We start from the raw sequence: 230,686 nt of genomic DNA, 5'->3' as shown, positions 1-230,686 counted from the left end.
ACCACGGTGATCACCGCCTGCAGCACCGCCATGAGTCCGAACGCGAGCGCGTATCCGACGATGACGTCGCCCTTGCCGATCGGAGTGGTCAGCAGTCGTTCCAGAGTCCCCGACCGACGCTCGCGCAGCGTGGTGACCGAGGTGATGACGAACATCACGATGAACGGGAACAGCGCGAGAATCGGCGCGCCGAAGGTGTCGAAGACGCCCTCCTGGTCGCTGAACAGCCAGGCGAACAACCCCACCAGCAGGCTCGGCGCCACCAGCATCAGCACGATCGAGCGCGGATCATGGCCGAGCTGGCGCAGCACGCGCCCCGCGGTGGCGAAGGTGCGGGCGGGGTTCATGATCCGCTCCCTTCGCGTCGCAGGGGTGGATGCTGCTTCCGCTCGTCTTCGATGAGCTTCAGGAATGCCCTGTCGGGGTCTTCTGACCCGGTCCGCTCCAGCAGTTCCTGCGGCGTCGTCTGTGCGAGCACCCGCCCCGCGTGAACCAGCACTATCTCGTCGCACCGCAGGGCTTCGTCCATCACGTGACTGGAAATGAGAAGCGTCGCCCCGTCGGCGGCCAGCGCACGGAACACCTGCCACAGGCTCTCGCGCAGCACGGGGTCGAGTCCCACGGTGGGCTCGTCGAGTACGAGAAGATCAGGGCGGCCGAGCATCGCGGTGGCCAAAGAAACCCGACCGCGCTGCCCGCCCGACAGCGACGAGATCAGCTGGCCGGCCTGGGGCGGCAGCCCGACCTCGTCGATCACCCGGTCGACCTCGGAGCGCGCCAGGCCCAGCGCCCGGGCGAAATACCGCAGGTTCTGTGACACGGTGAGGTCGTCGTACACCGAGGCATCCTGCGTGTCGTAGGCGACGCGGCGGCGCAGCGCGCGCGAACCGGCCGGCTCACCGAGCACCGTCACGGTTCCGGCATCCGTCTTCTGCACTCCGACGATCGAGCGCATGAGCGTGGTCTTGCCGCCACCCGATGGCCCCAGCAGTCCGGTCACGACGCCGGCTGGCAGGTCGAGGTCGAGGCCATCGAAGACGGTCGTCGCTCCGCGCCGCACGTGCAGCCCGCGGATCTCGACGGCATTATTCACCATGTGATGAATTATGCGTCCTGGCGGTGGTAGCGTCAACCGCAGATGCGGGGGCGACGATGCGGATCGCTATCAACGGCGGCGGCGTGGCAGGGCCTGCCGTCGCTTACTGGCTACGCCGATACGGACACGAGCCGGTGATCTTCGAGCGGGCGCCGCACCGCCGCACCGACGGGTACGTCATCGACTTCTGGGGGTTGGGTTACGACCTCGCCGAACGCATGGGGATCATCGGCGAGGTGCGCGAGCGCGGCTACGTCGTCGACGAACTCGCCGCCGTCGACGCGCATGGCCACCGCATCGCCACCGCGCCGGTCGAACCGATGCGCAGGGCCGTGCACGATCGGTTCGTGAGCATCGCACGCAGTGATCTGTCGGCGGCGCTGCTGGATGCCTGTGCCGACGTGCCCATCCGCTACGGCACGTCGATCGTCGACGTCGCCGGTGCGGACGACGGCGCGACGGCTTCGGCGACATGGGGTGGGAGGTGCCGGCGCTGCTGGACGGCATGGACGCGGCATCCGACTTCTACGGTGACCGGGTCAGTCAGATCCGGATCGACGCATGGAGCCGCGGCCGCGTCGTGCTGGTGGGGGATGCCGCAGCCTGCGTCTCGCTGCTGGCAGGCGAGGGCACCGGCCTGGCGATGGTGGAGGCGTACGTCCTGGCCGGCGAACTGGCGCGACGGCCCGACGACATCCCCGCGGCTCTGGCTGCCTATGAGCAGCGTCTTCGGCCGTTCATCGAGACCAAGCAGCGCAGCGCGCTGCGGTTCCGAAGCTTCTTCGCGCCGCGCACGCGGCGGGCCCTGACGATGCGCAATCTCGTGATGCGGCTCATGGCTATTCCGTGGCTGTCGGGGCGCACCGGAGCGTTCCTGAGCGACGACGGCTTCACGCTGCCCGACTACGAGGGCGTCTGATCGCCGGTGAGATACCGCTGCACGGTCGGCGCCAGCCACGCGACCAGGTCGTCGACCGACGCGGCGCGCATCGCGGGCAGCCGCAGGATGTAACGGGTCACGAGCAGGCCCGCGATCTGGGATGCCGCCAGCGATGCGCGCAGCGCGGCATCCGGTGTGCCCACCCGGTCGGCGATGCGCTCGAGCAGCTCGCGGGCGAGGAAGCCGGCCAGCACCGGCGCGGTGGCGCGGCTCGACAGCCCCGCACGCAGCAGAACGAGACCGCGTCGGCGCACATCCGCCTGTTCCCACGAGTCCAGCACGAAGCGGACGATGCGCTCACCCAAGTCCTCCAGCGGCCCGTTCAGCAGCGTGCGGATGGCGATATCGGGGCGGATCGGCGTGTCGATGGTGGCCCCGAACAGGTCGGCCTTGGTGCCGAAGTAGTGGTGCACGAGCGCGGCGTCGACATCGGCACGGGCGGCGATGGCGCGCATCGTGGCGCCGTCATAGCCGGCTTCGGCGAACTCGGCGGTCGCAGCCGACAGAATGCGCTCGCGGGTGTCGCCGGCCCCGCCGCGGGGTCTGCCGCGGCGGCGCTTGGTGGCACGGACCTCGGACATGGCTTCAGCCTAGATGAGTGAGTCCTATTGGCTGATCGTCGTTGATCGTCGTTGATCGTCGTTGATCGTCGTTGATCGGCGTGGGCGCTGTTAACGAGGGGCGGAGGGTGTTAACCCCAATGTGTGAAAACCGAGCTCAACACCCTCCTTGTCACACTCTACGTGCACCTCGATGACCGGATTCTCCCGGCGCTCGGGTTCACCAGGGACCACCGGCCGGGTCGTAAGCCCGCGCTCAACGATGTCGAGTTGCTGTGTCTACTGGTCGCGCAGCACCTGCTGGGCATCGCGTCCGACAGGAAGTGGATCCGTTACGCCCGCGCACACCTGCGGGGCATGTTCCCGAACCTGCCCGCCCAGTCCGGGTGGGGCAAACGCGTCCGTCAGGCGACCGGACTGCTCTCCGCTGTGATCACCGAGCTGGCCCGCGATACCCCTACCTTCGGTGAGGTGACCCGGCTTGTCGATTCCACACCGGTCCCTTGCGGCAAGTCCCGGGAGACAGTGAAACGCTCCGATCTGGCCGGGCATGCCGGCTACGGGTACTGCGCCTCCCACTCCCGGTTCTTCTGGGGATTCCGGCTCTACCTGATCTGCACGCCAGAGGGGATGCCGATCATCTGGGGGCTGGCCAACCCGAAGATCGGAGAGCGAGAAGTCACCGAGCAGCTGCTGCGTCACGATCGGCACCTGATCGCACCCGGGCAGGTGATCGTCGGCGACAAGGGCTTCGCCGGCCGCCAGTTTGAGACGTTCGTCACCGAGGAGCTGGGCGCTCACCTGATCCGTCCAGACCGCAAGGACGAGCACAAACGTTTCGGGAAACTCGGCGGCATCCGGCAATGGGTCGAGTCCGTGTTCGACACATTGAAGGGCCAGCTCACACTCGAAGAACACGGCGGCCGAACCGTCGCCGGCGTCTACTCCCGCGTCGCGGCCCGCCTACTCGCCCTCGCCGCCGGCATCTGGCACAACTGGCTCACAGGCGCACCCTCAAAGAGATCCCTCATCGCCTACGACCACTAAAGACAATCGGACTCACTCATCTAGGACTCACCACCGGTTGTGCACGTCTTCGGCCCATCCCTCGATCCCGTCGAAGACGATCTGCTCCCCCGCATCGGTCGTGAAGGTGCCCGCCCACGTACCGAAGCACTGATCGGTGCGCGAGGCCAGCACGAGCAGGTTCGTGCGCGATCGCTTGTCATAGAAGGGGGTGAAGGATGCCTCGAGCCCGCCGCCGTGGATGCGCCAGGGCTTCATCCAGTCGGCCGGGTCATAGTCCCACTCGAGCTGTTCGTGGCTCGGGTGCCCACCCGACTCGGCGGCGGCCGCCCGCAGCGCATCGTTCATGCCCCGGGTGCGCTCTCGTCGGCCTTCACAAAGCGCCGGTCATAGGTGACCAGGCCATTGACCTCGTCTTCGACGTCGGCCAGCTGCGTGTACACGAGCGCCGCGACCCCCCTGCGCGCGGCCGGCGCCATCTCGCGCTCGTGCAGGCGCTCGAACGCCGCCTGCCACCTCTCGCGGCTGCGTTAACGACCACGAGCCACGATCGGGCCGAGAACGGCGCGCGCGGTCGCGCGGGAGCGGAGGCGACGCGCACAGGCGTCGCGGGGTCGGGGGCCATCGGCATCCTCGCAGAAACTGACCGGTATTCGGGTTCCGGCAATCCTACGCCTTCAGCACTCGACGACGTTCACGGCCAGCCCGCCCTCGCTGGTCTCCTTGTACTTCGTCGACATGTCGATGCCGGTCTGGCGCATGGTCTCCACAACCGTGTCCAGCGGCACATAGTGCGAGCCGTCGCCGCGCAGGGCGAGTCGTGCGGCGGTGACGGCGGTGGCCGCGGCGATGGCGTTACGCTCGATGCACGGTATCTGCACGAGCCCGGCCACCGGGTCGCAGGTCAGACCCAGATGGTGCTCCATCGCTATCTCGGCCGCGTTCTCGATCTGGCGGTTCGTGCCGCCCATGACCGCGGTCAGCCCCGCGGCCGCCATGGCACAGGCCGATCCGACTTCGGCCTGGCAGCCACCCTCGGCGCCCGAGATCGACGCATTGGCCTTGAACAGCGAGCCGAGAGCGGTCGCGGTGAGCAGATAACGACGGATGCCGCGGCGACGATTTGCCTCGGCGATGCCGGCGTCGTCGAGGGTCCGGGCCGCGGCATCCCCCTCTTCTTCGCCGAAGCCGAGCAGTGCGCTGCCGGCGAGTTCGCCGTGCGGGGTGACGGCGCCTGCGACACCGAGGCCGGAATCGGCCAGGAACCGCCACCAGTACATACCCACGGCCGGCACGATGCCGGCGGCGCCGTTCGTGGGTGCGGTGACGACGCGCCCGCCGGCGGCGTTCTCTTCGTTGACGGCGAGCGCGAAGGCACCCAGCCACTCCCCCGGCAGTTCGCGGCCGCCGTCGGCCTGCGCTGCCTCGAGTTGCGCGCGGATGTCGCTCGCGCGACGCTTGACCTTCAGCACGCCCGGCAGCACGCCGTCGGTATGCAGGCCCGCCTCGACGCTGCCGGCCATGGCGTCCCAGATAGCGTCGAGCGAGGCGGCGACGTCGACTTCGTCGCGCAGCGCCTGCTCGTTGGCCCGGGCGACCTCGGCGATGGTCAGATGATGCTCATCGGCCAGTGCGAGAAGTTCGGCGGCCGAATCGAAGGAGTAGGGAAAGGGCCGGGATGCCGCGGCCGCGAGATCGCCCTCGCGCCGGATGAATCCGCCTCCGACCGAGTAATACGTCTGCTCGGCCAGTGGCGTACCGTCGCTGCCCAGCGCCGTCAGCGTCAGCGCGTTCGGGTGGCCGGGCAGGCGCGTGCGCGGGGCGAAGACGACGTCGTCCTTGGCGAATGCCACCTCGTGCACGCCGTCGACGCGCAACCGCGCGCCTTCTGGCCACGCAGTCCACGCGCCGCGCACCGCAGCCGGGTCGACAGTCTCGGGCTCGTCGCCGCGCAGGCCGGCGACCACCGCGTCAGGGGTGCCGTGGCCCAGGCCGGTGGCGCCGAGCGAGCCGAACAGCGTGCACGTGACACGGGCGGGATGGATGTCGGCGGCGGTCAGCCGCGCGGCGAAGTCACGGGCCGCCCTCATGGGGCCGACCGTGTGCGAGCTCGAGGGTCCCACACCGATGGAGAACAGCTCGAACGCCGAGACGTATGCGCTCATCCGTCCAGGCTACGTCGCCGCCGGTCGACGCGGCCCCGTCTAGGCTTGCCGAGTGGCAGATCCCCTCAATGACGACCCGCACCTCTGGCTCGAAGACATCCGCGACGAGAAAGCCCTGGCCTGGGCGCGCGAGCGCACCGCCGAAACCGAAGCCGCGTACAGCGATCCCGCGCTCGCGCGGCGGCTGCGCGGCATCCTCGACGATCCCGATCGCATCGTCGTGCCGAGCCGGCACGGCGAGTGGATGTATGACCTGTGGCGGGATGCCGCCAACCCGCGCGGTCTCTGGCGGCGGGCGAGCCACACCTCGTTCTTGACTGGCACGCCCGAATGGCAGGTGCTGCTCGACATCGACGCGCTCGGCCGCGACGAGGGCACCCCGTGGGCATTCGCCGGCGCCGTGCACGGACCGCGTGGCACGCAGCGCGCCCTGGTACAGCTGAGCCCCGACGGCGGCGATGCGCATGTGGCACGTGAGTTCGACCTGGCCGCGGCACGCTTCGTCGACGACGGATTCGCGCTGGCCGCCGACAAGTCGCACAGCGCCTGGCTCGATCCCGACACACTGCTGGTGGGAACCGCCCTCGAGGGTGGGGCGCAGACCGACTCCGGCTACCCCCGCACCGCACGCGTGTGGCGGCGCGGGACAGATCTGGCCGCGGCATCCCCCGTCATCGAAGCCCAGCCGAGCGACGTCGCCGTCTTCGTCGGCGTCGACCGCACCGGCGATGACGTCACCGCCATCTCGTCGATCGCGCACGACTTCTTTCATCAGGAGAGCTTCGTCTGGACGGCGGATCACCCGAACCCGGTCCGGCTCGCGGTGCCCGACGACGCGTATACGAACGTGCACGGCGACCTGATCGCGGTGCGCACGACCACGGACTGGACGGTGGCAGGCGTGGCACATCCCGGCGGCACGCTGCTGGTCGGCCCGCTCGCGACTGTCACCGACGGAGACGGCTCTGAGCTCACCGCGGTGTTCACTCCGACAGCGACGGCCGTGCTCGAGGACTGGAGCTGGACGAAGCGCCGCCTCGTGCTGACGGTGCTCGAGAACGTGCGCAGCCGCATCGTCTCACTCGACCCTGCCGACGGTTGGGCACAGACCGACATCGACACCGGCATCGAGAGCTCCGACATCCTCACCGTCGACGTGGTCGCCGCCGACGCCGACGAAGACGACGAGCTGTGGCTGTTCGCGCGCGGCTTTCTCACGCCGCAGACGCTGATAGTGACGGATGCCGCCGCACCCGCGCCGAGCGTGGTCGATCAGGCACCTGCCGTCTTCGACGCCGACGGCCTGGTCACCACCCAGCACTGGGCGGTCTCGGCCGACGGCACCCGCATCCCGTACTTCCAGATCGGGCGCCGCGAAATCGACGGGCCCGCCCCGGTGATCCTGAGCGGATACGGCGGCTTCGAGGTCTCACGGCTGGCCGAGTACGCCACGATCCAGGGCCCGGCGTGGCTCGAGGCCGGCGGCGTGTACGTGGTGGCCAACATCCGCGGCGGTGGTGAGTTCGGGCCGGCGTGGCACCTGGCAGCTCTGCGCGAGAACCGGCACCGTGCCTACGAAGACTTCGTCGCCGTGGCGCGCGATCTCGTCGCTCGCCAGGTCACGACCGCCGAGCGGATCGGATGCCACGGCGGCAGCAACGGCGGACTGCTGGTGGGCAACATGCTCACGCAGTTCCCCGACGACTTCGGCGCGGTCGTGTGTGGCGTGCCGCTGCTGGACATGCGCCGATACACGCGCCTGTCGGCGGGCGCGAGCTGGATCGCCGAGTACGGCGACCCCGATGACCCAGCCGACTGGGAGTTCATCCGCACCTTCTCGCCGTACCACCTGATCGACCCTGACCGGGCGTACCCGCCCAGCCTCTTCTATGCGGCCACCAGCGACGACCGGGTGGGCCCGGTGCAGGCGCGCAAGATGGTGGCGCGGCTGACCGACGAGACCGACGCCGAGGTGCACTACCTCGAACAGGACGAGGGCGGGCACGCGGCATCCATCGACAACGGCGCGAAGGCGGCGCTGCAGGCGACCATCCACACGTTCCTCACCGACGCACTCGTGCGCCGGGTTAGCCCCGTGCGCGCCGCGTCATGAGCCGCCCCATGAGGGTGCGATTGAACGGTCGATAGCGGGTGTTCTGAAACGCCGAGACCCGCCATTCACCGTCGCGGCGATGCGCCAGGGTCGTGTTGGTCGACAGCCGCTTGCGCGAGGGCGTCGACCTGCCGCTCTGCCAGCGCATGATGATGCCGGCCCGCTGGACGACCAGCACGGTGTCGTCGTCGATGGCGTGCACGTCTTGCTCGACGGCCGCCAGACGCGAACCGCGCATGATGCCTGCGAACAGCGGTGCGTGGCCCGCAGCGATTTCGGCACGGCCGCGCATCACGGTGCCGTCGAACGCAACGTAGCGGGCGTCGTCTTCGTGCAGCGCGGCGTAGGCCGCGGCATCCCCCGCCGCCCATGCGTCGCGCAGCTTTTCGATGAGCGCCTCGACGGTGCCCGTGCGCGTGTCCCGTTCGGTCACGACGTTCTCCTCTGATTTACTTAGCTTGAGCGTATCAATTACTACGCTCAATCTAAGCAATTGGAGGGTGCATGTCAACTCCCCCGTCCGGCGCCGGTCTCGGCCGACGCCTCAGCGGCGCCGTGGTGCTCTTTCACCAAGCCCTTGCCGAACGGGTGGGTCTGTCGGCGGCAGACCTGAAGACGCTGCAGCTCATCGAGAGCGAAGGCCCGTTCACCGCTTCAGAGTTGGCCCGCGAGACCGGGCTGACCGCTGCGGGAGTGACGAGTGTCATCGCACGCTTGAGCGCGGGCGGCCACATCGTGCGTGAGACGGATGCCGTCGACCGGCGGCGTGCCGTGATTCGCGCGGTGCCGCAGAACGACTCCCCGCTCGCCGCCGAGTTCGGCCGCCTCGGCGGCGCGCTCGGGGCCGTGATCGCCGACTATTCGGCCGCCGAGCAGGCGGCGATCACCGAATATCTCGAGCGCATGATCGAGGTGCTGCGCGCCGAGACGATCCGACTCGGCGACCACGCCGGCTGATCAGCCGCGCAGCACGGCCGAGAGGAACTCCTGGGTGCGCTGCTGCTTCGGGTCGGTGAACATGACCTCGGGCGAGGCCTCTTCGACGATCTTGCCGCCGTCGAACATGAGCACCCGATTGGAGACATCCCGCGCGAACTGCATCTCGTGCGTGACGATGAGCATCGTGATGTCGGTGGTCGCCGCTATCGTGCGCAGAATCCCCAGCACCTCGCCGACGATCTCGGGATCCAGCGCGCTGGTCACCTCGTCGAGCAGCAAGATCTCGGGGTCCATCGCCAGCGCGCGGGCGATGGCCACGCGCTGCTGCTGGCCGCCGGAGAGCTGGGTCGGATGGGCATCCGCCTTATCGGCAAGGCCCACCTGATCGAGCAACTCGAGGGCACGCCGCTTCGCGGCATCCTTCGGCGTCTTGAGCACGTGTACCGGAGCCTCGATGATGTTCTCCATCACCGTCATGTTCGGGAAGAGGTTGAACTGCTGGAAGACCATGCCGATGCGCTTGCGCACCTCGTTCTTGTGCTTCTCTTTCAGCTCGACCCGCTTGCCCTCTCGCGCCTCGTGGGTCAGCGGCTCGCCATCGATGAAGATGTACCCGCCGGTGGCCTCTTCGAGGGTCATCACCAGCCGCAGGATCGTGGTCTTGCCCGACCCGCTGGGCCCGATCAGGGTCACGCGCTCGCCCTTTGCCACCTCGAACGACAGGTCGTTGAGCACGATGTTGTCTCCGAAGCGCTTCTGGACGTTATCGAAGCGGATGACGGGGGATGCCGCCGGCCCGCCGGTCGCGGCCGGCTCGGGCGCGGTGTCAGTGTGTGAAAGCAAGGCGTTTCTCCAATCGGCCCACCAGCAGTGAGGTGGGATAGCTCGCGATGAGGAAGATGACACCGCACATCGTGATCGCCTCGATGTACGTGAAGTGATTACCGCCGAACTCGAGGCCGGCCTGCACCAGTTCGACGACCCCGATGGCGACCAGGAACGGCGTGTCCTTGAACATGGAGATGGCGTAGTTGCCCAGGGCCGGGATCGTGGCCCGCAGAGCCTGTGGGATGATCACGGCCACCCAGGTGCGCGTGCGCGACATCGACAGCGCGGTGCTGGCCTCCCACTGCCCGACCGGCACCGCCTCGATGCCGGCACGATAGACCTCGGACATGTAGGTGGAGTAGTGGATGCCGAAGATCACGATGCCGATGGTCATGGCGTCGATCGACGTGAAGGCGAAGTACGCGAACATCAGCTGGACGACGATGGGGGTCATCCGGATGAAGTTGACGATGAAGCCGACGATCCCGCTGATCGGCTGCGGCGCCGATCGCCGCACGATGGCGATGACAAGTCCGAGCACCGCGGCGATGATCGTGCCCAGCACCGTGACCACGAGGGTCACCTTCACGAACGCGAGAAGCAGGTCGGGCAGCACCTGCCACGCCATGTTCCAGTCCCAGATCGGCTGGTCCATCAGTGGGTACGCTCCCCATCCAGATCGGCGACACTCGCGGCGACCGGGTCGACCGGCGGCCGGGTGCGAAAGCTCAGGGCCTCGCGCAGCGACTGGCCGCGGCCGATCTTGTGCTTGGCGTGCACCTCGAGCGCATTCATCACGAGGGTGAGCGCATACGCGACCACGAAATACAGCACGAGCCCGATGCCGTACGCGAAGAACGTGTTGCCGGTGCCCACACGCAGCTTGTCGATCCAGTGCGTGAGGTCGGCCAGGGTGATGAAGCTCACGATCGCGGTGGCCTTCAGCAGCTGGATGAGCAGGTTGGTCAGCGACGGGATCATCAACGCCCACGCCTGCGGAAAGATGACCCGCCACATCCGCTGTGCCGGTGACATGCTCAGCGCGGTGGTGGCCTCCCACTGCCCCTCAGGAACCGAGTTGATCGACCCCCGCACGACCTCAGCACCGTAGGCGCCGAAGTTCAGCCCGAGCGCGAGAATGCCCACGAGCATCGGCGGCCACTCCACGCCGAAGATCGGCAGCACGAAGAACAGCCAGAACAGCTGCACCACGAGCGAGGTGCCGCGGAAGAACTCGATGATCACCCGCGAGATGCCGCGCAGCACGATGTTGTGCAGTCGGGCCATGAGCCCCAGCGCTATCGCGATGACCACGGCCAGCAGAGCGCCGGCGATGGTCAGCTCGACGGTCACGAGGACCGCCGAGCCGAGCATCGGCAGGGCGCCCTGCAGTGCGTCCAGAAGGTCAGCGGACAAGAGCTCAGCCCAAATCGCCCTTGCAGAGCTGTTCGGTGGTCAGGTCGGCCGGCGGCATGTTCTCCTTGGTGAACCCGTAGTCACCCACGAGGCCCAGGTAGCTGTCTTCGTCGCTGGTGATCTTGTCGAGCTGCTCGTTGTAGGCCTTGAGCAGTTCGGTGTCGCCCTTGCGGAACACCTCACTGCCGGCACCGATCTGCGCAACGCCGTCGAGCTCCTGCACGAACGCGTCGGTGGTCTCGACCTTGTCGTTGCCGCTGTTCTGGGCCATGTAGTTCAGCGAGATCGCCGTCATCGCGAACACGTCGGCGCGACCGTTGGCCACGACGTCCATACCGCTCTGGGCATCTTTGACCGACTGCGACACCTTCAGGCCGAGGCTGTCGGCGTACCCCGCCTCGATGCCGCCGTTGAGCACCGCGAGTTTGACGTCTTCACCGGCATCCTGCGCCTTCTTCACGTCATCGAGGGTCTGCAGCCCGAGCGGGTTGCCCTTGGCGACCATCAGCCCGGTGGTGTACATGATCTCGGGGTCGGAGAATGCCGCCTGCGCGCAGCGGTCGGGCAGGATCGACATGCCGGCGCTGACCGCATCGAAGCGGCCCGCGTTCAGGCCGGGGATCAGCGAGTTCCAGTCGACCTCGACGACCTTGACCTCGTCGATGCCCATCGCCTTGAAGATCTCGCGATCGATGGCGATCGTCGCGCCCTTGCCCTCGCCGTCTTCCTTCCAGGAGTACGGACGCTCGTCGGCGACGGCGACCGTGATCGACCCCTTCTCTTTGAGCTGATCGAGAGTGCTCTTTCCGTCGTCGGAGCCACCGGTGCCGCCGCTGCCGCCGCTGCAGGCGGTGAGGGCTGCCAGTGCGAAGGCTGAGACGACGGCCGCCCCGATGCGAACGGGGGTATGGGAACGTCGCGTGGTCATCATCTGTCCTCTTTCGGTCGTGTGCGGGGGCGAATCACCCGGCCGACGCGTCGGCGAGCCTGGCAACCCGACCCGAAATCTCTGTTGGGCGTCCCCTACCTTATGACGCTCTGTCGACATTTATGCAATCTGGCGGTCTGATTGTCTGCTTGTATACAGAGATTGTTATCGTGGTGTTGTGAAGCGCGGTAAGGCGGCTGCGATCACTACGGTTGACGTGAGGGCGTGCCGCGGTCTACGGGCCGATCGACGCCGGACACTTGGAAGGAATCCCATGGCCACTGCGAAGACCCCTTTCGGAGCAGCATCCGTCTTCCGCGTCGCCCGGCCTTCGACGGTCGATCTGATCTCGATCGAGCTGCGCAACGCGATCTTCTCGGGCGCGCTTCCGGTGGGTGGCCCGATCGGCGAGGTCGAGATCGCGACCCAACTCGGAGTCAGCCGCAGCCCGTTGCGCGAGGCGGCTCAGCGCCTGGTGCAGGAGGGGCTGCTCACCGCCACGCCCGGCCGCGGGCTGCGCGTGAGCGTGATCGGCACCGAGCACCTGCAGGATCTGTACGACGCGCGCGGTGCCGTCGAGTTCGAGGCCGTACGCATCATCGTGCGCGACAAGGCTGCGCTCGATCAGGTCGCGCAGGCGCTCGACGAACTCGAAAAACTCAGCGAGGGGCAAGATGCCCGGGCCATCGGCGACGCGGATCTCGCGTTCCATCGCGCCCTGGTCGAGGCATCCGGCAACCGTCGGCTCTCGCGCTATATGGCGACCCTGGCCATCGAGACCCGGATCGCGAGCTTCTCAACCAGCGACGAGTACATCGTGCGCCGGGATGTCTCGCCCACTTACCGCGCGCTGCTGAAGGCGCTGCGCGCGGGCGACGTCGACACGGCGATCGCCGCTTTGCAGCAGCAGTTCGACGAGGCCGTCGCCCGGTTGTCGGGTGATCTCGAGCCCGAAAAGGTGCAGACCATCACCGAGGCGATCACGGTGCCACCTGTCCTGCAGCCCCTCGACGTGGCCGGCGCACCGGAGTAGGCCTCAGCGCTGCAGCCAGGCGAGAACGGCCAGCACCCGGCGATGGTCGGTGCCGCTGTCGGCGAGGTTCAGCTTTGCGAAGATCGACGTCACGTTCTTCTCGACCGCCCCGAGCCCGATGACCAATTCGGATGCGATGGCGCCGTTCGTGCGTCCCTGCGCGATAAGCGTCAACACCTCGCGTTCGCGGGGCGTCAGCGTTTCGAGCGGATCGCGCCGTCGGCGGATCAACTGCGAGATCACTTCGGGGTCGAGCACGGTGCCACCGGACGCAATGCGTTCGATGGCGTCGGTGAGCTCTTGCAAGGAAGCCACCCGATCCTTGAGCAGGTAGCCGATGCCCCCGCCGCCAGAGGAGAGAAGCTCCTGCGCATAGGCGACCTCGACGTATTGCGAGAGCAGCAGAATCCCGACCTGCGGCAGCAGTTCGCGCGCTCGGATGGCGGCGCGCACTCCCTCGTCACGGAAAGTCGGCGGCATCCGCACGTCGAGCACGGCGATGTCGGGTGAGAGGTCGACGAGGTCGGCCAGAAGCTGATCGGCATCGGGGTAGGCCCCGACCACGTCGACCCCTGCCTCGGCGAGCACGCGCACCAGCCCTTCGCGCAGCAGCAGCGAGTCATCGGCCACCACGGCGCGAAGGGCATCCATGCCCTCCAGACTAGGGTCAGGGAACGGGAACGCTCGACAAGGGCAGGCGAGCGCTGACCATGGTCGGGCCGCCGCGCGGGCTGTCCACCGCCAGCATGCCTCCCGCTCCACGCACGCGCTCGTCGAGCCCGACGAGGCCGTGGCCGGCGCGCAGGGTGGCACCTCCCCGCCCGTCGTCGGTCACCGTCACATCGAGCCAGGAGCCGTCACCACCGGGTCGCGGAGACACCGCAACACGTACCTCGATCTCACTCGCACCGGAGTGCTTGGCCGCGTTCGTCAGCGCTTCGCTCGCGACGAAATAGGCGTTTCTCTCGATCTCCTGCGGCAGGGCGATGCTCGGCGGGAGTTCGGCCACGACACGGGTGCGCACCACACAGCGATCGGCCGCCGATTCCAGCGCCGCGACAAGTCCGCGGTCCATCAGGATCGGCGGAGCGAAACCACGTGACAGCGCTCTCAGCTCGTCGAGGGCGTCGCGGGACTGTTGCATGGCTTCGGCGATGAGGGTGCGGGTCTTCTCCGGGTCGTTGGCGAGCTGGCGGTCGGCCGAGGCGAGGTCCATCTGCATCCGCACCAGGTGCTGCTGCGGACCGTCGTGGATGTCCCGTTCCAGCCGGCGCAGCGCGTGCCCCTCAGCTGCGATGGCCGCGCCGCGGGACTCGTTGAGGTCTGACACCTGCCGGCGCAGCGCATCCGAGGCGAAGGCGCCCAGCATCGCCGCTGCGATGCCCTGATGCGCCAGCGTCAGTCCACGCGTGATGAGCGGCAGCGTCGCCAGCATGATGAGGCCGGCCGCGAGGTAGAACAGCGGGTCCAGCGCGATGTAGCCCGCGGCATCCGATTCTCTGCCGAACAGCCACAGCACCGACTGCGAAAAGTACCAGGAGTCGTCGGTGCGGTCGGGCAGGAATCGCGACCAGAACCAGTACGTCACACCGCCCAGGCCCACAGCGACCCACACGACCGAGATCACCCACGTGATCATCGACACGACGAAGTTCACGAGCACAGTGTGCAGCAGATAAAGCCACGCGTGTCCGTTGGTCAGAGAGGAGCGCACCCCACCGAAGAACCCGGGACGAGCCGGCGTCCACTCCGGTCTCGTGATGGCCGGTTGGCCCGCCCACTGCAATCGCACGAGCTCGCTCGTGCCGAACGCCCGCGAGACATACAGCGCAGCGGTCAGCACGAAAAGCCCGATGAAGAAGGTCACGAGTGTGCCGATTCCGGCCACGAACAGGGCGAGGGTCGCGCCGAAGCCCGCCACGGCGATCGGCAGGCCGAGCAGCAGAAAGCCCAACTCTGCCGGTACGCGGCGCCAGAGTCGGCCGTATCTGGTACCGCGGGAGGAATCACGCACGCGTTCCAGCGTGGCAGAGCGAGCGGGTGCGGTGTCGCTGAGTGTCATATTTCCAGCCTGTCGCCACGTCACGAGCCGGGGTATCCGGTGCACCGACGGACTCGGGGTGGGGAATACCCCCGCATCGCCCGAACGAGGTTGACGGCCTGGCGCGGCGCGTGGAATGTTCGCCGACATGTCGCGGCCCGTGGAATGTTGGCGACGTGTCGCGCCCCGTGGCATGCTCGCGACATGTCGCGCGCCGTCGCGTCGGGGCGCCCGCTCATGCGAGGGTGGGATGCCGCGCAACGCAAAAGCCCCGGCCGATTCGACCGGGGCTTCGCTACTGTCTCAACACAGTGTGCGCCTGAAGAGACTCGAACTCCCAACCTTCTGATCCGTAGTCAGATGCTCTATCCATTGAGCTACAGGCGCCCGTGCGCTGCTGCGCACAAGAGACCATGTTATCCGAGGATTGATCGGAGCGCTAATCGCCGCGGAGCGCGGCGCGGCGCGGCGAGGCGCGGCGAGACGCGGCGCAGCGAGACAAGGGATTCGCACCGAAATATGGGGCGCCGCCCCCGGTTTCAACGGGAATCCCTTGTCTCGGCGAAATGGCGTAGGGCGGCGGGGCGCGACGCACGCGGGGCGGGGCGGGGTGGGGCAGCGGGGCGCGGGGCACGCTGGGCGGCGCGACGGACGCGGCTCGGGGCAGCGCGGGCCGCGCGGCGCGACGCGCGGCGAACCCCTCCGGAGCGCGTCCAAGCGCCTCGAGACAAGGGAATCGCGCCGAAACATGGGGCGTCGCCCCCGGTTTCGACGGGAATCCCTTGTCTCGGCGAAATGGGGTTTGCGGGGAATGTGCGCCACGCGGCGCACGGGCGCCACACGGCCGCGGGGCGCGACGCACGCGCCGCGGGGCAGGGCAGCGCGGGGCGGGGCAGCGCGGCGCGACGCACGCGCCGCGGGGCAGGGCAGCGCGGGGCAGCGGGGCGCGACGCACGCGGGGCGCGGCGCGACGCACGCGGGGCGCGGCGCGCGGCGCGCCGGCGCGCCTATTCGAGCTCGGACAGATCGACGCCGGCGGCCTTCGCCGGGGCATCCGCCGTCTTCTCGTCGTCGAGCGTGCCGGCAGCACCCTGTGCGTTGCGCCGCCGGTGCGCGGCCAGACGCGGCAGATCGATTAGGCGCAGCGACTGCATCCGCGCCTCGCGCAGCTTGCCATAGTCGGGCTCGAGGTCGGGCCGAGCCGCCTCGATGCGCAGCGTGGAGTCGATGTTGCGCTCGACCTCGGACCACGCGGCTTCGCGCGCGTCTTCGACGAGCTTGCGCAGCTCCGTCTCGTCGTCGGCGCGGGCCCGCAGGCCGGCGGCGACCTGCTCGGACTGCCGCTGGCGTTTGCGCAGATTGCGCACGTCACGGCTGCGATAGTCGTGCGTGCCATATGAGTCGTTGTGCCGGCGGCGCGCACGCAGGCGCGCGCTCTCGATGCGCTGGGCATCCTGATCGGCTTCGGCGGCGAGGGTGAGCAGCGTCTCGCGCGCTTCGGGCACCAGCCGCTGCGGGTCGAAGTCTTCACCCCGGGCTATCACCTCGACGAGGATCCGGTTCTTCAGCGCCAGCCGAGTGGCCGCCGAGGCGACATACAGTCCATCGGCCACCATGTCGGCGAGCTTCATACCCTTGGGCCGGCGCCACGAGCCCGCGCGACGGCTCGCGTCGTCGCGCTTCGCCTCTGCCACGGATTCTCCCTGCGAACGGCCGGCTTCTCCTGAGTCAAGGGTAGCCGGAAGCCCCCGCTTCCAGATTCGCCGGTCCAGCAAACGACGGTCATAGGAATCGCAAATATTCCCCGTGCTGAATGGAATCTGACCACTTCTGGAGGATTCATGGAACAGCTTGCCGCCGTCGGCCTCGATCTCGTCGCTATCGCGTTGCTCGCGTTCGCGGTGTACTTCCCCCGGCATCGCCGACGCGACCTCGCCGTCGCCTTCGTGGGCATCAACGTCGGAGTGCTCGCCGTCTCGATCGTTCTGGGCTCGACGACGGTCGGAGCGGGGCTCGGTCTCGGCCTCTTCGGCGTGCTCTCGATCATCCGCCTGCGCTCGAGCGAGATCGAACAGAGCGAGATCGCCTACTACTTCGCCGCGCTGGCGCTCGGCCTGATCACCGGCCTGTCGGGCGGAGTCACCTGGATCGGCGTCGTGCTGATGGCCCTCATCCTGGTGGCCCTCGCCCTCATCGACAGCCCGGCGCTCTTCCGCCGCTACCGCGACCAGCGCCTCATCCTCGATCGGGCCTACACCGACGAGACCGCGCTGCGCGCCGCGATCGAAGAGACCCTGGGCGGCCGCATCCACGTCGTCACCGTCCGAGAAGTCAACCTCGTCTCAGACACCACCGTCGTCGACGTGCGCTATGCCCTGAACAAGAGCGGGCGAGCGGATGCCGCATCCCCCGACTCCCATCAACTTGCACAGATCGCTGCCGGACGATGAGCACCCTCGAGACGGTGCCGGCCGTCGAACTCACACACTTCTCGCCCATCGACCTAACCGAGCTGAACGCCCTGGCGGCGTTGCAGACCCGGGTCGACCGCAAATACATCATTCCGGCCGCCGAGCTGCCGCGGATCGTCCGCTGCCTTCCCGGTTCCACCCGCATGCTGCACATCGACGGCACCTCGACGCTGACCTACGCCTCACGCTATTTCGACACGCCCGAACTCGACAGCTATCTGCGCACCGCGCGCGGACGTCGCCGCCGGTTCAAGGTGCGTGCCCGCACCTACGTCGACTCCGGCGACTCGTTTCTCGAGGTCAAGACCAAGAGCGGCAGATCGGCAACGGTCAAGCAGCGCGTGCCCGTGGCCCGCGGCGAGCTCGACGCCGCCGCCAGAGAACACGCGGCCGGGCTGCTGGCCGCCGCCGACATTCCGGCCGCCGAGCACCTCGCCCACCGCCTGCGCCCGACGATGGACTCTTCATACCGCCGCATCACGCTGCTGCTGCCGAGCAACGTGCCCGCCGAGAACTCGCGCACGACGATCGACATCGACCTCGAGTGGCGTGCACCGGGCCGCGGCATCCTTCGCCTTGACGATCGCGTGATCGTCGAGACCAAGTCGGGCCGCCGCGCCGGGGCGATGGACCGTGCGCTGTGGCGTGCCGGTCACCGCCCCGCCTCGATCTCCAAGTACGGCACGGGAATGGCCGCGCTGTATCCCACTCTTCCCAGCAACAAATGGCGCCGCACACTCACCCGGCACTTCGCGGGCGCCGAGCGCTTCACCGACGAAAGGACCTCCTCATGACTTCGCAACGCCCTCCCCACCGGCTCTGGCTGCTGGCAGCACCCGCCCTGGCGCTTTCTCTCGTGCTCGCAGGATGCAGCGGCGCGGCCTCAGGTGATGAGTCAGCTGCCGCGGCCAGCGCGTCGCCGGCGCGACAGACGGCGGCGCAGGTGCTCGGCGCCAATCAAGAGACCCACGACTCCGCCGACGACGCCGACTGGTCGGCCGACGACGCAGTGACCATCACGCTCGACGGCACGTCGGCGACGGCCTCCGCCACCGAGGGCGTCGCGGTGAAGGACGGCGTCGTCACGATCAGCGCGCCCGGCACCTATGTGCTCTCGGGAGACTCGACCGGGCACGTGGTCGTCGACAGTGCCGCCGACGGCGCGGTGACCCTCGTCCTGAACGGCGTCACCATCACCAACGCCGACGGACCGGCCATCGACATCGAGGCCGCCGATGAGGCGGTCGTGATCCTCGCCGACGGCACCACGAACGCCCTGCGCGATGCCACCTCGTATGCGGACGACGCCGACGCGAACGCGGCCCTGTACAGCAAGGCCGATCTGACCATCACCGGCACCGGCACGCTCACCGTCGACGGGCGCGGCAACGATGCTATCGCCAGCAGCGACGGGCTGGTCATCCAGTCGGGCACCATCGATGTGACCGCCGTCGACGACGGCATCCGCGGCAAGGACTATCTCGTCATCCGCGGCGGCACCATCACCGTCGACGCCGGCGGCGACGGACTGAAGTCCGACAACGACGAGCAGGCCGAGCGCGGCTACGTCGATATCGCGGATGGCACTGTCACCGTCACCAGTGGTGACGAGGGGGTGGATGCCGCAACCGACGTGGTCACCACGGGTGGCACACTCGCCATCGTGGCCGGCGGCGGATCGGCAGAAGACCCCGACCAGGGTGCCAAGGGCGTGTCGGCCGGGGTGATAGCGGTGTTCGAGGGCGGGACCATCACGGTCGACGCCGCCGACGACGCCGTGAACACCGACCAGTACGCGCATTACAACGGCGCCGATGTGACGCTTTCAACCGGCGACGACGGCACGCACGCCGATCAAGCCCTGGCGGTGTCGGCCGGATCGGTCACGGTGACCAAGGCCAACGAAGGCCTCGAGTCGGCGGCCATCGACATCGCCGACGGCACTGTCGATATCACCACCTCAGATGACGGCATCAACGTGTCGGAGCCCGATGAGGGCACCGGCGCGCAGACGTTGACGATCTCGGGCGGCACGGTGCTGGTCGACGCCGAAGGCGATGGCCTCGATGTCAACGCCGGCACTATCACGCAGTCGGGCGGCACCGTCGTGGTCAGCGGTCCGACCCGCGACGGCAACGGGGCGTTGGATGCCGACAAGGGCATGACGATCTCGGGCGGCGTGCTGCTGGCGGCCGGTCCGAGCGGCATGGCGGTGGCTCCGTCGGCCGACTCGAAGCAGGCGACGGTCGAGTTCACGCTCGACGCGGCCGCCGATGCCGGAACGGTGCTGACAGTGCTCGACGCAGACAAGAAGGCGCTGGCCTCGGTCACCCTCGCCAAGAATGCCTCGAACGTGGTCTACTCCGCGCCCGAGCTCAGCAACGGCGACGAGTACACCCTGGTCTCGGGCGGCACTGCCGGCGCGACGGTGGCAGGTCCGCTCGCCGAGGCGGGAACGGCGGGCGCGACGACGGTGGCGACGGCCACGGCCGGTGAGCAGACATCGTCGGAGATGGGCGGCCCCGGCGGAGGCGGAGGCGGCTTCGGCGGCGGGCAGGGCGGCCCTGGCGGTCAGGGCGGTGAGCGGCCCACCGATATGCCCGAGCGGCCCGATGGCGCGCCCACCGACATGCCCCAGCCGCCGGACGGTGCTCCCACCGACATGCCGTCGGGTGGGCCCGCGCAGCCCGGTGACCAGGGGTCGTCGAGCTCGGACTCCGGCAGTTGAGACGCCGCAGGCGCCGGTATACCGGCGCCTGCGGTTGCTCGTGAGTGCCGGGGCTCCGGCACTCACGATCAGTCGATAGCGCCGATACGCCAGTGCGCGGTGGCCGATTCGCCCGGTTCCAGCGTGATCAGGCCGGTGTCGTACGGATAGCGCTCGGCGTTGAAGGCATCGGGTGCGCACGTCATCGGCTCGAGCGCGACGCCCGCGCGGTGCGCCGGGTCGGCCTCGCCGCCGGGCTGGTCGGAGGTGAAGACCTGCACCCACGGGCACGCGGCATCCCACACCATCTCGACACCTGAGCCTGAGGTATCCGTCAGCCGTGCCGTCACGACGCCGTCGGCGTCACCGGCGAGCGCGGTGAACGCGTGGTCGATCTCTGCGCTGCCGATCGGGCGCGCGGTGCGGAAGTCGAAACGGGCGGGATCGGCGTCGACGCCGGTCAGCTCGGTCGGGATGAGTCGATCGGGCGTGACCTGCAGCACCTGCGCGGCGGGCAGCTCGAAGCTCCAGTCGTCGACATGGCCTTCGCCCGCCACGAGGTAGGGGTGCGCCGAGGTGCCCCACGGGGCGGGCTGCTCTGACTCATTGACGGCGGTCACCGACTGGGTCAGGCCGAGCGAGGTGAGCGTGTAGGTCGTACGCACGAGAACGCGCCACGGGTACCCCTTCTGTGCCTCAACGACGGCCTCGAGACTGAGATGGCTGGGCTTCTTGTCGACGGGGACGAACTCGACCCACGAAGCCAGTCCGTGCAAGGCGTGCCCGCGGGCCGGTTCGGTCAGCGCCACCTGTTGCGGTACACCGCCGAAGGTGTAGCGGCCATCGACGATGCGGTTCGGCCAGGGTGCCAGCGTCGCGCCGCGGTGGCCCGGACGCACCTCGTCGGCGTCGAACGGGACGACCAGATCGCGGCCCCGGTAGGTGAGGCTGCGCAGCGATGCGCCGACGCCGGCGATGACCGCCTCGTAGTCTCCCGCGCGCAGCGCGTGCTGGGTTCCGGACAGGGGTGTGCGTGCCATGAAAAGACTTCCTGGATGCGATGTCGGGGGTCAACGGGCGATTCTACCCGGATGGGAACGGTCACACCCTCAGCGGGCCTCGCCGGCCGGTGTCGGTCTCACGGCGTAGGCTCGAACGCACGGAGGTGCATCATGGCAGACGATCCCCGCGAAGAGGCCGCGCGTTACCGTCAGGAGCGAGAGCGGCGCGAACACCCCGAGTTCTACGGCGAAGAGCCGGCCGCGGCATCCACTCCCCGCCCGATGACCGAGACCGAACGCTGGGCGTACGTGGAGACGTCGCTGCAGCAGGCGATCCGGCGCGGCGAGTTCGACGACCTGCCCGGGGCGGGAAAGCCGCTGCAGGGGCTGGGCGACCACCATGATCCGGACTGGTGGATCCGCCGCAAGATCCAGACCGAGCAGCTCAGTGGGCTCGGACCGCCGGCGCTCACACTGCGCGTGGAGAACCAGCGTCTGAACGAGACGTTGGACGGGATGCCGCGCGAGGCCGACGTGCGCGAGCACCTCGAAGACTTCAACCGTCGCGTGATCGAGGCGCGCCGCCAGCTGCAAGGCGGGCCGCCGGTGGTGACCCCGACACGGGATGTCGAGGCCGAAGTGGCCGCATGGCGAGCGCGGCGGGCGCAGCGCGAACGCGCACAGGCCTCCGTGCAGGAAGAAGCCGAGGCATCCCCTCACCCTCGGCGGCGTTTCGCACGGCGTCGCAACCGCACGCGCGAGAACCAGACCGACTGAGTACGCGCTACACGCTCGACTGGCGGCGCGCCTCGCGCGCGGCGCGGCGTTCGGCCCTGCTCGGACGGGCGGTTGCCGCCGCCGCCGCGCCCGCGTCGCTTCGCAGCATCGCCGTGATCATCGAGTTCGCCACCGCCACCAGCGGAACGGCGAACAGCGCACCCGGCACCCCGGCGATGCCGGTTCCGGCGGCGACAGCCACCACGACGGCGATCGGGTGCACCTTGACGGCGCCGCCGATCAGCAGCGGCTGCATCACATGCGCCTCGAGCAGGTGCACGCCCAGCACTCCGGCGAGCATGATGATCGCCGGCAGCGGGCCGGCGAACACGAGTGCTATCGCGACAGCGATGATGCCACTGACGATGGCCCCGATCACGGGGATGAACGAGGCGAGCAGCACGATGACGGCGATGGGCACAGCCAGCGGCAGTCCGAGGAAGAACGCGACCAGGCCGATGCCGACCGCATTGACGAGCGCGACGAGTATCTGCACCCGCACGAAACTGGTCAACGTGATCCAGCCGGCACGGCCGGCGCGGATCATGCCCGGCCGACCGTTCTTCGGGAACAGTCGCACGATCCATGACCAGATTCCTCGACCGTCGATGAGCATGAAGATCGTGGCGAACAGCGCGATGAGCGCACCGGTGAGCACGTGACCGGCTGCCGATCCGACCTCGAGGGCGCCCCCGACCAGCGCGCTGCTGTCTTTTTGCACCCAGGCACCGAGGCTCTTCAGATAGCCGTCGAGCTGCGTGTCAGAGATGCTCAAGGGCGGCTGGCGCAGCGCCTCACGCAGCCGGTCGTACGCCGCCGTCCATTCCGTGCGCAGCGCCGGAAGGCCCGCGCGCACCTGCCAGATGATCAGCAGCGTCAACCCGCCCAGCGCGACCACCACGGCGATCAGACCGAGCATGATCGCGAGCCAATGCGGCCAGCCATGAGAGGTCAACACCCTGATCAGAGGGCTCAGCAGCGCTGAGACGAGCACGGCCACCAGCAGGGGGACGACGATCTCGTGAAAGGTGATGACGAGATAGATCGCCACCCCGGCCGCCGCGGCGATCGCCAGCAGTCGCCATGACCATTCCGAGGCGGCACGCACCCGGTGCGGCACAGCGCTGTCATGCTCTGGGTGCCGTTCCCGACGGACGATTGCTGATGCCATGAGATCCCCCTCGGCTCACGCCGGGCGCTGCACCCGGCGTGCAGGGATCTTACGCGCCGCAGCTGCCCGCGCGGCCAGGCACCCTCACCCCCGCGGGATGCCTGCCAGAAGCTCGGCGAACACGTCGCCTGCGTCGTCGCGGGTCGCCAGCGCCGCCGACTGCCCCGCCCACAGCGACTGGTACTCCCCCAGGCCGCGTTTGCCCGCCTCGGCACGGAACTGGCCGGTGAGCCAGTTCTGCGCGGGGAAGGGCGCCGTGGCGTCGGCGGCTTCGAGCGTGCGGACCGCGCGATTCGGGATGCCGCGGCTCAGCCGCCCGCTCATGGCACGCGTGAGCACGGTGGTCGTGTCGGTCGATGCGGCGATGGCCTGGCGGTGGGCGTCGGATGCCGCGGACTGGCGCGTGCGCAGGAACGCGGTGCCCACCTGCACGCCCGATGCTCCCAGGGCGAACGCGGCCGCCACTCCCCGCCGGTCGGCGATGCCCCCGGCGGCGATGACCGGCACCGAGACGGCATCGGCCACCTGCGGCACCAGGGCGAAGGTACCCACCAGCGACTGCTCGGCCGGTACGAGGAACGACACGCGATGCCCGGCAGCCTCGGCACCGCTGGCGACGATGGCGTCGACGCCCGCGGCATCCATCGCCCGCGCTTCGGCGACGGTCGTGACCGTTCCGGTGATCCGGATGCCGCGCTCGTGCGCTGCGGTGACGAGTGCGGCCGACGGCACGCCGTACACCACGCTGAGCACGGCGGGCGCCCCCTCGAGCACGGCCTGCAGCTGCTCGTCGGGATCGGGAAGGAAGCGCCGTGGCGGGGCCGGAACAGGCACACCGAGCTCGTCGAACAGCGGTGCTGCCGCGGTGGAAGCCGCAGTGAGATCGATGTCGTCCGGCGTGACCTCGTCGCCGGTGGGCAGCCACAGATTCACCGCGAACGGCCGGTCGGTGGCCTGGCGCAGGGCGGCGATCGTCTCGCGGATGCGCTCGGGTGCGTATCCGTACAGGCCGTACGAACCCAGGCCGCCCGCGTCGCTCACCGCGGCGACCAGTTCGATGGACGAGAGTCCCCCGAACGGACCGAGGACGATGGGATGCTCGATGCCGAGCGCGTCGCGCAGAGTCATGACTCGACGCTACCGCCGTGGTGGCGCTCAAAACTCAGCTGAATTCGTACGATCTGCTCGAGAAAAGGCTTCCTTGCCCCGGTGCGCACGGATCAGCTGAGTGCTGAACGCCCGGGGTGGCCTACAGGCCCTGTGCGAGCCGGTAATAGGCCTGGTTCCAGCGCACCTCGCGCTGAAAGCCGCGCACGGTGGTGTCTTCGTCGATGACCAGCAGTTCGATCTGTGCCATCTCGGCGAAGTCGCGCCACACGTCGATACCCACCGCGGTGGTCATGACGGTGTGGTGCGCAGCACCGGCGGTCAGCCAGCACGTCGCCGAGGTGGTGAAGTCGGGTTGCGGCTTCCACACCGCGCGACCGACCGGCAGCTTGGGCAGATCGGGCGCCGACACGTTCTCGACGACGTTGGCGACCAGGCGGAACCGGTCGCGCATGTCGCTGAGGGCCACGACGACGGCCGGGCCCGGGTCGGCGGTGAACACCAGGCGCACCGGGTCGTCCTTGCCGCCGATGCCCAACGGGTGCACTTCGAGTCGCGGGGTGGCGGTGGTCAGCGACGGCGAGACCTCGAGCATGTGCGCCCCGAGGATCTTCTCGTCGCCGGGCAGGAGGTCGTAGGTGTAGTCCTCCATGAGCGAGGCGCCGCCGGGCAACCCCGCGCCCATCACGTTGGCGATGCGGATCAAGATGGCGGTCTTCCAGTCACCTTCCGCGCCGAATCCATAGCCCTCGGCCATGAGCCGCTGCACGCCCAGGCCCGGCAGCTGCGTGAGTGCGCCGAGGTCTTCGAACGAGGTGGTGAACGCGCCGAACCCGCCCTGTTCGAGAAACGAGCGCAGCCCGAGCTCGATGGCCGCGCCGTCGCGCAGCGACTGGTGGCGCTCACCGCCGCGCAACAATTCAGTCTGAACCTCGTACAGATCCAGGTATTCGGCGACCAGCGCGTCGATGTCGGCGTCGGCAGACTGAGTTACTGCCGCTGCCAGCTCATTGACACCCCAGGTGTTCACCTGCACGCCGAGCCGCAGCTGCACCTCGGTCTTGTCGCCCTCGGTCACGGCCACATGGCGCATATTGTCGCCGAAGCGCGCGAGTTTGAGGGTGCGGGATGCCGCGAGCCCGGCCGCCGCCCGCTGCCACTGCTCGATCTGCCGCCGCACGATCGGGTTCGAGACGTGGCCGACGACGGTCTTGCGCGGCACGCCCAGCCGGGTCTGGATGTAGCCGAACTCGCGGTCGCCGTGGGCTGCCTGATTCAGGTTCATGAAGTCGAAGTCGATGTCGTTCCACGGCAGCTCGACGTTGGCCTGGGTGTGCAGGTGCAGCAACGGCTTGCGCAGCGCGTCGAGTCCGGCGATCCACATCTTGGCGGGGCTGAAGGTGTGCATCCACGCGATCAGGCCGATGACCTCGTCACGCGCATTCGCCTCCAGCGCCAGGCGACGAATGCCGTCGGGATCGGTGAGCACGCTCTTGTAGACCACCTTCACGGGCAGCGTGCCCAGGCCCTCGACGACCTGCTGCGACTGCGCGGCGACCTGGCGCAGCGTTTCGTCGCCGTAGAGAGTCTGACTGCCGGTGACGAACCAGACCTCGTAGCCGTCGAGTGTGGTGTTCAGGGTCATGGTTTTCCTTCCGAGATGGCGGCGACGGCGGCGCGCTCGACGGCGAGCCCCGCGCGATAGCGGTCGAGGTATGCGGAGAACCCGGCGACGTCGGCCGGATCGGGGGTGGCGACATCCACCGCCGCCGATGCGAAGACGCTATCGCGCAGGTAACTGGTCAGGTCGAGAGTGGATGCCTCAGCGCAGAACGCCGCGAGCAAGGCGATGCCCCACGCCCCGCCCTCCGACGCCGTCTGGCCCACCGCGACGGGCGCGTTCAGCGCGGCCGCGAGAAACCGCTGAGCGACCCCGGCCGTGCGGAACATTCCGCCGTGGGCATACATCGTCTCGAGGGCGACATGCTCGTCGGCAAGGATGCGCATGCCCAGCGCCAGGGTGCCGAACACGCCGTAGATCTGGGCGCGCATGAGGTTCGCCAGCGTGAACGCACTGTCGGGGGTTCGCACGAAGAGCGGCCGGCCGGCATCGGTGCCGGCGATCGGCTCGCCGGCGAGGTGGTTGTAGGCGAGAAGCCCGCCCGCGTCGGCGTCACCGTCGAGAGCTTCGCGGAAGAGCACATCGAACACCGCATCGGCGTGGACAGGGTGCCCGGATGCCGCGGCGAACCGCTCGAACAGGCCGGCCCACGCCGCCAGTTCGCTGGCGCCGTTGTTGCAGTGCACCATCGCGACCGGGTCGCCGGCGGGGGTGGTGACCAGGTCGATCTCGTGGTGCACGTCGGCAAGGGCATGCTCAAGCACGACCATTGCGAAGATGCTGGTGCCGGCGCTGACGTTCCCGGTGCGGGGAGCGACGGCGTTCGTGGCGACCATGCCGGTTCCGGCATCCCCTTCCGGCGGGCACAACAGCGCCCCCGGCTGCAGCATGCCTGACGGGTCGAGCAGCGCGGCACCGTCGGGCGTGAGCGCTCCGGCCGCATCACCCGCGGTGAGCACTTCGGGCAGTAGCTCGCGCAGCGGCGGAATGCCTTCGACGCGATCGTCGTATCGCGCCAGCAGCGCGGCATCGTAGTCACCGGTTCTCGGATCGATCGGGAACATGCCCGAGGCATCCCCCACTCCCAGCACCCGCCGACCGGTGAGTCGCCAGTGCACGTACCCGGCGAGGGTCGTGAGAAAACGCACGTCGCGCACGTGCGGCTCGTCGTCGAGCACTGCCTGGTGCAGGTGGGCGATCGACCACCGCAGGGGGATGTTCTGCCCGAACAGTTCGGTCAGCTCGGCGGCGGCGCGGCCGGTGGATGTGTTGCGCCAGGTGCGGAACGGCACGAGCGGCGCATCGTCGGCGCCGAAGGCGAGATAGCCGTGCATCATCGCCGAGACGCCGATCGCCCCGACCCGCTCAAGCGGCACCTCGTAGCGCTCACGCACCTGCGCGGACAGGTCGGCGAAGGCCGCCTCCAACCCTGCCCACACTTCGTCAAGCCCGTAGGTCCAGCAACCGTCGACGTAGGAGTTCTCCCACTCGTGCGCCCCAGTGGCGAGGATGTCGTTGACGTCGTCGCCCACCAGGCACGCCTTGATGCGGGTCGAGCCCAGCTCGATTCCGAGCACTGCCCGGCCGGCGGCGATCGCCTCGGCGCTCATGCGCCGCTCCGCCGCTCGTCGGAGCTCTGCCCGTACACGTTCTGGTACCGGTCATACAGACTGTCGATGGCCGCCTGAGGGATGGGCAGGATCTCGCCGCCGGCGCGGGCGATGTGCACCGTGCGGGCGACGTCTTCGAGCATGACGGCTGCCTTGACGGCGTCCTTCGCACTCGCCCCGATCGTGAAGGGGCCGTGGTTCTGCATGAGCACGGCGCGCGAGCGGTGCCCCCGCAAGGTCTGCACGATGCCGCGGCCGATCGAATCGTCACCGATGATCGCGAACGGTCCGACCGGGATCGGCCCGCCGAACTCGTCGGCCATCGCCGTGATGACGCACGGGATCTCTTCGCCGCGCGCCGCCCAGGCGACGGCATAAGTCGAGTGCGTGTGCACGACCCCGCCCACCTCGGGCATGTTCCGGTAGACGTAGGCGTGCGCGGCCGTGTCGCTGGACGGGCTGCGGTCGCTGCCGGCAGAGCCCGGAACCACATTGCCGTCCAGATCGCAGAGGATCATGTTCTCGGGCGCGAGATCGTCATATGAGACGCCCGAGGGCTTGATGACGAACAGATCGGCGCCGGGAACCCGCCCCGACACATTGCCGCCGGTCCACACGACCAGCCCGTACCTCACGAGTTCGCCGTGCAACCGCGCCACGTCGGCGCGCACCTGTGCGATGGCCTCGTCGATGTCTGTCACCATTGCCTCCATCGGGTCGACTTCGCATTATGTTACCGGTCACAGCGCGCTTTTGCCATCGCGGGGCGCGCGTGAGACGTGGAAGGCTGAGCATATGCGTATCGCCGTGACGGGTTCGTCAGGAAAGCTCGGTTCGGTCGTTGCGCGCGAGCTGCGCGCGGCCGGTCATGAGGTCACCGGGTTGGATGCCGCAGGAGTGCGCGGCCCCGGATTCGTCCAGGTCGAACTCACCGACTACGGGCAGGTCGTCGACGCCTTGACCGCCGTGAACGACCAGCATGACGGCGTCGACGCCCTCGTGCATCTGGCCGCGATCCCCGCGCCGGGCATCCGCAGCGACGTCGCGACGTTCCACAACAACATCACGGCGACCTTCAACGCGTTCTGGGCGGCGTCGCGGCTCGGCATCCGGCGCATCGTGTACGCCTCGAGCGAGACCGTGCTCGGGCTGCCGTTCGACGTTCCGCCGCCGTATGTGCCCGTCGATGAGGAGTACCCGCCGCGCCCCGAATCGGTGTACTCGCTGGTCAAGGTGCTCGAAGAGCGAATGGCGACCGAGCTCGTGCGCTGGCATCCCGAACTGTCCATCACGGCGCTGCGGTTCTCAAACGTCATGTGGCCCGAAGACTATGCCGCCTTCCCCGCGTTCGACGATGACCCGCTGCTGCGCAAGTGGAACCTGTGGGGCTACGTCGATGCGCGCGACGGCGCCCAGGCCGTGCACTGCGCGCTCGAGAAGGCGCGACCGGGCTTCGACCAGTTCATCGTCGCCGCCGCCGACACCGTCATGTCGCGGACGAACGACGAACTGCTGCGTCAGGTGTTCCCCGACGTGCCGCGGCACGAGCCGATCGGCGAGCACGACACTCTGCTGTCCATCGAGAAGGCGCGACGCCTGCTCGGGTACGAGCCTCGGTTCTCGTGGCGCGACGAGGTGGGCCGCGCGCCCGTCGTCTGAGGTGCGGACCCGCCTGCGAGCATCAAGCTGTTTGATGTTCTTGAGGCCAACGGGAAGGGGCCACAGTGGTCAACGGTAGGGTGGAAATCGTGGATGAGAGTGCGCGCGACCCACGAGGAGCTCCGGCGACCGACCGCCTCAACTACACCACCTACCGGCTCGCGCGGGCCCTGAACCGCGCCGCGGAGAACACGGCCCTGTCACTGGGCATCACCATGCCGCAGTTCCTCATTCTGCAGGTGCTGGGCGAGGGTCTCCCGCTCTCGAACGCGCAGGTCGCGCGTCGTACCTTCGTCAGTTCGCAGGCTGCCCACGTGGTCTCCGAGGAGATGCTGCGCGCCGGGCTCATCGAGAAGACCGAGCACCCCACCAACAGACGAGTACGCCTGGTCCGGCTGACCGACGCCGGGTGGGACGCCCTGTCAATCTGCACGCGGGATCTCGTCGAGCGCGAAGCGCGGTTGTCAGACGCTATAGAGTCGGCAGGAGAGGGTCAGACGCTCTCTGAGGTGCTCACTCGCGCGGCCGAGGCGCTCGCGGGCGGATATTTCGGCGATGCCGACGCCGAAGCCGAGGCGGTGGCGCTGCGGCGCCGTCCGGCGCACGGCAACCGGCTCTCGGCATCCTGACTCACTCCGTCACAGTCGCCCGCGCCCGGGTGCGCACCCACACGAAGACGGCCATGCACAATGCCGCACATCCGCCGATTGCCAGCGCGACACGGCCAGACGTCGCATCGATCACAGCTCCCATGACGACCGCGCCGATCGGGGCGACACCGTAGTTGCCGACCGTCACGAGCGACATCGTCCGCCCCAGCTGCTCCGGCGGCACACTCGCTTGCGCACTGGCGTTGAGCAGGCCTTGATAGAGCCCGACGCCAAGCCCGAGGACCGGGCCGAGCACCAGGAAGACCGCCAGCGTCGGGGCTGCGGCGCTGACGCCCAGCGCTCCGCCGAGCACGAGGCACCCCACTGCGAGAGAGCGCACCGACGCTGTCGGCGGCACTGCTGCGAGCACGCCGCCGACGATAGCGCCCAGCGCATTCAAGGCGTGCACGGCGCCGACGCTCGTGGCGTCCGCGCGGTATGTCAACGTGACCGTCGAGGTGAGCACCAGCATGAGATTTAGGGCGAGAAGCGCGACGGTCGAGTTGACCACCAGCAGCGTGACCAGCGACCGATGCCGCAGCATGGCCCGCACTCCCGTCCTGTCCTGGCGATCCACGACCGGTCGCGGGTGCAGGATTCGGGGCCGGATGAGCAGAATCAGCATGAAGACGATGACGAAGGATGCCGCATTCAGCAGCATGCACACCGCCGGTCCGAGAACTGCGAAGGCTATTCCTGCCAGCCCCGGGCCGATGGAACGCGCCGCGGCGAGCGCTATCGTACTGATCGACACCGCACGCGACAGCCCGCTCGTTCCGACGATCTCGAAGATGATGGCCTGAGCGGCCACCCGGTCGAAGGTGTTGACGGTACCAAGCGCGAACACGAGGGCGAGCACGGCCCAGATCGCCGGCTGGGCCGACGAGACGATGGCAGCCAGCCCGCAGACCACCACGGCCGACAGTGTCGAGGTGAACAGCAGGATGGTTCGCGGCCGCAGCCGGTCGGCCAGTCGCCCGGCCGGCACGCCGAGCAGCAGGAGGGGCAGGAACTGCGCTACTGTCACGCCGCTGAGCGACTGTGCGCTTCCCGTGGCTTCCAGCACCACGAGCGAGAGCGCGAGGTTCTGAAACCAAGTGCCGGTGTTTGACACAACCTGGCCGGTGAAGTAGAGAGTGAAACGCGCGTTGCCGAACGGGGTGAGCGCACTCAGACGCGTCATGCCCTCAGTCGCGGGCGGGGACGCGGGAGCGGATGAACTCTGCGATCCGCTCGTGCACGCGAGCACGCTCGGTCGAGCGTGAGTCGGCGTTGTTCGCCACGATCTCGAGAACCGGGATGTTCTGGTCCTCAAGTGCCTCGCTAATGAACGCGGCGCCCGGGGTGTCGTCGGCGACAAGATGCACGACACCGTCGATACCGTGCGAGAGGGCCTCCTTCACATACCAGCTCGACGACATCGGCGGCACGTACAGTAGATCCGTGAGTCCGACGAACCGTGCGGCCAGTGTGCGCACCGGGTCGACGCCGCGACGCAGATACCCATCCGCGGCGATGGCGAGGTACATTGACCAGACGAAGACGGCGCCGAACTCGTCCTGGAACGACCGATACATCTCCAGATCCGACCACAGCCCGCGCCCGATCCACATCAGACGGCGACGTTCACCGGCGTGCACGGCGACGCCACCCTCGATCCGCTCTGCGACCTCGTCGTGAAGGCGCCGAGCCGCCTCCACCGCCCACGGCGTGCCGCGGTGCCACTGCGGGACCATCACACTGGGGATGGAGTCCGTCACGGCTATCGGAGTGGGCCGGGCCGTGGCGATGAGTGCGCGGGTGCGCTGGTTCCACTCCGCCTGTTCGTTCGCCAGCGCCATGACCTCGACGAGGGCCTCGTGTTCCAGCGTCCGTCCGGTGCGATCCTCCAGCACCCCGATGAGCTGACGGATCTCCGCCTCGAGCAGGTCGATACGCTCTGCGCCGAAGACCTCCTCCCAGCGTTCCGGAACGAGATCCCACCACCCGTCGGGTGCGGGGACGGCCGCTGTGCGATTGAGGAGGAAGGTCTCGGTCCCCGCCCGCCGGCCCCACAGCTCGAAGATCTTGTGACTGACATCACCGCTGCGCTCCGACACCGCGAAGGTGGGCGAGGGCAGCCCGCCCCACGGCGCACGAGCCTCATCGAGCTCTTGCGCCCCCAGTGCCAGCGCGTCGTACTGGCGACTGTCATCTGGCAGGCCGTGCGCCGTCAACTGCGACAGCGCCGCAGGCCCCGTGCGCTTCGCGGCGATCACCGACGCCCACCACTGGTTGACGACGTACGGTATGTCGAGCGCGCGGAAGACCTCGTGCGGAGCATCCGCGTTGACGAAGGCCGTGGGCGCTCCGCCGGCGGCCCGCTCTCGCAGTCGTTGGAACCACTCGCGCTGGTACGACGTCGCCGCGACCGCGCTGGCGAGCCTGGCGGCGCTCATGACGCGATCCGTTCGTCAAGGATCTTTGCCGCAACCTCGGCAGCCACCGTCGTCGACTGCCCGCGGCGGATCCATCGCCGCGACAGTGCGGGGATGCCGGCGGTTGCGAGCTCGTCGCTGACGGCCGCGAAGTCCCAGGCGGGGGCTTCCTCGTCTTCGCGGATCAGTGAAAGGGCGAATCGTGCGCCGCCGGCCTGTGCGCTCGCACGCGTAAGCGCGGCGCGCGCCGCTATCGATGCGCCGGCCGAATCCGCTGTCCGCGCGAAGTGCAGTTCGACGAGTCCCTCGCAGACGTCATCGAGCTCGCCGGAATCGACGGACTCGCCGATCCACGCCTGGTCGCCAGTGGAGTGGTCATCGCTGACCACGACGAGTCCGTGCGCCTCCAGCGCGGCATACATCGTTGGATCCGGATGCGAGCTTCCCGTCACGTGCACGCGCACCAACTGGGAGGGCGCGGGATCGACCACGGCGTCGAGGGCGGCCACGGCATCCGTCACCGGCAATGCGCCGGCGGCGATGATCGCCGAGAGCGCGTCGGCGCCGGGCACGGCCGACGCCGCGCGGCGACGGGCACGCAACCGGACCAGCGCCGCTCCCACCTGCGACTCGGCCGCAGCCGCGGCTCGCAGACGGGAGGCCGTGGGCGATGTCCCCGACAGCCCGGCGCAGAACTCCGACAGGGCCGTCAACTGATGCGCGGCGAAGCGGCGGGCTGCGGGGCTGTCGAGGCGAGGCAGGTCGAGCAGGTGGACCGGCGGAAGTCCCTCGCCACGCAGCATCCGCAGCACGTAGAACAGACGCAGATGCGCCTGTGCGTCGTTGCACACCACGAGACCGGCGAGGTCGTCATGGCACCCCTCCAGTATTTCGGTCAGGATGCCGGTGACCACCGGATCCACGGCGCCGAGCAACGCGGATGCCCGCGCATCGAGCCGACCGTCCCATGTTCCGGTGAGGCGCTGGGGAACGGCATCGGCCGCCATCACGAGCTGACGCGGCACATCGTTGCCGACGATCCCGATGGTCGTCGTCACAGCACACCGTCCGTGCGCAGGCGGTCGATCGCCGGCGCCTCGAGCCCGAGCATCTCAGCCAGGACGGTGTCGGTGTGCTCGCCCAACGCCGGTGCGGGTTGGGAGAGATCAGCGCCACTGCGCGAGAAGGTCACGGGCAGCCCGCTGCCGTAGAGTCCGTCGATGTGGCCGAATTGCGGGTGGACGATCGGCACCACCTCGTGGCGCTGGAGCACGAGCTCGTCCCGCACGGCGTCTGCGGTGTCACGCACCGGCGCGACGGGCACGCCATGGGCCTCGAAGGTGTGCAGCACCTCGTCCATCGGCCTGGAGGCGGCCCACTGCGCGATCAGATCGTGCAGTTCGTCGGCGTTGTGCACGCGCGCGTCCCGCGAGGCGTACTTGGCGTCGCCGGCGAGATCTGCGCGGTCGATGGCGCGCAGAGCGCCGTCGGCGAAAGAATCCGTGGGCGCGCAGATGGCGAACCAGCCATCGGCCGAGCGGAAGGTGCCGAACGGCGCGAGCCGGGGCACATACGCGCCCGTGCGCAGCGGGATCCCGACCGATTCCAATGCATCGAACGGCTCGCACGCGACGAGCGAGGTGAGGCTTCCGAGCATCGAGACGTCGACATGCTGTCCTTCCCCTGTCTCGTCGGCGTGGATGACGGCGGCGAGGGTGCCGATCACCGCGAACATCGGCGCGACGAGATCGCCGACGGGCAGCCCGAACCGCACGGGCGGGTCGCCGGGCTCGCCCGCCGTCATCATGACGCCGCTGAGCGCCTGGATGATGGTGTCCATGGCCTTTCCATCGCCGACGGAGACCCCTTGCGCACCGAATCCGCTGATCGAGGTGTAGATCAGCTTCGAATTGACGGAGCGAACGGCGTCGTAGTCGATTCCCAGTCGCTTCGTGACGCCGGCACTGTAGTTCTCGACGATGATGTCGGCCTGACGCGCCAGGTCGAGGAAGATGTCGCGACTGGCAGGATGCTTGAGATTGAGCGTCATGCTCTCCTTGTTGCGGCCGCGCACCATCATCGACACCGACATATCGCGAGGATCCGACCGCCGGACGCTCAGGCCGTCCGCCGTCACGTACGGCGAGTTGTTCCGCGATGAGTCACCGCCGCGAGTGGGATTCTCGATCTTGATCACCCGCGCGCCCAAGCCGGCCAGCAGGAGCGTCGCGTAAGGGCCGGCCAGCGCCGTCGTCAGGTCGAGGATGACCTTCCCCTGAAGTGGTCCCTTGTTCTCGCTCATGCTGTTGCTCCTTCCAAGCCGATCGACAGCCCCCACGGCGTCGAAGGCGATTGCGGTTCCTGCATCGCGTCAGGTGCCCTCACTGTGGCACCGTGTCGCGTGGGGGTGGGGATGTGCGTTGCAGGAAGCTCTGCAGCCGCGTCGACCGCGGCGACCGGAAGAACTCCTGCGCCGGACGGTCTTCGATCACGTACCCGTCTGCCATGAAGACGCAACGGTCCGCGACATTGCGCGCGAACTCCATCTCGTGGGTGACGACGACCATGGTCATACCGGTGGTGGCCAGGTCCTTCATCACCTGCAGCACCTCATTGACGAGTTCGGGATCGAGCGAACTCGTCGGCTCGTCGAAAAGCAGGATGCGCGGATTCGCCGCGACAGCGCGGGCTATCGCGACGCGCTGCTGCTGTCCACCGGATAGCTGCCGGGGGTGCGCCTGCGCCTTGTCGGCCAGCCCGACCCGCTCGAGCAGTTCCATCGCGCGAGCACGTGCCTGCGCCGCCGGCACCTTGTGGACCCTGATCGGGGCTTCGGTGATATTACGCAGGACAGTCCAGTGCGGGAAGAGATTGAACTGCTGGAATACCATGCCCATCCGTCGTCGCTGACGCTGGATGTCGGCATCCGACATAGGGCGCAGGTGACCGCGATGCGTTTCGAACCCGAGCAGGTGCCCGTCCAGATACATCGCCCCACCGTCGACGGGCTCGAGCAGATCCACACAGCGTACGAGCGTCGACTTGCCCGAACCGGAAGGGCCGAGGATCGCGACGACCTCGGACTCGTTGACGGTGAAGTCGATGCCATCGAGCGCCACCTGATCACCGAAGGCCTTTCGCAGTCCCACGACCTCCAGAACGGGTGTCGTCGCTTGCGGGTTCATCGGGCTGCCTCCAGACGCTGAACGGGCTTACGGACCGACGCCGTGCGGACCAGCCCCCGGCTGAAGCGCCGTTCGACCTGACGCTGCACGACGGTCAGAGCCGCGACGACGACGAGGTACCAGATGACGGCGACGATGAGCATCGGCACCACTTCGTAGGTGCGGTTGTAGATGACCTGCACCGAGTGCAGTAGGTCACCCATCGCTATCACGCTGACCAGTGACGTGCCCTTCAGCAGCGCTATCACCTGCGATCCCGCCGGGGGAATGATCACTCGCATGGCCTGCGGCAGCACGACCCGCGAGAAGGCGTGCGAGCTCGAGAAACCCATCGCCTTGGAGGCATCCCGCTGACCCTGATCCACCGACGAGATCCCGGCGCGGATGATCTCTGCCATGTAAGCGGCTTCGTGCAGCGAGAGACCGATGACAGCGGCCGTCAGAGGCGTGATCACGTCGTTGGTCGGCCAGCTGAACAGCTCCGGCCCGAAGGGGACACCGATTGCGAGCTTGGGGATGAGGTACGCGAGGTTGTACCAGAAGATCAGCTGAACCAGCGGCGGGACGGCGCGGAAGACCCCCACGAACGCCACGCACGCCCACCGTACCGGGGGGAACGCGGCCAGTTGCCCGGCAGCCAGCACTGTACCCAACAACGATCCGAGGATCATGCCGACGGCGGTCAGCAGGACCGACATCACTAGCCCCAACAGCACTGAGGGGTTGAAGAGATACTCGCCCACCACCGGCCATTCAAAGCGCTCGTTGGTGACGAGGAAGAGCGCCAACCGGACGACGATCAGCGCCAGGACCACGCCGATCACCAGTCGCCACGGGTGGAACCGGCGACGCGCGTCGGCGACGTCCACGACGCCGTCGGTGCGCGGCGGCGTGATGATCGGCATGGTCATGGCGTGCTCCCTCTCAGCCGGCGGTGCTGGGGTTGAGCACGGGCGCTTCGACTGCGGCATCCTCAATGCCGTACCTGCTCATGACCTTCTGGTACTCACCGTTGTCGAAGATCGCTTGGAAGGCGGCGAGCATGGGTTCGGTCAGGCCGGTGCCCTTCGGGAGGAACATGGCGAGCTGGTCGACGCCGGCCCCTTGTTCGTCCGTCTGCATGACGTAGCCGTACTCGTCGGGCTGAGCGGCAAGCAGATCGATGGCAGATGCCTGGGTCGTACCCACGACGTCGGCACGGCCTGAATTGAGCGCCAGGATCGTCGAGTTGGTGTCTTCCAATCCGATGAACTGGGTCGCCTTCTTGCCCTGCTCCGTGCACCACTGGTTCAGCCGGTCCAGCTGCGTCTCGGTAACTGAGCCGGTGACTCCCGCGACGCGCATGCCGCAGATCGCTGAGCTGTCAGGGAACTGAGCCTTGTTCGCAGCCGGGAACAGGTACGACGTGCGCGTGGTCATCCAGACGATGGCGTCGAAGTCCTTCTCACGCTCAGGCGTCGCCCGCACGGGGCCGTTGAACCCGTCGTACCGGCCCGAGAGCATGCCGGTGAGCATGGCATCAAGGCCCGACGCCGTCTTGATTGTGAACGGGACACCGAGTTGCTCGGCCAGCGCCTTCTGCAGATCGGGGTCTATGCCCGTGAAGGTGCCATCTTCTTCGATGGTTCGGTACGGCGGGTGCGTGTCACCAGCGACGACGATCTCGCCGGCATCCTTGATCGCATCGGGCAGCTGACTGTACAGCGGTGCATCTGTCTGGACGTCGGACTGTCCCGGGTCGCTGGGTCCTGCACCCGGGGCAGACGAACATCCGACGAGCGCAAGCACCGCGGCAAGAGGGATCAGGGCTGTTCTACCTCGCATGGCCTACTCCACATCGTTGTGAGGAAATGCCTTCATGTGAAGGCACCCTCGATAATCTCATGCTTCTTGATATTTGTGAAGTTCAACGATTTACTGTTCTGCGCTCGCGATGCACGATCCTGCACCCCTCGCAGGGTCAATTCGTCTTGCGATCAGGTGCGGGGAGGGGACGGATGTCGGGGGTTCGCGCGAGCGTGGCGCGCGGTGCGCGCCGGGCAAGGGCTGCCTCGGCGGCTTCGGGATCTCCGAACCAGCCGCCCAGCAGAGTCTCGGCGAGGATTCCGAGGACGGCGGGTAGGCGTTCACGATCGGCCGTGGGCAGATCGGCCATCGCGCGCGCCTGCATCTCGCGCAGCGCCGCGCGCGAGGCGTCGAGCACCGACCATCCTTCGTCGGTGAGCTGGGTGAGCTTGACCCGACGATCGGTGGGGTGGCGCACTGTCTCGATAAGCTCCCGGTCCAAGAGCGCGGAGACCACTTGGTGGCTCGACTGCGGGGTGACGAACGCTCGTCGGGCCAGTTGCGCAGACGACAGCGGCACACCCTCGGCAAGCACGAGCAGGACATTGAACTCCGCGAGCGTGACGCCGTGACACCACGCGATGTCGTCGGCAGCCCGGTTCATCGACCGGGAGAGGCGGTTGAGGATATAGTAAAGCTCGTCGGTGGCAAGACTCGTGGCACGCGGGGGCAGCTGCTCGTTCATGGCCGGTACGCCTCCGAGACGGCACCGTCGCGCGGTTCGGCCGTACCGTCGAGCTCGGCGAGGAACAGTGCCGCCTCGCGGGCGAGACGGGCCGGACTCTCTCCGGCGATCATGTGGCCCTCGTCCTCCCACAAGACGGTCTTGGACCCGGGGACGCTCACCGCCGCGCGCAGGGAGGCGGTCGGTGAGATCACGCCGTCGCGCAGGGCCCCGAGGATGAGCACCGGCACGCGGATCGCGGCGAGCACGTCGGCCAGCTGCTGGTCGGTGACCGCTTCCGGGAACGGTTTGCCCTGGTTTATGCGGGCCTCCTCCTCGGTCTGTGCGGCGAAGTTCTCAGCGACCCGCCGATACATGTGCTCGCGGGCCGCGGCACGCTGGGGATCATCGGTGTGTCCGGCGAGGATCTCGAACTGACGTCGCACCACCTCGGCGTCCGTACGACCGGCGATGACGGCTGCACGTCCTGCGGAACTGGCCGTGCCGCCGGCACGGTCATGGGGCGCACCGACGACTGAGATCAGAGCCGCCAGTCGTTCCGGATGGCGTCGGCCCAGATGCCATCCGATGCCGCCGCCATGCGAGACGCCGGTGTAGATGAACTTCTCGATCCCGAGCCGATCGGCCACGCGGCACACATCGTCCGCCCACGTGTCCAGCCAGCCGTCGACGGGATCGGCGGCCAGGTGTGTGGAGCGCCCCCATCCGCGAGCCTGGATCTGGTACACCGGCCGGGCCAACGGCGGCCGGGCGAGGATCTCCGGGTAGCCGCCCGACTCGAACGATGCGGCGCTGGAGAGGACGGGCATGCCGTGGCCGGGGAACTCGTCGTACCACAGCGAGACCTCGTCGTCGATGGCGATCTGGGGCATCAGCGGGCCTCTCTCTCGATTTCGGTGTCGGCCGCGCGGGGCCGCGGGACGGCGTTCAACAGCGAGCGGGTGTATTCCTCACGCGGAGCGTCGAAGAGCTCCTCGGTGGGAGCAGCCTCGACGACCGCACCTGCACGCAGCACGACGACGTCATCGGAGATCTGGCGCACTATCGCCAGATCGTGCGAAATGAACAGCAGGCTCAGGCCGAGGTCGCGCTGCAATGTCGTCAGCAGATTCATCACGTCCGCCTGCACGGAGAGATCCAGAGCGCTCACCGGCTCGTCGCACACGATGAACTCAGGGTCGGTCATGAGCGAACGTGCTATCGCGATGCGCTGCCGCTGCCCACCCGAAAACTGCGCCGGATAGCGTTCCAGGACCGAGTCGTCCAGGCCGACCGTGTGCATGAGCTCGCAGGCGCGCTCCCGCGCTGCCGCGGCAGTGGCGCCGTGGAAGCGCGCCGGCTCGACAAGGCTCGCGCCGATGGTGCGCAGCGGGTTGAGCGAACTGTACGGGTCTTGGAAGACGACCTGCCGGACTTTGCCCAGCCGGCGCCGGCGACGACGCGGCAGGTCATGCACCGACTCGCCTTGGAAACGGATCTCCCCTGCGGACAGGGGGATAAGTCCGAGCACCGCCATCCCGATCGTCGTCTTGCCCGAGCCGGACTCGCCGACCAATCCCAGAGTGCGACCCCGTTCGATCGTGAAGCCCACGTCGGCCACGGCGGTCGATCGCTTCCGCCCCGCACCGTAGGCGACACTGATGTCGCGGACCTCGAGGACGGGCGTCGTGGCGCTCATGCTGTGGCCGCCTCTACCAGCTCGTCGACGCGGATGCAGCGGCTCACGCGGTCGTCGCCGACCTCGGTCATCGCAATCGGCATCGCCCGGCATTCCGGTCGTGCCAGGAAGCAGCGGTCCGCGAAGCGACATCCGTGCGGCCATGCTCCCGGCGGGGGCACGACGCCACCGATCGTCGGCAGGATGTCACCGCGTCGCGCCCCGTGCGGGTCGGAGCCGAGCAGTCCCCGGGTGTACGGGTGGCGCGGGGAGCGGATGAGGTCGGAGACCATGGCTTCCTCCACGACCTGACCGGCGTACATGACAAGAGTGCGATCACAGGTCTGGGCCACGACCCCCCAGTCGTGTGTGACCAGGATGATGGACATCCCGGTGTCTTCCCGGATGCTGCTCAGAAGGGACAGGATCTCCGCCTGCACAGTGACGTCCAGTGCGGTGGTGGGCTCATCTGCGATGAGCAGCCGCGGGCGCCCTGCCAGCGCCTTGGCGATGACGACGCGCTGGGCCATGCCGCCGGAGATCTGATGCGGATGACTGCGGAACACGCGCTCGGGGTCGGGAAGCCGCATGGCCGCCAGCAGCTCCAGTGCACGCTGCCGGGCCTGTCGACGGGGACAGCGGTCATGCCGACGCACGACCTCGACGAGCTGGAAGCCGACCGTGAAGGACGGGTCGAGGGCGACCAGCGGCTCCTGCGAGATGTAGGCGATGCCGCTGCCGCGGACCGCCTTCATGGCGGCCGCGTCGGCCGAGATCTCCTGGCCCTCAAAGACGATGCCGCCACCGGTGACGCGTCCGCCTCGACCTAGCAGCCCCATGGCAGCCAGCGCCGTCACGGTCTTCCCACTGCCCGACTCGCCGACGATGCCGAGGATCTCGCCGCGGCGCACGTCAAACGAGACGCGATCGACCACCGTGACCGGCTCATCGGCGCCGAACGCCACAGAGAGGTCGTGAACGGCCAGCACGGCATCGGCCGCCGACGCTGTGCGCGCATCGTCCACCTCAGCGGCGGAGGCCGCGGAACGGGCCGTGCCGGCGCCGCGGCGCGGCCTGCGGATCTGCTCGGCTGCGGCATCCCGCAACGCATCGCCGAGGAGCCCAAGCGCGAGAGTCGCGATCACGATCACGCCGCCGGTCGGCACGAACATCCACGGGAACGATTGGATCGCCGAAGCCGCTTCGGCGACCATTCCCCCCCACGTTGGTGCAGGCGGCGGCGGGCCGAAGGCGAGGAAGGACAGTCCCGTCTGGATACCGAGGGTGGCCGCCGCGAACAGCGAGGACTGCACCAGGATCGTGCCGCGCGCCTGCGGAAGCACGTGACGCAGGAGGATCCGCGCGGTGGGAAGCCCGGTCACCACGGCCGCCTGCACGAACGGCGCCTGGCGCTGCGCGAGCACCGTGCTGCGGAAGACGCGTGCAAAGGCGGCCGAAGCGAGGATGCCGATCGTGACCATGGCCGCGAACATGCTGTTGCTGAAGATCGCCAGAGACGCGAGGGTGATCAGGATCGCCGGAATCGACATCACGATGTCGATCACCGCGAGCACGGCGCGATCGAAGGTACCGCGCAGGTACGCGGCGAGGATGCCGATGGGGACGGCGATGATGAGCATGACGATGAGCGCCTCGGCCACGCCGAGCAGCGAGTCGCGTCCGCCGTACATGAGGCGGGTGAGCAGGTCGCGGCCGAGCAGGTCGGTGCCAAGCCAGTGTGCCGCCGACGGCCCCTGACGCGCAGCCGCGATGTCCTGCGCCGTGGGATCGTACGCCGACAGCCACGGGGCCAGCAGCGCGGACAGTACGAGCAGGGCGATGACCGCGGCAGCGACGACGCCGAGCGGTTTGCGCAGCAGGGCGCACGTGAGGGATGCGGAGTAGGCGCGGGATGTCATCATCGGCTCTGACGGACTCTCGGGTCGAGGGAGGAATAGGCGAGGTCGACGACCAGGTTGATCGCTATGACCATCACCGTGAATGCGACCCCCACCCCGAGGATCACGGGAAGATCGTGACGGGTGGCGGCCGACGTGACAAGGCTTCCGAGTCCGGGCAGGACGAAGACGTTCTCGATGAAGACCGCGCCGCTGAGTGCGCCGACTGCCATCAGGCCGATGATCGTGGTGGTCGGAATGGAGGCGTTGCGCAGCACGTGCAGCAGCACGATGCGCGTCTCGGACACACCAGTGGAGCGCAGCACGCGCACGTAGTCGCGTTCGAGCTCGGTGCGGGCGGAGTCCCGCATCTGTTTGGCCACGACCGTGATGCCGCTCAGCGACATCGCCGCCACCGGCAGGATGAGCGAGTTGATCCACGCCCCCACTCCGGCTGCCGGGGGAACGTACCCGGTCGCGGGGAACCATCGCAGTGCCACGGCGAAGACGGCGACCAGGACGATGGCGATCCAGAAGCTGGGCAGCGCGAAGCCGACGAGCGAGAAGGCGTCGATGAGCCGGCCGCTCCAGCCTTCGCGCAACGCGCTGGCAAGGCCGATGATCACGCCCAAGACGGCGATGACCAGGGTCGAGCCGACCATCAGCGAGAACGTCACACCCAACCGCGTCGTCAGCAGCCGGGTGACCGGCTCCCCGCTATAGATCGAGGTTCCCAGGTCACCGTGCAGGAGGCCGACCACCCAGTTTGCATACTGCGTCCACAGCGGCTGATCCAGCCCGAGCTGCTGCCGCAGGTAAGCGACAGACTGCGGCGTGGCGTTCTCTCCGAGGATCGCCTGGGCCGCATCGCCGGGGACGAACGACATCAGCACGAAGATCGTCACCGTGGAGACGAAGATCAGCACGATCGACGTCAGTAGTCGGCGGATCACGACCATCGTCATATCTTGTCCTTTCGATGCGGCCCGGCGATGATCACTGTGCCGGACGCCACGCCAGATCGGCCGAAGGCGCGACGGGAATCGGGTTGGGGTTCAGCGGCGAGATCTGCACACCCGCGACATGCGGTGACACGTAGTAAACGTTCTTCGTCGCGATCAAGGGCAGGAACCATGCCAGTTCGTTGGAGCGGGCGCTCACCTGCTTCTCAAGGGCCTCCTTCTCATCGCCCGTGGCCACGATGGCCTGGGCCACCAGATCGTCGAGGTCGTGATCGGCCACGCCGAATGCGTTGGTGAATCCCTGCCCGGTGAACGTCTGCGCGTAGTCCGAGGCGGTGTCACCGACGATCGGCCACACGATCGCGGGGTACTTCTTGCTGCCCGCCTTCTGGATGAAATCGGGGATGGCGCTGGCGACGTCGAGCGTGACCTTGACGCCGATCTCCTTGAGGTGGGCGATGGCCGTCTGGGTGATGAGGGACTGGTTGTCCAGCGGGCTCTCCGACAGCAGTGTCATCGAGAATCCGTCGGGGTAGTCGGATTCGGCCATCAGGCTCTTCGCCTTCTGCATGTCGTGGTCGAATCCGATGCCGTCGTCATGGCCTTGTTCACCATCGGCGGTAAGCTGATCGATCGCGGACGCGAACTCATCGCCACCGCGTGCTGCCACGATCGCCGCTCGATCAACCGCGTACCCCATCGCCTGTCGCACCTTCTCGTCGGCCAGCGCGGGAACAATCTCGCCCTTGCGGTCCAGAATGATCAGACCGTAGTTGAAATACGGCGCGGAGATCGTCGAAAGCCCGGCGGAGGCAGCGGCATCCGCCGTGTCGGCGCCGCCGGCGGCAAAGTCGACCTGACCGGTCGTGGCGGCCGAGATGACGGCATTGGGATCGCCGATCACCTGGACGCTGATCTGCTCATATTTCTGCGCGTCGGGGTTCCAGTAGCCGTCCCAGCGGTCATACGTGTACGTGGATTCGGCGACGGACGTGTCGGGGTTGTACGTGTAGGGGCCGGTGCCATCCATCGTGGTAAGCAGCGATTCCGGGTTCTTCAGAGCCTCTGGCCCGATGATGAGCCCGAGCTGGTTCGCCTGCGTCAGCCGCGTCGGAGCGGCGGGGAAGGACGTCTTGTAGGTGATCAGCACCGTGTCGTCGTCCTCGGCGGTGATCGTGTCGATCGGGCCGACCGATCCGACCTGCCCGCCGCCGGCCTCCATGAAGTAATTCATCGAGTTCGCCACGGCATGGGCGTCCAGCTGCGCGCCATCCTGGAATGTGACGCCCTTGCGAATGATGAGTTCGAGCTGCGTGTTCTCGTCGTCGCGGAACTTCCACTCGGTGGCAAGGTCCGGAACGAGCTTGCCGTCGCCGCTCAGGTAGATCAGAGGATCGTACGCGAGCGTCGTGAATACGACGCTCCCGCCGCCACCGGCCAGTGCCGGGTTCAGGCTGATCGGCACACCGGTGAACTGCACACTGAGTTTGTCGCCGCGCACGCCGTCGGTCGTCTGTGCGTCGGACGGTCCCGAGCAGGCCGACAGGGCGAGCGCTGCGGTGATGGCGATCGCCCCAGCGAGCGCCAAGCGTCTTTGCCACATATGTTGCTCCTTTGCAAGATATTTAGGTCTTCCCAGGGGATACCCGTCAGGAAATTTATCAAGTAAACTGATCAAGTTCAAGAACCTTTGGAGAATTCACCGATGAACCTCTCTCCCGCCATCGTCACGCCTCTTGATGGCGGTCGCACCCTGTACGGCTCGATGTACGACGCCGAAAGCGGAGTCGGCATCGACCCCACTGCCGTGGGATATGCCGAAGAAGAGTTCCTCCTGTCCGGCGTGGCGGGACTGTGGGACACCGCCGCGCCCGGGTCGCCGCGTCGCCGTGACACCTGGATCCGCTACCGCACCCGCATCGTCGTGCGCTACCCGATCGACTCCGCTCGCGCATCGGGAGTGACCCATGTCGAGCCGCTGCACCCACACATGGACGCCGGGCTGACCTGGGACGGTTTGGCTGCGCACCTCGTCCGCCGCGGTGACGCCTGGATGGGCGTCACGGTGTACCCGGATGTCGCACGTCTCATGCGCGAACAGCTGGACCCCGAGCGGTATCGGCCGCTGCTCGTGCCGGGTGGTGGGACGGAGTGGGACATCCTCTCCGACGCGCTGGAGGCGCTGCGGGATGGGCGGCTGGCAGCGCTGCCCGGCACGCGGGTGATTCTGTCGGGCTGGTCGGCGACCGGCAGCTTCTGCCGCGTGTTCGCACGCGAACGATTCGCCGTTGCCCGCGGTGGCCTCGTCGATGCCGTGGGCGTCTTCATCTCGTCGGGCGGGGCCAGCAGCGCCGGCTACCCGGCGCTCTCGGCATCCGCCGCCGCCATCGACGACGACGACCCGCGGCGCACCGTGCGAGATGTCGGGGTGCCCGTCTTCGAGATACTCAGCGAAACCGAGTCCGAGACGCACCGTGCACAGCTGCGGGAGGACTCCGACGATCCGGACGACACCTACCGCCTCTATCAGCTGGCCGGTTCCGCCCACATCGAGAACAGGCCCGGAGAATGGTCCACGCATACGCGGGCGCTCTCGGCAGCAGGCGTCGACACCGGCGGCACGGCAGTGCGGGAAGCACGCACGGATGCCCGCAGCGATCTCATCATGCGGGCGCTGCTGGATCGTCTCATCGAGTGGGTCGATGGCACTCCCCCGCCCCGCGCTCCCCGGTTCGAGTATGCGCAGGGGCAGGTGCCCGTGCAGCGCATGCTGCACCGAGACACCGACGGGAACGTTGTGGGCGGCATCCGCTCGCCGTGGGTGCACGCGCCGCTGGCCGTGTACACCCCGCATGGCACCCCGGTCGACGATCCCGACTCCGGAGATGGGCCGGCCTGGACCCCGCTCGTCGACCGCACCCTGGCCGCGGGCCTGGTCGGCACTATGCGCGCGCTGCCTGCGCAGCAGGTGCGGCAGAGATTCCCGGACGAATCGACCTACCGACGCCGCTTCACCGATGCCACCCACGCTCTGGTCGCCGACCGTCTGCTGGGTGCGGAGGATGCCGCAGACCTTATCGGGACGGTGCCGCAGCGGTGGGCTGCTGCCATGCGTGAGGAACACGTCGATGGATGACGAGCGCGTGATAGTGCGCGCGGTGGGCGACCTGATCGTCGACAAGCCCGATCCTGCACGGTTCTTCGCGCCTTCCGCCCCCGAGCTCTCGCGCGCCGATCTGACGATCGGAAACCTCGAGGTGCCGCACAGCAGCACGTCCACTGTCGCCAGCGTCGACATCCCCGCGCCGCCCGCCGACCCCGCGCACCTGTCAGCCGTCGCCGCGGCCGGATTCGACATTCTCACCCTCGCCGCCAACCACGTGTACGACTGCGGTCCCGAGGGCATCGCCGACACGGTGTCAGCTGCACGGCGGGCGGGACTTGCCACCACGGGGGCGGGGGCCGACCTCGCCGCGGCGAAGGAGCCGGCGACCGTGCATCGGCATGGGCGGAGCATCGCGGTGCTCAATTACAACTGTGTGGGTCCACGCGAGTCGTGGGCGACCAGCCGGAAGGCCGGATGCGCGTACGTCGACGTGCTCACGCACTATGAGATGCGCAACGCGAATCCGGGCGGGCCGCCCGAGATCCACACCTTCTGCGAGCCGGGATCGCTGCGGCAGTTCCGGGCAGACGTGACCGCAGCGGGGCAGGCTCATGACATCGTCATCGTGGCCCTGCACAAAGGACTCGTACACACGCCTGCGATGCTCGCAGATTACGAGCGCGAGGTGGCACACGCGGCGGTCGATGCCGGCGCCGACGCGGTGATCGCCCACCATGCTCACATCCTGCATGGTGTCGAGGTCTACCAGGGCCGTCCGATCTTCCACGGGCTGGGCAATTTCGTCACCGTCACCGATGCGCTCACCCCCGTGCACGCTTCCACGGCGGAGGCCCACGCGTGGGCCGCGCGGCGGCTGGCACTGTTCGGCTTCGTGCCCGATCCGGCCATGCCGTCGTATCCGTTCCATCCGGACAGCCGCCACACCCTTATCGCGCACCTCGAGTTCGACTGGGACCGGGTCGGTGCGGCATTCGTGCCGTGCTGGATCGACGACGAGGGACGGCCCGTTCCGCAGGCGGCGGATGCCGGCGGCCCAGCGGTGCTCGATTACGTACGCACGATCACTGCTGCGGCGGGGCTGGATACCGAGTACGCCTGGGACGGCGATCTCGTGCGAGTGCACATCCGGGCGCGCTGAGCCCTCAGCCGATCACGCGTCGCACGAAGTCGTTGCGGAACCGCCCCTCAGGGTCGTAACGGTCCGCAAGCATGCGAAAGTCAGCAAGCCGCGGATACATCGTCGGCGCGTTCAGCCCCGCGAACACCTTGCCCCAGTGCGGGCGGGCCCCCAGCCGATACAGCGCCGCCTCAAGCGCCGGCAGCACCGCCTCGACCCCCGGGGTGTCGCGCACCCACGTGAAGTGCAGACCCACGGCATCCACCCCGTACGCGGTCGACAGCCACAGCTCGTCGGCAGCCACCGAGCGGATCTCGCTGATCTGCAGCAGATCACGCAGTTGCGGTCCGAGCTCGCGCACGGCCGCAATGGCCTCGACAGCACGCTCTCGCGGCACAAGGTACTCCGATTGAATCTCGGCGCCGGCCGACGGCGTGAACTCGTAGCGGAAGTGCGCGAGCCGCTCACTCCACGGCCCGTCGACCCCCAGCTGCTCGGTGACGTTGCGCACGTCCATCCCCGCGATCATGTGTCGGGGCGCCGCTTCAGCCGTCGCACCGAAGAAGTCCTCCCCCACATGTGCGGCCTCGTCGACACGCTCTTTGATCCAGGCGAGCGAGACGGAGGCTTCGTCCCACAGCGTGAACAGCGACACGCTGTAGGCCGACGAGAAGATGTCGTCGAACCGTTCGGCCACAGCATCCCATCCGAGATCTGCGAACAGACGCTGGCGCACGCCGAAGGTGGGCTCGATGTCGAGGGTGAGCTCGACGACGACCCCCAGGGCGCCGAGGGCGACCACGGCACCGTCGAAACCCTCGTCACCGCGGCGGAGATCGACGATCTCGCCGGTGCCGGTGACCAAACGGATGCCGCGCACGGCCGTCGCGAGGTTGCCGTTGCGGTCGCCCGAGCCATGCGTGGCCGTCGCTACCGCTCCGGCAACCGAGATGTGCGGCAGCGACGCGAGATTGTGCAGTGCCCATCCGGCCTTGTGCAACGCCATCGCAAGGTCGCCGTATCGCACTCCCCCGCCGACGGTGACGGTGCGCGCTTCGGGGTCGATGTCGATGCGCGCGGGCAAGGCGGCCGTGCCGATGAGGAGATCGTCGCTGTCGGCGATGTCGTTGAACGAATGCCGACTGCCCAGCACCCGCACCGCCGACGAGCCGGTGATCAGCGTGGCGAGTTCGTCGACGCTGCGCGGCTCGGCATACCGCGCCGCGCGATAGTGGTGGTTGCCGGCCCAGTTCGTCTGTGGAAGCACGCCCCCATCATCCCATCAGCGCGGGGATGCCTCGACGAGCATCCACCCCCACGACAGCGGAGGCAGCGAGAGGGTGAGCGTGTCACCGTCGAGTGCGACGCCCTCCAGCGCAACCAGACCCACGTTCTCTGCATCGTCGACGGTGTTGCTCGCGAGACGGTCGCCACCTTCCGGAATCGTCAGCACCTCGGCGCGCTCCACGCGCGTGGGCGCGAGCCCGTGCAGCCGCACAGTCACCTCGGCCGCGTCGTCCAGTCCGCGGTTCGCCACGAACAATGCCACGCGGCCGGTGGCGGCATCCCATGTCGCGCTCGTGTCGACGACGTCGACATCGCCGAAGCGCTGCGTCGCGTACTGATCCGATCGGATGCGCGCATTCAGGATCTCGCCCTGCGCAAACTGCGCCATGCGCGCGAACGGCCAGAAGATGCTCTGCCGCCAGGCCGGGCCGCCCTCTTCGCTGCGAATCGGGGCTATCACGTTCACCAACTGGGCTTGGTTGGCGATCGCCACCCGATCGCCGTGGCGCAGCAACGAGTTCAGCAGCGTGCCGACCACGACGGCATCGGTCACGTTGTATTCGTCCTCGATGATGCGCGGGTGTTCCTGCCAGATGCCACGCGCTTCGATCGTGGCGGGCATGTCGTCGCCGTCGCGCGCGGTCTGGTACCAGACGTTCCATTCGTCGAACGACAGGTTGATGCGCTTGGTCGCCTTTCGCTGTGCGCGCACCGCGTCGGCAGTGGCGATGACCGACTCGATGAAGTGGTCCATGTCCACCGCCGAGGCAAGGAAGCTCGCGGCATCCCCATCTTTCTCCTCGTAGTAGGCGTGCAACGAAATGTAGTCGGCGACGTCGTAGGTGTGGTCGAGCACTATCCGCTCCCACTCCCCGAACGTCGGCATACCGCTGCTCGAGCTGCCGCAGACGACAAGTTCGATCGACGGGTCGACCAGGCGCATGGCCTTGCCTGCCTCCTGCGCGAGCCGGCCGTACTCGTCGGCGGTCTTGTGGCCGATCTGCCACGGGCCGTCCATCTCGTTGCCCAGGCACCACAGCTTGATGTTGAACGGTTCCTCGGCGCCGTTACTCCGACGCAGGTCGCTGAGCGCGGTTCCGCCGGGGTGATTCGCATACTCGACCAGCGCGCGAGCGGCATCCACTCCGCGGGTGCCGAGGTTGACCGCCTCCATGATTTCGACGTCGGCCTTTCGGGCCCACCCGACGAACTCGTGCAGGCCGAACGCGTTGGACTCAATGGTGTGCCATGCGCCGTCGAGGCGGCGGGGACGATCAGCGACGGGCCCGACGCCCTCTTCCCAGTTGTACCCCGAGACGAAATTTCCACCGGGGTAGCGCACGATGCTCACGCCCATCTCGGCGGTGAGGTCGAGCACGTCCTGTCGATAGCCGTTCTCGTCGCCGGCAGGGTGCCCGGGCTCGTAGATGCCGGTGTAGACGCAGCGGCCCATGTGCTCGACGAACGAGCCGAACAGGCGACGGGGGACGGGCCCCACGGTGAAGTCGCGGTCGAGAGTGACGGTGGCGCGGGTCATGAGACTCCTTGTTCTGGATGTGAGGATGCCGCGCCGTCGGCGCGATCTCGCCATTATTACATCGTTGAACTAGCGAATGAAAGCGTGACGGTCAATGGTCGCAAGGCCCCGCGGCCTCGCTTCGGTCTGCGGTCGCCTGATCCGTCAGCGCGGCCGTGTGCTGTCGCGTTCCACAATCCGATGCGGCACCGTCACGACGTGCGTGGGACCGCTGCGGTCGGCGATGCGCGCAGCCAGAACGTCGAGAGCGTCATCGGCGAACACACGCTTGTCGAACGACACCGTCGTCAGGGGCGGCGCCGCGAACTCGCCGTGCGCAACGTCGTCGAATCCGGCCACCGACACCTCGCCAGGCACGCGGATGCCGCGTCGCCACAGTTCGCTGAGCACGCCGATCGCCAGCGTGTCGGTGAAGCAGAAGAACGCTTCGGGAAGCGGCTCGCGGTCCAGGAACGCCGACACAGCCGCCGCACCGCCCCGCGGCGTCCAATCGTCACAGCCGATCTCGAGTCGATCGTCGAGGAGAATACCGGCGGCGGTCAGCGCCCGACGATACCCGCGCGTACGCAACAGCGAAGTGAAGGTGTTCGTCTGCACGGCTGTGCCGACGACGGCGATACGGCGATGACCCGACGAGATCAACAGCGTGGCCATGTCGTACGCGGCCCGGTCAGGGTCCACGCAGATCTGGTCGAGCCGGCTCTGCTCCACCTCACCGATCAGCACCGCCGCCGGAGTCTGGGCCGGGTCGTCGGGGAGCGCGAATTCGTCGGCAACGGTCGGGTTGAGAACAAGCCCATCCACCATTCGCGCGCGCGCGCGAGAGAGCAGCGTCGTCTCGCGCTCGGGCTTGCCCCCGGTCTCTTCGATCTGCACGCCCCAGCCACGCTCGTGGGCCGCCTCAACGAACGCGTGCGCCATCTCGGCCGAATACGGAGTGGCCAGATCGGGAAGTGCGAGGGCGATGACTCCGGAGCGCCCGTTGCGCAGGCCGCGGGCACTCAGGTTCGGAACATAGTCGAGATCCGCCAAGGCGGCGTCGACGCGTGCACGCGTCTCGGGCCGAACTATCGCGCTGCCGTTGATCACGTTCGAGACGGTCTTCGCCGACACGCCTGCCCGCGCCGCGACGTCCTTGAGCGTTGCGCGCATCCCACCCCCTGCATTTCTCAGCCTACCCACCACCCACTGTCGCGCGCGACGCGGCCGTCCTATGGTGGCCACGTGGCATCCGTTCCGCTTTCGATCCGGGTCGGCGACGACCCGGGCTCGGCGCTGTTGTTCGTGACGGCGTCGGTCGGCGGCGTGGCTGAGGAGTTTCTGCTCGACACCGGCGCCTCGCGCAGCAGCATCCGTCGCAGCGAACGCACCGACGCGTGGGCCGTCGACGCCGCGGATCCGGGTTCGCACGGGGTGTTCGGCGCGGCCGCCCACACGAGGCACGCGCGGGTGCCCACGATCACTCTGGGGACGATCGAGATCCACGATCTCGTGGTCGACGTCTCCGACGACGACGCTCCTGCGGGGATCCTGGGCTTGGATGTGCTGCGCGGGCATCGCGTCGGCGTGCGGCTGTCCGCACAGGTGCTGCAACTCGACGAGCAGGCCGCGATCGACCGCTGGCGGCCGCTGACGATGTCGTCGCGCGGGCATTCGCTGGTCGAGGTGGAGTGGGAGGATGCCGCAGCTCTGGCCATCTGGGACACTGGGGCCTCGACCACCGTGGTCGATGCCGATCTCGCGGCGGCCCATCCACGAGTGTTCGCGCCGACCGGAGCCACCGGCACCGGCACCGACGCGTACGGGCATCAGGGCGAGACGGCCGAACTGCGCATGGCACCGGCGCACATCGGCGAGCGCCGGTTCTCGGCGACGACGGCGGCCACGGCGCCGTTGGCGGGGCTGGCCCGCGCCGGCGATCCGCCGTTCACGATGATCATCGGTTATCCGCTGATCGCGCAGGCCGATTGGGTCTTCGACCTGCGCGCGCGGATGTGGGGGTTCCTCGACCGGAGCTGACGGCTCACTCGACGTGCACGAGCACATCCTTCTCTGAGGAGATCACCTGGGCCTTGGTGCCGCGCACCAGCACCAGGGCGATGACGGCGGCCAGCACCATACCGATCGCGGCGGCGACGAAGGTCGCGCCATAGGCGGACGCCAGCTGGGCGGCATCCCCCACCGCATGCTCCATACCGCCGAGGGCGGCAGCGTAGATCGCCGTGAACACCGACAGCCCGATCGACCCACCGATCTGCATCGCCGAGTTCGCCGTCGCCGACGCGGCACCCGCGTCGTGTGGCGCGACCCCGTAGAGGGCGAGGTTCTGCAGCGGCACGAAGATGAACCCCATCCCGACGCCCATCACGATCAGAGCAGGCAATACCTCGACCGCGTACGCGCCGTCGGCCGTGATCCGCGAGAGATACAGCAGCGATGCGGCCACGATGAGCGGGCCGCCGATCAGCAACGGGCGGGGCCCGATCTTCGAGAGCATCCGGGTCGCGAACGGCGCCGCGACCATCGTCGCCAGCGGAATCGGCAGGCTCGCGATTCCGGCCCACAGTGCCGGCATGCCCAGCACTATCTGCAGGTGGAAGGTGAGATACAGGGTCGAGCCGATCATGACACTGCCGGCGACGGCCTGAATGAGAAAAGCCCCGCCGCGCACACGGTCGGTGACCACCCGCAGCGGCAGCAGCGGCTGCGCGACCGTCGCCTCGATCCACACGAACAGCACCAGAAGCAGAACCCCAGCGGCAAGGAAGCCGATCGTCCACGGGCTGCCCCAGCCGATCTCGGCGAGACTGAAGCCGTAGACGAGGCTCCCCAGACCCAGCGTGACCACAACGGCGCCCGGCCAGTCATACCGGTTCTCACCCCCGGCGCGGCTCTCGCTGAGGAAGAGCGCAGCCCCGACGAGGCCGACGACGACGAAGAACAGGTTCACGAGCAAGCACCAGCGCCAATCGGCGAATTCAGTGAGCACTCCCCCGAGCACCAGTCCCACCGCGGCGCCGGCCCCGGCGACTGTGCCGAACACGGCGAAGGCGACGTTCCGGTCGCGCCCCGACGGAAAGGTGACGGTCAAGAGCGCCAGCGCCGCCGGGGCCAGCATTGCCGCGAATGCCCCCTGCAGGCCGCGCGCGATGATGAGCTCGGCACCGCTCTGGGCCAGGCCGCCGAACGCGGATGCGGCACCGAAGCCGATCATGCCGACGACGTAGGTGCGCTTTCGACCCCAGTAATCGGCGATGCGTCCGCCGAGCAGAAGAAGTGCGCCGAATGCCAGGGCGTAGGCGGTGACGACCCACTGGCGCTGCCCGTCAGAGAAGCCCAGGTCGGCCTGCGCTTGCGGCAGGGCGATGTTGACGATGGTGCCGTCGAGCACGACGACAAGCTGGGTGAGTGCGAGGACGATGAGAGCCCACCAGCGGGTGGACGGGGACGTGCGGGCAGGCATGAAAAAACCTCCGGTGTCTGGTGAAGGATGCCGGAGGTTTCAAGCCTCGGACCGAGCACGCCGTGCGCCCCGACCGCCTCGGCTGATGGCGCCGAGCGAACCTCTATTCTACCGCATCGGGCGCGCTGTGAAGGGCGGGGCGCAGAACCTTGCCTATGACAGCATCGCCGTCTCCGGGGATGCACGAGGAAGGAAATGTAGGTTAGCCTAACCATAATCAGCGACGAAGGGCGAGGCATGGGATTCAGTGACGGCCGCAAGATCACCGGACTGTATCGGGCCGAGGTCGCCCGCACCGAGCGCATCACGCCGCACATGGTGCGTGTCACGCTGCGCGGCGACGACCTCGCTCGCCTTCCCCGTCGCGGTTACGACCACTGGTTCCGGCTCTTCCTGCCGCGCAGCGACGGTGAGACCAATTTCGACGCGGTACCCGAGCACTTCACCTTCGGCAGCTATCTGAAGTACCTGACGTCGAAGTCAGGCACACGGCCGCCGTTCCGCAACTACACGATCCGCGCGCACCGCCCCGACGCAGGCGAACTCGACATCGACTTCGTCGCCCACGGCGACGCGGGGATCGCCGGCCCCTGGGCCCAGCGGGCACAGCCCGGCGAGAGCGTCGTGTTCATCGATCAGGGACGCGGCTTCGATCCGATGGCCGACACCGAATCGGTCTTGCTCGTCGGCGACGAATCAGCGCTGCCCGCGATCGCGGGCATCCTGCGCGACCTCGCCCCTGAGACAAGCGGTGTGGCGATCATCGAGGTTCCGGATGCCGCGGATCAACAGGACCTCGAAGCTCCGGCTGGCATCCAGGTGCGCTGGCTGGCCCGCACCCACCCGCACGAGCGGCCCGGCGTGCTCGCACTCGACGAAGTGCGCGGCTACGTGCCCGACCGTGCCGATTCTGTGCACGCTTACCTCGCCGGCGAGCAGCACCTGGTCGCCGAGAGCCGACGCCACCTCGTGGCATCCGGTGTTCCGAAATCACGCATCTCGTTCACCGGCTACTGGAAGGTCGGCAAAGCGGGGTAGGTGAGGATGGAGGCATGCGTCTCTTCCTCATCCGCCACGGCCAGACCCTCTCGAACGTCGCGGGACGGCTCGACACCGCCGCACCCGGTCCGGGACTGACCGCACTGGGACGTCGGCAGGCGGCCGCGATCCCCGCGGCGCTGCGTGATCGGGACGTGGATGCCGTCGCGGTGTCGCCGCTGATCCGCACCGTCGAGACCGCGGCTCCGCTGGCGGCCGAGCACGGCCTGCGGCCGGTCATGATCGACGGGCTGCAGGAGATCGAGGCGGCCGAGCTCGAGATGCGCAAAGACGGGAGCGCCGTGCGCACGTACGTGTCGACGGCCTTCGCGTGGGCGCGCGGCGACACGGCGGTGCGGATGCCGGGGGCCGACGCCGACGGCACCGCGTTCTTCACCCGATTCGACCGCAGCATCGCGCGGGCGACGACGCTCTCGCGCGAGAGCGTGGCGGTGTTCTCGCACGGGGCGGCCATCCGCGTGTGGTCCGCCGCGCGGGTGCACGGCCTCGACCCCGAGCTGCTGCAGCATTCGCCGCTGCACAACACCGCCGTCGTCGAGCTCGAGGGCGACGAACACGGCTGGGAGCTCGTCCAGTGGTCGCCCGACCCCGCCGGCGGCCCGCAGCTGCTCTCACTGAACGAGGACGACCCAACCGGAGAGCCTGTCGACGACGTCAGCCGTTGAAGATATGACCGTCCCTCTCGCCACCGGCGCATCGCGCGGGATCGGGCGAGGGCTGGGCCGAAGGCGTGTGCACCCGCGAGTAGGGCCGATGGTTGTGCACGCCTTCGCGTTCACGACCCGGCGCCGGCGGGCTCCCGCTGCTGGACTGCTCCCTGCTCGAGCACGAGTTCGTCCTCGAGGGTGAACTGGTTCTCGAACGCCGGCTCGCCCTCCACCTCGGGCGTTGCCTCGCCCGCGGTGGGTCCGTCGTCGGCTTTCGGTCCGGTGGCGAGCTCACCGAAGTCATGCTCGGTGCGCACCGATTTGAGCGCGTCGATGATGAACACCACCGCCAAGGACAGCAGACCCCACAGGCCGAGCACCTGCAGATGATGCGCGAGGACGTCGGAGTCGAAGTAGAGGATCGACCGTGCCGCCTCTACCGCGGCCGGCATCGGCAGGAAGTCGTGCAGCGTGCGGAACCACTCCGGGGCCAGGTACATCGAAAACGGTCCATTGGCAGACGGAACGCCCAGGAACATCAGCGTTCCGACCACGGGGATGATCGCCAGCATCCCGATCAGTCTTTCGAAGACCATCGCGAACATCGCGACGCAGAAGATGGCGACGGCCCCGGTGCCCCACAACTGCCAGAAATGTCCGTCGACCGATCCGGTGATGGGAGCGGCGATCAGCCACAGCACCGCCGCCATGAACATCGAGTACACCGCCGTGATCGGCAGCATCTTGCGCAGCGGACGCGTGGCCGGCGCCGCGTTCGCCCCGACGACGACGACCATGAATCCGGCGAGCATCCAGCCCATCGCAAGGTACATCGTGACGATGCCCTGGCTATCACGGTCGGGCAGCGGTGCGATGTCGTCGACCTGGAGCGACATCTGCTGCCCCTCGGCGACCTGGGTGAACACCCGCACCGCCATCTGGTAGGCGCTGGGGCTGCCGGCCTGGTTGGCCACGAGCGTGAACTCGGGACTGGTCTGCGACGGCAGCACGAGGGCTGCGACCAGGTCGCGCCCCTCGACGAGGTCGTGGACCTCATCGGTGTCGTCAGTCGTGTACGGCGTGAACTCGAACATGTCGCCCATGTTCTTCTCGAGACCGCCGATGGTCTGCTCGGCCTGCTCGGTGGTGGCCCCCACGACGGCGACCGGCATGTCTCTCGGGGCCGGCTGGTGCATGGCGCCGAGCATGCAGGTGAGCATCATCGCGACCATGGTCAGCGGGAAGATCGCGAGGGAGAAGTAACGCCAGAACGCCTTCTTCGGTCGACGGCCGCCGTGCAGCGAGGCGACGTTGACATCCATCGGCACGCCCTCCGGGTGCCGGCGGCCGCGTGTCGCGTCCCAGATGGCCGTGGCCGTGAGGCCGGCGACCGCGCCGACCGCCAGCACGAGAAGGTGGCCGGTGAGATTGGTGCCGCCGAAGTACAGCACCGATCTCATCGACTCGCCGATGGCCGGCATCGCCAGGAACCCGTGCAGGAACCGATAGAAGGCCGGCATCGTGTACATCGACATGCTCATGTTGGACGCGGGCATGCCCAGCACCATCAAGAGGAAGATGCCCACGATGACGCCGAACGAGCCCAACAATCGGGTGATGAACAGCTGCACGCAACTTATCGCGAACACACCCAGCCCGGCGACGGCGACGACCGCGAGGTAATGGTCGCTGGAGACCACTCCGAGAATGGGGCCGGTCACGACCCAAACGAGTGAGGCGATGGCGGCGGCCCAGCCGGCCAGAATCGGGACGATGCGGCGGAACTTCAGCAGCTCGGGTGAGTTCGTGCGCAGCATGCTGAACGGCAGGTAGCCCGCCATCACGAGTGCTGTCGTCAGGAACATGGCGCCCAGACCCGACGCGTCGTTGTCGGGCAGTGGCGCCACGTCTTTCGTGGTGAGAGTCAGCCCCTGTGCGAGAATCGTGGGCTCGACCAGCGACGTGACTTTCGTGGCCTGGGTCATTCCGGCACCGGAGGCGGTGTACAGCGTCGCGGTGTCACCCTGGATCACGACGGCAGCGACGGCTTCGCGGTTGAAGACGCGATCACGAGCGTCGCTGACGCTGTCGACCGACTCGACATCCAGAGCGTCGGGCATCGCGTCACTGAGCGCATCGACGAACGAGTCTGCCGCAGACGCCGACGAACCTGCCACCACGACCGGCATGTCGTTCGCCGTCGGCGAGTGCATGGTGCCCATGTACCCCGTGACCATCATGCCGACCATGATCAGCGGCATGATGAACATCGCCGCGATTCGGCCGATGGACTCGGCTTTGGCACGCTTGGCGGCTTTCGCCGCGGCATCCGAGTCGAACCCATCCTCCTTCTCGAACGCCACGTCGGGTGTGGCGACGTCGCTCTCGCGGGCCTCTTTGCGAGAGAGCGGAGGGGTACTTGTCACGGGCGTGCTCCTGACGTGTGGGGTGCCGGGTGGAGATCGACGCTGATCGTGAGGACCTGTACAATTTAAGTCATGTGACGTAAGAATGCGAAACTGCAGATGGCATGTCACAGTGAATCCACAACATCGGGAGGCGGGATGGGCCAGCACAGCGATCGCGCACGCGAGGCGCTCTTGGATGCCGCCGAAGAGTTGTTCGCCAAGAACGGCATCGACGCCGTGTCATCCCGCCGCATCGCCGAGCACGCGGGCTCTGCCAACCACTCCGCCGTCGCCTACCACTTCGGCACCCGCGACGACCTGCTGCGCGCACTGATCTTCCGGCACAACGACGTGGTGGCCGCGCGGCGCCGAGAGCTTCTCGCCGAGCTCGGCCCCCATCCCAGCGTGCACGACATCGTCCGGTGCCGACTGCTGCCGCTCGTGGAGCTGCTCGACTCGATCCCCGGGCCGAGCTGGCGGGCGCAGTTCCTCGCACAGCTGCGTTCGGTGCCGTCGGCCGTCGCCGTGCTCGAGGAGTCAGCCGACGAACTCGACCTGGGAACGGACTTCTCATCCCTGGCCACGGCCGTCGAGGGCATTTCGCCGGCGACGATGCGCGGGCGCTCGGCCATTCTCGGATATCTCGTCCTCGGGGTGTGCGCGGAGTACGAGGCAGAGAGCAACTCCGGCACCGCGCGAGGGAGCTGGCGTGCGGTCGGCTATTTCCTCATCGACGCCGCGGCGGGGATGCTCGCAGCCCCCGTCACTCGCCCAGAAGGTGGCTTCGACGCCCGTGGCCACGCACGTCTGGTCTGACATCGTGGTGTCGTGGTGAACCGCGTCTATGAGCAGCTGGCCGAGCACCTGCGGCACGCATTGCGCTGACGGCGAGGTGGATGCCGCAGCCGCGGTATCACGCTGTCGTGCCGGCGGCTCTTCCCAGTGGGCGATGCCCGCCACGCGGCATCGGACCCTCTGGAGCACCTCATGTCCGCACAGACCCCGAGCCCTCGGCTGAAGACATACGGTGACGTTCGCGCACTGATCGCGGCGCACGATCTGGGATGGCGGGTGCTGCCTGCCATCCCCGACGACAGACCGCTGGTGCGCCGGCTGCTGGGCGGCCCGCCACCCACGCGCGCGAATCCCGCCCATCGCGTCGATGTGAGCAAGCTCATCGCCGAGCAGCCGAGCGCACGCGAACTCGCGATCAGCGTCTCGCCGGCAGCGATCGCCGACTTGCGGCCGCCCAAGCCCGCGCCGGTACCGCCGACACCGCCCGCACCCGCGCCGCCGGCACGCCCCTCGGCCGTCGACTGGCGCACGCACAACGGCTGGCCGACGTTCACCCGCACCCGCGACCAGTTCGCGTCGGAGCACTGCTGGATCTTCGCCCCGACCGGCATCATCGAGGCGATGACGCGCATCGAGCACTGCACGTGGGCGCCGCGATCAGAGGGCGATGTGGTGCGCGGGCTGACCGTGGTGGTCGGCCAGTGCGGTGACGCCCGCAACACCCTGAACTGGGTGAAGGACAACGGGCAGGCCGACCCCGGCTGCATCCCGTGGCCGTTCCCGGCCGCGCACAACGATGCGTACTGGGTGCCGGCGCCGAGCAACTGCGGCACCGGATCGACGCAGCACACCACGGCGACGACAACCTTCGATCGCAGCGGCCGCACCGTGAAGACGCCGGCGTATACGACGCTGAGCCATGTCGACGACATGAAGGACTGGATCTGGAAGATCGGTCCAACCGTGGCGAGTTCCATCACCATCTACGACGACTTCTACGGCTACAGCGACATCACGACCGTATACAAGGCCGCGCCGGGCCAGACCTCCAACGGCACGCACGTGGTCGACGTCGTCGGGTACGACGACCGTAAGCAGGCCTGGCTCATCCGCAACTCGTGGGGGGACAGCTGGGGCGACCATGGCTACGGCTGGATCGGATACGGCCAGATCGGCATCGATACCAACGCGATGTACGGACTGCGCGGCACGAACCCTGATCCGTGGGCGAAGCGGTTCAGCCACAACGGCGCCATGTTCGAGAGCGGCGACGGCGCGAACCACGACAACTTCGAGCTGTTCGTGCACGCACCGTCAGGGGGCATCGCGCACTGGTGGCGCGACAACGGAACCGGTGCGCTGCCGTGGGCCGCGGCATCCGGTTTCGCAAGCGATGCCGGCTCGGAGCCGACCGCGACCGGCACCGCCTACAACCGCAACTTCGAGATGATCTACGCGTCGAGCGCCGGCCGGCTGCGGCACTGGTGGTTCGACCAGACGCACGGCACGTGGAACGACGGCGCGACGTTCGGGCCGAACAATGCCCTGGGCACGCCGGGATTCGTGCAAAGCAGCTACGGCGCGAACTTCGAGGTCGTGACCGGACTTGCCAGCGGCCAGCTGCAGCACTGGTGGCGCGACGGTGCCGGCTGGCATGCCGGGCCAGTGTTCGGCAGCGACGTGCGCGAGGCGGGGCCTAGCCTCATCCAGACGACGAAGGGCGACCTTGAGCTCGTCTGCCTGCGCGCCGACGGCACGTTGCAGCACTGGCATCGCGCCGACGGCACGAGCTGGGCGTGGTCGGCGACGACGACGTTCGCTGCGGGATGCCGTACCGCACCGGCCATGATCGAGGGGCAGTACGGGCGCACCGATGAGTTCGCCTCGGGCAACTATGAGCTCGTCGTCGCACTGGCGTCGGGCGTGCTGCAGCACTGGTGGCGCGATGCGCTGGGAGTGTGGCGGGCGAGCGCGACGTTCGGCACCGGCATCGATCGGGTGCTCGCGCTGGTGCAGGGCAGCTTCGGATTCAACCTCGAAGTGGTCGCGCGGCGGCATGATGGCAAGATGCAGCACTTCTGGCGCGATGGCACCGGCTGGCACGACGGAGTCGTCATTGGCTCTTCCCTCTGAGATCGATCTGGTGATCGGGGAGCACTTCCGCGCCCCGATCACCGGCGCGGGCAGCCAGGGGTATCGCTGGCTGGTCACGGTGACGCGGGATGCCGCAGCCGTCGCGGTGCGGACGGTCGGCGTACCGCCCGCCGGGGACTCTCCGGGCCAGGGCAGCTACCCGCGCGAGCTGCAGATCGATGCGCTTCAGACCGGTGTCGCCGTCGTCGATCTCGCTCTCACCCGGGTGAACGGCGAGGTTCGCGAACGGCACGTGCTCACGGTCAGAGTGGTGGGCACGCGGTGAGGCGGCAGCCGGTTATGCGCGGCGCAACATCAGCTTCCTCTGCTCCTGCGTGATTACGACGGACTCCCCAGAGATCCCGTCAGCCGTCCGTGGAACATCCGGCTGTGCGCGTTGAGGCCGATCAGTTCCACTGTCGCGCCGTGCGCCGCGTACTTCGTCTGGATGGCGTCGAGCGCGGCGACGCTGGAGGCATCCCAGATGTGCGAGTCGCTCAGATCGATCACGACCCGCGCCGGGTCGTCGGCGTACGAGAACTGGCCTGTGCGACGAAGATCAGCACCCCGAGCGCATTGACGAAGCCGATCATCACCGATCGGGGAATGTACCGCACGAGCCGGGCGAGCCCTGCCGCCCCGAACACGATCTGGATGAGCCCGGTCAGCAGCACCGCCGGAAGCACATACCCGGTGCCGTGTGCGTGCACCAGGGGCGCGACCACGAGCGCGACCGAACCCGCCGCCGCCGAGACCATCGCCGGCCGGCGGCCGACCAGCGACATCACCACGGCCAGTACCACCGACGAGATCAGGGCGACATCAGGGCCGACACCCGAAATCAGCGAGAACGAGATCACCTCGGGAATCAGCGCGAGCGTGGTCACCATTCCCGCGAGCACTTCGGTGGTCAGAAGGCGCGGATGTCGCAGCGCGGCGGTCACCGGCACCTGGCCGTTCGGCAGACGGAACGCCGTCGAGGCGGGAGCGGAGAGGGCGACGGGTATGAGCGAGTGTGCCGGAGGGCCGCAGGCGACCGCACGGCGGTCCTTTCGGCGGCGGAGTGACGGTGCCGCAGGCCCGAAGTCCATTCCGGGCACGCGGCAACCTGTCGAGTCTATGCGGGATCGCTGGTCGATCAGAGAGGCAGGGCGGTCAGTCTCCGAAGCGAGCCACCAGCCGACCGGTGACCGCGTTGTTCGCGAGACGCTCCAGGCCCTCGCCGACCGCGTCGAAGCTGATCTCTTCGTACACCGGCGCGATCTCACCGCGACGCATCAACTCGAAGACCTCCTCGATGTCCTGCACGGTGCCGCCCAGCGACCCCACCAGGGTCTTGCCGAGGATCGTCGGCGTGCTCACGGTGAAGGTCGGCTTGCCAAGGCCGACCTGCACCACCTTGCCGCCGCGCTTTATCGCGTTCAACGCCTTCTGGGTCGTGTCGAATCCCGCATAGTCGACGATGAGGTCGAAACCGGATGCCGCGTTCAGCGGGTCACCGGTCATCGGTGTCACCCATTCCGCTGCATCCTTCACGCAGTCGACGACGCCGACGGCCTTCGCAACCGGCCACACGTCTTCCTTCGTCTCGGCGACGTGCACTTCGGCGCCGGCGAGCACGGCCGCGCGAGCGCCGATCTGACCGAGGCCGCCGAAGCCGATGACGCCGACTTTCATGCCGGCGCTCGCCCCGCCCTCCTTGATCATCGCGTGGTACGAGGTCATGCCCGCGTCGGTGGCCAGTGCCGCCAACGAGAGGTCGAGGCCCTCGGGCACACGCGCAAGGTCGCGGTAGTCGGCGGCGAGCTTGTCGGCGAAACCGCCGGGAGTGAACATGCCAAGCGGCGGCTGCACGCCGGCCGAGTTCACACCGACGACATCGCCGACGGCGAATCCCACGACCTCCGAGCCGATGCGCGAGATCACGCCGGCGTTCTCGTGCCCCTGGGTCATCGGAAGGAACGGCATGACGGCGTCGCCGGTCTGCATGTACATGATGTCGGAATGGCACAGTCCTGCCGCCTTGACATCGATGATCACCTGCGTCGGGCCGGGGACGGGTTCGTCGACCTCGTTGAGTTGGATGGGGGCGTGATCGCCCATGTACTGCCAAGCCTTCATGGCTCACTCCTTCTTCACCCGCGGATCGAGAGGATCCGCACGTCCGATCGTAGCCGCTTAATCGTTTAAGCGATAGTCTGCAGCCATGGTCACGATCAAGGATGTCGCTCGCGAGGCGCGCGTCTCGACGGCGACGGTGAGCTACGTCCTCAACGAGACGCCCGGGCAGACCATCACTCCGGCGACACAGCAGCGGGTGCGAGCAGCCGCGGCATCCCTCGGCTACGCTCCCCACGGCGTCGCCCGTGCACTGCGTGAGGGTGCCTCGCGCAGCGTGCTGCTGAATGTCGGGGCGGCCTTGAGCGGGCACAGTCTCGACAGCTTCATCGCAGGAATGACCGACGAGCTGAGGCGACACGGTCACTCGTTGCTGATCAGCGCGGGCAGCGGCATCCCGCAGGACGCGGTCGACGCGCTCCGCCCTCGGGGCGTCGTCGATCTGGATGTTCTGCTGTCGGGGGCATCCGACGACCATCCCGTCTTCGGGAGCGCCGGCGGGCAGTATGCCGGATTCGCCCTCCACACGATGACGCAGCTCACGCATCTTGCCGAGCGCGGGCACCGCGCCGTGGCGTTCGGGGTGCCGTCGACCGATGACCCGCTTGCGGCTACCCGTCTCGAGCATGCTGACCGGGCCGCACGCGCCTTGGGCATGGCGCCGATCCGCACGCTGCGCATCGACATGGGCGTCGACCGCGCGGCGCGCACCGAGTCGGTGCGCGCCCTTCTCTCAGACACCGATGTCACCGCCGTGGCCGCATACAGCGACGACGTCGCGTTCGGCGTGCTCTCTGCCGTTGCCGCACTCGGGCTGCAGGTGCCCGATGACCTCGCCGTCATCGGCTTCGACGACGGCGGGCACGGAGCACTGTGGGACCCGCCGTTGACGACGGTACGCATCCACGCGGCATCCTTCGGTGAGCGCGCGGCCCGTTTTGCGCTCGGTATCGATCCAGGAATCTGGACGCAGTCGCCATCCGAGGTCGTGGTGCGCGCGACGACGTGACCCGACGCGGTGAGGCGGTAGGCGGTAGCCGGCTATGCGCGGCGCACATCGCTTCCTCTGCTCCTGCGTGATTACGACGGACTCCCCAGAGACCCCGTCAGCCGGCCGTGGAACATCCGGCTGTGGGCATTGAGGCCGATCAGCTCGACCGTCGCACCGTGTGCCGCGTACTTGGTCCCGATGGCGTCGAGCGCGGCCACACTGGAGGCGTCCCAGATGTGCGAGTCGCTCAGGTCGATCACGACGCGCGCCGGGTCGTCGGCGTACGAGAACTGATCGACCAGATCATTGCTCGACGCGAAGAACAACGGCCCGAGCACGCGGTACTGTGCCACGGCACCGTCGTCTGACACCTCGCGCGAGACCCGCACCACATGTGCGATGCGGCGGGCGAAGAACACGAGCGCCAGAAGCACGCCCACGCCGACGCCCGTGGCCAGATTGTTCGTGGCCACGACAACCCCCACCGTCACCAGCATCACGATCGTCTCGGGCACCGGCATCCGGCGCAACGTCGAAGGCCGCACACTGTGCCAGTCCACAGTGCGGAGGGCCACGACCATCATGACCGCTGCCAGCGCCGCCATCGGAATGGCCGACATCACCGGCGACAGCACCGCGATCAGCAGCAGAAGGAACAGTCCCGCCACGAGCGTCGAGATGCGGGTGCGCGCCCGGCCGAGCTGCACGTTCACGACGGTCTGTCCGATCATCGCGCACCCGGCAACCCCGCCCCACAGCCCCGCCAGGATGTTCGCGACGCCGAGCCCCCACGATTCGCGACCCTTTCCCGATCGGCTGTCGGTGATCTCGTCGACGACCTTCGCGGTCAACAGGCTCTCCAACAGGCCCACCATCGCCGCGGCGAACGCCGTCGGCGCGACGATCCGCAGCGTCTCGAGGTCGAACGGCACGGTCCACGGCGTGAGCCCCGGCAGTCCCCCGCTCACCGAACCCTCATCGCCGACCGTGGGCACGTTCAGCCCGAATACGACGGCGGCGGCGGTCACCAGCACGATCGCCACCAGCGGTGCCGGGATCGCGCGGGTGAACCTCGGCAGCACCACGACGATCAGAATCGTCACGACGAACAGCGGGTACACCTGCCAGGGCACGTCGATCACGTGCTGCACCTGTGCGACGAAGATCAGCACGCCCAGCGCGTTGACGAAGCCGATCATCACCGATCGGGGAATGTAGCGCACGAGACGGGCGAGGCCCGCCGCCCCGAACACGATCTGGATCACCCCGGTCAGCAGCACGGCCGGCAGTACGTACCCCGTGCCGTGGGCCTGCACCAGCGGTGCGAGCACGAGCGCGACGGATCCGGCCGCGGCCGAGACCATCGCGGGCCTTCCGCCGACCAGCGACATCACGACGGCCAGCACCACCGACGAAATGAGGGCGACGTCGGGGCCGACGCCCGAGATCAGTGAGAACGAGATCACTTCGGGAATCAGCGCGAGCGTTGTCACCATTCCGGCGAGTACTTCTGTGGTGAGCAGGCGCGGATGCCGCAGCGCGGCCCTCACCGGCACCTGACCGTTCGGCAGGCGGAACGCGGTCGAGGCGGGAGCAGAGGGGGCGACGGGCATGATCGAGTGCACCGGCAGCCGAAGGCGACCGCGCGGCAGTCCTTTCGGCGGCAAGATGGGGTGCCGCAGGCTCGCTGTGAGGCCTCAGGGCGCGCGGCGACCTGTCGAGTCTACGCGGGAGTCGCCGCGCGGCTCACCGCGCCGCTGCGAGCGCGGCCAGCTCGGCGCGCGTGGTGGCCTCGGTCTTGCGCAGCAGGTTCGACACGTGGAACTTGACCGTGTTCGCGCTGATCCCGAGCTCGTCGGCGATCGTCTGGTTGCGAGCGCCCGAGGCGACCAAGTGCAGCACCTCGCGCTCCCGCGTGGTGAGTCGCACGCTCTCGGCAAGCGGCTCAGGCTCCACCGGTGGGTCCAGCGGCAGCCGGATCTCAAGAGACGATCCCCATCCAGGAGTGGCGCTGACCGTGAGCACTCCGTTCAGCGCCGAGACCCGCTCGGCGATCGGCCGCAGCGAATCGTCATGCGGGGTCAGCTCACCGTTGCCGTCGTCGCGGATGCCGACCAGCAGATTCCATCCGTCGCAGTCCCATTGAATGCGCACACGCCGCGCCTCGCCGGCGTCGACGACCGCCAGCACAGCGCTGCGCACTATCGCACGGGCGGCATGGGCCACTTCGCCGGGCAGCGCGCGGCCGGTCGCCGGGGGCTCCACGAACTGCACATCGAGTTCGCTGAACCGCTCGAGCGGGCGCAGATCACTGCGCAGTCGTGCGAAGGCTCCGACCACCGGCTCGAGCATCGAGCGGCGTTGCCGATCGGTGGCCATCCGCAAGCCGACCAATGCCGTCGTGGCCGTATCGATCGCCAGCATTCGCGCCGCGCGATCGTCGAGGCGCTGCGACCGCAGAATCGCCAGCAGCGACTCCAGCGTGATCGCGTGCTGGTCTGCCTGCTCGGCCACGGTGCGATCCAGCGCCACCAGTTGCCGTCTCGTCCCCGCCGATTCCTCGTCGGTCACGGCGTCGTCGACGCTCATGCCGTCAACCTACCCGACCGGGCAGGTGTGCGGGGCCGACATCCTGCCTGCAGTCAGAGCGCGCCAGCGCCGGCCTCTGCGACGGTCTGATCCTGTTCGCCGCTGCCCCCGCTGACGCCGAGACCGCCGACGACCACGCCGTCGCGCAGCAGCGGCACGCCGCCGGCGAAGATCGCGACTTTGCCGCCGTTCGTCGTGTGGATGCCGAAGAACTGCTGGGTCGGCTGCGCGTTGTCACCGAGGTCTTTGGTCTGGATGTCGAACGCGCGGGCCGTCCACGCCTTGCTGATCGAGATGTCGATGCTGCCGATCCATGCGCCGTCCTGGCGCACGTGGGCGATGAGGTTACCGCCGCCGTCGACGACGGCGATGTTCATGGGCTGGCCGATCTCGTCGGCGCGCTTCTCGGCGGCCGCGATGATCGTGCGGGCGTCGGCGAGTGTCAAAGCGGACATGGGGATCTCCTTGGGTGGTGAGTGGTGTGAGGGGGTGAGGGATGCCGCGCCTCAGGCGGCGATGTACCCGTTGGGGTTGAGTACATATTTGGTGGCCGCGCCCGCGTCGAACTCGGCATAGCCCTGCGGGGCGTCTTCGAGCGGAATCGGCTTGGCGTTGACAGCCTTGGCGATGTCGACCCGGTCGTGCAGGATCGCCATCATCAGCTGTCTGTTGTAGCGCATCACCGGACACTGCCCGGTGGTGAACGAGAGCGACTTCGCCCAGCCGGTGCCGAAGCTGATCGACAGGGAGCCGACCTTGGCGGCCTCGTCGGCCGCCCCCGGATCGCCGGTGACGTACAGTCCCGGAATACCGATGGCCCCGCCGGCGGCCGTGGCCGTCATGAGTGAGTTGAGCACCGTGGCCGGTGCTTCCTTCGCGTGCGCACCGTGGCCTTCACCCCGCGCCTCGAAGCCGACGGCATCGATTGCGGCATCCACTTCGGGCACGCCGAGAATCTCCTCCAGCTGATCGGGCACGCTCCCCGCGCCCACGTCGATGGTCTCGCAGCCGAAGCTGCGCGCCTGTGCCAACCGGGCGTCGTTCAGGTCGCCGACGATCACAACGGCCGCTCCCAGCAGCTGTGCTCCGGCAGCAGCTGCCAGGCCCACCGGGCCTGCGCCGGCGATGTATACCGTCGAACCGACGCCGACTCCTGCGGTGACGGCGCCGTGGAAGCCGGTGGGAAAGATGTCGGAGAGCATCGTCAGACTGAGGATCTTCTCCAGCGCCTGATCGCGATCCGGAAAGCGCAGCACATTCCAGTCGGCGTAGGGCACGAGCACGTATTCGGCCTGCCCGCCGACCCAGCCGCCCATGTCGACGTAGCCATACGCACTTCCCGGGCGATCGGGGTTCACGTTCAGGCAGATGCCGGTCTTGCCCGTCTTGCAGTTGCGACAGCGACCGCACGAGATGTTGAACGGCACCGAGACGATGTCGCCGGTCTTCACGAACTCGACGTCGGGGCCGACCTCGACGACCTCACCGGTGATCTCGTGCCCCAGCACGAGCCCTCGCGGCGCGGTCGTGCGGCCGCGCACCATGTGCTGGTCCGAGCCGCAGATGTTCGTCGCGACCGTGCGCAGGATCACGGCGTGTGGCAACTTGCGCCCGACGTTGGCGGGATTGACCCCCGGGCCGTCCTTCAACTCGAACGTCGGATACTCGGTCGATGACTTCGACCACTCCGGGTCCCTGATAGGCAACAGCTCTGTTCGCAGACATCCTCGTCCTCCGGGTCCGGCGATTTTCGCCTTCTCCCGAAGCATGACCCACCCCGCCCCAGAGCGGGATGACCCATCAGGGCCGGGCGCCCTGCCCGAACGGATAGGGCGCAGCTCTGCGGCATCCCACCAGCCGGTCGTCGAGCCACGTGGTTGCCGGCTCACGAGACGAGCTGGTCGCGACGTCGCGTCGATACCGCTCGGCCGGGTTCTCGGCGAGCGCCACGTCACGGGGCCTCGGCCCTCTGCCGCTCGATCACCTCTGAGACATCGGAGGGGAAGCGGTGTACCTCCTGGGGCCAGTCCAGCGCGACGGCCAGTCGCCCGGCCCAGTAGCGCGCGGTTGCGTCGTCGGGCACCTCAACGACCGTGAAGCCGCCGAGATGCTCCTTCGACTCGACGAACGGCCCGTCGGTGAAGACGGGCTCCCCGCCCTTGTTCACGACGCTGCACACCGCGGTCGAGGCGTCGAGGCCGCCGTCCGCGAAGAGGAAGACCCCGGCGGCCTTCATCTCATCGAGCACTGCCTGCGACGCCTCGCCCTTCTGGCGCAGTTCGTCAGGTGTGTGCGGGGGCACCCACTCGTCGTTGAATGCGATCAAATACTTCGGCACTGTCGTCTCCTCTCGACCGACGAGAGCCACCTCGTGGCTCTGCTGCGGCGAAGACCCGAACGGGCTCGCCCACTATCTCCACGAACGGCGATGCACGGATACGACACCTGGCCCGGATCGGCACGGAATCCGAAGTCGCCATCAACGTCACCCTCCTTCTCCGGTGGCACGTGTCAACGTCGCCTTCCTCGGCGACGAGTCCGACTCACGCGCGGGCCGACGAGGGTCAGCCGTGCGGCTGTGCATCGGGGTTCTCTCCGGCCTCCCCCGCAGTGACGACGATGGTGGATCCAGGTGCAACGGCGGCCGCATCGATCGAGTCGAGGCGTGCACTGTGGTCCACATCGGCGCCGGTCACGACGGCGTCTGCAAGCCCGAGCACCGTCCCCGCGGCATCCGCCACCGCACCCGTGAGCTGCAGTCCAAATCCGATCGCTGCACCCGTGACGGCGACGCCGCTCGTGAAGGCGACCACGGTGCCGGCGACGACCAGGGCGACGCCCACGAGACCGATGAAGGCGGCGGTTGCCGCAAGTGGATGCTGGTCGACGAACGCCCGGATCTTGGTCCACGCCGTCCCCAGACCTTGGTCGAGGATCTGCAGGTCGATGCGGTCACCGGCGAGGATGTCGCGGATGAACTCGCGCGACGGCTGCTCGTCCTCGTCGAGGGCGTGGGCGACGACCATTGCGGCGTCGATGCTCAGACGCACGAGCTGCTGCAGGGCGATCTGGCCATCGAGCGAGCGATCGGGGGTCCGCACGACGACGTCGATTGCCGCCAGCCCGTCCGCGAGTTCCTCTGCTGCCCGCGGCCAGTATTGTCTGACAGAGGCGTCATCGAGCACCGCTTGGGCCACGAACGCGACGTCTGCCTCGTAGGCCGCCAGCGAAGGCTCGAGCAGGACCTCCGTGTCGGACATGCGCGAAGTTTAGCCCGACACGGCGGTGCAGACCAGGGATTTTCGGTGGCGACGGGTGGCAAGTGCGAAGCTCACCTCTTCACTGAGGGCCTGCTCGATGTCATGCATGTCAGCGCGGGACGGATCGTCGCCGAGCAATCCCCGCGCCGCGGGTGTCAGCGCTGGGCGCCATGGCTGGTAGGACTGTGCTCATGGAGATTCGCAGAGCGATGCCCGTGATCGTGACGGATGATCCGACGGCTGCGCGGGAGTTCTATGAGCGGTTTCTGGGCTTTCGCGTCGCGATGGATCAGGACGGCATGCTGATGCTCGCGTCGACCAGCACGCCCACGACGCAGCTGATCGTGGCCTGGAACAGTCCCACCGCCGTCGATCCCGAGGTGACATCGGTTGACGTCTCGGTGGAGGTCGCGAATGTGGATGCTGCCTACGCTCAGGCGAAAGCAGCGGGTCTGGAGATCGTGCGAGACATCCGCGACGAGTCGTGGGGCATCCGCAGATTCTTCGTGCGCGATCCGACGGGTCGCGTGATCAATGTGGCCAGCCACATCGCGTCGTCGTAGATGTGCCCACCGACGGGCGACCGCCGTGCGCAGAGACTCGATCTGGGCGACACGGGTCGCGCGCTGCTCGTCTGTGGTTGCCGCGATGTGGACCCGCACGCTCGAATGGAGCCTTGCATACCTACCTCTAGGTATGTCATGCTCGCGGTGTGCCGGAGAAGACCGATGCTCGCGACCGACTGCTCGTGGCCGCTCAGGCGCTCTATGCCGAGCGCGGCGTCGCTGCGACGACGCCGCGGGACGTGCTGGCGCGCAGCGCTGTCGGCCAGGGAAGTCTCTATCATCACTTCCCCACCAAGAGAGATCTCGCGCGGGCAGCGGTGGGCCGCACCGTGCAGGAGCAACTGGGCACCGCGAAGGCCGAGTTGCTCGGCGATGCGACCGCTCGGGAACGGATCGGGGCCTACCTCCTGCGTGATCGCGACGCGGTCGCGGGGTGCCGGGTGGGGCGACTGACCTCCGATCCCCTGGTCATGTCGGAGGATGACCTGCACCGACTGGTCGAGGGATACTTCACCGATCTGATCACCCTGGTGTGTGACGTCCTCCAGGAAGCAGGGCTGTCACCGGACCGCGCCAGGGAGCGCGCCACGACGATCGTTGCGGTCGTACAGGGCGGCTACGTGCTGGCGCGCGCCACGGGCGATCCCGACGTCATGCGCAGCGCCGTGCGCGGCCTGTTCGCCCTGCTGGAGGAGGAGAAAGAATGAGTGACTACGAGGTTGTCGAGATCGGTGCACCCGCCGAATGGCGCAGCCATTTCGGTGGTTTCGACCAGACACGGTCACGCCAAGGCAGACGCATCGTCGATCACGAGCTGACGATGCAGTACATCGGGATGTCGGCGAACGCGCTCGCCCCCGGAGAGCAGGCGGGCTACTGGCATGAGCACGCCAAGGTGGAAGAGCTGTACGTGTTCCTCGACGGCCACGGCCAGATGGGGCTGGATGATGACGTCGTCCCCGTCAGCGCCGGAACGGTCGTGCGCGTCGGGCAGGGAGTGCTGCGCACGTGGCGCGCGCTCCCGGACAGCGACACCGAACTGCGATGGCTCTGCATCCGTGGCGGCGGCAGCCCCCTGCCCCACTTCCCCGACGACAGCCGACGTGCTCCCGACCGCCCCATGCCGTGGGAAAGCTGAGGCCAGACGCGAGAAAGGCCCCGTGTCCCGCATGATGTTGCGGTTCTCGGGGCCTTTATCTGGCGGAGACGGAGGGATTTGAACCCTCGGTCCCCTTGCGAGGACTCCACCTTAGCAGGGTGGTGCACTAGGCCTGACTATGCGACGTCTCCATGCGCCCGGCACCCGAAGGCGCGAACGCGTCTGTCCATGATAACCGGTCTGCAGCTACCCGACGAACCGCTGGCCTGAGGTACTGAGGCGCGCAAATAGGGCATGAGTCCGATGTAGGGGGCCTACCTTAGCGACGAGCGTAAGTGGTGCATCGAAGGAGTCATCATGACCATGCATCCCTCACTCGGATACGACATCATCACGCAGGAACTCGAGGAACGCGCCCGGAACGCGGAGCGTGCACGTTTCGTACGCGAGCACCCGGAGCAGATCGTCCGGCTACCGCGCAAACGGTGGATCAGCACGATCGCGCGGTTGTTCCATCCGCTTCGCCATGCCGTGCATCCGCAGTCAACGACGTGCGACTCCGCGCATGCTTCGTGACGCGGGTCCCGATGTCGGCGGTGACTGGCACCATGGAGGGCATGGCCTTCTCTGCGACATCGGCGGCCACGGCGGCCCCCATGGTCGGGCGTGACGAAGAACTCGCGCGCCTCGGTGCACTGTTCGAGCGCGCCCGAGGCGGGCAGCCGACCGCTGTCGTGGTCGCCGGTGAGGCCGGCATGGGAAAGTCTCGCCTTATCCGCGAGTTCACGGCTTCCCTCGCCGACCGTGCCGACGTCGCGACGGGCCGTGCCGTGGACTTCGGCGGCACTCCGGCGCCCTATGGCGCCGTGCTCGGACTGCTGCGAGACATCGCGACGCAACGCGGCGCAGAAGCGCTCTGGCGAGCCGCCGGGCCCGGGCGTCCCGCGCTTCTGCTGCTGATGCCCGAGCTCGCCGAATCACCCGAGATCGCGGCATCCATCCCCCCTCCCGACGTGGCGCCGACACCCGAGCGTCTGCGCGAGGCATTCGTCACCGCCGTCGAGTCGTTGGCCGAGCACCGGCCGCTTGTGCTCGTGATCGAAGACCTGCACTGGGCAGACGAAGGCACGCTCACACTGCTCTCTTTCCTGCTGCGCGTGGTCACCCGCGGGCGGCTGCTCGTCGTGCTGGGCTGGCGCAGCGATGAAGGCCGGCGCGCCGACCCGGTACGTCTGTTCGTCGGCGAAGCCGAGCGGGCACACTTGCTCGAGCGCATCACGCTCCAGCGTCTTGATCGCGCATCGGTGCGCGAGCTGGTCGCTTCGCTGGGGAGCACCGACGACATCGACGCCGCCGATCGGCTCGACGAGCGGGCCGAGGGCATTCCGTTCTTCATCGAAGAGCTCGCATGCTGCACCGACGGGCCCCTTCCCGACACCCTGCGCGACGTGCTACTGGCCCGCTACGGACAGCTGTGGGAAGATGCCGCGGCTGCTGTCCGCGTCATCTCTGCGTCCGATGCGCCACTCGAGCACGACACTCTCGTCGCCCTGACCGGGTTCGACGACGAGCGTCTGAACGAAGCGATCCGAGAGGCAGTGGCCACCGGCATCCTCATCGTCGATGACGACCGCTACACCTTCCGGCACGCGCTGCTTCGCGAGGCGGTGCACGCCGAGTTGCTGCCAGGTGAGCACGCGGCTCTGCATCGCGCGTACGCCGAGCACCTGCAGGCGCTCATGGATGCTGATCCACGCCGCGATCTGCAGGCTGCGCTCGCACACCATTGGCGACACGCGCATGAACGTCGGCGCGCTCTGGTCGCGGCTGTCGCCGCGATGCTCTCAGCAAAGAGGCGATACGCGTTCTCGACGGCCGCGCGCTTCGGACGCATGGTGCTCGACCTGTGGGATCAGGTCGACGACCCCGAGTCGGCGGCCGGCATGGACCATCTCACCCTGTTGCAGCGGATTGCGTCGATCCTGCGCAACGCCGGCGAGAGCGAGCGAGCGCTGGCAGTGGTCGACCGCGCCCTCAGCGAGGTGGAGCATTCCGACGTCGAGCCGGCGCTGCATGCCCGACTGCTGCGCGACAAGGCCGTGTATCTCGTGAACCTCGGCCGCCCGGGTTCGGCCGAACTGCTGGCGGAATCCCTGGATGTGATCGAGCACGCGCACATCGACGACCCCACGTTGGCTGCCGGCGTGCTCAATCTGCTGGCCGCACGGCATATGGTCGCCGGTCGGGCCGATGAATCGATCGCGATGGCCTCGCGGGCAGCGCAGATCGCTCTGGAGGCCGGGTCCGACCAGCACCTGTCCGTCGCGTTCAATGTGCGCGGAGCATCCCGGGCTCACTCCGGCGATGTCACCGGCGGCCTGGCCGATTACGCGACGGCGCACAAGCATGCCCGCGATGCCAACGCGCAGCTGCGCTACGACGTGAACTACTCCGATCTGCTCACGGTCCTCGGCAGGTACCACGAGGCGCTCACGGTGGCAGAAGAAGGCCTCGCGCACGCGCGCGCGGCTGGGCTGGCCCGCACGACCGGGTCGCTGCTGACGCAGAACATGGTGCAGCCGCTGCTTGAACTCGGCGAGATCGACCGCGTCGACGAGCTTCTCGCCAGCGATCTTGAACTGCGCACGTTCCCGGTGTTCCGCATGTACACGACGACATCGCGCGCTCGTGCCCTCAGCTGGCACGGCCGCGCCGAGGCTGCACAGGCGCTGCTGCGACAGCAGCAGTCCGCGATAGCGGCGGCCGCGGTCTTCGAGCGACAGGTTTGGTTCTACGGCCTCCACGCCCGCCTGGCGATAGCGCAGGCGGCCGATGATCCAGACGCGGCGCGGGCTGTCATCCGCGAAGCCATCGACGACCGGGGCGAACGCACCGCACACATCACACGCATTCTCCTCGACGCGGGTCCGGTCATCGCGACGCTCCGTGCCCGCGGCGACGGCGTCGAAGATCTGGTCGCTCGGGTCGACGACGCCTGGAAGGCCGTGCCCGCAGCTCTGCGCCCGGCAACCTGGGAGCGCGTCCTGACCGCCTTCCTCGACCCGAATCCCGATGCGCTCGCCCGCGCCGTGGAGAGCGCCGAAGATCCAGACATGCCGGCGACGTTCCGGGTGACAACCCGTCTCGAGCTCGCGCGCAGCCTCGTCGCCGCCGGGGAGCGGGCGCAGGCGTCCGCCGTTCTCGCGGATGCGCGCACCCACGCCGAAGCCCTCGTACACGAACCGCTGCGGCGTGACGTCGCCGCATTCGGCGAGGCGGCGAGGCGTCGAGGCTCATCGGGGTCGTCGGCGATCCGGATGCCGCACTGGCCGAGCTCACCAGCCGCGAGCGACAGGTGCTCGACCTCCTCGCCGAGGGGCTGAGCAACGGACAGATCGCCCAGCGCCTTTACATCAGCACCAAGACCGCCAGCGTGCACGTCTCGGCGATCCTGCGCAAGCTCGGGGTCGCCAGCCGCACCGAGGCCGCCGTGCTCGCCACGCGTCAGGTCGCGTAGCCGCCGCGTACACCGGGCGGCCGCATAGCGGCGTTCGGGAGTGGCCGGGATGCGGCATCCCAGGCCGCGTCGGTGCGGCATCAGCATCGCTCAACGTCGGCGCACGCAGGGCCGTGCGGACTCACCTCACGTGGCGCCGGCCCACTCAGCGCGGCGCGGATGCACTCCACGCGTGTCGGTGCGGGATTGCGCTCACGCCGCGTCGGTGCGGATTCACTCCACGCGGCGTCGGCGCGGGATTGCGCTCACGCCGCGTCGGTGCGGATTCACTCCACGCGGCATCCATGCGACATCAGCTCTGCTCGGCAGCTGGGCAACATCTCAAGAGCGGAGGGTGTGGGATTCGAACCCACGGGACATCTCTGCCCACTGGTTTTCAAGACCAGCTCCATCGGCCGCTCGGACAACCCTCCAGACGGCGAAACCGTCGAGGAACGAGTCTACCGGTGACGCTTCGGCTCTCGTGCCCGTCCCATATCGCCGCATCCTCGCCCTCAAGCGACACTTCGGGACGGCAGCCAGAGGCGCCAGAGCAAGCGCCGTCCCATATCGCCGCATCACGGGTATGAGGCGACGCTTCGGGACGGCACTCGGATGCACGAGCGGGGACACGGCCGGGAAGAAGAGGCAGGCCCGTTCCAAATCGTCGCATCCCCACCCGAAGCGACACATCCGGACGGCACCTCGCAGCACGAAAGGGGGCAGACAGCGCACGCCGTCCCATCTCGTCGCATCCCCAACTCTCAAGCGACACTTCGGGACGGCAGCCGGAGGCGCCACAGCAAGCGCCGTCCCATATCGCTGCATCCCCACACCCAAGCGACACATCGGGACGGCGCTCGGAGGCACGAGCGGGGACACGGCCGGAAAGAAGAGGCCCGCCCCGTCCCAAAGCGTCGCATCCCCACCCGAAGCGACACATCCGGACGGCACCTCGCAGCGCGAAAGGGGGCAGACAGCGCACGCCGTCCCATCTCGTCGCATCACAAGCTCTCAAGCGACACTTCGGGACGGCAGCCGGAGGCGCCACAGCAAATGCCGTCCCATATCGCCGCATCCCCGCCCTCAAGCGACACTTCGGGACGGCAGCCGGAGGCGCGGCCGCAAACGCCGTCCCATCTCACCGCATCGCGGGCACGAAGCGACGATTTGGGACGGGGCTCCTGGCTTGGGCGTGGGTGCCTGACGTCGTTTCGACTCGCTGCGCTCGCTCAACGACCGGAGAGGCACGCCGCTCAATGCCCGGAGGCGCTCAGCGCCCGGCGAAAGCGCTCAGCGCCCGAGCTTGCGCAGCACGGCGGCGACGCCGCCGTCGGCCACCGAGAGGGTGGTCTCGCCCGCGGCATCCCGAACCTCCTGCGGGCCCTGCGCCATGGCGACCGCGCGACCGCCGTTCTCCAGGGCCCAGCGGAACATGCCCAGGTCGTTGCGACCGTCGCCGATCACCAGCACATGCGCTGGGTCGTGGCCGAGCCATCCGCGCACGAGTTCGAGGCCGCTGGCCTTGTCCACCCCCATCGGGGCGATGTCGAGCCACGCCGTCCAGCCGATCGCGTACGAGACCTGGTTCAAGCCGATCCGACGCACGAGATCGACGAAGTCCTGCTCGGTCTGCCCCGGCGAGACCACCACGACACGCGAGACCGGCTGCGCCGACAGCTCGACGAACGGCACGCGCTGCGCATGCGTGAGGTTCCAGTCGTCCATCGGTTCGGTGTACAGGCGGGTGCCGTCGGCCAACTCGACCATGTAGTGCGCTTTGGTGACGTTGTCGTGGATGAGCTGGAGCACCTCGGTCGGATCGAACGTCTCGGTGTGGAACCGCTCGTAGCCGGAGCCGGAGCCAGAGCCAGAACCCGAGCCGTAGCCGTAGCCGGAGCGGGCGCCCGAGCCGGGCCCGCGGCCGGACTCGGACCCGGACCCGGCCCCGGACCCGTACCCGGGCCCGTCGACCCTGCGCATGATGACGGCGCCGTTCGAGCAGACGACGTATTCGGGCTCGAGCTCGAGCAGCTGCAGGATGCCGCGGGTGCCCTCCCAGCTGCGTCCGGTCGCCAGCATCACCTCGTGTCCTGCCGCGTGCGCGTCGCCGACCGCAGCAACGACTCCCGGGCTGGGCGACTCGTCTTCGAGCAGCACCGTGCCGTCGACGTCGAGCGCTATCAGCAGGCGCGTCGCGACATGTTCGGCGACCTGCTCGATGAGCTCGACGGCCTCGTCGGAAGAATCGACCTCGATCGAACCGGTCTCAGGCAGCCGCGTCACGCCACGGGCTCCAGCACGTCGAGTCCACCCAGGTACGGCCGCAGCACCTCGGGCACGAACACCGAGCCGTCTTCGCGCTGATGCGTCTCCAGCAGCGCCACGATCCAGCGGGTGGTCGCCAGCGTGCCGTTCAGCGTCGCGACATGCTGGGTCTTGCCCCCGTCGGGTCGGTATCGGATGTCGAGCCGGCGCGCCTGGTACGTGGTGCAGTTCGAGGTCGAGGTCAGCTCGCGGTACGCCTGCTGGGTGGGCACCCACGCTTCGATGTCGTACTTGCGCGCGGCCGACGAGCCGAGATCGCCGGCGGCGACATCGATGACCCGGTACGAAAGACCCAGATCCTGCAGCATCCCCTCTTGCATGCCGACCAGGCGCAGATGCTCGGCCTCGGCCTCTTCGGGCGTCGTGTAGACGAACATCTCGAGCTTGTTGAACTGGTGCACGCGGATGATGCCGCGGGTGTCTTTGCCGTACGAGCCGGCCTCACTGCGGTAGCAGGTCGACCAGCCGGCGTAGCGCTTCGCGCCGCCGGACAGGTCGATGATCTCGTCCATGTGGTAGCCGGCCAGCGGCACCTCGCTGGTGCCCACCAGGTAGAGGTCCTGCTTTTCGAGCAGGTACACCTCGTCGGAATGCTGGCCGAGGAACCCGGTGCCACGCATCACCTCAGGGCGCACCAGAGTGGGCGGGATCATCGGCACGAAGCCCGCGTCGATGGCCCGCTGCAGCCCGAGCGAGAGCAGCGCATACTCCAGCCGCGCCCCCACACCCTTGAGAAAGTAGAAGCGGCTGCCCGAGACCTTCGTGCCGCGGTCCATGTCGATGGCGTCGAGAAGCTCACCGATCTCGAGGTGATCGCGCGGCGTGAAATCGAAGGTCGGAACCTCGCCGTGCGTGCGCAGCGTGACGAAGTTCTCTTCGCCGCCGGCCGGCACGTCGTCGATCACCACGTTCTCGATGCGGGAGAAGACCTCGGTCGCGTGCTCTTCAGCGGCCGCGACAGCGTGCTGAGCCTGCTTGACCCGCGCGCTGAGGTCTTTGGCCTGCGCCACCAGGGCGGCCCTTTCCTCCTTGGGCGCAGCGGCGACCTTCTTGCCGTGCGCGTTCTGCTCGGCACGCAGCTGCTCGAACGCCGTGAGCGCTGCGCGGCGCGCCGCGTCGGCGGCGAGCGCCTCGTCCACCGACGAAGGCTCCTCGCCCCGCTTGATCTGGGAGTGCTTGACCAGCTCGGGATTCTCGCGCAGAAGAACGGGATCGATCATCCGACAAGTCTAGCCAGCGGCATCCGCCCGCCGCCGGTATCGTGGGGCCATGAGCGACGAGCCCGATCCCGCGAAACGGGCGGCACTCGTCTACAACCCGATCAAGGTCGACAAGAAGCGGCTGCGCAAGCGCGTCGAGAAGGCGTCGAAAGACGCCGGATGGCATCGCCCGCTGTTCTATGAGACGACCCCCGAGGATCTGGGGCAGGATGCCACGACCCGCGCGCTGCGCGAAGGAGTCAACGCCGTGCTGGTCGCCGGAGGCGACGGCACCGTGCGGGCGGTGTCAGAGGCACTGGCGCAGAGCCGCGTGCCCCTGACCATCGTGCCCAGCGGCACCGGCAATCTGCTCGCGCGCAATCTGAACCTGCCGCTGCTGGACCAGGAGCGGGTCATCCGTGCCACGTTCGGCGACCGCATCGAGGCCATCGACATCGGCATGGCCACCCTCACCCGTGCCGACGGCACCGCCGAAGAGCACGGTTTCGTCGTGATGGCCGGGATCGGGCTCGACGCCGCCATGATCGCCCACACGCGCCCGCAGCTGAAGAAGACCGTCGGGTGGGTGGCCTATGTCGACGGCGCGGCGCGCGCACTGGGCGGTGCCGAGCCGTTCCGGGTCATGTACCAGCGCGAGGGCGGGCGGCTGCACTCGGCCAAGGTGCACAGCATGCTGTTCGCCAACTGCGGCACGCTTCCGGCGGGCATAGCGCTCGTGCCCGAGGCATCCATCACCGACGGCACTCTGGATGCCGCACTCATCCAACCCGGCGGGCGCTTCGGCTGGCTCGCGGTCTGGCGCCGGGTGTGGTGGGACAACTCGGTGCTGCGGCGCACGCGCTCGGGACGGCGCATCGTCGAGCGGCGCGACGACTCCTCGGTGCGGTATCTGCGCGGCACACAGATCGAAGCAGGGGTCGACGATCCGCAGCCGGTGCAACTGGACGGCGATGAGTTCGGCGAGGCCGTGCGCATCCGCTGCCGGGTGCTGCCGGGTGCGCTGTTGGTCGCGTTGCCGCGGGCCTAGCCGCTCACCCCTTCACGGCCCCGCCGATGCCTCCGCTGTTGAGGAAGGCGCGCTGGAACACGAGGAAGATCACGACCGGGATGAGGGTCGCTATCGTCAGGGCGGCCAGGTATACGCCCAAGTCGGTCGAGGCCGCGATCTGCGGCAATCGCACCGACAGCGGCTGAACCTTGATGTCGCTGAGCACGAGGTTCGGCCACAGGAAGTCGGCCCACGACGCGTTTATCGCCAAGATCGACACGACGCCGAGAATGGGCTTGGACATCGGCAGCACGACCGACCAGAACAGCCGGAACGTGCCGGCCCCATCGGTGCGCGCCGCTTCGAAGACCTCACGCGGCAGCGAGTCGAAGAACCGCATCACCAGCAGCACGTTGAAGGCACTCGCCCCGGCGGGCAGCCACACCGCCCAGAACGTGTTGATCAGCGAATGCCCGATCAGCGGCGGATGCAGGATGGTCAGATACAGCGGCACCAGCAGCACCACGGCGGGGATGAACAGCGTCGCCAGCACCAGGCCGCTGATGATCTTGCCGTATGCGGGTCGCAGCACCGAGAGCGCGAAGCCGCCCGTGGTCGCCACGATCAGCTGCACAGCCCACGAGCCGGCGGCCATCGCTATCGTGTTGAAGAAGAAGTCGCCGATGTGCACGTCGTTCCACGCCTTGGCGAGGTTGGACCACGCGATCTCGGTCGGCCACAGCGCCAGCGGGTTGGTCAGCGTCTCTTGCGTGGGAGTGATGGCCGACTTCAGCAGCCACAGCAGGGGCAGCAGGCCGGCCGCCACCAGCGACACCCCCAGCAGCACGTTGATGATCGTGCCGAAGATGCGAATGTGCGGGCGCTGCCAATCGGCGCGCGAGAGGATGTGGCGGTCGGCGGAGTCCGCGGACGACGCGCGCCGGCGCCGGCGGCGTACCGGCCGGTGCAGCTGATCTGCGACGGGGGCGGGGGCCGAGGTCGTCAATTGTCGCTCCATCTCTTGGTGACCCGGAAGTACACGATCGACAGCACCGCCAGAAAGACCGCCAGCATCAGGCTGAGCGCGGTGGCTTTGCCCACCCCGACGCCCAGGCTGTTCGTGAAGGCGTACTGGTAGATCAGCAGCAGGATCGTCGTGGTCGAGTTGGCGGGGCCGCCGCCGGTGAACAGGAACGGCTGCAAGAAGACCTGCGCCGTGGCAATGATCTGCAGAATGAGGGTGATGAAAAGGATGCCGCGCAGCTGCGGCAGCGTCACGTGCCAGATCTTGCCCCAGACCGAGGCGCCGTCGACCTCTGCCGCGTCGTACAACTCGGGCGCCACCGAGGTCAGCGCGGCCAGGTAGATGATGATGGTGCTGCCGGCGGCGGCCCAGGTGGCCTCGAGCACGAGCGAGGGCATCGCCGAGGCGGCGCTCTGAATCCACGGCTGCGCGGGGATGCCGAACCATCCCAGGATCTGATTGAAGACGCCGTTGGGATTGGCGTCGTAGAAGATCTTCCACAGCAGCACGCTCACCACCGGCGGAATGACCACCGGCAGGTAGGCGAGAACGCTGTAGAGGCCCTTCATCCGTTTGAACTCGCTCATCAGCACCGCGGCCACCAGCGGCAGCGGGTAGCCGAACAGCAGCGCGAGCGCGGCGAAGTACCCGGTGTTGCGGATGGCGGTCCAGAACAGTGGGTCGTCGAAGACGGCCCGGAAGTTGTCCCAGCCGACGAACACCGCCGGGGTGACCAGGTTCGTCTTCTGAAAGCTCATGACCACGGCCTCGACGATCGGGGTCCACGAGAAGACGCCGAAGATGATCAGCGTCGGCAGCAGGAACAGCAGCGTGGTCAGGCCCCCGCGCTGCACCCAGGTGAGCGGGCTGCGGCGCCGACCGGGGCGGGGCGGAGAGAGGATGTCGCCGGTCGCGGCATCCGGATCATCGATCACTGTCACAGTCATGGGGTGCTTCCGGGTAAGACGTGCGGTCGGGCGGGGGCATCCCGACCGCACGTCACGGCGGTGTCGGCGTCAGCTGTCGGCGTCGACGAGCGCCTGGATCTTCTTGTCGACACCGCTCAGCAGCGTGTCGACATCGGCATTCTTGTCCGTGAGCACGGCCTGCACGACCGCATCCAGCGCCCCATACAGATCCTGCGTGTGTGCCGGCGGCTCGGGAACGATCGTCTGGTCGAAGATGTTGTCGGTGAACGGCTTCAGGTTCTCAGCGGGGATGTTGGCGTACGGCTTGATCCACTCCTGGTTCTGCTCCCAGGTCTCTTTGTCGAACACCGGCAGCGTCGGCGCGTTCACCGCCTGGTTTCCGGCCTGCAACGTCTGCGCGTTCTTGATGGCGGCGTCTTTATCGACGGTCGGCTGGGTGCGGTAGAAGTCGATCCACTTCACCGCGGCGGCGATCTGCTCGGGCGTGTCTTTGACGTTGACGACGTCGACGTTGCCACCGGAGAGGATGCCGGCGTTGGCGTCGCTGGCGACCGGGAAGGTGGCCACGCCGTATTTGGTCTGGTCGAACCCGTTGGCCTGCATGAGCGAGCCGATCACATCGGAGCCGCTCATGTACATGGCGATCTTGCCCGAGGCGAACGCCTCGTTGATGCCTGACCAGTCGAACAGGAAGTTCTTGCCCATCGACTCGTCATCCCAGCGCATGCTCTTCAGCCACGCCAGCCCCTGCTTGGTCTGGTCGTTGTTCGTGTTGACGGTGACCTTGCCGTCGGCGCCGACCTGCTCGAACCGGCCGCCCAGAGCCTGGGTCAGCGTCGCGAGCTCCCAACCGCCGGTGTTGCCCTGCGTCATCTGCATGTACCCGGCGACACCGGGCACCTTCTCGGAGATGGTCTTGGCGTCTTGCGCGATCTCGTCGAGCGTCGTCGGCGGCTTGTCGGGGTCAAGTCCCGCCTTCTGGAAGATCTCCCGGTTGTACGAGAGCGCCATCGCGTACGGACCCCACGGGATGCCGTAGATCTTGCCGTCGTCGCCGGTGGCGACATCCAGCACGTTCTTGTTCCACTTGTCGGCGGTGGCGGTCTTCTTGAAGGGCGTCGTGATGTCGGCGAGCTGCCCGTTGTTGGCCAACGTCTTCGAGTCGGTGAACGGCACGTTGAACACATCGGGCAGCGTGCCGCCGGCCAACTCTGCGGCGAAGGTCGTACCGGTCCACTGGTACTCGATCGCCTTGACCACGATGTCGGGGTTCGCCTTGTTGAACTCGGCGACGCGGTCGCCGAGGGCCTTCAGAGCGTCGGCGGTCGCACCCGGCAGCACCGGGGCGACGACGAGGTGGATCTTTCCGTCGGCGCTCGCGGCGCCGTCGCCGGACGAACAGCCGGCGAGTGCGGCGATCGTGCCGACGGTGAGTGCACCGGCGAGCAGGACCTTTCCTGGTGACTTCATCGTCTTTCCTTTCGTGTGAGGGCGACGTCGGCCTCGTGACGTCGGGTCATCCCTCGGTGTGGTGGGTGGTGTGGATCCAAGCGGCGGCATCGCCCGGCAGCATCCCACCGTCGAGCGGCACGCTCGTCAGCAGCACGGTGTCGTGCGCGGGCAGCGACACGGGCTCATCGCCCGTGTTGACGACGCAGGCGAAGGTGCCGCCGCGTCGGAAGGCGAGGACGTCGGGGTCGAGCCCCGCCATCCATTCGAGGGGAAGGTCAGGGATGCCGCGGCGCAGCCGCAGCGCGGCGCGGTACAGATTCAGCGTCGAATCGGGATCGTCCTGCTGCGTCTGCACGGTCAGGTCCCGCCACGACGCGGGCTGCGGAAGCCACGTGGTCACGCCGTCGGGACTGAAGCCGAACGGCGGGCGATCGCCGGCCCACGGCAACGGGACGCGGCATCCGTCCCGCCCCGGGTCGACGCCGCCGGAGCGGTAGTGCATGGGGTCTTGGAGGAGTTCGCGCGGCAGATCCTCGACCTCGGGAAGACCGAGCTCGTCGCCCTGGTAGATGTACAGGCTGCCGGGCAGGGCGGCCACCAGAAGGGCCGCCGCGCGGGCGCGGTGCAGTCCCAGGTCGGGATCGGTGGGCACGCCGAACCGCTTCTTCAGGAACGCGAAGGCGGTGTCTTCGCGCCCGTACCGGGTGACCGGTCGCGTCACATCGTGGTTGGAGAGCACCCAGGTGCTGGGCGCGCCCACCGGTGCGTGTGCGGCGAGGGTAGCGTCGATGGACTCGCGGAACGAGGCAGCACCCCACGGGCGAGCGAGGAAGTCGAAGTTGAAGGCGGTGTGCATCTCGTCGGGTCGCAGGTACTTGGCGAACCGCTCGATGTCGGGCAGCCAGATCTCACCGACGAGCACCCGCGTGCCGGGGTACGAATCGGCGATGGCCCGCCACGACCGGTACACGTCGTGCAGTTCGTCGCGGTCTTCGGTGGGGTGGTCGGGCTTCTCCCCCACTTCGGGCAGGTCGGGATCCTTGATCAGCAGCGCGGCGGAGTCGATGCGCACCCCTGCCACACCACGGTCGAACCAGAAGCGCAGCACATCTTCGTGCTCGCGCCGCACATCGGGATGGTTCCAGTTGAGGTCGGGCTGCTCGGGGGCGAAAAGGTGCAGATACCACTCGCCGGGGGTGCCGTCGGGGTTGGTGGTGCGGGTCCACGTCGTGCCCTGGAAGTTCGACTCCCAGTGCGTCGGCATCTCGCCTCCGTCGGCGCCCTTGCCGGGATGGAACCAGAACCTCTCGCGCTCGGGGCTGCCGGGGCCGGCGGCCAGCGCGGCTTGGAACCAGGGATGCTGGGCACTGATGTGGTTGGGGACGACGTCGATGATCGTGCGGATGCCGACGGCCAGCGCTTCACGGATGAGCGCCTCGGCTTCGGCCAGCGTGCCGAAGCGCGGGTCGATCGCGCGATAGTCCTGCACGTCATACCCGCCGTCGGCCATCGGGCTGGGATACCAGGGCGTGAACCAGAGAGCGTCGACGCCGAGCTCCTTCAGGTAGGGCAGCCGCTCACGGACTCCGGCGAGATCGCCGGTGCCATCGCCGTTGCCGTCAGCGAAGCTGCGCACATACACCTGATAGATCACGGCGCTGCGCCACCACTGCGGGTCGTCGACGTCACTGTCCACTGCGGCTCCTCGATCATCGGGGTCGTGCGATTGATGAAGAATGTAGCTTCTCAACCGTCACCGCGCAAGTAGTTGACAAATACTCGCAAAATCACGATTGCATCACGGCGCGGGAAACGGGCCGATCACCGCCACCGCGTGATGCCTACGCCGGAACGGGCCCGGTCGAGGCGCGCAGCACGAGCTCAGGCTCGAAGAGCAGCTCATCGCCCGCCTCGGCAGTGCCGGCGATCTGCGAGAGCAGCAGCTCGATCACAGTGCGCCCCATCGACTCGATCGGCTGACGCACGGTGGTCAGCGGCGGTTCGGTGCAGCTCATCAGTGCGGAATCGTCGAAGCCGACCACGCTGAACTGCCCGGGCACGCTCAGCCCCCGCCGCCGTGCCGCGCGCACGGCACCCAGCGCCAGAGGATCGCTGGCGCAGACGACAGCCGTGGCCCCGCCATCGATGAGACGAGCTGCTCCGGCCTGCCCCGACTCGAGCGAGTACAGCCCTTGCACGACCATGTCTGCACGCAGCGGTGCTCCCAGTCGCTCCAGTAGGGGCGCCGCGGCCGTGAGCTTGCGCTGCGAGGGAATGTGATCGGCCGGGCCCATGAGCATGCCGATACGCCGGTGCCCGAGCTGATAAAGGTGCAACACTGCCTGCTCGGCGGCGGCGGCGTCGTCGGTGGACACGGTGGGAAACGACAGACCCGGAATGCGCGCGTTGACCAGCACGGTGGGCAGCTTCACATCGCGTAGTCGCTCGTAGTGCTCGTGCGGTGCGTCGGCCTGGCTGTAGTTCCCACCGAGGAAGACCACCCCCGATACCTGCTGCTGCAGCAGCAGGTCGACATAGTCCGCCTCGGTGATCCCCCCGGCATTCTGGGTGCACAGCAGCGGGGTGTAGCCGTTCTGGGTGAGCGCGCCGCCGATGATCTCGGCGAGCGCGGGAAAAATCGGGTTCGTCAACTCGGGCAGCACGAGCCCGACAAGGCGCGCGCGCTCGCCGCGCAGTTTTGTCGGACGCTCGTAGCCGAGCACGTCGAGCGCCGTGAGCACGGCTTGACGAGTGGCATCCGAAACACCCGGCTTGCCGTTGAGCACACGGCTGACCGTCGCTTCGCTGACTCCTACTTTGCGGGCAACCTCGGCAAGGCGTTTCGACATGACCCTCAGTGTACGCAAGAACTTGCGTGATTCACGCAAGCGGGCGAACAAACGCCTTCAACTCGTCGACTGACATCGTCGACGCTCCCAACGGCGGCCTCGGCAACCCCTCGGCCCGCAGCCCGTCGAGCACGATGTCACGCAGGCGCGGCACAATGCTCGCGCGCACGGGCTGTGGCAGGTAGGTCATGGCGGCGACCATGGTCGCCGCGAAAGCGATGTCGGGCATCCCCGCGTCGGGTCGCAGCGTGCCTTCGGCATGTGCGCGATCGACGACGGCTTGCGCGGTTGCGGCATCCTCGTCGTCGCGGCGCCGCAGCCGGCGGTCCTCCACCCGCATATCGACCATCCAGGGAAAATCCGTGTACAGCGCGATGTACCCGTCGACGTAGATCTCGATGGCCTTCCACGCGGTCGGGGCCGCCGCTGCCGCGCGGGCGATGTCTTTGAACCGCTGCGCCGAACGGTCGCCCAGCGCCAGCAGCAGGGCATCGCGGTCGGCGAAGTTGCGATAGAGGGTGCCCACACCCACCCCGGCGCGGTCGGCGATCTCATGCAGGGGCACGTCGATACCGCGTTCTGCGATCAGTGCACCCGCGGCATCCAGGAGCTTGCGTCGGTTCGCCCGCGCATCAGCACGCGTGGAAGCTCCCCCGTATGGCACGGTTCCAGGCTAGCCCGGCGGCCCTTGGCGCCCGCATGAGATCCGTGTCATCATTGAACCGGACGGTTGCGTCCGGTTCTGTGGATGTGACGTCTCCTCGGTGCGGGTTCTGGGGACCACGCCGGGAGCGACGGTGGGTGCCGCGTGGGATCCGGTACCCACCGGCGCCACAGGAATGCAACAGGTACCTGGGTGTGTTGTGGTCAGAGATGAGCACTTCTCCCGCACTCTCCGTTCTCGACCTCGTGCCCGTACGCACGTCACAGACAAGCGCCCAGGCGGTCGCGGCGTCGCTTGCCCTCGCCGCCCGTGCCGACGCACTCGGGTTCCGCCGCTATTGGTTCGCGGAGCACCACAACATGCCGGCGGTCGCCTCGACCACCCCTCCGGTCCTGTCAGCCGCCGCGGCGGCACGCACCTCGCGCATCCGCATCGGATCGGGCGGCGTGATGCTGCCCAACCACTCTCCGCTCGTGGTGGCCGAGCAGTTCGCGGCGCTCGAGGCCCTCGCCCCCGGCCGCATCGATCTCGGCATTGGGCGGGCGCCCGGCAGCGACCCGGTCATCACCCAGCTGCTGCGCATGTCGGGCACCACCAGCGACGTCGAGCGCTTTCCCGAGCATGTGCGCGACATCACGCGCCTGGTCGGCGCCGAGGGCGCGACCGTGCAGTTCACCAGCGGCGGAACGTACGATGTGCACGCGACTCCGGCCGCCACCGGTGCGCCCGAGGTGTGGCTGCTGGGATCCAGCGACTACTCGGCGCAATTGGCGGCGTCGCTGGGCTTGCCTTACGTGTTCGCGAACCACTTCTCGGGCGAAGGGCTGCAGCGCGCCCTTGAGCTGTATCGCAGTCAGTATCAGCCTTCACCGCAGCATCCCGAGCCGCGCACTTTCCTGACCGCCAACGCGATTGCAGCGCCGACGGCCGCCGAGGCCGAAGAGCGCGCCCTGCCGCAGCTGCGCAGCATGGCCCGCCTGCGCACGAACAAGCCGATGCAACCCCTCGAGACCGTCGAACAGGCTCAGGCAGAGCGGCTGGACGGCATGGCCCAGACGATCGTCGACGGCATGCGGGCGAAGTGGTTCGTGGGCACCGGCGACGAGGTGGCCACCGCTCTGCGGGCCTTCGCCCAGAGATGGGGCGTCGACGAGGTCATGATCTCGCCGATCGCGGGGTCTTACGAGGGCGAGCCGATGGATGCCGCCCCCGGCCGCGTGCAGACGCTCGAGCTGCTGGCCGCCGCGCTCGGGCGCGACTGAGGTCGCGGCGCGCCCCGGGCCCGCAGCATCCCTCCGCTGCCAGCGCGATGCGCGTCGCACCAGCCGCTGCCGCACGCCGGCTGCGCGCCGCCCCTCGGCTCAGGCGAGGAGACCTGCCGAAGCGAGGACCGAAAAGCGTGAAAAGATCCTCGCGTCGGCATTTCTCCTCGGCTCGGGCGAGGAGAAATGCCGACGAGCCAGGGAGAGGCCGACGAGCCAGGGAGAGGCCGACGAGCCAGGGAGAGGCCGACGAGCCAGGGAGAGGCCGACGAGCCAGGGAGAGGCCGACGAGCCAGGGAGAGGCCGACGAGCCAGGGAGAGGCCGACGAGCCAGGGAGAGGCCGACGAGCCAGGGAGAGGCCGACGAGCCAGGGAGAGGCCGACGAGCCAGGGAGAGGCCGACGAGCCAGGGAGAGGCCGACGAGCCAGGGAGAGGCCGACAGCGCGGCGCCGCGGGGTCCGCACCCCGCGCCGCCTACTCCTCGGGCTCGCCCGAGATGAGGCCGCGCAGCCAGTCGCGGGCCTCGACGAACACGTCGTCGGAGTAGCGGCTCGGGTAGTGCACTATTGCGCGGTCGGCGCGCGGGTACGACCCCAAGAACACGACCTGCGGGCTGAACCGGCGCAGCCCGAGCAGGGCGTCGGCCATGCGCTCGTCGAGCACGTGGCCGTCGGCATCGACCACGAAGCGGTAGCGTCCCAGTTCGTCGCCGATGGGTCGCGAGGCCAGCAGCGACAGGTTGATGCCGCGCGTCGCGAATTGCTCGAGCATGTCGAGCAGGGCTCCAGGGTGGTCGTCGGGCAGCTCGACGATGAGCGAGGTCTTGTCGGCACCGGTGGGCGGCGGCGGGGCGACAGTGCGCGAGACGAGCACGAAGCGCGTGACGGCCTTCGGGTTGTCGCCGATGTTCTCGGCGAGCAGTTGCAGATCGTGATGCTCGAGGATGCCGGGCGGCGCTATCGCGGCATCCGCGCCGCCGACACCGTCGAGCATGTCGAGTGCCGCGGCGACATTGCTCGACGAGGGCACATGCGCGTGCGCGGGCAGCGCGTCGCCGAGCCAGACCAGGCACTGCCCATAGGCAACCGGGTGCGCCGCGATGACCGAGACATCGGCCAGCGTCGCGCCGGGCCGACCCACCAGCACGAACTGCACCGGCACCAGGTACTCCCCCACGATGCGCAACCCCGGCATGGTGGCCAGGGCGTCTTGCGTGGTCGAGACGCCACCGTCGACCGAGTTCTCGATCGCTATCATCGCGGCATCCGACCGCCCGCTGACCACGTCGTCGAGGGCCTCACCGACATTGCGGACGGGGTGCCAGACCTGTCCGCGCGCCTCGGGCACCTGCGCCAGCGCCGCCTCGGTGAAAGTGCCCGCCGGACCCAGATAGCTGTAGGTGCGGACGGCTGCCTCGGCGTCAGAGCTCACCGTCACAGCCTAGCGAGCCGGTGGGCCATCCCATTTTCACAGTGTCATCCCTGCCCCGAACCAGGCAGACTGGGGTCATGAGCCGTGCAGGACAGCCCGCCGCCGAATCCGACCTCATCGACATCGACGAAGTCATCAACGCCTATTACGACCTGAAACCCGATGCCGCCGATTCCGCTCAGCGAGTGGTGTTCGGAACCAGCGGCCACCGCGGATCGAGCCTGAACCGCAGCTTCAACGAAGACCACATCCTGGCCACCACGCAGGCCATCGTCGACTATCGCACCGGACAGGGCATCGCCGGCCCGCTCTTTCTGGGTCGCGACACGCACGGCCTGTCGCGACCGGCCGAGCGCACCGCGATCGAGGTGCTCGTCGCCAACGGCGTCGACGTGCGCATCGACGCACGGGATGCCTGGGTGCCCACCCCGGCGCTCAGCCACGCGATTCTCACCTACAACAGGGGGCGGGATGCCGCAGACCCGGCACGGGCTGACGGCATCGTGGTGACCCCCAGTCACAACCCGCCGGCCGACGGCGGCTTCAAGTACAACCCGCCCTCGGGCGGCCCCGCCGACACCGACGCCACCGGCTGGATCGCCGACCGCGCCAATGCGCTCATCGCCGACGGCCTCGAAGAGGTGCGGCGCACCCGCTTCGCCGACATCGATTCAGGAACGCTGGGACGCTACGACTTCCGCCAGGAATACGTCGCCGACCTGGGCTCCATCATCGACGTGGAGGCCATCCGCACGGCCGGCATCCGCATCGGCGCCGACCCGTTGGGAGGCGCCTCGGTCGAATACTGGGCACTCATCGCCGAGATGTACGAGCTCGACCTGACCGTCGTCAATCCCGAGGTCGACCCGACTTGGCGCTTCATGACGCTGGACTGGGACGAGAAGATCCGGATGGACCCGTCCTCGCCCTCGGCGATGGCGGCACTGGTGGCGCGGCGTGAGGAGTTCGACATCCTCACCGGCAACGACGCCGACGCCGACCGGCACGGCATCGTCACCCCCGACGCGGGCCTGATGAATCCGAACCACTATCTGGCGGTCGCCATCGACTATCTGTTCTCGCACCGGCCGGAGTGGCCGGCGGATGCCGCGGTGGGCAAGACCCTCGTCTCATCGATGATCATCGACCGGGTCGCGGCATCCCTCGATCGTCGTCTGCTGGAGGTGCCGGTCGGATTCAAGTGGTTTGTACCGGGGTTGCTCGACGGCTCGGTGGCGTTCGGTGGTGAGGAGTCGGCCGGGGCCTCGTTCCTGCGCAAGGACGGCAGCGTGTGGACGACCGACAAGGACGGCATTCTGCTGTGCCTGCTGGCATCGGAGATTCTCGCGGTCACCGGCAAGACGCCCTCGCAGCGCTATGCGGAGCTGACCGCCGAGTTCGGCGAGTCTGCCTATCAGCGCGTGGATGCGCCCGCGACGCCTGCGCAGAAGGCGGCGCTGGGCAAGCTGTCGCCCGACGATGTGAGCGCCACGTCGCTGGCCGGCGAACAGATCACCGCCAAGCTCTCGCATGCGCCGGGCAACGGGGCTGCGATCGGCGGGCTCAAGGTGCAGACCGAGCACGCGTGGTTCGCCGCCCGCCCCTCGGGCACCGAAGATGTCTACAAGCTCTATGCGGAGTCGTTGAAGGGCGAGGAGCACCTGCATCAGGTGCAGCAAGAGGCCCGCACCGTCGTCAGCACGGCCCTCGGGGAGTAGGGCGGGGCTCCTCCCCAGCGAGGGCATCCTGCTACTTGTCCACCGATCCCCGCGCAGGAGGAACACGCGGATTCGCATCGGGGTACTCTCGTGACATCCCGCCGTCGGCGCGGGAGAATGGGGGCATGACCGTGACACCGGACGTCATCGGCGTGATCGTGGCGATCTTCGTCGCCGCCGTCACGTTCCTCGGCGGTGTCGCCGGGCTCCTGTCTCGGCAGGCGAGGTGGATCAACACTCGGTTCGACAAGGTCGACGCCCGGTTCGACAAGGTCGACGCGCGGTTCGACAAGGTCGACGCCCGGTTCGACAAGGTCGACGCCCGGTTCGAGAAAATAGAAGCTGAGATCGTCGGGGTGCGCGCAGAACTCGTCGATGTCAAGATCGCCGTGGCCCGCCTCGAGGGACCGCCGCCACGCCTGCTGCGCACATCGCGCTGAATCTCAGCGAATGACGGGCACTTCTTCGATGATCGAGTCGCCCGTCGTCGTCAGGGTCAGCGCCGCGCGCTCATGTCCGGCGCGCAGGCGTGCGCCGTGGTCTGCCCCGCCCAACAGAGCCGCCAGGTATCCCCCGGCGAACGCATCACCGGCACCGACCACGTCGACGACCTCGACCCGGTGCGCGGGCTCGAAGACGACCTCGTCGTCGACGAACACTGTCGCACCGACGTCGCCGTCCTTGACGACGAGCTCGGGAACCTCGCCCAGCAGGGCCCGGGTCGCCTCGGCCGTCGGGGTGCCCCACAGGCCTTCGGCTTCGTCGCGGCCGACGAAGACGATGTCGGCCTGGCGCGCGAGCGCGGCCAGCGTCGGAGCGGCCGTTGCGGCATCCCACAGCGCCGCCCGATGGTTGACGTCGAAACTCACCGCCACGTCGCGCGACCGCGCACGCGCGATGAGCGCATCAAGGAACGCGGCCGCCGACGGTGACAGGATCGCGGTGATCCCCGAGATGTGCAGCACCTCGACGTCGGTCCAGTCCACAGCATCGACATCGGCCGGAGTCAGATGGGATGCTGCCGACCCCGCCCGGTAATAGCGCACCCCATTGCCCGGATCTTTCACGTAGAGTCCCGTCGGGTGATCGGGATCGCGGATGACACCGTCAAGCTGCACGCCGCGCATCGCCAGTTGGCGTGCGACGCGATCGCCCAGCGGATCGGTGCCCAACCGGCTGAACCAACGGGCTTGCTGACCGAGAGCGGCCACGTGCGCGGCGACGTTCGATTCGGCACCGCCCGCATCGAGGCGGAACAGCTCGGCGTCGACCACTCGACCCGCGACCGCCGGCGCGACCAGGGCCATGGTCTCGCCTACCGCCAGCAGCACGGGACCCGGCGCCTCAGATCGGCGATCGGTGTCGCGTCCCCAGTGTCGAAGGATTGATTCTCTCCCGCCATCGCCCATACGAACGAGTATGCCGTGGTTCCCACCCCCGAGTGCAACGACCAGCGCGGTGCGATGACGAGCTGCCGGTCAGCCACGATGAGATGACGGGTCTCGTCGCGATCACCGAGCAGGTGCGGGCAGAATGTAGTGACCGTGATCGAACTCGAGCAGCCGCTCACCGACCGCGCGCGCTTCGCGCAGGCCTGGCTGCTCGGACCCGCAGAGGAGTGACATGACCTGGCTCGTGACCGGCGGCGCCGGCTACATCGGCGCCCACATCGTCCGGGCGCTGGGCGCCGCAGGACTCGAGCCGGTCGTCATCGACGATCTGAGCAGCGGGCACGAGGGATTCGTCCCCGCCGGCGTGCCGTTCGTTCGCGGCACGATCCTCGATCGTGAGCTGGTCGAGCGCACGCTGCGCGAGCACCACGTTGAGGGCGTCATCCATGTCGCCGGCTTCAAGTACGCCGGGGTCTCGGTGCAGCGCCCGCTGCACACCTACGCGCAGAACGTCGAAGGCACGCGGGTGGTACTGGAGGCGATGGATGCCGCGGGCGTGACCAACCTCGTGTTCTCATCGTCGGCGGCCGTGTACGGCACCCCGCATGTCGACCTCGTCGTGGAAGACACCGAAAAGCACCCGACCTCGCCGTACGGGCAGTCCAAGCTCATCGGCGAGTGGCTGATCGCCGACCAGGGTGTGGCGACCGCCGGGTCGGAGCATCCCCTCCGCCACACCTCGCTGCGCTACTTCAACGTCGTGGGCTCGGGCGATGCGGCCGTGTACGACACAAGCCCACACAACCTCTTCCCGCTCGTGTTCGAGGCGCTGCTGGCCGGCAAGACCCCGAAGATCTTCGGCGACGACTATGCGACCGAAGACGGCACGAACGTGCGCGACTACGTGCACGTGGCCGACATCGCCGCCGCACACGTGGTGGCCGCGCAGCGGCTGGCAGGTGCGCAGCCGATCGAGCCGGCCTACAACCTCGGCTCGCAGAACGGCCTGAGTGTGCGCGAGATCATGGACGCCATGGCCCGCGTGACCGGCATCGACTTCACGCCCGAGATCTCGCCGCGCCGACCCGGCGACCCCGACCGGATCGTGGCCACCGGCGAACTGGCCGCGCGCGACCTCGACTGGGCGAACAGGTACTCGGTCGACGAGATGGTGCGCTCGGGCTGGGAGGCCCGCCGCGCCGCCGGGCACGCTCAGGCGGACAGTTCCCGCAGCTGATCCAGTGCCTGGGTGACGTACGCGGGCAGCTCGCCGCGGTCTGCTATCCATCGGGCGAATGCGACTTTGAACGCGATGACCCCGACCTCACCCGCGAGCACCGCGACAGGCTCGGGCACCCCGCGACCACGCAACGCCTGCGCGGTCGCGGCGGCAAGCGCAGCGAGTTTGAGCAGCTCTCGCTCCATGAGGCTGCCGTTCGCGGCGATCACCGCGGCACGTTTCGTGGCGAATTCGCGACGCTGCTGCAGCGCGATGCCCGCCTGCACCATCGCCGCGCTGACGGCCACCATCGGCGTCGCCGAGGTCGGTGCCGAGGCGACGACATCGGCGACGATGTGCTCCAACTCATGCGAGCCGTCGAACAGAACCTCGCGCTTGTCTGCGAAGTGACGAAAGAACGTGCGCTCGGTCACGCCTGCCCGCGCCGCGATGTCGGCCACCGTCGTCGCATCGAAGCCCTGCTCGGCGTATAGCTCCAGCGCCGCCTCTCGAAGACGGCCCTGTGCATCCGGCTCCCATCGCCCCATGCGGACAGTCTAGTTGATGACAGCAACTGACATCAGGTGCTATGGTGATGACAGGGACTGACATCAACGTCCGTCACCGCGATACGGAGGAGATCATCATCATGCGCGTATTCGTCACCGGGGCATCCGGATGGATCGGCTCTGCCGTCGTTCCCGAACTCATCGACGCCGGACATCACGTCGTGGGACTCGCCCGCTCACAGGCATCCGCCGCGCTCATCGAAGCAGCCGGAGCCACATCGCACCCCGGCAGCATCGATGACCTTGACAGCCTGCGCGAGGGAGCTGCTCATGCCGACGCCGTCATCCACTTGGCGTTCAGACACGACTTCAGCGACTTCGCCGCTTCCGGCCGCTCGGAACGTGCAGTCATCGCAACGTTCGTCGAGGCACTCGAGGGCTCAGACCGCCCGTTCCTGTTCGCGTCAGGTGCGGGCGGCATCACGCCGGGGCGCGTGGCGAACGAGAACGACAGACTCCCCGCAATGGGCGCCGACGGGCCCCGCGGTGGAGGCGAAGAACTCGCCTTCGCCCACGTCGAGAACGGTGTGCACGCGGTCGCACTGCGCTTCTCGACCAGCGTGCACGGCGAGAATGACCACGGCTTCGTCGCGCAGCTGGTCCGAATCGCGCGCGAGAAGGGCGTGAGCGCCTACATCGGCGACGGCAGCAACCGCTGGCCCGCCGTGCACCGACTCGACGCCGCGCAGCTTGTCCGGCTCGCGCTCGAGAAGGCTCCCGCCGGCAGTGCGGTGCACGCCGTCGCCGATCAAGGCGTCCCCACGCGCGAGATCGCCGAGACCATCGGGCGGGGACTCGACCTGCCCATCGCCTCTGTGGCCCCCGAACAGGCCGCCGAGCACTTCGGCTGGCTGGGCTCGATCTTCGCACTGGACATCCCCGCCTCCAGCGCGATCACCCAACAGCAGCTGGGGTGGACGCCCACGCATCCGGGACTGATCGCCGACCTCGCGGCAGGGCACTACTTTCGCAGCGCCTCGTGACCTGCGCTCCTCGACCGCACGCGCTCTGATCTCGCCGACGGCCGGCAGAACGGTGCCGTCACTTCAGGTCGGTGATGGCAGCGGCATCCATGTCGTCGAAGGCCTGGTTCTCACCGGCCATCGCCCACACGAACGAGTACGCCGCCGTGCCGACACCCGAGTGCAGCGACCAGCTCGGCGAGATGATCGCCTGGCGGTCGGCGACGATGAGGTGGCGGGTCTGGTCGCGCTCGCCGAGCAGGTGCACGACGCGGGCGTCGTCAGGCACGTCGAAGTACAGGTAGCACTCGGTGCGGCGGTCGTGCGTGTGCGCGGGCATCGTGTTCCACATCGAGCCGGGGTGCAGCGTGGTCACGCCCATCACTATCTGGCACGAGCGGATGCCGTTCTCGTGGATGTACTGGTTCAGCGTGCGTCGGTTGCTCGTGAGCTGGTCACCGAGTTCGCGCACGGTGCCCTCGCCGGGGTTCACGAGCCTGGTCGGGTACGTCGTGTGCGCCGGAGCCGAGAACAGGTAGAACTGCGCGCCGGTCTCACCCGCGGCATCCGCGAACACCACATCGCGCACGCCGCGCCCGAGGTACAGGCACGCGCCGTTCACGAGCGTGTGCGTCTGCCCGTCGGCGGTGACCGTGCCGGTGCCACCGACGTTGATGACACCCAGCTCGCGGTGCTCGAGGAAGTATTCGCTGCGGATCTCGGGGACCGCAGGCAGCGGCAGCTCATTGCCGGCGGGCACGGCGCCGCCGAGCACGATGCGGTCGTGGTGCGTGTAGGTGAGTGAGACCTCACCCGGCACGAAGACTGCGGGAATGAGGTAGGCCTCGCGCAGATCCTCGGTCGTCATTCCCGGGATCTGGGCGGGGTTGGTCGCGTAGCGCTGTTCCATGCGTTCTCTCCTGTCTTCTCGAAAGCTGTTCTGGCCGCTCATCACCGCACGAGCCAGCCGCCGTCGACCGGCAGCACCGTGCCGGTGACGTACGCTGCGGCATCCGAGGCCAGGAACACGAATGCTCCCTGCAGGTCGTCGGGGGTCCCCCAGCGTCCGGCGGGGATGCGGGCGGAGATGGATGCCGCACGCGCGGCGTCGGCTCGCAACGCAGCGGTGTTGTCGGTGGCCATGTATCCGGGGGCGATGGCGTTGACGGTCACTCCCGACGCTGCCCACTCATTGGCCAGCGCCTTGGTGAGACCGGCGACCGCGTGCTTGGACGCGGTGTAGGCCGGCACGAAGACACCGCCTTGGAACGACATCATCGATGCGATGCTGATGATGCGTCCCCAGCCGCGCTCGATCATCCCGCGGCCGACCGCCTGTGAGAGATGGAACACCGCGTCGAGGTTGACCCGCAGCACGTCGTTCCAGTCCGCGGTCGCGTAGTCGACGGCAGGCGTGCGACGGATCGTGCCCGCGTTGTTGATGAGGATGTCGACCTGCCCGAGCGCGTCGGCGATCTCGTCGACGGCGCTGTGCAGCTGTTCGGGCGTCGCCTCGGTGAAGTCGCGCTGCACGCGCACGACGCGGCGCCCGAGTGCGGTGACGCGTGCCGCGGTCTCGCTCGCGTCGCCGCGGTCGAGCAACGCGACGTCGGCGCCGGCCTCGGCGAGCGCGACGGCGGCTCCCTGGCCGAGACCTCGGCTGGAGCCGGTGACCAGCGCGACCTTTCCGTCGAGGCGGAATGCGTCCAGGATCATGCGTCCTCCGTGATGGTGGTGAATCGGGTGGTCAGCTCGCCGATGCCGGCGACGCGCACGGCGACGACGTCGCCGTCGGCCAGCGACCGATGGGTCGCCGCAGCATCGGGCAGCTTCTGCGGCGTGCCGGTGGAGATGACGTCGCCCGGTTCGAGGGTCATCACCTGACTGAGGTGATGCACGAGGAACGCCATCGGAAAGATCATGGTCGCAGTCGACTGGCGGGCGGTGACCACGCCGGCGCGCTCGACCTCGACGACAAGGCTCTGCGGATCGGGGATCTCGTCGGCCGTCACGAGCCAGGGCCCGAGCGGCCCGAACGTGTCGAACGACTTGCCGAGCGTGAACTGTGAGCCGTGACGCTGCCAGTCGCGGGCGGTGACGTCGTCGAACAGCGTGTAGCCGGCGACGTGGTCGAGCGCCGTGGACACGGGGACGTTCTTCGCCCGTCGCCCGATGACAAGCGCTATTTCGCCCTCATAGTCCACGTCGGCCTCGACCTGCGGCAGCTGCACCGGGTCGTTCGGCCCGATGAGCACGTTCGCGGTCTTGACGAACACGTCCGGGTACGCGGGATCGTTCGCCGTCGGGTCCTCGCCGTCGGGTACGTGCCCGCGGTAGTTGTAGCCGATGCACAGCAGCTTTCCGGGGCGCACCGGCGGCAGCAGGTCGAGTTCATCGATCCGTGGCAGGCCGGAAGCGGGGGATGATGCCTCGGCTGCCTCGCGCACGGATGCCAGGGATGCGGCATCCCCCACGATGTCCTCCAGCGCACCCGCGCGCACGTCGAGAACGCGATCGCCCGCAAGAACGACGCCGATGCGGGAGTCGGAGGAGCCGCGATAGGTCACCAGACGCATACGATCCCCCTCACCAGTACGGCGTCCAGTCAGGGTCGGTGACGCGGGTGAGCGCCTCGAGGTAGAAGTAATCGCCCCAGAGGTTGCCCTCGTCGACACCGTTGCCCTTGGGCAGGTCGTAGACACCGTGCAGCAGCAGCGTGTCAGCGGTCTCGGGCGCCGGCGCGCAGTCTGTCACGAGCGCTGCGAGAAGGCGCCGCGCCTCGGCGGCGGCGTGCTGCGCGCGCGCGTGGTCGGGATCGACGCGAGCGAGTTCGAGCAGTCCCGCGGCGGCGATGGCACCGGCCGAGCTGTCGCGGGGCGCATCGCTGTCGTCGCCGTAGACCAGGTCCCAGTACGGAATGGCGTCGGCCGGCAGGTGCGCGAGGAAATAACGGGCACAGCGGTGTGCGGTATCCAGCATCCGTTCGTCGCCGGTGAAGCGGTATCCCATCGCGAATCCGTACACTCCCCAGGCCTGGCCCCGGGCCCAGCAAGAGTCATCGTGCGCACCCTGCTCGGTCGCACCACGCAGCGGCTCACCGGTGACCGGGTCCCAGTAAAAGGTGTGGAACGTCGAATCGTCGTCGCGCATGATGTGCACGCGCAGCTGCTCGGTGTGTCGCCGCACGGCGTCGACGAACCGCTCCTGCCCCGTCTGCTCGTACGCCCACATGAGCAACGGCATGTTCATGAGGCTGTCGATGATCGTGCGCCCGCGCTGGTGCGGGTCGGCGAGATCGCCCCATGCCTGAATGATGCCGGCGGGCTCGAGGAACCGCGTCATGAGCTGGTCGGCGGCGGCGATGGCGGTCTCGCGGGCCTTCTCATCGCCGAGCAGTCGCCAGGGCGCGACCGAGGCGAGCGTGTAGAGGAAGCCGATGTCGTGCGTGTCGAGGTCTTCGCCCCGGCGCAGTCGCCGGTCGAAGTCGCGGGCGTGCCCGAGTGCGGCATCGCGGAACACGTCATCCCCGCCACGCTCCCAGGCGAGCCACTGCATGCCCGGCCAGAAGCTCGTCGTCCACCCGTAGTTGCCGCCCTCGGCGAAGGCGCCGTGCGTGGGGCGAAGCGGGTACCGCCCGTGGGCCGTGGTGTCAGCGGGGTACAGCGCGCCGAACGCAGAGATGTTGCGACGCACGGTGTCCAGGGCGACATCCGAAGCCTGCGCGAAGAGGGCGTCGGTACGGGTGTCTGCGGAGGAAGGGGAACTCATCGATCTTCTTTCTTCATGACCCCGGCACGACGGCCGGGACCTCGTCATGGGTGAGCACAGCGCTCAGGCTGAACCGGCAGTTCGCCCACGCGAGGTACAGGGCGGGCGCGGCAGTGAGGCCGATCCCGATGGCGGGCATGCTGGTGAACACGGCGAACTGGGTGCCCAGCACCGCCAGTGAGACGAGCGTCAGATACCAGCGCCGCACCCCGAAGTACAGGGCTGCCTTCACCACCCGCCGCAGCGGTGCCCCTGGGGCGTCGGCGAAGGCGGCGAACCCCAGCAGGGCGACGGTCGCCGCGAGCACCACGAACACGAGCAGCACCGGTGCCACGACGATGCCGAACGACGCGGTCGAGACCGCCTTCACGTCTACGAGCGCGACGACCACGAGCGCGGTGGCGGCGACGCCGAGCACGACGGGGCGACGCCAGGCCCGCAGCCACGCCCGCACGAAGGTGCGCACCACCGTCACGCCGCCGGCGCGATGATCGGCGAAAGCCGCGAAAGCGGCGACCACGGCCGGACCGCACAGCGGAACGGCCACGGCCAGCAGCGGCCAGGAGCGCACCGGGTCGGTCGTGATCATCAGCAGCAGCATCGGCGCACAGGCCACCGCGAGCAGCAGGTTGGTCATGAGGCCGAGATAGACGGCCCCGATCGTGGTCGAGAGAGCGTCGTGCGAGATGCGCTTCATGGGTCAGCCCTTCATCCCGCTGGTGGCGATGCCTTCGACGAAGTACTTCTGCCCGAGCAGGAAGACGATGGCGATGGGTACGACCGACATGGTCATGCCGGTGAACATCAGCGCGAAGTTCTGATCCTGGGTGTTGCTGACCAGGCTCTGCAGACCCAGCTGCATCGTCCACAGGTTCGGGTTGCGCAGATAGATGAGCGGGCCGAGGTAGTCGTTCCACGTGTTCACGAAGGAGAGCAGCGTGAGGCTCGCTATCGCCGGCACCGACAGCGGCACCATGATGCGCCGCCAGATGCCGTACTCGCTGAGCCCGTCGATGCGCGCGGCCTCGCTGAGCTCCTCGGGTACGGTCTCGTAGAACTGCTTCATGAGGAACACGCCGAACGCGCCGAAGGCCTGCAGCAGAATGATCGACCACAGCGTGTTGGACAGCTTCAGATTGCTCATCAGGATGAACTGCGGGATCATGTACGACTGCCACGGCACCGCGATAGTCCCGATGTAGATGAGGAAGAGGATGTCGCGGCCGCGGAATCGTATGCGGGCGAAACCGTAGGCAGCGAACGATCCGGTCAGCACCTGCAGGAACGTGACCACGACCGCCAGCACCAGCGTGTTGCGGATCCAGGTCAGCAGGTTGGTCTGGGTCCAGATGTCGACATAGTTGCTCCACACGAACGTCTCCGGCAGCCAGCGCACCGGCACCGAGAAGACGTCGTTCGAGGTCTTCAGCGAGCTGGAGATCATCCAGAAGAAGGGGACCAGCAGGGCGACGGCCACGACGATCATCGCGACATAGCCGATGATCCGGCCGATGCGCTTGCCGGGCGTGGACGGCTTCGACCGTGGGCCGCGCGGGCTTGTCAGAAGGGTGGCCGTGGCCGAATCGTCGGCGGCTTCGAGGATAGTGCTCATGCGCGGCTCCCCCTCTTGTTCCAGAGGAATTGCACGATCGTCACGATGATGCACAGCAGGAACAGCACCACCGAGGCCGCCGACGCGTAGCCGAACTGGTTCTCTTCGAAGCCCTTGCGCCAGATGAACTGCGACAGCACCATCGTCGAAATTCCTGGTCCGCCCTTGGTCATGACCAGGATCAGGTCGAAGATCTTGAACGAGTTGATAGTCAGCATCACGGTGACGAAGAAGGTCGTGGGGCGCAGGCACGGGATGGTCACATTGACGAAGCGCTGCCAGGCATTCGCGCCGTCCATGCGCGCGGCCTCGTACAACTCACGGGGGACGGTCTGCAGGCCGGCGAGGAAGAGGATCATGTAGTAGCCCATGTCGCGCCACGTGCTGATCACAACGACGGCCGGCATCGCCCACTGTGGGGAGGTGAGCCACCCGGGCGGGTGTGCGATGCCGATGAACCGCAGGATCTGGTTGATGGGTCCGAAGTCGGGGCTGAACATGAGGTTCCACACCATGGCGATCGCGACGATCGAGGTGATGTAGGGGAAGAACGCGGCCGTGCGGAAGAAGGCGACGCCACGCAGCCTGGTGTTCAGCAGCAGGGCGATGCCCAGCGAGACCACCAGGGTCAGCGGAATGTGCATCACCGCGTAGTAGAGGGTGTTGACGAACGCGGTCTTGAACGTCGCGTCGCCCAGCAGTCGCTGGAAGTTCGCCAGGCCCGTCCAGTGGGCGACGCCGAACACGTTCCAGTTCGTGAACGAGATGTAGAACAGCGCTACCACGGGAACGAGCGTGAGCAGCGCGAATCCGAGGAAGTTGGGGAGGATGAAGCTCCAGCCGATGAGCGCATTGCGCACGCGCAGCCGCATGCGCGTGTTCGGCTGCGACGGACGCGGCGTGCCGGTGACCATCGTGGCGGTGGCGGTCATGATGTGCCTTCGTGGTGGGGATGGATGCGGGGCGGCCGGTCGGGTTCCGGCCGCCCCACGCAGGTCAGCCGACCTCGTTCTTGACGCGGTCCTGCGCCTCGGATATCGCCTTGTCGATGCCCTTGGAACCGGACAGGATCGCGGAGTGCATGTCATTGAGGATGTTCTGAATGGCCGCGGTCTTCGCCGACGTCGGGTTCTCGGGCTTGACCGTGTGGGTCGAGAACGCGAACTTCGACAAGTCGTCCTGCGGAGCACCCTTCGTCGAGAAGTAGGTCTGCACGACGCTGTCGTTCAGCAGCGCGGGCGTGATGCCGATGCCGGCCAGTGCCTTGGCGGCATCCTCACTCGCGGCGTACTGCACGAACTTCTTCGCCGCCGCCTGCTTGGCACCGTCGCTGTTCGCGTTGACGCCGAACGCCGTCGGGTCGCCGAAGGTGACCGGCGTCTTGTCGGTGCCGGCGGTGGATGCGTCGTACTGCGGCGCCGGGGCCATGCCCCACGTGAACTGGTCGGCATCGCCCGAGGCCTGCTGCGAGATGAGAGTGGCCACGTACCAGGTGCCCATGAGCATCATCGCAGCGTGCTGCTTGCCGAACTCACCCTGATAGGTGAGCTGGTTCGCGGTGGCCGTGTTGAACGTGACCTGCGCGCCCGAGGACTGCAGGTCGAGGACCCGCTCGTAGTACGGCTTCATGTAGTCGTACTTCCCGCTGAGAACGCCGCCGTCGGGCGACTGGTTGTTCGCGAAGCCCTGCACGGTCGACTGCCAGGTGTGCTGATATGCACCGTAGGCCTTGCTGCCGGCGGCGGCGAGCTTCGTCTTGAGCTCCTTGGCCGCGGCAGCGTAGTCGTCCCACGTCCACGATCCGTCCGGCGCGTCGACGCCGGCCTTGTCGAAGAGGTCCTTGTTGTAGAAGAGGACCCACGCGTCCTGCCGGTACGGCACGGCATAGAGCTTGCCGTCGACCTTGTACGAGTCGGTACCGCTGATGCCGTCGGGCAGCGTGACGTCCGACAGGTCGAGCAGCTGGCCGCCTTCCTGGAACGTGGTGACGTACTTGACCTCCTTCTGGGTGATGACATCGGGCCCGGTACCGGCGGCGAGGTCGGCGGTGACGAGCGTGTTGTAGTTGGCGGGGTCGTATTCCTTGAGTTTGACCGTGATGTTCGGGTTGGCCTCGTGGAACCCGTCGGCGAGCAGTTGGAATTCGGGGGTCGTGTCCAGGCTCCAGCCCGACACGGTGATGGTGACCGGACCGGTGGCGTCGCCACTCGGCTCCGATCCGCCGCTGCACGCGGTCAGCGACAGCGCGGCGACGGCTGCCACCGATGCCGCGATGACGATCTTGCGCTTCATGAGAGGGGTGCTCCTTTGCGATTGCTGTCCGGGCCCGTCGGTGGGCCCGGTCTTGGGCTACCGATCCGCGTCGGGGGCGGGCCGGGAGGCGATGAGTCGGGTGACGGTGGTCACCGAGTCGGGCCAGGTGACGGTCGCGTCGAGGCCGTCGATACGAAGGCTGAGAGGGCCGGATGCCGCATCCGCTCCGTCGAGCGTGACCAGTGCCGCGCGCCACACGCCGGCGGCGGCATCCGTCTCGATCACGGGAACAGCCGCGACCTCGCCGATCGGGCTCGCGTCGTGCCGCGTCTCGATGCGTGCAGACGCATTCGCCTCGACCGCCGAGATCCGGCTGGTGAGTGCGCCACGGCGCACGGTGGCCACGCCGTCGAACGCAGTGGATTCGAGACCGTCGCCGGCCAGCGCCCAGCCGCCCATGCGCAGCCGTACCGCGTCGGGCGCGACGGCGAGCTCGTCGATGCGGACGAGCCGCAGCTCCCACGGCCCGCGCACGACCGAGCAGACCGTCATGCGCCCGGCGACGCTCGCCCGGCCGGTGATGCCCGATCCGTGGTGCACCTGCTGCCCATCGGGGTCGATCCAGTGAGAGGTGGAGACGGATGCCGCGACCGCGACGTCTGCGTCGCGGCGCACGCCGAGCAGCTCGATGGCCGCGCGGTGCGTGGCGCTGCCGGCCCGGTCGACGAGCACCGCCGACTGCTCCAGCGGCTCGCGCCATGCGCGGCCGTCGTGCAGCGGTGCGGTCACCGTCGAGTAGCCGAGTCGGGCATAGAGCGGGGAGTCGCCGACGAGCGTGCCGGGGGTGGCGTGGTCGGTGCCGTGGTTGACCACGCGGACGATGCCGTCGGTGGTGGTGCCCGAGACCACCCAACCGGGGGCGACGATCGTGCGCAGCACATCGCCGTGTTCGATCGGCAGCGGTTCGGCCGGTGCGGACCAGACGGGGTGATCGGCCGGCAGAGCGATGCCGAGTAGACCCTTCGCCGCCCAGTACGGCGACCCCGGGCCGGAGTAGCCCTGCGCGAGGCGTCGCCACTGGTGGTGCCAGCCCATCGTGAGCAGACCGTCGCCGTCGGGAACACCGTGGTCGGCGAAATGGGCGACGATGCGGTTCGCGGCGTGGCGCAGCATCCCGGCGCTCGTCGACGGCACCTCGGCGAACACACCCGCCCAGAACGGGGCGGCGGCCGCGAAGCGGTAGATGAGGCTGCGCCCCTGCACGAGCGGCGAACCATCGCCGCCGACGAGCGCGGTGGCGTCGAGCAGATACCGGTCGAGGGCGGCGACATCGCGGGCGGTGCGGCCGGCCGCCAGCTCCGCGGCGCCCTGCATCCGTGACCACAGCACCGGGTAGAGGTGCAGTGCCCACCCCACGTAGTGGTCGTACGCCTGCTCGGGGCCGTCCGAGATCCACCCGTCGGCGCGCTGCAACCGGTCGTGCAGGGCGAGGTCGGCGGCGATGTCGTCGGGCGACCACGGGCCACCCACCGAACGGAGGAAGGTCTGCACCACGACGCGGAACCACAGCCAGTTGGTGGGCGGATAGGTGTCGTCGCCCACGACGGGGGCGAGGTAGTCGATGACGCGTTGCTGCGTGGTCGCCCCCAGGCGATCCCAGATCCAGGGGCGCGTCATGTCAAGGATGAGGGCGATGGATGCCGCTTCGACCTTGGCCTGCGCGTGCTCGGTCATTCGCACCCAGCGCTCGGGATTGGACGGGTCGACGCCGGCCGCGATGCCGCGGCTGTAGAAGTCGATGAGCTCGTCGACGCCCGCGCCGCGCTCGCCCGCGATACGGAAGCCGGCGAGCAGGAACGTGCGTGCGAACCCCTCGAGACCGTCGACGTCATGCCCGTACCCGCCCTCGGCACCCGGCGGGGTGATCCGCGCACCCGTGGGTGACGCCCACCGGCGTGCGCCGGCGAGCAGGCGGTCGGCGTAGGCGAGCCACTCGTCGCGGGTCCAGTCGGTGGGCGTCGTGCTCACGGTTCTCCTTCGAACAGTGATCGGAATCAACTCGATCAATTCAGGAGATTAGCAATCTGCATCGTTCGCCACAAGAGCTAATTCGACATGATACGATCATTTTCGATCATGGCTTCAGGGAGGCGGCTTGATGAGTGCACCGCACGCGCCGGACGATTTCGCCGGTCCACTGGCCGATGTCTTCGGCGACCGGCGCCATGCTGCGGCGCTCGCCCGGCTGCTGGTGAGCCCCGACGCCGCCCTTCCTGTGCCGCCCGCGGTCGAGCGTGCGGTGTGGGATCGCGCCGGTGCGCACGATCGGGCATCGGCGGCCGGGCTTCTCTCTCGCGCACGTGCCGACCTCGCAGAACCCTGGCCGCAGCCGCTCGCCCACGACGCGGCGCGCGTGCACCGCGACGGTGACCGCGCGACGTGGGAAAAAGCGGCGTTCGCCCGGCAACACCGGCTCACCCGCCTCGCCGTCGCTGCAGCCCTCACCGGTGAGGCGGCATGGATCGACGAGGTGGCCGACGGCGTACAGCTGCTCTGCGAGCAGAGCTCCTGGTGCTGGCCCGCCCACGACGACACTTTCTCCCGGCACGGCGCCGTGCTGGCAACGGTCACCGACCCGTACCTCGACCTGGGCGCCGGCGAGGTCGCCGCCCAGCTCGCCTGGCTCGATCAGCTGCTCGGCACCCCGCTGGACGAGCACTATCCGGGGCTGCGCACCCGCATCCGCCACGAGGTGCGCACCCGCATCATCGCCCCGTTCGTGAACCGCCGCGACTGGCACTGGATCGGGCTCGACGGCCACGTGCACAACTGGAACCCGTGGATCCACGCGAACGTGCTCGTCACCGCGCTGCGCCTGCTCGACGGTGCAGACGATGGGATGCTGCGCGCCGAGGTGATCGCTCTGGTCATCGCCGGTCTCGATCGCTACGTCGCCGCGCTGCCGGCGGACGGGGCCGTCGATGAGGGCTACTCATACTGGTGGGCAGGGGCAGCACGGGCGCTCGAGGCGCTCGATCTGCTCGCACACGCCACCGACGGCGCGCTCGACGCCCTGCCTGCCGTGCCGGCGCTGCGCGAGACCGTGGCCTTCCCCCATCGCTGCCAGCTCGGCGACGGGTGGGTGGTCGACATCGCCGACGGCCAGGCGCGCCCGAGCGAGCCGCAGCCCTGGGACACGCTCTTCCGCGCCGCCCGGCGTGTCGGCGACAGCGAGGCAGAAGCCTTCGCCCGCGCGCACCGCGACGTGCGAGTCAGTGAGGCTCTCGGCCTGGGCCGCACGCTGCGCGCGCTGACCGACGGCGCGTGGCTCGCGGCATCCCCCACCCCCTCTCCGCTCCCCCGTGACGTGTGGCTGCCCTCGACCCAGGTTCTGCTGACGCGCGAGAACGGCGGATCGCCGTTCGGCCTCACTCTCGTGGCCAAGGGCGGTCACAACGACGAGAACCACAACCACAATGACGTCGGCGAGTTGATCGTGTGCTCCGACGGCGTCCCGGTGCTGGTGGATGCCGGCCGGCCGACGTACACCGCGACGACGTTCGGGTCCGACCGCTACGACATCTGGACGATGCAGAGCACCTGGCACAACGTGCCGCAGGTCGCCGGCACCGCACAGGCCGCGGGCGCGGCCTTCGCGGCACGCGACGTCGCGGTACGCATCGACGATGCGGCCGGCGCGCTGTCGCTCGAGCTGGTGGGGGCGTATCCGCAGCCTGCGCTGCTGTCTTGGCGGCGGAGCATGACGCTCGACCGCGCCGCGCGACGGGTGGTCGTCGACGACGCGTGGGAGCTGGCCGATGACGCGCCCGCCGGGACGATGATCAGGATGCTGGTGGCCGGTGCCGTGCGCCTGTCGAGCGGCGTGGCACACATCACACCGCTCGCGGGGGCGTCACCGGTCGCGGTGCGCTGGGAAGGCGGCATCCCGGCCCGGCTCATCGAGCGCCCGCTGGAGGACCCGATGCTGTCGGAGGTGTGGGGAGAGGCGCTGACCATGATCGAGCTGGACGTCGGTGATCGGCGCGCGGTGTCTGTCGCGGTAGAAAGGGACAAGACGAGCGAGGGTGAGGGGCGATGACCGAACAGACACACGCGCCGCTGCCGCCCGCCCGGCGCATGCACATTCTGGCGTCTCTGGCGCGAGACGGCGTCGTGCGCGTCTCACAGCTCACCGAAGAGCTCGGCGTCACCCCGGTGACTCTGCGCCGCGACCTCGCCGAGATGGAGGAGCTCGGGCTTCTCGTCCGCGTGCACGGCGGCGCCGTCACCCCGCGCGAAGACTCCGCCGCCACGCCCAGCGACACGGTTGACGGCGTTACGCCCCCGGCCGTCGCGACGGGTGAGATAGCCGTGCTGGTGCCGTCGATGGGCTTCTACTGGCCGGGCGTCGTGCACGGGATGGAGGCCGAAGCCCGGCGACGCGGATACCGGCTGCGCGTCCGTGCCGCCTCGTACGAGCTCACCGATGAGCGCCCTGTGCTCGAGCGGCTGCTCGCGGCCGCCGACGTGCGCGGGGTCATCGCCGCACCCAATCCCGACACACCGTACGCGCAGGACGTGATCGACTGGCTCGGCGAGCGCACGATCCCCTCGGTGCTCGTCGAGCGCGAGGCACTGAGCATGCCTGGGCGGGTGCCGGTGGAGAGCGCAACCAGCGACCATGCGCTGGGCGCCGTGCTCGCCGCGCGCCACCTGGCTGAGCTCGGTCATCAGCGGGTGGGGCTCATCCTCTCGCGCGACTCCCCCACCGGGCGGAAGATCGCCCGCGGTTGGGAGGCCGCGTGCACCGAACTGGCGCTGACCCCATCGCAGCACTTCGAGGAGGTCTTTCCGCCGCGCAGCAGCCCCGAGTTCTCGGTGGCCGTCGACGCCGTGCTCGACACGATCCTCGCGAACGGGGTCACCGGCCTGCTCGTGCACTCGGATCCCGAGGCGATGGCGCTCATCGACCTGGCACTGGCGCGCGGGCTGTCGGTACCCGACGACCTGTCGGTCATCGCGTACGACGACGAGGTCGCCTCGATGTTCACGCCCCCGCTGACAGCGGTGCGGCCGCCGCGCGAAGAAGTCGGGGCCGCCGCGGTCGACCTGCTGGTGCGACGGCTGGAGGGGCGGGACCGCGCCGTGCACCGCGTCTCGCTCAGTCCGATGCTGAATGTGCGGCAGTCGACGGCGCAGCCGGCGGGCTGAGGGCTTTCCGCCCGCCGACGACTCACTTTCGACCAGGCGTCCGGGGCAGACGAAGATCGGGGGCGCGTCGTCGGCCCGCGCTGGCCGAGGGCGCAGATCGCGCATCGATGCCACGAACGCCCGAACGGCTCAGTGAGACACCGGCCCCGAGCTGGCCCGCACGACCAGCTCGGCCGAAATCGACACCAGACGCGGCGGCCCCGTGGTCTCGATCCGCGACACCAGCACCTCGACAGCACAGGCACCCAGCGTGTCGAAGTCCTGGCGCACGGTCGTCAGCGGAGGACGGTAGTCCGCGGCATCCATCACATCATCGAAACCGACCACGCTCACCTCCTCGGGCACCGGGCGGCCCGATTCGGCGAGCGCACGCAGCAGGCCGAGGGCCATCTGATCGTTCGCAGCGAAGACGGCGGTGGCCTCGGCCGGCAGCTCCACCCCGCGCGCGTGGCCGGATGCCGCGCTCCAATCGCCGCGCAGCGGCTCGGGGGTCTGCGCGCCGGCGGCAGCGAGCGCCTCGCGCCAGCCGCGCTCGCGCTCGTCGGCCGAGAACGACCCCGTCGGCCCCGCCAGGTGATGCACCGTGCGGTGGCCGAGGCCGAGCAGGTACCGGACCGCCTCGGCCGCCCCTTCGGCGTGTGCGGTCTGCACGACGTCGAAGCGGTCGGCGACCGGCGCATCGACCACGACGAGCCGCAGGTCGTCGGGCACGGCGGCGTCGCGTGCCGATGCGGTCGCCTCGTTCAGCACAATCGCGCCGTCGACGCCCTGGTCGCGCAGTCGCTCGAACGCCGTCTCGATGGTCTCGCCGCCCAGCGTGGCGACCACGAGGGAGTAGCCGCGGTCGGTGGCGGCATCAGCCACCGCCTGCAGCATGCGGGAGTTTCCGGTGGTCGCGAGCGTCGTGGCCACGAGCCCCAGGGTCTGCGTGCGGCCGGTGCGCAGAGCACGCGCCGCGCGGTGCGGGCGGTATCCCAGTGCGTCCATGGCCGCCGTCACGCGGGAGCGCGTCGCAGGATCGACGCGCGGGCTGCCGTTCACGACGCGTGAGACGGTCTGTCCCGAGACGCCGGCGCGGGCCGCGACATCCGCCATCGACACCCGCTTCATTCGCGCCCCCTGTTCCTTCGCGCGGCCTGTCCTTCGCGCGGCCTGTTCCTTCACGCGGCCGCTTCATCCGGCGCCCGCGCCCCGTTCAAAACTCAGCCTCGCCGCTCGTGTTGACGATAACACATCCGACTTGATAGCGTGTGATCGTCAACATGAAGGAGTTCTGACCATGCCTCTGGACCTCCCGGCCGACGAGCCCTCCGTTCTCGGCGCCGGCGTCGTCAAGCGCCCCACCCGCCTCGCCGACGGGCGCGAGCTCATCTACTATGACGACCCCGACACCACGCTGGGGCCCGATCGTGCTCTCGACGCGCGCGCGCTCGACCCCCGCCCGGCCACGGCCACGATGCGGCAGGACGTTCTGACCGGCGACTGGATCTCCGTCGCCGCCGCACGACAGAACCGCGCGTTCCTTCCCCCGGCCGAACTCGACCCCCTCGCCCCGCAATCGGCCAGCAACCCCTCCGAGGTGCCCTCGCGCTACGACGTAGCCGTCTTCGAGAACAAGTCGCCGTCGTTCGGTCCGGCGCTGGCTTCGGCCACCGGCACCGCTCCGACCGGCGAGAACCCTCCCGACGGGCTGGACGACCTGCGCCAGCTCGGCCTCGGCCGCTCGCGCACGAGCGTGGGCCGCTGCGAGGTCGTCTGCTTCAGCCCCGAGACGACCGGATCGTTCGGCACCCAGACCTTCACCCGCGCCCGCACCGTCATCGAGGCATGGGCCGACCGCACGGCGGCGCTGTCGGCGCTGCCCGGCGTCGAGCAGGTGTTCCCGTTCGAGAACCGCGGCGAGGCCATCGGGGTCACCCTGGGCCACCCGCACGGCCAGATCTACTCCTACCCCTACATCACGCCGCGCACCCAGCGCACCGTCGAGAGCATCGAGCGCACCTCCCCCACGCTGTTCCAGGACATCCTCGACTTCGAGCGCGCCGGCGAGCGCGTGGTACTCGAGGGTCTGCGCTGGACGGCATTCGTTCCCTTCGCCGCACGCTGGCCGCTCGAGGTGCACATGTTGCCGCACCGCCACGTCGCCGACTTCACCGAGACCGACGACGCCGAGCGCGACGAGCTGGCACGGCTCTATCTGATGCTGCTGCGCGGCATCGACCGCCTGTACGACACCCCGACGCCCTACATCGCCGCATGGCACCAGGCCCCCGTGCACGTCGCGCGCGACAGCTACCGGCTGCATCTCGAGCTGACCAGCCCGCGCCGCGCCGCCGACAAGCTGAAGTACCTGGCCGGCTCCGAGGCTGCCATGGGCGCCTGGATCGCCGACATCCCGCCCGAGACCGCCGCTGCCCGCTTGCGCGACGCGCTGGAAGGGGTGGAACTGTGACCGAGACGATGGATGCCGCAGCCGACGCCCTCGCGCTGTTCCGCTCCCTCTCCCCCACGCCGCCCGAGGGCGCGTGGTCGGCACCGGGACGGGTGAACCTGATCGGCGAGCACACCGATTACAACGACGGCTTCGTGCTGCCGTTCGCCATCGACCGCCGCACGCATGCCGTCGTCGGGCGCAACAGCAGCGGCGAGGTCCGCGTGGCGTCGACGTTCACCGATGCACAGGTCGTCGTGCCACTCGACGACCTCGATGCGATGTTCCCGTCCTCGGGCGCCCCCGCCGTCCCGGCGTGGGCCGCGTACCCGCTCGGGGTCGCCTGGGCGCTGCGGCAGGCGGCCACCGCCCCCTCGATCGGCATCGACATCGCGATCGCGTCTGACGTGCCGGTCGGCGCCGGCCTGTCATCGTCCGCAGCTATCGAGGGCGCGGTGGCGACAGCTCTCAACGACGTCTGGGATCTCGGCCTCGACCCGGTCGGCCTCGCCCGCGTCGGTCGGCGCGCCGAGAACGAGGCCGTCGGCGCCCCGACCGGGATCATGGACCAGATGGCCGCAATGCTCGGCCGCGCCGACGCCGCCATCTTCTTGGACTGCCGCTCGTTGGAGGCCCAGGTCGTCGACCTCGGCTTCGCCGCTGCGGGCCTCGAGCTCGTGGTCATCGACACCCGTGTGCAGCACGCGCACTCGACCGGAGGGTACCGCGACCGCCGTGACGCGTGCGAGCGCGGTGCCGCCGCACTGGGCGTGCCCGCGCTGCGCGATGTGTCGATGTCCGACCTCGATCGCGCCCGCGGCATCCTCGACGACGTCACCTTTCGCCGAGTGCGCCACATCGTCACCGAGAACCAGCGCGTGCTCGACACCGTCGAAACGCTGCGCACACAGGGGCCTGCCGCGATCGGTGCGCTCCTGGATGCCTCGCACGCCTCGATGCGCGACGACTTCGAGATCTCGGTGCCGGAACTCGACACCGCCGTGGAGTCGGCCCGCGCCGCCGGCGCGATCGGGGCCCGCATGACCGGCGGCGGCTTCGGCGGCGCAGCGATAGCGCTGACCCCGCACGCCGAGGTCGGAACGGTACGGGATGCCGCGACCCGCGCATTCGCCCACGCCGGCTTCGCCGCCCCGCGCGTGTTCACCGTGACGCCGTCCGACGGCGCACGCCGCGACGGCTGAGTCACCCCGCCCCGGCGGCTGAGGTCACCGCGCCGTAGGCTGAACTCCCGCGCCCGGCGGCTGACCCCCCGCGCCCGGCGGCTGACCCCCCCCCCGCGCCCGGCGGCTGAGCCCCCGCCCCGGAGGCTGAGGCCCCGCCCCGGCGGCTGAGGTCCCCGCGCCCCGGAGGGACATGTCACAGTTCGTGCAGGATAAGACCGCGGCATCCCGCGCCTTCCGTGACACCGATCGCTGGTGCGTCACGCAACGTGCGCGAAAAACCCCGCACCACCCGCACCTTCTGTGACACGGCAGCGGAGCACGCCGGCGCGACGAAGCGGCAGCAGAGCGCCGGCGCCGTGACGACGGAATCACCCCGCCCCGGCTGAGTTCCCCCACCCCGGCGGCTGAACTCCCCGCCCCGGCGGGGCATGTCACAGTTCGTGCGGGATAAGGCCGCGGCATCCCGCACCTTCCGTGACGCCGATCGTCGGCGCGTCACAGTTCGTGCGGGACAAGGCCGCGGCATCCCGCGGCTTCTGTGACACCGATCGGCGGCGCGTCAGAGAACGTGCGGGACAAGGCCGCGGCATCCCGCAGCTTCTGTGACACCGACAGGAACGCGTCACACAACGTGCGCGAAAAACCCCGCCCCACCGACACCTTGTGTGACACGGGCCGCAGAGCACACCGCCCGGCGCAGCGACAGCAGAGCGTCGACGCCACGACGACGGAATCACCCCGCCCCGGCTGAGTCCCCCACCCCGGCGGCTGAACTCCCCGCCCCGGCGGGGCATGTCACAGTTCGTGCGCGACAAAGCCGGCGACACCCGCAGCTTCCGTGACACCGATCGCTGGTGCGTCACAGTTCGTGCGGGACGAGGCCGCGGCATCCCGCAGCTTCCGTGACACCGATCGTCGGCGCGTCACAGAACGTGCGGGATAAGGCCGCGGCATCCCGCAGCTTCCGTGACACCGATCGTCGGCGCGTCACAGAACGTGCGGGATAAGGCCGCGGCATCCCGCACCTTCTGTGACACACACACGAACGCGTCACACAACGTGCGCAAAACACCCCGCACCACCCGCAGCTTCTGTGACACCGACAGGAGCGCGTCACACAACGTGCGCGAAAACCCCCGCACCACCCACACGTTCCGTGACACGGCCGGTGGCACGTCAGCCCCGCGCACGACGGGGGCGAAGATGAAGGGCCGGGATGCGACATCCCGGCCCTTCGCTCGTTCGCGCGGCTACTGGTTGCCGACCGCGCCGTCGGCCTGGTTCCGGAACTCGTCGATTTTGGCATCGGCCGAGTCTGGAGCGACCTTCTTGGCGAAGTCAGCGGCACCGTCGAGGACCTTGTCGCTGATGTCCTCGGCCTGCTCACTGTGCAGTGCCGCGTCGATCTTGTCTTTGTTCTCTTCGAAGAGCTCTTTGCCCTTGTTCACGATGTCGTCGATACCCATAGGACCTCCTCGTCTGGCGCACACACAGCGCCGCTGCCCTCAGTATTCCCACAAAATGCGCCCGGGCGCTACCCCATGCAGCAACAACCGAGCACGCGAAAGGGGCCGGACCCCGAAGGATCCGGCCCCTGTCGTAGAAGTCGCGAAGACTACTTGACGATCTTGGTCACCGTGCCGGCGCCGACGGTGCGGCCACCCTCACGGATCGCGAAGCCGAGGCCCTCTTCCATGGCGATCGGCTGGATCAGCTCGACGGCCATGTCGGTGGTGTCGCCGGGCATGACCATCTCGGTGCCCTCGGGCAGCGAGATGACGCCGGTGACGTCGGTGGTGCGGAAGTAGAACTGCGGACGGTAGTTCGTGTAGAACGGGTTGTGACGGCCACCCTCGTCCTTGGACAGGATGTACGCCGTGCCCTCGAAGTTGGTGTGCGGGGTCACCGAACCCGGCTTGGCGACGACCTGGCCGCGCTCGACGTCGTCACGCTTGGTGCCGCGCAGAAGCAGACCACAGTTCTCGCCGGCCCAGGCCTCGTCGAGCTGCTTGTGGAACATCTCGATACCGGTGACGGTCGTCTTCTGCGTCGGGCGCAGACCCACGATCTCGACCTCGGAGTTGATGGCCAGGGTGCCACGCTCGGCACGACCGGTGACGACGGTGCCACGACCGGTGATCGTGAAGACGTCTTCGATCGGCATCAGGAACGGCTTGTCCTTGTCGCGCACCGGGTCGGGGATCGACTCGTCGACGGCCTCCATGAGGTCGAGGATCGACTGCGTCCACTTCTCGTCGCCCTCGAGCGCCTTCAGCGCCGAGACACGCACGACGGGGGCATCCTCAGCGAAGCCCTGGCTGGCCAGCAGCTCGCGAACCTCGAGCTCGACGAGCTCCAGGATCTCCTCGTCGTCGACCGCGTCGGACTTGTTCAGCGCGACCAGCAGGTACGGCACGCCGACCTGCTTGGCCAGCAGAACGTGCTCGCGGGTCTGCGCCATCGGGCCGTCAGTGGCGGCGACCACGAGGATCGCACCGTCCATCTGAGCGGCGCCGGTGATCATGTTCTTGACGTAGTCGGCGTGGCCCGGGGCGTCCACGTGAGCGTAGTGGCGCTTGGGGGTCTCGTACTCGATGTGCGAGATGTTGATGGTGATACCGCGCTGACGCTCCTCCGGAGCGGAGTCGATCGACGAGAAGTCGCGGACGACGTTCACGTCCGACGGGTACTTGTCGGCGAGCACCTTGGAGATCGCGGCAGACAGGGTGGTCTTGCCGTGGTCGACGTGACCGATCGTTCCGATGTTCACGTGCGGCTTGGTCCGCTCGAACTTGGCCTTAGCCACTGGGTCCTCCTCAGGACGGTCGTGTAGCGATTCCGGGCACTGGATTGCGACCGGTTCGCTACGGGGATGTCTCTCAGTCTAGTAGAGACGGCTTGTGTGTTGATGTGAAGTTGTAGAGGGGTGGATGCCGGGGCTCAAGGCCCCGGCATCCGGGCGATCACTCGCCCTTGGTCTTCTGGATGATCTCCTCGGCCACGGCGCGAGGTACCTCGGCGTAGCTGTCGAACTCCATCGAGTAGACGGCGCGACCGCTGGTCTTGGACCGCAGGTCGCCGATGTAGCCGAACATCTCCGAGAGCGGGACGAGCGCGCGGACGACCTTCACGCCCTGCGCGTCTTCCATCGCCTGGATCTGTCCACGGCGGCTGTTCAGGTCGCCGATGACGTCGCCCATGTACTCCTCGGGCGTGCGCACCTCGACGGCCATGAGCGGCTCGAGGATGACCGGGTTCGCCTTGCGGACGGCCTCCTTGAAGCCCATCGAACCGGCGATCTTGAACGCCATCTCCGACGAGTCGACGTCGTGCGAGGCGCCGTCCATCAGGGTCGCCTTGACGCCGACCATCGGGTAGCCGGCCAGCACGCCGACCTGCATGGCGTCCTGGAAGCCCTGGTTGGTGGGCTCGATGTACTCGCGCGGGATGCGGCCACCAGTGACCTTGTTCTCGAACTCGTACGTCTTCTCGGCCGTGACCTCGAGGGGCTCCAGCGCGAACTGGATCTTCGCGAACTGACCCGAACCACCGGTCTGCTTCTTGTGCGTGTAGTCGTGACGCTCGACGGCCTTACGGATCGTCTCGCGGTACGCGACCTGCGGCTTGCCGACGTTCGCCTCGACCTTGAACTCGCGCTTCATGCGATCCACGAGGATGTCGAGGTGCAGCTCGCCCATGCCCTTGATGACGGTCTGACCGGTCTCGGAGTTCTGCTCGACGCGGAACGTCGGGTCTTCCTCCGCGAGCTTCTGGATGGCCACACCCAGCTTCTCCTGGTCGGCCTTGGTCTTCGGCTCGATGGCGACCTCGATGACCGGCTCGGGGAACGTCATCGACTCGAGCACCACGGGGGCACTCGGGTCGGCCAGTGTGTCACCGGTGGTGGTGTCCTTCAGGCCGATGACGGCGTAGATGTGACCGGCGGTGACCGCGTCGACCGGGTTCTCCTTGTTGGCGTGCATCTGGAAGATCTTTCCGATGCGCTCCTTCTTGCCCTTGGTCGCGTTGATGACCTGAGCGCCCGAGTCGACATGACCCGAATAGACGCGCACATAGGTCAGGCGACCGAAGAACGGGTGCACGGCGATCTTGAACGCCAGCGCCGCGAACGGCTCGTCACGGCTCGGGTGACGCTCGATGACCTTCTCTTCGTCCTTGGGGTCGTGCGCCTCGATGGCGGGCACGTCCTCGGGCGAGGGGAGGTAGTCGACGACCGCGTCGAGCATCGGCTGCACGCCGCGGTTCTTGAACGCCGAACCGCACAGCACCGGATACAGCTCGCCGGCAACGGTGAGCTTGCGGATCGCGCCCTTGATCTCGGCCACGGTGAGCTCTTCGCCGCCGAAGTATTTCTCCAGCAGGTGCTCGTCAGACTCGGCGACCGTCTCGAGAAGCTTCTCGCGGTACTCCTGGGCCTTCTCGGCCAGGTCTGCCGGGATCTCCTGGATCTCGTACTTGGCGCCCATGGTCACATCGCCCTTGGCATCGCCGGGCCAGACCAGCGCACGCATCTCGACGAGGTCGACGACGCCGACGAAGTCGTTCTCGGCGCCGATGGGCAGCTGCAGCACGAGCGGCTTCGCCTTCAGCCGGTTCACGATCGTGGAGACCGTGAAGTAGAAGTCGGCGCCCATCTTGTCCATCTTGTTGACGAAGCAGATGCGCGGCACGTCGTACTTGTCGGCCTGACGCCAGACGGTCTCGGACTGGGGCTCGACACCCTCCTTGCCGTCGAACACAGCGACCGCGCCGTCGAGCACGCGCAGCGAGCGCTCCACCTCGACGGTGAAGTCGACGTGACCGGGCGTGTCGATGATGTTGACCTGGGTACCGTTCCAGAAGCAGGTCACCGCGGCGGAGGTGATGGTGATGCCGCGCTCCTGCTCCTGCTCCATCCAGTCGGTGGTCGATGCACCGTCGTGCGTCTCGCCGATCTTGTGGTTGACGCCCGTGTAGAAGAGGATGCGCTCGGTCGTCGTCGTCTTGCCGGCATCGATGTGCGCCATGATGCCGATGTTGCGGACCTTCTTGAGGTCGGTGAGCACGTCTTGTGCCACGGGATGTCTTCCTTGTCTTTACTCGGTCGTTGAGCGAGCGGCGCAGCCGCGAGTCGAAACGCGGTTCGACTCGGCCCTCCGGGCCTCGCTCAACGACCGGGGTGGTGGTTGTTACCAGCGGTAGTGCGCGAACGCGCGGTTCGACTCGGCCATCTTGTGGGTGTCTTCGCGGCGCTTGACCGCGGCACCCAGGCCGTTCGAGGCATCCAGGATCTCGTTCTGGAGGCGCTCGGTCATGGTCTTCTCACGACGACCCTTGGCGTAGCTCACGAGCCAGCGCAGGGCGAGCGTGTTGGCGCGGTGAGGCTTGACCTCGACGGGCACCTGGTAGGTCGAACCACCGACCCGGCGACTCTTGACCTCGAGAGTGGGGCGCACGTTGTCGAGCGCCTTCTTGAGCGTGGCGACGGCGTCCTGGCCGGACTTCGACTCGACACCCTGCAGGGCGCCGTAGACGATCGACTCGGCGAGGGACTTCTTGCCGTCCACGAGGATCTTGTTGACCAGCTGCGACACGACGGGCGCGCCGTAGACCGGGTCGTTGACGACGGGGCGCTTGGGGGCCGGACCCTTACGAGGCATCTAACTCAACCCTTCTTCGCGCCGTAGCGGGAACGAGCCTGCTTGCGGTTCTTGACGGCCTGGGTGTCCAGGGCGCCACGGACGATCTTGTAACGCACGCCGGGGAGGTCCTTGACACGACCACCGCGCACGAGCACCAACGAGTGCTCCTGCAGGTTGTGACCCTCGCCCGGAATGTAGGCGGTGACCTCGGTTCCGTTGCGGAGCTTCACACGGGCGACCTTGCGCATGGCCGAGTTCGGCTTCTTCGGCGTGGTCGTGTACACACGGGTGCACACGCCCGCCTGCTGCGGGTTCGACTTCAGTGCGGGCGCCTTGGTCTTGGAGACCTTCGGCGAACGCCCCTTGCGAACCAACTGCTGAATGGTTGGCACGTTCTTCCTTCTCTGTTGTGCTGCACGGTGACAGCGGTCGTGGTTTCGCCACAAATCCACCGGCGCGGCACGATCGTGCCGAACTTTTGGAATGGTGGATATGCCGTGGGGGTGACCTGTTCGCAGGCCGAGCCCTTGGTCGCGCGGCTCTGAGTCCCGATCTGCGCCGAGGCGCAACACAAGGAGCGCAAGAGCGCACACTGCCTCAATGATACGCGTCTGCGGCAGGGCGGTCAAACAGCGGTGAGCAGGGCCACCAGCAGCACCACACCGGCCACGGCCACGAGGGCGACGATCCCGACCACCAGAAGCACCGTGCGCAGCCGGCTCGACCGGGCACCGTGCTGCTGCGCAGCAGTGTCGACCGGCGCCAGCGGCGCGTGGGGCGCCGGCGGCGTGCGGCGCACGCGGGCCGGCTCGACGGGCCGCGGGCGGTAGATGGACTGTGTCGCCGCCCCATCGGCGGCGGTCCGCCCGGTGGGTGGAACGAAGGGACGGATGCCGTCGGCCGGTGCCGTGCCGGCCCGCGGCGTGCGCACGGTGACGTCGCCGCGATCGGCGTTGCGATCCGCCAGTGCGGTGCGGTCTTCGACCCCGCCGCCATGACGACCGGCGAGGAGGGTGTCGTCAGGATCGTCGTTTGCCGCCGGCGGTTCGTCGGCCGGCGCCTGCCCACGCCGCCGCGATGCGACCACGGTGTCGTCGGCGACCTCGTCGCTGACACCGTCAGCGGGCGCCGGCACCGTGCGGCGCCGCGCGACGATCGTCTCGTCGAACTCGTCGCCCTCCCCGTCGACCGGCTCGGACATCACGACCCGTCGCGTACGAAGCGCAGCTCGGCGTCGCCGAGCAGGAACTTCTCGATGATCGGCAGCGGTCGCTGCGGCTCGGCCTCGATCTCGGTGCCGTCCTCGTCGATGATGACGACGCCGTTGGTCGAATCCAGATCGGTCACTATCCACAGCGTGTCCCGCAGCTCGAGACGCGCGTGGGTCTTGCTCATCGTGCGCGTCTCGTCGACGACCGACACCAGCTGCGCCGACGGGTACGCCGGGTCGCTGGTGGGACGCCGCCCGATGATGATGACATCCTGCAGGATCGGAATGGGAGCACCCAGCGGCGGCACCAGCATCCACGGGGTGCGCTTGCGGACGGCGATGATCGTCTCGTCGAACGCTTCTTCGGCGTCGGGCAGCTCGGGCGCCTGGCGCCGGGCCGACACCGACGACCGCGCTGACATGGGCACGCCCAGTGAGGGGGCGCCGGCCACGGCCGACACCTCGCCCGAGGTGTCGGAGAACGCCGTCGGATCGAACGGACGCACCTGGGCCGGAGCGCTCGGCGCGGGCGGCGCCCACGGGTTTCCGGCCGGTTCGGCGTCGTTCCAGACCGGCACATCACGCACCCAGGCATCGGCCCGCGGCTCGTCCTCAGTCTGCTCGGGCGCGGGCACGACGGCGCGACGCGGACCGACCTGCGAATCGTCGGTGGCCTCGGGCACTATCTGCACGGTGCCGGTGAACGGGGCACTGCGGCTGACCCGCAGATGATCGATCGGGTCGGCGTCGTCGTCATCATCATCGGCGAGATCGGCGAACAGGGCATCCGAGACGGTCGGGTGCGACACGGTCGGGATCGACTCGACCGGTGCCGATGGACCTGCGGATGCCGCGGGTCCTGCGGGAACCGCGGATGCCGCGGGTGCGGCGAATGCCGGAGGTGTCGCGGATGCCGGAGGTGCCGCGGGTGCTGCGGATGCCGCGGGTGCGAACGATGCGGGCGCCGAGCGGATCGGGGCCGGTGCGGGAGCGGGCGCAGCCGGTGACGGTGCCGATCCCAGCGGCGCCGAAGCGATGACCGGCGCAGAGGCGACAGCCGGCGCCGGGGATGCCGCGGCGGCGGATGCCGGCATGCGCGGCAGTGGCGGAGTCGACGGGGCCGCGTGCCATGACGGGCCGGCGGGGGCCGGCGGCAGCCACGAACTGGGCGCGGGCGCACCGGTGCGGTGCGGACCCCCTCCGCGCGGGGCAGCCTCACGAGCCGAGACCCACCGGTTGGGCCGCCATGCGAGAATCGACGCCCAGACCGGGAACAGCAGGGCGGCCAGCACCGTCATCCCCGCGCCGTAGCCGAACCGCACACCGATGCGATGACAGGCGATCACCATCACCACGTAGACGGCGAGAGATCCCCCCGGGATGAGCAGCAGCAGCACCCACCACCAGCCGAATCCGCCCAGTTGCAGCAGGGTCGCGGTGTTCAGAACCGGGACCCAGCCCTTCCACTCGTCGTCACCGGTCTTGCGGAACACCGTGGACAGTGCGAGCCCGACCCAGATGTAGAGCGCGACCGTCACCACCAGCGATATCAGGGCCGAGACGATCACGGCAGCCATGTCGATGTGATTCATTCCTCAGCGGACGCCGCCTGCCGGCCGCGCCCTCTCCTCTCGGTACCGGGCAGGGTGCGCGCCGCGCCATCGCGGCGACGCACGGAGCGGGGCGTGACACCCCGGGTGAACGACTTCAACGATACGGCCGCGAGCATGCGACGCCATAGCGGAACGGATGCCGCCATGCGGCGCCGCTCTTGGTCGATGATGTTCCAGAACCGCTGCGACTCGTCGTCGGTGAGCGCGCCTTCCCAGAACACGGCACGATCAGCCTCGACGGCCAGCACCGTCGCCGCCGGCGTCCCGTAACGCTCGGCCACCTCGGTGCGGGTGTCGTTGCCGGGCATCGGCTTGCCGTGATCGACTGCCACGTCGACGTACTCCTCCCAGCCGCCGACCACCCGCGCCGCCGGCGATGTCTCATGGCGGCGTGAGCGGCGACGTACCGCCTTGGCCGCCAGGATCGCCGCGAACGGACCGATCAGGACGAGGGCCGCGGCCAGGGCGATGCCGCCGATGCGCAGCAGAGCCCACACGCTGCTCAGGTCGGCACTCTGGTCATCGTGTGTCGACGAATCGGTGGAGTCCTGCTTGGTCGGGTCGGGCGGATCGACCTCTTCGGCGTTCTCCGAGCGCACGTCGGTCGCATTCTCGGGGTCGCGCAGCTTGGTCACGGCGGTGTCGGCGCCCTCGGTGTGCTGCGGGGTGACATCGACGGCGACCCACTGGCCCGAGGCATCCCGCACCTCCGTCCACGCGGTGATGTCACCGCCCGTGCACACTCCATCGGCGCACACACTCAGGTCGGTGTCATCGCCCGACAGCCGTGCACCCACCACGACGCGTGCGGGAAAGCCGAGCTTCTCGGCGATGAGCGAGACCGCCACCGCGAACTGCTCGTCGTCGCCGGCGGCGGCAACGAGCGACCCGGCATCGGCATCGGCCTGGCGGGCCAGCAGCCGGCGGAACATGGTGTCGATACGGGCGAGCGAATGCCCCGAGGTGCTGGGCTGGAACACGTATCCGTCACCGAGCTGCTTCATCCACGCGGCACCGGTGTCGGGCACCGTGAGCGCGTGGCTGAGGTATCCGCGCTCACGCAGCCGCTGCACCAGGGTGGCCAGCGCGGCACCCCCGGTGCCGGCATCCTGCTTCTCGATCCACGACGTGACGCTGTCGGGGATCGTCACCGACGGGGAAGCACCGGGTGCGCGCAGCGACGCGAGAGCGGGCGCGGCGGCGGTGGTCGCGGTGATCTCGTAGCTCATACCCGACGCGGTGCCGCCGGTGAGCACTCCCGCCTCGGCGTCGGCGTCGTAATAGAACGAGTCGGCGGCGGATGCGGCATCCTGTCCCGAGAACTGCACCTGCTCGATCGAACCGAACGTCGGCAGCCAGATGCCGCTGAGCCCCTCGATGGTCACCTGGGCGGTGGCCTCGGTGCCGGCGGCGGCCGCACGGCGCGAGGGCACCCGCACGAACCTGCCGTCGGCATCGGATGCCGCAACCCGGTATTGCGCTCCGTCATACGAGCTGAGCGTGGCCAGGCGGATGCGGTCGGGCAAGGCGCCGGCGACCGGGCGCACCGTGAACAGCGGGGCGTCGACGACGTCGTCGCCGAAATTCGCGCGATAGTCGGTGAGCGGACTCACCGCCTGGCTGATGGCCTGCGCCGGTCCGGCACCGCTGCGCAGCACGTCGCGGGTGCGCCCCTCGGCGACCGCCGGTGTGACCACGGCGGCGGCGGCCACCGCCAGCACCACCATGCCTCCGGCCAGCACGCCGCGACGGGTGTCGGTGGCACGGCGCCGACGCGACAGACGCACTCCACTGCTGTCGGCGGCACGCTGCAGCGCCGCCCGGCGCCGTGCCGCTGTGCGCCATGCCAGCCAGGCCAGTGAGATGACCAGAGCCATGACGCCGCATGCCAGCTCGCGCACGGCGGGAATCGTCACCGGGCCGACCACGACCGCCGCGCTGGTGACGGTGCGGCCGAACAGCAGTCCGAACGTGGGCATGAGCAACGCGACGACCGCGGCCACGGCGCCGTGCGGTTGCGTGCGCCAGCCGAGCCGAAGGGTGCCCAGCGTGCCGCCCAGAAAGACCATCAGCGCCGGCACGAGCAGGTTGCGGTAGGTGCCCACCGGCAGGTCGACGGTGACGAGATCCTTCCAGCCGGTGAGCGCACCGGTGGCCAGATCGCGCAGCGACGCGGGCAGGCCGGCGAGGTTCGCCGGCGGCACCGCGAGCGCCAGGCCGAGAAGGAGCACTCCGATCACGCCGGCCACGACAGTGAGCCATCCGGGCCAGCGCCACACCGTCGCCCCGGCCGAAATGAGCACGGCCACGACGACCGCGGCACCGGCGAGCACGAGGAACCGGGGGTCGGCGTAAATCGGCCACGCCGCCAACAGCCCCACGGCCGCCATGGCGATCGCGTACACCGTGCCTGCGTACACCATCGAGTTGCGCAGCGCCGCCGCGCCCCGCACCGGCCTGTTGTCGCGCCGCCTCATCCGTCGACCCCCGCCACCGCGGTCTGGGTGCCGCGCAGCATGAGCGCCGGCAGGTCGTCGAGCAGCCCCACGGTCATGACGGTGAGTGCGCCCAGCGGCTGGGTGCGCGGGTGCGCCTTCTCGTCGCACACGACCGCGACCACCGCGGTGGCCGGTGAGAACGCCAGGGCCGCCTGCCGCAGGCCGCGCGGGGTCGTCTGCGAACCGCAGACGACGAACGCCAGAGAGAGGGTGTCGGAGGCCTCGACGGCCAACCGGCAGACCTCGGGCAGCGGCATGGTGCTCTCCAGGGCGTTCAGCCGTGAGAAGCCGTCGAGCAGGCCGCGCGGTGTTCCGGCCTGCAGCACCTCGATCGACCGCATCCGCCCGCGCACGACGCGTGGGATGTCAGTGCCGGTGACCACGTCGATCTCACGCGCGTCGCGCACGGCCTGCACTGCGAGTGATGCGGCCGCGCTGACGGCGAGCTCGAACTCGTCGTCGGTCGCGTACTCCGCCTCGGCGAGGCTGAGGATCACCGCCAACTTCGAGCGCCGCGTCTCTTCGAACTGCCGCACCATGAGCCGGCCGGTCTTGGCCGTCGACTTCCAGTGGATCTGCCGGCGGGCATCGCCGGGCACGTATTCGCGAATGGCGTGGAACGACATATCGGCATCGACGATGCGCCGCGACGGATTGCCCTCGAGGTCGCGGATCATGCCCGCGCTCGTTCCCGGCACCAGCGCCGTGCGCGGGTGCACGTAGATCTCATGGCGCTCGTCCCACTCGTGCTCGCGGCGCAGCAGGGCGACCGGATCGGTGCGCACGGCGGTGGGCGGGCCAACGGTGATGACCCCGCGACGCATGGCCGGAATCGACACCGGCTGCGCGACCTCATGGCCGGGGCGCAGCAGGGGTACGCCCAGTTCGACGAGACCGTGGCCGACCGGAAGATCGAGGCGGCCCGGAAGGGTCGTGCGCGTGCCGATGTTGCGGATCACTATCTGGCCGTCGAGGGGGTCGCCGGCGACCACCCGCTCGTGTGGAAGGTGCACCGACACGTCATAGCCGCGCGCGCCGAACAGGAAGGGAATGCTCATGATCAGCAGCGCGACCGACGCGAAACCGGCCACGAGAGCCTCGACCCAGCCGAAGATCCAGCCCAGCGCGAGGCCGAGTGTCGCCAGTGCCACCACCAGCCAGCCGGCCGCCGTCACGGTCTGCGAAAGCCAGTTCGCCGCCGTCGATGTCGCCGACCGGGTGATGCGGGCGGCCTCCAGCGCCGACACCACCGCGCGCACCAGCCAGCTGCGCTGGCGCGCGGTGACCTGCGTGCGGCGCGTGGTGGTGCCGTCGGGCGCGGTCATTCCCCCGGTGAGGGTGGTCCCCTCCGGAAAGCCGGATGCCGCAGCGCGGGTGGTGGCGCGTAGGCTCATGCGCCCTCGCGCTGACTGGGCGGCGGCACGTCGAGCAGGATCTGGCCGATGACCGCCTCGGCGGTCACGCCGTCGAACTCGGCTTCGGGATGCAGGATCAGACGGTGCGAGAGCACCGGCCCGGCGAGCGCCTTCACGTCGTCGGGAGTGGCATAGGTGCGCCCCTGCGAAATGGCGCGGGTGCGGGTGGCACGGGTCAGTGCGAGCGCGCCGCGGATGCTGACGCCCAGCCGCACCTGCTCGGCCGAGCGGGTCGCATCGACGATGCGGGCGATGTAGTCGAGCACGAGGGCGTTCGTGTACACCTCGCGGGCAAGGTCGGCCATGCCGACCAGGGCCTGCGGTGTGATGACGGCGTCGAGGCGCGAGGTCGGCACCGCCGCACCGTCGAGAATGCGCACGGTCGCGGCGTGGTCGGGGTAGCCGAGCGAGGTCTTCATCAGGAAGCGGTCGAGCTGCGCCTCGGGCAGCCGGTAGGTGCCGGCCTGCTCGACCGGGTTCTGCGTCGCTATCACCAGGAACGGCACACCCACCGGGCGGGTGACCGCGTCGATGGTGACCTTTCCCTCTTCCATCACCTCGAGCAGGGCTGCCTGCGTCTTGGGACTGGCGCGGTTGATCTCATCGGCCAACACGATGTTCGCGAACACCGGGCCGGCGTGAAACTCGAACACGCCCGTTTTCTGGTCGTACACCGTGATGCCGGTGATGTCGCCCGGCAGCAGGTCGGGCGTGAACTGGATGCGGGTGTTGGTGCCCTGCACCGACTGCGCGAGGGCGCGCGCAAGCGACGTCTTGCCGGTGCCGGGAACGTCTTCGAGCAGCACGTGACCGTCGCTGAGCATGGCGACCAGGACCAGTTCGATGACGTGGCGCTTGCCGAGCACGGCGTGCTCGACGTTCTCGGCGAGCTGCCGGAACGTGTCGGCGAACCACGTGGCCTGTTCCTGGGGGATCGTCATTCGTGTCTTCCTGTCGGGGTGTTCGGTGTGGACCTGGATGCCGGCGAGGTCAGCCTGAGCCGGTGCCGTCACCGGGGTCGGTTGGATCGGGGTCGGTGGGGTCAGTCGTCTCGGTGGGTTCGGGCTCGGGCGCTTGGTACGTCGTCGAGGTGTAGGTGTCCGAGTAGGTCGACTCGGCGTGGGCGTTGCGTGCCATCACGCGGTAGTCGTGGGTGGTGCCGGCGAAGTCGGCGTCACCATCCGTGTACGTCGTCTCCGCAGTGCTGTCGCCGACGTTCTTCCACTGGCCGTCGACCTTGTGCTGCAGCTGGTAACCGGTCGCGTCGTCGACCTTCGACCAGACCACGACGACCCCGTCGGCGGTGCCCTTCGCCGACGAGATCGTCGGCGAAGCGAGGGATTTCGGCTCGCACGACCCGCCGAACGTCGAGGTCGCGTTGTTCAGCCCCCAGGTCGACGGCCAGGTCACCGTCACCGTGACGCCCGACACCGAGACGGCGTAATCGGGCACGACACCGGCCGTGGCGACCTCGAGGGCGTTGCCGTAGACGTCCTTGTACGAGGCCTTCGAGTAGTCGAATGAGACGGTGGCGCTGTTACCGCTCGAGCTGCCCGAGGCCTGCAGGTTCTGCCCGCCCGTGCAGACCTTGAGCTGCCACTGCGCCCACACCTGGTACGGCGCGCTGTCGGCGGCCGCCGTCACAGTACTGTGCGGTCCCGAGAAGATGCCGTAGTCGTACCAGACCTCGATGCCCGGGTCACGGTCGAAGGTCGAGGAGTCCAGGCCGCTGAAGCGGACTTTCGCGAACCTCGGGACGTCCTCGGTCGAGGTCGGGTCGTCCTTGATGGTCCACTCGGCGCGGTGCGCGCCGGCGTCGACATCGGGCTTGGCGGCCACCGTGTACGTGTAGCCCTTCGGCCCGTTGCCGGCCTTGGCGACGGTCTGCGCCGTCGTCTCGACCCGGCCGAACGACGTATCTCCGACGAACGATTCCGCGCACAGTCGGTAGGTGTAGGTGCGCCCCGCGTCGACCACGAACTGCGCCGAGGCGCTGGATTCCGTTGCCACGCACCGATCGCCGTCGAGCACGATTCCGTAGCGCACCTGGGACCCGGCGCCGTTGGCCGTGGCCGAGCCCGAGGCCTTGATCGTCGTGTTGTCGGCGTCGTCCGAGCTCGCCGTCAGCGTCAGGTCGGGGTTCTTGGGCGCACCCACGCCGTTGGCGAGGATCGTCTTGGCCTGCCCGGTCGTCGACCCGTCGAAGCCCGGCGGCAGGGTGAAGCGTGACATCGGGGTCACCGTCAGCGGCGTGGCGCTGTTGCTGCCGATGCGATAGCTGGGGACGCTGACGGATGTCGCACCGCGACGCACATCGATGTCGACGGAGTCGCCGCCCTCGCTGGTGATGCGCAGCGCAGCGGTCTTGGCCGCGTCGATGCCGTCCACCGTGATCGAGATCATGCCGCCGTCGCCGTTGCCGGTGACGATGGGCTGTGCGCTGACCTTGGCGGGGGTCGGCGGGGCGTCGTAGGCCCACGCCGTGGTGGTCACGGCACCGGCCGATTCGCCGACCGAGTTGACGGCCTTCGCCTCGTACTGGCGCGCCTCGCCGTTGGGCGCCTTGATGTCGGGGCAGACGCCGTCGGCCGAACACCGGGCCACGACATCGCCCTTGTAGCGAACGACGAAACCGGTCAGCGCCGGATATGCCTGGCTCGCCGCACCCGCATCGACGCGCAATGACACGGAGCCGTCGCCGTACCCTGACTGCACGATGGCCGCCGGCGCCTTCGGATATCCGTGCAGGTCGAGCAGCAGCTGCCCGTCCCGTTCCCCCGCGGTCGTGCGGCCCTGCGCATCACGCACCGAGAAGGCCGCCGTACAGGTTTGACCGGCGGTGTCTTTGGCCCATGTCGCCCGCACGTGCGAGGCATCCGCCACAGAGAACGTGACGCCGGTGCACAGACCGCCGTCGCGCACGTCGACGAGCTCGAGGGGGGTACCCGGCAGCGGGTTGACCTCACCGGCCGCCCCGATCACCGCGATCGTGCACCCCGAGCCGTCTGCCTGCGAGCACTTCTGCGCCACCGTGCCCGCCTTCGGCAGCGTGGAAGGCACCGCACCCACGCGCAGGATCAGGCGGGCCGGTGCGACGCCCGGGTGGCTGGAGACGGCGACCACGGCGACCTCTTCATCGGCGGGCGGCGCGGCGTCGGCTCCCGTCACGGTCACGGTGGTGCCGTTCTGCGCGATCGAGAAGTCGTGCCCGCTGTAGTCGACGGTGTAGACGATGTTGTCCCAGTCGTCGCGCCCCTGCCAGGTGGTGAGGGTCTTCAGGTCGTAGCTGACGGTCGCCCCCGGGCTCACCGTCAGCGAGGCGGACTCGAGCACCGGCACCGGGTCGAGCGCCGTGATGGCGATCGGCACCGACAGGTAGGTCCACTCCTTCTGTCCCGAAAGTCGCACAGGAACGACGCACGCATCGGTCCACGGCGCGCCCTCGCCGGCGACGTAGCGCACCTCCGTACCGCTCACGAGCTCGCAGCTGGCCTGCTCGCGCGCCTTCGTCGCAGTGGGCTTGTCGCCGACCTCGAGCGTGGCCGCGGTGGGCAGGCTGACCAGCTTCGCCATGTCGAAGGTCACCGACTCGCGCTCGGTGACCTGCTGGGGCGCAACGTCGGGCTTCAGAGCCAGTGTCAGATCGTCGTCGCCCGGCACCCGCAGAAAGCCGTACGACGTGACCTTCTGGCCGGCCGTGGAGGTACCGGTCACCGCGAACGGAATGATCCGGGTGTGGGCAGGCATCGGACCTGCCAGCTTTGTGCCCGATACCGTCACATCGGCGGGGTCTGCCCACAGGCTCAAGGTGAGACCCGAGACATCGCCGCCGGTCCAGCTGACCTTGCCCGAGACCACGTCGACGCCGCTGGTGAACTGCTCACGCGTGCTCACCGTCAGCAGCGTGTCCGAGACCACCGGATAGTCGGGCACCGCCTCGCGCACCACCTTGACCACTATCAGTCCCCGGGCGGTGTTTCCGGTGCTGCTGGTCACGTCGTAGAGGAACGACATGGTGCCCGGCGCCGAGCCTGCGCCGATCACCACCTCGGCGTCGTCGACATCGCCGATGAGCGCCGCAAGACGCGCGTACTCGGGGTTGTCGCTGCCGTCGGCGAGCTTCTGCACTGCGTCGGGCCGCACGCCCGAGAGCTTCAGGGTGCCGCCGGTGGGATCGACATCGTTGGCCAGCGGATCGACACGCACGGTGTTGTCGGCGCCCACCTGCAGCTGCACATAGTCGGTGAAGGTCACCGGACTCGGATTCGCCTGCTCGTCGAGCACGCCCACCCGCACCGTCGCAGTGCCCGTCGCACCCGCGGCATCCACCACCCGGTACGTGAACGAGACCTGACCGTGGAACCCGGCCACGCTCGTGTAGACGATCGACTCACCGTCGGCCGAGATCGTCGCCGAACCGCTGGCGGGCTGGGTGAGAATGCGGTCGAGATCGACGTCGTCGCCGTCGGGATCGACGCCGAACGAGCGGAACGGGATGGTCGCGCTCTGGCCGGTGAGCACACGGCCGGTGAGGGTGCGCGGCCGCGGGGCGCGGTTGGCCTCATCGGAGATGACCTTGATGCGCACGACGGCGGTGTCCGACAGCGTCGGCGAGCCGGCCGCGTACACCGAATACTCCACCCGGTAGTCGCCGGGTGCGGTCGGGGCCAGGTAGCGCAGCAGGCGACCCGACGCGAAGGCGAGGGCGTCTTTCGTCGACGAGCGCACCGACGCCGGGTTCAGCGTGATGGCCCCGCCCGACGCCGACACGTCGTTGTCGAGCACGGGAATGTCGACCTGGGCGCCCGCGCGGGCGACGACCGCGTCGTCGACGGCGATCGGGGCGAGGTCGGCGGATGCCGGCAGCAGGTACACGGTCGCTTCGCCGATGATCCGCGCACCCGCGTCGTTCGTGCCGTCCGAGACCGTATAGGTGATGGTGCCCAGCTTGCCCGGTGACCCGTCGGCGGTGGTCCCCGAGATGCGCAGATAGTTCTGCCCGACGGCATCCACCGACATCGTCGCACCGGACACGGTGTGCGGCGTGATGTCGCTGAGCAGCAGCACGCGACCTGTCGGGTTGCTCACGGCGCTGAACACATCCAGGGTGACGTCCTGCTGCGGATGCACGAAGGCGACCACCGGCGCTGTCGCCAACTGCGCCGGGGCGTCTTCGGGCAGCACCGTGACCCGCGCGGTGGCCGAGGCGTCGCTCTCACCGTCGGTGACCGTGTACGCGACCCGGTAGATGCCGGGGCCGGTCGCGCTCATGTCGAAGCTCGTGCCCCCGGCGGTGGCCACGGCGTCGACGGCCGCGTCGTCGAGCACGCGCACCGCCGACAGCGACAGGCGCCCCTGCGTGCCCTGCACGTGCGGCCCGACGTCGACGCTGATGCCCGCGCCCTGCGTCTCGGTCACAGCGAACGACTCGGCCGTCAGCTTGGGCTTGGGGGTGATGCGCACCGTCAGGTCGCGCGTCGTCGTGGCGCCCCGGGTGTCGCCGACGACGACCTTCAGCTGGGCGATCTGCGGCTCGGTGATCGACGCGTCGGCGTGCTGGTAGACGACCTCGCCGCCGGGGGTGGTTGCCGCAGAGCCCGTCCCCGAGGTGTCGGTGACCCCGAGCAGCATGAGCGGATCACCATCGGGGTCGACCCAGCCGTCGAGCACCGGGATCGTGACAGTGCCGCCGGGTGCCACCTGGGGAGATGGCCATGTGGCGAGGCATCCGGTCGTTCCGCACCACTTCGGCGCGGAGTTCTCGTCGGCGCCGCTCACCGTGAGGGTGACGGTGGCCGGCTCGGAGTAGAGGCCGTCTTTCGCCGTGCCGTCGGAGACCCGGTAGCGGAACGTCGCCGAACCGTGCGCATCGGCGGCCAACCGCACCGCCAGCCGCTGCCCGTTGTCGGTGACCGAGAGGGTGCCGAACGCCGAGTCGAGGCCGCTGAGACTGCCGGCATCGATGGTCAGGACGTCTTCGTTGGGGTCGTGGTCGTTGAGCATCACCGGCAGGCTGACGAGGCTGCCGGCACGCACGCCGAACTTGTCGTCTTCGGCCACGGGCGGCTTCGGGTCGATCACGACCTGGGCCTGTTCGTCGCTGGGGGCCGTCTCGGGCGCCGAGTCCTCATCGAGCGACCAGTCCTGACTCGACGGCAGCAACGCGCCGCTGCGCGCGTTCCACACCCATCCGCTGCGGGTCTCGTTGAGGATCAGCCCGGTGCCGGAGCCGGTGAACACGGGACGCCGCTCGTCGCCCAGCGTCGCATCGTTGAAGTCCAGCGCCTGTTCACCGGTGTCGGAGCGCCACAGGGTTCCCGTGTCGGTCCCCAGCCACGCCGCGAACACGACGCCGCCGTCGACGACCGGTTTGGCGGGGGTACCCAGATCGCGGCTGGCGCCGCCCATGACCTGCTCGGGCGATCCTTCGACCGGCAGCTTCAGCAGGCCGGTGTCATCGGCGATCCACGCGGCATCCCCCGTGGAACGCGCCCGGCTGTAGGCGACATCGCCGACCAGTCGCAGCTCGACCGGGGCCTCGGCGCCGCGGCGCCACAACTTTCCGGCGTCTTCGTCGACGAGGAACCAGGTGCCCTTCGCCGCGGTGAGCCCCAGGTTCGCGCCGTCGGGAGCGGCCGGCACCTTGTCGCGGCCGAGCACCTCGCCGTCGGAGACGCGATAGCGCACGACGACGGCATCCTTCTGCGAATAGGCGAACACCGTGCCCGCGTCGTCGACGGCGATCGCCTGGGCGGTGAACTGGGGTGCGTCGGGGCCTGTGCCGTCGGGATTCAGCTGGGCGGGGGTCGACTCGCCCAGCCGGCCGGCGTAGACGGCGCCCGAGTCGGTGCGATAGGCCACATATCCGCCGGTGACGGTGGCCTCCACGGTGCCCGACGGCGTCGACGGCGATTCGCGCAGCGCGTCGTCGTCGAGGTCTTCGGGCATGGCCTCGTCGATGCGGGTGATCTTGCCGTAGCTCTCCGAGAACAAGTAGGCCCCGTCGCCGGTCTGCGCCACCGCCGACGGGTTGGACACACTGCGCACGGTGTCGAGTTCGCCGACGGCCGTGTTCACCCGCGCGTAACGGCGCCCCTGACCGGTCTGCAGCGCCCAGACGGAGGTGTCCTCTGGCGGCGTGGATTGCGAGTCCAAGCCCGGCCACACCACGCTGACGGCGATGACGGATGCCGCGACGGCCGCGGTCGCGATGGCCACTGCGATGACGGATCGGCGGCGCATATCAGCCCACACCTCCGGAGGCGACGGCCCAGACGACGAGAACGGCTGCCGCGCACGCCACGGCCCCGACCACAAGCCAGGGCCAGATCCGCCGTGCCGCCACCGTCTGGGGCGAGGAGATGTCGGTGTCCTCGTCGCGTGCGGTCAGCGGAGTGGGGGCGGTCGCGCGACGGCGTGAGGTGTGCGGCACCGAGCTTATCTGCGGGCCGCGGGCCGCGGCATCCCCGAAATCGACGGTCTGATCACCGGGCACCCACTCTTCGACGGCCACCTCGAGAGGGGTGGGTGGGAACCCGAGGGTGTACTGCACGTCGCGCAGTGCCTGCGCGAACGCCAGCGCGCTCGGATAGCGGTCGCGGGGATCGCGTGACATCGCCACCGCGAGCACCTCGAGAACCTGGGCGGGCACGTCGGGTCGTCGCATCGGGGGGAACGATGCGCGCAGGATGCGGCGGCGCAGCTGATCGCGCCCGTTCTGCCCCGGCTCGGCGCGTTCGAACGGACTGTGCCCGGCCAGCAGCGAATACACCGTCGCGCCCAGCCCCCACACCTCGCTGGCGACCGTGCCCGAGGTCTGCTCGGCGATCACCTCGGGCGCGCTCCAGGGCACGCTCATCGCCAGCACCTCTTCGCCGTTGCGCGGGGCAAGCGACGCCGAGATGCCGAAGTCGGCCAGCACCGGAGAGCCGAAGGTGGTGATGAGGATGTTGCTGGGCTTGATGTCACGGTGGATGAGACCGGCCCGGTGCGCGGTCTCGACCGCGCCGGCCATCTTCACGCCGGTCGTGAGCACTTCATCCAGCGGCAGGCGCTCGCGCCGGTAGCGCTGGGCGAGCGAGCCCGGGCAGTACTCCATGACGATATAGGGGCGGCCGTCGGCCGAGATGCCGGCCTGGTAGACCGTCACGATCGACGGGTGCGCAGACAAGTGGGCCAGAATGTCGGCCTCGGCGTTGAACATGCGCACGAGTTCGGCCTCGTGGATGCCCGTGGGAAGCACCTTGACCGCAACCTGGCGACGGGGCATATCCTGCGCATAGAGGAACACGTCGGCGAAGCCGCCCGAGCCGAGCGGGCGCACGTAGGTGAGGCCGGGAAGCACCGGTGGGTCCGAGGGGAGGCGCTTGGGCATCCCGATCCCTCCCCATGTCCGCCGCGCGCGCGCCATCACCGGCACCGTCCGCGATGCGCGCAGACAGCGGTCGGGCCCGGCCATCGTAGCAAATCGCGCTGGAGGTTCCGTGCGGCGTGTCGCCGGGCGGCGGCGCCTCTCCCCGGCAGCGCCGCCTCCCCCGGGAAATTCCATATGGAATTTGCGAGACCACATCAAACCGCCGGCAGTTTCATGTGGTGTGGGAAATTCCATATGGAATTTCCCAGAGGGCGGGGCGGGGTCAGTCGGTGGGATCGAACGGGGCGTCGAGCGAGCGGGTGAGGTCTTCGAGCAGCGCGGCGACCTGCGGCTCGACGAACTCGGCGATCGCCGACTGAATGCGCAGCCGGTGGCTGAGCAGAATCGTGCACACTTCGCGCCCGACCATGTTCGCGTACTCGTCGGCCAGGCCCACCTCCTGGCGCAGCGCGGTCTTGGCCTCTTCGCTCAGCGGAGGCAACGCCGGAATCTCGGCGTCGGCCTCATCGGCCATACCGGCCAGGGTGAAAAGGAACGGCGCTCCCGGCATCGGCTCGGGGTCCAGCGGCATCCCCTCGAACTCGGGATCGAGCCCCTCACCCGGCCGATAGCTGCGCGCACGATTGCGTTCGGCCTGCTGGTCGAGCTCGGCCTGCAGCATCGGCAGGTTGCGCGCCGTGTACTCGGCCACCGCACGGTCGATGATCGCCTTGATGCGAATCGACAGGCCGTGCTGCACGCCGTGCGGCACATCCGACCCGACGCCGGCCGCCGACAGCACCGGCGAGCCGAAACACCGCCGGCAGACGGCCACACGGCCTCGGTGGGTGGCCGGCTCCCACCGCGGCAACCACCGCAGCCAGGCATCGACTGCCCGGCTGACCTGGGTTTCCAGGGAGCGCTCCACGCCTCCACCGTAACGCGCGACGCCGCTCACGGCTCGTCACGGCCTTCCCACGGCCAACGCGGCCGCCCGCCGCTGCTGCGCACGAGAAGAATCCCGCCCCATCCGGCCAACAGCCCCGCCCCTGCCACGACCAGGGCGAAGCCACCGGTGACCAGTGAGCCGGCGACGGATGCCGCGAGCACGACGTCGCCCGTGTGTGCGGTGCCCCCGATCCACACCGCTGCGAGATAGACGAGGAACGCCGACGCGGCCGTGCCGACCGCACCCCACAGCGATGGCTGCGGGCGGCGCAGCAGCATCCACAGCACTCCGGCGAATGCCGCCGCCGCGAATGCCGCGGCTGCCGTGCCGACGAGTTCACCGAAATCGGCGACCGCTATGACATCGCGGCCGGTGGTCAGGCTCACCACCCCGAGTCCGCCCACCATCAGGGCGACGAAAAGCACCGTGGCGAACGCCCAGGCCACGACCGGGCGCACCGGACCGCCCGATGTATCGCGGGGCGATCCGCCCGGTGCACCGGACACGCTCAGCGGGCCAGCTGCGGCCCCGCCTCGAGAGTGCGCTCGTATTCGCGGCGCGCCTCGACGTTCAGCTCTGTCATGCGGCGACCGCGCCGAGCGACCCAGGCGCCGAACCAGATGGTCAGCTCGCGGCCGATGATGAAGGCGGCGATCGCCAGCGGTGCGAACAGCTGCGCGTTGACGATGTCGGCGCCCTCCGATGCCGTCACGTTCCAGAACGGCGCCTCGAACAGCTGGCCGAGCAGGTGACCGCCCCAGGCGGCGACGCCCACCAGCAGCCCGAAGATGACCCACACGCCCCAACGGCCGCGGTTGATGATCGCTCCCAGCAGCCAGAACGCGAGGAAGAAGACGACAGTGGGTACCCACAGGCCCCACGTGGTCAGCGCATCGGTGAGCCACGTGCCGATGTCGGAGGTCGCCAGATCTCCACTGACCAGCCCGATCACGACCCCCGCATCGAGGTACAGGAACGCGAAGCAGACGGCGGCGATCAGACCGATTCCGCCGGCGGCACCGCGGTTTCCGCGTGGGCGGGGCTCTTCGGGCGCCTGCACGAAGATCGGCTGCGGCGCTGCCGGTTCCGTGGCGAGGGATGCCGCGGCTGCGGCGCCGGCCGTGGCGTCGGTGGCGTACGCGTCGGCGACGGGATACGGCTCGGCGGCGACTGCCGGTTCGGATGCCGCATACGACTCCGCAACCGGTTCGGGCGTGACGACCGGCTCGGCGGCCGCGTACGACTCGGTCCCAGGTGCGGGCGCGGCCTCGGCCTCAGCGGGCGCATCGCCCAGCCCCGGCGTGACGAAGGCGGGTTCGTCGGCGTCGGACGGCGCCGCATCGGTGCCGGCGGACTCAGCGGTAGGCGCGGGTGCGGCGGGCTCGGGCACAGCGGCGTCGGGTGCCGCCGGCGTCGCGGGCTCGGAGGCGGCGGGCTCGGTCGACCCGGTGACTGTGGTGTTCTCATCGGTCGCCGTGCGGCCGGCGGCCTCGGCCTCGGCGAGGCCCTCGTGCGCGCGCCCCACGACGTCGTCGACGGATTCCGGCTCCTCGACGGGTTCGCCGACGGGCTCCTGGGGATCACTCATCGATGGACTCCTCACACGGGGACGGTCCCCACTCTGTGAGGGTACCGCCGCGCCCCGCCACGGTCGGGGAGGCAGGCCGACGCGTGTCGGAGCGGCCGACGGCGCGTGTCGGAGCGGCCGACGGCGCGTGTCGGAGCGGCCGGCCGACGCGTGTCGGAGCGGCCGGCCGACCGCGCGTGTCTGAGCAGCCAGCCGACGGCGCGTGTCGGAGCGGCCGACCGCGCCTGTCGGAGCGGCCGACGGCGCGCTCGTGTGCGCCTCGGGCGCCGAACGCCGAACGACACACCTCCTCGCAACACTCTCCCGAGTCGATCGACTGAGCCGCAGCATCCATTCGCCGCCGGCGGTGCGTTCAAAACTCAGCTGGAATCGAACCGGAGAGGCCGAAATCACCTGATTCGAGGCTCTGAACGTGCGGATGGACGGAGATCTGAACACTGCACGCCGCACGACACCCGGCACCCCGCCCACCGCCGGCACGAACACACGGCACCCCGCCCACCGCCGGCCGCACCGCCGGCGCGGCCCTCAGGCGCCGGCCAGCACGGTGTGCACGAGCGTGCGCACCCCGACCGGGATGGCTCGCTCGTCGGCACGGAATCCGGTCGAGTGCAGGTCGACGCGCGGCTCGAGGCCGTCCCACACCCCCAACCGCGCCAACGCTCCGGGGGCGTGATCGAGCAGCACCGCGAAGTCTTCCGCGCCCGCCGACTGCTCGGCGTCGGCGACGGCGTCGGTTCCCACACCCGCCGACACCGCACGCTGCAGCTGGGCGACCGCCTCGGCATCGTTGACCACGGGCGGCACCCCACGGATGTACGTGAGCTGATATCTCGCACCGCTGGGCGCGAGCAGCTGCCCGATGAGTTCCGTGACGATCTGCTCGGCGGTGTCCCACGCGGCGCGATCCATGACCCGCAGAGTGCCGCGCAGCTGCCCCTGCCGAGGGATGACGTTGGATGCCGCGCCCGCCTGGATCGCGCCCCAGACCAGGAGCGCACCCGACCGGGGGTCGAGTCTGCGGTTCACCAGCAACGGCAGTCGAGCCGCGACCGTCGTCAGCGCGCCGACGACATCGACCGTGAGATGCGGACGCGAGGTGTGCCCGCCCGGCCCGGTGACCTCGAGCTCGATCATGTCGCACGCCGACGTGATGGCGCCCACCCGCAGCCCGACCTGCCCCACCGGCACCCGTGGGTCGCAGTGCAGAGCGAAGATCCGGTCGATGCCGTCGAGGGCGCCGGATGCCACGAGCTGGTGCGATCCGCCCGGCATCCGCTCTTCGGCGGGTTGGAAGAGCAGCCGCACCCGCCCTGCGAACCCGGGAGCCGCCTGTAGCGCCAGCGCCGCGCCGAGCAGAATCGTCGTGTGCACGTCGTGGCCGCACGCGTGCGCGACGCCGTCCACCGTGGAGGCGAACGGCAGGCCGCTGGCTTCGGTGACCGGCAGTGCGTCGATGTCAGCGCGCAGCCCCGTAACCGGTCCGGGCGCTCCCCCGTCGATCTCGGCGACCAGACCCGTGCCCCCGGGAAGCACCTGCGCCGACACGCCCGCGGCGGCGAGGGCATCGTGCAGCAGCTGCGTCGTCGCGTTCTCGTGCCACGAGAGTTCAGGATGCGCATGGATGTGTCGGCGCAGTCGCACGAGTCGGGGCAGATCGGTCGCGAGCATCCCGTCGAGCCAGTCCGGTCCGCGCCCGGCCGCCGGATCGGTGGCCCCTGCCGGCGCGTCGGCGATCTCATCGGATGCGTCATCCCTGTCGGCCATGCCCCGACCGCCCCTCTCGTGTCGTCGCCCCCAGCGTAGACGCGACAGCGGGCCCGACATGTGTCATGCTCGTCGCCATGGGTGACGACATCACCTCGCCCGTGTTCACACGGGAGCAGCGCACGGCCTACCGCGCGAAGGTGCAGCGGTGCCTCGACGTGTTCGAGCAGATGCTGCGCGACCAGGTTTTCGAGCTCGAGCGCCCGCTCACCGGCCTGGAGATCGAGTTGAACCTCGTCGACGACGAGGGCCACCCGGCGATGGCCAACGCCGAGGTGCTGGGCGCGATCGCCGACCCGGCGTTCCAGACCGAACTGGGCCGGTACAACATCGAGCTGAACGTGCCGCCGCGGCCCCTGCCGGGCGACTCGGCGCTCGACCTGGAAGAACTGCTGCGCTGGTCGATGAACCACGCCGAGGAACGTGCCCGCAAGGTGGGCGCACGGATAGTGATGATCGGCATCCTGCCCACTTTGCAGCCCGAGCAGCTGCAGGGCGAGTGGATGAGTGCCAACCCGCGCTACGCCGCGCTCGACGACGCCGTGTTCGCCGCCCGCCGCGAAGACCTCGAGCTGAACATCGTGGGCGCCGAGTCGCTGCGCATGTACTCGCCGACCATCGCGCCCGAGTCGGCGTGCACCTCGGTGCAGCTGCACCTGCAGGTGTCGCCCGCCGCGTTCGCCGCGCATTGGAACGCCGCGCAGCTCGTGGCCGGCCCCCAGCTGGCGCTCGGCGCGAACTCGCCGTACCTGTTCGGCAGGCACCTGTGGGCCGAGACCCGCACCGAGCTGTTTCTGCAAGCCACCGACACGCGCTCCCCCGAACTGCGCAATCAGGGTGTTCGGCCGCCGGTGTTCTTCGGCGAGAGATGGGTGACGAGCATCTTCGATCTGTTCGAAGAGAACGTGCGCTACTTTCCCGCCCTGCTGCCCGAGACCACCGACGAGGATCCCGAGGCCGAACTGCGCGCGGGCCGCGCACCCAAGCTGCAAGAGCTGCGCCTGCACAACGGCACGGTGTACCGGTGGAACCGTCCGGTCTACGACGTCGTCGACGGCGCCCCGCACCTGCGGGTGGAGAACCGCGTACTCCCGGCCGGTCCGACCGTCGCCGATGTCATGGCCAACGCCGCGTTCTACTACGGCGTGGTGCGCATGCTCGCCGAGCAGGACCGCCCGTTGTGGACGAAGATGAGCTTCGATGCGGCCCGCGCGAACTTCACCGAGGGTGCACGGCGCGGCATCGACGCCACCTTCTACTGGCCGGGCATCGGCGCGGTGCCCTGGGACGAACTTGTCTTGCGCCGGCTGCTCCCCCTGGCCCATGAAGGGTTGGGGCGATGGGATGTCTCGGCCGCCGTGCGCGACCGTTATCTGTCGATCATCGAGGAGCGCTGCAAAGAGCGGGTCAACGGCTCATCATGGCAGGTGGCCACAGTGCAAGCCTTCGAGGAGCGCGGTCTGGATCGCCCGCACGCGCTGGCCGAGATGCTGCGCCTGTACATCGAGGGCATGCACGCGAACGCCCCGGTGCACACCTGGGAGGTTCCGGGCCCGAAACGGTAGCCCTCACCGACGGCGTGAGCGCCGGGTGCTCACCGCGGCCAGAGCCGCTGGACGAGGGCGTCGGTGTAGCCATCGGGATGCCACGCCTCGGCCGTGGTCGACAGCCACATTCCGCCCGCCACGACGTCGTCTTCGACGGTGTCACCGGCGGTCTTCGTGCAGCGTACGACCGAACCGGGCAGCGCGGTGCAGGAGAACCCCGAGCTCGAGAACGCCTCGCCTGCGATCGTGGCGGCCGCGGCATCCACTCGCGAGAGCGTGGTGGTGACGGTGCCGCCATCGTCGTTGCGCCACGCGCACGTCATGAGCACCTCGGGCGCGAGCGCATCGCGCACGGCTTCGGCCGAGGTCGCCGGGGGCTTCTGCGACTGGTTGAGCACAGTGCGCGACTGCCAGGTCAGGGCAGCCCACAGCCCATCGGGGTACAGCGAACGGCAGTCGTCGTCTGCCGCGGTGCCGATGCTCTCGATCGGCTGCGGCGTCGCACTGCCGCCGGCGGCCTGTGCGCTGCCGGTGCGCAGCATGTCGCTCACGAACTGCACGGCCCCGGGAACGCCGGGCGCGGCCAGCCACACCAGACCGCCCACCACCCCCAGGCACAAAATGCCCACCGGCCAGGCGATCCAGCCGTTGCGTCCCCCGATCATCGCTTCCTCCCCGGCTCCACGCTACGCGGGGGATCCGACACTCGGCCTCGCCGCTCCGGCGCGCCGTTTCCTCCACAGGATGACTCGTGCGCGAGTTGTCCACAGATGTGCCTCGTTCGTGGGTGGGACGTCTGGGGGCCGACCTAAGGTAGGTGACACCCGCGCTGCTTCGCGTGAGAATGGAGGCATGATCGTGAGCCTGGAGACTATGGCGACTCTGGTGACCATCGCCGTCGGCGTCGCCGCGATCATCGGTGCCGGAAGCCGGATGATGCACGGTCTCGAGTCACGCTTGACGCAGCGCATGGACGAGCGATTCGAACAGGTCGACAAGCGATTCGAACAGGTCGACAAGCGATTCGAACAGGTCGACAAGCGATTCGAGCAGGTCGACAAGCGATTCGAGCAGGTCGACAAGCGATTCGAGCAGGTCAGTCAGCAGGTCATCGACCTCGCCCACGGCCTCACGCAGGTGCGTTCAGAACTCGTCGAGGTGAAGATCTCGGTCGCCCGGCTCGAGGGTCCCGCTCCGGGTCTGCTTCGCGCTCGCTGACGCGAGGCGGGCGCACACGAGGAAGGCCCCCGGCGCATGCCGAGGGCCTTCCTGGAACGGGTGCGTCAGTTGTACGTACCCGGGGTGTAGTCGTCGGTCGAGAAGCTGTCGAAGTCGACGTAGCTCAGGTCGGCGTCACTGTAGGCGCCGTCCGAGGCGAAGATGCGGTTGGGGTACCGCTCGCTCTTTGCCTCTTCGGTCGCCTCCACCACGACGTTCCGGTACTTGGTGAGTCCGGTGCCGGCGGGGATCAGCTTTCCGATGATCACGTTCTCCTTCAGGCCCACGAGCGGGTCGCTCTTGCCCTCCATCGCGGCCTGGGTCAGCACGCGCGTCGTCTCCTGGAACGACGCGGCCGACAGCCACGACTCGGTCGCAAGCGACGCCTTGGTGATACCCATCAGCTCGGGACGACCCGACGCGGGGCGCTTGCCCTCGGCCACCGACGCACGGTTGCGGTCGATGAAGCGACGCGAGTCGACAAGCTCACCCGGAAGCAGCGTGGTCTCGCCGTGGTCGACGACGGTGACCTTGCGCAGCATCTGGCGAACGATGACCTCGATGTGCTTGTCGTGGATCGGCACACCCTGGGAGCGGTACACGCCCTGAACGCCGTTGACGAGGTACTTCTGCACCTCGCGGGCGCCCTGCACGCGCATGATCTCCTTCGGGTCGAGCGTGCCCACCTGCAGCGGCTGGCCGACCGTCACGTGCTGGCCGTCCTCCACGAGCAGGGTCGCACGCTTGAGGACCGGGTAGACGTGCGGCTCGTCGCCGTTGTCGGGGGTCAGGATGACCTTGCGGGTCTTCTCGGTCTCGTCGATCGTGACGCGGCCGTCCGACTCGGCGATCGGCGACGCACCCTTGGGCGTGCGCGCCTCGAACAGCTCGGTGACACGCGGCAGACCCTGGGTGATGTCGTCAGCCGACGCCGAACCACCCGTGTGGAAGGTGCGCATGGTCAGCTGCGTGCCGGGCTCGCCGATCGACTGGGCGGCGATGATGCCCACCGCCTCGCCGATGTCGACGAGCTTGCCCGTGGCAAGCGAACGGCCGTAGCACTGCGCGCAGACACCGACAGCCGAATCACAGGTGAGCACCGAGCGCACCTTGATGCTGGTCACACCCAGCTCGATCAGGCGGTTGATCAGCACGTCGCCGACATCAGAGCCCGCCTCGGCGAGCACCTCACCCGACTCCGAGACGACATCGGTGGCAAGCGTGCGCGAGAACACCGAGTTCTCGACGTTCGCGTCGCGCACGAGCGTGCCGTCGGCACCGGCTGCCGCGATCGGCAGTTCGAGACCCTTGCTGGTGCCGCAGTCGTCCTCACGGATGATGACGTCCTGCGACACATCAACGAGGCGACGGGTCAGGTAGCCCGAGTCGGCGGTGCGCAGAGCGGTGTCGGCCAGACCCTTGCGGGCACCGTGCGTGGCGATGAAGTACTCGGCCACACTCAGCCCCTCGCGGTACGAGGAGATGATCGGGCGCGGGATGATCTCACCCTTGGGGTTGTTCACCAGGCCGCGCATACCCGCGATGTTGCGGATCTGCAGCCAGTTACCACGGGCGCCCGACGACACCATGCGGTTGATGGTGTTCTCGGCCGGGAAGTTGTCCCGCATCGCCTTCTGCACCTCGTCGGTGGCCTCGGTCCAGATCTTGATGAGCTCCTGCCGGCGCTCGGCGTCGGTGGTCAGACCCTTCTCGTACTGGCTCTGCACCTTGGCGGCGCGCTTCTCGTGCTCACCGATGATCGCGGCCTTGCTCGGCGGGGTGAGGATGTCGCTCATTGCGACGGTCACGCCCGACCGGGTGGCCCAGTAGAAGCCGGCGTCCTTGATCGCGTCGAGGGCGGCGGCCACGGTGACCTTCGGGTACTCCTCGGCCAGCTTGTTCACGATCTGGCTGAGCTTGCCCTTGTCCGCCTGCTCGCGCACGAACGGGTAGCCCTTGGGCAGCGCGTCGTTGAAGATCGCCTGACCCAGCGAGGTGTCCACCAGGCCGTGGGTCTCGTACCCCTCGGGCGATTCGCCCTCGAGGAAGGCCAGACCCGGAATGCGGATGCGTACCTTCGCCTGCAGGTCGAGCGTGCCTTCGTCGCGGGCGAGGATGGCCTCGCCAACCGAACCGAACACCCGGCCTTCGCCGGCCGCGCCCTCCTTGAGCGTGGTCAGGTAGTGCAGACCGATGATCATGTCCTGCGAGGGCAGGGTCACCGGGCGGCCGTCCGACGGCTTGAGGATGTTGTTCGAGGCCAGCATGAGGATGCGAGCCTCGGCCTGAGCCTCGACCGACAGCGGCAGGTGCACGGCCATCTGGTCACCGTCGAAGTCGGCGTTGAACGCCGCACACACGAGCGGGTGCAGCTGGATGGCCTTGCCCTCCACGAGCTGGGGCTCGAACGCCTGGATGCCCAGACGGTGCAGCGTGGGGGCGCGGTTGAGCAGCACGGGGCGCTCGCGGATGATCTCCTCGAGCACGTCCCAGACCTCGGGACGCATGCGCTCGACGGCGCGCTTGGCGGCCTTGATGTTCTGCGAGTGACCCAGGTCGATCAGGCGCTTGATCACGAACGGCTTGAACAGCTCGATCGCCATCGTCTTGGGCAGACCACACTGGTGCAGCTTCAGCGTCGGGCCGACGATGATCACCGAACGACCCGAGTAGTCCACGCGCTTGCCGAGCAGGTTCTGACGGAACCGGCCCTGCTTGCCCTTGAGCATGTCAGAGAGCGACTTGAGCGCACGGTTGCCGGTACCGGTGACCGGGCGGCCGCGACGGCCGTTGTCGAACAGCGCGTCGACGGCCTCCTGCAGCATCCGCTTCTCGTTGTTCACGATGATCTCGGGAGCACCGAGATCGATCAGGCGACGAAGGCGGTTGTTGCGGTTGATCACGCGGCGGTACAGGTCGTTGAGGTCGGATGTCGCGAAGCGGCCACCGTCGAGCTGCACCATGGGGCGCAGCTCGGGCGGGATCACCGGAACGACGTCGAGAACCATCGAGGCGGGGCTCATCCCGGTCGACAGGAACGAGTTGACGACCTTCAGACGCTTGATCGCACGGATCTTGCGCTGGCCCTTGCCCTCGGAGATCTGCAGGCGCAGGCTCTCCGACTCGGCGGCCAGGTCGAACGCCTGCAGGCGGCGCTGGATCGACTCGGCGCCCATGTAGGCCTCGAAGTACTGGCCGAAGCGGTCCTGCAGCTCGTGGAAGACGTCGTCCTCAGGCTTGAGGGCGCCCACCTCGAGGGTGCGGAAGTCCTCCCAGACGCGCTCGAGACGGGCGATCTGCTCGTCGGCGTTCTTGCGAACCGACGCCATCTCCTTCTCGGCGGCGTCCTTCGTCTTCTTTTTCTGGTCGGCCTTGGCGCCTTCGGCCTCGAGGGCGGCGAGGTCCTCCTCCAGCTTCTGGAGGCGGGCGGCCACGCGCGCGTCGCGCCGGTCGGCGATGGTCTTCATCTCCAGGCGCAGGTTGTTCTCGTGCGTGGGAAGGTCGCGGTGACGCGCCTCCTCATCGACCGAGATGACCATGTAGGCGGCGAAGTAGATGACCTTCTCGAGGTCCTTGGGGGCCATGTCCAGCAGGTACCCCAGGCGCGAGGGGACACCCTTGAAGTACCAGATGTGGGTGACCGGGGCGGCCAGCTCGATGTGGCCCATCCGCTCGCGGCGGACGGAGCTCTTGGTGACCTCCACGCCGCAGCGCTCGCAGACGATGCCCTTGAAGCGGACACGCTTGTACTTACCGCAGGCGCACTCCCAGTCGCGGCTGGGCCCGAAGATCTGCTCGCCGAACAGACCGTCCTTCTCGGGCTTGAGCGTGCGGTAGTTGATGGTCTCGGGCTTCTTGACCTCACCGTAGGACCAACGACGGATGTCGTCGGCGGTGGCCAGGCCGATGCGAAGCTCATCGAAAGTTGTTGCGTCGAGCACGTTTTCTCCTGTGTGCCTTGAAAAAGTGTGTGTGGGCCTGGCCGGATCAGATCTCGTCGATGGACGAGGTCTCGAAACGGCTGGAGATGTTGATGCCGAGCTCCTCCGCTGCGCGGAACGCCTCGTCGTCGGTGTCGCGGAGGTTGACCGCGGTGCCGTCGGCCGAGAGCACCTCGACGTTCAGGCAGAGCGACTGCATCTCCTTCATGAGCACCTTGAACGACTCGGGCGTGCCGGGCTCGGGGATGTTCTCGCCCTTGACGATCGCCTCGTACACCTTGACGCGGCCGAGGATGTCGTCGGACTTCACCGTCAGCAGCTCCTGCAGCGCGTAGGCGGCACCGTAGGCCTCGAGGGCCCACACCTCCATCTCACCGAAGCGCTGACCACCGAACTGCGCCTTACCACCCAGCGGCTGCTGCGTGATCATCGAGTACGGGCCGGTCGAGCGGGCGTGGATCTTGTCGTCCACCAGGTGGTGCAGCTTCAGGATGTACATGTAGCCGACCGAGATCGGAGCCGGGAAGGGCTCGCCGCTGCGACCGTCGTACAGTGTCGTCTTGCCGCTGGCGTCGATCAGGCGGTCGCCGTCGCGTGTGGGAAGGGTCGAGTCGAGCAGACCCGCGATCTCTTCCTCGTGCGCGCCGTCGAACACCGGGGTGGCCACCTTGGTGCCGGGCGCGGCCTCGCGCGCGTCGGCGGGGAGTCCCTTGGCCCACTCCGGGTCGCCCTCGACCTTCCAGCCGGTCTTGGCGATCCACCCGAGGTGGGTCTCCAGCACCTGGCCGAAGTTCATGCGGCCCGGGATGCCCAGCGGGTTGAGGATGACGTCGACCGGCGTGCCGTCGGCGAGGAATGGCATGTCCTCGACCGGCAGGATGCGCGAGATGACGCCCTTGTTGCCGTGGCGACCGGCGAGCTTGTCACCGGCGGTGATCTTGCGCTTCTGGGCGATGTAGACCACGACACGACGGTTCACGCCGTTGCCGAGCTCGTCGTCGCCCTCTTCGGCGTTGAACTCCTTGACCGCGATGATCGTGCCCTCTTCACCGTGGGGCACCTTCAGCGAGGTGTCGCGCACTTCGCGGCTCTTCTCGTTGAAGATCGCGCGCAGCAGGCGCTCCTCGGCCGACAGCTCGGTCTCGCCCTTCGGGGTGACCTTGCCGACCAGGATGTCGCCGGGGCGAACCTCGGCGCCGATGCGCACGATGCCGCGCTCGTCGAGATCCTTGAGAAGGTCCGGACTCACGTTGGGCAGGTCGCGGGTGATCTCCTCCTTGCCGAGCTTGGTGTCGCGGGCATCGACCTCGTACTCCTCGATGTGGATCGAGGAGAGCGTGTCGTCCTTGACCAGGTTCTGGCTGAGGATGATCGCGTCTTCGTAGTTGTAGCCCTCCCACGTCATGAACGCGACGAGCAGGTTCTTGCCCAGCGCCAGCTCACCGCTCTCGGTGGCCGGGCCGTCGGCGATGACCTCGCCGACCTCGACGCGCTCACCGGCCGAGACGACCACGCGCTGGTTGTAGCAGGTGCCCTGGTTCGAGCGGTCGAACTTGCGCAGGTAGTACTCCTGGATGCCGCCCTCGTCGAGCTGCACCGTCACCTTGTCGGCCGAGACCTCGGCGACCACACCGGCGTTCTGCGCGGTGATCACGTCACCGGCGTCGATGGCGATGTAGCCCTCCATACCGGTGCCGACCACAGGGGCCTCGCTGCGCAGCAGCGGAACGGCCTGCTTCTGCATGTTCGCGCCCATGAGCGCGCGGTTCGCGTCGTCGTGCTCGAGGAACGGGATGATCGAGGTACCCACCGACACCATCTGGCGCGGGGAGACGTCCATGTAGCCGATCTCCTCGGCATGCACCAGGTCGACCTCGCCGCCCTTCTGGCGGGCAAGGACCCGGTCTTCGGCGAAGCGGCCGTCGGCCTTCAGGGGCGCGTTGGCCTGCGCGACGATGAAGTCCTCTTCCTCGGTCGCGGTGAGGTAGTCGATCTGGTCGGTGACCTTGCCGTCGACGACCTTGCGGTACGGCGTCTCGATGAAACCGAAGGAGTTGATCCGGGCGAACGTCGCCAGACGCCCGATCAGGCCGATGTTCGGGCCTTCCGGGGTTTCGATCGGGCACATGCGGCCGTAGTGCGATGGGTGCACGTCACGCACCTCGACGCCGGCCCGCTCACGCGACAGGCCACCGGGGCCCAGCGCTGACAGCGTGCGCTTGTGGGTCAGACCCGCGAGCGGGTTGTTCTGGTCCATGAACTGCGACAGCTGCGACGTGCCGAAGAACTCCTTGATCGCCGCCACGACGGGACGCACGTTGATCAGGGTCTGCGGGGTGATCGCTTCGATGTCCTGCGTGGTCATGCGCTCGCGGACCACGCGCTCCATGCGCGACAGGCCCGTGCGCACCTGGTTCTGGATGAGCTCGCCCACCGCGCGGATGCGCCGGTTGCCGAAGTTGTCGATGTCGTCGGTGCCCAGACGGATCTCGACGTCCTTGCCGCCACGACGACCGGTGAAGGTCGTGTCGCCGCGGTGCAGGCGCACCAGGTACTTGATCGTCGCGACGATGTCGTCGCGGCTAAGCACCGAGGCGCTCAGCGGCGCCTCCAGACCCAGCTTCTGGCTGATCTTGAACCGGCCGACCTTGGCGAGGTCGTAGCGCTTCGGGTTGAAGTAGTAGTTGTCCAGAAGGCTGCGGGCCGCCTCGGCGGCCACCTGCTCACCCGGACGCAGCTTGCGGTAGATGTCGCGCAGCGCCTCTTCCTGGGTGAGGATGGTGTCCTTGCTCAGGGTGTCTTCGATGGAGTCGAAGCCGGCGAACTCGGTGAGGATGTCTTCGCTGGACAGGCCCAGTGCCTTCAGGAACACCGTCACCGACTGCTTGCGCTTGCGGTCGATGCGCACGCCGACCTGGTCGCGCTTGTCGATCTCGAACTCGAGCCAGGCGCCGCGGCTGGGAATGACCCGCGCCGAGACGATGTCCTTGTCACTGGTCTTGTCGGGGGTCTTGTCGAAGTAGACGCCCGGCGAACGCACCAGCTGCGAGACGACGACACGCTCGGTGCCGTTGATGATGAACGTGCCCTTGTCGGTCATGAGCGGGAAGTCGCCCATGAAGACCGTCTGGGTCTTGATCTCACCGGTCTGGTGGTTCATGAACTCGGCCTCGACGTACAGCGGCGCGGCGTACGTCTTGCCGCGCTCCTTGCACTCCTCGATCGAGTACTTCTCCGGCTCGAGGTACGGGTTCGTGAAGCTCAGCTGCATCGTCTCGCTGAGGTCTTCGATGGGTGAGATCTCCTCGAAGATCTCCTCCAGACCGCTGAACTCCGGAATGTCGGAGCGACCGGCGGCCTTGGACTCGGCGGCGCGGGCCTTCCAGGCCTCGCTGCCGATGAGCCAGTCGAACGACTCCGTCTGCAGTGCGAGCAGATCGGGGACGGTCAGCGTGTCGGAGATCTTGGCGAACGAGAGGCGGGATGCTCCGCGGCCGTTCTTGGGGGTGGTGGGGTTGGATGCGTTGGGCGCAGCAGCCAAGGGGATAACCTCCATGAGCCCGGGCGGGCTTCGGTTCCTTGTCGACAGGTGGCGCGCACTCATCCCCGAACCCTGAGCGCCTCACGTCGCCGCCCATCGGATGCTCATGACGAGTCCATCGGGAACCAGCGGGGGCACACAGGCACAGCCGACCACCATATGAAGGCAAGGGGAACCAGAGCGCAACTACCAACTATATGTCTTCCGACGCGCCATGTCCAGTCGGATTCTTGACGAGTTTCACATCCTGCGGTATAACCGCGAGCCGGCAGCCTCAGGGCGGCGGGTGGGCGTGTCGGAACCGGATGCGGGTACCCGGTCGCGCCTGCGCGAGCGCATCGAGCGCGGCATCCACCACCACCGCAATCACCGGATACCCGCCCGTGACCGGTCCATCGGCCAGCAGGACCGTCGGTCGGCCGTCGGGCGGCACCTGCATCGCACCGGGGAGCATGCCCTCGCTGGGAAGCTCGCCCGCGCGAACCCGATCGAGCACCGGACCCTCCAGCCGCATGCCGACCCGGTCGGCACGGTCGCTGACGGTCCAGACCGTGTCGAAGAGCGTGCGGCGGGCGGATGCCGTGAACCAGTCGGAGCGCGGACCGGGAGCGAGCGGGAGCGCGAGCTGGTCGGGCGGCGGCATCGCCATCACCGGTTCGGCGGGCGGAACAGGCCCGGATGCCGCATCCGCGGTGGCCACGACAGCGCCCGCCTGCAGCGGCGCGGGGCCGAGTCCGGCCATGATGTCGGTCGACCGTGAGCCGGCGACGACCGGCGCAGCGATCCCGCCGCGCACCGCCAGGTAGGTGCGTGCGCCATGCGCGGCCCACCCGACGGCCAGTTCGACGCCCGACGGCCACTCCAGTGCCTCGTCGGGGTCGACATCGCGGCCGCCGATCGAGATCGGCCCCCATGCCCCGGTCAACGCTATCCACAAGTCGCGCCGGGCGACGGCGCGCAGGCCGCCCATCGTGATCTCAAGGCCGGCGGCGCCCTCGGTGTTGCCGACCAGCCGGTTTGCGGCGCGCAGCGCCGCGCGATCCAGCGCGCCCGATGCCGCGATGCCGATGCTCGCGTGGCCGGGCCGGCCGAGGTCCTGCACCGTGGTGCGCAGCCCCGGCTCGATCACCTCGAATGCCGGGCCAGGCCCGCTCGCCGTCCAGAACTCCGTCGATCTCGTCGCCCCTGCCCCGGAAACGGCCTCTTGGTGCCGGATGGCGTCGATGTCGGCTGAGTTCTGCACGCCACCGGCCGCGCCGCCCGCGCCGGCGTCATCGGCCGCGCCGCCCGCACCGGCGTCACCGGCCGCGCCGCCCGCGCCGGCGTCACCGGCCGCGCCGCCCGCGCCGCCGCCGCCGCCCGCGCCGGGCCCCCCGACCTCCGCTTCGACGAACCGCACCCGGGTGCCGGGTGTGAGCAGTGCCGGGTCGGCGGCGTCCGGATCGAACAGCCGTGCACGCGTCGTGCCGATAAGCCGCCATCCGCCCGGCGTCGCGCGCGGGTACGCGCCGCAATACGCCCCCGCCAGCCCCACCGCGCCGGCGGGCACGCGCGTGCGCGGGTCGTCGAGCCGCGGCACATCGAACGGCCACCCGTCGCCGAGAAGGTATCCGAATCCCGGCGCGAAGCCGGTGAACGCCACCGTCCAGGCGGTGTCGCGGTGCTGCGCCACCAGTGCCTCGACGCTCACCCCGAGCAGCCCAGCCGTGTCGGCGAGATCGGGGCCGTCGTAGGCGATGTCCAGCTCGACGGTGCGCGGGGCACAGGCTGCGGCATCCTCTCCCGGCGCCTCGGCGGTGCGCTCGATCCACGCGTGCACGGCCGACAGTGGCAGGGCCCGGGGGTCGACGCGCACGAGCACCGTGCGGGCGCCGGGCACGATGTCGACGACGCCGTCGGGGCGGGATGTCGCCAGCCCAGCGTGCAGCGCGAGCGCCTCGCCGGGAGCGGTCTCGGCCAGCAGAGCGCGGTCGCCGAACGGCAGGATCGTCACCACGGCGCCCGCACCTCCACGCCGGCCGCATCCAGCGCCGCGCGTACCGCGCGGGCCAGCTGCAGCGAGGCCGCGGTGTCGCCGTGCAGGCAGAACGAGACGGCGTCCACTCCCACAACGGTGCCGTCCACGGCATCGACGTCGCCGGCACGGGCCAGCCGCAGTGCGCGCTCGGCGACGGCATCGGGGTCGTGCAGCAGATCGCCGGGTTCACCGCGCGGCACGAGAGTGCCGTCGGCGCGGTAGCCGCGGTCGAGGAACGCCTCACGGTAGAACGGCAGGCCGATGGCAGCAGCGGCGGCGGCGAGCGCTTCTCCCTGTGCGAGAACCGGGATGCCGCGGCCGAGCCGCTCGCTCAGCTCGGCGACTGCGGCGGCAACGGCCTCGGCCTGCTCGGGGTCGGCGCCGGCGGCGTGGTACAGCGCCCCGTGCGGCTTGACATAGCGGATGTCGGCACCGGCGCCCTCGAGTGCGGCGAGCTGTTCGGCCACGGTGGCGCGCAGGTCTGCGGCATCCATTCTCACCACGAGACGGCCGAAGTTCGCGCGGTCGGGAAAGGACGGATGGGCACCGATCGCCACGCCGGTGCGCGCCGCGCGCGCGGCGGCGGCGTGCATGGAGGCCGCATCACCCGCATGGGCACCGCAGGCGATGCTGGCGCTGGAGATCAGCGCGAACATCGCCTCGTCGTCGGCCGTCGGCAGGCCGTCGATGGTCTCACCGAGGTCGGCGTTGAGGTCGATCGCGCCCATATGCCCACGGTAGCGCCGCAGAGTCGGCGGCGGCATGCTCAGAACTCATCTCATCCGGGCCGCGCGGGCCGGTTCCGGGCCGATTGTGCGCGCTTCGCGCACGGAGGGGATGAGTTCTGAACGCCTCACCCGGGTACCGTGGTCGCCGTGGGCAGAACGAGAGCGCGCGACCAAGACGCGCCGCAGGCACGGCTGAGCGACGGCACCCTCGCCCGCATCGTGCCCAGCCCGTATACGAGCGGCTTCGAGTTGATGGTCGGCGACACGCCCCAGTCGCACGTCGACCTGGACGATCCGACCCACCTGCACTTCGAATACGTCGCGCGCATGGGCGCGGTCATCGACCAGCTGCACCTGCCCGGCCAGCCGCTCACCGCCGTGCACCTGGGTGGCGGCGCCCTGACCATCCCGCGCTACATCGCGCACACCCGGCCAGGCTCGCGCCAGCAGGTGATCGAACTCGAACCCGCGCTGTGGGACCTCGTGCGCGAGCACCTGCCGCTGCCGAAGAACGCCGCGATCCGCGTGCGCATCGGCGATGCCCGGGCGGGGCTCGACCGGCTGCCGCCCGCTCTGACCGGCGCTGTCGATCTCGTGGTCTCGGATGTCTACGCCGGCGCCCAGACGCCCGCACACCTCACCTCGGTGGAGTTCTACCGCGCGGCATCCCACCTGCTCGCACCGACGGGGGTGCTGCTGGTCAACGTCGCCGACGGCGCCGGACTCGCCTTCGCCCGACAGCAGGTGGCCACCGTGCGCGCGGTGCTCGAGCACGTGATAGTGCTCGCCGAGGTGCAGACGCTCAAGGGTCGCCGGTTCGGCAACCTCGTGATCGCGGCCTCGGCGACCGAGCTGCCCACGCAGTGGCTGCCGCGACTGATGGCCGCAGGCCCTCACCCGGCGAAGGTCGCCCAGGGCCGCGAGATCGACGAGTTCGCCGGTGCGCTGGCTCCGGTGACGGATGCCGCGGCACGGCCGTCGCCGGCGCCGAAGTCGTCGCTGTTCGAACGGTAGACAGCCTCCGACAGCACGCGACAGCGCGACGACAGAGCCATGAAAGTGCGGGTGTGGATGCTTGTCACATGACAACTTCCACCGAATGGGCCGTTGAGGCCGACTCCCTCGTGAAGGTCTTCGGTTCCAACCGCGCGGTCGACGGCGTCGATCTGCGAGTGAAGACCGGGACCGTCTACGGAGTGCTCGGTCCCAACGGCGCCGGCAAGACCACCACCATCAACATGCTCGCCACGCTCCTGCGTCCCGACGGCGGCTCCGGCCGCATCTTCGGTCACGACGTGGTGCGCGAGCCCAACATCGTGCGTCAGCTGATCGGCGTCACGGGCCAGTTCGCCTCGGTCGATGAGACACTCTCGGCCACCGAGAACCTCGTCATCTTCGGCCGCTTGCTCGGGCTCTCCCGCATTGAGGCGCGCGCGAAGTCGACCGATCTGCTGGAGCGGTTCGGATTGACGGATGCCGCGCGCCGGCCGCTGAAGAAGTTCTCGGGCGGCATGCGCCGACGCCTTGACCTGGCGGCATCCCTCATCGCACAGCCTCCGCTGATCTTCCTCGACGAGCCGACCACAGGTCTGGACCCGCGCACCCGCGGCCAGATGTGGGACACCATCCGCGAGCTCGTCGCGACAGGGTCGACGGTCGTGCTGACCACGCAGTACCTCGACGAAGCCGACCAGCTGGCCGATCGCATCGCGGTCATCGACCGCGGCCGCGTGGTGGCCGAGGGCACCGCCGACGAACTCAAGTCGTCGGTGGGCACCTCGAGCCTGCAGCTGCGCCTGGCCGATGCGGCCGACACCTCCGATGCCCTCCGTGCCATCGAGCGCGTGCTCGGCGTGACCGGAACCCTCTCCCCGGAGGCATCCCGCATCACCGCGCCCATGGCCGACGCCGACCGCGTCGCCGAGCTTCTGATCACCCTGCGCGAGGCGGGCATCCACATCACCGAGATGAGCGTGCAGAAGCCCACGCTCGACGAAGTCTTCCTCACCATCACCGGACACGACGCAGCCGACCAGGCCGACGTCGCCCAGAAAGAAGAGGTGTCGGCATGACCACCCTCACCGCCACCCGCATCGTCCCCGCGAACGATCGCGAACTGAAGAACCGCATCAGCATCACCCAGACGCTGGCCAACACCTTCACCATGGCCTACCGCGGACTCGTCAAGATCCGTCGCACCCCGGAACAGCTCGTGGATGTCACGGTGCAGCCGATCATCTTCACACTGATGTTCGCGTTCCTGTTCGGCGGCGCCATCGCCGGCAACGTGCAGAACTATCTGCCGGTGCTGATTCCGGGCATTCTCGTGCAGACGGTGATCACGACCTCGGTCGTGACCGGAACGCAGTTGCGCGAAGACATGGACAAGGGCGTGTTCGACAGGTTCCGCTCATTGCCCATCGCGCGCATTGCGCCGCTGTCGGGCGCGCTGCTGGCCGACACCGTACGGTATGCGATCGCAACCACGCTCACCTTCGTGATGGGCTTCGTGATGGGGTATCACCCGGCCGGCGGCATCGGGAACGTCGTGCTCGCCGGCATCCTGGTCATCGTCTGCTCGTGGGCGATCAGCTGGATCTTCGCCTTCTTCGGCGTGATCGCCCGCACCGCCGGCAGCGTGCAGGGCATCTCGATGATCGTGCTCTTCCCGCTGACGTTCTTCTCGAACGCCTTCGTCGACCCGTCGACGATGCCCGACTGGCTGCAGTGGTTCGTGAACGTCAACCCGGTGTCGCACCTGGTCACCGCGGTGCGCGAGCTCGCCAACAACGGCGCCATCACCGGCGACGCCTGGATCTCGCTGCTCGGTGCCGCCGTCATCGTGGCGATCTTCGCGCCGCTGACCGTGCGGGCGTACATGCGCAAGGCCTGACCCGCGCTTCCAGGCCCGCGTCCTGACTCAGGGCGCGGGCCTGGTCGCATCTCCGGCCCGTCGCAGAAGGTCCAGCGCGCGCGGCAGCAGCCGGTCGTGCGAGAGAGTGGATGCCGCTGCCCGCGCGGCCTCGAGCCGTTCGGCGCCGACGAGCCCGACGGCGTGGGCCTCGTGCTCTTGCCAGCGCAGGCTCCACAGATCTTGCCGCGCACCCAGCCGCTCCGCCAGCACGAGGGCCTCCAGGCCCCGCTCGTCGCCGGCCTCCTGCAGCGCCCACGCCGACCAGCCCATCAGCACGGTGCCCAGCACCGGATGGTCTGCCATGCCCGGGCCCTGCCGCTGCCGCATCACGGCGAGAGTGCGGGTGCGCAGCCGCCGTGCCCACGCGTTCCGCCGCTCGGGTGTGAGCAGCCCGTCGAATACGACGGCCGACAGCGCCCCGGCCATCATCATCTGATACCACGGCGATCCGCGTTGCGGCGATGACGAGAACAGGCTCAGCGCGCGGTCGAAGTGTGCAGCCGCGGCATCCAGATCCCCCTCCCGACGGGCCGTCTCGGCCAGGCCGTAGACGCCGATGGATGCTGTCTCCAGGCCGTCCTCGGTCAGTTCGTTCGAGGCCGCCAGCGCCGCAAAGACCTCGCGCGCGGCGGCGATATCGCCGAGAGTGACCAGATTCGTCCCGCGAAGCCACGCGATCTGATGCTGCTGCTGAGCGGCGCCGAAGAGCTCGTACCCTCGATCCGCGCGATCCAGCCACTCCAGGGCGAGCGCCGGCTGGTCGGTCTGACTGGCCAGCTGCGCCACAGATGACGCCGCCATCGCGGCGAACCACTCCGCGCCCGAGGCACGTGCGAGCTCCCACGACCGCAGCGAACTGGCCAACGCGACTTCGGGACGCCCCTCATTCTCGGCGAACTGCGACATGAGCGTCTCGCCGACCAGCTGCGTCGCGGGGTGCGACGAGGCCGCCATCGTCTGCAACACCCCGTTCACGGCATCCACCCCGCCGGCGATGCCCGCGGCCAGGATGTCGATGAGGGCCCCGGCGAACGCGCCGATGGGTTCATTCATGTCAGGATGCCGGCGCCGCAGAATCCGGATGCGGGCGATGAACCGCAGGGACGGGGCGCCCGCCTCTGCCTGCCCGACGAAAGTGGCGACGATCAGCGTCGTCACGAGAGCCTCGACCGGAACCCGGCCCTCGCGGGCGCGCTGGACCACCTCGAACGCCGCCAAGGCGAACGACGCCATTTCGGTGAACGCCCCCATCACCATCCAGGTCTGTGCGAGCAGCGCGAAGAGCAGGATGGTCGTCTCATCGTCGCCGCGATCTATCGCCCGCCGCAGCACCGCTATGAGGTTCGCATGCTCGTCACGGATCTCGGCGTGCGTCTCCCTCTCGAACGCGCGGTTGAGGCGCTCCACGCTGAAACGCCACGCCCACGACGTGACGCGGTCCCACGCTGACTCGATGCCATCCGGCTCGTCGGCCAGCCGCGCCAGCGCGTATTCGCGGATCGTTTCGAGCATCCGGAATCGCACGTGCCCGACGCGGCTCTCGGCGACCAGCAGCAGCGACTGCGACACGAGCCGGTCGATGACGTCGTCGACGGGCTCGCCGAGCACGCCCGCGGCGGTGTCGGCGCCGAACCCGTCGGGCAGCACCGCGAGCACGACCATGGCCCGGCGCGCCTGGTCGTCGAGCAGATCCCAGCTCCAGCCGATCACCGCCTCGAGCGTGCGATGGCGCTCGGGCGCGGTGCGGTCGCCGGTGGTCAGCAGCGCGAACCGGTCCTGCAGGCGCTGCTCGATCTGCTGGGGCGTCATCGTCCGCACGCGCGCAGCGGCGAGCTCGATGGCCAGCGGCAATCCGTCCAGGTGGGTGCACAACCGCGTGACCACGTCGATGGGAAGGGATGCGCCGGGCCGCACCGCGCGAGCCCGTTCCAGGAACAACTGCACGGCCGGCGCCTCGCCCGTCTCGTCGAGCGCGAGCGGAGCAAGCGGGTACACGGCTTCGCCGGCCATCGCCAAGGGCGTGCGACTGGTCGTGAGCACATGCAGTGACGGAACCGACGCGAGCATGTCGGCCACCCACCCGGCGACGCCGTCGATCACCTGCTCGCAGTTGTCGAGCACCACGAGGGCCTGCTGTTCGCCCAGCAACCCGATCACACGCGCGCGCAGGTCGGGGCGCATCCCGATGTCGGCGAGCCGGCCGCCCGGAGAGGCCTCGCTGATGCCGAGCACCGTTGCGATCGTGGGGGCGACGTCGTCGTCGGCGCGCACGCCGGCCAGCGGCACCATCACGACGGCGGGAGCGTGGGATGCCGCGGCCACCGCCTGCACGAGACGGGTCTTGCCCAGCCCTCCCGTGCCCAAGACGGTGACGACCCTCGAGTGGTCGAGCAGAGCCGCCACGGCGGCCAGATCGGCGCCGCGCCCGAGCAGTTCGTTCGGCGCCGCCTGCAGGCCGATGCGCACGCGGGTCCGCGCGGGATCGCCACGCAACAAGGCGGCGTTCAGTTGCGCGATATCCTCGCCCGGGTCCGCGCCCAGGTCGTCGCGCAGGCGAGCGCGCAGCTCGGCGAACACGCTGAGCGCCTCAGCCGTGCGACCGGCATCGGCGAGGGTGCGCATGAGCTGCGCGTGCGCGGCCTCGTCGTACGGGTGCGCCGCCGCGCGAGCGCTCAATGAGGCGACCGCTTCATCGACGCGCCCGGCAGCGCTCAGTGCCTCAGCCCGCGCGGTGTCGAGCCTTGAACGCAGGGTGGATGCGGCATCCGCGACCGCCACCGCAACCGGAGCGGGCTCAAGATCAGCACCCGGTTCGCCACGCCAGAGCGCAAGGGCCTTATCGAGGGCGGGGAGCGCATCGTCGGAGGCCGCGGCACCATCGAGAAGGCGCGCGGCCTCGGCGAGGTCGGTCTCGGCGTCGCCCAGCGCATAGCCGCCGGGCAGGCTGCGCACCGCCTCAGACCCCGCCGCCGCGCGGACGCGCGAGACCAGCGTCTGCAGCGCCGCCCGCGGGTTCTTCGGCGGATCGTCGCCCCAGATGTCGTCGGCGAGGGCGTCGGCGCTGCGTATTGTGCCACCCGCGAGAACGAGTGCGGCCACCAGCGCCCGGGCGTTCGGCCCGCTCAGCTCGACGTGGCCGCGCTGCGCCTCGACCGTCACCGGGCCCAGGACCGCCGCGCGCAAGCCGCCTTCTGTCACAGAGCGAGCCTAGCGATCGTCACCGATGCGTTGCTTTGGGTCAGGCGGCTCACCCGTATCGAATCTGCGCCCGCGCATGTGTTTCTCGGGCGCGCACGCAGAATCGGGCAGCGCGAGCCGCGGGCGCACGCTCAAGGGACCGCCGCGCCATCCCATTCTGCGTTCGCGCCCCCGTTCTGCGACCGCGCCCCCTCTCGACACCACCTCGGCGCCCACGCGCATCCAATCAGCATCCGCGCATGCATCTCTCACCCGCGAACGCAGAATCGGGCAGCGCAACCCCGACACGCACCCGCGAGAGACCGCCACGCCACCCCATTCCGCATCCGCGCCCGCATTCCGCATCCGCGCCCGCATTCCGCGACCGCGCCCCCTCTCGACACCACCTCGGCGCCCACGCGCATCCAATCAGCATCCGCGCATGCAATTCTCACCCGCGAACGCAGAATCGGGCAGCGCAGACCCGACACGCACCCGCGAGAGACCGCCACGCCACCCCATTCCGCGACCGCGCCCGCATTCCGCATCCGTGCCCCCGTTCTGCGACCGCGCCCCCTCTCGACACCACCTCGGCGCCCACGCGCATCCAATCAGCATCCGCGCATGCAATTCTCACCCGCGAACGCAGAATCGGGCAGCGCAACCCCGACGCGTATGGATGCCGCGGGCCTCATCACTCGCACGCCTGTGGATAACTCCCGCGGCAACTGCTCTGAAGTCGCTACGGTGGGCTTGTGTTTCGTCGTCTCGTCTTAGTCGCCACGCTCGCGTGCGCCGGCGTTCTCCTTGCGGGCTGCGCGCCCGAGCCCGACCCGACACCGAGCCCGACCGCCCCGTTCGCCAGCGAGGCTGAGGCATTCGCTGCTGCTGAGAAGACTTACCGCGCATACGTCGACGCGCTCAACAATGTCGACCTGAGCGACCCGGCCACCTTCGAGGACCTTTACGTCTGGGAGACCGGAGACGCACTCGCCACCGATAAAGAGGCATTCACGACAATGCATGCGGATGGATGGACGATGAACGGCACCACAGTTGTGACGCTGATCCAACCCGCCGATACCGCTATGGGTACTGCTTTGGAGCTACGAGTAAATGCGTGTGCTGATGTGAGCGACGTCACCATCGAGGATGGCGAAGGCGCATCGATGGTTGACCAAGACCGCGGGAACATGCAATCGCTACTCATCACATTTAATCGCTCAACGTCGACGCCGACAGGATGGGCCATTGCGCAGGTCGATGGGCGTGAAGAGGGACCTTCATGCGAGTCATCTTCCTAGTTGCCCTCACACTCAGCAGCCTGCTTACGGCGCCTGCCGTACAGCCCGGGCATCAACCCGCGCGCTCCTGCCTCATCGTGCAAAAAAAATGTCAAGCCCCCAATTCGACTTCGGATCAAAGCCTCGTCATCTCTGGCACGCAAACCACGCCCGGACACACGACGAGCACACACCACGACAACACGAGCGAGCGCGGGTCGACAAGGAATACGCCTCAACAGCACGCAGAAGCCCCACCTGCCGTACGCACTCCCGTCGCGTACGAGTGCGTCTCGCTCGCCGAGCCCTGCACATCGACCAGCCCGATACCCACCCCGACACCCACCCCGGCCCGTCGCACAATTCCCGCTGTCACGATCGACGACCTGGCTTCGTTCCGACCCGACACCCCGCAGCTGAACACCGAGCCCGACCACATCGGCGTCGCTGGCCTGCCCGTCAATCTCGTGGTCGACACCACCACCCACACTGTGCAGGGCACACTCTTCGACTTCGCGGTCGCCGTCCGATTCAGCCCGCACCACTTCACCTTCGATTACGGCGACGGCTCCACCACGACCACCGACACCGGTGGGCGCAGCTGGACCTCGACGGGCGACCCCCAGTTCACGCCGACCCCGACCAGCCATGCATACAGCGACCGCGGCGAATATCCGGCCAGTGTCACGGTCTTCTACTCGCCTGAGGTCAATTTCGGAGACGGCATCTGGCGGCCCGTGGCCGGCTACATCGCTGCGGCAAGTTCGGCCCAGAGCATCCGCATCTATGAGGCGCACACCGCCCTCGTCGCCCACACCTGCGACGAAGACCCCACCGGGCCGGGCTGCTGAACGATCATGTCTGCGCACCGAGGGCTTCCGTCGCCAGCACACCCTCACCGCCGGGTCATCGCAACGCAGAGCAGCGGACACGCGGTGACGCTGACCGCTCCCCCAGCTCCCGTCAGGCACACTGGATGCACCGCGCGTGAAGGGAGTCGACGGTGAGTTACATCCAGGGGTACGACCCCGAGACTCTGCGAGAGGTCGTCGACCCGCGCCAGTGCCAGGAACGCCTCGAAGAGATCGGCGGTCAGCGCAGCCTGCCCGCCCTGCTCGAGCGCGTGTGGCTGCTGAAGGTACTCGATCGCCTCGACGAGGCACTCACGGTCGCCGAAGACGCCGTGCGCCAAGCCCGTATGGCCGGTACGCGCAAAGATCTCCTGCGCGCACGCATCCTGCATGCCACGATCCTGCAGTTCCGCGGAGCTTACGACGCCGCGGCCGCCGAGATCACGACCTGCGCCGCCGAGGCCGAGGGCCAGGACTGGCCCGCGATCGCCGCCTTCGCGTACCAGCACCGCGGCAAGGTGCACTACGACGCCCGCGATTACGACGCCGCGCGATCCGACTTCAAGCGCGCGCTGTTCCTGCGCCAGGGCGCGGGGGCTCCCGAAGACCAGCTGCAGTCGACGCTGTTGGCGGTGGATGCCGCAGAGCGGCGTGCCGCCGAGGCATCCATCGCCGTCTGAGTGTCGTAGGTACGTTCTAGCCTTTCGATATGTCAGATCTCCAGCGAGTGCGCGCCTGGGCAGACGCACTCATCGCCCTGCACCTCGATGGGTCGTGGACGTTCGGCTTCGACAATGCGAAGCGGCGCGCCGGGCTCTGCGACTACAACCGCAAGCGCATCAGCGTGTCACGCTACCTGGCTGCGCGCCACGACGACGACGAGAACCACCAGACGCTGCTGCACGAGGTGGCGCACGCGCTGGCCGGTCACGAGGCCGGCCATGGTGCGGCATGGAAGCGGGTCGCACGCGAGCTCGGGTACGTGGGTGGCACCACGCATCATGGCGAGACGGCCACCGAGCTGGCGCCGTGGGTGGGCGTGTGTCCGGCCGGGCACGTCGCCTACCGGCACCGCCGACCGGTGCACGAGATGTCGTGCGTGAAATGCGCCCGCCGATTCGACAGGCGGTATCTGTTCACCTGGACGCACCGCGACATCACGCCCGCGACGAGGCTGGCAGCAGCTGCCCCGCGCTGACGGGCCCCGCCGACACCCGCGCTGCGACGTCCGCCCGGCGACGTCCGCCCGGCGACACCCGCCCGGCGACGTCGCAGCCCAGTCGCTGACGACCTCGCCAGGGCCGATGCCCGCACCCGCTGATACCCGCCCCGCTGATTCCCGTCTCGCTGATACCCGCCCCGCCGACCAGAGCCTCGAGGCACCTGACGTTCAAGCGGGCCCGAACGCGCCCTCGCGCAGCACCGGGACGGCATCGACGGCGTCGAGCTCGGCCGCGTGCAGCACGTCGTCGCGCAGCCCGCGCTCGATCAGCTCCTGGCCCGACCCGCTCGCCGTCAGCAGATGCCGCACGGCGCCGCGCAGCGCACGGAACGACTCGCACGCCACCGCCGCCTCGGGCGAGATGTGGTCGATGCCCAGGTCCGAAAGTGCGGCGATGATGGCGCCGGCACCGAGCTGATCCTCGATCGCGAAGCGAATGGCATCGGCGGCATCCTTTGCCCGCTCCCCCGCCGGCAGCACGGCCACGGTGACCCGGCCACCCCGCCGCTGCTGCTCGGCGAAGATCCTGCGCGCGACCGCGCCGGCATTGCGCAGGCTGCCCGCCATCACCAGTGCGCCGGTCGCCGCGGCCGCCAGTGGTGCTCCGTTGACCGAGCCGGAATGATCCAAGGGGAGGGACTCTCCGCGGGATGCGGCATCCGCGGCCGCTGTCGTGAAGCGCAGTACATCGACGACCACGACGACATCGGCCGGCTGCAGGCGAGCCAGGCCGTCGATGCCCCACTCGAGGCGCACCTGGTAGAAAGACTGATCAAAGACCGGCACCCGCACAGCCTACGGTGACGATGGGCGATTCCTGCGAGAGACTGCCGGTATGCGGATCATGCTCAGGTTCGAGGTCGACTGCGACGCGGATGCCGCATGGCGAGCACTGCACTCGCCTCGCGCTCTCGCCGAACTCGACGGTCCCTTCGTCACGCTCGCATCCCTCGACTCCCTGCCGACATCGTGGACGCCCGGCGACGACGCCGTCGTCGACCTTGCGCTGGGACCGGTGCCGCTCGGGCGGCAGCTGATCGACATCAGCGAGGTGGTGCGCGAGCACAATGGGCAGCAGGTGCGCATTCTGCGCGACACCGGGATACCGCTGTCCGGGCCGCTGGCGGCGCTCGACGTGTGGGATCACCAGATGGCAGTCAGCCCGGCACCGGGCGCGCCCGCCCGCACGCTGTGGCGCGAGCGCCTTGTCATCGGTGGGCGTGCGGCTCCGGCGCTCTGGCCTGTTCTGTGGACAATCTGGCAGTGGCGCGCCGGGCGCATCCGCGCGCTCGCTCCCACGTGGGCGCACGATCCGGGCGACTGACCGCTCTGCCTCGGGCCGCGGAGGCGCGGAAAGGGTGCGCAGGAGCGTGAGCGTCAGCGTGAGCGTGAGCGTGAGCGTGAGCGTCTAGGTGAGCCTGTGAGCCTGTGAGCGTGTCCCAGAAGAGGCGACCTCGAGCAGCGGCATCCCATACCTTCTGTGACGCACCCGAGGGCCGTGTCACAGAAAAGGCGACATCCAGCCGCGGCACCCACACCTTCTGTGACACACCGAGCACCGAGCAGTGAGCACCGGGAGCAGCAAGAACCGGGCACCGGGAGCAGCAAGAACCGGGCACCGGGCACCGGGCACTGGGACCCACCAACGGCCGTGTCACAGAAAAGGCCACCTTCAGCCGCGGCGCCCCACAACTCCTGTGACGCTCCCGAGGGCCGTGTCACAGAAGCGGCTGCCTCCAGCCGCGGCACCCACACCTTCTGTGACGCACCCGAGTGCCGTGTCACAGAAAAGGCGACATCCAGCCGCGGGGACCCACACCTTCTGTGACACGCTCGGCGCCGCAGCCCACACCCACACCACGCCCACGCCCACGCGCACAGCAGAACGACCGGATGCCGCGCCCGAAGCCACGGCGCGGCATCCGGGGTTCTCAGGCGGCGGCGAGCGCTTCGATCGGCGAGACGCGGGTGGCCAGCCGGGTGGGCACCACGGCCGCCACAAGCGTGAGCACGGCCGTGGCCACGACGATCAGAACGACGACGGGCACCGGAATCGCCGGCCAGACCAGGCCCGCTTTCTCCTGGTTCGGGTTGGCGGCCACCGCTCCCAGCAGTGACTGCGCCCCGGCCCAGCCGTAGGCGATCCCGAGCACGACGCCGGTGACCACAGCAGTGATGGTGACGTGGGCGGCTTCGAGCAGCACCACCCGGCGCACCTGCCCGGTCGACAGACCCAGCGCGCGCAGCAGCCCGAGTTCCCGCTGCCGCTGCACCACACCCAGCGTGAGCAGGTTGACGAGCCCCACCGCGGCGATCACGGCCGAGACGCCGACCAGCGCCATCATCACACCGGCGAAGGCATCGAGCGGCGCGCTCAGCTCCGGCGGCAGGGTGCCCCCGGCCGCTGCCGTCATCGCCCTCTTGGCAGACTCGAGGGCCACCGCGAACATCGTCACCAGCGTCACCCCAATGACGACGCCGATGGCCATGCGGCTCGAGCGCTCGGGATAGCGAAGCGCGTTCTCAGACGCCAGTCTCGCGACGGCCGAGCGCCCGAACAGGCGCCCGGTCAGCCGCAGCAACGGCGGCATGAAAAGCGCGGCCCCCAGCGCGATACCGGTGAACGAGAGCACACCGCCGGCGAAGGCGACGACCACACCGAGCGGGCTGACCAGGCCGAGCACGATGCCGCCCGCCAACAGCAGCGCGCCGACGCCCACGAGCACTATCGCCGTGGCGTTGCGTGCGGTGCGGCGCACCACCTGCTCGCGGCTGGCCTCGGTCGACGACCCCAAGGCCTGCAGAGGCGTCACAGTGAGCACGCGCCGCGACCCCACCCAGGCAGCCGCCCAGGTCGTGAGAGCGACGATGAGCGCGGGCACCAGCAGCGCCGGGCGGGCCACGTCGTATGACACATCCCCGATGCCCAGCAGCCGCGCAGCCAGAGCGATGCCCGCGAACGAGCCCGCGACACCCACGATGAGACCGACCAGGGCGCCGATGCTGCCGACCACGAGCCCCTGGCGCGCCACCTGCGCCCGTTGTGAGCGCGCCGAAGCGCCGATGAGGCGCAGCAGTGCTATCTGGCGGGTGCGCCCGGCAACCACGGTCGAGAACGTGTTCGCTGTGACGATGGCTGCCACGTAGACGGCCAGCCCCACGAGCACGAAGGTGATGAATCCGAGCACGAAGGCCAGGGTGGCGCTCTCGCCGACGTACGGATCGGCCTTCAGCAAGGCTCCGATGTACCCGGTCGCCGAGATGAGCACGACACCGAATGCGGTCGAGATGGCAGAGACGAGGATACTGGCGCCCATCCCCCGCTCGCGCAGCCAGTGGCCGTTCATGCCGAGACCGATTCGTTCGCGGCGGGAGTGGGCGGCTGGGTCGTTTCGACTCGCTCCGCTCGCTCAACGGCCGGGGCTCCCTCACCGACCGCGTCTCGCTCAACGACCGGAGCTCCCCCAACGACCGGAGCTCCCCCAACGACCGGGGCTCCCCCAACGACCGGGGCTCGCTCAACGGCCGGGGCTCCCTCACCGACCGGCTCCTGCTCGGCGGCGAGCATGTACGCAGAGATCTGCTCGGGCGTCTGTCGCGGCTTGTCGGCCACGATGCGGCCGTCGCCGAGGAACAGCACGCGGTCGGCGTGCGATGCCGCGATCGGGTCGTGCGTGACCATTGCGATCGACTGACCGTGCTGGGCACTGGCCGCGCGCAGCAGCGCGAGCACCTCGCGGCTGGTGCGCGAGTCGAGGTTGCCGGTCGGCTCGTCGGCGAACACCAGGTCGGGGGCGGTCGCCAGCGCCCGGGCGATCGCCACGCGCTGCTGCTGGCCGCCTGACAACTCGTGCGGGCGGTGACCCAGCCGGTCACCGAGCCCCAGCGAGGCCACCAGACCGTCGATGCGCGCGCGCTCGAGCGCCGTCGGCCGGCGGCCGTCGAGGTCGAACGGCAGCAGGATGTTTCCCATCACGTCGAGGGTGGGCACGAGGTTGAACGCCTGAAAGACGAATCCCACCCGCCGCCGGCGCAGCACTGTCAGCTCAAGGTCGCTCAGCGCCGTGATGTCGGTGTCACCGATCCACACACGGCCGCCGGTCGGGGCATCCAGTCCCGCGAAGATGTGCATGAGCGTGGACTTGCCCGATCCCGACGGCCCCATGATCGCGGTGAACTCACCGCGCCGGATTCCGACGCTGATGCCGTCGAGGGCGCGCACTTCACTCTCACCGGTGCCGTAGGTCTTGGTCAGCTGCTGCACTCGGGCAGCGAGGCCGAGGTCGGTAGATGTGATCTGCATGCCTTCGACGCTACGGAGCGGTCATGCCCCGGCACATCGGCCTGAAGTCGCGGCCGATGTACATCGCGAGGATGATTCGCGCGCGGCTGAAGAGCGCGCGGCCGCGTTTGTCCCGGGACACCGGCATCCACCGAGGCGGCGGGACTGATAATCTGCGATACAGGGACAGAGGTGGTGACATGGAGCCAGGTACAGGTTCGGCGGCGGGTATCACGGCCGGTCAGGTGATGACCGCACCGGTGATCACAGTGACAGCCGACACTCCTGTGGCGCGCATCGCCGACACGCTGACGACCTCGCGCATCAGCGCGGTACCGGTCATCGACGACGCCGGCGCCGTGCTCGGACTGGTCAGTGAGCTCGACATGCTCACGCGCGGCGGTCGTACCGCGCACGATGTCATGACCACCGCGGTGATCAGCGTCACCACCGACACCGATATCGAGCAGGTGCGCCGGATCCTCGTGGGTTCGGGCATCCGTCGTGTCCCGGTGCTTTCCTCCGGCCGACTGGTCGGAATACTCAGCCGGCATGACCTGGTCGGCCGGATTCTGGAATGGGCGTGCGGCGTCTGCGGAGAAACCATCCGCGGCGCGCACCCGCCGCTGGTGTGCCCGAAATGCGGCGGAAGCGAGGACCGGTTCGTGTTGCAGGAGCAGCCGCCCGGTCCCTGACGAGGCACGCGGTCACAAGCCGTGTTGTTCGGTGAAAGGGATTCGACAATGGCCGGACGAACGCAGGATCCGCAGCGCGAGAAAAAGGCCGCTTCAAGCGGCTCGGCGCGTGCGGACGGCGCGAAGACGACGACAGGAAGGACGAAGACGGGCCAGGCGAGTACCCGCGCGCGCAGCGCGGCATCCGCCGGCACGAAGGCGCCCCCGAAGAAGAGCGCGGGCGCAAAGCCACCCACCGCGAAGAAGGTCACGGGTGCGGATGCCGCGACCCGCGTCGACTACTACCGGGAGATGGCGCTCATCCGCGAGTTCGAACAGCGGGCGGGTGAGATGTATCAGCGCGCGAAGATCGGCGGCTACTGCCACCTGAACCTCGGTGAAGAGCCGACGGTCGTCGGGCTGATGACGGCTCTTCGTCCGACCGATTACCTGTTCACGAACTACCGCGATCATGGCTACGCCATCGCCCGCGGCATGGGCGCCGACCGTGTCATGGCCGAGCTGTTCGGCCGCAGTGACGGTGTCTCGAAGGGCCTGGGCGGCTCGATGCACATGTACGACGCCTCCAAGCGCATGCTCGGCGGCTACGGCATCGTCGGCGGGCAGATCCCGCCGGCCACGGGTGCCGCACTCGCGTTGACGCTGCAGCAGAAGCCGGGCCCCGACGCCGACGCGGTCATGTGTCAGATGGGCGACGGCACGACCAACATCGGCGCCTTCCACGAGGCGCTGAACATCGCGGCGATCTGGAAGCTGCCGATCGTCTACGTGATCATCAACAACGGTCTGGGCATGGCCACCACCGTCGAGGCCGCGTCGGGTGAGCCCGAGCTGTACAAGCGCGGCTGCTCGTACCGCATCCCCGGCCGCCGCGTGGACGGCAGCGACCCCGAGGCCGTCCGTCAGGCTGCCGACGAGATGCTGAACGACGCGCGCGAGAACCGGCAGCCCGGCATCCTCGAGGTCATGTCGTACCGTCTGCGCGGCCACTCGGTCGTCGACCCGGCCCGCTACCGCAGCAAAGAAGAGGTCGCCGAGCTCAAGGAGCACGACCCGTTGCCGCCGTACCGCGCGCAACTGGTCGCCGACGGCCTGCTCGACGAGAAGCAGGCCGAGAAGATCGAGGGCGACGCAGCCAAGCAGGTCGCCGACGCGATAGCGTTCGCCGACTCCAGTCCCGAACCGGCAGCCTCGACGCTGTTCGACTTCACGTATGCGACCGATGTCCCCAACGCCTCCCGGCTCATGCCGGGCGACCCCGTGCTGCCCGCCGGGTGGGACAGGGAACCGGTCGGCGCAGGAAAGGAGGCGTGACGCTGATGGCTGAGAACGCAGACAAGCAGGCGGCATCCGCCCCCGAGATCACCTACCGTCAGGCGCTGCACGACACGCTGCGCACGGAGATGCTGCGCGACGAGAAGGTCTTCTTGCTCGGCGAGGAGATCGGCAAGTTCGAGGGCTCGTACAAGATCACCGCGGGCATGCTGAAGGAATTCGGCCCGGAGCGCGTACGTGACACTCCCATCGCCGAAGAAGGCTTCGTAGGAGCTGCGATCGGCGCGGCCATGCTCGGCATGCGCCCGGTCGTCGAGATCATGACGCTGAACTTCTCGCTGATAGCGATCGACCAGATCGTGAACCACGCGGCCAAGATCTACGGCATGTTCGGCGGGCAGACCTCGGTGCCGATGGTGATCCGCACGCCCGGTGGCGGCGGGCAGCAGCTGGCGGCGACGCACTCGCAGAACATCGAGGCCTGGTACGCCAGCGTTCCCGGACTGAAGGTGCTGGCACCGTCGACTCCGGCCGACGCGAAGGCGATGCTCACCGCCGCGATCCGCGACGACGACCCGGTGCTGCTGCTGGAGAACCTGTCGTTGTACAACACCAAGGGCGAGGTGCCCGAGGGCGAGCAGGTCGCCGAGTTCGGCAAGGCCAAGGTCACCCACCCGGGCACCGACATCACGGTCGTGAGCTATTCGCGGGCGGCCGTCATCGCCAACGACGTCGCCAAGCGTCTCGAGTCGCAGGGCATCTCGGTCGAGGTCGTCGACCTGTGCAGCCTGCGCCCGCTCGACCGCGAGACGGTGTGCCGCTCGGTCATGAAGACCGGCAAGGCCGTCGTGCTCGAAGACGACTGGCTCACCTACGGGATCGGCGCGGAACTTGCCGCGACCATCCAGGAGGGCGCATTCGACTACCTCGATGCCCCGGTACGTCGCGTGGCGGCCGCGGAGATTCCGCTGCCGTACGCGAAGTCGCTGGAGAAGATCGCACTTCCTGATGCGGATGCGCTCATCCGAGTCATCAACGAACAGCTCGATGCGACGCGGTTCGCGCGCTAGAAGGGGGACCGTGAGCTATGCCTGATGTGTTCATGCCGCGCCTGTCGGACACCATGACCGAGGGCGCCATCGCCCAGTGGCTCAAGGCCGAGGGCGACACCGTGAGTCGCGGTGACGTGATCGCCGAGATCGAGACCGACAAGGCCGTGATGGACCTGGAGGCCTACGAGGGCGGCGTGCTGGAGAAGATCCTCGTGCAGCCGGGCGAGAACGTCGCCATCGGCGCGCCCATCGCCATCATCGGCGACGGGTCGGGTTCCGGCTCGTCGTCGGGAGGGTCTTCGGATGCCGCGGCTGAGCCTGCGGCCAAGCCCGAGGCCGAAGCGGCCGAGGCCGCGGCGGAAGAGCCGGAAGCGGAGCCCGCGAAGACGGCCGAGACCCCGGCCGACGAGTCCGAGGCCGAAGCCCCCGACAGCGCCCCCGGCGCGGCCGAGCCCGGCGGCAAGATCAAGGCCACGCCGCTCGTGCGCTCGCTGGCGCGCACCCACGGCATCGACCTGGCGACCGTGACCGGCTCGGGCCCCGGCGGGCGCATCGTGCGCGCCGACATCGAGCAGCTGATCGGATCGGGCGGCAAGCCCGCGGCGGCCCCGGCCGCGCCGACAGCGCCCGAACCGCAGGCCACGCCGGCTGCGGCATCCGCTGCCCCCGTCGGCACTGCGCAGGACGACGACGAGCGCGTGCCGATGTCGCAGATCCGCAAGGTCACCGCGCGTCGGCTGACCGAGGCCGCGCTGGTACCGGTGTTCCAGCTGACCAGCGTCGTCGACGCGTCGCGGCTGACCGAGGTGCGTCGCGACATCAACACGCGCCTGGCCGACTCGGGCGTGAAGGTCAGCGTCAACGACCTCATCGTGCGAGCGGTGGCCGTGGCGCTGGCGATGCACCCCGAGGCCAACGCCTCGTTCGGCGGTGACGTGATCCTGCAGCACAAGCACGTGAACGTCGGCGTGGCCGTCGCGCTCGACGACGGCCTGGTCGTGCCGGTGGTCAAGGACGCCGACAAGAAGTCGGTCTCCACCATCGGCGCCGAGGTCAAGGACCTCGCCACCCGCGCCCGTGCCGGCCGTCTGAAGCTCGACGAGATGAGCGGCGGCACCATCTCGGTGTCGAACCTCGGCATGTTCGGTGTGGATCAGTTCACTGCGGTGATCAACCCGCCCGAGGCGATCATCGTCGCCGTGGGCGGCACCGCCGATGAGGCTGTGGTCGTCGACGGCGAGGTGCAGATCCGTCCGCGCACGCGGCTGACCATCACGGTCGACCACCGCGTGCTCGACGGGGCAGGCGCCGCCGCCTTCCTGAAGGATCTCACCGGGCTACTCACCGAGCCGCTGCGGATCCTGGTGTGAGCGGTTCTGCAACCATGACGGGAGCGTCCGGTGCCCTGCGCCGGGCGCTCCCGTTCTTCGTCGCGGCGCTCGTGTTCGTGGTCGCGGGCGGCCTGCTGGCCGCGGCGACCGCCTACTCGACCACCGAGAAGACAGCATGGGCGACGGCCTACATGGTGCTCGTCGGCGGCGTCGCACAGGGCGTGGTGGGTGCGGCGATGGGCTGGCTCGCGCAGCGCGCGCGGATGCCGCTGACCTGGGCGGCGTTCGCACTGTTCAACCTCGGCAGCATCGGTGTGCTGGCCGGGCAGCTGTCGGGCCTGCTCGCCCTCACGTTCACCGGCGGAGCGCTGCTGGTGATCGCGCTGATCCTGATCATCATCGCGACCCGCCGGGGCGCGCCCGCGCACCCCGTGCTGGTGTGGGCGTTCCGCGTCGTCGCCGTCGTGCTGGCCGTCAGCATCCCGACCGGGCTCGTGCTGGCCGCCGTCGGCGCCTGAGCCGCGGCCGCACGGGCTCCGCCGGCCCGTGCAGGATGCCACCCGGGAGCCGTGACACGCCGAGGGCTTCCGATGCCGGCAGCGGTCCCGGCATCCGCCGCGGCATCCCCCGGCCCAAAGCGTCGCTTCGCACCCGTCAAGCGACCATACGGGACGGCACCAGGTCGGCAGCCCGGCATCCCCCGGCACAAAATGTCGCTTCCGAGCGGTCAAGCGACCACACGCGACGGCACCAGGCCGGGAGCCGTCCCGGCGTCCGTCGCGGCATCCCCCGGCCCAAAGCGTCGCTTCAGAACCGTCAAGCGACCACACGGGACAGCACCAGGCCGGCAGCCCGGCATCCGCCGACCCAAAGCGTCGCTTCAGAATGGTCAAGCGACGAAATGGGACGGCGAACAGACTCGCCAGCCGGACGGAGCCGAGGGTCGCGCCCGTCGTGATGCCCTCGCACCCGTCGTGATGCCCTCGCACCCGTCGTGATGCCCTCGCACCCGTCGTGATGCCCTCGCACCCGTCGTGATGCCCTCGCACCCGTCGTGATGCCCTCGCACCCGTCGTGATGCCCTCGCACCCGTCGTGGTGCCGAGAATCGTGGTGCCGAGAACGGTGGTGCCGAGAACAGCGGTGCCGAGAACGAGGTCGACGAACAGCGGCCGACCTGCACTCAGCGCACGGTGAGGTCGGCCGACACCGGAAGGTCGTCGGCCGACGGGCCTGCGGCCAGGGCATAGACCCCCGGCTGCACGCGCAGCGCGCCGGCGTGCAGCCAATCGTCCGCGGCGCCGGAGACCTGAGCCGCGGCATCCCACACCGCCAACCGCTCGAGAGCGAACGACAACGACACCTCGCGGAGCTCACCCGGCTCGAGGCGCACGCGCGCGTATGCGACGAGCAGGCGGCGCGGGGTCGGGATGTCGAAGCCCGAGGCCTGCGCGTACAGCTGCACGAGTTCCTCGGCGGGGCGCGAGCCCTCGTTGTGCACCCGAACGGTGGCCGTCACGACATGGTCGTCATCCCGCGGAGCGAACAAGGGATGCCGCAGCAACGCCGCCGGCGCATCGGCGGCAGCGGCATCCAGCGTCACGCCCTCGTACGCCACGGTCGTGTATGTGAGCCCGTGCCCGAAGGCGAAGGCGTACGGGGCCGGCTGATGCCGGTACGTGGCCTGCTGGCGCAGCGTGTCGTAGTCGAACAGGTCACCGGCCTGCGCCGAGTCGGCCGGCCATGACTGGGCCAGCCGCCCCTCGGGCTCACGGTCGCCGCTGAGCACATCGGCCACGCCGTGGCCGAGCTCCTGCCCGCCGTGGCTGGTCCACACGACGGTCTCGGCGTCGGCTGTGCCGGGACCGAGCACGTACGGGAAGCTCGAGACGATCGTCAGCACCGCGTTCGGGTTCACCTCGCGCGCTGCACGCCACACGCCCACCGCCGATGACGGCAGGAACAGGTGCGGGCGGTCCTCGGTCTCGCGCCCCGACAGGTGCGGGTCGTTGCCGACGGCCACGACGACGACATCGGCGGCGGCCGCGGCATCGGCCACCGCCTGCGCCCCCGAGCGCACCGTGCGCACGCCGAACCGGGTCGCATCGGCGAGAGTGCGCGCTTCGGCCAGCAGCAGTCCGCCGCCGAGCGCGACGCGCACCCATCGGCCCGAGCCCAGGTGCAGCAGCGACCACGAGCCGTCGGCGTGCACGTGGGCACGGAAGCTCTCCTGCACGATCCACCCGCCGACCCGGTCGGCGTCGGCGCGCATCGGCCAGGCTCCGCCGGTGAGCAGCCTGCCGCTGGCGTGCGAACGCAGCGTGAGGATGCCGTCACCCCAGTCCGTGACATCCCACCGGGATGCGGCATCCGCCGTCGTACCCGAGGTGTCGACGACCTGTCCGTCGACATCGGCTGCGACGTAGCCGCCGTCGGGAGCGATCAGCGCAATGGTGTCGGCGCCGGTGACCGTCTCCACCTGGGCGGACGGATACCGGTCGGCCAGCCCCTGGGCGATGCCGACCGAATACGGCGGGGTGCCCGCGTACCAGTCGGTGAGCACCGCATCGGCCAGCGGCCCGACCACGGCGATGCGCGACGGCGCACCCAACGGCAGCACGGAGGCGTCGTTGCGCAGCACGACCACCGAGCGGGCGACCGCCTCGCGGGCCAGCTCCCGCGCGCCCGGCGCGTCGATCGCGTCGGCGCCGATCGCCCGGTACGGGTCGTCGTCGCCGTCGAACTCGCCGGTGCGCAGGCGCAGCTCAAGCAGACGCAGCACAGCCTGGTCGATGTCGTCGGTGCTGAGCAGGCCCTGCGCGAGCGCCTCGCGCACGTGCGTGATCGTGGGGTTCGCGTCGGCGTCGTGGTCGGTGAACGAGTCCATGCCGCCGCGGATCAGCGCCGCCGCCCCGTGCGCGTGGTCGGGCTGGGCGTGCTGCAGCGACACGACGAAGGTCGGGGCCCCGGCATCCGAGACCACCGCGATCGACGCGTCGCTCCAGGTGCGGGCCTCGGCGACCAGCTCGGGCTGGGTGTGCGCCGGGGTGCCGTTGACCCGGTTGTAGGCGAGCATCATCGCCCCGGCCGCCTGGGTCTCGAGCGGCTCGCGGAAGGCGGGCAGTTCTTCTTCGTGCAGCGTGCGCGGCGACATCTGGGACGAGGTCGTCGACCGGTCGGTCTCGTTGTCGTAGGCGAGGAAGTGCTTGAGGGTGGGGACGGTCTTCCACACCCGCTCGTGGTCGCCGCGCATGCCCCGCGCATAGGCCGCACCGAAGTGCGCGGTCAGGTGCGGGTCTTCGCTGTAGCCCTCTTCGTTGCGCCCCCAGCCGGGGTGGCGCAGGGTGTTGACCACCGGCGCCCAGACATTCAGGCTCACCAGCGGGTTCTCGGCATGCTTGGCGCGCACCTCGGTACCGGTGACCTCGCCGATGCGACGCAGCAGCTCGGTGTTCCACGTCGCGGCCATGCCGACCGGCTGCGGGAACACCGTCGCCCTACCCAGCCACGCCACGCCGTGCAGCGCCTCGCACCCGGTGTGGAATTCGGCCATCCCCAACCGTTCGATGGCCGGCTGCACCTGATGCAGCAGGGCGATGCGCTCGTCGGAGGTGAGCCGGTCGAGCAGATCGCGGGCGCGCTCGGCCAGCGGGGCGTGGATGTCGCGGAACAGCTCTGCGCTCATCGCGCGTCCTCCTCGAGGGTCAGTTCACCGGCGCCCGACGCCGACACGATGCGGTCGCCGAGCTGCAACGACCAGCCGAAGCGGGCGTCGTCGCTGCGCGCGGTGATCGTGTCGCCGGACCGGCGCACGCGGAACGTCGTGGCCGGCCCAGCGAAGCCGGGCACCGTCACGATCTGGTCGAACCCGTCGGGCAGTGCGAAGCAGCGCAGACTCACACCGTCGGCCCATTCGTAGTCGGGCCGGTCATCGACCGCGCCCCACGGCAGCACGGTGCCGGGACGCACCCGCAGCGGCAGCGAGTCGTAGCCGTGCGTCTCGGTCAGCCACCGGCATCCACTCACCACATCATCGTGCAGCAGCGAGGCCCACTCCCCCTCGGGCACGTAGTACTCGGCGTGCCCGTCGGCGGCGAACACGGGGGCGACCAGCAGCGCGTCGCCGAGCATGTACTGCGTGTCGGCGTCAAACCCCGAGCGGTCGCCGGGGAACTCCAACACCATGGGCCGCATCATCGGGATGCCGTCGGTGTGCGCTTCTTCGGCGACCCGGGCCAGGTACGGCATGAGCCGCAGCTTCAGGTTCGTGAAGCGCCGGGTGACCTCGACGGCCTCTTCGTCGAACTCCCACGGCACGCGCAGCGACGACGAACCGTGCAGGCGCGAGTGCGACGAGAGCAGCCCGAACGCGACCCAGCGCTTGAACAGCCCCGCATCGGGGGTGCCCTCGAAGCCGCCGATGTCGTGGCTCCAGTAGCCGAAGCCGCTCATGGCCAGCGACAGGCCGCCGCGCAGCGTCTCGGCCATCGACAGGAACGTCGAGTCGCTGTCGCCACCCCAGTGCACGGGGAACTGCTGGGTGCCCGCGGTCGCCGAGCGGGCGAAGACGACGGCATCGCCGGTGCCGCGGCGGCGCTCCAGCGCGCCGAAGACGGCCTCGTTGTACAGCCACGGATAGTAGTTGTGCATGCGCTCGGGGTCGGATCCGTCGTGCCAGACGACGTCTTCTGTCGGGATGCGCTCCCCGAAGTCGGTCTTGAAGCTGTCGACGCCCTGGTCCATCAGCCGCTCGAGGTGTGCGACATACCATTCGGTCGCCGCAGGGTTTGTGAAGTCGACGATGCCCATGCCGGCCTGCCACATATCCCACTGCCAGACGCTGCCGTCGGTGCGGCGCAGCAGGTAGCCCTTCTCCGCCGCCTCGGCGAACAGCGGCGAGCGCTGCGCGATATAGGGGTTTATCCACGCCGACACCTTCAGCCCGCGCTCGTGCAACCGGCGCAGCTGCCCGTCGGGATCGGGGAAGGCGCGCTGGTCCCACTGGAAGTCGACCCACTGGTACTCACGCATCCAGAAGCAGTCGAAGTGGAAAACGCTCAGCGGCAGGTCGCGCTCGGCCATGCCCTCGATGAAGCCGGTCACGGTCTTCTCGTCGTAGCTGGCGGTGAACGAGGTGGTCAGCCACAGGCCGAACGACCAGGCCGGCACACGCGCGGGGCGCCCGGTCAGCGCCGTGTAGCGGCGCAGCACGTCTTTGGGTGTGGGTCCGCCGATGACGTAGTAGTCGAGCGTCTCGCCCGGCACCGAGAACTGCACGCGCGAGTTCACCTCGCTGCCCACCTCGAACGACACCTTGCCGGGGTCGTCGACGAACACTCCGTAGCCGCGGCTCGAGATGTAGAAGGGCACGTTCTTGTACGACTGCTCGCTCGAGGTGCCGCCGTCTTCGTTCCAGCTGTCGACGGTCTGCCCGTTCTTCACGAACGCGCCGAAGCGCTCGCCGAGGCCGTAGATGCGCTCGCCCGGCTCGATGGTGAGTTGCTGGTGCACCCAGGTGGGATCCGCGGGGGCGCGCAGCTGGCCGGTGCCGGTGATGTGTCCGACCGAGCGGGGCACCGAACTTGTCAGCAGCCGGTCGTCGACGCCACGGAACTCGACGCACCACCGGCCCGAACGCGCCACGCGCACGCTGACCGGTCCTGCTTCGAGCACGCCGTGGCCATCGTCGATGCGCACGTGCGGTCGATATCCCGGTTCGCCCTGTGCGGCAAAGTCGGGGCCGCGGTGCACGCCGCCTTCGTGCCGCGCGAGGTGCACCTTGACGACGCCGGGCGCCGGTGCCGAGAACGTCACGGTGAGCATCGGCCGGTTGAGGGTGTCGCCGCGATCGCGGATGGGCGCGGTGGGCGCGTACACCGTCATGGTGCCGGCGGCCTCGTCGATGCGGATGTCATCGACCTCGACCGCGTACAGCGGGGTCAGCGTCGGCTTTGTGAGCCAGTATCCATCGGTGAACTTCACCGGTCCTGCCTTTCGATCAGCACTCGCACATCGTCGGGGCCCACGGCCACGACCGAATCGGTCTCGTCGCCGGTGAGCAGGTCGACCAGGCCCGAGGGCACCGGCACCTGCACGGGGGCGGCGGCGTGGTTCAGAAGGAAGAGGGCATCGCCGCGCCGCACGGCTTCGAGCCCGTCGGGCAGCACGCTCACCCCGGGCAGCGCGCCGCTCACGCCCTGCGCAGCCTCACCGATCACGGCATCGAGCACGGCATCGTCGACGACGGCCCCCAGATACCAGGCTGCCCCGGCCCCGCGCGCGTTGCGGGTGATCGCGGGAAGCCCGGCCAGCGGCCCCGTGACGTACCGGGCACGCACGTCGGCGCCGTCGGAGCGCAGCCGCTCGCCGAGCGTCGCGGCGGTGGGATCGTTCGGACCCCACCCGTCGAGCTCCAGGGCGACCGACGGGTCGGGCAGCGCGCACCACTCCTCGCCACTGGCACCGATCAACTCGCGCAGCAGTGCCGGTGAGCGCCCGGTACGGATGTGCCCGTTGCCGTCGGCCACCCCGCTGAAGGCGCCGATCACGAGCTGTGCTCCGGCATCGGATGCCGCGGCCAGTGCGGCTGCGGCATCCGGTTCGATCACATAAGAGTGGGGAACGAGCACGAGCGGGTAGCCGGTGACATCGGCGCCGGGCGCGACGATGTCGGCGGCGATGCCGCGGCGCCACAGCGCCCGATACCAGCGGGTGATCTCGGCGACGGTGTCGAGCCGTTCGGTGGGCAGGGCGGGTTCGTCGGCGGCCCACCACGACGCCCAGTCGAAGACGATGGCGGCGTGCGTGTGCACCCGCGCACCGACGATCGGGCGCAGCCGGGCGAGGTCCTCGCCCTGCCGCACGACGCCACGGAACACCTCGGTATCGGGCCCGGCGTGCGGCACCATCGCGGAGTGGAAGCGCTCGGCGCCGGCGCGCGAGGCCCGCCACTGGAAGAAGCAGATGCCGTCGGCGCCACGGGCCACCGCCTGCAGCGAATCGGCCCGGGCACGGGCCGGCGACTTGGGCAGGTTGTGCCCGCGCCACGAGGTCGCGCTGACCGCCTGCTCCATGAGCAGCCAGGGCCGGCCGCCGCCCAGCGAGCGCATCAGGTCTTGCACGAGCGCGATGTCGGCGGGCGAGGTCGCCGATGCCTGGTCGGGGTACTGGTCGTCGGCGATCACGTCGACGTCGCCGGCCCACGAGCGGTAGTCGGCGTGCGCGAAGAAGCCCATGAAGTTCGTGGTGATCGGCTGGGCCGCCCCGGCATCGCGCAGGGCGTCGCGCTGCTCGCGGTAGCAGGCGCGCAGCTGGTCGGAGCTGTATCGGCGAAAGTCGACGGCCTGCGACGGGTTCACGATGTAGGGCATGCGACGCGGCGGCGTGATCTCATCGAAATCGGTGTAGTGCTGCGACCAGAACGTCGTGCCCCATGCCGCGTTGAGTGCCTCGATGCTGCCATAGCGCGCACGCAGCCAGAGCCGGAATTCACGCGCGGCCTCGTCGCCGTAGTCGAGCTGACCGTATTCGTTTCCCACGTGCCACATGCGCACGGCGGGGTGCTGCGCGTATCGCGCGGCGAGATCGCGCGTGAGAGCCAGTGCGTGCTCGCGATACACGCGCGAGGCGGGTGTGAACTGGTTGCGCGAGCCGGGCACCAGGCGCACGCCGTCGCGGTCGACCGGCAGCGTCTCGGGGTATCGCACGCCCAGCCACGGCGGCGGTGAGGCGGTCGGGGTCGCCAGATCCACGCCGATACCGGCGCTGTGCAGCAGATCGAGCACCTCGTCGAGCCAGCCGAACTCGCGCGCGCCGGGCACCGGCTCGATCACCGCCCAGCTGAACACGCCCACGGTGACAAGGTTCACTCCGGCCCGGCGCATCAGTTCGACGTCTTCGGTCCAGGTCTGCCGCGGCCATTGCTCGGGGTTGTAATCGCCGCCGAAGCAGATGCCCAGATCGGCGGTGAGCGCGGCGAAACGGTCGGGGTCGCGCGTCGTCGGTGACATGGGCTCCAGTGCTCTCGGGTCGGGTGATGCTCGGCAGTGTTCTCTAGCTGTCGAAGCGTTTCAACAACCAGACCATATACTAGCTTTCGTGCCGCTGTCCACGCAGAGTCGCGATGCTCTTCACACATTGCGCTACACCCGCGCTGCGCGGGCCTGGACAGACGCCCTGCCGGTGGGCAACGGCACGCGCGGGGCGATGTGTGCCGGGCGGCCCGGCGGCGAGTGCCTCTGGCTCAACGATCTCACCGCATGGTCGGGGCCCGCCTCACCCGATCCGCTCGCCGGCGCCCTCGATACCGGCCCCGATGCCCTCGCCGCTGTGCGCGAAGCCATCGCCCGCGACGATATCGCCGAGGCCGAACGCCTGCTGGCACGACAGCAGACCCCCTGGGTGCAGGCGTACCTGCCCCTCGCGCAGCTTGAGGTCACCGTCGACGCGGCAACCGAAGCGGGATGCCGCAGGCAGCTCGATCTGCGCACGGGAATCGCCGCCCTGGAGTACCGCAGCGGCGCGGCATCCCTTCGTCACGAGACCTGGGCCGACATCCCCACCGGCGCCCTGGTCCACCGGATCACCGCCGAGGTGCCGGTGCGCGTGACCGTGGCGATCGACAGCCTGCTGCGCGCCGACGGCGTTGTGCACGAGATCGATGGCGACGTCGTGGCACAGTGGCTGCTGCCGGTCGATGTCGCGCCCGGCCACGAGCATCCGGCCCAGCCGGTGCGCTACGACCCCACCGGTGGACGCACCGGGGCCGTGGCGGTGCGTTCCGCGGTGCCGGTGCGCCTCGACGCCGGGCGGTTGGTCACCGAGCCGGCCCGTTCGCACCTGTTCATCATCGGCACCGCCACTGCTCCCCCGCTGCCGGGCGAGCCTGCCGACACCGCGGATGCCGCATCCCGCGCCCGTGCGGTGCTTGAAGCCGCCCGGTTCGACGCGCCGGCATCCGCTCACCTCGCACACGTCGCCGCGCACACCGACCTCATGGACCGCTGCGCCCTCGAGCTGCCTTCACCCGACGACGCGGGCGAGATCGACACCGACGTGCGCGTGCAGCGCGCGCTGACCCGCTCCGATCCGGGGCTGGCAGCCCTCGTCTTCCATTACGGGCGGTACGTGCTGGCGGCATCCTCACGCGGCACGTCGCTGCCGCTGACGCTGCAGGGACTGTGGAACGCCGAACTGCCCGGGCCCTGGTCGAGCGCCTACACGACGAACATCAATCTGCAGATGGCGTACTGGCCGGCCGAGACCACCGCCCTGCCCGAGTGCCACGAGCCGCTGCTGCGCTTCGTCGAGCGGGTCGCCACCACCACCGGGCCCGATGTCGCACGCCGGCTGTATGGTGCCGAGGGATGGGTGCTGCACCACAACACCGACGCGTGGGCGCACGTGGCTCCCGTGGGCGCGGGGCACGGCGACCCGGCGTGGGCGTTCTGGCCGATGGGCGGGGTGTGGCTGGCGCTGCATTTCTGGGAGCACTTCGCGTTCGGCGGTGACATCGGCTTTCTGCGCGAGCGTGCCTGGCCCGTGTTCGAGGCCACCGCCCGGTTCGCGCTGTCGTGGATTCAGAGCGACGGTCAACGCGCCTGGACGAGCCCGTCGAGTTCACCCGAGAACCGCTTCGTCGATGCGAGCGGGCAGGCACACGGCGTGGCGACAACATCGACGATGGATGTGGCACTCCTGCGCGAACTGGCGCGCGTGTGCCGGGATGCCGGGGCCGCACTCGATCGTGCTGACGCGTGGGTCGCCGAACTGTCGGCGGTGACAGCAGTGCTTCCCGACCCGGTCGTGGCCCCCGACGGACGCCTGGAGGAGTGGCACCCGCCACGCATCGACGAGGATCCGCACCACCGTCATCTGTCACACTTGATCGGACTTTTCCCGTTCGCGCAGATCACCCCTGACAGCCCGCTCGGCCAGGCCGCCGACGTCACGATCACCGCGCGCGGACGGGAATCCAGCGGCTGGGCCCTGGCCTGGCGTGCGGCGATGCGCGCACGGCTGGGGCAGGGCGAGCAGTTCGCCCAGCAGCTCGCCCTGTCACTGCGGCCGGTCGTCGCGGACGAAGCCACACATCGCGGGGGGCTGTATCCGAACCTGTTCAGCGCACATCCCCCGTTCCAGATCGACGGCAACCTCGGGGTGACCGCAGCCATCGCCGAAGCGCTCGTCCAGTCGCACGACGGCGTGGTGCGGGTGCTGCCGGCGCTGCCGCCCGCGTGGCCCGACGGCCGCGTGCGCGGGCTGCGGGCCCGCGGCGGGGTCAGCGTCGACGTGGAGTGGGCCGGGGGCCGGGTGCGCGGCATCCGGCTGCGGGCCGACCGACCCCGCACAATAGAACTGCACGCGCCGGGCCTGCCCGCGCGACGCGTCGCACTTTCGCCCGGGCGCACAGAGTTGATCGAACCGCTCACCAAACCGAGCATCGAACCGAGCATCGAACCGAGGGAGACGGCATGGTGACCATCGCCGACGTCGCGCGCGCCGCCGGCGTGTCCATTTCGACAGTGTCGTATGTGATGAGCGGCAAACGCACGATCTCTCAAGAGACCCGCGATCGAGTCGCGCAGGCCATCGCCGACCTGCAGTACAGCCCGCATGCGAGTGCCCGGTCACTGGCATCCCGTTCGACGAACGTCATCGGGCTGCAGGCCCCGCTGCGTTCCGGGGTCGACGTGCACGTGGTCATGCAGATCGTGGCGGGAATCGTCACCGAGGCGCGCGCCCATCACTACGACATCCTGCTGTTGACCAGCGACGACGCCGCCGGACTCAGCCACGCCGCCCGCGCCTCGATGGTCGACGCGCTACTGGTCATGGACATCGAATCCAACGACCCGCGAATCCAGACCCTCGAAGAGCTGAGCGTGCCCACCGTGCTGATCGGCCTGCCCGCGGGCGCCGACGGACTCGTCTGCGTCGACTTCGACTTCGAGGCCGCCGGGCGTCTGGCCGCCGAACGCCTCGCCGAGCTCGGCCACCGCCGCGTCGCTCTGTTCGGTGCACCCGCCGAAGTGCTCGACCGGCACACCTCGTATGCCGATCGACTCGTGCGCGGGTTTCTCACCGCGTGCGAAGAGCTGGGCCTGGCCGGCAGCGTGCACGCCTGCCCGAGCAGCGACGAGGCCGCTCAGGTGGTCGATGAGGTGCTCGCCGCCGACCCGTCGCTGACCGGCATCCTGATCCACAACGAAGGGGCACTGCCGCACATCGCCGCACGACTGGCCGGCGAAGACCGTGAGCTCGGGGTGATAGCCCTGTGCCCGGCCGAGATGGCGGGCACCGTGTCGGGTCTGGCCGACAGCATCGCGATTCCCGCCGAGGGCATCGGCGCCGCCGCCGCCGGGGCGATCCGTGCGCTGCTTGCCGGTGACGACCCGGGCAAGGTCGTGCTGCTTTCGCCCGCGCTCGACTCGCGCACGCGGGCGGACGCATAGGCGGTGGCGATGCAGATCGATCCCAACGGCAAGACCGTTCAGGGCCTGACGACATTCCTGGCCTTCGTCGCGCTGAACGTGGTGTATCTGGTCACATGTCTGCCGATCGTGACGATCGGTGCGGCCACCTCGGCGCTCTACGAGGTCACGATCCGGTACGCCGACGACGAGAGCGGGCGCCCACTGAAGGACTACTTCCCCGCGTTCGGCCGCAACTTCCGGCGCGCGTCGCTCGCGTCGCTGGTGCTGCTGGTACCGGTGATTCTGATGGCATACAGCGTGGTGTTCTGGTGGGCGAACCCGAGTGTGCTGGGCGGTATCGCGGCGGTGGTCGCTGCTCTGGCTGCGGTGTACCTTTTCATCGCGTGGATGTACGCGATGGCACTGGTCGCCTGGTTCGACGCCGCCCTGAAGCAAACGCTCAAGAACGCGCTGCTGCTGCCCGGAGCCGAGTCGGCCCGCACCTTCGGGATCATCCTGATCCCCCTCGCGCTGGTCGTCATCACGCTGCTGTTTCCGCCGTTCGGATTCATCGTGCTCACCGTGGGCTTCTCGGTGGGCGCCTACGCCACGGCGTTCCTGTTCCGGAGCGTCTTCGCGCGCCACGTCGCCTGACTCGGGGCGTTCGCCCGCGGTGTGTGGCGGGGGTACGGCGCCGGCCGGTGCCGTGCGGCGGCGTGTCGTGCCGTGCGGCGCCCGCCGGTGCCGTGTCACACAACCGGCGGCATCCCGGTGGCTCGGCCCACCACTGCTGTGACACGCCCCGCCGGCGTGTCACACAAGATGCGGCATCCCGGCGACCCAACCCGCCATTTCTGTGACACGCGCCACCGGCAGGTCACATAAGATGCGGCATCCCGGCGAGAACACCCGCCACTACTGCGACAGGCGCTGCAGAAAGAAGCCGAGAAGCCGCCACAGCCCATCGGACAAAGACCGCCGGATGCCGCAGCCTCACCAGCAGCCCTCTCCCTGCCTCCAAGCGCACTACTACCGCGGCCAACATCACCGGCGTGTCACACAAGATGCGGCATCCCGGCGACCCAACCCACCACTGCTGTGACACGCGCCACCGGTGAGTCACACAAGATGCGACAACCCGGCGAGAACACCCGCCGCTACTGTGACAGGCGCTGCGGAAAGAAGCCGAGATGCCGCCACAGCCCGCCGGACAAAGACCGCCGGATGCCGCAGCCCCAGCAGCAGCAGCCCCCTCCCGGCGGCCGGGCCCACCACTACCGCGGCCAACATCACCGGCGTGTCACACAAGATGCAGCATCCCGGCGACCCAACCCACCACTTCTGTGACACGCGCCACCGGCAGGTCACACAACATGCGACATCCCGGCGGCTCGGCCCACTACTTCTGTGACAGGCGCTGCGGAAGAAGCCGAGAAGCCGCCACAGCCCATCGGACAAAGACCGCCGGATGCCGCAGCCTCACCAGCAGCCCTCTCCCGGCCGCCGAGCCCACCACTACCGCGACAGGCGCCACCGGCGTGTCACACAAGATGCGGCATCCCGGTGGCTCCGCCCGCCACTTCTGTGACACGCATCCTGGCCGGTCACACAACTGGTGGCATCCCGGCGGCTCGGCCCACCACTTCTGTGACACGCGCCACCGGCAGGTCACACAAGATGCGACAACCCGGCGAGAACACCCGCCACTACTGCGACAGGCGCTGCAGAAAGAAGCCGAGAAGCCGCCACAGCCCATCGGACAAAGACCGCCGGATGCCGCAGCCCCAGCAGCAGCAGCCCCCTCCCGGCCGCCGAGCCCACCACTACCGCGACAGGCGCCACCGGCGTGTCACACAAGATGCGGCATCCCGGTGGCTCCGCCCGCCACTGCTGTGACACGCCCCGCCAGCGGGTCACACAAGATGCGACAACCCGGCGGCTCCGCCCGCCACTTCTGTGACACGCATCCTGGCCGGTCACACAACTGGTGGCATCCCGGCGGCTCCGCCCACCACTGCTGTGACACGCGCTGCCGGTGAGTCACACAAGATGCGGCATCCCGGCGAGAACACCCGCCACTACTGTGACGCGAGCCGAGAGAACGGCCCAGGATGCCGCAGACCCAAGATGCCGGCACCCAGGATGCCGAAGACCCGGCCGGGATGCCGGCACCCAGGATGCCGCAGACCCGGCCGGGATGCCGCACCCAAGATGCCGCAGGCCCAAAATGCCGCACCGAACCGCGCAGAGAGCCCGGGATGCCGCACCCGACCGGCCACGCGCGAGTCATCCGCAGCACAGCGCGGCAGGGCCCGGAGCGCTTGCGCGCCCCGGGCCCTGTCACCGAACTGTCAGCGGGTCACTTGAAGGCCGCCGCCACGGCCACGCGGGCGTCGTTCTGCGCCTTCGCGTTGTCCATGTCGACCTTCAGCACCTTGTCGTACCCGAGGCCAGTGGCCTTGGAGATCAGTTCCTTCTGCAGCGAGTCGAACTCGGACTGGTTCTTGGCGAACGACATCTGCCACGAGTACTGCACGATGATCGCCTTGACCTGGTTGCGCAGCGTCTCGATCTCGGAGCTGTCGGCGGGGGCCGTGTAGCTGGCACCCGGTGCGACGGTGATCTTGTTGTTCTTGGCGAGATAGTCCATGGTCGACGTCGCGTCGTCCATGTGTGCCGACCAGTCCTCGCTCAGCGGAGTCGAGGTGATCTTCTGATAGCTCGGCCAGAACTTGTAGCTGAACGGCAGACCGGTCGCCTTGTCGACGTCGTTGGGCAGCACCAGGCTCACGTTCAGAGCCGATGCGCCGTCGGTGTAGTCGCCGCCGCCCCACTCAGCCGGAACGTCGCCCTTGCCATCGATGAACACCTGCTTGCCGAAGTCGGTCAGCGCCGGCTTGCCGTCACTGGCGACATCCCAGGTCAGCCCCTGCGGGCCGGCGGCACCCATGGTCTGGCTGTTGTTGGCGTAGGTGCCCTCGGCCGAGTACAGCCAGTCGATGAACGCAGCGATGCGCTCGGGGTCCTTGGCCTTCGATCCGATGGCCATCACCTGCTTGCCACCGTATGCTTCGGCGCCGTATGAGAAGACGTTCATGTCTTCGAGAGGAGCGATCTCGAAGCCCTTGCCTGCCTTCGTGTTGGCGTCGGTGTTGTAGGCCGACTGTCCCAGCCAGGGCCACCAGGAGAACAGCACCTGACCGTTCTGGTACTTCGAGAACAGCGTGTCGTAGTTCTGCGTCGTCGACTCCGGGTCCATGAGGCCCATCTGGTTCGCCTGGTAGAAGAACTTGAGCGTGCGCATGTACTCGCCGTCAGGGTCGAGGATGCCCTGGTAGTCAGAGCCGTCGGCCTTGGCCAGCACGAAGCCCATCTCGTCATAGCCGTAGAAGCAGGTGGGCTGCTTGGCGTTGTTCATCATGTTGCCGTCCCAGTCCTTGAACAGCGACAGCGCGTAGACCTTCTTGCCGTTGGGGGCCGTCGGCTCGAGATCCTGCATCTGCTTGAGCACCGGCAGCAGGTCTTCGAGCGTCGAGATCTTCGGGTACCCGGCCTCTTTGTACAGGTCCCAGCGAAGGAACGGTCCGAAGGTCGGGTCGAGCCCCTCCGACGACTCCGTCGGCTTGATCGAGGAGACCTGCGTCGGGAATCCGTAGATCCCGTCCTTGCCGTCGTTGACGTTGTCCACGGCCTTGTCGAACGTCGCCACGTTGGTCATCGCGGGATAGTACGACGAGGCATCCATCACCAGACCGCCCTGAACGAGCTCGTCGAGCTTCTGCCCCTTGTCGGTGATGATGAGATCGCCGAGGTTTCCGGCCGCCACGCGGGTGTTGTACAGGGTGTCACCGCCGCCGGCGACGTTGGGGGCGATGATGTTCAACTTCATGTTGAACTTGTCCTTGACGATCTTGGCGAACCAGCCCTTCTGGATCCCCATGTAGTTCGCCAGGCCGTCGAACACGTCGATCGTGATCTCTTTGTCCCATTTCGCCGGGAAAGAGCTCGTCGTCGTCTTCTCCGCGGTCGACCCGCCTCCGCTGCAGGAGGACAGGAGTCCGGCGGCGAGGAGCGCGATGGCCGTGACGGCCACCTTCCTCTTCAGCTTCATTGCATTCCTTTCTGGTGGGACCGGCCGCCGTCAACCCTTGACGGCGCCCAGCATGATGCCCTTCACGAAGAAGCGCTGGAACAGGGGATAGATGAAGATGATGGGCAGCACGACGATGACCGACACCGTCATACGAATCGAGGTGGGCGTCTGCGAGGTGGCCGCCGAGATGATCGACGACATATCGCCCCCGGAGTTCTGCGCTGCCTGGGCCAGGCTGTTGGCCTGGTTGATGAACATGTACAGCAGGTACTGCAGCGTGTACAGACTCTGATCGGTGATGTAGATCAGCGTGTCTTGGAAGCTGTTCCACTGCGCGACCGCCGAGAAGATCGCCACGGTCGCCAGGATCGGGGTCATGTTGGGCAGATAGACCCGGAAGAAGATCTGCACGATGTTGGCCCCGTCGACCTCGGCGGCCTCCTGCAGCGATTCGGGCATCGACTCGACGTAGGTCTTCACCAGGATGATGAAGAACGGCTGCACGATGAACGGCAGCACGTACACCCAGAAGTTGTTGGTCAGACCCAGCGTCTTCATGATGATGAACACCGGGATCAGGCCCGCGCTGAAGTACATCGTGACGATGACGAACCGATACCAGAACTGGCGGGCCCACATCTTGCTCTGCGTGAACATGAAGCCCAGGAACGCCGAGGCCAGCACCGTGGCTGCGGTGCCGATGACGGTGCGGCCCAGACTGACGACGGCGGCCAGCGGCAGACCCTCGAGGTGGAACACCTCTTTGTAGTTGCCGAGGTGGAACCCGATGGGCCACCAGCGCACGTCACCCAGCGCCGACACATCGTTGGCGCTGACCGAGTTGATGATCAGAAAGTAGAACGGGTAGGCGCACAGGAACACCAACAGCAGGAAGACCCCGTAGTTGATGATCGTGAAGATCCAGTCGCCGGCATGGCGACGCTGCACACCTGCGGTGACAGTACTCATCGGATGCAACCCCTCAGACGATCGACGTGCCGCGAACGCGCTTGGCGATCGTGTTGACGGTGAACAGAAGGATGACCGAGATCACGCTCTTGAGCATGCCGATAGCGGTGGCCATCGACAGGCTGTTTCCGGTGATGCCGATGTTGTAGACGTACAGATCGAGCACCTGGATGTGCTCCTTGTTGAACGCGTTCTGGAAGACGAAGTATTGCTCCATGCCGTTGTTGAGCAGGTTGGCCACCGACAGCAGCAGCAGCACCAGGTAGGTGGGCATCAGCTGCGGAATGGTGATGTACCACATCGTCTGAAAACGGCCGGCGCCGTCGATGCGCGCCGACTCGTACAGTGACTGGTCGATGCCCGCGATCGCGGCCAGGTAGATGATCGCGCCCCAGCCCAGGCCCTTCCAGATGCTCCACAGGGTCATCGTCACCCACACGTGCTGGTCGGTGTCGAGGAACTTGATGGGCGCGGTGATGAGACCGGAATCGGTCAGGATGCTGTTGACCAGGCCGGTGCTGGAGAACAAAGAGAACGCGATCATGTAGACCAGCACCCACGAGATGAAGTTCGGCAGGGTGGTCAGGGTCTGCACCGCGTTGCGGAACCACGGCGTGCGCACCTCGTTGAGGAACACGGCGAACACCAGGGGCAGGACCGAGGTCGCGATGCCGAGGAAGCTGATGGCCAGGGTGTTGACCAGCACCTGTCCGATCTGCGTCATCTGCGTCGGCGAGCTCACCAGCATCTCGAACCACTGCAGTCCGACGAACTCGCTGCCCGACAGGCCGAGTGCGGGCTTGTAGTCGAACAGCGCGTAGATCCACCCGTACAGCGGGAAATACGAGAAAAGGAAGACCAGGATCAGGAACGGGACGATGCACCAGAACATCCCGTACGACTTGCGCCCGCCGGCGTGCTTCTCGCGCAGGCGTCGCTTCTTGCCGCCCGGCTCGTCACCGAGTTCGGCCGCGGTCACCTCATGAACGAGGGCGGCTTGCACCGTCATCGCGCACTCACCCGCTCATCGCCGCGCGGGGCGCGGGGGATGTCGTGTCGTCGCATCTCACTCCTTCGTGCGTCCGAGACCGAGCGTCGCCGCGTCGGTCCGCACCGTTCGACAGGTTTCGGGGAATCACCTGTCGAACCGCTTCGATTAAAGAAACCACGCCCCCGCCGATTCGTCAATTCCGGGGAGATAACGCGTGCGTAACAATCGGGAGCGCTCCCACGACGGGAGCGGTCTTCCTCATGCTCGGCGACGCCCATCAGCGGGCCTCGACCGGTTCGTAGCGCACCTCGGCGAAGCGCACCGGCTGACCGTCGGCACGCAGACCTATCACCCGACCGACGAATCCCCCGGCCACCTCGGTGGACAGGTAACGCCCGTCGAGACGGATGACTTCGTGGATGCCGCTGGCATCGCGCACCCCGAAGACAAGGTCGTCGGGGCCACCCGTGGTTGCGGCATCCGCCCCCACCCACAGCTCGATGTTACCGTGCACACTCAGCCGCTCGTCACTCGGGAATTCCTGTGCGACCGGCCCGATCTGCGCGTGCACGAGCGCGCGACCTTGCACGATGCGCAGCTCATACCAGTGCCGCTCGTCCATGCGCACGCGCAACGCGGCGCCGTCGCGGGCATCGGTGACGGCGGTGAACTGCCAGTACGGGTCGCGGGCCCGCACCGACAGCAGAGCCGGAGCGCCGTTGTCGCTGTCGAGGGCACGCAGTTCGAGGCCGTCGCCGGTCGTGGCGAAGGCGCCCGGGGCTGCTCCCGGAGAGATCCACCGCGGGTGCAGACGCGACTCGCCAAAGCGGTCGGTGAACGCGGATTCGCCGAAGGGCACGCGGTACCGGTCGGGCACGACGACCGGCCAGTCGTCGACCCAGTCGATGCCCGCCAGAAAGGTCTCACGGCCGTTGACATGGAACAGCGGGGTCGCGCCGCGCGGGCGCACTCCCAGGTACACCATCGCCCACGTGCCGTCGGCCAGCTCGACCATGTCGGCATGCCCGGTGTTCTGCACCGGGAAGGTCGTGCTGCGCCGGGTGAGGATCGGGTTCGCGGGGCAGAGGTCGAAGGGACCGGATGCGGCGGGCCCGCGGGCCACGCTCACGCAGTGTCCGCGCTCGGTGCCACCTTCGGCGAACAGCAGATACCACCAGTGACCGCGACGGAAGACATGCGGGCCCTCGGGATAGGCCAGGCCCGTTCCTGCCATGACCGACCGGGCAGCGCCGACGACCACGCCGCGGTCGAGATCGACGCGCACCTGGGCGATGCCGGGCACATCGGGGTCGTTCGAGCTGTACGTGCCAAGGCACGTGCCATCGTCGTCCCATGCCAGATCGGGATCGATGCCGCGGATGCCCTCGATCACGCGCGCCGGCCCCCAGGGGCCCTCGATCGCGGGAGCGGAGCTGACCAGCTGGCCCGGCGCCCCCGAGACGTTCGTGGTGATCATCCAGAAGCGTCCGTCGTGGTGGCGCAACGTCGGCGCGTACACGCCCCCGCCGGCTGCGGCATCCCCCGCCACGAACGCCGGGTCGTCGTCGAGGGCGTTGCCCGCCTCGTGCCAGGTGACCAGGTCGGTGCTGCGCCACAGCGGCACGCCGGGCGAGTACTCGAACGACGAGTTCGCCACGAAGACCTCGTCGCCGACCCGGCAGATGGTCGGGTCGGGAAAGAAGCCCGGAATGATCGGCGTCGTCGCCGCGTCGCGAAGGTCCATCTCTCTCACTCCGGAATGACGCCCGTGGTGGCCAACGAGCGGAACCAGTGCCCGGAGTCCTTGACGATCCGACGCTGATCATCGAAGTCGACCCGCACGACGCCGAAGCGCTTCGCGTAGCCGTAGCCCCACTCGAAGTTGTCCAGCAGCGACCAGACGAAGTAGCCGCGCAGGTCGACGCCGTCTTCGATCGCGCGGTGCGCGGCCGTCAGATGCCGGCGCAGATAGTCGACCCGCTCGAGGTCGTGCACCGCACCGTCGGCCGCGACCACGTCGTCGAACGCGGCCCCGTTCTCGGTGATCATCAGGGGTTGATCGGGATACGCGTCGCGCAGCGAATGCAGCAGCTCGAGCAGTCCGTCGGGCGCGATGTTCCAGCCCATCGCGGTGTGCGGGCCGGCCTGCTCGACGAACTCGACAAGCTCGTCGCTGCCCGGCCAGGCGGTGCCGCCTTCGGCGGGCTTGTGGCCGTCGTTGGCCTGACGGGGGCCGGCGCCATCCCACATCCGCACCGTGTTGGTGGAGTAGTAGTTGACGCCGAGCACGTCGATGGGCTGGTGGATGGTCTCCAGGTCGCCGTCGTGCACGAACCCCCAGTCGGTGACCGACGCGGTGTCGGCGATCAGGTCGTCGTCATAGACGCCGCGCAGCATCGGGCCGGTGAAGGCGCGGTTGCCGACGGCGTCGATGCGCCGCACGGCCTCGGCGTCGCCCCGCGCCACGTGCAGATTGAGCGTCACCGAGTACTCCGGCGATCCGGTGGACGTGGCCCGCAACGCCTGCAGCGCGCGGCCGTGCGCGAGGTTCAGGTGATGTGCGGCCGCCAGCGCCGCGGCCGGTTCGCGACGCCCCGGCGCGTGCCCACCCTGACCGTACCCGAGGTAGGCCGTGCACCACGGTTCGTTCAGGGTCGTCCAGGTGTGCACCCGGTCGCCCAGGGCGGTGCCGAGCACACCCGCGTACTCTTCGAAGGCGTCGACGGTGGCGCGCGCCGGCCAGCCCCCGGCATCCTCCAGCACCTGCGGCAGATCCCAGTGATAAAGGGTCGCCACGGGACGGATGCCGCGCTGGCGCAGGCCGTCGATCAGGCGCGAGTAGAAGTCGAGGCCGGCCTGGTTGACGGCACCGCGGCCGGTGGGGATGATGCGCGGCCACGCGATCGAGAACCGGTAGGCATCCAGCCCGAGCTCGGCCATCAGGTCGAGGTCGGCCTCCCAGCGGTGGTAGTGGTCGCAGGCGACGTCGCCGGTGTCGCCGCCCGCAACCTTGCCCGGCGTGCGGCTGAAGGTGTCCCAGATCGACGGCGCGCGGCCGTCTTCGTCGGCGGCACCTTCGACCTGGTACGAGGCCGTGGCCGAGCCGAACGTGAACCCGTCGGGAAAGCGCAGGCCACTGTCGCGAAAGTCGGCACTGCGGTGGTGAGGCGAAGCATCGGTGCTCACGGGTCTCCTGTCGTCGAAACGCTTCGACTTACAGTAGGGCGTCGCCGCGTTCTGCGCAACCATGTCCCATCCATGCACCGAATCGCGCATGCTCGGGGGCGCCGAGCGGAGCGGCTCGATCAACCGTGTACGGTGTCGTTCGTGCCGTTGACAGACCTCTCGCTCACAGAGCTGAACACCTACCTGCCCGAGGTGGCAGAGCCCGCCGACTTCGACGCGTTCTGGCGTCGCACGCTCGACGAAGCCCGCGCCGCGGCGACCGAGCCGACTCTCGCGCCGGTCGACTCCCCCATCACGCAGCTCGTGGTCGAAGACCTCACCTTCAGCGGATTCGGCGGCGAGCCGATCCGTGCCTGGGTCACCCGCCCCCGCTCGGATCAGCCCCTGCCGGCGATCGTCGAGTACATCGGATACAACGGTGGGCGCGGCATCCCGGGCGAGCGCCTGCAGTGGGCCGCCGCCGGCTACGTGCACGTCCTGATGGACACGCGCGGGCAGGGCAGCGGGTGGGGCTCGGGCGGCGACACCCCCGACCCGCACGGGTCAGAGGGCTCCGTTCCCGGCTTCATGACCCGCGGCATTCGGCACCCCGACACCTACTACTACCGGCGGCTGTTCACCGACGCCGTGCGCCTGATCGACACCACCGCGTCACTGCCGTTCGTCGACGCGTCGCGCATCAGCGTGACCGGAGGCAGCCAGGGCGGCGGCATCACACTCGCTGCGGCCGGACTGCACCCGGGCGTGTTCGCGGCGATGCCCGACGTGCCCTTTCTGTGCCACTTTCGCCGCTCGGTCGACCTCACGCCCGATCATCCCTTCCGCGAGGTCGAGCGCTATCTGGCCGTGCACCGCACCGAGGTCGCGCAGGTGTTCGACACGCTCTCGTACTTCGACGGCGTGAATTTCGCGCGCCGCATCGGTGCGCCCGCGCTTTTCTCGGTCGGCCTGATGGACGGCATCGTGCTGCCCTCGAGCGTGTTCGCCGCGTTCAATCACTGCGGCAGCGCCGACAAGGCGATCGAGGTCTACGAGTTCAACGGGCACGAGGGCGGGCAGAGCGAGCAGTGGCTGCGGCAGACCCGCTGGCTGGCCGAGCGGCTCTGAGCGGCACCGGGCTCACGCCAGCCCGTGCTCGAAGGCGAAGACGACCAGCTGAACGCGGTCGCGCAGCGCCAGCTTGGTGAGGATGCGGCTGATGTGCGTCTTCACGGTGGCCTCTGACAGGTACTCCCGCGCTGCGATCTCGGCGTTCGACAGTCCGCGCGCCGCCAGCGCGAAGATCTCCCGCTCGCGTTCGGTGAGCTCGCCGTACGAGTCCGGAACCGGCTCGGTCGCGGCATCCATCGTCTGCGCGAACAGGTCGCGGGTGGCGGATGCCGCGATCACGGCCGACCCGGAATGCACGGTGCGGATCGCCGCCAGCAGAAACTCGGGGTCGGCGTCTTTGAGGAGAAAACCGCTGGCGCCCTGACGGATCGCCCGGGCCGCGGCCTCGTCGAGGTCGAAGGTGGTCAGCATGACGATGCGCGGGGCGTCCGCGTCGCGCAGCAGCTCGGCGTCTCGCAACAGCTCGGCGGTGGCCGTCAGGCCGTCCATGAGCGGCATGCGAATATCCATCAGCACGACATCGGGCGCCGTCGCGCGAACGACGTCGATGGCTTCACGGCCGTTGGAGGCCTCGCCGACCACCTCGAGGTCGGGCTGCGAGTCGATCACCATGCGGATGCCGGCGCGGAACAGCGCCTGGTCATCGGCCAGCACCACGCGGATCACCATGCGCCCCCGATCGGCGTCGCACGCGAGGCGGGTCGCGCTGTCGACTTCTGCGTTCGCGCCCGAAAATGACGGGGGCGTACGCAGAAAACGATAGCGCGAGCCGGCGGTGCATCGAAAGGCGCGAGTGTCACGTCGCCTCCGAGACGGGGATGCGCGCGCGCACGACGAACCTGCCCGCTTCGGCACCGGCATCCAGCGTGCCGCCGACCAGCAGCGCCCGCTCGCGCATGCCGATCATCCCGTGCCCGCGTGATTCGGTCGGTGCCTCGACGGCGCGCACGGTGTTGCGCACGGTGACCTCGACGAGGGTGGGATGCCACGCCAGGCCGACCTCGACGGGAGTGTCGTTGGCGCCGTGGCGCAGCGCGTTGGTGAGAGCCTCTTGCAGAATGCGGTACACCGCCAGCTGCACCGCGGCGGGGGCCTCCGACCGCGGTGCGGGATCGATCGTGACCCGCAGATCGAGGCCCGCCGCCCGCATCTGTCCGAACAGCGGCTCGAGGTCGGCCACCGTCGGCTGCGGCCCGTCTTCTTGCGTGTGCCGCAGCTGCGCGAGCAGCAGCCGCACATCGGCGAGCGCGGAACGCGCCGTGGACGAGATGGTGCCCAGCGCCGCGGTCTGGGCCGCGGGGTCGGATGCCGCAGCATAACGCGCCCCGTCTGCCTGGGCTATCACCACCGCCAGCGAGTGCGCGACGACGTCGTGCATGTCACGGGCGATGCGGGTGCGCTCCTGCTCGATCGCCGCCTCTGCCTCGGCCCGTCGCTGTGCGAGTCGCCCCGACCGCGCGCGCCGGCCCGTGCGTGCGAGCGCCCCGACCGTCCATGCCAGAAGAAGTGCGAATGTCGCGGCGATGAGCACGGCCACCGCTATCGGCAGCTCGCTCAGGCTCACCGAACCGGCGCTGAGCACAATGTAGACATAAGCGGTGGCGACCACAGCGCCCAGAAGCGCCGATCCGAAGCCCGCCCAGAACAGCAGCCGGGTGCCATACGCGGCGGCGGTGTAGAGCACCGCGAACACGGCGAGGTCGACGAACCCGGGAGATCTGCCGAACCCCATCTGCACGATGGCCCCGGCCCACGCGAGGCCCAGCGCGAGGGGCGGTGAGATCCTGCGCGCGGCCAGCGCGACGCCGAACAGCACGCACACCAGCACCGAGACACCCGCGTTCGCCGGCGTGCCCTGCCCGATCCCGATCTCGAACGGCAGCGCCACGAGCGCGAACAGCACGGCGACGACCGCGTCGATCACGATCTGGTAGGTCAGCAGGCGCCGGAACACGCTCTCACGCTACGGGAGTCGCGCGGTCGCGACATCCATCGGGCGATGTATCCTCGCCGCCGATGTCGGGGTTGGTGCGGTGCGTCCCCGGCTGGTGCGGTGCGTCCGCGGCGGGTGTGGTGCGTCCGCGGCTGGTGCGGTGCGTCCGCGGCTGGTGTGCTGCGGACGGTCCATCCGCTGGTGCGTGTCACACAAAGGGTGGGTGCGCACCCGGCCAGGCCGCACCTTGTGTGACACGCCCGCGCGGCCTGTCACAGAATCTGCGGCTCCGGCCCCGCGAACCCGCACCTTGTGTGACACCCCGCGCCGGGGTTCGACCGGGTGCCGCTTCGTCCCTGCCTGCGGCATCCCCCGGCCAGCGGCATCCCCCGGCCAGCGGCATCCCGCAGCCGGCAGCATCCCCGGCCGACAGCATCCCCCAGCCGCCGAACAGATTCTGCATGTCACACAAAGGGTGGGTGCCCACCCGGCCAGGCCGCACCTTGTGTGACACCCCCGCGCGGCCTGTCACAGAACCGGCGGTCCCCGGCCCCGCGAACCCGCACCTTGTGTGACACGCCCGCGCGGCCTGTCACAGAACCGGCGGCCTCCGCACCTGCGAACCCACCCGTTGTGTGACACGCTCGAGCCGGGGTTCGACAGGCTGCCGCTTCGTCCCGGCCAGCGGCATCCTCGGCCGACAGATTCCCCGGCCGGCAGCATCCCCAGCCGCCGAACAAATTCTGCATGTCACAGAAAGCACGGGTTCGCACCGGCTGAGGCCGCACTTACTGTGACACGCGCACTCGGCCCGTCACAGAAGAGGCGGCTCGTGGTCGGCGAACCCACATCTTGTGTGACACGCTCCGGTTGGTGCCGTACCGCCCCAGTGCCGCCGCCCCAGTGCCGCGCACCCGCCCTGTCACAGAACAGGCGGCTCCAGGTCCGCGAACCCGGCTCTCCTGTGACATCCCGGAGCCGGCGGGAGGATACCAACCCCCGCCCGATCAGGCCTCGAGCCGCTGCCGCAGCACGTACTGAAGGATGCCGCCGTGCCGGTAGTACTCCTGTTCGGTGGGCGTGTCGATGCGCACGGTCGCGGTGAACTCCCGCGCCTCACCCTCGTCGGGCTCGACACGCACCGTCACCTCGCCGGGCACCGCCGAGGCGCCCTCGAGGCCGCTGATCGAATACGTCTCGGTACCGTCCAGACCCAGGGATGCCGCCGACTCGCCGTCGCGGAACTGCAGAGGCAGCACGCCCATGCCGATGAGGTTCGAGCGGTGGATGCGCTCGAACGACTCGGCCAGCACTGCCTTCGCCCCCAGCAGCAGGGTGCCCTTCGCCGCCCAGTCCCGCGAGGATCCCGACCCGTACTCCTTGCCGGCGAGCACGATCAGAGGTATTCCCTTCTCGGCATATTCTTCGGATGCCTCGAAGATGGTCGTCTGCTCGCCGCCGGGCAGCACCCGGGTGAACCCTCCCTCGACACCGTCGAGCAGCTGGTTGCGCAGCCGGATGTTCGCGAACGTGCCGCGGATCATCACCTCGTGGTTGCCGCGCCGCGACCCGTATGAGTTGAACTGCCGAGGCTCGACACCGTGCTCGGTGAGGTAGCGACCGGCGGGCGAGTCGCGCTTAATGGCTCCGGCGGGCGAGATGTGGTCTGTCGTGACCGAATCGCCCAGCCTCGCCAGCACGCGCGCGCCCGTGATGTCGTGCAGCGTGTCGGGCTCGACCTGCATGCCGTCGAAGTACGGCGGCTTGCGCACGTAGGTCGACTCGTCGTCCCAGTCGAACCGGTCACCCTCGGGCACCGGCAGCGAGTTCCAGTTCTCGTCACCCGCGTACACGTCGGAATACCCCTCCGTGAACATGCGCGCCTCGACGCACGAGTCGACGACGTCCTTGATCTCACGGCCCGTCGGCCAGATGTCCTTCAGGTAGACCGGCTGCCCGTCGCTGCCCTCACCGAGCGGATCGCGCGTCAAGTCGACATGCATGGAACCGGCCAGCGCGTAGGCGACCACCAGCGGCGGCGACGCGAGGAAGTTCATGCGCGACTGCTGGTGGATGCGCCCCTCGAAGTTGCGGTTACCGCTGAGCACGGATGCCACGGTCAGATCACCGGAGTCGACGACGGCGCTGACCTCCTCGGGCAGCGGGCCCGAGTTGCCGATGCAGGTGGTGCACCCGTAGCCGACCAGATTGAACCCGAGTTCGTCGAGGTAGGGCGTCAGACCCGACCGCTCGAAGTAGTCGGTCACGACCCGCGATCCGGGAGCCAGCGATGTCTTCACCCACGGCTTGGATTTCAGGCCCTTCTGCACGGCGTTGCGCGCGAGCAGCGCCGCGCCGATCATCACCGACGGGTTCGAGGTGTTCGTGCACGAGGTGATCGCCGCGATCACGACATCACCGTTGTCGACCCTGGTGTCGTGCCCGTTCATTGTGATCGGCTGCGGATTCGACGGCCATTCCACGCCGCCCTCATCGTCGTCGCGTTCGACGACGGCGGCGGGGTCGAACATGTCCTCCTCACCCAGGAACGGGTCGGATGCCGGGAAGGTGTCATCGATCGCGTCGTCGAGCGCCGTGAGGGTCGTGACATCCGCCCCCGGATCGGCCAGCAGCCGTTCGACGGTGTGCCGCGCGCGCGCGAGCGGGATGCGGTCCTGCGGACGCTTGGGACCGGCGATCGACGGCTCGATCGAGGCGAGATCGAGCTCAACGACGTGTGAGTACGCGGGCTCGCGGGCGGGGTCGTGCCACAGCCCCTGTTCCTTCGCGTATGCCTCGACGAGAGCGACACGCTCGGCGCTGCGTCCGGTGAACGTCAGATAGTCGAGGGTCTCCTGATCGATGGGGAAGATCGTGACCGTCGAGCCGTACTCCGGACTCATATTGCCGATCGTGGCGCGGTTGGCCAGCGGCACGTTGGACACACCGGGTCCGAAGATCTCCACGAACTTGCCGACCACGCCGGTCTTACGCAGCAGCTCGGCCACGGTCAGCACCATGTCGGTGGCGGTCACGCCCTCGCGCAGCTCGCCGGTCAGTTTCAGGCCGATGACCTCGGGTAGCAGCATCGACACCGGCTGGCCGAGCATGGCCGCCTCGGCCTCGATCCCGCCGACGCCCCAGCCGACCACCCCGAGCCCGTTGACCATCGGGGTGTGTGAATCGGTGCCGACGAGCGTGTCGGGATAGGCCTGCGGCATCCCGGCGGTCTTGTCATCGGCGCCGAACACGACCCGCGCCAGGTATTCGAGGTTGACCTGGTGGCAGATGCCGGTGTCGGGCGGCACGACCACGAAATCGTCGAACGCGTGCTGCGCCCACCGCAGCAGCTGGTACCGCTCTTTGTTGCGCTCGAACTCGAGGTCGGCGTTGATCTTGGCCGACTCGGGCCGACCGAAGCTGTCGGCGATGACCGAGTGGTCGATGACCAGCTCGACCGGAATGAGCGGGTTGACCTGCTGCGGGTCGCCGCCGAGGTCGTCCATTGCGTCGCGCATGGCCACGAGGTCGACCACGCACGGCACGCCGGTGAAGTCCTGCAGCAGCACGCGGGCCGGTGTGAACTGGATCTCGGAGTGACCGACGTCGGTGGGGTTCCACGCCGCGAGCGCGCGCACCTGCTCGGCGGTCACGCTCACCCCGTCTTCATTGCGCAGCAGGTTCTCGAGCAGGATCTTCAGGCTGTACGGCAATCGTTCACTGTTCGGGATGCTGTCGAGTCGATAGATCTCGTACTGCTTCTCACCGACGGTGAGAGTGTCTTTCGCTCCGAAACTGTTCTGGCTGTTCGTCATCGATATCGCCTCCCGGCACGAGCACGCGGCGCGCACCGTCGACGGGGCGGCGCCCTGACCTACTGCCCATCATGCCCGCGTTGTCGGGCTTCGGCCACCCCTGCTGCCGCGCTGGTCGTCGGGCGAAGCGCCGCATCGAAACGAGTGGGTGCGGCGCCTTGCTGACTCAACGACCGAGAGGACGTTTTTCGGATGCCGCGGGCACGAGGGGCCGGTACTCGTAGAACGTCTGCAACGCGATGGTGGTGCGCGTGCGCACCGCGGCCGCCTGGCGGATCTGACCGATCAGCCGCTCAAGCTCGCGGGGCGAGGCCACGCGCACGAAAAGCATGTAGCTGGCATCACCGGCGATCGAGTGGCAGGCCTCGATCTCGTCGAGGTGCTCGAGCAGCTCGGGGGCGTTGTCGGGCTGGGCGGGATCCAGTGGTGAGATCTCGATGAACGCGGCCAGCGGTTTGCCCACGGCCTCGGCGTCGACGATCGGCCGGTATCCGGTGATGACCCCGCGTGACTCGAGCCGGCGCAGGCGCGCCTGCACTGACGAGACCGACAGCCCGACCTGCTCGGCCAGCTGGGTGAGCGTGGCCCGGGCGTCTTGCGAGAGGGCCGAGACGATGCCGGTGTCGACCGCATCCAGGGGTTCAGAATCGGGCATGTCCGTAATATTATCGGTATAGCGGTGCTGCCACCGTAAATCTTTCGGTTATGTCGCGCGAGCGACCTGATCCTCAATGATCGGAGGTTCCCATGCGTCGCACTGAGCTCGACGAAGTGTCTACGAGTCAGATCCACGCCGAGCGCGCGCAGCAGACCATCGTCGGCGAACCCGTCCCCGCGCCCACTCCAGCCCGCGTTGACGCGGTGGCCGAAGCCTCGGGGCGCGTGGCCCCGGTTGTGGAAGATGCCGACATCATGCTCGCCGCCGGAGTCGAGGCATCCCCCGCCTGGCTGTCCTTGAAGCAGGCGGCCACTGAACTGCAGGGCCTGCAGCAGCAGGACGGCTCGGTTCCCGACGAGAAGGCCCGCGCCGGCGAGCTGGTCGAGACCATCACGGCATCGATCGCCGAGCTGGCGCCCCTCTTCCCCCACGATGCCGCTTACCTTGCGGCATCCATCGCCGACTTCACGCGGTGGCAGAGCGAGGGGCTCGGCGTGCCCGACTTCTACGACTCGCTCGTCGCGTTCCATCCCGAGCAGCACCGTGTCGACGGGCTGCGACACGTGGTCGTGTTCCCGATGTACACGCAGAACGGGTCACGCGACCGGCACGTCGAGGCGCTGATCGCCGAGGTGATCTGGCCGGAGTTCGTCGCCGCACTGCAGGCCGGCGACTACTCCAACAAGCTGTTCGTCTCGCTGCGGCTGATCGATTTCACATCCGGATACGACACGAACTCGGCGGTGCTGTTCCCTGAAACGGTGGCGATGCGCGAGATTCCCCAGTTCACGTGGGGCGCCATCTTCCAGGATCGCGAAGCCGCGCGCTACCGGCGCGTTGTCGCGGCGGCATCCGAGATCACCAGGCTCGACCTGCCGGCCGATGCCGCACGACTGCTTGACGACCAGAAGCTCGCCGAATCCACCTTCGTGATGTGGGACATCATCCACGACCGCACGCACATGCGCGGCGATCTGCCGTTCGACCCGTTCATGATCAAGCAGCGGATGCCGTACTTCCTGTATTCACTCGAAGAGATGCGCTGCGACATGACGGCGTTTCGCGAATCGGTGGCGATCCAGCACCGGCTTGAGGCACGCGACGATCTCAATGAGGTCGAAGCGCAGATCCTCGATCACGCCAGGCTCGTGCAGTACGCGGTGATCTTCGACCGGATCTTCCGCTTTCCGCTAACCGGGTCGCGGGTGCGCAACTACGACGGGCTGGGCGGTCAGCTGCTGTTCGCGTGGCTGCACCAGAAGGGCGTGCTGCACTGGACCGACACGTCGCTCTCGTTCGACTGGGCGGACGTGCCGGCGGCGGTGGTCGCGCTGGGCGATGCGATCGACGAGCTGTACTGGCGCTCGATCGACCGGCCCAAGACCGCGCACTGGCTGGCCGCGTATGAGCTCGTGCGCTCGGTGCTCGAGCCGCACCCCGCCTCGGTGTGGGCGCGCGGGCTGTCGGACGAGGTGCTGGCCGGTCCGCCGCGCGGGATGACCGACGCGGTGCTGGACGACGAGTTTCCGCTGTCGATGTTCTACGAGGCGCTGGAGAAGAAGATGCGCGAGGTCATCGCCTCGACGAGCGGGATCACCGGCGGCGACTGACGCCAGATCGGACCGCGGCGCCGCGGTGCGCGGTGCGCGGCGGTGCGCGTCGGGCCGCCGTGCCGCGCGGCGCCGCCGTGCGCAGTGCGCGGTGCCCGGTGCGCGCGTCTGGCCGCCGTGCCGCGCGGCGCCGCCGTGCGCGCGTCGGGCCGCGGTATGCGCGTTGGGCCGCGCTGCGCCGCCATGCGCGCGTTGGGCCGCGGTATGCGCGTTGGGCCGCGCCGCGGCGCGACGTCGCGGCGCCGCCGCGCGCGAAAGTCGTCGCATATGGCCCCTTCTCGCCCGGCGCAGGGGCCATACGCGACGACTGAGTGATCTCGAATTTCGTTAGGTCGTCGCATATGGCCCCTTTCGCGCGCTGCAGGGGGCCGTTTGCGACGACTGAGTGCGCGCTCACTCGGCACAGGCATACGGTGAGGGAGACGGTTTGATGTGGGCTGGTCAATTCGATATGGAATTGTCCATAGGGAATTGCCGCCGAGAGCGAGGGGACGCCATGACCGACCTCACCGGACGCACCGTGCTGATCGCGGGCGCAACGAGCCGCAGCGGCCACGTCGCGACGCGCACGCTGCGGGATGCCGGAGCCTCCGTGATCGCGGTGGGTCATGATCCGGCCAAGCTGCAGCCGCTTGCCGCGCTCGGAGCCCGTGGTGAATCGTGTGACCTCACCGACGAGCACGGCGTCACCGCCCTCGCCGAGCGGTTGCGCGCCGACGGCGTGCGCATCGACGGGCTGCTGCACCTGGTCGGCGGCTGGCGCGGCGGCGGCGGCCTGGCCGGCCAGAGCGAGGCCGACTTCCGGTTCCTTGAGCGATCGCTCACCGCGCTGCGCTTCGTCACACGCGCTTTCGACGATGATCTGAACGGGTCGGATGCCGCACGCGTGGCGATCGTCTCATCGATCCAGGTCGACCGCCCCCTGGCCGGCGGGGCCAACTACGCGACGATCAAAGCCGCGAGCGAAACCTGGGCCCGCGCCGTGGCCCAGGGCTTCGCGAAGACGGCCCGCGACGGCGAACGGCCGCTGGCCGCGGCATCCGTCATCTTCCGCGTGAAGGCGCTGGAAGGTCTCGAGCAGACGCTCGCCGATCGGTTCGTCGCGCTGTGGGATGCCGCGGCCGCCGACGTCAACGGTTCGGTCATCGAGTTGCTCAGCGAGCGTTGATGCCGAACCTCAGGGGTGGGCCGCGAGCTGCGTGCCGCCGCACACATGCAGCACCTCGCCGGTGATGAACGACGCGTCGTCCGACACCAGGAACGACACCGCGCCGGCGACATCGTCGACGGTGGCCACGCGGCCCAGCGGCGACATCCGGCGGAATCGCTCGACGACCTCGTCGGCCTCGTCGTCGCTGCGTCCGCGCATCGTGAACGGCGTGGCCATGAAGCTCGGGGCCACCGCGTTCACCCGCACGCCCAGCGGTCCCAGCGAGATCGACAACGACCGGGTCAGTCCCACCAGGCCCGATTTCGACGCCGTGTAGGCGTGCGGTCCGCCGGCGACCCAGTCACGCGAGACGATGTCGACGATGCTGCCGCCGCAGCCCTGCGCACGCCACGCCGGCTCGAGTGCCTGGGCGAGCAGCATCGGCGCGCGCACGTTGACGGCGAACACCCGGTCCCAGGCGTCGGGCTCGAGTTCGTGCAGCGGGCTGCGCAGCTGCAGGCCCGCGTTGTTGATGAGGGCATCCACCCGGCCTCGCCAGGTCAGTGCTTCGGCGACGGCCCCGGCCAGGCCCTCGGGCGAGGCGAGGTCGGCCCGAATCGCGCGAACAGGGCTGCTGCCGGCATCCACACCGTGCCCCAGTTCCTCGGCGAGCGCCCGCGTGTCGACGGCGTCGACCAGGGCGACCGCCCACCCGTCGTCGATCAGGCGCGACGCGATGGCGGTGCCCACGGCACCTGCCGCACCGGTGACAAGCGCCACCCGATGCTCGGCGCGGCCCGTCACCGGGCACCGCCCGCGAGCGCCTCGAACCGCGGCGGCGTCGGTGAGCAGAACGATCCTCCGATATAGCGCTCGTCCCATGCGGTGACGCGCCCCTCGACCTGCGCAGCGTATGCCTCGGCGTCATCGTGCGGCTCGAAGCCGATCGAGGCGCCCCCGGCGTGCGAGAGGTAGCCGCGGGTGTTGGCCGAAACACCCCACACCACGCGATATCCCACGTCGGGTGCCGTCAGGGCCGCGTCGAACAGCCGCACGGCGTCAGCAGGAGACAACCAGGTGCGCAGCATCCGTTCATCCTGCGGGCGCGCGAAGCGCGACGCTATCCGCACGCACACCACCTCGAGTCCCCAGCGGTCGTGGTACAGGCTGCCCAACGCCTCAAGCGCTGCTTTGCTCACTCCATAGAACGTGTTCGGCCGCACCGGAACGGCGTCGTCGAGCGTCATGCCGGGCTCGGGCACCGGCACGAACCCGGCGGCGTGGATGGAACTTGCCAGGATCACCCGGCGCACGCCCGCGCGACGCGCGGCCTCGAGAACCGCCTGCGTGCCGTCGATGTTCACCGCCAGGATCGATTCCCAGTCGTCCTCGAGCGGAATTCCGGCCAGGTGGATGACGGCATCGCACCCCGCGAAGATCGCACTCACCCGGTCGCGGTCGGCGATCGAGCACGTCTCCCACCGCGCTCCGCTGAACGATACCTCCTCACGGCGATCGATGCCGATGACCTCGTGCCCGCGCGCGACAAGGCCGGGGATGATGTCGCGGGCAAGGCTGCCGGCGGCGCCGGTGACGGCGACCCGGAGGGATGTTGCAGACGGCACGACCATGTGACTCACCTTCTCTGCGGCCCGAGAGCCGGCCGCCATCCCATACTGGGACGGTGAGCGTCATAGCTCCAATACCGGAATAGCAGGGTAGCTATGCGTCCAGAGCATAACCGTGCATCAGTGCACGCCGCTGGCCCCAGTCATGACCTCGACGACCCGCTCCAGGAAAGGCCGCAGCGGCGGCGTCCACGCCAACCAGGTGCTGGTGACCAGGGGCACCCCGTTCGTATCGAGGGCGTCCACCGGAACCCACACCCACCCGGCCAGTTGCCTGTCCGCCGAAGCCTCGGTCATGAAGACCGCGTCGACCTCGGAGGTCACAGCGATCAGCTCGCTGTGCTCACCGAACCGCCGGAACACCCACGTCGTGTCGGCACCGCTGGCGGCCACCGCCGCGCGCACGCGTGTCTCTTCGGCGTTCACCTCACCGAAGGCGTGGGCCATCACCGTCAGTCCGTCGAAGTCGGCCAGCTCCAGCGACGCGCGGTCAGCCAGGGGCGAGTGGGCGGGCACCGCCAGTCCGAGCTGCTGCTCGAGCAGCAGCACGGTCTCGAGTTCGGGCGCGTCGAAGTGCAGCAGGCCGAAATCGAGCAATCCGTTCTGCAGCAGCGGTCGCTGATCTTCGGTGGTCGCCTCATGCAGAGAGAGGGATGCCGCCGGAAGCGTCTGGCGCAAAGCGTCGATGATTGTGCGGAACCAGTCGTGCGGCATCCCCTGCGGCAATCCGATGCGCACCGGCTCGCGTGCCTCTTCGGCCAGGCGCAGCACCTCGGGCATGCGCTCGAGCTGCGCGAAGACCACCTTCAGGTGCCGCAGCAGGCCGTTGCCCGCGGCGGTGGGGGTGACCCCGCTCGACGTCCGCTCGAACAGCGCGTGTCCGACGTCGTGCTCGAGCTCTTTGATCTGCCGACTCAGTGACGGCTGCGTCATATGTAGGGCCGCGGCCGCGCGGTTGATCGAGCCGAGTTCGGCGGCCGTGGCGAAATAGCTGAGGTGGCGCAATTCCATGCGTCAACGCTATACGTATGGGGCATGGCGGTGGGGCCTATCAGGCATTTGACGCATGCCCGAGCGGGGGAAAGACTTGCCTCGCAGCGAAGCACGAGCGACGAGGAGGTCTGCGAGCGATGGGCAATGGTGCCGAATCCGAGTATGTGGATGCCGACGTCGTGGTGATCGGCGGCGGTTCCGCCGGCATCGCGGCAGCCGTTGGCGCGGCCCAGGCGGGAGCCGAGGTGGTGCTCATCGAGCAGTACGGGTTTCTGGGTGGCGCCGCCACCACCGGTTCGGTGCTCACCTATTGCGGGTTCTTCGACCAGACCGGCCGGCAGGTTGTGCAGGGCGTCGGCCAGCTGCTCATCGACAAGCTGCGCGAGCGCGACATCTACCGCACGCACACCTTCGTCGAGACGGGTAACACGGTCGTGCTGCTGGATCAGGAGATCACCAAACGCGCCTGCGATGAACTGATCGCCGAGGCCGGCGTGCGGCTCTTCCTGCACACCACCGTCATCGGCGCCGACGTCGACGGCGATCGGGTCGTCGGTGTCGAGGCTGCACACCGGGGTGGCCGCCTCATCTTCCGCGCGCCCGCGTTCGTCGACGCCAGCGGCGACGGGATTCTGCTCGCGAGCGCGGGCGGCGAGACAGTGATCTCGCCGCCCGCCGAGCGCCAGGCCAGCACGCTGGTGATGCGCGTGGCCGGCGTCGGTGCGAACGCGGATGTCAGCGGCACGGGCATGACTCGTGCGGTCGAGCGGTATCGCGTCGAATCGGGCAGCGAGCTGGTGCGCACGAGCGGTATCGCTGCACGGTTACCCCTCTCGCACGAGATCATGCTGTTGCTCGCCGACGAACATCGCGATGTTCTCGACGCGGCCCAGCTGACCCGTTCCGAACTGGATGGCCGGCAGCTGTGCTGGGAGTACCTTGAGGCTTTCCGTCGTCACCTCGACGGCTGGGCCGATGCACGCCTGGCATCGACCGGACCGCAGATCGGCATTCGCGAGGCACGACGCATGCGCGGGCAGCAGACGGTGACCGCCGACGATGTGACCGCCGGGCGAAAGCGGGAGCATGAAGCCATCGCCCGCTGCGGATGGCCCATGGAGAATCATGTGGTCCCCGGCGTGACGGAGTACGGCGGGATCGCCGACCGCGGGTGGTACGACATCCCCTATGGGGCCATCTGCTCGGCGAACCGCCGCAATCTCTGGGCCGGCGGGCGGCTGACGAGCTCGGACAGCCGGGCCTACGCCTCGCTGCGCGTCATGGGAACGTCATTTGCGACCGGCCATGCAAGCGGGGTCGCGGCCGCAATGTACTCTCGATCGGGTGTCCATGACAGTGACCGCACCCGAGCGGAACTGCGAGACCAGGGAGCACTGATCTGATGGAAACAACAAAGGATACCGAGTACGACTTCGTCGTCGAAGACGTCTCGAAAGTCTTCGTGGGCGCAACGAGGGTGCAGGCGCTCAGCGACATCGATCTGAAGCTGAAGCGGGGGTCGTTCACGTGCATCGTGGGTCCCTCCGGATGCGGCAAGTCGACGTTGCTGCGCATCATCGGCGAGCTTGAGACGGCGACCAAGGGGCACGTCGAGATCAACGTGCCCGAAAGCCGGGTGCCACGCTCGGCGTTTGTGTTCCAGGAGCACGGTGTGTTCCCGTGGTTCACGGTGCTGCAGAACGTGGCCTTCGGGCAGCAGATGGCTGCGGTGGGAAAGAAAGAGCGCGAGCAGAACGCGCGGCGGTGGATCGCCGAGGTCGGTCTCTCGGGTTTCGAGAACGCATACCCGCATCAGCTGTCGGGCGGGATGCGGCAGCGCATCGCGATCGCCCGCGCATTCGCGACCGGCTCGCCGGTGCTGCTCATGGACGAGCCGCTGGGCGCACTGGACGCACAGACCCGCATGCTCATGCAAGAGCAGCTGCTGCACCTGTGGGAGATCGAGCACAAGACGGTCGTGCTGGTTACCCACGCCATCGAGGAAGCACTGCTGCTCGGCGATCAGATCGTCGTCATGTCCGCGCGCCCAGGGCGGATCAAAGAGATCATCGACGTTCCCTTCGGCAGGCCGCGCGACTTCGCCGTCGAAGCCAGCCAGGAGTTCGGCGAATTGAAACAGTCCATTTGGGAGTCCCTGCGGGACGAAGTACAAGCATCGATGAAGTTCTCATGAGCCACACCACACCGACAACAGAAACAGCGACTGCCCGCACGACAGCGGGCGGCGGCATCCTCGACCGCGAACTGGAAGCGGCGATCCGCCGCGAGAACCGCCGACTCACCGGCCTGAAGCGGCGCGACCTCACCCTGGCCATCGCCACTCCGATCGTGCTTCTGCTCGCGTGGGAGATCGCCGCCCGCACCGGCGCCCTCGACGGTCGCCTGTTCACTCCGCCCAGCGAGATAGGCATCCAGGGCTGGCACATGATCGTCTCCGGCGAGCTGTGGGTGCACACCCTGGCCACCGTGGCACGGCTGGTCGTCGGCTTCGTCATCGGCTCGATCGCCGGGGTGCTGGTGGGCCTGATCATGGGCGTCTGGCGCCCCGTCAAGGCGGCACTCGAGCCCACGTTCACGGCGTTGTACGCGCTGCCGAAGATCGCGATCCTGCCGCTGCTGCTGCTGATCTTCGGGCTCACCGAAACCCCCAAGATCCTCTCGGTGGTCATCTCGGTGTTCTTCGTCGTGCAGATCAACACGCTCTCGGGCATTCTGCAGATCGACCCCCGCATCACCGAAGCCGCCCGCGCCTACAAGGCCACCGGGTGGCGGCTGTTCCGCTATGTGCTGCTGCCGGCCGCGCTGCCGTCGATCATGACCGGGCTGCGGGTTTCGGCGGGCATGGCCGTGATCGTCATCACCGCCGTGGAGTTCGTGGCCTCGAACACCGGCCTGGGCTACCTGATCTGGAACTCGTGGCAGCTCTTCCAGCCCTCGACCATGTTCGTCGGACTGATCACCGTCGCCCTGATCGGCGCTCTGGTGACCGGCCTGGTGATCATTCTGGAGCGGCTGATGCTCCCCTGGCGTTATTCGAACAGCACCAAGAGAAAGGCTAAGAAATGAGATTGTCCAAGAGGAAGGGCCTGGCGGCACTGGCGCTGGCGGCCGCGGCACTGACCGCGCTGTCAGGGTGCGCGGGCACCGCGGCCGATGATGGCAAGGATGCCGGAGCCAGCGGTGAGCTGCAGACGGTGAATGTCGGCATCGTGCAGCTGTCGATCTTCGCCCCGATCTACGTCGCCGATGCCAAGGGCTATTTCAAAGACGAAGGCATCAAGGTCAACCTGCAGAACGTGAAGTCGGGACAGGACGCCATTCCACTGGCCTCCAGTGGCAAGCTCGACGTCGTGGCCGCCGGGTTCTCGGCCGGCATGTTCAATGCCGTCAACGCCGGGCTCGACATCAAGGTGGTCGCATCGATGGGCGTCGCCGGCGGTGCCGACGAAGAGCCCGCGTCGGCTCTGGTGGTCTCGAAGAAGGAGTATGACGCGGGAAGCGTCACCACGGTCGCCGATCTGAAGGGCAAGAAGATCGGTGTCGCCGGGGGTTCCGGCGGCACAGGCGCGTACTACGTCAGCCTGGCCCTTGAAGAAGCAGGCCTCACCGCCAAAGACGTCACTTTCGTGAACCTCGGAAACCCCGACATCCCGACCGCACTGAAGACCGGCGGCGTCGATGCGGGTTTCATCTCCGCACCGTTCTGGAGCAACGCCGTCGCTGACGGCGTGGGCCAGAAGATCTGGCAGACACCCGAGGGCGTCTCGGGCACCGGCATGATCTATGGCGGCCAGTTCATGACCTCTGACCTCGCGCAGCCGTTCTTCGACGCGGTCGCGCGCGCGGCGCAAGATCTGCAGGGCGACGCCAAGAACTCCGACGAGAACATCAAGATCATCGCGGATGCCACGGGCCAGACCCCGAAGAGGTCAAGGCCACACCGCTCTACAACTGGCTGCCCAACCTCGCCCCATTGCCTGACCAGCTGCTGGGCATGCAGAAGCTGTGGATGAGCTTCGGCGCGCTCGACTTCGACACTCCGCTGGCGGCCGACGACTTCGTCACCACGAAGTTCTCTGACGCCGTGAAGGTCGGCAAGTAGCCCGATCCCTCACCGGGGCCCCGCAGCGCATGCCGCTGTGGGGCCTCGGTGCATCGCGGCGTGCGGTTTGGGTCAGCGGTCGGCGAGGAACAGCCCCACGGCATCGTCGAGCAGTGCGGCGGTCTGCGCGGCCGAGACCCGCCGGCCGCTGGCGAGGACCGCGATGCCTTGAAACATCGCCGAGATCAACAGTGTGAGCCGCGTCGGATCGCCGGCGCGCAGCGCGCCGCTGGCCTGCCCGCGATCGATCAGCTCGCCGATGGTGGCGAACAGGTGCTCGGCCGCGGCGGCAACGTCATCGACTCCCGACGTCTTGGCCAGCGAGAACATCAGGTCGAGCAGCGCGGTCTCGCGCACGGCGAAGTCGACGAACGCGGCCGCCGTCGCGCGGAGATCATCGACGTAGCGGTCCGTGACATCTGAGCCGGCACCCGCACGGGCATCCGGGATGGCACGGGCACCGGCATCCGCGATGTCCGGGGCACCGGCATTCGCGATGTCCGGGGCACCGGCATCCGCGATGGCACGCACGATCTCGTCGTTCAGCCGCTCGAACCCGGCAACCGCCAGTGCGACCAGCAACGCCTGCTTGTCGCGGAAATGCCGGTTCGGTGCGCTCTTGCTCACACCTGCCTCGCGAGCCAGTTCGCGCAGCGAGATCTGGTCGGGGCCCTGCTCGCGCAGCGTGCGCCCTGCCGAGGCGAGCAGCTCGGCGCGCAGATTGCCGTGGTGATAGGGCCCGGTGCGCATGGCACGATCTTAGCAATCATGTATCCCTTGACCACATTGTAGGCACTGCCTACTATGTGGGCTATGCCTACTTCATTCGACATCTCCGCGCTCCCCGATCTGTCCGGAAAGACCGCGGTGGTCACCGGAGCGAGCTCGGGCATCGGCCGGGCCACCGCTCAGGCCCTGGCGTCGGCCGGCGCGCGCGTGGTGCTCGCGGTGCGCGACCCCGAGAAGGGGCGCGACGCCGCACGCTCCATGGCGGGCCAGACAGAGGTCCGGCACCTCGATCTCGCCCGCCTGTCGTCGGTGCACGCGTTCGCCGAGGGGTGGGATGCCGGCGGCATCGACCTGCTGATAAACAACGCCTGCGCCGTCTCACCCACTCTCGCCCACACCGCCGACGGCTTCGAACTGCAGTTCGGCACCGGCCATCTCGGGCACTTCGCGCTCAGCATCCTGCTCTTGCCACACCTCACCGGCCGCATCGTGACCGTCTCATCGCAAGCCGAGCGGATGGGAACGTTCGACGGCGACGATCTCGCGTGGACCAGCGGTGGATACACGCAGACGAAGGCGTACAACCGCACCAAGCTGGCCAACCTGCTGTTCACCGCCGAGCTGCAGCGCCGTTTGACAGCTGACGGTTCGCCCGTGCTGGCCGCAGCCGCGCACCCCGGTTTCGTGGCGACGAACATCTATGCCGGCGGCAGCCGCATGACCAAGCTGCTGGTCACGCTGCTTGCGCAGACGTCCGAGCAGGGTGCCCTTCCTGTCCTGTTCGCGGCCGTCGGCGCTGTGCCGCCCGGCGGCTTTGCCGGCCCGAGCCGCGCCGGGCACATGCGCGGGGCACCGCAGCTGATCAACAGGTCCAAAGCGGCGCAAGATCCTCAGCTCGCCGCGTGGCTATGGTCGAGGTCAGAAGAACTCACTGGCGTGAGCTGGCATGCCGCTGCCAGACGCTGACCATGTCATCCCCGCGATGTATCCCGCACCGTGACGACCATCCTCCCGGCGGATTCGTCGGGCACAAGTGCGCCCATACCGTGAGGTCATGAACAAACACTCCACGACAGTCGCTGTGGCCACCTCGCTCGCTCTGCTGGGCGCCCTGACGCTCACCGGCTGCGGTGCGCACGACGGCTCAGGTTTCTCGGGACGGCTCGTCTTTGAAGACAAGCACGAGGCCGCCGCCGTCTCGAGCCCCGACGTGCCGGCTTGGGTGCCCGACGATGCCACGAACATCGTGATCGACTTTCCCGGGTCGGGGTCGGGCTACCTCATGAAATTCGCCTCACACGAGGGCGTGACCACCTCGAAGCCGTGTGTGGCGATCGCGGGCGATCCCGCACTGAAGCCGACGATCTCAACCGACTGGTGGCCGAAGAAGGCGCTGAACGACGACCGCCTGCAGTGCGACACGGCCCAGCTCGCCAGCGACGGCTCGGAATGGTACGTGTGGCAGACGGAGTAGGCACAGCGGGATGGAAGCTCAGCGCTCGACGGCCTCATCGAGCCCGACAGCTCACTCTCTCAACGCAATGGCGGGGTGCACGCGCGCCGCGCGCACCGCGCCGATCACGGAACTCAGCGCGGCGAGCACGACGCCGGCCGCGACGGCCAACGGCGCCAGACGTAGATCGAACACGGGCATCCATCGCTGAGTCATGGTGAAGCCGAGGATCGCCGCGATCCCGAGGACCAACCCGAGGACTCCGCCGACGAACCCGATCACGGCTGATTCGGATGCCACGAGCGCTGCGACCTGCCCCGACTGTGCCCCGACCGCACGACGAAGGCCGAACTCGCCTCGGCGGGCGACGACCGACATGCCGATCGCGTTGGCGAGGGTGGCGACCGCGATGAGTACGGCGAGCGCAGCGAATGCCGCGAGCGCGATCTGCACGCCGGACTCGACGCCGGCGCGCACGGTCGATGCGTCCACCGGCACCTCGACGGCGACGCGGTCGGGATCGAACGGGTCGACCGCCACCGGCAGCTGCCCGCCGACCTGCTGGGCGGCGCCGGTGGCAACGCGCAGTGCGATGGTGATGTTCTCCTCCCACTGGTCGGCGGCCAGCGGCGCGTCCAGACTGCCGACGACCTGACCCGCCAGATCGGGGTAGCGGTCAGACGACTCCACGATGCCGACGACGCCGAACCGAGCGCCGTCGATGCGGATCGTCGGGACGGCGTCGAGCGGGCCGATCCCGAGGTTGTTCGCGAGGGTGCGCCCGAGGAGCACGGTGTGTGAGGTGAGGTCGCGGCTCTGGGAGCCGGCCCAGGTGATCCGCGACTCAGTCGCCTTCGCGAAGTCCCCCGCGACCAGGCGGGCCGTGACCGTCGCAGTCTCACCGAGTGCCGCGACGTGGATCGGCGCCCGCGTGAGCAGGGCGCTGACGGCGTCGACGCCGGCGACGGCATCCACCCGCCGCACGGATGCGGCGACATCGAGCTGCTCGTCGGGCGAGGCGACGATCTGCGCGGTGACCTCGCGGTTCGCGTGGCTGTCGAAGGTGTCCGCCACCTGGGCGCGCGCGGTCTGGCCCAGCCCCAGCGAGACCACAATGAGCCCGACCGCCAGGGCCACCGCGAGCGCCAGCGCCGCCGTCTGCGCGCGCCGGGAGAGCACGGAGGCCACGGCATCCCGCCACAGATCACGCCAGCGGACCCGATCGCGCACCACGGGCTCGTCGGCGGCGCCCCCCGGAACCGCCGGCGAACCCGTGGAGCGCGACCCGGTGTCGCCGACGATCGCACCGTCGGCGAGCTGTATGACGCGATCCGCCGCGGCAGCCACGTGCTCGGAGTGCGTCACGACGATCACGGTGGCACCGTCCGAGTGCAGCGCGCGCAGTTCGTCGAGCACAGCCTCGCCGCTGTGCGAATCGAGATTGCCGGTCGGCTCGTCGGCGAGAAGGATCGTCGTGTCGTTCGCGAGGGCGCGAGCGATCGCGACGCGCTGGCGCTGCCCGCCGGACAGGTCGCGCGCCAGAGCACCGGAGCGGTGGGCGATCCCCAGCCGTTGCAGGGCCGCGTCGGCACGCGCACGGCGCTCCGGCCTGGCGACGCCGCGATAGAGGAGCCCCATCTCGACGCTGTCGGCGAGCGGCCGACGATCGAGCAGGTGGAACGCCTGGAAGACGAACCCGAGCCGGCGTGCCCGCAGCCGCGTACGCTGCCGCTCGTCGAGCGTGGTCGTCTCGACGCCGGTGAGCTCGTACGATCCCGTCGTGGGCCGATCGAGCAGCCCGAGCACTGCCAGCAGTGTCGACTTGCCTCCGCCGGAGGGTCCGACGATGGCAACGAACTCGCCGGTATGGATGTCGAGGTCGACTCCCCGGAGCGCCTCGACCTCGTTCGCCGTGCCGGTGCCGTAGGAGCGCCCGACACCGCGCAGCCGGATGAGCGGGCCTGTCATCCCACTCGCACCCGGTCGCCTGCTTTGAGCCCCTCACCAGGAGCCAGCGCCACCCGGCCATCGATCTCGCCGATGATCGACACGGCGACGCGCGTTCCGGCCGCGGCTCCATCGGCGATGATGACGTACCCGTGCGCCGCGTCGGCATCGGCGACCGCGGTGACCGGCACGATGAGAGCGTCGGAGGCGATCTTCCGCACAGTTGCGGTCACGGTCACTGACTGGCCCGACTGCTTCTGCGTGAGGTGCAGCGCACCGTTGAGGTCGATCCGCACCTCGGCTGCCGCGGCGCCGTCGGAGCCGGCCGACGCGTCCGCGGCACCGGTGTCGGCATCGGCGGAGCCGGCGTCCACACCCCCCGCTGAGCCGGCATCGCCCTTGCCGGCGTCGCCGACGGCACTGGATGCCGCGCCGAAGACGGTCGCGGGTGCGTCATCGAGCCCCGCGCCCGACACCGTCACCTTTGTGCCGGCTGGAAGGCCGTCGGGCAGCGAGTCCGGCAGCGTCACGAAGATCGCGAACGTCTTCGCGGTCAGTTCGAACTCGGCGCCGGCACCGACATCCGTCCCCACCGCGGGCGCAGAACTGACTGCAGCCGGTAGCGACGGGGCGGTGAGTGTCGATGAGACCGGAAGGTAGACAGTCTTGGCCGGCTTCTTCGCAGCCGTCTTCGTGCTGTCATCGTCGGTGGAGGATGCGTCGTCCGATGTCGCCCCATCCGACGCCGCCTCGCCCACCGACGCCTCGCGCATCGGAGCGGTGAATCCCGCGCGAGTGAACAGTTGCGCGACGGCGGAGGCCGTGGCCTGCCCGAACTGCCCGTCGGCCTGCGAGAGAAGTCCGAGAGAGACCAACGAACGCTGCAGCGCGCTCACGTCGATACCGCTGTCGCCCACGCCCATGTCACGGTAGAAGGGGAAGGGCGACTCGAGGGCGAACACCGGCGATCCGTTGACCGTGGCGACAACGTTGCCGACAACGACCTTGGTTCCTGATACAGCCTCCACCGTCGTGACGACGGCACGATGGGCATCCGCGGGTGCAGTCAGCGCTGCCTCGAACGAGGCGATCGGCCGAATGGAGCCCGAGAGCGTACGCGTGTCGATGAGGTCACCCTGCTCGACGGAGACGACCACCGGCACCGCCGAGGGAGCCGAGGCCGCAGCGGCACGCTGCGCGGGCGAGGTGAACAGCGTCGCGGCGAACCATCCGCCTCCGATCAGCGCGACGGCGAGAAGCGCGGCGAGCGCCGTGACAACCCAACGCGCAACGCGACGTCGGGGTGCGGTGCGGGACTCGGCGGTCACTTCGGCGCGTATTCGGTCGCAGCGGCGGTCAGTCGCTTCTTGTCTGCCGCCAGCTCGTCGCGAATGAGATCCAGCTTGTCCGCGTTCTTCTTCACGAACTCGGTCTCGCCGGCGTATTCGGCGTCGTAGAGCGCCTGCGACCACCCAGACGACGCGCGACAACCCGCATCGGCGGTGGCGACCTTGATCTCTTCCGTGAACGGCGAAGACGAACCGGCGGGGTCGCCCAATCTCCATTCCTCGGATTTCTCGTCGCCTGGCATCTGGTCCGGGTTGTCGGCCAAGCCGCCCAAACCGGCCGCGGCGATGCACTCGTGCCACTTCGCTTGGACGGCACGCACCTTGGCGCTCTGCTCGCTGGTGTCCGAGATGGTGTTGGCGGCGCTGAGGACGAAGTTGAGATCTTCGTTCGACGGAACCGGGATCGTCTTCCGTGCGCTGGCGAGGCACGCGTCAGACTTGTCAGCAAGCGTCGGATCGGCCTGAACCATCGCGTTGGTCTTCAGGAGCGCCGCCCGTTGTTCTTCCTGGCCCTTATAGGTCGCGGGGATCCGGTGATAGCCGTACTTCGCCGCGATCGTCGCATCGAACAAGCGATGACCGCTGGCCGTGTACGACGGGTTCTCGTCCACCGCGTCAAGGGATCGCCAGGGCGCTGGCCAGTCGATGCCTTCCTCGCCGAGACAGCGCGCCACCATCAAGTTCTCGGCATAGTCGCGCAGGCTGGAGGTCTGATACGCGAACTGGTCCAGCGGCAGCGCCCACTGCTCAATGTTCTTGGCCGGCGAATCCCCCTTTGGCTCACTGCCCGCCGCGCAACCGGTCGCGAACAACGCCGCCGCGAGCAGCGCGGCCAACGCAAGGGGACGCTTCATCATCTTCGATCTCGGTTCTCTCTGCGCGGTCGTCGGGTGTCACGTTCCACGCAGCCGTGGAGGAGTGGCGAGGATGACGATGTCCTCGTCTGACTAACTGAGCATATCCACTTAGTTAGGCCTCGCGTCATACGGGCGACGACGGTGGGCCTGACTAAGCTGGCACTTCGAGTCGGGGCGGGTGGTGGTGGCAGGCGTGAACGGTGAACTGCGCGGCAAGCAGCAACGCGGGGTCGAGGCGCAACGTGCGCTCTTGGAGGCGGCGGGCGCCGTCTTCGCGCGCCTGTCGTACGCCGAGGCCCGCCTCCAAGACATCGCCGACGAAGCGGGCATCAGCACGGGCTCGCTCTTCTTTCATCTGGGCAACAAGACCGACATCGCGCACACTGTACTCGCGACCCAGCAGGAACGGATGGGCCTCGTCCTCACAGAGGTGCTCGAACGAGGCGCGTCGACGCTGGACAAGATCATCGGAGTCTTCGACGGCCTCGCCGAACTCGTGGCCAGCGACCCCCTCGTGCAAGGGGGCATCCGGCTCTCGCTTCAGCCAGCCACCGAATTGGACGTCGAAGCCAGCACCCCCTACCAGGAATGGGTCGCCGTCGCCGCCCGTCTTGTCGCGGACGGCCAGAAAGACGGATCCGTCCGCGACGACATCGATGTCGCTCTGGCGGCGGAGCTGCTGAACGAACTCTTCGTGGGCGCGCAGGTACTCGCAGGACTGGAGGATTCCTGGCAGTCACTTCCGCTGCGAGTCCAGCGGGGCCACCGCCTGATCCGTGGTCTGCTCGCGCCCCAGCGCGCCGCGTCCAGCGAGACGCATAGTTGAACGTTTCCACTCGCTGCGCTCGCTCAGCGATCCGACAGGAGAATTAGACTGGGTCGTCGTGACCCCTCTGCATGACCCGAACCTGCGCGGCTTCGCCAGCGACAACTACTCCGGCATCCACCCCGAGATCTTGGCGGCGATCGCCGCGGCGAACGAGGGGCACCAGATCTCGTATGGCCAGGATGTCTACACCGAGCGACTGCAAGAGGTGATGGCGACCCACTTCGGCGAGGGTGTCGAGGCGTTCCCGGTGTTCAACGGCACCGGCGCCAATGTCACCGGGCTGCAGTCGATGCTGCCGCGCTGGGGTGCCGTGATAGCGGCATCCACCGCCCATATCAATGTCGATGAGCAGGGCGCTCCCGAGCGCGTGGGCGGGATGAAGCTGCTGACGGTGCCCACCGACGACGGCAAGCTCACCCCCGAGCTCGTCGACCGTGAGGCCTGGGGGTGGGGCGACGAGCATCGCGCGCAACCGCTGGTCGTGTCGGTGACACAGTCGACCGAGCTCGGCACTCTCTACACACCTGACGAGCTACGAGCCATCGCCTCCCACGCGCACGAGCGCGGCATGCACGTGCACATGGACGGCGCGCGCCTGGCCAACGCGGCGGCATCCCTCGACCTGCCGCTGCGCGCGTTCACGCGCGACGTCGGCATCGACGTCATCAGCGTCGGCGGCACCAAGAACGGGGCGCTGGCGGCCGAGGCGATCGTCGTGCTCAACCCCGAGGCGTCGGCCGGACTGACCTACCTGCGCAAACTCAACATGCAGCTGGCGTCGAAGATGCGGTTCGTCTCGGCGCAGCTGGTGGCGCTGTGGGAGGGCGACCTGTGGCAGCGCAACGCGCGGCATGCCAACGCCATGGCGCAGCGGCTGCGCACCGGCATCGAGGCGGGACTGGCCGACGGCTCGATCCGCGGAGTCGGGTTCGCTCAGGCCACCCAAGCCAACGGCGTGTTCGCGACCCTGCCCGACGGGGTCGCCGACCGGCTGCGCTCGTCCTTTCGTTTCTATGACTGGGATGCCGCGCGCAACGAGGTGCGCTGGATGTGCTCGTTCGACACCACCGAAGGCGACATCGACGCCTTCATCGCGGCCATAGCGCGCGAGACGTGCGCCTGACGCGCAGGGCCTGACCACCTCAGCTGGTGAGGTTCTTTAGGGTGCTTCGAGCCGGGAATGCTTGAGCAGGGATCGAGCGCATGTGAGCCGCCGAGGTATGTCTCTCACGGGGGTGCGACGGGATTGCCCCGGCAGGGACCTCCACCGCAATGAGCGTGGTGGTGGTCCCCGCCCAGCATCGAGCCCGAGAGCTTGGCCGTCAGATTGGCGCCGAAGAACCTGAGACAGATTCAGCTACTCATCAGGCCGCGGACGTTCGCTCGAATGGGCCGGATGGCGGAGGAAGGGAATCGAGATCGCAGTCGCTGCGAGCGTCGCACATGCGACGACGAAGACGGCTGGCTCAGCCGACCCGAGGAAGCCATTCCCATGTCCACCGCTCACGAGCGAGACGAGATGGCTCACTCCGATCACTGCGAAGGCGACAAACGCGACCCACCCGCAGGCCAGACGTGCTTTTCTCAAAGCGGCCAGCATGTCCAGGTGATCCAGTTGTAGTTGAACTGCGCACCCTTGCAGATGATCGTGTCGGTATCGAGCAGATACTCGGTCACAGCCACTCGCGCTCCTGCGGCGCGGAGTCATCGCGATCGGTAAGGAAGTCCTCGTCGGGGTGCACGCCTATGTCCCACCACTCCACGAGGTCGTGGTAGACCGGCGTGATCACCCGCGAGTCGCCGACCACCGTCACTTCCACCTCCGAAACACCATCCGGCAGGGCGACGTCTTTCGGCAGCCGCACGGCCTGCGAGCGATTGCTGTAGAAGACCTTCGTTCGTGCCATCATGTATATCCTTCGCGTATACACATGGTGGCACACCCGCCCGCGCTACGCGGTCGCCTCGACCTCGACATCCGCTTCGCCTGCGGCCGCGGCATCCACCGCCCCATCAGCCTCGACACCGGCTGCATCGGCGTCCACGCGTGAACCCGTCTCGGGGCGAATCAGTTTGTGCTCGTTCGACACCACCGAGGGTGACATCGACGCCTTCATCGCGGCCATGGCCCGTGAGACCGCGGGCTATGGCCGACGCTCAGCGCTCGACGAGCACGCCGTCTTCGTCGGCGTATAGGTGCGCGCCGGGGCGGAACGTCACCTCACCGAAGGTCACAGGCACGTCGATCTCGCCGATGCCCGTCTTGGCGCTCTTGCGTGGGTTCGAGCCGAGTGCCTTCACACCCAGGTTTAGGCGGGACACCGCGACACGGTCGCGGATCGCCCCGCGGATGACGACACCGGCCCAGCCGTTGTCGACCGCCGACTGCGCGATCATGTCGCCCATGAGCGCCGTGTGCAGTGACCCGCCACCGTCGATCACTAGCACGGCGCCATGGCCCGGTGTGGCCAGGGTCTGCTTGACGAGCGCGTTGTCTTCGAAGCAGCGTACGGTGCGCACGGGGCCGTCGAAGGCTGCTCTGCCTCCCAGCGACAGCAGCTGCAGGTCGAGGGATTGCAGGTCTTCGCCGCGTTGGTCGTACAGGTCGGCGGTGGCGTAAGTCATGGCGGGTCCTCCCGCCGCGAGCCTACCGTCGCGTTCACTCACCGTCTGAACCGCCCAGCGATTCAGACGGTGAGCGAACGGCGCACACGCAGCCGCGAGCGACCCGCTCACGGCTCGCGCGGGCGGATGACCGAGTCAGTCCTTGGCGTCCTCGACGATGCGCTCCGCCTCACCGATGACCTCGGCCGCGGCATCCGCGTCGATGTCGTCGACGGCCGTGGCAGCGTCGGGAGCGGTCTGCGGCTCAGCCGAAGCGGCGTCGGCAGCGGCATCCGCCCCCAGCGACGTCTCGGGGCGAATCAGTTCCTTGACCTCGGCCATAAAGCTGGTCAGCTGATGCTGCTGCCAGCGCAGCTGGCGAGTGCGGTCCTCCGCATCACGCAGCACCCCCTGCGTGTGCGAAGTGACCAGATCGATGATCTTCTGCGACTTCGCGCGCGAGCGCTCAAGGTGCTCACCGGCCCGCACCCGCGCATCAGCCTCGATCTTGTGCGCCTGCGCGCGGGCCAGCCGCTCATAGTCGTCGGCCTTCGCCGACACGCGCTTGGCATGCTCGAGGGATGCCGCGACCTGCTCGTTCGCATCGACAGTGATGCGCTCGGCATGGGCGACAGCCTGATTGTGCAACACGAGGAACTCCTGGTGCGCGTCATCCTGCCGACGCGTCAGCGACTCCTCGAACTCCAACGCACGCACCCGCAGCTCACGCACGGCCTCTTCGGCCTCGGCACGATCACGGGTCGTCTCACGCGTGACCTGCGAACGCAGCGCCGCCACGCCCCGCTCGGCCTCGGCACGGATCGCCGCGACCTCCTGCTCGGCCTGCGACACCTTCTCGGCAGCATGCGCGGCCTCGCGCTCCAGCCGCGCCTCATGCGCGGTCACCTCGGTGTCAATGCGCAACCGCACCTGCGCGGCCTCATGCTGGGCCTGCGCGATGATCGCCTCGGCCTCCTGCTGCGCCAGCGTGCGACGATTGTCGATCTCCTCCCGCGCAGCCTCCAACAGCCGGTCACCCTGCACCGACGCGTTCTTGATCAGCGTGGATGCCTGCTCCTCAGCCACCCGCAAGATCTCTTCGAAGTGCTTGCGGTTCGGCGAATCGCCCTCACCAGTCAGTTCCTCGGTCAGAGTCTGCAACTGCTTGCGGGCGGAGGCCAACTCGGCCTGGGCCGCGGTCAGCTCGTCACGCAGACGAGTGGCCTCATCAGCGTCGCCGGCGCGGGCCGCCGACTCCTCGGCACGAGCCCGCTCCACCTCGGCAGCGCGGACCGCATCGGCCTCGGCCAACTGCGCGCGCAGCCGCTCCAGCTCGCCCCGCGCCTCAGAGGTCGAGGCGGCGACACGGTGCTGCTCATCCTTCAGCTTGGCGATCTCATCGCCGGCGGCACGGGTCTGCGAGACGAGTTCGGCGATGGCGGCATCGACCTCGTCCTTGTCATATCCGCGGAACGCGGTTGTGAACTCGGTGGCGACGGCACCGGAATCGGCGATGAGGCTGTCGAACGAGACGGTGTCAGCAGAGGGCGCGCTGTCGGACATAGGGGGGTTCTCCGGCGGGGGTGATGGATGCCGCGATGCGGCGGAATTCGGGCAGTTTGAACACTACCTCGGTTGGCTGGGTGCGCGGAAAGGATCCGGCCTTCTCAGCGGAGAGCGCCGACGCTGGCCAGCGCCATCCGCAGCAGGGTGCCGCGGCCGCCCTCCATGTCGGCGGCGACGGCATCTGATGCCGCCTCTTCGGGCGTGAGCCAGGTGACCTCGAGAGCGTCCTGCCGGGGTTCGCAGGTGCCGGTCATCGGCACCACGAACACGAGCGAGACCGCGTGCTGCCGATCATCGTGGAACGGACTGATGCCGGGCAGCGGAAAGTACTCGGCGACGGTGAACGGCGCCGGCTGCAGCGGAAGCTGCGGAAACGCCATCGGTCCGAGATCGTTCTCGAGGTGGCGGAACAGCGCGTCGCGAATCGTCTCGCCGTATCGCACGCGCCCTGACACGAGAGTGCGGGTGATCTCACCGAGCGGCGTCGCGCGCAACAGCAACCCCACCTCGGTGACCGCCCCCATGCCGTCGGTACGCACCGGCACCGCCTCGACGTAGAGCATCGGCAGGCGACGACGCGCCTCGGCCAGCTCGATGTCGGTCAGCCACCCCGGATTGGCGGCGGCATCGGCCGCCGGCGGCGTGCCGAACGCGCCGAGCGCACCCGGCACGAACGGCTCGCCGTTGTTCGGCTCTTCCGGCTCGGGGTCGGGGTCAGGCGTGCGGACGGGCATGCCTCTTGTATACCCCACGCCCCTGGCAGACTGGGCGGATGGACGACCTGCGCATCGACCCGGATGTCGTGTTGTGGTCGGCGCCCGACTCGGATCGGGCCGACCGGCCGCTGCTCGTGCTGCTGCACGGCTATGGCGCCGACGAGAAAGACCTGTTCGCGTTGGCACCGTTTCTGCCCGACGACTTCGTGGTCGCCGCGGTCCGTGCCCCGCAGACCCCGCCGTGGCCGACGCCCGGCCACTCGTGGTACCCGATCGAAGACGTCATCGACGGGGATCTCGCCGGCCGCGACCCCGGGCGCGTCACGGCTGCGGCATCCACTCTTCTGGAATGGTTGGATGCCGCAGCCGACGATGCGCAGAAGATCGGCCTGTTCGGCTTCTCACAGGGCGCGTCGGTCGCGATCCAGGCGCTGCGGCTGCAGCCCGAGCGCTTCGCGTTCGCGGTCAACCTCAGCGGATACGCGACCCCGGGCGATCTGCCGCGCGATGCTGAGCTCGCCGCCGCGGGGGTGCCGGTGTTCTGGGGGCGCGGCGCGCGCGACGACGTGATTCCGCCGGCGCTCGTCGAGCACACCGCGCAGTGGCTGCCCGCGCACAGCGACCTGTCGGGGCGTGTCTACCCCGGTCTCACGCACAGCGTGTCGGAGGACGAGCTGGCCGACGTGCGGGTCTTCCTCGACAAGCGCCTCGCGGCGCTCTGAGTCGCACCGCCCCGCCCTCCCGCGACCTTACCCCCGGTTCCGCGAGTTGTCCCCCGGTTGCCCGACCTTACCCCCGGTTCCGCGACCTGTCCCCTGGTTCCGCGAGTTGTCCCCGGGTTGCGCGACCTGTCCCCGGGGTCCGCGACCTTACCCTCGGTTGCGCGACCTAACCCCCCCCCCGCGCCTCACTCCGCGACGCGCAGCCGAACGACGATCATGCGATGATCCGACAGCGTCGAGTCCACGACCTCAGCCCCCGACGGCGCCAGCCCCGAGACGAACAGGTGGTCGATCTGCTGGGTGGGCGCGTCGGCCGGCGATGTATACGCGGGGCGAATCCCCGCGAGCGCGTCGTCGGTGCCCGAGCCTTGCAGCACCGTCCAGGCCGCCGAGCCGGGGGTCGTGTTCAGGTCGCCACCGCCGACCACCGGTCCCTGCGCAGCGGCTGCGGCAAGCGTCCGCGCGAAGATCGCCGCCTGCCCCTGGGTCTCGTTGAGCTCGTCGCCGTCGGGCTGCAGGTGCGTGGAGATCACCCGCACCGCGGTTCCGCGCCAGTCCACGGTGGCCATCGTCATGCCCGCTCCGGTCAGCGAGGCGAACGCCGGATACCGCTGCGAGCGCACGTCTCGCACCGGCAGATCGGTGAGGATCGCATCGCCCCACACCTGGTCGCTGGCTGGACCGAACACGAGGTGCATGCCGAGCATCCGTGCCATGATCGCCAGCTGATCCTGCCCGCCGTTGAGCAGCCATCCGCGGTCGATCTCGCTGAGCAGCACGACGTGCGCGCCGGCCGCGCGCACCTGGTCGGCGACCTCGCGCGGCACGAAGCGCCCGTCGAGCCCGTACCCCATGCGCAGGTTGTAGGCGGCGACGGTCAGGTCGTCGGATGCCGCGACCGCCCGCGTCGGGATCGTCAGGACAGGCCCGACCAGAGCGAGCACGACGGCCGCGACAGCGCCAAGTGTCGCCGCGCCGACCGCCCGGGCTCCGGTGGCATCGATCCGGGCGCGTTCGGCGCGGTCGCCGTCGGCATTCTGCACCGGACGTGCAGCCACCGCCCACACCGCCACCAGCACGGCGGCGACCACGATCACCACGTCGGCGCGGTATCCCAGGTCGTACCCGGCGTAGTAGGCGAAGAAGAGCGCCGTCCACACCACCGCACCGGCGCCGGTGAGCACGGCCGCCGTGCGCGGCGAACTGCCACGCCGCGCCGACACCAGCAGGCGTGCGGCCGCCGCGGGGCCTGCGACGAACCCGAGCACGGCCCACCAGCTGAGTGTGCCCTCGATGCCGCCGCGGGTGACCTCGAGCAGCACGCTGAGAGCGACCGCGCCGATGAACGCGACGCCCGCCACCCACGGCCGCCGCCGCGGGGCCGGCAGGACGGATGCCGCTACGGCGGCCCACGCCCCCACCACCACGGCGATCGGCCCCCACAGCGGATGCAGCGCCGATCCGCGCCCCGGATTCACCAGCGCCAGCAGGAGGATGAGCAGCACGGGGAACACGAGGAACGCGGTGCGCGCCGACACCGGAGAGGCCGCAAGCCGCGACGCTCCTCGGGCCGCGGCGAGGATCAGCACGGCCTGAACGATCAGCAGCGCGACATCCCACCCGTCACGTCGCCAGACGGCGCCGAACGTGCCCAGTATCGCGTGGGTCGAGGCGCTCAGCGCGACACCGAGCAGGATGCTCGGCACGAATGAGCGTCCCAGCACCCCGGCGCACACGCAAACGGCAGACACCCCGAGCACCACGCCGAGCGAACTTCCATACAGCTGCACATCGCCGCCGTTCGGGTTCGCGGCCAGCACGATCCGCACAACGAACGCCGCCGCGAGCAGCCAGACCACCGGCATCCCATCGCGCGCCCGGAACAGTGCGACGATCACCAGCGGCACAGCCATGACCACCAGCGCGTACGCGCCCATCACCTCGGGCGGGGTCTGCGCCGCGCGCCCGAACAGGGTGATCAGCGACGGCGACCACAGCCGCCACAGGTCGATCGTCATCCACATCGAGACCGCACCGAGCACACTCAATGACCGCGTCGTCATGTGGGCAAGTCTGCCGGATCCCGCCGACATCGGCAGGACACTCTGCTAAAGTGGCTCGGTCCTTGTCCCCGACGTGAGGAATGGAATGACCGAGATCGCCGCAGCGTGCTGACGCTGCGCTGATCCGTCGATTCTCGACGTGTCGCGCCGTCACCGAACAATCTGCTGCGTCTGCAGCACGTTCGCGCGCCGACCGTCGATCTCCTCCGTTCCCTTCGGGAATGCCTCGGGCATCGCTGTCGGCGCACCCGACACCGAGGAGGACCTCATGCCCACCCCATCCATCGTTCTGGACCGCGTCACGTTCGCCTGGCCCGACGGCACTCTCGCGCTGCGCGACGTGTCCGGTGCGTTCAATCCCGGTCGCACCGGCCTCGTCGGCCGCAACGGCTCAGGCAAATCCACGCTGCTCCGTCTGGTCGACGGATCGCTGACGCCGGTGAGCGGACACGTGACCGCGGCATCCCCCATCGCCCTTCTTCCCCAGCACCTCACGCTGGGCGTTGACCGGCCGGTCGCCGAACTGCTCGGAGTGTTCGACAAGATCGGCGCCGTGCGCGCCGTCGAAGGCGGCGATGTCGACCCGCGCCACTTCGACACGATCGGCGACGACTGGGACATCGAGGCCCGTTCGGTCGCCGCTCTGGCCGAAGCGGGGCTGCCCGCCGACGCGCTGCACCGCACGGTCGGCGAGCTCTCGGGCGGTGAGGCCGTGCTCGCCGCGGTTGCCGGCATCCGGCTGCGCAATGCCCCGATCACGCTGCTCGACGAACCGACGAACAACCTCGACCGCAACGCACGGGCGCGGCTGTACGACCTGGTGCGCGCGTGGCGCGGCACGCTCGTCGTGGTCAGCCACGATGTCGCGCTGCTCAATCTCATGGACGACACCGCCGAGCTCTACGAGAACGAGCTGTCGGTGTTCGGCGGCCCGTATGCGCAGTGGCGGGAGTGGCTCGAGACCCAGCAGGATGCCGCCCGGCAGGCCGAGCGCGCGGCCGCACAGGTGGTCGCGCGCGAGAAGCGGCAGCGCATCGAGGCTGAGACCAAGCTCGCGCACCGCGCGGCCGTGGGGCGCAAAGCGCAGGTCGAGAAGCGCGTTCCCGGGATCATCGCGGGTGGCCGCAAGCGCACCGCACAGGTCTCGGCCGGCAAGCTGCGCACCGAGGTCGGTGAGAAGGAGGCCTCGGCCCGTGCCGCGCTGGATGCCGCCGAGCGGCGGGTGCGCGATGACGACACGGTCGTGATCGACCTGCCGGATCCGGGCGTGCCCGCCGGGCGCCGCATAGCGACGATCGGCGACGGCGAGCGAATCTGGATTGTGCAGGGACCCGAGCGGGTGGCCCTGATCGGTCCGAACGGTGCCGGCAAGACGACGCTGCTCGAGCGATTGGTCGCCTCGGCGGCCGCTTCCGAGGCGAGGGCGTACACCAACTCAGTCTCGGGGCACGCCGATGCCCGGCCGGCCTCCGCAATGACGGGGGACGGCGCGCCCGCGGCAGCTCCCAGACTGAGTTGTTGCACGGCCCGGGCGCACACCGACCGGATCGGATACCTGCCGCAGCGCGTCGACGGGCTCGATGACGCGGCTTCGGTGCTCGAGAACGTGCGCGCGGCAGCGCCTCGTGTGCCGCCCGCCGAGATCCGTAACAGGCTGGCCCGGTTCCTGATCCGCGGGGATGCCGTCGCCCGGCCGGTCGCTTCGCTCTCCGGCGGAGAGCGTGTTCGGGTGGCACTGGCGCGGCTGCTGCTGGCCGACCCGCCGCCGCAGCTGCTCGTGCTGGACGAGCCGACGAACAACCTCGACCTCGACACCGTCGATCAGTTGGTCGAGGCTCTGTCTGCCTACCGCGGAGCGGTGCTCGTGGTCAGCCACGATGACGCGTTCCTCGAGCGGCTGGGCGTGGACACGACGCTCGAACTCACCCCGGAGGGTGTGGTCGAGCGCGCGTGAGCGCGGGGCGACAGAGTCGCTGCGGCGGCGTGGCGCGGGGCCGGCGCGGCAGCGGAGACCCTCCGCGCCGGGACCCCGCCCGAGAAGGCACCCGCGCACGACGGCAGCGGCTGCGGCACGGCGCCCGCGCAACACGGCAGCGGCGTAGCGCGGGGCCGGCGCGGCAGCGGCAGCGGAGACGCGCTGCGCGGGCGCTCACCATCTGATTCGCGTGGCGGTTCAGATGGTGAGCGCGCGGCGCAGTGGTGCCGGGATCCCGCCCGAGAAGGCACCCGCGCGGACAACAGCGGGCCGCCCCCACCGCAACGGGCGCAGATGCGTCAGGATGGGTACATGAACGCACTCGTCCGGCCCCGCCAGGGGCGCATGATCGCCGGCGTCTGCGCGGGACTCGCCCGTCGGTTCGGCATCACCCCGCTGACCGCACGGATCATCGCCATCGTGCTGGTTCTGGTCGGTGGGTTGTCGGCCTGGGCCTACGTCCTGCTGTGGATAGTGATCCCGAACGAGAAGTAGTCGAGAAGTGGTCGGGCCCCTACGCGAACGGCGTGGCAGCGACGATCGTCACGGTCAGGTCGACGCCGTTGGGCGCCGTGAAGCTGACCTCGTCGCCGACGTGATGTCCGTCGATGGCCGAGCCCAGCGGTGAGGTCGGCGAGTACACGTCGATGTCGGCACCGGCCTGAACGAGGTCGCGGCTGCCCAGCAGGAAGGTCTCGACCGAGTCATCGCTGTGGAAGCGCACGGTGATGCGCATGCCGGCCTCGACGACGCCGTCGTCGGGCTTGGCGCCGACCTCGGCGCGGCGGATCAGATCACGCAACTCGAGCACTCGCGCTTGGGCGGCCTCATCGCCGCCGGCCGTGAGCTGCTCAAGTTCGCTTTCGAGCGCCGCGAGGGCGGCGGGGGTCATCCAAACGGGCTGCGTGCTTGTGACGTCGGTCATGATCGGTCCCTTCCCACTGAAGTCTCATAGGTGGCAAAGAAACTCCAGCATAGCCCGGATGTCGCAGGCACCGGCGAAGATGGAGGAATGAGTGACGCTTCGTCCAGCTCAGCGCACGACGCGCTCGACCGGTTCGGCACGGCGACGCGAGAGTGGTTTCGCGGCGCTTTCACCGAGCCCACCGACGCCCAGCGTGGTGCCTGGCAGGCGATCGCCGGCGGCAAGCACGCACTCGTGGTGGCCCCGACCGGGTCGGGCAAGACGCTCGCGGCGTTCCTCTGGGCCATCGACCGCGTCTTCCACGACCAGGATGCCGCTCCCGCCCGCGAGAAGCAGCACCGCACCCGCGTGCTCTACATCTCTCCGCTGAAGGCACTCGGCGTCGACGTCGAACGCAATCTGCGTTCGCCGCTGGTGGGCATCGCCCAACAAGCACGGCGGCTGGCCATGCCCGTACCCGAGGTCACCGTGGGTGTGCGCAGCGGCGACACTCCAGCATCCGATCGCCGCAAGCTCGTCACCAACCCGCCCGACATCCTCATCACAACGCCAGAGTCGCTCTACCTGATGCTCACCAGCCAGGCAGCCGAGACGCTGCGCGGCGTCGACACCGTGATCGTCGACGAGGTGCATGCGGTGGCCGCGACCAAGCGCGGCGCGCACCTGGCCGTGAGCCTGGAGCGCCTCGATGATCTTCTCGAGCGCCCCGCGCAGCGCATCGGCCTGTCGGCAACGGTGCGGCCGATCGACGAGGTGGCCCGCTTTCTCGGGGGTGCCGCGCCGGTCGAGATCGTCGCGCCGCGGGCGTCGAAGACGTTCTCGCTGCACGTCGTGGTCCCCGTCGACGACATGCAGAATCCCCCTCCGGCGCCACGGATGGATGCCGCGCCCGACGCCGACGCCGACTGGTTCACGCCGGAGAACACCGAGATGACCGGCTCGATCTGGCCGCACGTCGAAGAGGCGATCGTCGACCGGGTGCTCGAGAACCGGTCGACGATAGTGTTCTCGAACTCGCGGCGACTGGCCGAGCGGCTGACCGGCCGGCTCAACGAGATCTATGCGGAGCGGGTGGGGCTTGAGGTGCCCGAGCCGACGGTGCCGGCGGCCATGATGGCGCAGGCGGGATCGACGGCGGGCGTCGCCCCCGTGCTCGCGAAGGCACACCACGGCTCGGTGTCCAAAGAACAGCGCGCCCAGGTCGAAGACGAACTGAAGTCGGGCGCGCTGCGCTGCGTGGTGGCCACCAGCAGTCTCGAACTGGGCATCGACATGGGAGCCGTCGACCTCGTCATCCAGGTCGAGGCGCCACCGTCAGCGGCATCCGGACTGCAGCGGGTCGGACGTGCCGGCCACCAAGTCGGCGAGATCAGCCGAGCCGATCTCTTTCCCAAGCACCGCAGCGACGTGCTGCACACCGCGGTGGTCACCGAACGGATGCTCGCCGGTCAGATCGAGGCGATCACCGTGCCGGCCAATCCGCTCGACATCCTCGCGCAGCAGACCGTGGCCGCGTGCGCCGTTGGTCCGGTCGACGTCGAAGGCTGGTTCGAGACGGTCAAGCGCAGCGCACCCTTCCGCAGCATGCCGCGCTCGGCATACGAGGCGACGCTCGATCTGCTGGCGGGGCGGTTCCCGTCCGACGAGTTCGCCGAGCTGCGCCCGCGGGTCGTCTGGGACCGCGATCACGGCACCCTCACCGGGCGCCCCGGCGCGCAGCGCATCGCCGTCACCAGCGGCGGGACGATTCCCGACCGCGGGCTGTTCGGCGTGTTCGTCGCCGGTGAGAAGGTCGGCGCACGCGTCGGCGAGCTCGACGAGGAGATGGTCTACGAGTCCCGCGTCAACGACGTGTTCACCCTCGGCACGACCAGCTGGCGCATCGTCGAGATCACCCATGACCGGGTCAACGTCACACCGGCGTTCGGTCAGCCCGGAAAGGTTCCGTTCTGGCACGGCGACGGCATCGGCCGACCCGCCGAACTCGGCGAAGCACTCGGCGCCTTCGCGCGTGAGGTCGCCGCCGCGCCCCGCGAGAAGGCGGAGCTGCGCCTTGCCGAGTCGGGTCTCGACTCCAACGCCATCACGAATCTGCTCGGGTATCTGGCCGAGCAGCGCGAGACGACCGGCACGCTGCCCACCGACAAGACCCTCACCGTCGAGCGCAGCCGCGACGAGGTCGGCGACTGGCGCGTCATCTTGCATTCCCCCTACGGCATGCAAGTGCACGCGCCCTGGGCGCTGGCCGTGAACGCCCGCATCCGCGAGCGGCTCGGCGTCGACGGATCGGCGGTGGCCAGCGACGACGGCATCATCGCCAGAATCCCGGATGCCACAGCCGACCCGCCGGGCGCGGAGTTGTTCGTCTTCGAACCCGACGAGATCGACCAGCTGGTCACCGAAGAGGTCGGGGGCTCGGCGCTGTTCGCCTCGCGATTCCGCGAATGCGCAGCCCGTGCGCTGCTCATGCCCAGGATGAATCCCGGCAGACGCAGCCCGCTCTGGCAGCAGCGGCAACGAGCGGCGCAGCTGCTCGAGGTCGCTCGGCGCTACCCGACATTCCCGATCATCCTCGAAACGCTGCGTGAGGTGCTGCAAGACGTCTACGACCTGCCGGCGCTGCTGCGGGTCATCCGCGGTATCGGCGAGCGCCGCATCCGGCTGGTCGAGGTCACGACGAACCAGCCCTCGCCGTACGCCCGCGACCTGCTGTTCGGATATGTCGGCGCGTTCATGTACGAGGGAGACTCGCCGCTGGCCGAGCGGCGTGCCGCGGCACTGTCGGTCGACCCGGCGCTGCTTTCCGAGCTGCTCGGCAAGGTCGAGATGCGCGAGCTGCTCGACCCCGACATCATCGCGCAGTTCGAACGTGAGGTGCAGCGCATCGACCCCGAGCGTCGCGTGCGCGGCGTCGAGGGCGTCGCCGATCTGCTGCGCCTGCTCGGGCCACTGGATGCCACAGAAGTGGCCGAGCGGCTCGACGAAACCGCCGATGCCTCCGCCCACTTCGACACGCTCATCTCGAGCCACCGTGCTATTCCCGTCACGATCGGCGGCGCGCCGCGCGTGGCCGCAATCGAAGACGCCGGGCGGCTTCGCGATGCGCTCGGGGCGGCGCTGCCCGTCGGCATCCCCACGGCGTTTCTCGAGCCGGTCGCCGATCCTCTCGGCGACCTCGTCGCGCGATACGCACGCACGCACGGACCGTTCCGTGCCGACGCCGTCGCCTCCCGGCTCGGCGTGGGCGTCGCGGTGGCACGCCTCACGCTGCAGCGACTCGAGGCCGCCGGGCGCATCACCAGTGGATTCTTCCTGCCCGCGGCATCCGGCATCGACGAAACCGAATGGTGCGACGCCGAAGTACTGCGCCGGCTGCGCATGCGCAGCCTTGCGGCGATCCGCGGCAGCGTCGAACCGGTCTCACCACAGGCGTTCGCGCGCTTCCTGCCCGCCTGGCAGCATCTCACCCGCCCGCTCGAGGGCATCGACGGGGTCGCGGCGGTCATCGAACAGCTGGCGGGTGTGCCGATCCCGGCCAGCGCATGGGAGTCCCTCGTCCTCCCCTCGCGTGTGCGCGACTATGCGCCGGGCATGCTCGACGAGCTGACGGCGACCGGCGAGGTGATCTGGTCGGGGCACGGCACGCTTCCCGGGCGCGACGGCTGGGTGGCGCTGCACTCCGCCGGCGATGCCCCGTTGACCCTCGCCGAGCCCGACGGCGAGATCACGCCGGCCTCGCTCGAGGAGCGGCTCATCAACATCCTCGGCGCCGGCGGGGCCTACTTCACCGCGCAGCTGAGGACGCTGGCCGATGCCGATTCCGAGCAGGATGTCATCGACGCCCTGTGGCAGCTGACGTGGTCGGGACGGGTCACCAACGACACCTTCGCGCCGCTGCGCGCTCTCACTTCGGGTGGGTCGCAGGCGCACAAGAGCGCGCGGCGCACGCCCCGCGCACGGCTGTACCGCGGCATGGCGCTACCCCGGAAGAGTTCCGTCCCACCGCGGCCGCCGACGCTGGGCGGCCGCTGGTCGCTGCTGCCCGACCCCGAGACCGATCTGGCCGTCCGCGCGACGGCAGTCGGAAGCCTGCTGCTGGACCGCTACGGCGTCGTGACGCGCGGCAGCGCGCAGACCGAGCAGGTGCCGGGCGGGTTCGCCCAGGTCTACCGCACCCTCGCGGGCTTCGAAGAGGCCGGGCACTGCCGTCGGGGGTATGTCATCGAGAAGCTGGGAGCAGCGCAGTTCGCGGCATCCACCACCATCGACCGCCTGCGCGAATTCGCAAGTCTTCCCGATCCGCCGCCGCGCGCGGCTCTCGCGCTGGCAGCCACTGATCCGGCGAACCCCTACGGGGCCGCCCTGGCATGGCCGGCACTCGAGGGCAGCACGCACCGGCCGGGGCGCAAGGCCGGCGCCCTGGTCGTGCTCGTCGACGGCGCACTCGTGCTGTATCTCGAGCGCGGCGGCAAGACGGCGCTCGCGTTCAGCGACGACGACCAGACGCTGGCTGCGGGATGCCGCACCCTCGCCGAGACCGCGAAAGCACGACGACTCGAGACCCTGACGATCGAGCAGGTCAACGGCGAGATCGTCTACGGCAGCGCCGTCGGGCGCGCGCTGCGCCAGGCCGGCTTCGTCGAATCCACCCGCGGACTGACCCTGCGAAAGGTGTCCCGTGCCTGAGGGCGACAGCGTCTGGCAGACCGCGCAGCGGCTGCACGCGGCACTGGCAGGCAAGACGCTGACCCGGTTCGAGCTGCGGGTGCCGCAGGCGGCCACCGTCGACCTGAGCGGGCAGGTCGTGCGCGAGGTCGTGCCGCGCGGCAAGCACCTGTTGCTGCGCGCGGGTGCTTTCACCCTGCACTCACACCTGAAGATGGAGGGCCGATGGGACGTGCATCCGCCCGGCACCCGCTGGCGGCGGCCCGCACATACGGCACGCGCGATCCTCGCGGCTGCTGGCGTCGAGGCCGTCGGGTTCGACATCGCCGAGGTCCGTCTCGTTCCCACCGCCGACGAGCACACCCTCGTCGGGCATCTCGGGCCCGACCCGCTGCAGCCCGACTGGGACCCCACCACGGCCGCCGCCAACCTTTCCGCCGACAGGCGAGCGATCCATGTGGCGCTGCTCGATCAGCGCCACATCGCGGGGCTCGGCAACGAATACGCCAGCGAAGTGCTCTTCATCCGCGGCATCCTGCCCACCACTCCCGCCTCGCAGATCGATGCCGCCGCGCTCGTTGACACAGCGGCCCGGATGCTGCGCGCCAACCGCGATCGCGTGCCGCGCACCTTCACCGGCGACACACGCCGTGGGCGCACCACCTGGGTGTACCGGCGCGAACGTCAGCCGTGCCTGCGCTGCAGCACGCCCATCCGGGCGGCAAGCCTGGGTGCCGACCCCACGCGCGAGCGCGCCGTGTTCTGGTGCCCGGTCTGCCAGCGCTGAGCCCGTCAGCCCGTATGGCGTGGGATGCCGCATCCCGCTCCTTCGCCGAGACAGGGGATTCGCGTCGAAACCGGGGGCGCCGCACCATGTTTCGCCGCGAATCCCCTGTTTCGACGACGAGGGACGATGACGCGGAACGACGACGCGGGCGACGACGGGGAGCGACGACGACGCGGGCGACGACGGGGAGCGACAACGACGCGGGCGACGACGGGGAGCGACCCCGCAGGGCCACGACGGGGCGTCACAACATGCGGCACCACGCGCGAGCACGCCCCGGACGCCTCCGCTTCCTGAACGAACGGTCGGTATTGCGCGCGTATAGTGTGCACCGACCCCCGGTATCGGGAGCCGTGCATCCCACACCGGGGCGACGGCCGCCGTCCCGGTCCACGTGCAAGGAGGACCGGTGCGAGAGAAGACGATGCCCGCATGAGCGTGCGCGAGACCCGTCCGACGCTACCCCGCCGCGCGACGCTGAGCACCCGCGCCGCGGCCCGCGCCCGCCGCGCCGCGGTGCGCACGGCGAGCCCGCACTACCGCTGGATAGCGCTGTCGAACACCACCTTGGGCGTGCTGATGGCCTCGATCAACGCGTCGATCCTGCTGATAGCGCTGCCCGACATCTTCCGCGGCATCAGCGTGAACCCGCTGGAGCCCGCCAACACGAGCCTGATGCTGTGGCTGATCATGGGCTACATGGTCGTCACGGCCGTGCTCGTGGTCAGCTTCGGGCGCCTCGGCGACATGTACGGCCGGGTGCGCATGTACAACGCCGGGTTCGCGATCTTCACGATCTTCTCGATCATGCTGTCGGTGACCTGGATGCAGGGCACGGCCGGCGCACTCTGGATGATCGTCATGCGCATTCTGCAGGGCGTGGGCGGGGCGATGCTGTTCGCGAACTCGAACGCGATCATCACCGACGCCTTCCCCGTGCATCAGCGCGGCCTGGCCCTGGGCCTGAACCAGGTCGCCGGCATCGCCGGGTCGTTCATCGGGCTCATCATCGGAGGCCTTCTCGGGCCCATCGACTGGCGGCTGGTCTTCCTGGTCTCGGTACCGGTCGGCGTGATCGGCACGGTGTGGGCGTATCTGAGTCTGCACGACACCGGCGTGCGCCGCCGCGCGCGCATGGACTGGTGGGGCAACGTGACCTTCGCGGTCGGGCTGGTGGCCCTGCTCGTGGGCATCACCTACGGCATCCAGCCTTACGGCTCGCACACGATGGGATGGGAGAACCCCGCCGTGATAGCGGCGATGGGCGGCGGCATCCTCGTGCTCATCGTGTTCTGCGTGATCGAGACCCGCGTGGCCGAGCCGATGTTCCACCTGCAGCTGTTCCGCATCCGCGCGTTCACGGCCGGCAACCTCGCCTCGCTGCTGAGCTCGCTCGGCCGCGGCGGGTTGATGTTCGTACTCATCATCTGGCTGCAAGGCATCTGGCTGCCGCAGCACGGCTACGATTTCGCCTCCACGCCACTGTGGGCGGGCATCTACATGCTGCCGCTGACCGTCGGGTTCCTCATCGCGGGCCCCGTGTCGGGCTGGCTCAGTGACCGCTTCGGGGCGCGGGCGTTTGCAACAGGCGGGATGCTGGTGGCTGCGGCATCCTTCGTCTGGCTTCTGGTTCTTCCCGTCGATTTCACCTATCCGCCGTTCGCGGCGGCGCTGCTGCTGAACGGCATCGGCATGGGCGTGTTCGCCGCACCCAACCGCGCCGGGATCATGAACAGCCTGCCGCCCGGCGAGCGCGGGGTCGGCGCGGGCATGAGCACGGTGTTCCAGAACGCCGCGATGGTGCTGTCGATCGGCATCTTCTTCTCGCTCATGATCACCGGGCTGTCGCACTCGCTGCCCGATGCACTGTCGTCGGGACTGGTGGCGCACGGCGTGCCCGCGGCGGCCGCCGCAAAGGTGGCCGCGTTGCCCCCGGTGAGCGTGCTGTTCGCGTCGCTGCTGGGATACAACCCCGTGCAGACACTGCTCGGGCCGGCCGTGCTCGCCCAGCTGCCGGCATCCAGCGCCTCGTACCTGACCGGGCGGGCGTTCTTCCCCTCGCTCATCTCCGGGCCGTTCGCCGATGGGCTGACCGTGGCTTTCATCTTCGCCATCATCGCGTGCGTGGTGGCCGCCATCGCCTCGGCTCTGAGGGGCGGAAAGTACGCGTATGCAGATCCGATTTCGTCTTCTGCCCCGGGAATGGAATGATTTGTTACAGGGTTATTCCAAGAAAGTGGCGCACAATGCGTTGCGGGAGGACACCGTGGGCAAGAACTACGTCGACATCGAGAACGACCAGGGCGAGACGCTGCGCTATCGCAAGCACGCGAACGGCCGCGGTCTGATCGCTCATGGAGCGAAGGTGCATGCCAGCGCCGTCGTGGAGGCGGGTGCCTATGTCGAACCGGGAGCCCAGATCGCGGCCGGCGCCCACGTCGGCCGCGGCGCGTGGATCGAGCGGGATGCCGTCATCGGCCAGGGCGCCCAGATCGCCCCGCACGCACACGTGGGGCCGCACGCCTCTGTCGGCGCGAAGGCCAAGATCGGTGTGCGCACGTACGTGGGCGATCACGCCTATGTCGCCATCGGCGCGCTGATCGGTGACGACGAGACCATCAGCGACGGCGAACGCATCGCCACCGACAAGCGTGGGCTGCACCTGGCCGCCTGATCGGATCAGCTGGCGGCGAAGTCCTTGGCCGCAGCCTCGAGGTCGTCGACCTGGGCGTTCGATCCCGCGAACGTGTAGATCACCGACCCACGCAGCGGATACACATGTCCGGCCTTCACCGCGGGCAGTTGCGCGAACGCGGGCTCATCCAGCACAGCCTGCACGTCGGCTGAGACCGAACCGTCAAGGTTGGTGTCGTAGAAGATGATGTCCTGATCCGCCAGGCTCGGCAGGTTCTCCAGGCTCAGCTCGGTTGCGTAGCGCTCAGGATTGTCGGTGTAGGTGGGGTTGTATCCGAAGCCCGCCGCGTCGATACGCCGGTACGCGAGCGACTTGCTCGTGTCGACCCACACCGCTCCCTGCATGACACCGAAGGCG

The 230,686-nt window shown here is 68.8% G+C and carries 189 protein-coding genes, 3 tRNA genes and 3 pseudogenes (2 of these 195 cut by a window edge); 72 read left to right on the top strand and 123 right to left on the bottom strand.

Going from position 1 to position 230,686, the window contains the following annotated elements:
- The 3 genes from ET475_RS10285 to ET475_RS17985 form a co-directional block, all read right to left on the bottom strand.
- Positions 1-347: the 5' end (the start) of an ABC transporter permease gene (locus ET475_RS10285; RefSeq protein ID WP_129389518.1), read on the bottom strand. Its footprint begins 388 nt before the window's first position; the window shows 347 of its 735 coding nt (coding positions 1-347); its start codon is at positions 345-347; the stop codon falls past the left edge of the window.
- Positions 344-1,096 carry an ABC transporter ATP-binding protein gene (locus tag ET475_RS10280; RefSeq protein ID WP_129389515.1) on the bottom strand — a complete coding sequence of 251 codons (753 nt, stop codon included), beginning with the start codon at positions 1,094-1,096 and terminating at the stop codon, positions 344-346. Before ET475_RS10280 ends, ET475_RS10285 begins: the two co-directional genes overlap by 4 nt.
- Positions 1,097-1,206: 110 nt before the next feature.
- A complete protein-coding gene (locus tag ET475_RS17985; protein ID WP_207205333.1) occupies positions 1,207-1,434 on the bottom strand; it encodes a hypothetical protein in 228 nt (75 codons plus the stop codon).
- 146 nt (positions 1,435-1,580) lie between these two features.
- Between ET475_RS17985 and ET475_RS17980 the strand changes: the two genes are divergently transcribed.
- The gene (locus ET475_RS17980; RefSeq protein ID WP_207205332.1) at positions 1,581-2,015 is read left to right on the top strand and encodes an FAD-dependent monooxygenase; all 435 of its coding nucleotides are present in this window, start codon (positions 1,581-1,583) and stop codon (positions 2,013-2,015) included.
- Here the strand turns inward: ET475_RS17980 and ET475_RS10270 are convergent.
- Positions 2,000-2,617 (bottom strand): TetR/AcrR family transcriptional regulator, encoded by a 618-nt coding sequence (locus ET475_RS10270; protein ID WP_129389511.1) that lies wholly within the window; start codon positions 2,615-2,617, stop codon positions 2,000-2,002. The two genes, ET475_RS17980 and ET475_RS10270, sit on opposite strands and share 16 nt — an antisense overlap.
- Before the next feature lie 123 nt (positions 2,618-2,740).
- Between ET475_RS10270 and ET475_RS10265 the strand changes: the two genes are divergently transcribed.
- Positions 2,741-3,643 carry an IS982 family transposase gene (locus ET475_RS10265; protein WP_129389508.1) on the top strand — a complete coding sequence of 301 codons (903 nt, stop codon included), beginning with the start codon at positions 2,741-2,743 and terminating at the stop codon, positions 3,641-3,643.
- Positions 3,644-3,670: 27 nt separating this feature from the next.
- Here the strand turns inward: ET475_RS10265 and ET475_RS10260 are convergent, their stop codons facing one another.
- Positions 3,671-3,970: a DUF2804 family protein gene (locus tag ET475_RS10260; protein ID WP_129389504.1), complete on the bottom strand. Its 300-nt coding sequence runs from the start codon at positions 3,968-3,970 to the stop codon at positions 3,671-3,673.
- 329 nt (positions 3,971-4,299) lie between these two features.
- On the bottom strand, positions 4,300-5,787 hold the full coding sequence (locus ET475_RS10255; RefSeq protein ID WP_129389501.1) for an L-serine ammonia-lyase, iron-sulfur-dependent, subunit alpha: 1,488 nt from the start codon (positions 5,785-5,787) through the stop codon (positions 4,300-4,302).
- 52 nt (positions 5,788-5,839) lie between these two features.
- Here ET475_RS10255 and ET475_RS10250 point away from each other — a divergent pair, with 52 nt between their 5' ends.
- Positions 5,840-7,900: a prolyl oligopeptidase family serine peptidase gene (locus ET475_RS10250; RefSeq protein WP_129389498.1), complete on the top strand. Its 2,061-nt coding sequence runs from the start codon at positions 5,840-5,842 to the stop codon at positions 7,898-7,900.
- Here ET475_RS10250 and ET475_RS10245 read toward each other — a convergent pair.
- A complete protein-coding gene (locus ET475_RS10245) occupies positions 7,875-8,333 on the bottom strand; it encodes an SgcJ/EcaC family oxidoreductase (RefSeq protein ID WP_165310870.1) in 459 nt (152 codons plus the stop codon). The genes ET475_RS10250 and ET475_RS10245 overlap by 26 nt on opposite strands.
- A gap of 71 nt (positions 8,334-8,404) precedes the next feature.
- Here ET475_RS10245 and ET475_RS10240 point away from each other — a divergent pair, with 71 nt between their 5' ends.
- Entirely contained in the window at positions 8,405-8,857 is a 453-nt protein-coding gene (locus tag ET475_RS10240; protein WP_129389491.1) for a MarR family winged helix-turn-helix transcriptional regulator, read from the top strand.
- Here the strand turns inward: ET475_RS10240 and ehuA are convergent, their stop codons facing one another.
- From ehuA to ehuB, 4 genes are read right to left on the bottom strand one after another with little or no spacing between them, the layout of a single operon-like run.
- A complete protein-coding gene (ehuA, locus tag ET475_RS10235; RefSeq protein WP_129389488.1) occupies positions 8,858-9,682 on the bottom strand; it encodes an ectoine/hydroxyectoine ABC transporter ATP-binding protein EhuA in 825 nt (274 codons plus the stop codon).
- Positions 9,666-10,322, bottom strand: a complete 657-nt coding sequence (ehuD, locus tag ET475_RS10230; RefSeq protein WP_129389485.1) for an ectoine/hydroxyectoine ABC transporter permease subunit EhuD — start codon at positions 10,320-10,322, stop codon at positions 9,666-9,668. The genes ehuA and ehuD overlap by 17 nt, the downstream gene beginning before the upstream one ends.
- Positions 10,322-11,083: an ectoine/hydroxyectoine ABC transporter permease subunit EhuC gene (ehuC, locus tag ET475_RS10225; RefSeq protein ID WP_340638580.1), complete on the bottom strand. Its 762-nt coding sequence runs from the start codon at positions 11,081-11,083 to the stop codon at positions 10,322-10,324. Before ehuC ends, ehuD begins: the two co-directional genes overlap by 1 nt.
- 4 nt (positions 11,084-11,087) lie before the next feature.
- Positions 11,088-12,014 carry an ectoine/hydroxyectoine ABC transporter substrate-binding protein EhuB gene (ehuB, locus tag ET475_RS10220; RefSeq protein ID WP_242497597.1) on the bottom strand — a complete coding sequence of 309 codons (927 nt, stop codon included), beginning with the start codon at positions 12,012-12,014 and terminating at the stop codon, positions 11,088-11,090.
- A 271-nt stretch (positions 12,015-12,285) separates the two neighbouring features.
- On the opposite strand from ehuB, the gene ET475_RS10215 reads away from it, so the two are divergent.
- On the top strand, positions 12,286-13,044 hold the full coding sequence (locus ET475_RS10215; RefSeq protein WP_129389482.1) for a GntR family transcriptional regulator: 759 nt from the start codon (positions 12,286-12,288) through the stop codon (positions 13,042-13,044).
- A gap of 3 nt (positions 13,045-13,047) precedes the next feature.
- Here the strand turns inward: ET475_RS10215 and ET475_RS10210 are convergent, their stop codons facing one another.
- The 4 genes from ET475_RS10210 to ET475_RS10195 all read right to left on the bottom strand — a co-directional run bounded on the left by ET475_RS10210 (position 13,048) and on the right by ET475_RS10195 (position 16,779).
- Positions 13,048-13,695, bottom strand: a complete 648-nt coding sequence (locus ET475_RS10210) for a response regulator transcription factor (protein WP_129389479.1) — start codon at positions 13,693-13,695, stop codon at positions 13,048-13,050.
- Between the two features lie 16 nt (positions 13,696-13,711).
- On the bottom strand, positions 13,712-15,106 hold the full coding sequence (locus tag ET475_RS10205; protein ID WP_129389477.1) for a sensor histidine kinase: 1,395 nt from the start codon (positions 15,104-15,106) through the stop codon (positions 13,712-13,714).
- A 293-nt stretch (positions 15,107-15,399) separates the two neighbouring features.
- Positions 15,400-15,472, bottom strand: a tRNA-Arg gene (locus tag ET475_RS10200).
- Between the two features lie 620 nt (positions 15,473-16,092).
- Positions 16,093-16,779, bottom strand: coding sequence for an asparagine synthase (locus ET475_RS10195; RefSeq protein WP_242497596.1), 687 nt, complete (start codon positions 16,777-16,779; stop codon positions 16,093-16,095).
- A 147-nt stretch (positions 16,780-16,926) separates the two neighbouring features.
- On the opposite strand from ET475_RS10195, the gene ET475_RS10190 reads away from it, so the two are divergent.
- The 3 genes from ET475_RS10190 to ET475_RS10180 are packed head-to-tail and all read left to right on the top strand — an operon-like array spanning position 16,927 to position 20,284.
- Positions 16,927-17,535 (top strand): DUF4956 domain-containing protein, encoded by a 609-nt coding sequence (locus ET475_RS10190; RefSeq protein ID WP_129389475.1) that lies wholly within the window; start codon positions 16,927-16,929, stop codon positions 17,533-17,535.
- Complete coding sequence (locus ET475_RS10185; protein WP_129389473.1) at positions 17,532-18,350, top strand: polyphosphate polymerase domain-containing protein; 819 nt, start codon at positions 17,532-17,534, stop codon at positions 18,348-18,350. The genes ET475_RS10190 and ET475_RS10185 overlap by 4 nt, the downstream gene beginning before the upstream one ends.
- Positions 18,347-20,284, top strand: coding sequence for a carbohydrate-binding domain-containing protein (locus tag ET475_RS10180; protein ID WP_129389471.1), 1,938 nt, complete (start codon positions 18,347-18,349; stop codon positions 20,282-20,284). The genes ET475_RS10185 and ET475_RS10180 overlap by 4 nt, the downstream gene beginning before the upstream one ends.
- A 68-nt stretch (positions 20,285-20,352) precedes the next feature.
- Here ET475_RS10180 and ET475_RS10175 read toward each other — a convergent pair whose 3' ends face one another.
- Complete coding sequence (locus tag ET475_RS10175; protein ID WP_129389469.1) at positions 20,353-21,303, bottom strand: aldose 1-epimerase family protein; 951 nt, start codon at positions 21,301-21,303, stop codon at positions 20,353-20,355.
- Between the two features lie 132 nt (positions 21,304-21,435).
- Between ET475_RS10175 and ET475_RS10170 the strand changes: the two genes are divergently transcribed.
- Positions 21,436-22,041: a DnaJ family domain-containing protein gene (locus ET475_RS10170; protein WP_129389466.1), complete on the top strand. Its 606-nt coding sequence runs from the start codon at positions 21,436-21,438 to the stop codon at positions 22,039-22,041.
- 7 nt (positions 22,042-22,048) lie between these two features.
- Here the strand turns inward: ET475_RS10170 and ET475_RS10165 are convergent, their stop codons facing one another.
- The 5 genes from ET475_RS10165 to ET475_RS10145 form a co-directional block, all read right to left on the bottom strand.
- Complete coding sequence (locus tag ET475_RS10165) at positions 22,049-23,212, bottom strand: AI-2E family transporter (RefSeq protein ID WP_129389463.1); 1,164 nt, start codon at positions 23,210-23,212, stop codon at positions 22,049-22,051.
- 84 nt (positions 23,213-23,296) lie between these two features.
- Complete coding sequence (locus ET475_RS10160; RefSeq protein ID WP_129389460.1) at positions 23,297-24,340, bottom strand: NAD(P)H-dependent flavin oxidoreductase; 1,044 nt, start codon at positions 24,338-24,340, stop codon at positions 23,297-23,299.
- 121 nt (positions 24,341-24,461) lie between these two features.
- Entirely contained in the window at positions 24,462-25,964 is a 1,503-nt protein-coding gene (araA, locus tag ET475_RS10155; protein WP_129389457.1) for an L-arabinose isomerase, read from the bottom strand.
- Positions 25,961-27,550 carry a xylulokinase gene (locus ET475_RS10150; protein ID WP_129389453.1) on the bottom strand — a complete coding sequence of 530 codons (1,590 nt, stop codon included), beginning with the start codon at positions 27,548-27,550 and terminating at the stop codon, positions 25,961-25,963. The genes araA and ET475_RS10150 overlap by 4 nt, the downstream gene beginning before the upstream one ends.
- Complete coding sequence (locus ET475_RS10145) at positions 27,547-28,251, bottom strand: L-ribulose-5-phosphate 4-epimerase (protein ID WP_242497595.1); 705 nt, start codon at positions 28,249-28,251, stop codon at positions 27,547-27,549. The genes ET475_RS10150 and ET475_RS10145 overlap by 4 nt, the downstream gene beginning before the upstream one ends.
- 94 nt (positions 28,252-28,345) lie before the next feature.
- On the opposite strand from ET475_RS10145, the gene ET475_RS10140 reads away from it, so the two are divergent.
- Both ET475_RS10140 and ET475_RS10135 read left to right on the top strand, forming a co-directional pair.
- Positions 28,346-29,209 (top strand): NAD-dependent epimerase/dehydratase family protein, encoded by an 864-nt coding sequence (locus ET475_RS10140; protein ID WP_129389447.1) that lies wholly within the window; start codon positions 28,346-28,348, stop codon positions 29,207-29,209.
- Positions 29,210-29,298: 89 nt separating this feature from the next.
- The gene (locus ET475_RS10135) at positions 29,299-29,838 is read left to right on the top strand and encodes a MarR family winged helix-turn-helix transcriptional regulator (protein ID WP_129389444.1); all 540 of its coding nucleotides are present in this window, start codon (positions 29,299-29,301) and stop codon (positions 29,836-29,838) included.
- 1 nt (position 29,839) lies between these two features.
- On the opposite strand, the gene ET475_RS10130 is transcribed toward ET475_RS10135, so the two are convergent.
- From ET475_RS10130 to ET475_RS10070, 13 genes are all read right to left on the bottom strand, one after another.
- A complete protein-coding gene (locus ET475_RS10130; protein ID WP_129389441.1) occupies positions 29,840-31,042 on the bottom strand; it encodes an MFS transporter in 1,203 nt (400 codons plus the stop codon).
- Positions 31,043-31,046: 4 nt separating this feature from the next.
- Positions 31,047-32,297 (bottom strand): 2-hydroxyacyl-CoA dehydratase family protein, encoded by a 1,251-nt coding sequence (locus ET475_RS10125; protein WP_129389438.1) that lies wholly within the window; start codon positions 32,295-32,297, stop codon positions 31,047-31,049.
- Positions 32,294-33,334: a 2-hydroxyacyl-CoA dehydratase family protein gene (locus tag ET475_RS10120; RefSeq protein WP_129389435.1), complete on the bottom strand. Its 1,041-nt coding sequence runs from the start codon at positions 33,332-33,334 to the stop codon at positions 32,294-32,296. The genes ET475_RS10125 and ET475_RS10120 overlap by 4 nt, the downstream gene beginning before the upstream one ends.
- Positions 33,331-34,578 (bottom strand): CaiB/BaiF CoA transferase family protein, encoded by a 1,248-nt coding sequence (locus ET475_RS10115; protein ID WP_129389433.1) that lies wholly within the window; start codon positions 34,576-34,578, stop codon positions 33,331-33,333. The genes ET475_RS10120 and ET475_RS10115 overlap by 4 nt, the downstream gene beginning before the upstream one ends.
- A gap of 79 nt (positions 34,579-34,657) precedes the next feature.
- A complete protein-coding gene (locus ET475_RS10110; protein WP_129389430.1) occupies positions 34,658-35,461 on the bottom strand; it encodes an amino acid ABC transporter ATP-binding protein in 804 nt (267 codons plus the stop codon).
- Positions 35,458-36,372 (bottom strand): amino acid ABC transporter permease, encoded by a 915-nt coding sequence (locus tag ET475_RS10105; protein WP_207205331.1) that lies wholly within the window; start codon positions 36,370-36,372, stop codon positions 35,458-35,460. Before ET475_RS10105 ends, ET475_RS10110 begins: the two co-directional genes overlap by 4 nt.
- A 13-nt stretch (positions 36,373-36,385) precedes the next feature.
- Complete coding sequence (locus ET475_RS10100) at positions 36,386-37,285, bottom strand: transporter substrate-binding domain-containing protein (RefSeq protein ID WP_129389427.1); 900 nt, start codon at positions 37,283-37,285, stop codon at positions 36,386-36,388.
- Between the two features lie 136 nt (positions 37,286-37,421).
- Positions 37,422-37,991: a MarR family winged helix-turn-helix transcriptional regulator gene (locus ET475_RS10095; RefSeq protein ID WP_129389424.1), complete on the bottom strand. Its 570-nt coding sequence runs from the start codon at positions 37,989-37,991 to the stop codon at positions 37,422-37,424.
- Entirely contained in the window at positions 37,988-38,863 is an 876-nt protein-coding gene (locus ET475_RS10090) for an alpha/beta fold hydrolase (RefSeq protein ID WP_129389421.1), read from the bottom strand. Before ET475_RS10090 ends, ET475_RS10095 begins: the two co-directional genes overlap by 4 nt.
- The gene (locus ET475_RS10085; protein WP_129389417.1) at positions 38,863-39,669 is read right to left on the bottom strand and encodes an ATP-binding cassette domain-containing protein; all 807 of its coding nucleotides are present in this window, start codon (positions 39,667-39,669) and stop codon (positions 38,863-38,865) included. Before ET475_RS10085 ends, ET475_RS10090 begins: the two co-directional genes overlap by 1 nt.
- Positions 39,666-41,570: a dipeptide/oligopeptide/nickel ABC transporter permease/ATP-binding protein gene (locus ET475_RS10080; protein WP_129389414.1), complete on the bottom strand. Its 1,905-nt coding sequence runs from the start codon at positions 41,568-41,570 to the stop codon at positions 39,666-39,668. Before ET475_RS10080 ends, ET475_RS10085 begins: the two co-directional genes overlap by 4 nt.
- Positions 41,567-42,511 carry an ABC transporter permease gene (locus ET475_RS10075; RefSeq protein WP_129389411.1) on the bottom strand — a complete coding sequence of 315 codons (945 nt, stop codon included), beginning with the start codon at positions 42,509-42,511 and terminating at the stop codon, positions 41,567-41,569. Before ET475_RS10075 ends, ET475_RS10080 begins: the two co-directional genes overlap by 4 nt.
- A gap of 31 nt (positions 42,512-42,542) precedes the next feature.
- On the bottom strand, positions 42,543-44,186 hold the full coding sequence (locus ET475_RS10070) for an ABC transporter substrate-binding protein (RefSeq protein WP_129389408.1): 1,644 nt from the start codon (positions 44,184-44,186) through the stop codon (positions 42,543-42,545).
- Between the two features lie 27 nt (positions 44,187-44,213).
- On the opposite strand from ET475_RS10070, the gene ET475_RS10065 reads away from it, so the two are divergent.
- Together ET475_RS10065 and ET475_RS10060 are read left to right on the top strand one after the other, a co-directional pair.
- A complete protein-coding gene (locus ET475_RS10065; RefSeq protein ID WP_129389405.1) occupies positions 44,214-45,644 on the top strand; it encodes an alpha/beta hydrolase domain-containing protein in 1,431 nt (476 codons plus the stop codon).
- Complete coding sequence (locus tag ET475_RS10060; RefSeq protein WP_129389402.1) at positions 45,637-46,773, top strand: CapA family protein; 1,137 nt, start codon at positions 45,637-45,639, stop codon at positions 46,771-46,773. Before ET475_RS10065 ends, ET475_RS10060 begins: the two co-directional genes overlap by 8 nt.
- 4 nt (positions 46,774-46,777) lie before the next feature.
- On the opposite strand, the gene ET475_RS10055 is transcribed toward ET475_RS10060, so the two are convergent.
- The 3 genes from ET475_RS10055 to ET475_RS10045 all read right to left on the bottom strand — a co-directional run bounded on the left by ET475_RS10055 (position 46,778) and on the right by ET475_RS10045 (position 50,728).
- On the bottom strand, positions 46,778-48,019 hold the full coding sequence (locus ET475_RS10055; protein WP_129389399.1) for an FAD-binding protein: 1,242 nt from the start codon (positions 48,017-48,019) through the stop codon (positions 46,778-46,780).
- Between the two features lie 15 nt (positions 48,020-48,034).
- Positions 48,035-49,576 carry an arabinosylfuranosidase ArfA gene (gene arfA / locus ET475_RS10050; RefSeq protein WP_129389396.1) on the bottom strand — a complete coding sequence of 514 codons (1,542 nt, stop codon included), beginning with the start codon at positions 49,574-49,576 and terminating at the stop codon, positions 48,035-48,037.
- 144 nt (positions 49,577-49,720) lie between these two features.
- The gene (locus tag ET475_RS10045) at positions 49,721-50,728 is read right to left on the bottom strand and encodes a LacI family DNA-binding transcriptional regulator (RefSeq protein ID WP_129389393.1); all 1,008 of its coding nucleotides are present in this window, start codon (positions 50,726-50,728) and stop codon (positions 49,721-49,723) included.
- A 72-nt stretch (positions 50,729-50,800) separates the two neighbouring features.
- Between ET475_RS10045 and ET475_RS10040 the strand changes: the two genes are divergently transcribed.
- Positions 50,801-51,595, top strand: a complete 795-nt coding sequence (locus tag ET475_RS10040) for an aspartyl protease family protein (RefSeq protein ID WP_165310868.1) — start codon at positions 50,801-50,803, stop codon at positions 51,593-51,595.
- Between the two features lie 4 nt (positions 51,596-51,599).
- On the opposite strand, the gene ET475_RS10035 is transcribed toward ET475_RS10040, so the two are convergent.
- On the bottom strand, positions 51,600-53,039 hold the full coding sequence (locus ET475_RS10035; RefSeq protein ID WP_129389387.1) for an MFS transporter: 1,440 nt from the start codon (positions 53,037-53,039) through the stop codon (positions 51,600-51,602).
- A gap of 237 nt (positions 53,040-53,276) precedes the next feature.
- On the opposite strand from ET475_RS10035, the gene ET475_RS10030 reads away from it, so the two are divergent.
- Together ET475_RS10030 and ET475_RS10025 are read left to right on the top strand one after the other, a co-directional pair.
- Positions 53,277-54,077 (top strand): siderophore-interacting protein, encoded by an 801-nt coding sequence (locus ET475_RS10030; protein WP_129389384.1) that lies wholly within the window; start codon positions 53,277-53,279, stop codon positions 54,075-54,077.
- A 14-nt stretch (positions 54,078-54,091) separates the two neighbouring features.
- Positions 54,092-54,763, top strand: a complete 672-nt coding sequence (locus tag ET475_RS10025) for a histidine phosphatase family protein (RefSeq protein WP_129389381.1) — start codon at positions 54,092-54,094, stop codon at positions 54,761-54,763.
- 110 nt (positions 54,764-54,873) lie between these two features.
- Here the strand turns inward: ET475_RS10025 and ET475_RS10020 are convergent, their stop codons facing one another.
- The gene (locus ET475_RS10020) at positions 54,874-57,171 is read right to left on the bottom strand and encodes an ABC transporter permease (RefSeq protein ID WP_242497594.1); all 2,298 of its coding nucleotides are present in this window, start codon (positions 57,169-57,171) and stop codon (positions 54,874-54,876) included.
- A gap of 138 nt (positions 57,172-57,309) precedes the next feature.
- Here ET475_RS10020 and ET475_RS10015 point away from each other — a divergent pair, with 138 nt between their 5' ends.
- From ET475_RS10015 to ET475_RS10005, 3 genes are all read left to right on the top strand, one after another.
- Positions 57,310-57,969: a TetR/AcrR family transcriptional regulator gene (locus ET475_RS10015; RefSeq protein ID WP_129389379.1), complete on the top strand. Its 660-nt coding sequence runs from the start codon at positions 57,310-57,312 to the stop codon at positions 57,967-57,969.
- Positions 57,970-58,140: 171 nt separating this feature from the next.
- Entirely contained in the window at positions 58,141-60,081 is a 1,941-nt protein-coding gene (locus ET475_RS10010; protein ID WP_129389377.1) for a C1 family peptidase, read from the top strand.
- The gene (locus ET475_RS10005) at positions 60,065-60,367 is read left to right on the top strand and encodes a hypothetical protein (protein ID WP_129389374.1); all 303 of its coding nucleotides are present in this window, start codon (positions 60,065-60,067) and stop codon (positions 60,365-60,367) included. The genes ET475_RS10010 and ET475_RS10005 overlap by 17 nt, the downstream gene beginning before the upstream one ends.
- A gap of 53 nt (positions 60,368-60,420) precedes the next feature.
- Here the strand turns inward: ET475_RS10005 and ET475_RS10000 are convergent, their stop codons facing one another.
- The 3 genes and pseudogenes from ET475_RS10000 to ET475_RS09990 all read right to left on the bottom strand — a co-directional run bounded on the left by ET475_RS10000 (position 60,421) and on the right by ET475_RS09990 (position 62,202).
- Positions 60,421-60,591 carry a hypothetical protein gene (locus ET475_RS10000; RefSeq protein WP_165310866.1) on the bottom strand — a complete coding sequence of 57 codons (171 nt, stop codon included), beginning with the start codon at positions 60,589-60,591 and terminating at the stop codon, positions 60,421-60,423.
- Positions 60,592-60,626: 35 nt separating this feature from the next.
- A pseudogene (locus ET475_RS09995) lies at positions 60,627-61,046 on the bottom strand (SulP family inorganic anion transporter); the annotation flags it as partial.
- Between the two features lie 190 nt (positions 61,047-61,236).
- Positions 61,237-62,202 (bottom strand): zinc-binding dehydrogenase, encoded by a 966-nt coding sequence (locus tag ET475_RS09990; protein ID WP_129389367.1) that lies wholly within the window; start codon positions 62,200-62,202, stop codon positions 61,237-61,239.
- An 85-nt stretch (positions 62,203-62,287) separates the two neighbouring features.
- Between ET475_RS09990 and ET475_RS09985 the strand changes: the two genes are divergently transcribed.
- On the top strand, positions 62,288-63,208 hold the full coding sequence (locus ET475_RS09985) for a LacI family DNA-binding transcriptional regulator (protein ID WP_129389364.1): 921 nt from the start codon (positions 62,288-62,290) through the stop codon (positions 63,206-63,208).
- 71 nt (positions 63,209-63,279) lie between these two features.
- On the opposite strand, the gene ET475_RS09980 is transcribed toward ET475_RS09985, so the two are convergent.
- The 6 genes and pseudogenes from ET475_RS09980 to ET475_RS09955 form a co-directional block, all read right to left on the bottom strand.
- A complete protein-coding gene (locus tag ET475_RS09980) occupies positions 63,280-64,803 on the bottom strand; it encodes a SulP family inorganic anion transporter (protein ID WP_129389361.1) in 1,524 nt (507 codons plus the stop codon).
- Between the two features lie 133 nt (positions 64,804-64,936).
- Positions 64,937-65,779 carry a LuxR C-terminal-related transcriptional regulator gene (locus ET475_RS09975; RefSeq protein WP_129389358.1) on the bottom strand — a complete coding sequence of 281 codons (843 nt, stop codon included), beginning with the start codon at positions 65,777-65,779 and terminating at the stop codon, positions 64,937-64,939.
- A gap of 53 nt (positions 65,780-65,832) precedes the next feature.
- A complete protein-coding gene (locus ET475_RS09970; RefSeq protein ID WP_129389355.1) occupies positions 65,833-66,234 on the bottom strand; it encodes a GlcG/HbpS family heme-binding protein in 402 nt (133 codons plus the stop codon).
- 51 nt (positions 66,235-66,285) lie between these two features.
- Positions 66,286-67,504, bottom strand: a pseudogene (fdhA, locus tag ET475_RS09965) (formaldehyde dehydrogenase, glutathione-independent).
- A gap of 226 nt (positions 67,505-67,730) precedes the next feature.
- Positions 67,731-68,117, bottom strand: a complete 387-nt coding sequence (locus ET475_RS09960; RefSeq protein WP_129389351.1) for a YciI family protein — start codon at positions 68,115-68,117, stop codon at positions 67,731-67,733.
- Between the two features lie 226 nt (positions 68,118-68,343).
- The gene (locus tag ET475_RS09955) at positions 68,344-69,039 is read right to left on the bottom strand and encodes a hypothetical protein (protein ID WP_129389348.1); all 696 of its coding nucleotides are present in this window, start codon (positions 69,037-69,039) and stop codon (positions 68,344-68,346) included.
- A gap of 191 nt (positions 69,040-69,230) precedes the next feature.
- Here ET475_RS09955 and ET475_RS09950 point away from each other — a divergent pair, with 191 nt between their 5' ends.
- From ET475_RS09950 to ET475_RS09940, 3 genes are all read left to right on the top strand, one after another.
- Positions 69,231-69,602: a VOC family protein gene (locus ET475_RS09950; RefSeq protein WP_129389344.1), complete on the top strand. Its 372-nt coding sequence runs from the start codon at positions 69,231-69,233 to the stop codon at positions 69,600-69,602.
- A 149-nt stretch (positions 69,603-69,751) separates the two neighbouring features.
- Complete coding sequence (locus ET475_RS09945; protein WP_129389340.1) at positions 69,752-70,312, top strand: TetR/AcrR family transcriptional regulator; 561 nt, start codon at positions 69,752-69,754, stop codon at positions 70,310-70,312.
- Entirely contained in the window at positions 70,309-70,743 is a 435-nt protein-coding gene (locus tag ET475_RS09940; protein ID WP_129389337.1) for a cupin domain-containing protein, read from the top strand. Before ET475_RS09945 ends, ET475_RS09940 begins: the two co-directional genes overlap by 4 nt.
- Positions 70,744-70,803: 60 nt before the next feature.
- Here ET475_RS09940 and ET475_RS09935 read toward each other — a convergent pair.
- A tRNA-Ser gene (locus tag ET475_RS09935) sits at positions 70,804-70,895 on the bottom strand.
- A 166-nt stretch (positions 70,896-71,061) separates the two neighbouring features.
- Between ET475_RS09935 and ET475_RS09930 the strand changes: the two genes are divergently transcribed.
- From ET475_RS09930 to ET475_RS18135, 3 genes are read left to right on the top strand one after another with little or no spacing between them, the layout of a single operon-like run.
- Positions 71,062-71,280, top strand: coding sequence for a hypothetical protein (locus ET475_RS09930; protein ID WP_129389334.1), 219 nt, complete (start codon positions 71,062-71,064; stop codon positions 71,278-71,280).
- A gap of 11 nt (positions 71,281-71,291) precedes the next feature.
- Positions 71,292-74,087 carry an ATP-binding protein gene (locus ET475_RS09925; protein WP_129389331.1) on the top strand — a complete coding sequence of 932 codons (2,796 nt, stop codon included), beginning with the start codon at positions 71,292-71,294 and terminating at the stop codon, positions 74,085-74,087.
- Positions 74,060-74,221, top strand: coding sequence for a response regulator transcription factor (locus ET475_RS18135; RefSeq protein WP_242497593.1), 162 nt, complete (start codon positions 74,060-74,062; stop codon positions 74,219-74,221). Before ET475_RS09925 ends, ET475_RS18135 begins: the two co-directional genes overlap by 28 nt.
- 328 nt (positions 74,222-74,549) lie before the next feature.
- Here the strand turns inward: ET475_RS18135 and ET475_RS09915 are convergent.
- From ET475_RS09915 to serS, 3 genes are all read right to left on the bottom strand, one after another.
- Positions 74,550-74,634 (bottom strand) — tRNA-Ser (locus tag ET475_RS09915).
- Between the two features lie 859 nt (positions 74,635-75,493).
- A complete protein-coding gene (locus ET475_RS09910) occupies positions 75,494-76,486 on the bottom strand; it encodes an HAD family hydrolase (protein ID WP_207205330.1) in 993 nt (330 codons plus the stop codon).
- The gene (gene serS / locus ET475_RS09905) at positions 76,483-77,748 is read right to left on the bottom strand and encodes a serine--tRNA ligase (protein WP_129389325.1); all 1,266 of its coding nucleotides are present in this window, start codon (positions 77,746-77,748) and stop codon (positions 76,483-76,485) included. The genes ET475_RS09910 and serS overlap by 4 nt, the downstream gene beginning before the upstream one ends.
- 49 nt (positions 77,749-77,797) lie before the next feature.
- On the opposite strand from serS, the gene ET475_RS09900 reads away from it, so the two are divergent.
- Positions 77,798-78,775, top strand: a complete 978-nt coding sequence (locus tag ET475_RS09900) for a diacylglycerol/lipid kinase family protein (protein ID WP_129389321.1) — start codon at positions 77,798-77,800, stop codon at positions 78,773-78,775.
- A gap of 4 nt (positions 78,776-78,779) precedes the next feature.
- On the opposite strand, the gene ET475_RS09895 is transcribed toward ET475_RS09900, so the two are convergent.
- The 6 genes from ET475_RS09895 to ET475_RS09870 all read right to left on the bottom strand — a co-directional run bounded on the left by ET475_RS09895 (position 78,780) and on the right by ET475_RS09870 (position 85,654).
- Complete coding sequence (locus tag ET475_RS09895; RefSeq protein ID WP_129389318.1) at positions 78,780-79,754, bottom strand: carbohydrate ABC transporter permease; 975 nt, start codon at positions 79,752-79,754, stop codon at positions 78,780-78,782.
- Entirely contained in the window at positions 79,739-80,707 is a 969-nt protein-coding gene (locus tag ET475_RS09890; protein ID WP_207205329.1) for a carbohydrate ABC transporter permease, read from the bottom strand. Before ET475_RS09890 ends, ET475_RS09895 begins: the two co-directional genes overlap by 16 nt.
- A 69-nt stretch (positions 80,708-80,776) precedes the next feature.
- Entirely contained in the window at positions 80,777-82,159 is a 1,383-nt protein-coding gene (locus ET475_RS09885) for an ABC transporter substrate-binding protein (RefSeq protein ID WP_129389315.1), read from the bottom strand.
- A 46-nt stretch (positions 82,160-82,205) separates the two neighbouring features.
- Complete coding sequence (locus ET475_RS09880) at positions 82,206-83,837, bottom strand: glycoside hydrolase family 13 protein (RefSeq protein WP_207205328.1); 1,632 nt, start codon at positions 83,835-83,837, stop codon at positions 82,206-82,208.
- A gap of 145 nt (positions 83,838-83,982) precedes the next feature.
- On the bottom strand, positions 83,983-84,990 hold the full coding sequence (locus tag ET475_RS09875) for a LacI family DNA-binding transcriptional regulator (protein ID WP_242497591.1): 1,008 nt from the start codon (positions 84,988-84,990) through the stop codon (positions 83,983-83,985).
- A gap of 31 nt (positions 84,991-85,021) precedes the next feature.
- Positions 85,022-85,654 (bottom strand): TetR/AcrR family transcriptional regulator, encoded by a 633-nt coding sequence (locus ET475_RS09870; protein WP_129389306.1) that lies wholly within the window; start codon positions 85,652-85,654, stop codon positions 85,022-85,024.
- Between the two features lie 209 nt (positions 85,655-85,863).
- Here ET475_RS09870 and ET475_RS09865 point away from each other — a divergent pair, with 209 nt between their 5' ends.
- On the top strand, positions 85,864-86,916 hold the full coding sequence (locus ET475_RS09865; protein ID WP_129389303.1) for an MsnO8 family LLM class oxidoreductase: 1,053 nt from the start codon (positions 85,864-85,866) through the stop codon (positions 86,914-86,916).
- 475 nt (positions 86,917-87,391) lie between these two features.
- Here ET475_RS09865 and pheA read toward each other — a convergent pair whose 3' ends face one another.
- Positions 87,392-88,348 carry a prephenate dehydratase gene (gene pheA, locus ET475_RS09860; RefSeq protein WP_242497590.1) on the bottom strand — a complete coding sequence of 319 codons (957 nt, stop codon included), beginning with the start codon at positions 88,346-88,348 and terminating at the stop codon, positions 87,392-87,394.
- A gap of 77 nt (positions 88,349-88,425) precedes the next feature.
- Between pheA and pgm the strand changes: the two genes are divergently transcribed.
- Positions 88,426-90,066 carry a phosphoglucomutase (alpha-D-glucose-1,6-bisphosphate-dependent) gene (gene pgm / locus ET475_RS09855; protein WP_129389297.1) on the top strand — a complete coding sequence of 547 codons (1,641 nt, stop codon included), beginning with the start codon at positions 88,426-88,428 and terminating at the stop codon, positions 90,064-90,066.
- 125 nt (positions 90,067-90,191) lie between these two features.
- Positions 90,192-90,506 carry a hypothetical protein gene (locus ET475_RS09850; protein ID WP_129389293.1) on the top strand — a complete coding sequence of 105 codons (315 nt, stop codon included), beginning with the start codon at positions 90,192-90,194 and terminating at the stop codon, positions 90,504-90,506.
- A 3-nt stretch (positions 90,507-90,509) separates the two neighbouring features.
- Here the strand turns inward: ET475_RS09850 and ET475_RS09845 are convergent, their stop codons facing one another.
- A complete protein-coding gene (locus tag ET475_RS09845) occupies positions 90,510-91,397 on the bottom strand; it encodes a sugar kinase (RefSeq protein ID WP_242497589.1) in 888 nt (295 codons plus the stop codon).
- Positions 91,398-91,689: 292 nt separating this feature from the next.
- Between ET475_RS09845 and galE the strand changes: the two genes are divergently transcribed.
- On the top strand, positions 91,690-92,694 hold the full coding sequence (galE, locus tag ET475_RS09835; RefSeq protein ID WP_129389288.1) for a UDP-glucose 4-epimerase GalE: 1,005 nt from the start codon (positions 91,690-91,692) through the stop codon (positions 92,692-92,694).
- Here galE and ET475_RS09830 read toward each other — a convergent pair.
- Positions 92,670-93,224, bottom strand: a complete 555-nt coding sequence (locus tag ET475_RS09830) for a TetR family transcriptional regulator (protein ID WP_129389285.1) — start codon at positions 93,222-93,224, stop codon at positions 92,670-92,672. The genes galE and ET475_RS09830 overlap by 25 nt on opposite strands.
- A gap of 47 nt (positions 93,225-93,271) precedes the next feature.
- Between ET475_RS09830 and ET475_RS09825 the strand changes: the two genes are divergently transcribed.
- The gene (locus tag ET475_RS09825; protein ID WP_242497587.1) at positions 93,272-94,228 is read left to right on the top strand and encodes an SDR family oxidoreductase; all 957 of its coding nucleotides are present in this window, start codon (positions 93,272-93,274) and stop codon (positions 94,226-94,228) included.
- A 58-nt stretch (positions 94,229-94,286) separates the two neighbouring features.
- On the opposite strand, the gene kduI is transcribed toward ET475_RS09825, so the two are convergent.
- The 9 genes from kduI to ET475_RS09780 form a co-directional block, all read right to left on the bottom strand.
- The gene (gene kduI / locus ET475_RS09820) at positions 94,287-95,117 is read right to left on the bottom strand and encodes a 5-dehydro-4-deoxy-D-glucuronate isomerase (protein WP_129389281.1); all 831 of its coding nucleotides are present in this window, start codon (positions 95,115-95,117) and stop codon (positions 94,287-94,289) included.
- 41 nt (positions 95,118-95,158) lie between these two features.
- Positions 95,159-95,923 (bottom strand): 2-dehydro-3-deoxy-D-gluconate 5-dehydrogenase KduD, encoded by a 765-nt coding sequence (gene kduD / locus ET475_RS09815; protein ID WP_129389278.1) that lies wholly within the window; start codon positions 95,921-95,923, stop codon positions 95,159-95,161.
- Entirely contained in the window at positions 95,920-96,783 is an 864-nt protein-coding gene (locus ET475_RS09810; protein ID WP_129389275.1) for a fumarylacetoacetate hydrolase family protein, read from the bottom strand. Before ET475_RS09810 ends, kduD begins: the two co-directional genes overlap by 4 nt.
- A gap of 10 nt (positions 96,784-96,793) precedes the next feature.
- A complete protein-coding gene (locus tag ET475_RS09805; protein ID WP_129389272.1) occupies positions 96,794-97,975 on the bottom strand; it encodes a glycoside hydrolase family 88 protein in 1,182 nt (393 codons plus the stop codon).
- Between the two features lie 13 nt (positions 97,976-97,988).
- Entirely contained in the window at positions 97,989-98,672 is a 684-nt protein-coding gene (locus tag ET475_RS09800; RefSeq protein WP_129389269.1) for a YesL family protein, read from the bottom strand.
- Between the two features lie 3 nt (positions 98,673-98,675).
- Positions 98,676-99,587: a carbohydrate ABC transporter permease gene (locus ET475_RS09795; protein WP_129389266.1), complete on the bottom strand. Its 912-nt coding sequence runs from the start codon at positions 99,585-99,587 to the stop codon at positions 98,676-98,678.
- On the bottom strand, positions 99,584-100,519 hold the full coding sequence (locus ET475_RS09790) for a carbohydrate ABC transporter permease (protein WP_207205327.1): 936 nt from the start codon (positions 100,517-100,519) through the stop codon (positions 99,584-99,586). Before ET475_RS09790 ends, ET475_RS09795 begins: the two co-directional genes overlap by 4 nt.
- A 64-nt stretch (positions 100,520-100,583) precedes the next feature.
- A complete protein-coding gene (locus ET475_RS09785; protein ID WP_129389263.1) occupies positions 100,584-101,879 on the bottom strand; it encodes an ABC transporter substrate-binding protein in 1,296 nt (431 codons plus the stop codon).
- Between the two features lie 57 nt (positions 101,880-101,936).
- On the bottom strand, positions 101,937-103,868 hold the full coding sequence (locus tag ET475_RS09780) for a DUF2264 domain-containing protein (RefSeq protein ID WP_129389260.1): 1,932 nt from the start codon (positions 103,866-103,868) through the stop codon (positions 101,937-101,939).
- Between the two features lie 130 nt (positions 103,869-103,998).
- Here ET475_RS09780 and ET475_RS09775 point away from each other — a divergent pair, with 130 nt between their 5' ends.
- Together ET475_RS09775 and ET475_RS09770 are read left to right on the top strand one after the other, a co-directional pair.
- Entirely contained in the window at positions 103,999-105,939 is a 1,941-nt protein-coding gene (locus tag ET475_RS09775) for a heparinase II/III domain-containing protein (RefSeq protein ID WP_129389257.1), read from the top strand.
- On the top strand, positions 105,936-107,051 hold the full coding sequence (locus tag ET475_RS09770) for a substrate-binding domain-containing protein (RefSeq protein WP_129389254.1): 1,116 nt from the start codon (positions 105,936-105,938) through the stop codon (positions 107,049-107,051). Before ET475_RS09775 ends, ET475_RS09770 begins: the two co-directional genes overlap by 4 nt.
- 129 nt (positions 107,052-107,180) lie before the next feature.
- Here the strand turns inward: ET475_RS09770 and ET475_RS09765 are convergent, their stop codons facing one another.
- Positions 107,181-108,161 carry a LacI family DNA-binding transcriptional regulator gene (locus ET475_RS09765; protein WP_422879910.1) on the bottom strand — a complete coding sequence of 327 codons (981 nt, stop codon included), beginning with the start codon at positions 108,159-108,161 and terminating at the stop codon, positions 107,181-107,183.
- Positions 108,162-108,330: 169 nt separating this feature from the next.
- Between ET475_RS09765 and galT the strand changes: the two genes are divergently transcribed.
- Both galT and galK read left to right on the top strand, forming a co-directional pair.
- Complete coding sequence (gene galT / locus ET475_RS09760) at positions 108,331-109,503, top strand: galactose-1-phosphate uridylyltransferase (RefSeq protein WP_129389251.1); 1,173 nt, start codon at positions 108,331-108,333, stop codon at positions 109,501-109,503.
- Positions 109,504-109,511: 8 nt separating this feature from the next.
- On the top strand, positions 109,512-110,684 hold the full coding sequence (gene galK, locus ET475_RS09755) for a galactokinase (protein ID WP_129393848.1): 1,173 nt from the start codon (positions 109,512-109,514) through the stop codon (positions 110,682-110,684).
- A gap of 1,232 nt (positions 110,685-111,916) precedes the next feature.
- On the opposite strand, the gene ET475_RS09750 is transcribed toward galK, so the two are convergent.
- The 16 genes from ET475_RS09750 to ET475_RS09675 form a co-directional block, all read right to left on the bottom strand.
- Entirely contained in the window at positions 111,917-112,132 is a 216-nt protein-coding gene (locus ET475_RS09750; protein WP_129389248.1) for a hypothetical protein, read from the bottom strand.
- Positions 112,133-112,281: 149 nt separating this feature from the next.
- Positions 112,282-113,472, bottom strand: coding sequence for an elongation factor Tu (gene tuf, locus ET475_RS09745; RefSeq protein WP_129389245.1), 1,191 nt, complete (start codon positions 113,470-113,472; stop codon positions 112,282-112,284).
- A 157-nt stretch (positions 113,473-113,629) separates the two neighbouring features.
- Entirely contained in the window at positions 113,630-115,744 is a 2,115-nt protein-coding gene (gene fusA, locus ET475_RS09740; protein ID WP_129389242.1) for an elongation factor G, read from the bottom strand.
- A 111-nt stretch (positions 115,745-115,855) separates the two neighbouring features.
- Complete coding sequence (gene rpsG / locus ET475_RS09735; protein WP_129389239.1) at positions 115,856-116,326, bottom strand: 30S ribosomal protein S7; 471 nt, start codon at positions 116,324-116,326, stop codon at positions 115,856-115,858.
- 5 nt (positions 116,327-116,331) lie between these two features.
- Entirely contained in the window at positions 116,332-116,700 is a 369-nt protein-coding gene (gene rpsL / locus ET475_RS09730; RefSeq protein ID WP_013584051.1) for a 30S ribosomal protein S12, read from the bottom strand.
- Between the two features lie 233 nt (positions 116,701-116,933).
- Positions 116,934-117,509 (bottom strand): hypothetical protein, encoded by a 576-nt coding sequence (locus ET475_RS09725; RefSeq protein WP_129389236.1) that lies wholly within the window; start codon positions 117,507-117,509, stop codon positions 116,934-116,936.
- The gene (locus tag ET475_RS09720) at positions 117,509-119,095 is read right to left on the bottom strand and encodes a DUF5684 domain-containing protein (protein ID WP_129389233.1); all 1,587 of its coding nucleotides are present in this window, start codon (positions 119,093-119,095) and stop codon (positions 117,509-117,511) included. Before ET475_RS09720 ends, ET475_RS09725 begins: the two co-directional genes overlap by 1 nt.
- An 11-nt stretch (positions 119,096-119,106) precedes the next feature.
- Positions 119,107-121,608 (bottom strand): transglutaminase-like domain-containing protein, encoded by a 2,502-nt coding sequence (locus ET475_RS09715; RefSeq protein ID WP_242497586.1) that lies wholly within the window; start codon positions 121,606-121,608, stop codon positions 119,107-119,109.
- Entirely contained in the window at positions 121,605-123,023 is a 1,419-nt protein-coding gene (locus tag ET475_RS09710; RefSeq protein WP_242497585.1) for a DUF58 domain-containing protein, read from the bottom strand. The genes ET475_RS09715 and ET475_RS09710 overlap by 4 nt, the downstream gene beginning before the upstream one ends.
- Positions 123,020-123,985, bottom strand: coding sequence for an AAA family ATPase (locus tag ET475_RS09705; protein WP_129389230.1), 966 nt, complete (start codon positions 123,983-123,985; stop codon positions 123,020-123,022). The genes ET475_RS09710 and ET475_RS09705 overlap by 4 nt, the downstream gene beginning before the upstream one ends.
- 49 nt (positions 123,986-124,034) lie before the next feature.
- A complete protein-coding gene (locus ET475_RS09700) occupies positions 124,035-130,286 on the bottom strand; it encodes an Ig-like domain-containing protein (RefSeq protein ID WP_129389226.1) in 6,252 nt (2,083 codons plus the stop codon).
- Between the two features lies 1 nt (position 130,287).
- Positions 130,288-131,418 (bottom strand): serine/threonine-protein kinase, encoded by a 1,131-nt coding sequence (locus ET475_RS09695; RefSeq protein ID WP_129389223.1) that lies wholly within the window; start codon positions 131,416-131,418, stop codon positions 130,288-130,290.
- A gap of 262 nt (positions 131,419-131,680) precedes the next feature.
- A complete protein-coding gene (locus ET475_RS09690) occupies positions 131,681-132,325 on the bottom strand; it encodes a spermidine/putrescine ABC transporter substrate-binding protein (RefSeq protein ID WP_129389220.1) in 645 nt (214 codons plus the stop codon).
- Positions 132,326-132,351: 26 nt separating this feature from the next.
- Positions 132,352-132,852, bottom strand: coding sequence for a hypothetical protein (locus ET475_RS09685; protein ID WP_129389217.1), 501 nt, complete (start codon positions 132,850-132,852; stop codon positions 132,352-132,354).
- 2 nt (positions 132,853-132,854) lie between these two features.
- Positions 132,855-133,934: an ECF transporter S component family protein gene (locus ET475_RS18265; protein WP_129389213.1), complete on the bottom strand. Its 1,080-nt coding sequence runs from the start codon at positions 133,932-133,934 to the stop codon at positions 132,855-132,857.
- A 528-nt stretch (positions 133,935-134,462) separates the two neighbouring features.
- Complete coding sequence (locus ET475_RS09675; protein ID WP_129389210.1) at positions 134,463-135,701, bottom strand: amidohydrolase; 1,239 nt, start codon at positions 135,699-135,701, stop codon at positions 134,463-134,465.
- Positions 135,702-135,778: 77 nt separating this feature from the next.
- On the opposite strand from ET475_RS09675, the gene ET475_RS09670 reads away from it, so the two are divergent.
- The gene (locus ET475_RS09670) at positions 135,779-137,266 is read left to right on the top strand and encodes a glutamate-cysteine ligase family protein (protein ID WP_129389207.1); all 1,488 of its coding nucleotides are present in this window, start codon (positions 135,779-135,781) and stop codon (positions 137,264-137,266) included.
- 29 nt (positions 137,267-137,295) lie between these two features.
- Here ET475_RS09670 and ET475_RS09665 read toward each other — a convergent pair whose 3' ends face one another.
- Entirely contained in the window at positions 137,296-137,913 is a 618-nt protein-coding gene (locus ET475_RS09665; protein ID WP_129389204.1) for a hypothetical protein, read from the bottom strand.
- 193 nt (positions 137,914-138,106) lie between these two features.
- Between ET475_RS09665 and ET475_RS09660 the strand changes: the two genes are divergently transcribed.
- Positions 138,107-138,466: a hypothetical protein gene (locus ET475_RS09660; RefSeq protein ID WP_129389201.1), complete on the top strand. Its 360-nt coding sequence runs from the start codon at positions 138,107-138,109 to the stop codon at positions 138,464-138,466.
- A gap of 65 nt (positions 138,467-138,531) precedes the next feature.
- Here the strand turns inward: ET475_RS09660 and rpoC are convergent, their stop codons facing one another.
- From rpoC to pxpA, 4 genes are all read right to left on the bottom strand, one after another.
- Entirely contained in the window at positions 138,532-142,407 is a 3,876-nt protein-coding gene (gene rpoC / locus ET475_RS09655; RefSeq protein WP_129389198.1) for a DNA-directed RNA polymerase subunit beta', read from the bottom strand.
- A gap of 46 nt (positions 142,408-142,453) precedes the next feature.
- On the bottom strand, positions 142,454-145,948 hold the full coding sequence (rpoB, locus tag ET475_RS09650; RefSeq protein WP_129389195.1) for a DNA-directed RNA polymerase subunit beta: 3,495 nt from the start codon (positions 145,946-145,948) through the stop codon (positions 142,454-142,456).
- A 274-nt stretch (positions 145,949-146,222) separates the two neighbouring features.
- Entirely contained in the window at positions 146,223-147,944 is a 1,722-nt protein-coding gene (locus ET475_RS09645; RefSeq protein WP_129389192.1) for a 5-oxoprolinase subunit B/C family protein, read from the bottom strand.
- The gene (gene pxpA / locus ET475_RS09640; protein WP_129389189.1) at positions 147,938-148,693 is read right to left on the bottom strand and encodes a 5-oxoprolinase subunit PxpA; all 756 of its coding nucleotides are present in this window, start codon (positions 148,691-148,693) and stop codon (positions 147,938-147,940) included. Before pxpA ends, ET475_RS09645 begins: the two co-directional genes overlap by 7 nt.
- A gap of 147 nt (positions 148,694-148,840) precedes the next feature.
- Here pxpA and ET475_RS09635 point away from each other — a divergent pair, with 147 nt between their 5' ends.
- From ET475_RS09635 to ET475_RS09625, 3 genes are all read left to right on the top strand, one after another.
- Entirely contained in the window at positions 148,841-149,707 is an 867-nt protein-coding gene (locus ET475_RS09635; protein WP_129389186.1) for a spermidine synthase, read from the top strand.
- Between the two features lie 68 nt (positions 149,708-149,775).
- Positions 149,776-150,765, top strand: a complete 990-nt coding sequence (locus ET475_RS09630; RefSeq protein WP_129389182.1) for an ATP-binding cassette domain-containing protein — start codon at positions 149,776-149,778, stop codon at positions 150,763-150,765.
- Positions 150,762-151,586 (top strand): ABC transporter permease, encoded by an 825-nt coding sequence (locus tag ET475_RS09625; protein WP_129389179.1) that lies wholly within the window; start codon positions 150,762-150,764, stop codon positions 151,584-151,586. Before ET475_RS09630 ends, ET475_RS09625 begins: the two co-directional genes overlap by 4 nt.
- A 27-nt stretch (positions 151,587-151,613) precedes the next feature.
- Here ET475_RS09625 and ET475_RS09620 read toward each other — a convergent pair whose 3' ends face one another.
- Complete coding sequence (locus ET475_RS09620) at positions 151,614-154,805, bottom strand: ATP-binding protein (protein ID WP_129389176.1); 3,192 nt, start codon at positions 154,803-154,805, stop codon at positions 151,614-151,616.
- Between the two features lie 734 nt (positions 154,806-155,539).
- On the opposite strand from ET475_RS09620, the gene ET475_RS09615 reads away from it, so the two are divergent.
- From ET475_RS09615 to ET475_RS09600, 4 genes are all read left to right on the top strand, one after another.
- A complete protein-coding gene (locus ET475_RS09615; RefSeq protein WP_129389172.1) occupies positions 155,540-156,088 on the top strand; it encodes a hypothetical protein in 549 nt (182 codons plus the stop codon).
- Positions 156,089-156,534: 446 nt separating this feature from the next.
- Complete coding sequence (locus tag ET475_RS09610) at positions 156,535-156,918, top strand: hypothetical protein (protein ID WP_129389169.1); 384 nt, start codon at positions 156,535-156,537, stop codon at positions 156,916-156,918.
- A gap of 152 nt (positions 156,919-157,070) precedes the next feature.
- Complete coding sequence (locus ET475_RS09605) at positions 157,071-157,598, top strand: hypothetical protein (RefSeq protein WP_129389166.1); 528 nt, start codon at positions 157,071-157,073, stop codon at positions 157,596-157,598.
- Between the two features lie 29 nt (positions 157,599-157,627).
- On the top strand, positions 157,628-158,116 hold the full coding sequence (locus tag ET475_RS09600) for a SprT-like domain-containing protein (protein ID WP_129389162.1): 489 nt from the start codon (positions 157,628-157,630) through the stop codon (positions 158,114-158,116).
- 192 nt (positions 158,117-158,308) lie between these two features.
- Here the strand turns inward: ET475_RS09600 and ET475_RS09595 are convergent, their stop codons facing one another.
- On the bottom strand, positions 158,309-158,926 hold the full coding sequence (locus tag ET475_RS09595; protein ID WP_129389159.1) for a 2-phosphosulfolactate phosphatase: 618 nt from the start codon (positions 158,924-158,926) through the stop codon (positions 158,309-158,311).
- A gap of 49 nt (positions 158,927-158,975) precedes the next feature.
- Here ET475_RS09595 and ET475_RS09590 point away from each other — a divergent pair, with 49 nt between their 5' ends.
- Entirely contained in the window at positions 158,976-159,464 is a 489-nt protein-coding gene (locus tag ET475_RS09590) for a hypothetical protein (protein WP_129389156.1), read from the top strand.
- A gap of 607 nt (positions 159,465-160,071) precedes the next feature.
- Here the strand turns inward: ET475_RS09590 and ET475_RS09585 are convergent.
- Positions 160,072-161,487, bottom strand: a complete 1,416-nt coding sequence (locus ET475_RS09585) for an ABC transporter permease (RefSeq protein WP_242497584.1) — start codon at positions 161,485-161,487, stop codon at positions 160,072-160,074.
- Positions 161,488-161,693: 206 nt separating this feature from the next.
- A pseudogene (locus tag ET475_RS09575) lies at positions 161,694-162,443 on the bottom strand (ABC transporter ATP-binding protein); the annotation flags it as partial.
- Between the two features lie 23 nt (positions 162,444-162,466).
- Here ET475_RS09575 and ET475_RS09570 point away from each other — a divergent pair.
- The 5 genes from ET475_RS09570 to ET475_RS09550 are packed head-to-tail and all read left to right on the top strand — an operon-like array spanning position 162,467 to position 167,293.
- Positions 162,467-163,117, top strand: a complete 651-nt coding sequence (locus tag ET475_RS09570; protein ID WP_207205326.1) for a CBS domain-containing protein — start codon at positions 162,467-162,469, stop codon at positions 163,115-163,117.
- A 48-nt stretch (positions 163,118-163,165) separates the two neighbouring features.
- Positions 163,166-164,431 carry a thiamine pyrophosphate-dependent enzyme gene (locus tag ET475_RS09565; RefSeq protein WP_129389153.1) on the top strand — a complete coding sequence of 422 codons (1,266 nt, stop codon included), beginning with the start codon at positions 163,166-163,168 and terminating at the stop codon, positions 164,429-164,431.
- A gap of 5 nt (positions 164,432-164,436) precedes the next feature.
- Positions 164,437-165,462 (top strand): alpha-ketoacid dehydrogenase subunit beta, encoded by a 1,026-nt coding sequence (locus ET475_RS09560; RefSeq protein WP_129389150.1) that lies wholly within the window; start codon positions 164,437-164,439, stop codon positions 165,460-165,462.
- A gap of 17 nt (positions 165,463-165,479) precedes the next feature.
- Positions 165,480-166,814 (top strand): dihydrolipoamide acetyltransferase family protein, encoded by a 1,335-nt coding sequence (locus ET475_RS09555; protein ID WP_129389146.1) that lies wholly within the window; start codon positions 165,480-165,482, stop codon positions 166,812-166,814.
- A gap of 14 nt (positions 166,815-166,828) precedes the next feature.
- The gene (locus ET475_RS09550) at positions 166,829-167,293 is read left to right on the top strand and encodes a hypothetical protein (RefSeq protein WP_165310864.1); all 465 of its coding nucleotides are present in this window, start codon (positions 166,829-166,831) and stop codon (positions 167,291-167,293) included.
- 664 nt (positions 167,294-167,957) lie between these two features.
- Here the strand turns inward: ET475_RS09550 and ET475_RS09545 are convergent.
- Genes ET475_RS09545 through ET475_RS09535 form a run of 3 tightly spaced genes read right to left on the bottom strand, consistent with a single transcriptional unit; the run spans position 167,958 to position 174,783 of the window.
- Positions 167,958-170,459, bottom strand: coding sequence for a glycoside hydrolase family 3 protein (locus ET475_RS09545; protein ID WP_129389140.1), 2,502 nt, complete (start codon positions 170,457-170,459; stop codon positions 167,958-167,960).
- Positions 170,456-172,756, bottom strand: a complete 2,301-nt coding sequence (yicI, locus tag ET475_RS09540) for an alpha-xylosidase (RefSeq protein ID WP_129389137.1) — start codon at positions 172,754-172,756, stop codon at positions 170,456-170,458. The genes ET475_RS09545 and yicI overlap by 4 nt, the downstream gene beginning before the upstream one ends.
- On the bottom strand, positions 172,753-174,783 hold the full coding sequence (locus ET475_RS09535) for a beta-galactosidase (protein ID WP_129389134.1): 2,031 nt from the start codon (positions 174,781-174,783) through the stop codon (positions 172,753-172,755). Before ET475_RS09535 ends, yicI begins: the two co-directional genes overlap by 4 nt.
- Before the next feature lie 88 nt (positions 174,784-174,871).
- Here ET475_RS09535 and ET475_RS09530 point away from each other — a divergent pair, with 88 nt between their 5' ends.
- From ET475_RS09530 to ET475_RS09520, 3 genes are read left to right on the top strand one after another with little or no spacing between them, the layout of a single operon-like run.
- Positions 174,872-177,253 (top strand): glycosyl hydrolase family 95 catalytic domain-containing protein, encoded by a 2,382-nt coding sequence (locus ET475_RS09530; RefSeq protein WP_242497583.1) that lies wholly within the window; start codon positions 174,872-174,874, stop codon positions 177,251-177,253.
- Complete coding sequence (locus ET475_RS09525) at positions 177,247-178,227, top strand: LacI family DNA-binding transcriptional regulator (protein ID WP_129389128.1); 981 nt, start codon at positions 177,247-177,249, stop codon at positions 178,225-178,227. Before ET475_RS09530 ends, ET475_RS09525 begins: the two co-directional genes overlap by 7 nt.
- A gap of 9 nt (positions 178,228-178,236) precedes the next feature.
- A complete protein-coding gene (locus ET475_RS09520) occupies positions 178,237-178,842 on the top strand; it encodes a YesL family protein (RefSeq protein WP_129389125.1) in 606 nt (201 codons plus the stop codon).
- Between the two features lie 1,705 nt (positions 178,843-180,547).
- Here the strand turns inward: ET475_RS09520 and ET475_RS09515 are convergent.
- The 5 genes from ET475_RS09515 to ET475_RS09495 form a co-directional block, all read right to left on the bottom strand.
- The gene (locus tag ET475_RS09515; protein ID WP_129389122.1) at positions 180,548-182,299 is read right to left on the bottom strand and encodes a type 2 periplasmic-binding domain-containing protein; all 1,752 of its coding nucleotides are present in this window, start codon (positions 182,297-182,299) and stop codon (positions 180,548-180,550) included.
- A 30-nt stretch (positions 182,300-182,329) separates the two neighbouring features.
- Entirely contained in the window at positions 182,330-183,250 is a 921-nt protein-coding gene (locus tag ET475_RS09510) for a carbohydrate ABC transporter permease (RefSeq protein ID WP_129389119.1), read from the bottom strand.
- Between the two features lie 13 nt (positions 183,251-183,263).
- Positions 183,264-184,259 carry an ABC transporter permease gene (locus ET475_RS09505; RefSeq protein WP_129389116.1) on the bottom strand — a complete coding sequence of 332 codons (996 nt, stop codon included), beginning with the start codon at positions 184,257-184,259 and terminating at the stop codon, positions 183,264-183,266.
- Between the two features lie 259 nt (positions 184,260-184,518).
- The gene (locus ET475_RS09500; RefSeq protein WP_129389113.1) at positions 184,519-185,985 is read right to left on the bottom strand and encodes a glycoside hydrolase family 43 protein; all 1,467 of its coding nucleotides are present in this window, start codon (positions 185,983-185,985) and stop codon (positions 184,519-184,521) included.
- A gap of 5 nt (positions 185,986-185,990) precedes the next feature.
- Positions 185,991-187,427, bottom strand: coding sequence for a GH1 family beta-glucosidase (locus ET475_RS09495; protein ID WP_242497582.1), 1,437 nt, complete (start codon positions 187,425-187,427; stop codon positions 185,991-185,993).
- Positions 187,428-187,568: 141 nt separating this feature from the next.
- Here ET475_RS09495 and ET475_RS09490 point away from each other — a divergent pair, with 141 nt between their 5' ends.
- Entirely contained in the window at positions 187,569-188,534 is a 966-nt protein-coding gene (locus ET475_RS09490; protein ID WP_129389107.1) for an acetylxylan esterase, read from the top strand.
- Positions 188,535-188,546: 12 nt separating this feature from the next.
- Here ET475_RS09490 and ET475_RS09485 read toward each other — a convergent pair whose 3' ends face one another.
- The 4 genes from ET475_RS09485 to ET475_RS09470 all read right to left on the bottom strand — a co-directional run bounded on the left by ET475_RS09485 (position 188,547) and on the right by ET475_RS09470 (position 194,940).
- Positions 188,547-189,206: a response regulator gene (locus ET475_RS09485; RefSeq protein ID WP_129389104.1), complete on the bottom strand. Its 660-nt coding sequence runs from the start codon at positions 189,204-189,206 to the stop codon at positions 188,547-188,549.
- Between the two features lie 127 nt (positions 189,207-189,333).
- Positions 189,334-190,491: a sensor histidine kinase gene (locus tag ET475_RS09480; RefSeq protein ID WP_129389100.1), complete on the bottom strand. Its 1,158-nt coding sequence runs from the start codon at positions 190,489-190,491 to the stop codon at positions 189,334-189,336.
- 986 nt (positions 190,492-191,477) lie between these two features.
- Positions 191,478-194,285: an aconitate hydratase gene (gene acnA / locus ET475_RS09475; RefSeq protein ID WP_129389097.1), complete on the bottom strand. Its 2,808-nt coding sequence runs from the start codon at positions 194,283-194,285 to the stop codon at positions 191,478-191,480.
- 166 nt (positions 194,286-194,451) lie between these two features.
- Positions 194,452-194,940: an Lrp/AsnC family transcriptional regulator gene (locus ET475_RS09470; RefSeq protein ID WP_129389094.1), complete on the bottom strand. Its 489-nt coding sequence runs from the start codon at positions 194,938-194,940 to the stop codon at positions 194,452-194,454.
- Positions 194,941-195,197: 257 nt separating this feature from the next.
- Between ET475_RS09470 and ET475_RS09465 the strand changes: the two genes are divergently transcribed.
- The gene (locus tag ET475_RS09465; RefSeq protein ID WP_242497844.1) at positions 195,198-196,553 is read left to right on the top strand and encodes a DUF6421 family protein; all 1,356 of its coding nucleotides are present in this window, start codon (positions 195,198-195,200) and stop codon (positions 196,551-196,553) included.
- A gap of 496 nt (positions 196,554-197,049) precedes the next feature.
- Positions 197,050-197,721 (top strand): SDR family oxidoreductase, encoded by a 672-nt coding sequence (locus ET475_RS09460; protein ID WP_129389091.1) that lies wholly within the window; start codon positions 197,050-197,052, stop codon positions 197,719-197,721.
- 9 nt (positions 197,722-197,730) lie between these two features.
- On the opposite strand, the gene ET475_RS09455 is transcribed toward ET475_RS09460, so the two are convergent.
- From ET475_RS09455 to ET475_RS09445, 3 genes are all read right to left on the bottom strand, one after another.
- Positions 197,731-198,507, bottom strand: coding sequence for an SDR family NAD(P)-dependent oxidoreductase (locus ET475_RS09455; protein ID WP_207205325.1), 777 nt, complete (start codon positions 198,505-198,507; stop codon positions 197,731-197,733).
- Positions 198,504-199,334, bottom strand: a complete 831-nt coding sequence (locus ET475_RS09450) for an NAD-dependent epimerase/dehydratase family protein (RefSeq protein ID WP_129389085.1) — start codon at positions 199,332-199,334, stop codon at positions 198,504-198,506. The genes ET475_RS09455 and ET475_RS09450 overlap by 4 nt, the downstream gene beginning before the upstream one ends.
- Positions 199,335-199,451: 117 nt before the next feature.
- Positions 199,452-200,342: a LysR family transcriptional regulator gene (locus ET475_RS09445; protein ID WP_129389082.1), complete on the bottom strand. Its 891-nt coding sequence runs from the start codon at positions 200,340-200,342 to the stop codon at positions 199,452-199,454.
- Positions 200,343-200,461: 119 nt separating this feature from the next.
- On the opposite strand from ET475_RS09445, the gene ET475_RS09440 reads away from it, so the two are divergent.
- Genes ET475_RS09440 through ET475_RS09425 form a run of 4 tightly spaced genes read left to right on the top strand, consistent with a single transcriptional unit; the run spans position 200,462 to position 204,358 of the window.
- Complete coding sequence (locus ET475_RS09440; RefSeq protein ID WP_129389079.1) at positions 200,462-201,727, top strand: FAD-dependent oxidoreductase; 1,266 nt, start codon at positions 200,462-200,464, stop codon at positions 201,725-201,727.
- Complete coding sequence (locus ET475_RS09435) at positions 201,727-202,518, top strand: ABC transporter ATP-binding protein (protein ID WP_129389076.1); 792 nt, start codon at positions 201,727-201,729, stop codon at positions 202,516-202,518. The genes ET475_RS09440 and ET475_RS09435 overlap by 1 nt, the downstream gene beginning before the upstream one ends.
- Positions 202,515-203,411: an ABC transporter permease gene (locus tag ET475_RS09430; RefSeq protein WP_129389073.1), complete on the top strand. Its 897-nt coding sequence runs from the start codon at positions 202,515-202,517 to the stop codon at positions 203,409-203,411. Before ET475_RS09435 ends, ET475_RS09430 begins: the two co-directional genes overlap by 4 nt.
- Entirely contained in the window at positions 203,408-204,358 is a 951-nt protein-coding gene (locus ET475_RS09425; protein WP_207205324.1) for an ABC transporter substrate-binding protein, read from the top strand. Before ET475_RS09430 ends, ET475_RS09425 begins: the two co-directional genes overlap by 4 nt.
- A 161-nt stretch (positions 204,359-204,519) precedes the next feature.
- Here ET475_RS09425 and ET475_RS09420 read toward each other — a convergent pair whose 3' ends face one another.
- Entirely contained in the window at positions 204,520-205,197 is a 678-nt protein-coding gene (locus ET475_RS09420; protein ID WP_129389070.1) for a TetR/AcrR family transcriptional regulator, read from the bottom strand.
- 63 nt (positions 205,198-205,260) lie between these two features.
- Between ET475_RS09420 and ET475_RS09415 the strand changes: the two genes are divergently transcribed.
- Together ET475_RS09415 and ET475_RS09410 are read left to right on the top strand one after the other, a co-directional pair.
- Entirely contained in the window at positions 205,261-206,142 is an 882-nt protein-coding gene (locus tag ET475_RS09415) for an oxidoreductase (protein ID WP_129389067.1), read from the top strand.
- A gap of 88 nt (positions 206,143-206,230) precedes the next feature.
- The gene (locus ET475_RS09410; RefSeq protein ID WP_129389064.1) at positions 206,231-206,650 is read left to right on the top strand and encodes a hypothetical protein; all 420 of its coding nucleotides are present in this window, start codon (positions 206,231-206,233) and stop codon (positions 206,648-206,650) included.
- 51 nt (positions 206,651-206,701) lie between these two features.
- On the opposite strand, the gene ET475_RS09405 is transcribed toward ET475_RS09410, so the two are convergent.
- From ET475_RS09405 to ET475_RS09395, 3 genes are read right to left on the bottom strand one after another with little or no spacing between them, the layout of a single operon-like run.
- The gene (locus ET475_RS09405) at positions 206,702-208,597 is read right to left on the bottom strand and encodes an ABC transporter ATP-binding protein/permease (RefSeq protein ID WP_129389061.1); all 1,896 of its coding nucleotides are present in this window, start codon (positions 208,595-208,597) and stop codon (positions 206,702-206,704) included.
- Positions 208,594-209,904: a hypothetical protein gene (locus ET475_RS09400; protein WP_129389058.1), complete on the bottom strand. Its 1,311-nt coding sequence runs from the start codon at positions 209,902-209,904 to the stop codon at positions 208,594-208,596. Before ET475_RS09400 ends, ET475_RS09405 begins: the two co-directional genes overlap by 4 nt.
- Positions 209,901-210,782 carry a hypothetical protein gene (locus tag ET475_RS09395; RefSeq protein ID WP_129389055.1) on the bottom strand — a complete coding sequence of 294 codons (882 nt, stop codon included), beginning with the start codon at positions 210,780-210,782 and terminating at the stop codon, positions 209,901-209,903. Before ET475_RS09395 ends, ET475_RS09400 begins: the two co-directional genes overlap by 4 nt.
- A gap of 193 nt (positions 210,783-210,975) precedes the next feature.
- On the opposite strand from ET475_RS09395, the gene ET475_RS09390 reads away from it, so the two are divergent.
- Positions 210,976-211,608: a TetR/AcrR family transcriptional regulator gene (locus ET475_RS09390; RefSeq protein ID WP_165310862.1), complete on the top strand. Its 633-nt coding sequence runs from the start codon at positions 210,976-210,978 to the stop codon at positions 211,606-211,608.
- Between the two features lie 58 nt (positions 211,609-211,666).
- Complete coding sequence (locus ET475_RS09385) at positions 211,667-212,734, top strand: threonine aldolase family protein (protein ID WP_129389050.1); 1,068 nt, start codon at positions 211,667-211,669, stop codon at positions 212,732-212,734.
- Between the two features lie 550 nt (positions 212,735-213,284).
- On the opposite strand, the gene vapB is transcribed toward ET475_RS09385, so the two are convergent.
- The 5 genes from vapB to ET475_RS09365 all read right to left on the bottom strand — a co-directional run bounded on the left by vapB (position 213,285) and on the right by ET475_RS09365 (position 216,515).
- Positions 213,285-213,521 (bottom strand): type II toxin-antitoxin system VapB family antitoxin, encoded by a 237-nt coding sequence (gene vapB / locus ET475_RS09380; protein ID WP_277985755.1) that lies wholly within the window; start codon positions 213,519-213,521, stop codon positions 213,285-213,287.
- 42 nt (positions 213,522-213,563) lie between these two features.
- Complete coding sequence (locus ET475_RS17855) at positions 213,564-213,716, bottom strand: hypothetical protein (protein WP_165310860.1); 153 nt, start codon at positions 213,714-213,716, stop codon at positions 213,564-213,566.
- Positions 213,717-213,768: 52 nt separating this feature from the next.
- Complete coding sequence (gene rraA / locus ET475_RS09375) at positions 213,769-214,236, bottom strand: ribonuclease E activity regulator RraA (protein WP_129389047.1); 468 nt, start codon at positions 214,234-214,236, stop codon at positions 213,769-213,771.
- 135 nt (positions 214,237-214,371) lie between these two features.
- Positions 214,372-215,778 carry a DivIVA domain-containing protein gene (locus ET475_RS09370; protein WP_129389044.1) on the bottom strand — a complete coding sequence of 469 codons (1,407 nt, stop codon included), beginning with the start codon at positions 215,776-215,778 and terminating at the stop codon, positions 214,372-214,374.
- A gap of 104 nt (positions 215,779-215,882) precedes the next feature.
- Positions 215,883-216,515: an NUDIX hydrolase family protein gene (locus tag ET475_RS09365; protein WP_129389041.1), complete on the bottom strand. Its 633-nt coding sequence runs from the start codon at positions 216,513-216,515 to the stop codon at positions 215,883-215,885.
- A gap of 38 nt (positions 216,516-216,553) precedes the next feature.
- Here ET475_RS09365 and ET475_RS09360 point away from each other — a divergent pair, with 38 nt between their 5' ends.
- Positions 216,554-217,219 carry an alpha/beta hydrolase gene (locus ET475_RS09360; RefSeq protein WP_129389038.1) on the top strand — a complete coding sequence of 222 codons (666 nt, stop codon included), beginning with the start codon at positions 216,554-216,556 and terminating at the stop codon, positions 217,217-217,219.
- Between the two features lie 185 nt (positions 217,220-217,404).
- Here the strand turns inward: ET475_RS09360 and ET475_RS09355 are convergent, their stop codons facing one another.
- Positions 217,405-219,282, bottom strand: a complete 1,878-nt coding sequence (locus ET475_RS09355) for an endonuclease/exonuclease/phosphatase family protein (protein WP_129389035.1) — start codon at positions 219,280-219,282, stop codon at positions 217,405-217,407.
- Positions 219,283-219,550: 268 nt separating this feature from the next.
- Here ET475_RS09355 and ET475_RS09350 point away from each other — a divergent pair, with 268 nt between their 5' ends.
- Together ET475_RS09350 and ET475_RS09345 are read left to right on the top strand one after the other, a co-directional pair.
- Positions 219,551-221,236 carry an ABC-F family ATP-binding cassette domain-containing protein gene (locus tag ET475_RS09350; RefSeq protein ID WP_129389033.1) on the top strand — a complete coding sequence of 562 codons (1,686 nt, stop codon included), beginning with the start codon at positions 219,551-219,553 and terminating at the stop codon, positions 221,234-221,236.
- A 366-nt stretch (positions 221,237-221,602) separates the two neighbouring features.
- A complete protein-coding gene (locus ET475_RS09345) occupies positions 221,603-221,752 on the top strand; it encodes a PspC domain-containing protein (RefSeq protein WP_422879943.1) in 150 nt (49 codons plus the stop codon).
- Between the two features lie 19 nt (positions 221,753-221,771).
- Here the strand turns inward: ET475_RS09345 and ET475_RS09340 are convergent, their stop codons facing one another.
- Positions 221,772-222,182 carry a GreA/GreB family elongation factor gene (locus tag ET475_RS09340; protein ID WP_129389027.1) on the bottom strand — a complete coding sequence of 137 codons (411 nt, stop codon included), beginning with the start codon at positions 222,180-222,182 and terminating at the stop codon, positions 221,772-221,774.
- Positions 222,183-222,269: 87 nt separating this feature from the next.
- On the opposite strand from ET475_RS09340, the gene ET475_RS09335 reads away from it, so the two are divergent.
- The 4 genes from ET475_RS09335 (at position 222,270) to ET475_RS09320 (ending at position 230,308) form a co-directional block, all read left to right on the top strand.
- Positions 222,270-226,868: an ATP-dependent helicase gene (locus ET475_RS09335; RefSeq protein ID WP_129389022.1), complete on the top strand. Its 4,599-nt coding sequence runs from the start codon at positions 222,270-222,272 to the stop codon at positions 226,866-226,868.
- Entirely contained in the window at positions 226,861-227,634 is a 774-nt protein-coding gene (locus ET475_RS09330) for a DNA-formamidopyrimidine glycosylase family protein (RefSeq protein WP_129389019.1), read from the top strand. Before ET475_RS09335 ends, ET475_RS09330 begins: the two co-directional genes overlap by 8 nt.
- A 432-nt stretch (positions 227,635-228,066) precedes the next feature.
- The gene (locus ET475_RS09325; protein WP_207205323.1) at positions 228,067-229,845 is read left to right on the top strand and encodes an MFS transporter; all 1,779 of its coding nucleotides are present in this window, start codon (positions 228,067-228,069) and stop codon (positions 229,843-229,845) included.
- Positions 229,846-229,900: 55 nt separating this feature from the next.
- Complete coding sequence (locus ET475_RS09320; RefSeq protein WP_129393835.1) at positions 229,901-230,308, top strand: transferase; 408 nt, start codon at positions 229,901-229,903, stop codon at positions 230,306-230,308.
- Positions 230,309-230,313: 5 nt separating this feature from the next.
- Here ET475_RS09320 and ET475_RS09315 read toward each other — a convergent pair whose 3' ends face one another.
- Positions 230,314-230,686: the end of an ABC transporter substrate-binding protein gene (locus tag ET475_RS09315; RefSeq protein WP_165310858.1), read on the bottom strand. The gene runs 485 nt beyond the window's last position; 373 of the gene's 858 nt are visible here — the last part of the coding sequence; the start codon falls outside the window, past its right edge; its stop codon occupies positions 230,314-230,316.

The sequence above is a fragment of the Microbacterium protaetiae genome (genome assembly GCF_004135285.1).
In the GTDB taxonomy this organism is placed as follows: domain Bacteria; phylum Actinomycetota; class Actinomycetes; order Actinomycetales; family Microbacteriaceae; genus Microbacterium; species Microbacterium protaetiae.
Note: the sequence above shows the minus strand (reverse complement) of the source record. Positions and strands in the feature narration are given on the sequence as shown.

What these genes read in the sequence shown, in the direction of transcription:
- ET475_RS09560 (WP_129389150.1), top strand. Translation starts at nt 164,437, where the DNA reads ATGGCTGAGAACGCAGACAAGCAGGCGGCATCCGCCCCCGAGATCACC.
- ET475_RS10075 (WP_129389411.1), bottom strand. Translation starts at nt 42,511, where the DNA reads ATGACGATGGTCGTGATCCGCCGACTACTGACGTCGATCGTGCTGATC.
- ET475_RS09565 (WP_129389153.1), top strand. Translation starts at nt 163,166, where the DNA reads ATGGCCGGACGAACGCAGGATCCGCAGCGCGAGAAAAAGGCCGCTTCA.
- ET475_RS09325 (WP_207205323.1), top strand. Translation starts at nt 228,067, where the DNA reads ATGAGCGTGCGCGAGACCCGTCCGACGCTACCCCGCCGCGCGACGCTG.
- ET475_RS09970 (WP_129389355.1), bottom strand. Translation starts at nt 66,234, where the DNA reads ATGTCCGCTTTGACACTCGCCGACGCCCGCACGATCATCGCGGCCGCC.
- ET475_RS09545 (WP_129389140.1), bottom strand. Translation starts at nt 170,459, where the DNA reads ATGAGCGCAGAGCTGTTCCGCGACATCCACGCCCCGCTGGCCGAGCGC.
- ET475_RS09975 (WP_129389358.1), bottom strand. Translation starts at nt 65,779, where the DNA reads ATGAGCGTCGACGACGCCGTGACCGACGAGGAATCGGCGGGGACGAGA.
- ET475_RS10045 (WP_129389393.1), bottom strand. Translation starts at nt 50,728, where the DNA reads ATGCGCGCAACGCTCAAGGACGTCGCGGCGCGGGCAGGCGTGTCGGCG.
- arfA (WP_129389396.1), bottom strand. Translation starts at nt 49,576, where the DNA reads ATGACCCGCGCCACCGTCACTCTCGACCGCGACTTCACCGTGGGGCCC.
- ET475_RS10030 (WP_129389384.1), top strand. Translation starts at nt 53,277, where the DNA reads ATGGGATTCAGTGACGGCCGCAAGATCACCGGACTGTATCGGGCCGAG.
- galE (WP_129389288.1), top strand. Translation starts at nt 91,690, where the DNA reads ATGACCTGGCTCGTGACCGGCGGCGCCGGCTACATCGGCGCCCACATC.
- pxpA (WP_129389189.1), bottom strand. Translation starts at nt 148,693, where the DNA reads ATGGGCGCGATCGACCTCAACGCCGACCTCGGTGAGACCATCGACGGC.
- ET475_RS09710 (WP_242497585.1), bottom strand. Translation starts at nt 123,023, where the DNA reads ATGAGCCTACGCGCCACCACCCGCGCTGCGGCATCCGGCTTTCCGGAG.
- ET475_RS10150 (WP_129389453.1), bottom strand. Translation starts at nt 27,550, where the DNA reads ATGAGCGCCGAGGCGATCGCCGCCGGCCGGGCAGTGCTCGGAATCGAG.
- ET475_RS10105 (WP_207205331.1), bottom strand. Translation starts at nt 36,372, where the DNA reads ATGACCATGCCGATCATCACGCCGCCGCGCACCGACGGCGTCGTGGAC.
- ET475_RS09360 (WP_129389038.1), top strand. Translation starts at nt 216,554, where the DNA reads ATGGACGACCTGCGCATCGACCCGGATGTCGTGTTGTGGTCGGCGCCC.
- ET475_RS09795 (WP_129389266.1), bottom strand. Translation starts at nt 99,587, where the DNA reads ATGAGCACTATCCTCGAAGCCGCCGACGATTCGGCCACGGCCACCCTT.
- ET475_RS10215 (WP_129389482.1), top strand. Translation starts at nt 12,286, where the DNA reads ATGGCCACTGCGAAGACCCCTTTCGGAGCAGCATCCGTCTTCCGCGTC.
- ET475_RS10165 (WP_129389463.1), bottom strand. Translation starts at nt 23,212, where the DNA reads ATGGCATCAGCAATCGTCCGTCGGGAACGGCACCCAGAGCATGACAGC.
- ET475_RS09700 (WP_129389226.1), bottom strand. Translation starts at nt 130,286, where the DNA reads ATGCGCCGCCGATCCGTCATCGCAGTGGCCATCGCGACCGCGGCCGTC.
- ET475_RS09365 (WP_129389041.1), bottom strand. Translation starts at nt 216,515, where the DNA reads ATGCCCGTCCGCACGCCTGACCCCGACCCCGAGCCGGAAGAGCCGAAC.
- ET475_RS09550 (WP_165310864.1), top strand. Translation starts at nt 166,829, where the DNA reads ATGACGGGAGCGTCCGGTGCCCTGCGCCGGGCGCTCCCGTTCTTCGTC.
- ET475_RS10065 (WP_129389405.1), top strand. Translation starts at nt 44,214, where the DNA reads ATGAACCTCTCTCCCGCCATCGTCACGCCTCTTGATGGCGGTCGCACC.
- ET475_RS09445 (WP_129389082.1), bottom strand. Translation starts at nt 200,342, where the DNA reads ATGGAATTGCGCCACCTCAGCTATTTCGCCACGGCCGCCGAACTCGGC.
- ET475_RS10110 (WP_129389430.1), bottom strand. Translation starts at nt 35,461, where the DNA reads ATGAACCCGCAAGCGACGACACCCGTTCTGGAGGTCGTGGGACTGCGA.
- ET475_RS09600 (WP_129389162.1), top strand. Translation starts at nt 157,628, where the DNA reads ATGTCAGATCTCCAGCGAGTGCGCGCCTGGGCAGACGCACTCATCGCC.
- ehuB (WP_242497597.1), bottom strand. Translation starts at nt 12,014, where the DNA reads ATGATGACCACGCGACGTTCCCATACCCCCGTTCGCATCGGGGCGGCC.
- ET475_RS09665 (WP_129389204.1), bottom strand. Translation starts at nt 137,913, where the DNA reads ATGATCGGGGGACGCAACGGCTGGATCGCCTGGCCGGTGGGCATTTTG.
- ET475_RS10035 (WP_129389387.1), bottom strand. Translation starts at nt 53,039, where the DNA reads ATGCCTGCCCGCACGTCCCCGTCCACCCGCTGGTGGGCTCTCATCGTC.
- ET475_RS10010 (WP_129389377.1), top strand. Translation starts at nt 58,141, where the DNA reads ATGTCCGCACAGACCCCGAGCCCTCGGCTGAAGACATACGGTGACGTT.
- ET475_RS09355 (WP_129389035.1), bottom strand. Translation starts at nt 219,282, where the DNA reads ATGACGACGCGGTCATTGAGTGTGCTCGGTGCGGTCTCGATGTGGATG.
- ET475_RS09510 (WP_129389119.1), bottom strand. Translation starts at nt 183,250, where the DNA reads ATGAGTACTGTCACCGCAGGTGTGCAGCGTCGCCATGCCGGCGACTGG.
- ET475_RS09410 (WP_129389064.1), top strand. Translation starts at nt 206,231, where the DNA reads ATGAACAAACACTCCACGACAGTCGCTGTGGCCACCTCGCTCGCTCTG.
- ET475_RS09830 (WP_129389285.1), bottom strand. Translation starts at nt 93,224, where the DNA reads ATGGGGCGATGGGAGCCGGATGCACAGGGCCGTCTTCGAGAGGCGGCG.
- ET475_RS10190 (WP_129389475.1), top strand. Translation starts at nt 16,927, where the DNA reads ATGGAACAGCTTGCCGCCGTCGGCCTCGATCTCGTCGCTATCGCGTTG.
- ET475_RS09535 (WP_129389134.1), bottom strand. Translation starts at nt 174,783, where the DNA reads ATGTCACCGACGACGCGCGACCCCGACCGTTTCGCCGCGCTCACCGCC.
- ET475_RS09670 (WP_129389207.1), top strand. Translation starts at nt 135,779, where the DNA reads ATGGGTGACGACATCACCTCGCCCGTGTTCACACGGGAGCAGCGCACG.
- ET475_RS09675 (WP_129389210.1), bottom strand. Translation starts at nt 135,701, where the DNA reads ATGGCCGACAGGGATGACGCATCCGATGAGATCGCCGACGCGCCGGCA.
- ET475_RS09460 (WP_129389091.1), top strand. Translation starts at nt 197,050, where the DNA reads ATGACCGACCTCACCGGACGCACCGTGCTGATCGCGGGCGCAACGAGC.
- ET475_RS09895 (WP_129389318.1), bottom strand. Translation starts at nt 79,754, where the DNA reads ATGGAGCGACAATTGACGACCTCGGCCCCCGCCCCCGTCGCAGATCAG.
- ET475_RS09850 (WP_129389293.1), top strand. Translation starts at nt 90,192, where the DNA reads ATGACCGTGACACCGGACGTCATCGGCGTGATCGTGGCGATCTTCGTC.
- ET475_RS09715 (WP_242497586.1), bottom strand. Translation starts at nt 121,608, where the DNA reads ATGAGGCGGCGCGACAACAGGCCGGTGCGGGGCGCGGCGGCGCTGCGC.
- ET475_RS09765 (WP_422879910.1), bottom strand. Translation starts at nt 108,161, where the DNA reads ATGAAGCGGGTGTCGATGGCGGATGTCGCGGCCCGCGCCGGCGTCTCG.
- ET475_RS10260 (WP_129389504.1), bottom strand. Translation starts at nt 3,970, where the DNA reads ATGAACGATGCGCTGCGGGCGGCCGCCGCCGAGTCGGGTGGGCACCCG.
- ET475_RS09415 (WP_129389067.1), top strand. Translation starts at nt 205,261, where the DNA reads ATGCCTACTTCATTCGACATCTCCGCGCTCCCCGATCTGTCCGGAAAG.
- ET475_RS09720 (WP_129389233.1), bottom strand. Translation starts at nt 119,095, where the DNA reads ATGGCTGCCGTGATCGTCTCGGCCCTGATATCGCTGGTGGTGACGGTC.
- ET475_RS10210 (WP_129389479.1), bottom strand. Translation starts at nt 13,695, where the DNA reads ATGGATGCCCTTCGCGCCGTGGTGGCCGATGACTCGCTGCTGCTGCGC.
- ET475_RS09405 (WP_129389061.1), bottom strand. Translation starts at nt 208,597, where the DNA reads ATGACAGGCCCGCTCATCCGGCTGCGCGGTGTCGGGCGCTCCTACGGC.
- ET475_RS09505 (WP_129389116.1), bottom strand. Translation starts at nt 184,259, where the DNA reads ATGACGGTGCAAGCCGCCCTCGTTCATGAGGTGACCGCGGCCGAACTC.
- ET475_RS10115 (WP_129389433.1), bottom strand. Translation starts at nt 34,578, where the DNA reads ATGAGCGAGAACAAGGGACCACTTCAGGGGAAGGTCATCCTCGACCTG.
- ET475_RS09435 (WP_129389076.1), top strand. Translation starts at nt 201,727, where the DNA reads ATGGAAACAACAAAGGATACCGAGTACGACTTCGTCGTCGAAGACGTC.
- ET475_RS10180 (WP_129389471.1), top strand. Translation starts at nt 18,347, where the DNA reads ATGACTTCGCAACGCCCTCCCCACCGGCTCTGGCTGCTGGCAGCACCC.
- ET475_RS09980 (WP_129389361.1), bottom strand. Translation starts at nt 64,803, where the DNA reads ATGCCCGTCGCCCCCTCTGCTCCCGCCTCGACCGCGTTCCGCCTGCCG.
- ET475_RS10060 (WP_129389402.1), top strand. Translation starts at nt 45,637, where the DNA reads ATGGATGACGAGCGCGTGATAGTGCGCGCGGTGGGCGACCTGATCGTC.
- ET475_RS09865 (WP_129389303.1), top strand. Translation starts at nt 85,864, where the DNA reads ATGAGCACTTCTCCCGCACTCTCCGTTCTCGACCTCGTGCCCGTACGC.
- ET475_RS09900 (WP_129389321.1), top strand. Translation starts at nt 77,798, where the DNA reads ATGAGCGACGAGCCCGATCCCGCGAAACGGGCGGCACTCGTCTACAAC.
- ET475_RS09570 (WP_207205326.1), top strand. Translation starts at nt 162,467, where the DNA reads ATGCCCCGGCACATCGGCCTGAAGTCGCGGCCGATGTACATCGCGAGG.
- ET475_RS09500 (WP_129389113.1), bottom strand. Translation starts at nt 185,985, where the DNA reads ATGGACCTTCGCGACGCGGCGACGACGCCGATCATTCCGGGCTTCTTT.
- ET475_RS10160 (WP_129389460.1), bottom strand. Translation starts at nt 24,340, where the DNA reads ATGACTCTGCGCGACGCGCTCGGCATCGAGCATCCCATCGTCCTCGGT.
- ET475_RS10100 (WP_129389427.1), bottom strand. Translation starts at nt 37,285, where the DNA reads ATGCGAGGTAGAACAGCCCTGATCCCTCTTGCCGCGGTGCTTGCGCTC.
- ET475_RS10185 (WP_129389473.1), top strand. Translation starts at nt 17,532, where the DNA reads ATGAGCACCCTCGAGACGGTGCCGGCCGTCGAACTCACACACTTCTCG.
- ET475_RS10090 (WP_129389421.1), bottom strand. Translation starts at nt 38,863, where the DNA reads ATGCCCCAGATCGCCATCGACGACGAGGTCTCGCTGTGGTACGACGAG.
- ET475_RS09525 (WP_129389128.1), top strand. Translation starts at nt 177,247, where the DNA reads ATGGTGACCATCGCCGACGTCGCGCGCGCCGCCGGCGTGTCCATTTCG.
- ET475_RS09930 (WP_129389334.1), top strand. Translation starts at nt 71,062, where the DNA reads ATGACCATGCATCCCTCACTCGGATACGACATCATCACGCAGGAACTC.
- ET475_RS09520 (WP_129389125.1), top strand. Translation starts at nt 178,237, where the DNA reads ATGCAGATCGATCCCAACGGCAAGACCGTTCAGGGCCTGACGACATTC.
- araA (WP_129389457.1), bottom strand. Translation starts at nt 25,964, where the DNA reads ATGACCCTGAACACCACACTCGACGGCTACGAGGTCTGGTTCGTCACC.
- ET475_RS09335 (WP_129389022.1), top strand. Translation starts at nt 222,270, where the DNA reads ATGAGTGACGCTTCGTCCAGCTCAGCGCACGACGCGCTCGACCGGTTC.
- ET475_RS09825 (WP_242497587.1), top strand. Translation starts at nt 93,272, where the DNA reads ATGACAGGGACTGACATCAACGTCCGTCACCGCGATACGGAGGAGATC.
- ET475_RS10080 (WP_129389414.1), bottom strand. Translation starts at nt 41,570, where the DNA reads ATGATGACATCCCGCGCCTACTCCGCATCCCTCACGTGCGCCCTGCTG.
- ET475_RS09770 (WP_129389254.1), top strand. Translation starts at nt 105,936, where the DNA reads ATGACCGAACAGACACACGCGCCGCTGCCGCCCGCCCGGCGCATGCAC.
- ET475_RS09890 (WP_207205329.1), bottom strand. Translation starts at nt 80,707, where the DNA reads ATGACTGTGACAGTGATCGATGATCCGGATGCCGCGACCGGCGACATC.
- ET475_RS09430 (WP_129389073.1), top strand. Translation starts at nt 202,515, where the DNA reads ATGAGCCACACCACACCGACAACAGAAACAGCGACTGCCCGCACGACA.
- ET475_RS09395 (WP_129389055.1), bottom strand. Translation starts at nt 210,782, where the DNA reads ATGATGAAGCGTCCCCTTGCGTTGGCCGCGCTGCTCGCGGCGGCGTTG.
- ET475_RS09805 (WP_129389272.1), bottom strand. Translation starts at nt 97,975, where the DNA reads ATGAGTTCCCCTTCCTCCGCAGACACCCGTACCGACGCCCTCTTCGCG.
- ET475_RS09340 (WP_129389027.1), bottom strand. Translation starts at nt 222,182, where the DNA reads ATGACCGACGTCACAAGCACGCAGCCCGTTTGGATGACCCCCGCCGCC.
- rraA (WP_129389047.1), bottom strand. Translation starts at nt 214,236, where the DNA reads ATGACTTACGCCACCGCCGACCTGTACGACCAACGCGGCGAAGACCTG.
- ET475_RS09585 (WP_242497584.1), bottom strand. Translation starts at nt 161,487, where the DNA reads ATGAACGGCCACTGGCTGCGCGAGCGGGGGATGGGCGCCAGTATCCTC.
- ET475_RS09450 (WP_129389085.1), bottom strand. Translation starts at nt 199,334, where the DNA reads ATGGTCGTGCCGTCTGCAACATCCCTCCGGGTCGCCGTCACCGGCGCC.
- ET475_RS09875 (WP_242497591.1), bottom strand. Translation starts at nt 84,990, where the DNA reads ATGTCGAAACGCCTTGCCGAGGTTGCCCGCAAAGTAGGAGTCAGCGAA.
- galT (WP_129389251.1), top strand. Translation starts at nt 108,331, where the DNA reads ATGCCTCTGGACCTCCCGGCCGACGAGCCCTCCGTTCTCGGCGCCGGC.
- serS (WP_129389325.1), bottom strand. Translation starts at nt 77,748, where the DNA reads ATGATCGATCCCGTTCTTCTGCGCGAGAATCCCGAGCTGGTCAAGCAC.
- ET475_RS10170 (WP_129389466.1), top strand. Translation starts at nt 21,436, where the DNA reads ATGGCAGACGATCCCCGCGAAGAGGCCGCGCGTTACCGTCAGGAGCGA.
- ET475_RS18265 (WP_129389213.1), bottom strand. Translation starts at nt 133,934, where the DNA reads ATGAGTGATCCCCAGGAGCCCGTCGGCGAACCCGTCGAGGAGCCGGAA.
- ET475_RS09955 (WP_129389348.1), bottom strand. Translation starts at nt 69,039, where the DNA reads ATGTCCGACACGGAGGTCCTGCTCGAGCCTTCGCTGGCGGCCTACGAG.
- ET475_RS09630 (WP_129389182.1), top strand. Translation starts at nt 149,776, where the DNA reads ATGACAACTTCCACCGAATGGGCCGTTGAGGCCGACTCCCTCGTGAAG.
- rpsG (WP_129389239.1), bottom strand. Translation starts at nt 116,326, where the DNA reads ATGCCTCGTAAGGGTCCGGCCCCCAAGCGCCCCGTCGTCAACGACCCG.
- ET475_RS09750 (WP_129389248.1), bottom strand. Translation starts at nt 112,132, where the DNA reads ATGGGTATCGACGACATCGTGAACAAGGGCAAAGAGCTCTTCGAAGAG.
- ET475_RS09625 (WP_129389179.1), top strand. Translation starts at nt 150,762, where the DNA reads ATGACCACCCTCACCGCCACCCGCATCGTCCCCGCGAACGATCGCGAA.
- ET475_RS10270 (WP_129389511.1), bottom strand. Translation starts at nt 2,617, where the DNA reads ATGTCCGAGGTCCGTGCCACCAAGCGCCGCCGCGGCAGACCCCGCGGC.
- ET475_RS09470 (WP_129389094.1), bottom strand. Translation starts at nt 194,940, where the DNA reads ATGCCCGATTCTGAACCCCTGGATGCGGTCGACACCGGCATCGTCTCG.
- ET475_RS09990 (WP_129389367.1), bottom strand. Translation starts at nt 62,202, where the DNA reads ATGAAGGCTTGGCAGTACATGGGCGATCACGCCCCCATCCAACTCAAC.
- ET475_RS10015 (WP_129389379.1), top strand. Translation starts at nt 57,310, where the DNA reads ATGGGCCAGCACAGCGATCGCGCACGCGAGGCGCTCTTGGATGCCGCC.
- ET475_RS09370 (WP_129389044.1), bottom strand. Translation starts at nt 215,778, where the DNA reads ATGTCCGACAGCGCGCCCTCTGCTGACACCGTCTCGTTCGACAGCCTC.
- ehuD (WP_129389485.1), bottom strand. Translation starts at nt 10,322, where the DNA reads ATGGACCAGCCGATCTGGGACTGGAACATGGCGTGGCAGGTGCTGCCC.
- ET475_RS09950 (WP_129389344.1), top strand. Translation starts at nt 69,231, where the DNA reads ATGGAGATTCGCAGAGCGATGCCCGTGATCGTGACGGATGATCCGACG.
- ET475_RS10130 (WP_129389441.1), bottom strand. Translation starts at nt 31,042, where the DNA reads ATGACGCGTCTGAGTGCGCTCACCCCGTTCGGCAACGCGCGTTTCACT.
- acnA (WP_129389097.1), bottom strand. Translation starts at nt 194,285, where the DNA reads ATGACGAACAGCCAGAACAGTTTCGGAGCGAAAGACACTCTCACCGTC.
- ET475_RS09885 (WP_129389315.1), bottom strand. Translation starts at nt 82,159, where the DNA reads ATGAAGTCACCAGGAAAGGTCCTGCTCGCCGGTGCACTCACCGTCGGC.
- ET475_RS09800 (WP_129389269.1), bottom strand. Translation starts at nt 98,672, where the DNA reads ATGAAGCGCATCTCGCACGACGCTCTCTCGACCACGATCGGGGCCGTC.
- ET475_RS10140 (WP_129389447.1), top strand. Translation starts at nt 28,346, where the DNA reads ATGCGTATCGCCGTGACGGGTTCGTCAGGAAAGCTCGGTTCGGTCGTT.
- ET475_RS09465 (WP_242497844.1), top strand. Translation starts at nt 195,198, where the DNA reads ATGCTCGCCGCCGGAGTCGAGGCATCCCCCGCCTGGCTGTCCTTGAAG.
- ET475_RS09940 (WP_129389337.1), top strand. Translation starts at nt 70,309, where the DNA reads ATGAGTGACTACGAGGTTGTCGAGATCGGTGCACCCGCCGAATGGCGC.
- ET475_RS10125 (WP_129389438.1), bottom strand. Translation starts at nt 32,297, where the DNA reads ATGAGCGCCGCCAGGCTCGCCAGCGCGGTCGCGGCGACGTCGTACCAG.
- ET475_RS10085 (WP_129389417.1), bottom strand. Translation starts at nt 39,669, where the DNA reads ATGAGCGCCACGACGCCCGTCCTCGAGGTCCGCGACATCAGTGTCGCC.
- ET475_RS09705 (WP_129389230.1), bottom strand. Translation starts at nt 123,985, where the DNA reads ATGACGATCCCCCAGGAACAGGCCACGTGGTTCGCCGACACGTTCCGG.
- ET475_RS17855 (WP_165310860.1), bottom strand. Translation starts at nt 213,716, where the DNA reads ATGTCACCCTCGGTGGTGTCGAACGAGCACAAACTGATTCGCCCCGAG.
- galK (WP_129393848.1), top strand. Translation starts at nt 109,512, where the DNA reads ATGGATGCCGCAGCCGACGCCCTCGCGCTGTTCCGCTCCCTCTCCCCC.
- ET475_RS09515 (WP_129389122.1), bottom strand. Translation starts at nt 182,299, where the DNA reads ATGAAGCTGAAGAGGAAGGTGGCCGTCACGGCCATCGCGCTCCTCGCC.
- ET475_RS09790 (WP_207205327.1), bottom strand. Translation starts at nt 100,519, where the DNA reads ATGACCGCCACCGCCACGATGGTCACCGGCACGCCGCGTCCGTCGCAG.
- ET475_RS10205 (WP_129389477.1), bottom strand. Translation starts at nt 15,106, where the DNA reads ATGACACTCAGCGACACCGCACCCGCTCGCTCTGCCACGCTGGAACGC.
- ET475_RS09420 (WP_129389070.1), bottom strand. Translation starts at nt 205,197, where the DNA reads ATGCGCACCGGGCCCTATCACCACGGCAATCTGCGCGCCGAGCTGCTC.
- kduI (WP_129389281.1), bottom strand. Translation starts at nt 95,117, where the DNA reads ATGGAACAGCGCTACGCGACCAACCCCGCCCAGATCCCGGGAATGACG.
- ET475_RS10255 (WP_129389501.1), bottom strand. Translation starts at nt 5,787, where the DNA reads ATGAGCGCATACGTCTCGGCGTTCGAGCTGTTCTCCATCGGTGTGGGA.
- ET475_RS09925 (WP_129389331.1), top strand. Translation starts at nt 71,292, where the DNA reads ATGTCGGCGGTGACTGGCACCATGGAGGGCATGGCCTTCTCTGCGACA.
- ET475_RS09440 (WP_129389079.1), top strand. Translation starts at nt 200,462, where the DNA reads ATGGGCAATGGTGCCGAATCCGAGTATGTGGATGCCGACGTCGTGGTG.
- ET475_RS09485 (WP_129389104.1), bottom strand. Translation starts at nt 189,206, where the DNA reads ATGGTGATCCGCGTGGTGCTGGCCGATGACCAGGCGCTGTTCCGCGCC.
- ET475_RS10280 (WP_129389515.1), bottom strand. Translation starts at nt 1,096, where the DNA reads ATGGTGAATAATGCCGTCGAGATCCGCGGGCTGCACGTGCGGCGCGGA.
- ET475_RS09555 (WP_129389146.1), top strand. Translation starts at nt 165,480, where the DNA reads ATGCCTGATGTGTTCATGCCGCGCCTGTCGGACACCATGACCGAGGGC.
- ET475_RS09350 (WP_129389033.1), top strand. Translation starts at nt 219,551, where the DNA reads ATGCCCACCCCATCCATCGTTCTGGACCGCGTCACGTTCGCCTGGCCC.
- ET475_RS10025 (WP_129389381.1), top strand. Translation starts at nt 54,092, where the DNA reads ATGCGTCTCTTCCTCATCCGCCACGGCCAGACCCTCTCGAACGTCGCG.
- ET475_RS09985 (WP_129389364.1), top strand. Translation starts at nt 62,288, where the DNA reads ATGGTCACGATCAAGGATGTCGCTCGCGAGGCGCGCGTCTCGACGGCG.
- ET475_RS09345 (WP_422879943.1), top strand. Translation starts at nt 221,603, where the DNA reads ATGATCGCCGGCGTCTGCGCGGGACTCGCCCGTCGGTTCGGCATCACC.
- ET475_RS09590 (WP_129389156.1), top strand. Translation starts at nt 158,976, where the DNA reads ATGCGGATCATGCTCAGGTTCGAGGTCGACTGCGACGCGGATGCCGCA.
- ET475_RS09425 (WP_207205324.1), top strand. Translation starts at nt 203,408, where the DNA reads ATGAGATTGTCCAAGAGGAAGGGCCTGGCGGCACTGGCGCTGGCGGCC.
- vapB (WP_277985755.1), bottom strand. Translation starts at nt 213,521, where the DNA reads ATGATGGCACGAACGAAGGTCTTCTACAGCAATCGCTCGCAGGCCGTG.
- pgm (WP_129389297.1), top strand. Translation starts at nt 88,426, where the DNA reads ATGAGCCGTGCAGGACAGCCCGCCGCCGAATCCGACCTCATCGACATC.
- kduD (WP_129389278.1), bottom strand. Translation starts at nt 95,923, where the DNA reads ATGATCCTGGACGCATTCCGCCTCGACGGAAAGGTCGCGCTGGTCACC.
- ET475_RS09725 (WP_129389236.1), bottom strand. Translation starts at nt 117,509, where the DNA reads ATGTCCGAGCCGGTCGACGGGGAGGGCGACGAGTTCGACGAGACGATC.
- ET475_RS10240 (WP_129389491.1), top strand. Translation starts at nt 8,405, where the DNA reads ATGTCAACTCCCCCGTCCGGCGCCGGTCTCGGCCGACGCCTCAGCGGC.
- ET475_RS09810 (WP_129389275.1), bottom strand. Translation starts at nt 96,783, where the DNA reads ATGCGTCTGGTGACCTATCGCGGCTCCTCCGACTCCCGCATCGGCGTC.
- ET475_RS10095 (WP_129389424.1), bottom strand. Translation starts at nt 37,991, where the DNA reads ATGAACGAGCAGCTGCCCCCGCGTGCCACGAGTCTTGCCACCGACGAG.
- ET475_RS09785 (WP_129389263.1), bottom strand. Translation starts at nt 101,879, where the DNA reads ATGAAGCGCAAGATCGTCATCGCGGCATCGGTGGCAGCCGTCGCCGCG.
- ET475_RS10175 (WP_129389469.1), bottom strand. Translation starts at nt 21,303, where the DNA reads ATGGCACGCACACCCCTGTCCGGAACCCAGCACGCGCTGCGCGCGGGA.
- ET475_RS09775 (WP_129389257.1), top strand. Translation starts at nt 103,999, where the DNA reads ATGAGTGCACCGCACGCGCCGGACGATTTCGCCGGTCCACTGGCCGAT.
- ET475_RS09695 (WP_129389223.1), bottom strand. Translation starts at nt 131,418, where the DNA reads ATGCCCAAGCGCCTCCCCTCGGACCCACCGGTGCTTCCCGGCCTCACC.